Origin of the sequence: Pseudomonas kurunegalensis (assembly GCF_030291635.1) — a bacterium.
Taxonomy (GTDB): Bacteria; Pseudomonadota; Gammaproteobacteria; order Pseudomonadales; family Pseudomonadaceae; genus Aquipseudomonas; species Aquipseudomonas monteilii.
The window spans coordinates 4,402,811-4,628,895 of the sequence record NZ_CP127871.1; the positions used below are offsets into that span (position 1 = coordinate 4,402,811).

The following is a 226,085-nucleotide window of genomic DNA, read 5'->3' on the forward strand; positions in this document are numbered from 1 at the left end:
CGGAACAGCAGGCGCGCTTCGCGGCGCAACAACAAGACGAATACGCTCATGCCGCCCATTGCCCCAGGTTCAGTTCACGGTAACCGGAGGGTTTGCGTTCCAGCGTGTGGTGGGTGGTCAGCACCACCGTGCCGCCCTGTTCGCAATGGGCCGCCAGGTGTGCTTCCAGCTGTGCCACGCCTTGCTTGTCCAGGGCCGTGAACGGCTCGTCAAGAATCCATAACGGCGGGCAGGCCAGGTGCAACCGGGCCAAGGCCACGCGCCGCTGCTGGCCGGCAGACAGGGTATGGCAGGGTACGTCTTCGAAACCACGCAGGCCGACGGCCTCCAGCGCTGCCCAGATCGCCTCACGGCTGGCCGGCTGGTGCAAGGCACAGAGCCAGGTGAGGTTTTCTTCAGCGGTGAGCAGGTCCTTGATGCCAGCGGCGTGGCCGATCCACAACAGGATGCTGGCCAGGGCATGGCGCTGCTCGGCCAGTGGCTTACCGCCCAGCAGGATCTGCCCGGCAGTCGGCTGCATCAGCCCGGCCAGCAGACGCAGCAGGCTGGTCTTGCCGCTGCCGTTGGGGCCGCTGATCTGCAGCATGTCGCCGGCACCCAGCTCGAAATCGAGCTGCTCGAACAGCAGGCGCCAGTCGCGCTCGCAGGCCAGGCCTGCGGCTTGGAGGTGAAGGGTCACGGTTTCGCCTTATCTTTGTAGGGCTTCAGTGCGGCGTCGCCTGAAGCCCTGTGTCTCAAGTCGCCCCCAGCGCTGCCGTTATACTGGCAACCACGGGCGCTCGGCATTATTACATGCGCCGCCGCGCTGCCAAGAGGCCGGGTTCGACAGGTTGTATACAATCATGACTGAAATCAATAGTCTCGCTGCACAAACCGCAGTCAATACCCAAGCCATGAAGGCCGGTATGACCGGCGAACTGCTGCGCCTGACGCAACCGCAGCCCGGCTTGATGGCCCCTGGCGAGACCGCACAGGCCGAAGTGGTTGCGATGCGGCAGGTGGGCAGCGACTTTCAGCTGGTGCTACGGCTGATGCAGGCCAACGGCCTTCAGACCCAACTGCAAGCCAGTGCCAGCCAGCCCCTGCCCCAAGGCAGCCAGGTCACCGTCAGCCAGACCGAAAGCAATCATCTGGCGATCATGCTGCAGCAGGCCAGCGCCAGCCAGGTCGCCACCCTCACCCGCCTGGACACCAGCAAGGTCCCCGTCGGGACCCTGCTGCAAGGCAAGGTCATGACCAACCAGCTACTGCCCCAGGCCGCTGGCCAGCCTGCGGCCTACCGGGCACTGATCAGCCTGCTCAACAGCGCCCAGGCCGGCGCCACCCTGACGGTGGACAGCCCACGCCCACTGGCTATCGGCAGCCTGCTCAGCGCGCTGGTGCAGGGTGACCAGTCACTGCGTTTCGTGCCACTCAGCGGCAGGCAGGACCAGCTCAACATCGCCCAGCAGTTGCTAACCCAGCAGAACCGCCAGGCTTCGTTGCCTGGCCTGCTCAACGCCCTGCAACAGATCACCCGAGACCCTGGCATCGATGGCGACCTGCGCGCCAGCGCCGAACGCCTGTTGGTCAGCCTGCCAGACGCCCGCCAGCTGGGCGATGCGAAAGCGGTTGCCCAGGCCTTGAACAACAGTGGCGCTTTCCTTGAAGCGAAACTGCTGGGTGGCTTTCCTGCCAGCGTCGCCACCGATCTGAAGGCGCATTTGCTGCGGCTGGTCGCCCAGGCTTCGACCACGCCGTCCGGCACGGCCAACCTTGCACCAGCCAGCCTGGCCGTGACCATGCCGGCACTGGCCCGCAGCGCGCTGGGCATGCTCGAACGGGTCAGCCCCAGGCCGCAGCCGGGCGCGTTCCCGCTGCCTTCGCGCCTGCTCAAGGCCCTGGAAGACGAAGGCGACCTGCAACAACTGCTGCGCCTTGCCGCGGCTGCCATTTCGCGCCTGCAAAGCCATGCCATGAGCAGCCTGCAACAGACCGGAACACTGGAAAACGGCAACCTGCAGACCACCTGGCAAACCGAAGTGCCGATCCGCCACGGCCAGGAATTCATCCCGTTGCAGGTCAAACTGCAGCGCGAAGAAACCCCGCAGCAGCAAGCCGACCGCCAGCATGAAGCACAAGACCCACTGCAAGCCCTGTGGCGCATCGAGCTGGCCTTCGACCTGTCGCCACTCGGCCCACTGCAGGTACAGGCGCAACTGAGCCAAGGCCGCCTGAGCGGGCAGCTGTGGGCAGAGCGTGAGCAAACCGCCAGGCTGATCGACACCCAGCTCGGCGCCCTGCGCGAGCGCCTGTTGGCACGTGGCCTGGACGTCGGTGACCTGGAATGCCACCCCGGCACGCCGCCACAAGGCCCGCGCACGCGGGTAGAACAACGTTGGGTGGATGAAAACGCATGAGCCAGAAGCACACACGCCAGGCCATTGCCCTGAGCTACGACGGCCAGCAGGCCCCCACCCTCAGCGCCAAGGGTGACGATGCGCTGGCCGAAGCCATCCTGGCCCTGGCCCGCGAGCACGAGGTACCAATCTACGAGAATGCCGAGCTGGTGCGCCTGCTGGCGCGCCTGGAGCTGGGCGAGCAGATCCCGGAGGCCTTGTACCTGACCATCGCCGAAATCATCGCGTTCGCCTGGCAACTGCGCGGCAAAGTCCCGTATGGCTTCGACGACTCACCGACAGGCGAACGTGACGTGACCGAGGTGCTACCACGCCTGCCTGGCCCGCCCGGCTAAGCCTCAGGGCCAGCACTATTTACCGCTCCCCTGCCGAGTGGTCGGTCGATGCTGTGGCTTTCCCAAGCCACGGAGACCGACATGTCCATCACCCAGATCAATGCTGCCGGCGTGCAGCGCGTTCGCGACCACCTCGCCACCCTTCCCCGCCCCGACCGAACGGCGAAACGACTGATTGGTGACTGGCTGGCCACACAAGGTGTGAACCTCGACCCGGATCTGATCGATGTCGTCACACTGCATGTTCACCCTCATGGCATCGCCAGCTACCAGGCCAAAGTCGTACAGTGTGTCAGCCTCACACAGGCCGTGCTGACGAACTGGCAAGGCGAATCCAGCAACGACTTCTTCGGCGGGTTGTTCAGGCGACCCTGGGCCGGCAGGTTGCCGGGCGACGGCCCGATCACGCTGGTCGACCACTTTCCCCCACAGCCCATTTACGACAATGGCGCCTGGTACGAAGTGTTCAATGGCCTGTTCAGGCGCACCACACCCGCCCGTTACGATCATTCGACACTGCTCGACATCCACGCCGAAGCATTGCAAAGCCACATAGAAGCACTGGACTTTCACACCCTCTACAAGACGACACTCGACACCTACTGGCGCGAGCGCCTTGCAGACTATCGCCTGTGCTGCAAACTCAACTTCATCGCCGCCTGCAACAAACAGGTCGCACAAGGCCAGTTGAGCGATGCCGCACGCAAGCTGGCCTGGCGGGCGGCCGACCTGATCCCCCGCGGCAAAGGTTTACGCCTGAGCACGCTGAGCATCTACGGCTATGCCGCCACCGACCTGCTGTACATCAACGACACCCGGACCGACCTGACGGTGCTCTACGCACCCGGTAACAGTTCGCCATTGCTGGAGTTCGCCAGCGAAAACCTGCTGAAAGACTGGGTTGGCAAAACGTGCAGGGACGCCGCCGGGCGCCAGGCACTCAAGCAACACTTCCGCCTGGCCGACGGCCCACAGGGCATAGACTTCAGCGGCCTGGACACAGCACTGGAAGGCCTGGGCGTTTACCCGCACAGCCATCGCCTGCCACCGGAACACGGCTTTTTCAACGACGACGGCACATGGCCACCCCGCACCTACGTCAATTACCGACCGGGCAAATACAACCCAGGCATTACCGGCGATCTGTTCCAGGCCATGGCCGAGCGCCAGCGCCAACGCTGCTACGACGATGCCGACTTCATCATTACCAGCAATGCACAAGTCACGAAATCCAGATGGGCGAGCTACCTGAACAGCACCCTGAACCTTGTGGCGCCGTTGGCATTCGTGGTGCCGGGCCTGGCCCCGCTGCTCGCCCTGGGCGGTGTCGCACAGCTTGCACTTGGCCTGGACCAGGCAATCAACGGGAAAACATTGCGCGACAAACAGCAAGGGGTAGGCGATATCGCGTATGGGCTTTTGAATGCAACACCTCTGGCCGCAGAGGCTGTAGTCAAGGGCACTGCACTGTTCCGCTATCAGCAGGACAGTTTCGTGCTGCCGCGCCAGGTCAATGACCAATGGGGCTACCCCCTGAGCCCCGTCAGCCCGCCTCATTTGCCGGAAGTGGGGGTCGCCCCTTATTTCCACCGCCCGGTGCGTATAGCGCCGCTGGCAGACGCTGATGCCGCAGTGGCCAACTCACTCAGGCGTTTTCCTCGCTACAACGGCGATGTAGACCACCTGATCGGCTACTACGAAGAAGTGCCCGACTACGCAGAAGTGCTCGACCTGGTCTACGACATGGAAGCCGATCTGTTCATCACCGAGGAAGGCACCAACGAGGTAGCGCCGGTTTACTACGAAGCCGAGCCCGGGACCGGCAACATGCGCATCGTCAACCCCGAAGACCGCCCAGTCACCGACCAGATGCGCATGGCATCCCTGCGTGCGCTGGGCATCGATGTGCAGCTCCCCATACAGTTACCGGCGCCTGTGGCCCAAGGCGCCCACCCCATCCCCAAGCTCATTTCATCACTGTGGGTTGGCGATAAACCCCTGAGCGAGGGGTTGCTGGACACGCTGGCAACCAATGCGCGAACACTGCGCAACAGCGCTTACCGCTATCGGTTGTTCCTGTCGAAGGCAAACCCCGAGGCCTATGCGCAGAACCTGCGAAAACTGCATGCACAAGCACCCGAGTTGCAGGTACTGACGCTGGAAGACCAGCCTTTTTTCACAGACTTCGAGCAAAGCCCGCACTTTGCCCAGTATCAAGCGGCAATCGACGGCAACGGCGGCGTAGCCACCAACTTCGCCTCGGCCTCGGATGTATTGCGCTACCCGATGCTGCATGCTGAAGGCGGTTTGTACATGGACGTAGATGATCAACTGTTGAGTGCGACTGCCGACGCCTCACCGCACAGCGCGGCCATCGATAGCGTGGACCTGGTCACCACCGACGATGGCTTGCTGTTGCACCCGCCCATGCATAACGAGAAGCTGGGCATGAACACGCTGTTCAACACAAGCATGATCGGCAGCCACGCTGGCAACCCGACGCTATTGGCCATTTCCGAAGAGATGCGTGCCCGCTATCGGGTCAATACGGACTTCTACCAGGCACGCCCCACCTTGGCGGATGACCCGGCAGGCTTCTACCGCTACGCCAACCGGCTGAGCCAGTTGAGCGGCCCCGCAATGTTCAATGCTGTGGTAGACCGGGTGCTGCCGGAGCTCTACCGCCTGCGTCAGGTTCATAACCTGTACATGATGCCGCGCGTGAACAGCTTCCTGTACGTTGGCCAGGACGACTTCAAGGCTCTACAGCTCCAGCGCCTGCCTCTTTCGCGCCTGGCCAAAGTCGGCGGCCTGCATTCCTGGGCCACGACCTGACCAGGCAGCAGGCATCACCTTTCGTCAGCCGCTGCGGTGCAGCTTGCTCATCAACTCGGCCTCGGCCTGGGTCAGGCCGCAGCTTTCGGTCAGCTCGGCCACGCTGGCGCCCATGCCTACCAGTTTGGCGGCCTGGGTGAAGGTGACGTTGTTGGGGTCACGCTGCTCCAGCTGCTGAATCTTGTCGGGCAGTGGCGCCACCGCCACGCTCAGCTCATGCAGCGCCTCGCCCATGCGCACGGTACCGTTCTGGTAGTCGTCCAGGCGTTTGGCCAGGTCCTTGATGCGCTGGTCACGCAGCGCATCGCCTTCGGCCTGCTGCGCAGCCAGCTCGCGCTGGCGCTTGCTGTAGTTGAGGAAAAACCACAGGCTCAGCGCCCACACCAGCGCCAGGAAGATGACAGCAACCTGTAGGATCAACTCAGATATTCTCCAGCTCGGACCACTCTTCCTCGGTCATCATCTTGTCCAGCTCGACCAGAATCAGCAATTCGCCATTCTTGTTGCACACGCCCTGGATGAACTTGGCCGACTCTTCGTTACCCACGTTTGGCGCGGTCTCGATTTCGGACTGGCGCAGGTACACCACCTCGGCCACGCTGTCGACCAGAATGCCGACCACTTGCTTGTCGGCCTCGATGATGACGATACGGGTATTGTCAGTGACTTCGGTCGGCATCAGGCCAAAACGCTGGCGGGTGTCGATCACCGTCACCACGTTGCCGCGCAGGTTGATGATGCCCAGCACGTAGCTTGGCGCACCCGGCACCGGGGCGATCTCGGTGTAGCGCAACACTTCCTGTACCTGCATCACATTGATGCCGTAGGACTCGTTGTCCAGACGGAAGGTAACCCACTGCAGGATCGGATCTTCGGAACCTTGTGCAGACGACTTTTTCATTCCCCTAGCCCTCAAAATCCGCCATTGGCGGTGTGTTCGGTGTCATTTTTGTTTAGCGTGCATCTGCTTGACCGCGCCGCTGGCGATCAGCTCGGCCAATGCGGCGACGTCGAGCAGTGCACACATGTGTTCGATTACGGTGCCGGCCAGCCACGGGCGCTGGCCGCGCTGGCTGCGCCATTTGATTTCGGACGGGTCCAGGCGCAGCGAGCGGCTGACCTGGTGCACAGCCAATCCCCATTCGTAGCCCTGCACGGAAATCACGTAATTCAGGCCTTGGCGAAAATCATCGCGGTAACGGTCGGGCATCACCCAACGCGCAGTGTCCAGCACCTTCAGGTTACCCGCCTGGCAGGTCAGGATGCCGAGAAACCAGTCGGGCTGGCCGAACAGCGGCGTCAGCTCCTGGCCGGCCAGGTTGTAGATCGACCCCAGGCACACCAACGGCACCGCCAGGGTCAGGCCAGCCACGTCGAACAGCAGGCATTCGAACGGCTCGGCGGCCCACCCCGGACGGCCGTCGACGCTGGCTGGCGGCACCGGCAGGTCCGGTGCCGGCAAGTGCACATCCACCAGCGGAACCGCCAGCTCCACGGCCTGCTCTTCAACCAGTACCGGAATACTGGCCTCGGCTACCACCGCGTGTTCGACCACCGTCACCACCGGTGCTTCCACCGGCATGACGGCAGGCAGTACCGCCAGCTTTGGCTCGGCAAAAGGCCGCGGCGGGAAGCTAGCGGCGGCTTCAGCCGGCGCCGGCACGGTCGGTTGCCGGGCATCACGCGCCTGTTCCTCACGCACCGCTTCGGCGAAATCGTCCGCTACAGCCGGCTGCTCGAACAGGCCTTCGGCCTCGGTAGCCTCCTGCAGCAGGCCATCGAGGTACGACTGCAGGGCCAACTGCGGCCGAGTGCCGGTTTTCTGTATCTGGGTCATCAGGCCACCTGCGCCGCAGTCTTGTAGGTCAACAGGTGTTTGAGCAGCGCCCGGTAGGCAATCAGCCCACGGCTCTTGCTGTCGAACTGCGAGGGCGTGACACCCTTGCGGCTGGCGTCACGCAGGCGCGTATCCACCGGGATGTAGCCTTGCCACACCTGCTGGCCGTAACTGTCACGCAACTGCTTGAGCGTGCCCAGCGAGGCCTGGGTACGGCGGTCGAACAGGGTTGGCACGATCTGATACGGCAGCGCCTGCTTGCGCGAGCGGTTGACCATGGCCAAGGTGCCGACCATGCGCTCCAGGCCCTTGACCGCGAGGAACTCGGTTTGCACCGGGATCACCAGCTGCTGGCTGGCGGCCAGGGCATTGACCATCAGCACGCCGAGCAAGGGTGGGCTGTCGATCAGGGCAAAGTCGAAATCCTGCCATAGCTGCGCCAGACTCTTGGCGATTACCAGGCCCAGGCCGTTCTGCCCCGGCGACTGGCGCTCCAGCACGGCCAGCGCGGTGCTCGACGGCAACAGCGAGATGCGCTCGTCACTGGTGGGCAGCAGCAATTGCCCAGGCAAGCCCTCAGGTACTGCGCCCTTGTGCAGGAACAGGTCGTAGCAGCTGTGCTCCAGGGCATCGGGGTTGTGCCCGAAATAGCTGGTCATCGAACCGTGCGGGTCGAGATCGACGACGACCACGCGCTTGCCGGCCTCTGCCAGCAGGCCGGCCAGGGCGATGGTCGTGGTGGTCTTGCCGACGCCACCTTTTTGATTGGCTACTGCCCAGACTCTCATCGTGCGTTGCTTCCTCCCGGTATGGCCGCCTGCCCTGCCGGGAACGGTGTGAAATTCAGTGACGGAGAATTGACGAGTTACTGCCCCGCCACCGTTGCTGGCGTTGCAGGTGCACTTTGTGTGCCAGCGCGCCGTAATGCAGCATCCGGCGTGGCATTGGCACTGCCCGAGCCGGTCAGGCTGCGGCGCACTTCGAGGTTGCGCGATATCACCAGTACCACACGGCGGTTGCGCGCGCGGCCGTCGACGGTGTCGTTGCTGGCCACCGGCTGGTACTCGCCGTAGCCCACCGAAGCCATGCGCGCCGGATTCACCCCTTCCATCGCCAGCAGGCGCACGATGCTCGCCGCCCGTGCCGACGACAGCTCCCAGTTGGTCGGGTACTGCGCGGTGCGGATTGGCAGGTTGTCGGTAAAGCCCTCGACGTGTACCGGGTTGGCGAACGGCTTGAGAATGTTGGCCACCTTTTCGATGATGGCGAACGCCTTGTCACTGGGCATGGCATCGCCGCTGCCGAACAGCAGCGACGAGTTCAGCTCGATCTCGATCCACAGCTCGTTGCCGCGCACGGTCATCTGATTGCTGTTGATCAGGTCGCCAAAGGCATCCCGCACATCATCGCTGATGGTTTTCAGCGGGTCGACGTTGGTTGCCGCCAGGCCCGCCTCGGTCTGCTCGCTGTCCTTCACCAGCGGCTCTGCCGGGCGCACGCTCAACGGCTGCTCATCGCCGATGGGGATCGGCTTCATGCTGCGCTCAGGGTCATTGAACACCCCGAGCAAAGCCTGGGAAATGACCTTGTACTTGCCCTCGTTGATCGAGGAAATCGAGTACATCACCACGAAAAAGGCGAACAGCAAGGTGATGAAGTCGGCGTACGACACCAGCCAGCGTTCGTGGTTTTCGTGTTCCTCGGTATGACGGCGTCGACGCATGGGTTACTCCATGAAGCCTTGCAGCTTCAGCTCGATCGAGCGCGGGTTCTCACCCTCGGCAATCGACAGCAGGCCTTCGAGCAGCATTTCGCGGTAACGCGACTGGCGCATGACAATGGCTTTGAGCTTGTTGGCGACCGGCAGCAGGATCAGGTTGGCACTGGCCACGCCGTAGATCGTGGCGACAAAGGCCACGGCAATACCATTGCCCAACTGCGACGGGTCGGCCAGGTTGCCCATGACGTGGATCAGACCCATCACCGCACCGATGATGCCGATGGTCGGCGCATAGCCGCCCATGCTTTCGAACACCTTGGCGGCCTGGATATCACGGCTTTCCTGGGTCAGGAAGTCGACTTCAAGGATGCTGCGGATGGCTTCCGGCTCGGCGCCGTCCACCAGCAGTTGCAGGCCCTTGCGCGCATACGGGTCAGGCTCGCTGTCGGCCACCCCTTCCAGGCCCAGCAGGCCTTCCTTGCGTGCGGTCAGGCTCCAGTTCACCACGCGGTCGATGCCACCGGCCAGGTCGACGCGTGGCGGGAACAGGATCCAGCGCAAAATCTGCAAGGCACGCTTGAACGACGACAGCGGCGACTGCAGCAAGGCCGCCGCCAGGGTACCGCCCAGCACAATCAGCCCCGCCGGGCCATTGATCAGGGCACCAACATGGCCGCCTTCGAGGAAGTTGCCACCGACGATGGCGACAAAGGCGAGGATCAGGCCAATCAGGCTGAGGACGTCCATCAGACGCAGGCCTCCACCAGGTGCTTGCCAATTTCATCCAGGCTGTACACCGCATCGGCCAGGTTGGCCTTGACGATGGCCATGGGCATGCCATAGATCACGCAGCTGGCCTCATCCTGGGCCCACACCGTGCTGCCGCCCTGCTTGAGCAGGCGCGCACCTTCACGGCCATCGGCGCCCATGCCGGTGAGCACCACCGACAGCACTTTGTCGCCATACGACTTGGCCGCCGAACCAAAGGTGATGTCCACGCACGGTTTGTAGTTCAGGCGCTCGTCACCGGGCAGGATCTTCACCGTGCCACGGCCATCGATCATCATCTGCTTGCCACCCGGAGCCAGCAGCGCCAGGCCCGGGCGCAGCATGTCGCCGTCCTCGGCCTCCTTGACACTGATGCGGCACAGTTTGTCGAGGCGTTCGGCAAAGGCCTTGGTGAACGCCGCCGGCATGTGCTGGATCAGCACGATCGGCGCCGGGAAATTGGCCGGCAACTGGGTCAGCACCCGCTGCAGGGCCACCGGGCCACCCGTGGAGGTGCCGATGGCTACCAGTTTGTATGGCTTACGCTTGGGAGCAGGCGAATGCGATGCCGCCGGGCCAGGGGCCGGGGCCGACGCTCGGGCAGGCGCCGCAGCGCGGGCTGGCGTCGGGCTGGCAAAGCTGCTTGTCGGCGCTGGGCTGCTGGCTGGCGCAGGCGCAGCGACCGGTGCGGTGCGGGCATAGCTGCCCAGGCGGCGGTTGCTGCGCGAAATGGTGTGCACCTTCTCGCACAGCATCTGCTTGACCTTTTCGGGGTTGCGCGAGATGTCTTCGAAGTTTTTCGGCAGGTAATCCACCGCCCCGGCATCCAGGGCATCGAGGGTGACGCGGGCGCCTTCGTGGGTCAGCGAGGAGAACATCAACACGGGCGTCGGGCAGCGCTGCATGATGTGCCGCACTGCGGTGATGCCATCCATCATGGGCATTTCGTAGTCCATGGTGATGACATCGGGCTTGAGCGCCAGCGCCTGGTCGATTGCTTCCTTGCCGTTGGTCGCGGTACCCACTACCTGGATCGTCGGATCCGCCGAGAGGATTTCCGAGACGCGGCGGCGGAAGAAACCGGAATCATCCACCACCAGGACCTTGACTGCCATAAACACTCCATTAGGCGGCGCAACCCGCCAGGGTGCGCCACCGAAATCAAATACGCCGCGCGGCGTAACGCTTGAGCATGCTCGGGACGTCGAGAATCAACGCAATGCGCCCGTCACCGGTGATGGTGGCCCCGGACATGCCCGGGGTGCCCTGCAGCATCTTGCCCAGCGGCTTGATCACCACTTCTTCCTGGCCCACCAGTTGATCGACGACGAAGCCGATGCGCTGGGTGCCGACCGACAGGATCACCACATGGCCCTCGTGCTGCTCTTCGTGCACCTGGCCCTGGACCAGCCAGCGCTTGAGGTAGAACAGCGGCAGCGCCTTGTCACGCACGATCACCACTTCCTGGCCGTCGACCACATTGGTGCGCGACAGGTCGAGGTGGAAGATCTCGTTGACGTTGACCAGCGGGAAGGCGAACGCCTGGTTGCCCAGCATCACCATCAGGGTGGGCATGATCGCCAGGGTCAGCGGTACCTTGATGACGATCTTCGAGCCCTGGCCCTTGGCCGAATAGATGTTGATCGAACCGTTGAGCTGGGAGATCTTGGTCTTCACCACGTCCATGCCCACGCCACGCCCGGACACGTCGGAAATCTCGGTCTTGGTCGAGAACCCTGGCGCGAAGATCAGGTTGTAGCAGTCCGACTCGCTCAAGCGCTCGGCGGCGTCCTTGTCCATCAGGCCCTTTTCCACGGCCTTGGCACGCAGGATGTTAGGGTCCATGCCCTTGCCGTCATCAGAAATCGACAGCAGGATGTGGTCGCCTTCCTGTTCGGCCGACAGCACCACACGCCCCGTGCGGGCCTTACCGGAAGCTTCACGCTCATCGGGCATCTCGACACCATGGTCGACAGCGTTGCGCACCAGGTGCACCAGCGGGTCGGCCAGGGCTTCGACCAGGTTCTTGTCCAGGTCGGTCTCTTCGCCGACCAGCTCCAGGTTGATCTCTTTTTTCAGCTGGCGGGCCAGGTCGCGCACCAGCCGAGGGAAGCGGCCGAACACTTTCTTGATCGGCTGCATGCGGGTTTTCATCACCGCCGTCTGCAGGTCGGCAGTGACCACATCGAGGTTGGACACGGCCTTGGACATGGCCTCGTCGCCACTGTTCAGGCCCAGGCGCACCAGGCGGTTGCGCACCAGCACCAGTTCGCCCACCATGTTCATGATTTCGTCCAGGCGCGCAGTGTCCACACGCACGGTGGTTTCCACTTCGCTGACAGCATGCTTGTCGGCGGCCGGGGCCGGCGCACGGGGTGCCGCCGCTGGCTTGCTGGCTGGCGCGACAGCAGGCTTGGCTACCGGCGGGCTGTCGGCCTTGGCTGCGACGGATGCTTGCACCTTGGCTGCAGCAGGCGCCTCGACTGCGGCAACGTCACCGCCGAACTTGCCCTTGCCATGCAGCTGGTCCAGCAACGCCTCGAACTCATGCTCGCTGATTTCGTCGCTGGTCGCTGCGGGGTTGCCCTCCACGGCGGGCGCCGGCGCCTTGGCGGCTGGCAAGGCATCCGCCTGGAAGGTGCCCTTGCCATGCAACTGGTCGAGCAGCGATTCAAACTCGGCGTCGGTGATTTCATCGCTGAGCGGTTCAGCAGACGCGGCTACCGGCGCGGCTGCCACCTCGGCGCTGAACTGGCCTTTGCCGTGCAACTGGTCGAGCAGCGACTCGAACTCGGCATCGGTGATTTCGTCACCCGCGCCGCTGACGGTCTCGCCCTGCATCTGCTCGTCGGCCGCCGCTTGCGCCTTGACCGCATCGAGCGAGTCGAGCAACTGTTCAAACTCGCTGTCGGTGATGTCCTGGTCCTCGACCGGGGCTGCGGCGGGCGCCTCGACAACCGGCTCGGGCACAGCAGCAGTGGGCGCAACCACTTCGGCGCCACCGGGCTCGGCCAGGCGTGACAACGCCGCCAGCAGCTCGGGGGTGGCCGGGGTCACTTCGGCGCGCTCGCGCACCTGGCCAAACATGCTGTTGACCGTATCCAGTGCCTCGAGCACCACGTCCATCAGTTCCGCATCGACCCGGCGCTCACCCTTGCGCAGGACGTCGAACACGTTCTCGGCAATATGGCAGCACTCCACCAGCTCGTTCAGCTGAAGGAAGCCGGCGCCCCCTTTAACAGTGTGGAAACCGCGAAAGATCGCATTGAGCAGGTCGGCATCGTCGGGCCGGCTTTCCAGCTCGACCAGTTGCTCGGACAGTTGCTCAAGAATTTCGCCGGCTTCTACCAGGAAATCCTGGAGGATTTCTTCATCGGCGCCGAAGCTCATCAAACGTGCTCCTTAAAAACCCAGGCTGGACAGCAGATCATCGACATCGTCCTGACCGGACACGACGTCTTCACGCTTATCGGCATGAATCTGCGGACCTTCACCCCGAGTCGGATGTTTTTCTGCATCTTTTTCTGCGCGCAGTTGATCGTGGTCATGTTTTATGCCGGCAAACCGGTCGACCTGGCTGGCCATCAGCACCAGCTTGAGCAAGTTGCTTTCGACTTCGGTCACCAATGTGGTGACGCGTTTGATCACCTGACCGGTCAGGTCCTGATAGTCCTGAGCCAGCAGAATGTCATTGAGGTGGCCGGCGACCTTGCGGTTACCTTCGGCGCTGTGCGTCAGGAAACTGTCGACGCGCTTGACCAGATCACGGAATTCCGGCGCAGCCACTTCGCGGCGCATGAAGCGCTGCCAGTCGGTGCTCAGGGCCTTGGCCTCGCTGGCCAGGTCGTTGAGCACCGGGGTGCTTTCCTCGACCAGGTCCATGGTGCGGTTGGCCGCGCCCTCGGTCAGCTTGACCACGTACGACAGGCGCTCGGTGGCGTCGGTAATCTGCGACACCTCCTCGGCTTGCGGCATGGTCGGGTCGATCTGGAAACTGACGATGGCGCTGTGCAGCTCGCGGGTCAGTTTGCCGACTTCCTGGTACAGGCCACGGTCGCGGGTCTGGTTCAGCTCGTGAATCAGCTGCACCGCCTCGCCGAAGCGGCCCCGCTCCAGGCTTTCGACCAACTCCTGGGCGTGTTTCTTCAGGGTCGATTCGAACTCGCCCAAAGAGGTTTGTGATGAATCCATGGCGCGCCCCCTGACGTGACTCAGCCGTTGACGCGTTCGAAGATCTTCTCGATCTTTTCTTTGAGCACCTGGGCGGTGAACGGCTTGACCACATAACCATTGACGCCGGCCTGAGCCGCTTCGATGATCTGGTCACGCTTGGCCTCGGCGGTCACCATCAGTACAGGCATGGTTTTCAGCTTGTCGCTGGCACGCACTTTACGCAGCAGGTCGATGCCCGACATACCCGGCATGTTCCAGTCGGTCACCAGGAAGTCGTAGTGGCCGTTCTCCAGCATCGGCAGCGCCGTGGTGCCGTCATCGGCTTCGTCGGTGTTGGTGAAGCCCAGATCACGCAACAGGTTCTTGATGATCCGCCGCATCGTCGAGAAGTCGTCAACGATGAGGATTTTCATGTTCTTGTCCAATTAGACCTCCAAGCAGTCTCAAACGCGCCCGGCCTACCGAGCACGCACTCATTCAATTCGGTACAACGTAGAAAACGACTGCAACGACAGCAGGCTCAACGTGCCCGCCACTCCCCAAGACGGCTGCGCAGACGCGCGGCACACTGGCTGTGCAACTGACTGACCCGCGATTCGCTGACACCCAGCACCTCACCGATTTCCTTGAGGTTCAGCTCTTCGTCGTAGTACAGCGCCAGCACCAGACGCTCACGCTCCGGCAGGTTGGCAATGGCTTCGGTCAGGGCAGCCTGGAAGCGCTCGTCCTCCAGGCCACGCGCAGGTTCGACGTGGCCACTGGCACCATCCTCGTGAAGCCCTTCGTGCTCGCCGTCCTGCAACAGGTCGTCAAAGCTGAACAGTCGGCTGCCCAGGGTGTCGTTCAAGATCCCGTAGTAATCATCGAGACTCAATTGGAGTTCGGCAGCAACTTCATGATCTTTAGCGTCCCGGCCCGTTCTGGCCTCTACGGCACGCATCGCGTCGCTGACCATACGGGTATTGCGGTGCACCGAACGCGGTGCCCAGTCGCCCTTGCGAACCTCATCCAGCATGGCCCCGCGAATGCGGATGCCGGCATAGGTTTCAAAGCTGGCGCCCTTGCTGGCGTCATACTTGCTGGCCACTTCCAGCAGGCCGATCATGCCGGCCTGGATCAGATCCTCGACCTGCACATTGGCTGGCAACCGCGCCAGCAAGTGGTAGGCAATGCGTTTGACCAGCGGCGCATATCGCTCGATCAGCTCGTACTGGGCGTCTTTGGCCGCCCGGCTGTACATCTTGAAACCGCTGGCGTTCATAGCACAGGTCCCGCGCTGGTGGGCTGCACCAGGCGCTCGACGAAGAACTCCAGATGGCCGCGCGGGTTGGCCGGCAGCGGCCAGCTGTCGACCTTCTGGGCAATCGCCTTGAAGGCCAGCGCGCACTTGGAGCGGGGGAAGGCTTCATAGACGGCACGCTGCTTTTGCACCGCCTTGCGCACGCACTCGTCGTACGGTACGGCGCCTACGTATTGCAGGGCAACGTCAAGGAAGCGGTCGGTGACCTTGGTCAGCTTGGCGAACAGGTTGCGCCCTTCCTGCGGGCTCTGCGCCATGTTGGCCAGCACGCGGAAACGATTCATGCCGTAGTCGCGGTTCAGCAGTTTGATCAGGGCGTAGGCGTCGGTGATCGAGGTGGGTTCGTCGCACACCACCAGCAGCACTTCCTGGGCAGCGCGAACGAAGCTGACCACCGAGTCACCGATACCCGCAGCCGTGTCGATCACCAGCACGTCGAGGTTGTCGCCGATTTCGCTGAACGCCTGGATCAGGCCCGCATGCTGGGCCGGGGCCAGGTGCACCATGCTCTGGGTGCCCGAGGCCGCCGGCACGATGCGCACACCGCCAGGGCCTTGCAGCATCACGTCACGCAGCTCGCAGCGCCCTTCGATGACATCGGCCAAGGTACGTTTGGGGGTAAGGCCCAGCAACACGTCGACGTTGGCCAGGCCCAGGTCGGCGTCAAGCAGCATGACCCTGCGGCCAAGCTCGGCCAGCGCCAGGGACAAGTTCACTGAAACGTTAGTCTTGCCGACGCCACCTTTGCCACCGGTCACGGCGATCACCTGTACGGGATGCATGCTACCCATGTCTGTTCTTTACCTTGTCTCGCTGGGACTCAGGCCACACGTGGGGCAATTCTGCGTACCCCTTGGCATAGCTACTTTGCACACACTTCATGGTCAACCCGCTCGCCGTGGGTTGTGATAGAGATCAGCGAACATGTCGGCCATGGCCTCTTCGCTGGGCTCGTCCTGCTGCTGCACATTGACTGCGCGGGAGACCAGTTGGTGGCCACGCGGCAGGTGCAGGTCGTCAGGAATGCGCGGGCCATCGGTGAGGTAGGCCACAGGCAGTTCATGACTGATGGCAAGGCTCAACACGTCGCCAAGGCTTGCCGTTTCATCGAGCTTGGTCAGGATGCAGCCGGCCAGGCCACAGCGCTTGTAGCTGTGGTAGGCGGCGGTCAGCACCTGCTTCTGGCTGGTGGTGGCCAGCACCAGGTAGTTCTTCGCAGCAATGCCACGCCCGGCCAGGGTTTCCAGCTGCATGCGCAGCGCCGGGTCGCTGGCCTGCAGGCCGGCGGTATCGATCAGCACCACGCGCTTGCGCAGCAAGGGCTCCAGTGCGGCTGCCAGCGACTGCCCCGGGTCGACGTAGGTCACCGGCACGTTGAGGATGCGGCCCAAGGTCTTGAGCTGCTCCTGGGCGCCGATGCGGAAGCTGTCCATGCTCACCAGCGCCAGGTTCTGCGCGCCGTACTTGAGCACATAGCGGGCGGCCAGCTTGGCCAGGGTGGTGGTCTTGCCCATGCCGGCCGGGCCGACCATGGCGATCACCCCGCCCTCTTCGATCGGCTCGATTTCCGGGATTTCGATCATGCGCGCCAGGTGCGCCAGCAGCATGCGCCAGGCCTGACGTGGCTCTTCGATCTCGGTGGTGAGGTCCAGCAGCTCGCGGGCAATCGGGCCGGACAGGCCGATGCGCTGCAGGCGCCGCCACAGGTTGGCCTGCTGCGGCTTGCTGCCCTGCAACTGGGTCCAGGCCAGCGAACCGAGCTGCACTTCCAGCAACTCGCGCAGGCCCGACAGCTCGGAGCGCATGGCATCGAACAGGCGCGGGTCTACTGGCGCAGCGGCCGGGGCAGCAGTAGCCGCCTCGGGAGCATCGACGTGCGGCTCGATCAATGGCTCGGCGGCGGTCAGCGACTGCCCGGCGAACAATTGGCGGTTGTTGTCACTGCTGTCCTGGCGGTGGTCCAGCTCAGCCTGGGCCGTGGCGATGCGCGTGTGCGTCTTGCGCAGCTCTTCTTCCAGCTCGGCGTTGGGCACGCGTGGGGCCAGGGCGGACAGCTTGTAGTCCAGCGCGGCCGTCAGTTCGACACCACCGGCAATACGGCGGTTGCCAATGATCGCGGCATCGGCGCCCAGCTCATCACGGACCAGTTTCATGGCCTGACGCATATCGGCGGCGAAAAATCGCTTAACTTGCATTATCCACTACCTCAGCCGTTAGGGCCCACGGTGGCAACGATGGTGACTTGCTTGTTGTCCGGTATTTCCTGATACGCCAGAACATGCAAATTCGGTACAGCCAGGCGACCGAAACGCGACAGCATGGCGCGGATCGGGCCGGCGACCAGAAGAATGGCCGGCTGGCCCTGCATTTCCTGGCGCTGGGCCGCTTCGATCAGCGAACGTTGCAGCTTCTCGGCCATGCTAGGCTCCAGAAGAACACCCTCTTCCTGACCCTGCCCGGCCCTTTGCAGACTATTGAGCAAAATCTGTTCCAACCTTGGCTCCAGGGTAATCACTGGCAGCTCCGACTCAACGCCGACAATGCTTTGCACGATGGCGCGACACAATCCGACGCGCACTGCCGCTACCAGCGCGGCGGTATCTTGACTCTTGCCAGCGTTGTTCGCGATGGCTTCGGCAATACTGCGAATATCGCGCACTGGCACCTGTTCCGACAACAGCGCTTGCAGCACCTTGAGCAGGCCCGACAAGGAAATGACGCCCGGCACCAGCTCTTCTGCCAGTTTAGGCGATGCCTTGGCCAGCACCTGCAGCAATTGCTGGACCTCTTCGTGGCCGATCAGCTCGTGGCAGTGCTTCTGCAGAATCTGGTTAAGGTGAGTGGCCACCACGGTGCTGGCGTCGACCACGGTATACCCCAGCGACTGCGCTTGCGAGCGCTGGCCAACGTCGATCCACACCGCTTCAAGGCCAAACGCCGGGTCGCGCGCAGCAATACCGTTGAGGGTGCCGAAGACCTGACCCGGGTTGATCGCCAGCTCGCGGTCCGGGTAGATCTCCGCCTCGGCCAGGATCACCCCCATCAGGGTCAGGCGATAGGCGCTGGGTTGCAGGTCGAGGTTGTCACGAATGTGCACGGTCGGCATGAGGAAACCCAGGTCCTGCGACAGCTTCTTGCGTACACCCTTGATCCGCGCCAGCAACTGGCCGCCCTGGTTGCGGTCGACCAGCGGAATCAGCCGGTAGCCGACTTCCAGGCCGATCATGTCGATCGGCGTGACGTCGTCCCAGCCCAGCTCCTTGGTCTCCAGCGCACGCTGAGGCGAGGGCAGCAGGTCCTGCTGGCGCTGCGCTTCCTGCTGCGCCTGCAGCTTGGTCTTCTGTTGTTTCTTCCACACCAGGTAGGCGCCACCACCGGCCAACAAGCCGAGGCTGAGGAATGCTACGTGCGGCATGCCCGGCACCAGGCCCATGACGATCATCAGCGCGCCAGACACGGCCAGCGCCTTGGGCGAATCGAACATCTGCCGGTTGATCAGCTTGCCCATGTCCTCAGAGCCCGAGGCACGGGTGACCATGATCGCGGCGGCGGTGGACAGCAGCAGTGATGGCAATTGCGCCACCAAACCGTCACCGATGGTCAACAGGGCGTACACCTTGCCGGCGTCACCGAAGCTCATGCCGTGCTGCAGCATGCCGATGAGCATGCCGCCGATCAGGTTGATGAACAGAATCAGCAAGCCGGCGATGGCGTCACCACGGACGAATTTGCTGGCACCGTCCATCGAGCCGTAGAACTCGGCCTCTTGCGCCACCTCGGCACGGCGGTGTTTGGCCTGGGCCTGGTCGATCAGGCCGGCGTTGAGGTCGGCATCGATGGCCATCTGCTTGCCGGGCATGGCGTCGAGGGTGAAACGCGCGCTCACTTCCGAGATACGCCCGGCACCCTTGGTCACCACCACGAAGTTGATGATCATGAGGATGGCGAACACCACGGCACCGACCACGTAGTTGCCGCCGATCACCACCTCACCGAAGGCCTGAATCACTTTACCGGCGGCGCCATGACCCTCCTGGCCGTGCAACATGACCACACGCGTGGAGGCCACGTTCAAGGCCAGGCGCAACAGCGTGGCCACCAGCAGGATGGTCGGGAATGCGGCGAAGTCGAGCGGGCGCAGGGCGTAGACGCACACCAGCAGCACGACGATCGACAACGCGATGTTGAAGGTGAAGAACACGTCGAGCAGGAACGGCGGAATCGGCAACATCATCATTGCCAACATCACCAGCAGCAACAGCGGCACACCCAGATTGCCCCGGCCGAGCCCGGCCAGGTTGTTACGGGCGTTGCTGATTAACTGAGTGCGATCCACCGCGAGTCCTCTTGATGCAAAACTTTGACGCACAGGGGGCGCCTGGGCGTGGCTCTGCAAGAAGCTTTCCAACTTTGCCTGATGGGTGTTCGCCTTGGGATTTTTTGCGCCTGGAGACCGCGCGCCGCCCGCGCGGCGCATCGCGAGCAAGCTCGCTCCTACATTTATTTCGGGCCAATTATTCCTGAGGCTGACGCACGCGACCCCTTGGTGCTCACCTCGGTATCGTGCCGGAAAAACAAGGCGGTCGCGCGCTACGGTGCAGGCGATATTGGCCCGAAACAAATGTAGGAGCGAGCTTGCTCGCGATGCGCCGCGCGGGCGGCGCTCGATCTCATAGGCGCAGAAAGTGTCGAGGCGAACAGATCAACTGTCGCGCCGCAGGTCCGGCGGGATCGGCAAATCGTCTTTCAGCGGCTCAGGCCGCTTGCCCTTGCCCGCACGGTACTGGCGGATCTGGAACACATAGGCCAGCACCTGCGCTACCGCCAGGTAAAGGCCTGCGGGGATTTCCTGCTCGATTTCGGTGGAGTAATAAATCGCCCGTGCCAGCGCCGGCGATTCGAGGATCTGGACCTTGTGCTCCACGCCAATCTCGCGGATTTTCAAGGCAATGAAATCGGTACCCTTGGCCAGCAACAGGGGCGCCACCCCACCCTTTTCCGGGTCGTACTGCAAGGCCACCGCGTAGTGCGTCGGGTTGGTGATGATCACGTCCGCATCCGGCACCGCCGCCATCATGCGCCGCTGCGAAGCCTCGCGCTGCAACTGGCGAATACGCTGCTTGACCTCGGGCTTGCCTTCGGTGTCCTTGTATTCGTCACGCACTTCCTGCTTGGTCATCTTCAGCTTCTTGTGCGTCTGCCACAACTGGAACGGCACATCCGCAGCCGCAATCAGCAACAACCCTGCTGCCATCCACAGCGCACTCCAGCCGACCACCTGAACACTGTGAATGATCGCTTGCTCCAAAGGCTCGTTGGCAATGGAGAGCAACGCCTGGCGGTCGTTGACCAGCACCACCATCGCCACCACCAGAATCACGAAAAACTTGGCGAGCGCCTTCAACAACTCGGTCAGGGCATTCATCGAAAACATGCGCTTGATCCCCGACAACGGGTTCATGCGGCTGAATTTCGGCTGCAACAGGCTGCCGGAAAACAGGAAGCCGCCCAGGGCGATGGGTGCGACAAAGGCGATCACGAACAACAGGATCAGTATCGGCTGTACCGCCCAGATGGCCATCTTGCCCGAAGCCAGAAGAAAGGCACCCATGGCGCGCTCGTCGACGATGATGTCGCGGGTCAGGCTGAAATTCATATGCATCATGGCCAGCAAGGTCTCGGCCAGGTGCCCACCAAACGCCAGCAAGCCACCTGCGCCAGCCAAGGTCACCGCGACGGTGTTCAACTCTTTGGAGCGCGCGATCTCGCCCTTCTCGCGGGCTGTGCGCTTGCGCTTTTCGGTGGGTTCTTCTGTTTTGTCCTGACCGCTCTCGCTTTCCGCCATGCTCAGCGCGCCCTCGCCAATTCACGCAGCCATTGCAGCGCTTCGCTGGCCAATGCCTGGTAGTGAGAGAGGATATCGGCCAGGCCGATCCAGAAAATGGCCATGCCCATGACCAGGGTCAACGGGAAGCCGATCGAGAAAATATTCAACTGCGGCGCCGCGCGGGTCATCACGCCAAAGGCGATGTTCACCACCAGCAGCGCAGCAATCACCGGCAGGATCAACAACAGCCCGGCACCGAACACCCAGCCCATGCGCCCGGCAAGCTCCCAGAAGTGATTGACCACCAACGCACTCCCCACCGGCAACGTGGTAAAGCTCTCGGTCAGCACCTCGAACACCACCAGGTGCCCGTTCATCAACAGGAACAGCACGCTCACCAGCATGGTCATGAACTGGCTGATTACCGTGACGTTGACGCCGTTGGCGGGGTCGACCATCGAGGCAAAGGCCATGCCCATCTGCACCGCGACGATCTGCCCGGCAATCACGAAGGCCTGGAACAACAGCTGCAAGGCCAGGCCGAACAGCGCGCCGACGATGATCTGCTCGGCGCACAACAGCAAACCGCGCAGGCTCAACGGGTCGAACTCAGGCAGCGGCGGCAGCGCCGGCACGATCACCACGGTGATCGCCACCGCCACGTACAGGCGCACCCGCGCCGGCAACATGCGAGTACCGAAGATCGGCATGGTCATCAGCACCGCAGTCACCCTGAACAGCGGCAGCATGAAGGTGGCGACCCAGGTGCCGATCTGCGTGTCGGTCAGTTCCAGCATCGCCGCGTCAACCAATGAGCTGCGGGATGTTGGTGTAGAGGGTGGTGATGTACTCCATGAACTTCTGCACCAGCCACGGCCCGGCGATAATCAGCGTAATCAGCATCACCAGCAGGCGCGGCAGAAAGCTCAGGGTCTGTTCGTTGATCTGCGTGGCAGCCTGGAACATCGCCACCACCAGGCCCACCAACAGGCTCGGCACCACCAGTACAGCGACCATCAGGGTGGTCAGCCAGAGGGCGTCACGGAACAGGTCGACAGCAATTTCAGGTGTCATCGGCGGCTCTCCTTGACGGCGTCAGACGCCGCCGAAACTGCTGGCCAGGGTACCCATGATCAGCGCCCAGCCATCGACCAGCACGAACAGCATGATCTTGAACGGCAGCGAGATGATCAGCGGCGACAGCATCATCATGCCCATGGCCATCAGCACACTGGCCACCACCATGTCGATGATCAGGAACGGGATGAAGATCATGAAACCGATCTGGAAAGCGGTCTTCAACTCGGAAGTGACGAAAGCCGGCACCAGAATGGTCAGCGGCACCTGATCGGGGCCTGCGATGTCGGTACGCTTGGACAGGCGCATGAACAGGTCGAGGTCGCTTTGCCGGGTTTGCGCCAACATGAAGTCCTTGAGCGGTCCCTGGGCTTTGTCGATGGCCTGCTGGGCTGTCATCTGCTCTTTCAGGTAGGGCTGCAGGGCGTCCTGGTTCACCCGGTCGAACACCGGGGCCATGATGAACATGGTCAGGAACAGTGCCATACCGGTCAGCAACTGGTTCGAGGGCGTCTGCTGCAGGCCCAGGGCCTGGCGCAGGATCGAAAACACGATGATGATGCGAGTGAAGCTGGTCATCAGGATGACGAACGCCGGGATGAAGCTCAGCGCAGTCATGATCAGCAGGATTTGCAGGCTGACCGAATACTCCTGCTGCCCGTCCGGGGTATTGGACAGGGTAATGGCCGGGATCGACAGCGGGTCGGCAGCCAGGGCCAGCGGCGCAGCCAGCAGCAGCGCCAGAGTCAACAACGTACGCAGCGCGCCGCTCATCACTTGTTGTCCTTAGGGTTTTTGCCCATCAGCTCCATCAGCCGCTGAGCAAACTCCGGCGTCGCCTGACGAGCGCCATCCGGCACATCCACGGGTTCGGCCAGCACATGCAAGGCCTCGATGCTGCCCGGGGTATGGCCGATCAGGATCTGCTCCTTACCCACCTGCACCAGCAACAGGCGGTCACGCGGGCCAATGGCACGGCTGCCGACAATCTCGATCACCTGCCCGCCCTTCACCGCCGTGCTCTGCAGGCGCCGCAGCATCCAGGCCAGGAAGAAGATCAGGCCCACCACCAGCAGCAGGCCGAAAACCATCTGCGCCAGCTGCCCGCCAAGGCTGCCAGGAGGCGTCGCCGGGGTAGCTGCCGGCGTGGCCGCGGCCAGGCATGCGTTACTGGCCAGCAGCACCGCCAACGCCGCAAGGGCGCGCATCGTGCCCTTCACTCAGCGCAGCTTCTTGATACGTTCGCTGGGGCTGATCACGTCGGTCAGGCGGATGCCGAACTTCTCGTTGACCACCACTACTTCGCCATGGGCGATCAGCGTACCGTTCACCAGCACGTCGAGCGGCTCGCCGGCCAGGCGGTCGAGCTCGATCACCGAACCCTGGTTCAGCTGCAACAGGTTACGGATATTGATCTCGGTGCTGCCCACCTCCATGGAAATGTTCACCGGGATGTCCAGGATCACGTCCAGGTTCGGGCCTTCGAGGCTGACGTTTTCGTTCGGCTTCGGCGAGCTGGCGAACTCTTCCATCGGCAGGCGGCCAGGGCCGCTGGTGCTGCCGGTATCACCACCCAGCAGCGCATCGATATCGGCCTGGCCGGCCGCGCCGGTTTCCTCCAGGGCCGCAGCCCACTCGTCGGCCAGCGCCTGGTCCTCTGGGGAGGTGATCTCGTTTTCGTTAGCCATGGTTTCCTCGACAGGCATTCAATTCGTTATGAGCGACCGGCACGCCGTCAGCGGCGTTCGATCGGGTCGATGATCTGCAGGGCCAGGTTGCCCTTGTGCGAACCCAGCCGCGCCTTGAACGCCGGCACGCCATTGGCGCGCAGCACCAGGTGCTCGGGCAGCTCCACCGGGATCACGTCGCCAGGCTGCATGTGCAGGATGTCGCGCAACTTCAACTGGCGCCGGGCGACCGTGGCGGTCATGGGCACGGCCACGTCCAGCACGTCTTCGCGCAGGGCCTTGACCCAGCGCTCGTCCTGGTCGTCCAGGTCGGACTGGAAACCGGCGTCGAGCATTTCCCGCACGGGTTCGATCATCGAGTACGGCATGGTTACGTGCAGGTCACCGCCGCCGCCGTCCAGCTCGATGTGGAAGGTGGACACCACCACCGCCTCGCTGGGGCCGACAATGTTGGCCATGGCCGGGTTGACCTCGGAGTTCATGTACTCGAAGGTGACCGGCATGATCGCCTGCCAGGCTTCCTTGAGGTCGACGAAGCACTGATCCAGCACCATGCGCACCACGCGCAGTTCGGTAGGCGTGAATTCACGGCCTTCGATCTTGGCGTGGCGGCCATCGCCGCCGAAGAAGTTGTCCACCAGCTTGAACACCAGCTTGGCGTCGAGGATGAACAGCGAGGTGCCGCGCAGCGGCTTGATCTTGACCAGGTTGAGGCTGGTGGGCACGTACAGCGAGTGCACGTATTCGCCGAACTTCATCACCTGCACACCGCCCACGGCCACGTCGGCAGAACGCCGCAGCAGGTTGAACATGCTGATACGGGTGTAACGGGCGAAGCGCTCGTTGATCATTTCAAGGGTCGGCATGCGACCCCGTACGATACGGTCCTGACTGGTCAGGTCGTAGCTTTTGATACTGCCAGGCTCGGATGCGCTCTCGGTCTGCACCAGCCCGTCGTCGACGCCGTGCAACAGGGCATCGATTTCATCCTGGGACAGCAGGTCCTGTACGGCCATTGCGGACTCCTACTGCAATACGAAATTGGTGAACAGCAACTGGTCGATGACCGGCTTGCCGACTTCCTTCTGGGCCACTTCCTGCACCACCGCAGTGGCCTTCTGACGCAGCATCTCCTGCCCGACCGGGCTGCTGGCCAGGGTGTCGAAGCCCTGCCCGGAGAACATCATCACCAGGTTGTTGCGAATCACCGGCATGTGCACCTTCAGCGCATCCAGATCGGCCTGGTTGCGCGCCTGCAGGCTGATGCTCAACTGCATGTAACGCTGGCGGCCGTTCTGGTTGAAATTGACCACGAAGGCCGGGGTCAGCGCCTCATAGATGGCCGCAGGCTTGACGTTGCTGGCCGCAGGCTCGGCGGCCGGGGCCGACTCGCTCTTGTGCATGATGAACCAGGTAGCGCCCACCGAAAGGCCGATCGCCAGCAACAGGCCGACGACAGCCAGCAGGATCAGCTTGAGTTTGCCTTTAGTGGCGGGGTCTTTGACTGCTTCGCTCTTCGCCATGCCAATAATCCGTCGTCCATCGGGGGTTCAAGGGAGGATGGCTTGGCTTGAGCAAGTGTTATGCCAGATTTCGTCTTGAGAGCTGTTGCGCCTGTGAGATTGAGCGCCGCCCGCGCGGCGCATCGCGAGCAAGCTCGCTCCTACATTTGTTTCGGGCCAATGATTCCTGCCGGACCTGCGCGCGAACCCTTTTGGCGCCTCGCTCGATATCGCGTCGTACAAACAAGGCGGTCGCGCGCAAATGGCACAGGAATAACTGGCCCGAAACAAATGTAGGAGCGAGCTTGCTCGCGATGCGCCGCGCGGGCGGCGCTCGATCTCACAGGCGCCAAAAAACCCAAGCCATACACCCCGACTTCACGCGTAGTAATCGACCGCACTGTCACCAATAACGACCTGTTGCTCCACAGGCCGAGCACTGTCTACAACCTCACCCCCACCCTGCTCCGCCCGCCGCGCGGCCACGCCGGACAGGTTACTGCCCTGCGCCTGCCCCTGCTGCTGTTGCTGCCCACGCGACTGGTCGGCCACGTTGACATCCGGCTGGGCCAGCCCCTGCTGGGCAAACAGCTCGCGCAGGCGATGTACCTGGCTGTCGAGGGCGTCACGCACTCCGGCGTGGCCACTGATGAAGGTGACCTGGGTCGACTGGTCCGCCGCAACATTGACGCGAATGTCCAGGCGGCCCAGCTCTGCGGGCTCCAGCTGGATGTCTGCAGATTTCAGGTTCTGGCTGGACAGGTACATGACCCGGTTGACCAAGCCTTCCGCCCACGCACCCTGGTTCATCGGCAACGGCTGGTGCAACGGGCTGGCGTTGGCCGGCACGGCGCTGGCGGTCTTGGCCGTGGCAGCCTGGGTCAGGCTGGCCAGGCGGTTGGCAAAATCATCGACACGGGTGTCGCTGCTGGCGCTCTTGGTGTCCTTCAGACCATCTTCAAGCAAGGCACCGAAGGCCTTGTCGCCAGACTCGCCCGCCTCACCCTCGGCATTCTCGATCAGATTCGCCAAGGTATTGACGGCGGCCTGGCCCTCCTCGCCCTGCGCTTGGGAAGGGTCAAGGGCATGCGCCGATGTAGCCCCCTTGGCTTGCGCACTCTGCTCCAGCGCCAGGCGCAAGGTCGGCAGGTTGGCCAGAGGGTCTGCATCCGGGTCGAAAGCGTCTTCGGCGGAAGGTCCTTCGGGCAGTGCCTCGGCCTGCGCCGTGGCGGCCTGCAGCACCGGCGCAACCGCCTCGGCCTGGGCCTGGATCAGCTGCGCACCGGGCTGGGCGTCGGTGACCTGGCCGGCCACCAGATTGGCATCACGCACCCCGGTATCGGCCTGGGACGCATCGTCTGCTGGCAATTTGTTGCCGTCATCGGCAACTGCCGTTTTGTCAGCCGGGTCTTTCTTGCCGTGCGCTGGCGCCTCAGGTTTGTCCTTGGGCTTGGCCTGGGCGACTTTGTCATCCTGCGAGGCTGCCTTGTCACGCCCCTGCCGTGCCATCACCTGGCCAAAGCCGTCGCCCTTGTCGCCCGGCGCCTGCAGCGGTTTGTCCGCCTGTGCGGTGGCAGAGCGCGAGGCACCGGCAATGGCGTTGGCTTGCAACAAAGGGTTGGGTGCGACAGGCATCGAGCGGTCTCCGCGCCAGAAACAAAAAAATAATCCGCTCAGAGACAGGCAAGACTCGCGCCAAGTTGTGTATCAGCCTGCTGAAATACGTTGCTGCTCACCACGGTAGAAGCGCTGCACCTCGACGAACTCCTGGTCGATACGGCTGATCAAGTCTTCGATACCGTACAGCGGGGGGCGCCGTGCGCGCTCTTCCAGCTGCTGACACAGGCCAGCCAGGGCAACAGCCCCCATGTTGCTGCTGCTACCCTTGAAGCTGTGGGCCGCCGCACCCAGCTCTTCGGCGCTTTTGGCCGCATGCAGCTGGCCCAGCCGCCGCTCGGAATCGTCGAGAAACGTCTGCACCAACTGCAGGTAGCCATCCTCCATGACCTCACGCAGGTCACTGAGTACCTTGTGGTCAATATGCATGTCAGTCACTTGTTCACTCCTTGATCAAGCCAGATTATGCCCGAGCCACCCAGTGGCTCACCATACGAACGCCACATGCGCACAACGCCCGCCCTCGCTCCAGCGCGCGTCGCTGGCCAACCGCCGCACCAGGTTCAGGCCACGCCCACTCAGCCCCTGGTCCAGCGAAGGCCGCGACAGTACCCGCTGCACATCGAAACCCGCACCGCTGTCGCGGACCTCGATACTCAGACGCCCGCCATCGGCAAGCGGTTCAACCTTGAAATCGATGCGCACAAAGCCGTCTGTCAGCACGCCCAGGCGCCGGGCGCGCTCCTGATAATAGTCGGCAAAACCCTGCACATCGCGCTTGAGCTGCGAGTCCAGCCCTAGCACACCATGCTCCAGGGCATTGGAATACAACTCGCTGAGGACGCTGTGCAAGCTGCCGGTGCGCGCACGAAGCCCATGAATCTCCTGCAACAACTGCACCAGGTAAGGGATCGGGTTAAAGCACTTCAGGCTCTCGCCGCGCACTTCGAAGCCCAGCGACCAGTCCTGCGGGCTGAAGCGACCGCTATCAGCGTAGATCATCGGTGCCGGCACCCGCTCTTCAGCGCCGAACATGCGGATGTCACACAAACTGATGTCGTCGCGCGGGTGCCCGCCAAAGCGCGCCAGGGCCTGCATCACTTCGTCGAACAACCGCACCGGGTCGCGGTTGTCGGCCAGCACCGCCAGCAGGCGCTGCACACCGAACAAACGCTCCTGATCGTCAGCCGTGTCAAGCACGCCGTCCGACAACAGCAACAGGCGCTCACCCGGCGCCAAGGGAAGCACCTCGGTGCTGTCATCAAAACGCTCGGCAGCCAGAATACCCAGCGGTAGATGCCGCGAACTCAGCGCAGACAGCACCTGGCCATCCACCGACAGCCGATAGCCATCGGGCATACCGCCATTCCACACCTCCACCGAGCCGCGCTGCACACTGAGGTTGAGCAGCATCGCGCAACAGAACATGTCCACCGGCAGGATGCGTTTGAGCTTGGCGTTCATCTCGCGCAGGATCGGCGCCATGCCGTAACCCTTGGCGGTCATGCCATAGAACACCTCGGCCAGCGGCATGGCGCCAACCGCCGCTGGCAGGCCATGGCCGGTAAAGTCGCCCAGCAGCACGCGCATGTCACCGGCCGGGGTGAACGCAGCCAGCATCAGGTCACCGTTGAACAGCGCATACGGCGACTGCAGGTAGCGGATGTTGGGCGCAGAAAGGCAACCGGAGTGGGCCACCTTGTCGAAAACGGCCTTGGCCACCCGCTGCTCGTTGAGCAGGTGGTGATGGTGCCGGGTGATCTGGTCACGCTGCTCCAGCACAGTGGCTTGCAACCGGCGCAACCGGTCCATGGCGCGGATCTTGGCAGCGAGGATCACCGCGCTGTAGGGCTTGGCCATGAAGTCATCGCCCCCCGCCTCAAGGCAGCGCACCAAGCCTTCCTCTTCGTTCAACGACGTCAGGAAAATGATCGGCACCAGTGCCTCGCCGGCCAGGGCCTTGATCTGCCGCGCTGCCTCGAAGCCGTCCATTACCGGCATCAGCGCGTCCAGCAACACCAGCTGTGGGCTCCGCTCCTGAAACAGCGCCACTGCCTGCTCGCCGTTTTCCGCGGTGAATACCTGGTGGCCCTGGCGACGGACGATCTGCGCCAGCAGCAGGCGGTCGGCGGCACCGTCCTCGGCGACCAGCACGGTCAACGGCTGTTCGGCCGGCATGTCGGCGCTCAACTGATATCGAAGAGTTTTTCGAAATTGGAGATGGCGAGTATCTTGCGCACGTCGGAGCTGGCATGCACCACCCGCACATCCGACTCATCGCCACCCGCATGGTCGCGCAGCAACAGCAGCATGCCGAGCGCGGAACTGTCGAGGTAGGTGGTGTCTTTCAGGTCGACGATCACCGAATCGGGGCGATCGGGCTGGCGTTCGTAGGCGTCACGAAATTCCTGATGCTTGCCGAAATCGAAGCGCCCCTTGATCTTGATCGTCAGCTTTTTCCCGTCCTGCGAAAAGTCAGTCTCGACTGCCATGCTAGCGATTCCTTCGATGATGGCGGATGCAACTCCTTTTAGGTTTAGCAGGCGATGGCATGGGTGGCAAGAACGCTGTTCCTACAAGCAACGCCGATCCCTGTAGGAGCGGCCTTGCGTCGCGAAAGGGCCGCAGCGCGGCCCCGGCACTGTTTGCTGCGAAGCTGAGAACTTGGGGCCGCTGCGCGCCCCTTTCGCGACACAAGGCCGCTCCTACAGAACACCGCGCAAGGAACTGGCTAAAGGTTTTGGCGGGGCAAGCGCTGGGACAGCTCATCCAGCAAGCGCTGCTCGCGCTTGTCTTCCGCCCGGCGGGCTTCATCCCTGTAACGCTGCACCAGCTTGCGCAACCCCTCCACCCGGGCATAGGCCTGCTGCCAGGTACCACGGGCGTTGTTGAGGTTGTTCTGGTGCCACACCAGGCTTTGACGCTGCTGGGTCATGGCGGTTTCCAGCTGCCCGAGGAAGCGCTGGTAATTGACCAGCCAGCTGCCATTCACGCCCTGCCCGCCACGGTTGATCCACTGCAGCTGGTAGTCCTCGCGAAAACGCTCCAGCTCGGCCAACTTGGCCTGGGCCGTGGCCACCTGCTGCTGGAAGTGCCCAACACGCTGAGCGGCCTTGCGCTCGGCCTCCTCGGCCATGTCCACCACCGGCGCCAAGCGCGCGGCGCGCCCGGGCAGCGCCATGGCCTATCAGCCTGCCGGGGGCGCGAAAATCGCCCCCAACTGATCGCGGCTCTGTGCCATGCCCACGTTTTCGCTCAGCCCCTGGCGCAAGAATTCCACCAGCTTTGATTGCAAGGCAATGGCCAGGTCGGTTTCCGGATCGCCGCCGGCCACATAGGCCCCTACGCTGATCAGGTCGCGGCTTTGCGACAGGCGCGACCACAGCTGCTTGAACTTCTGCGCCTGGCGCAAGTGGTCGGCATCGACCACCTGGGGCATGACCCGGCTGATCGACGCTTCGATGTCGATGGCCGGATAATGGCCTTCCTCGGCCAACCGGCGCGACAGCACAAAGTGACCGTCGAGCACGCCCCGCGCCGAGTCGGCGATCGGGTCCTGCTGGTCGTCGCCCTCTGACAGCACGGTATAGAACGCCGTGATCGATCCACCGCCCGGCTCGCCGTTGCCGGCCCGCTCCACCAGCTTGGGCAGCTTGGCGAACACCGATGGCGGGTAACCGCGAGTGGCCGGCGGCTCGCCGATGGCCAGGGCGATTTCCCGCTGGGCCTGGGCAAAACGGGTCAAGGAGTCCATCAGCAACAGCACATTCTTGCCCTTGTCGCGAAAGTACTCGGCGATGCGTGTGCAGTACATGGCCGCACGCAGGCGCATGAGCGGCGCATCGTCGGCAGGCGACGCCACCACCACCGAGCGCTTCAAGCCCTCTTCACCGAGGATGTGCTCGATGAACTCCTTCACTTCGCGGCCCCGCTCACCGATCAGCCCAACCACGATGATTTCGGCTTCGGTGAAGCGAGTCATCATGCCCAGCAGCACCGATTTACCCACGCCGGTACCGGCAAACAGGCCCAACCGCTGGCCACGGCCAACGGTAAGCAGACCATTGATGCTGCGAATACCCACGTCCAGCGGTTTGCTGATGGGGTCGCGGTTGAGCGGGTTGATCACCGGGCCGTCCATCGGCACCCAGTCCTCGGCCTTCATCCCGCCCTTGCCATCCAGCGCGCGGCCGGCACCGTCGAGCACGCGGCCGAGCATGCTCATGCCCATGGGCAGGCGGCCACTGTCATCCAGCGGCACCACCCGGGCACCCGGGGCAATGCCGGCGATGCTACCCACCGGCATGAGGAACACCTTGGGCCCGGCAAAGCCCATGACTTCGGCCTCGACCTGCACCGGGTGGTAACTGTCGTCGTTGATCACCAAACAGCGGCTGCCCACCGCAGCACGCAGGCCTTCGGCCTCCAGGGTGAGCCCGACCATGCGCAGCAGGCGGCCTTCGACGACGGGCTGGGCCGGCAGCTCGATGGCCTCGGCATAACTGCCCAGGCGCTTGCCGAAGCTGGTGCGTTCAAGGCGCATCAGGGGTATCCACCGGGCTGGCCAGATCTACCGCCATATCCGGCGCTGCCGGGTGCAGTGCGTGGTCGTGCAACTGGTCGAACAGTTGCGCCACGGCTTTTTCTATGCGTGTTTCCATGGTTGCATCGATACGGCTGTGAAGCGTCTCGATACGGCAACCACCTGGCAGCAGCGCGTTGTCTTCCAGCAGCCGCCAGCTTTCCTCATGGCGTTCGCGCAGGGCCTTGGCCAGCTCGAAATCCTGCGGGTTGAGGTGGATGCGGATATTGTCCGCCCCCATGGGCAACAGCTTGAGCGCTTCGCGCAGCACTTGGGTGATCTGGCTGGAATCGTTGCGCAGCTCGCGGCCGATCACCTGGCGGGTTATATGGGCGACCAGATGCACCACGGTTTTTTCGATCTGAGTGTCTTGCTCGGCGATTGGCTCCATCAGGTTGGCCATCAGCCGCTCAAGGCTTTCCAGTTTGGCCTTCAGGGCTTCTTCGGCTTCCTGGCGGACCTTGAGCTGGGTGCTGTGAAAACCTTCGCGCTCACCGGTGGCAAAGCCCTCGTTGTAGGCCTCTTGCCGGATCGCTTCGAGTTCTTCCAGGGTCAGCGGCTGGACTTCTTCCAGCGGCACTTCCTCGACTTCCTCGATGACCTCGGGTTCAGGCTCAGGCTCCGGTTCGGGCTCCGGTTCCGGGTCGAAGCTGGGCAGCGCCCACACGTCCACGCCCTCGAGGTCGCGGGCGCGGATCAGGTCGCTGGGGTGGTGTTCTTTGCTGGACATTGGCATGCCTGTTGGTAAGAGCTTCAAGCTTTAAGCTACAAGCCTCAAGCACAAGCAGGCCGCATGAAGGCTGCTGTTTCTCGAAGCTTGTAGCTAGAAGCTTGCCGCTTAGATCATTTCCTCGGCACCTTTGCCGCCGAGCACGATCTCGCCGGCCTCGGCCATACGTCGGGCAATGGTAAGGATTTCCTTCTGTGCCGTTTCCACGTCGCTGACCCGTACCGGCCCCTTGGCCTCCAGGTCGTCGCGCAGCAGCTCGGAAGCACGTTTGGACATGTTCTTGAAGATCTTGTCCTTGACCCGCTCGTCGGCGCCCTTGAGCGACACCACCAGCACGTCGGACGAGACTTCACGCAACAGCGCCTGGATACCGCGATCGTCAACGTCGGCCAGGTTGTTGAAGACGAACATCAGGTCTTCGATCTGCTCCGACAGGTCGCTGTCGATTTCGCGGATCGCGTCCATCAGTGCACCTTCCACAGAGCTATCGAGGAAGTTCATGATGTCGGCAGCGCGCTTGATGCCGCCCAGGGTGGTGCGTGCTGCGTTGGAGTTGCCCGAGAATTGCTTCTCGAGGATCTGGTTCAGTTCCTTCAACGCCGCTGGCTGCACGGTGTTCAGCGACGACACGCGCAGGACGATGTCCAGGCGCACCTTGTGGTCGAAGTTGCTCAGCACTTCACCGGCCTGGTCCGGATCGAGGTAGGCCACCACGATGGCCTGGATCTGCGGGTGCTCGTAGCGGATCACGTCGGCGACAGCACGCGGTTCCATCCACTTCAGGCTGTCCAGACCACTGGTGTTGCCACCGAGCAGGATGCGGTCGACCAGGCCATTGGCCTTGTCTTCGCCCAAGGCCTGGTTCAGCATCTTGCGGATGTAGGCATCGGAACCCACACCCAGACTGGTCTGGTCGCCGACGATGTCGACGAACTCGCTCATCACCTGTTCCACCTGGTCACGGTGCACATTGCCCATCTGCGCCATGGCCACACCCACCCGCTGCACCTCCTTGGGCCCCATGTGCCGCAGCACCTGGGCCGCATCGGTCTCGCCCAGCGAGAGCAGAAGGATCGCCGCCTTGTCGACGCGGCTCAGCTTGGCGGTAACGGCTCGGTTATCACTCATCGGCGTTGATCCAGTCTTTCACGACCTGGGCGACACGGCCCGGGTCTTCGGCCACCAGGCCTTTGATTGCGTTGAGCTGTGCCTCGTAACCCTCGCTCGGGCTAGGCAGCAGAATGCTTGTCGGGCCACCCAGGCTGACGCGGTCGTTGGCCAGTTCGCCATCCAACCCCACCATACCGCCCAGCTCCATGTCGCTATCCGAAGCAGCCTGCTTGCCGCCCCCTGTGATGTTGTTCAGCACTGGCCGCAGCACACCGAATACCAGCACCAGGATGAACACAACGCCCAGCACCTGCTTGACGATGTCCCAGAACCACGGCTGCTGATAGAAGGCGATATCGGCAATTTCTTCGCCACGGTCGGCGGCGAACGGCACGTTGATCACCGTCACGCTGTCGCCACGGCTGGCATCGAAGCCCACGGCGTCCTGCACCAGGCGGGTAAAGCGCGCCAGGTCCTCGGCGCCCCACGGCGCGCGCGTGCTGTCGCCCGTGGCCGGGTCGATCTTGACCTGATCGTCTACCACCACAGCGACCGACAGGCGGGTCATACGCCCTTGTTGCTGGCGGGTGTGGCTGATGGAACGGTCCAGTTCGAAGTTCTTGGTGCTTTGCTGGCGTTTGTCCGACGGGTACGGCGCGAGCATTGGCTGGCCGGTGGCCGGGTCCATGATCTGCTGGCCGTTGGCATCCACCAGCGGCTGGCCAGGCTGAATGGCCGCAGCCGGGGTAGCAGCGCCACCGGTAGTTTGCGGGGCCGAGGCCGCGCCAGGTGGCTGGTTGCTCAGTGCGCCGGGCACGCCTTGCGGGCCTTGACTGCTGGCGCGTTGCTCATCGACCGACTGCTCGCTGCGCAGCGCTGGCTGGTCGGGGTTGAACTGCTCGGAGGTGGACTCCACCGCACTGAAGTCCAGATCCGCCGACACTTCGGCCTTGTAGCGGTCATTGCCCAGCACTGGCTGCAGAATGTTGTGTACACGCTGGGTGAGCATGCTTTCCACCCGGCGGCTGTAGTCGAACTGCTTGCCGGCCTGGGTGAGCGCGGAGTCCTGGATCTGTTCGGACAGCAGGTTGCCCTTCTGGTCGACCACGGTGACCTGCGACTTGTCCAGCTCTGGCACGCTGGTGGCGACCAGGTTGACGATGGCCATCACCTGCCCGGCTTCCAGGGCACGGCCCGGGTACAGCTCGACCAGCACCGACGCGCTGGGCTTGCGTTCATCGCGCACGAATACCGAGCTTTTCGGGATGGCCAGGTGCACGCGTGCACCCTTGACATTGTTCAGGCTGGAAACGGTACGCGCCAGCTCACCTTCCAGGCTGCGGCGGTAGCGGGTGGCTTCCATGAACTGGCTGGTGCCCAAGCCCTGCTCCTTGTCGAGCAGCTCGAAACCCACGTTGCCGTCACTCGGCGCCACCCCGGCGGCGGCCAGCTTCAGGCGCGCACGGGAGAGATCGTCGGCCTTGACCAGCAGAGCACCCGAGTTGGGCTCCACGTTGTAAGGGATGTCAGCAGCGGCCAGGGTGTCCATGACCTGCTTGGTGTCCATGCCCGACAGGCTGCCGTACAACGGACGATAATCGGGTTGTTGCGACCACAGCACCACGGCAAAGCCGATCGCCACGCTGGCCGCCAGGCCGACCATGAGGCCGATCTGCCGCAGCATGGGCATCTGTGCGATGTTTTCCAGGAACGACATACCGGGCAGCGGCCGCTTGGCCGCTGGTGCGCCAGTCTTGGCAGGGGGGTTGTCGACGACTGCTTCAGCCATGGTTTACATCCGTCCTCAAACCGGCATCTGCATGATGTCCTGGTACGCCTGGACTACCTTGTTGCGCACCTGGGTCAGGGCCTGCATCGACACGCTGGCCTTTTGCGAAGCGATCATCACGTCCGTCAGGTCGACGCCGCTCTTGCCGATTTCGAAGGCATTGGCCAGCTGGGTCGAGGCCTGCTGAGTCTCATGCACCTTGCCGATGGCCTGGCCGAGCATGTCGGCAAAGGTACTTTGCCCCGGCGCCAGCTCCGGGGCAGCAGTGACCTTCGGCAACGACATGGCATCGGCCTGCATGGCCCGCATGTCCAACATCAGACGATTGAATTCAACACCTTGGCTCATGACCCTTCTCTCTCCCTGCAGCCGCATTTTTTTGACGCTCATGCGACGGATAGCCTACCTAAAGCAACAAAGGTGCCAGCCTATGTATGTGAGCCAAGCAATTGGGGGCTGCTGCGCAGCCCCAAAGCTCTTCAGCCGAACAGGCTGGCTTCTACATCGAACCCGGCATCACGCATCTGCGCCAGCTTGTAGCGCAGGGTGCGCGGGCTGATCCCAAGGCGCTCGGCCGCCTCCTTGCGGCGACCGCGCTCGGCGCGCAAGGTGTCGATGATCATCTGGTACTCGTGGCGACGCATGTCATCACCCAGCCCGCTGGCCTCAACAACCACCCCAGGCGAGGGCTCGGTGCCGGCCGACAATGGAATGGCGCCTTCCAGACAAAAATCCGCCGCCTCGATCACCCCACCCTGCTGCAGGATCAGCGCCCGCTGCAGGGCGTTGTCCAGTTCGCGCACGTTGCCTGGCCATGCATGCGCCTGCAGGCAGGCCCGGGCCGCGGGCGAGAGGCGCACCGGGGCATGCTTCATCTTGGCCACATGCCGTGCCAACAGGCGTTCGGCCAGCTGCAGGATGTCGCCCGGGCGCTCACGCAGCGGGCGCCAGGCCAGCGGGAACACCGACAAGCGGTAATACAGGTCTTCGCGGAAGCGCCCGGCCGCCACCTCGCCTGCCAGGTCACGGTTGGTGGTGGCCAGCACGCGAATGTCGAGGCTGATGGGCTTGCGCCCGCCTACCCGCTCCACCTCGCGCTCCTGCAGCACACGCAGCAGCTTGGCCTGCAAGGCCATGGGCATTTCCGAGATTTCATCGAGCAACAAGGTGCCGCCTTCGGCCTGCTCGAACTTGCCTGCCTGGGCAGCGATAGCGCCGGTGAAGGCGCCCTTCTCGTGGCCGAACAGAGTAGCCTCGAGCATATTGTCGGGGATTGCCGCGCAGTTGATCGCGACGAAGGGCTGCGCGGCACGGGGCGACTGCTGGTGAATGTAACGCGCCAGCACTTCCTTGCCAGTACCGGACTCGCCGGAAATCAGCACGGTCGAGTCACTGCGCGCCACCCGGGCGGCCAACTCCAGCAACTGGCGGCTGGCCGGCTCGCAGGCCACCGGCCCTTCTTCGCCGGTCACACGCCCGGCGGCATGCCGCTCGACCAGACTGAGCAGCGCCTTGGGCTCGAACGGCTTGACCAGGTAGTCGGCAGCGCCCTGGCGCATCGCCTCGACCGCACGCTCGACGGCGGCATGTGCAGTCATCAGCAACACCGGCAACTGCGGTTGCTGGCGGCGCAGCTGGCTGAGCAACTGGTGCCCGTCCATGCCGGGCATGTTCACGTCACTGACCACCAGGCTGAAGGCGTCTTCCAGCACGGCCTCCAGCGCTTCTTCGGCACTGCCCACCGCCTGGTAGGCGAAACCGCCGATTTCCAGGGTATCGCCCAGCGCCTGGCGCAATACGCGGTCATCCTCGACCAGCAGCACCTTGATTGCCATCACACCCCCTCCGCCAATTGCCCGTCGATCAAGGGCAGCTCTACCCGCACGCAAGTACCACGGCCCACTTTCGAGCGCAGGCTGATCCTGCCCTGGTGCGCGCGCACCACGGCCTTGACCACGGCCAGGCCCAAACCGGTACCGGTGGCTTTGGTGGTCAGGAACGGCTCACCCAGGCGGCCGAGCAAATCGGCATCGATACCGCAGCCAGCATCGCTGACGCACAGGTGCAAGGTGCGTTCACGGCGGTACAGGTGCACCTTCAGCCGCGCCGGGCTGTCGCCGGCCTGCAGGGCATTTTCGACCAGGTTGAGCATGGCCCCCACCAGGGTGTCGCGGTTGCACAGCAGCTCACCCAGGTGGCTGTCACACTGCCAGCGCACGGCATGCCCCTGCACATGCACCTGAGCCGCCTGCTGCAGCGCCTGAAACAAGGCTTTCGGGGTTACCCGATCACCCAGCGGCAGCTCGCCACGGGCGAACACCAGCATGTCGCGCACCTGGTGCTCCAGTTCGTGCAAGCGCTCCTTCAGGGTGCCGGCAAAGCGCTGGCGGGTTTCTGCGCTCAGCTGTTGCTCGCTATCGGCCAGATGACTGGCGTACAACATGGCAGCAGACAGCGGCGTACGGATTTGATGCGCCAGCGAAGCGACCATGCGCCCAAGCGACGACAACCGCTCGTGGCGCGCCAGCTGGTCTTGCAGGCGACGGGTTTCAGTCAGGTCATTGAGCAGCACCAGCTGGCCGGGCTCGGCGTCCAGCGAACGGGTCGCGATCGACAGGCGACGGCCGTCGCGCAACGAGACTTCGTGGCCATCGTCCTTGCGCGGGGAGAAGCTGCGGGCGATCACCTGACGCCACAGCTGGCCGATCAGCGGCTCACCAAGCAACTCGCAGGCAGCCGGGTTGGCTTCACGCACCAGACCCTGGCCGTCGATCACGATCACCCCGCCGGGCAGCAGGTCCAGCAGGTTTTGCAGGCGGTTGGCCAGGCGTTCCTTCTCGCTCAGTTCAGCGATGCGCTGGGCACTGACCACGGCCAGCTCACCCTTGAGCTCGCTGACCCGGGCTTCGAGCAGGCTGTAGGACTGGCTCAACTGGCTGGACACCTGATTGAACAAGGCGAAGGCTTGCTCGACACCCTGGCGGCTTTCCTGTTCCACCGGGGTTTTCCCCTTCTGGTCGGGGGCTAGGGATACGTGGGCGGCCTGGGGCATCGTGCTCTCTCGCGTGGCTGACCGTCATAAAAACGGTATGGTGCCAGCGTTGTAGCAATAGCCGTGCCGGGGATGGGGAATTAGGTTGACTGTGGAGGCCTCTTCGCGGGTTTACCCGCGAAGAGGCCGGACCAGGCGACGTCAGTCCTCTGCCTGATCCTCGCCACCCTGGCGGCTCATACCGTACTTGCGCATTTTCTCGACCAAGGTGGTCCGGCGAATGCGCAAACGTTCAGCCGCGCGCGCAACGATACCGTTGGCATCGTCCAGCGCCTGCTGGATCAGGCCCTGCTCCAGGCTACCGAGGTAGTCCTTCAGGTCGAGCCCTTCGGGCGGCAGCATGGCATGGTTGCTGAAGTTCGGCGTATGGCCATTGATCGCCACGCGCTCTTCCAGGTCGCTGCGCAGGCTGTCGACCATCTGCTCGTCTTCATCGTCGACGTAGCGGAACTTCTTCGGCAACTCGGACACGCCAATCACCCCGTACGGGTGCATGATCGCCATGCGCTCGACCAGGTTGGCCAACTCACGCACGTTACCCGGCCAGCCGTGACGGCACAGCGACATGATCGAGGCAGAGTTGAAGCGGATGGAACCGCGCTTCTCGTGCTCCATGCGCGAGATCAGCTCGTTCATCAGCAGCGGGATATCTTCCACCCGCTCACGCAGCGGCGCCATCTCGATGGGGAACACGTTCAGGCGGTAATACAGGTCTTCACGGAAGGTGCCGTCCTCGATCATGGTCTCGAGGTTTTTGTGCGTCGCGGCGATGATGCGCACATCGATGCTCTGGGTCTTGTTGCTACCCACGCGCTCGAACGTACGCTCCTGCAGCACACGCAGCAGCTTGACCTGCATCGGCAACGGCATGTCGCCAATTTCATCAAGGAACAAGGTGCCGCCGTTGGCCAGCTCGAAACGCCCGGCACGGCTGGTGATCGCACCGGTAAAGGCACCTTTCTCGTGGCCGAACAGCTCGCTTTCCAGCAACTCGGCCGGGATCGCGCCACAGTTGACCGGCACGAACGGCGCTTCGCGGCGCTTGGAGTGGTAGTGCAGGTTACGCGCCACCACTTCCTTGCCGGTGCCCGACTCGCCCAGGATCAACACGCTGGCATCGGTGTCGGCCACTTGCTGCATCATCTGCCGCACATGCTGGATGGCACGGCTGGTGCCGACCAGGCTGCGGAACAGATTGGGCTCGCGCTGGCGGCCACGCTCGCGCGCCTGGTCGTACATTTCGCGGTAGACCTGGGCACGGTGCAGCGAATCCAGCAGCTGGCTGTAGCTTGGCGGCATTTCCAGGTTGGAAAGCACACGGCGGCGAAGCTCTTCCGGCAGCTCGGCCGAAGAAATTTCACCTAAAAGCAGAACCGGAAGGAACTCATCCCAGGCAGCCACTGTCTTAAGCAGCCCAAGGAGATTGCCCGATGCGTTCACGGTGCCGACAAGCACACACAACACTTCGCGACTGGAAGACAACGGCTCGACTACTTGCTGCCAGTCCTGGCTTGAGCAAGCGAGGTTTTCTTCGCCGAGAAAATTGAGCACCACCGCCAGGTCGCGGCGGCGTGCGCTGTCGTCGTCGATCAGCAGAATCTTGGTTTCACGCCACATGCAATAGCAACTTCCCTAGTCATATCGGCGCCCTGTGGGCGTGCTCGACATCATTCCGACTGAATGGTCAGTGTTCGGACGTCTGAAATTCGAAAACAGCCACTAGTAAAGTCAAAAAACACCGGTCAGTCAAATTAATGGCGCACGGCTTTTTGCAACATCGGTGGTCAGGTGAACAAATGGTATACCTTTGCCGCGTTCTTCGCCTGACGGATTTTCGTCATTTCATCGACCAAGGATTGACGCTCGCCACTTGCAGCCTCGATTAGCTGGCGGTATACGGCCAACAATTGCTCAAGGCTGGCACTGACATCCGCCTCATTGCCTTTGGCTTCGGACACCATGTCACCAATGCGCAAGCGGCATTCCAGGTCCAACTCCCCCACCGCTTCCCAGTTGCGTTCGGCCAGCGCCGCCAGCAGCATGTCCCGGGTCTGTTCGATACGGGCGATTACTTCGCTCATGTCATGCTCCTTTATCAGGAAGCCGACGACTGATCGCCGATTGCGTCCCAACCTTCCTTTACAGTGATCAGCAGGCGCGCGACCTCGTCGATGATGGCCGGGTCGCCCTTGAGATTGGCTTCGGTCAGGCGGCGGCTCATGTAGACATACAGGCTATCCAGCTCAGCCAGGTTGTCAGCATGGTTTTCCAGGTCCAGCCCTTCACGCAGCCCACCGATGATGTCGATGGCCTTGCCGAGCAGAATACCGCGCTGCGCGATGTCATTACGCGCGATGGCCCCTTTGGCCTGGGCCATACGATCAAGGCCGCCCTGCATGAGCATCTGTACCAGCCGGTGCGGACTGGCTTCGGACGTCTGCGCCACGCCGTTGACTTTCTGGTATTGACGAAGGGCCAACATCGGGTTCATGGATCTACCTCGTTGCAGCGAAAAGGTTGCTTGTACCTGTGTATCGCCTGAGCGTCAAAAAACTTTAGTGCCAACGCAAAAAGCCCGGAGCGACGTGAGGCGCTGCCGGGCTTTTTGCGTAGCAAAAGGAGAGAACGATCAGGAGTTCTTGGCCTGCGCGTTGATCGCGTCGAAAACCGATTTGATCTGGTCGGCCTGGGCATTCAACTTGGCCACAGCGGTGTCCATTGCCACCCACTTCTTAGTCAGCGACTCGGTCAACGCCTCGGTGCGACGATCCAGCGCGGTCTGCTGGTCTGCCAGGTTCTTCGCCACCTTATCCAGGTTGCTTTTGCGCGTGGCCAGGCTGCCGTCCGTGGAGTTGTACGGATCGATGGCCTTGTTCATGCGCTCGATCAACCCGTTGGAGCCGGTGAACAACTCCTGAACTTCGGAGCCCAGCTTCTTGTCGTTCATCGCCGCGGTGAACTTGGTCGAGTTGAATTCGAGGGTACCATCTTTCGTGGTGTTGATACCCAGCTGGCTCAGGGTCGTCAACTGGTCACCCGCCCCCACCTCGGACAGCACCTTGCGAACATCGTTGACCAGCGAACGGGTGGTCGGGTCGTTGCTCAACGGGCCGAGCGACAGGTTGTCATCTTCGTCACGCGTGGACGTTGTCAGCGCAGTAATGGTTTTTTGCAACGTGTTATAGGCATCGACGAACGACTGAATCGACTTTTGCAGGCCAGTATTGTCCTGCGACACCGAGACGTTGGTTGGCACGCCATCGGTGCCCGACTTGGCGCTGACGCCCGTCAGCTCCAGCGTGATGCCACTGATGGCGTCGGTGATGGTGTTCTTTTTGCTGGTGACCACCAGGCCGTCGATGGTCAGCTCGGCATCCTGCGCCTTGGCGGTAATGAACCCGGCGCCGGTGTCCGACATCTGCTGAGTACCGTCGATCTCAAGCTCAGGAACACCACTGACCATCAGGTCGGTCTTCGCACCAGTGGTGGTGGAGCTGAACACCAGCCGCGCACCGTCCTTGCCGTTCACGATGTTGGCGGAGATACCCTGTACGCCCAGCTCTTTGTTGATCTGGTCGCGCACGGACTGCAACGACGCGCCATCTTCAACTTCGAGCTCATAGGTGTTGCCATTCTGCTCGATGGTCAGCGTACCGCCCGTCACCGTTGCAGCCGCACCGCCAGCGATCGGGGCACTGGCCACTTTCGAGCCGGTCGCCAGCTTGTTGACCACAATGTCGTAACTGCCTGCCACTGCCGTGTTGCCAGCCGTCACCTTGACCACTGACTCATTGGCCGACTTGGCGGCATAGGCATTGAACGCGGGGCTGGTGGAGCTGTTCAGCTTCGCCATGGCGTCCTGAAACGCCGTCAGGGCACTGCGCAGCGAGCCCACACCGGAAATCATCGCGGTATTGTTGCTGGTCTGCCGAGTGATCTGCGCCTTCTTGGCCGCCGTGTCGGCATTGACCAGCGCCGCGACCATTTCGGTGATATTCAGCCCCGTACCTTGACCGATACTGGAAACCAGGGTGCTCGCCATACAGTTATCCCTCTTTGTTGACCGTCAGCACCTGCTCCTGCAAGCCCGACGTGATTCCTGCTTTAGCACATTCTCCGCCGATCAAACCTTGGCGTCGAACAAAATACTGTTTACATCGCTCAGGTTATGCGCAATCCGCAAGGCCTCCTCAGAAGGCAATTGGCGGATCAGCTCGCCGGTTTCACTGGCGATGACCTTGACGACGATCTTTCCGGATTCTTCGTCCGTGGAGAATTCCAGGTTGCGTCGGGTGGAGCTGAGAAACTTTTCGATTTCCGAAACAGCATTTTTTACTTTTTCGGCATCATTGCTGTGCTCGGCAGCACTGATGGCATTGGGTACCAGCGTGTCACTGCCGCTACGCGACGCTTGCTCGGCGCGGGCAACCGGTTTTTCGCCAGCCTGCTCGGCGGGGCGGGATGCCGGGTAGGACAGATTCAGCTTGACGCTCATGTCCATGTCTACCACCTCATAACGAAAAGGCGGGGAAGCGCCTTAGAATGCACTCCCCCGCCGATCACCATCAGCGATTACTGAAGCAGCTTCAGTACGGCGGATGGCAGTTGGTTGGCCTGGGCCAGAATCGAAGTGGAAGCTTGCTGCAGGGTCTGCTGCTTGGTCAGCTGGGCAGTTTCAGCGGCAAAGTCGGTGTCCTGTACACGGCCACGGGCGGCCTCGGCGTTTTCGTTGATGTTCTGCAGGTTGTTGATGGTGCTGGTCAGACGGTTCTGAACGGCACCCAGGTCGGCACGGGTGCTGTTGATCGCGTTCAGGGCGTCATCGATGGCGCTCAGGGCGGCGGTGAAGGTCGCTTCGGCAGCGGCGCTGTCAGAACCAGTGATGCTCTGGCCACTCAGGCCGCTCAGCGCGCCACCGGTGTTCATGGCATCGCTCAGGCTGATGGTGATCTGGTTGTCGCTACCGGTGTTGGAGCCAACCTGGAAAGTCATGTCGCTGGCGGTACCGTCCAGCAGGTTCTTGCCGTTCAGCTGGGTCGAACCAGCGATACGGTCGATCTCTTTGAGCATCGACTGGAATTCTTTATCCAGTGCATCGCGATCGTCTTCGCTGTTGTTGTCGTTTCGCGACTGAACAGCCAGTTCACGCATACGCTGCAGGATGTTGGTTTGCTCTTGCATCGCGCCTTCAGCGGTCTGGGCGATGGAGATGGCGTCGTTGGCGTTCTTGATCGCCATGGTCTGGCCACGGATCTGCGAGGTCATGCGGGTTGCAATCTGCAGGCCGGCAGCGTCGTCTTTGGCACTGTTGATTTTCAGGCCGGAAGACAGACGGGTCATCGAGGTGCCCAGCGCATCGGAAGCCCGGTTCAGGTTTTTCTGAACGCCCAGGGAGGTGGTGTTGGTGTTTACAGTCAAAGCCATGACGAATTCCTCGTTGGATTGGGTACTACGGCTTCCGGCCTTGGCAATTCGCCGGAGGTGGCACAGAGAACCTTCGTAATAGTTATCGTCGTCAGGGCGTCTTGCTTTAGCGGATTTTCAAAAAATTTTACTGGCATCATGCCAGCCCAATGAAAACAAGGACTTGACGCCAATTTACAGGCATCAGATTAATGCAGCATAGAAAGTAAAACGCCGTCAGGCAGTGACGGCGTTTTGCACGGCGACAAACGGTCAGTCGAGCCGTTCGATAATGGCCGAGCCCCAGGACAAGCCAACACCGAAGCCACTGAGTGCGACACGCTTGCACTGAGAACCAAGCACATGTTTTTCCAGCAGCAGCGGAATGCTCGACGACACGGTGTTACCGGTCTCGACCATGTCTTTGACAAACCTCTGCTTGTGCTCACCTTCATCGAAACGCGCCGATACAGCATCGACGATCGCCGCGCTCCCTTGGTGCAGGCAATACAGGTCGATATCCTCAGCCTTTAGCGCGCTGGCATCGAGCAACTGCTGCAAGTGTGCCGGCACCTTGACCAAGGCAAAGTTGTAGACCTGGCGCCCATTCATGAAGAATTTGCCATCAGTGGTACGCAGGTGCTCGGCACCGGCACCATCACTGCCGAACAGCGATTTACCCAATTGCCAGGCGGCCCCCTCGCCCATCCAGGTGGCGGTTGCTGCATCACCAAACAGCATGGTGGTGTTGCGATCTTCGGGATCGACAATCTTCGAATAGGGGTCAGCGGTAATCAGCAGGCCATTTTTCAGCCCAGCGGCCTCCATGAAACCCTTCATGGCATACAGGCCGTAGACATACCCGGAGCAACCCAGAGAAATGTCAAAAGCCGCAACAGCGGTCGACAGGCCCAACTTGTGCTGCACGATAGCGGCAGTATGCGGCAGGCCTTCTGCGTCCCCGTTCTGGGTAACCACGATGACAGCGTCGATGGTTGTGGGGTCCAGGGCTGGATTGGCAGCGAACAGCTTCCTTGCGGCCTCCACACAAAGGTCGGAAGTTTCCTGGTTGTCTTCCTTGCGTGGCAAGAAGGTCGAACCGATCTTGCCAAAGATGAAGTCCTGATCTTTGCCGAATTTCGCGCCTTGGGCGTAGTTGTCCACCCCTTCGGTAGGCACGTAGCTGGCGATGCTTTTAATGCCAATCATATGGCTTCCCAATTCAATAACAGCGAAGTTCCCACTGCCTGCGCAACAGCAAGACGCCAGGCGATACGGTGGCCACCGATCCCTGAGCGTTTTCCAGGTGCGGCGCAGCGGCTCCCGGTTTCGACAATATACAGTGAAGATGCGCGTTCTGACTCCTGAGTCACGCTCTTTTTGTCGAATAGACCTCCGCTGCTTCGAGCGTCAGCTCATACCCCTTACCGCTCGAGCAGTACCTCGCCCAATGTTTGCACCACACGATGACGAGTGGCGTCGGGCATGCCGCACCATAACGGCAGCCGCAGCAGGCGCTCGGCACTGTAGTCGGTGACTTCCATTGCACCGTGCGTGCGGCCGTAACGCTGGCCAGCAGGCGACGAATGCAGCGGAACATAGTGAAACACTGCGTAGATTTCATACCGCTTGAGCTTGCTGAGCACGGCCTGCCGGTCGATGCCCGGGGCTAGCAGCACGTAATACATGTGGGCATTGTGCTGACAGTGCTCAGGCACGATGGGGCGGCGCAGCAACCCTTGTTGCTCCAGCCCGGCCAAGGCCGAATGGTAGGCTCGCCAGGTTGCCAGGCGGTCGTCGGTAATAACCTGCGCCTCTTCCAGTTGAGCACAGAGAAACGCCGCGATAAGCTCGCCCGGCAGGAATGACGAACCCACCTCCTGCCAGGTGTACTTGTCCACTTCGCCACGGAAGAAACGGCTGCGGTCCGTGCCCTTTTCACGGATCACTTCAGCCCGCAGCACCTGCTCCGGCGTATTGACCAGCAAGGCACCGCCTTCGCCGGATATCACATTCTTGGTTTCGTGGAAACTGTATGCACCGAGGTCGCCGATACTGCCAAGTGCCCTCCCCTTGTAAGTTGACATCACCCCTTGGGCCGCGTCCTCGACCACATGCAGGCCATGTTTACGGGCAATGGCCATGATGCTGTCCATTTCACAAGCCACCCCGGCGTAGTGCACAGGTACTATTGCCTTGGTACGTGGCGTGATCGCCGCCTCGATCAGCCGCTCGTCAAGGTTCAACGTGTCGGCCCGGATGTCGACGAACACCGGCACCGCCCCACGCAGCACGAACGCATTCGCTGTAGAGACGAAGGTGTAGGATGGCATGATGACTTCATCACCCGGCTGGATATCCAGCATCAGTGCCGTCATTTCCAATGCAGCGGTGCAAGAGTGGGTCAGCAATGCCTTGCTACACCCCGTGTGCGCTTCCAGCCACTGGTGGCAACGCTTGGTAAATTGCCCATCGCCAGCGAGCATGTTGCCGAACTTGGCCTCAGCAATGTAATACAGTTCCTTGCCGGTCATATGCGGACGGTTGAAGAAAATCTTGTCTGCGCTCATCTGAATTCATTCCATAAATGGCATGCCACCTGAAAGGCTGCCTGCGTGGGTCGCGCAACGATCTCGCAGCCTGTTCCGGCCTCTCATCATTGCTTTACCGCTAACTGCACCCTGCCCCAGAAACGTTCATCGCCAAGCAGGTTTTCAGCAGCCGTCACCCCGCCATTGAACAGGCAAGCCCTGCCCGACACCTCCAGGCCAGCAGCCGAACTCAAGTGGGCACCGCCGCCTGAAAGCTGCGTCAACGCCCGTGCCAGAGCGATACAGCCGCAACGGAAAACGACCGGCATGAGACTGTCGAGTGAGTCGCCTGCAACCAGCGCAATGGCAACCTGTACCAAGGGCCGCCCTGCATCGACCTGTTCATCGACGAGATGGACCGTAACGCCACTGAACAACAGGTGCTGATGCAGTGCCGCCAACACGGGAGCACTGCCGATCAAACCAGCAAACGCAGGCAGCAACGAATAATGCAGGTTCACCAGGCGGTCACGGTATTGGGCAACTACAGCCGGGCACAGAATTTTGTGGAACGTGGTAATTATCAAGTCGGGGCGCAACTGCTCCAACTGTGCGGTCAGTTCGTGCTGCGTAGCCCCCCCCAGGCTAACCACCCGGTTATACAAACCCACCCGCTCGGAAAATTCATTGGCCATGCAGTGCCTGTCTGTCAGCACCCCAACGATTTCCCCACCGTGCCAAGCACCTTCGCGAATCGCATGATGCAGAAATGACAGGTTGCCGCCGCCGCCCGAGCACAAAAAAACTAGCCGCTTGTTTACATGACCCTGCACAGCGCCTCCCTTGCTCATCATTCTGCCAACCAGGCTTGGCGCCATGCATCCAACCTCGCGCCTTCGAGTAGCCACTGCGTTCGTACCGTGGCCTGCAATGTGTCACCCAACGACGCCGATGCCGCCGGATCGCTCAGGTGCAAACGAACCGCACGCAGCCATTCCTCGGGTTCATTGGCCACACGTGTAAGCGGTAGCGTCTCCCCCCCGACAAAGCCCCGTACACGGCTGCAAATCACGGGGTGACCGCAGGCGCCATGCTGAAGAACACGCATATCACCCGAGCAGGCATTGGCCAGGGTTTCCGCCATAGGCACCAACGCCAGATCGAGATTGAGCGCGGCAAGGGTTTCAGGGAAAAGACCTGGCTTTACCGCGGAGTGCCACTCGGCCAGGTAAGGGCGTAGCTCTGCGGGGCAGTCCCCCATTACCACCCACTCCACCTCATCAGCCAGCTCAGCCACTACCGCGCCCAGCATGCTGGCATCTTCCCTCCCCAGCCAGCCCAACCGTGGTTTCACGCCCGTCTGGCGCTTGCTCCGAAGGGTTTTCCAGGATAAGGGCAGAGACGCTTCCAGCACACGAACATCTTCGTGCCTGCCCTCAAGCAGTTCAGCCAGGGCCGGCGTAGCCACCAGCACCCGATCAGCCTGCATCACGCCCTGCTGCATTCGCGTCAGGACTTCTTCAGCGGTGAAGTCTCCCTGCAAGCCCATTTGCGGCAGATAACCGTCCACATCGTAGACTTTGAAAGCCTGCGAAAACGCACGAAGACGACGCATGGCCAGCAGGCTGGCGTTGTCCAGTGGTCGCTGCAAGACCACGCTGGTGGGTTCGAAACGCTCGAGTTCGACCACAGATGGCAGACGGGTGGTCAACGCGCCGTCCAGAACGCCGTGCTCACGCATGGCGAGGAAGGGCTGAATGAGCCGTGACTGGGCCCGAGCGTGGCCCTGATCGAAACAGGCCAGCACGGTAGGCACATAACCTTGCAACGGGCGCCAACTCAGGGCATTACTTTCCAGCGTAAAGCTTCTGCCCGCCTGCAAAGTGAAATTGCGGTTATAACCCGGGTCGCGGGCAAGCAAGGGCAGCCAACGCTCATACCACGCATCCTCCTGCTCGACAGTGGCGCGTCGCCGGCCATTGCTGTCGACCAGCATCCGTGCATGTGGAGTAAACACATTCAGGTAGCCGGCCTGATGCAACCTCAAACATAGATCTACATCGGCCCAGGGCTCGATAAGCGCGTCTGCATCAAAACCGCCCGCAGCCAAGAACAGTTCGCGCCGCAAGACCAGCAAATCTCCACTCAGTGCGCACAGGTTCTGATCCAGCTCCGTACGCCGCCCGCAAGCCGCTTTGTGCGCTGGCAACCCTTCGAATGCAGGGCCCAGGCTAGCGCCCAACCCCAGCACAAGGCCTGCCTGGCGAACACTGCCATCACTTGCCAGCAACTTGCCTGCCACAGCACCGACTTCGCGGCGCTGAGCCTGATCAATCAGCGGCTGCAACCACCCCTCATCGAGCACCGCACTCTGCGCACTCAGCCACACCAGGTACTCCCCGCTTGCCTCCTGCGCAGCGGCGTTGCACATCGCCGCCTTGGGCTGCCCGGGCATGAAGTGAAATACCTGCAAGCGCTCAACGCTCATCTGCCCGACGATTTCCAGCCACTGGCGTAGCAGCGGGTCATCATGACCAGGGTCGATCAAAATGATCTGAAGCGCCGCAGGCAGGTTTTGCGTCAGAAGTCGCTCCAGGCAACGTTGAAACTGAGACAACGTGCCCTCCAGATAGATCAGCACGGTCACTGAGGCGTGATGCACAGGTCCGTACTCAATTCGGTGCCCCTGTCGCCCATACTCGAACGTGAACACCTGGGCGTCGGGGTACCCTCTGGCCTGCAGGTGGCGCTGGATGACGGACTGCTCGTCTGTACATGGAGTCTGCTTGCCGGCCTGGGCAATCAACAGCACTTCGCTCACATGCCCGACACTGCCGAGCCCGTGGGCCGAAAGCAACCTGAGTTGAGCGTCAAGTTCAAAAGCACTACCTGCGCTGCGCTCGAAGCCATGCTGCAGCATTGCCGCACGCCGATACACCCAATGCCGGGACTGACTCGCAGGAGAGGCCAACAGCAGATCCAGGTTCAGATCAGGTCGCAGGGCGAGGTCCACTACACCATCAGGTCCGCGCACTGCTTCGTCGGCATAAATCGCAAGGCAGTCAGCCGGTGCATCAGCGATAGCCTTCGCCAACATCAGCACTCCGCTGGCCACGAACATCGCGCCCGCCTCGACCAGCAGGAACCATTCGGCAGGGCATGCGGCCAAACAGTCATTAAGGGCCAGTACCGGATGGAGCGGATCACAGGCAACCCACCGGACCGTGGCGGACTCCACCTTATCTCCACCCAATACGAAAACCTGAAGACGCTCGTAGAGGGGCCGCTTCAAACTGTCCAGAGTAAGTGCCAAGGCATGTGGATCTCCACGATCAAGTACCAGCACGGCAATCGTTGGCGAAACCACACTATCCAGCCGTTGTTGAATCACATTCAACTGCCGAGGGCTTGGATAGCGCTCGCGCAACCAGTCCAGAACCCCTAACCGGTTACCGACAGCTTCCCGGCAAGCCGCCGCCTGCGTCTTGGCGACAAACACATCCAACTGCTGCCAGAAACCCAGAGTTCGCTCCACGTATCGCGCAAGGGCACCACCAATCGTTTCCCGAGCCCGAGCCAATGGCTGCGGCCCGTCGAGCATGGCAAACCCCACACAGCCAAAGAAGCAATTATCCAGAAACGCCTGATCGACACCAAAACCCGGAATGAAGAGCACAGGGCATCCGCACAGCGCAGCCAGCACGCAAGTCATCGACCACTCATAGGTGTAAAGCACTTCGGCGTGCCGCAACACGTCGGCCAATTCCGACAGAGACAGCGCATTCGCGATACTCAGCAATCGGACATCATTCGGCAGCAGTGAATAATCGATGCGATCGAGCGGGAACCTGTTCTGGTAAAGAAAACAACCGCTGCGCTCGCTGGCAGGCACGCCCGCCTGGAACAGTTCGATATCGATGGCAGGTACACACAACACATCGACTTCGTGTGGGGCGGCATCTTTGGCCAACAAGGCAGCGTAATAGAACAGCAGATCGGCGGGCCTCGCTTCCATGCCCTTGCCGGAAAGGTACCCTTCATAATTGAGCAGATAACGTGACACGACTGCCAGGTTGAGCGGGTTTCCGCTGATAATCTCCGGATAGACCGCTATAGGTACCTTGCCCTCCGAGCGGTGGCGCTCGCGGACAGAATCATCGTACAAGGGGGTCTTGAGGTCCGAATTGCGCTTGTCAGCGCCAACGATATAGGCCTCCCTGCCACTAAGGTTGAGCACATGGCAAAGCAAGTGCATCGCGACGATACCTGAAGACGTCTCCCGGTACCCTGGGGCATAGATGTAGTAGGGGTGCTCCGGCTTGGCGAACATAAGCCGCAAACGTGCCAGCGCATGGTCATGTTGCCGGATGTCTGCCTGCGCGGGGTTAAGCATCTGAGTACTCCAGGTCTGGATCAGCAAGGAACAGTCTTCAATCAAGGGGCATCCGTCGCGCGCCGCCGCAGAAATTTCGAGGCCTCGCCACCGGTGTTGAACAGCAGGTCGATCACGCTCACTGCATGCTGAAATTCACCGTGCAACTGTGGGTACTCCGGGTAACCGGCATAGCTCATGAAGGACACATCAAGACCGGCTGCGGCAAATGCCGACTCATCGAGATAACAGCTGGCAGCCGGGCCAGAGAGGTACTCGGTAGCACCAACGGCCTTGCAAAGGTGGATCAGGCGTTCGTTCCGTCCCTCGGCCCGCCCCAGCTCTTCCGAGCGATACAGCGGCGTGTGAATACCCAGCAAAGGGCACAGCCCTTCAATGAACAATTGGTTGACGCGTGACAGGCTGGGAAGGTTGGCTGCCTGCTCGTACAAACTGCGAATGCGCGTTTCCAGCTCAGCGAAGCATGGAGCCCGACGATAGCTCATGGCGATGGTCTTCCAGTGCTGTGCCGCCCAGTCCGGCTCGCTGATCTCTACTTCGTTGATCAACTGCTCGAAACGCCCTTTGTTCCTCACCGGCACACTCAGCCAGTGCTCACCCTGGGCTGTCTTGATCTTGTTGCGGTTGCGCCAGTCGCGCCGGGTGTACTGCACGTCATCGTAGAACACGAAAGCATCGACACTGCCGATCAGGTCAAAGTAGCCCTTCCAAGGTATGTAGTTCGACTGCAATATCGCTACTTTCTTGTGCATCTCAATCCCCAACAGCGCCGCAAACAATCAGGTTTCAGTTCGTCAATAAATTGCCATGAGGCATAAAAAAGCCGGGTACTGGACCCGGCTTCTGCAATTCTCGCGCCACTTAGTTCAGGGCAGCCAACCACTCCAGGTTGGCCTTTGGAAGATGTCCATTGCCAAACTGTATCGAGTTCGAGAATGCTCCGGGCCACTTCGCGCTCAGCACCTGCGCAGCGCCCGGGTCCTGCGCCTGCTTCACGCCGTCGATCAACAACTGCGAACGCGGCGTCCACACCACCATCAAACCGGCATCCCTGGCACTCAGGCACAGATCGATGTCGGCGAAGGCCTGCGGCTTCAGGCCTTCGCAATGGTCAAACACTTCCTTTCGCACCATCAGGCACTCCCCGGAAACAGCAGCGCAACCACGCACCGAAGAGGCCCATTGCTCCTTGCCCACCTGGGCCAGGGAAAGGCTCTGCCACGGGCTGAACACCTCGGGGCCAGCCACCAGCTCATAACCTGCATGTGCCACGGTTGCATCTGCCGCATACAACAGACTGGCGCCGACAATGCCGACCTCAGGGCGCTGAGCCTCATTGAGCAAGCCTTCGATCCAAGCAGGCGTGATCACACGACTGCGCTCGGACAGCAGCACCAAATACTCACCGCGCGCAGCATTGGCACCCAAGCCCAGCAACTGCTCACGGGAGGCGCCCCGATCGGCCACAACCAGACGCGCACGCCCTGCGAATGCCTCGAGGACGGAATCGTTCGCATCGAACGGAGCATCAGCACAGCTGATCAGCACTTCGTAACGGGGGTAACGAGTACGCTGCAGTACCGCCGTCAGGCATGCCCGCAACTGTGCTACATCCCCCTCGAAAGCCAACAGGATACTCACCAAAGGCGTGGTCCCGTGCCGGAAATCGAGCGCCAGCCCTGCCGCCCCCTGCTCGCTGACATGGCCGCGATAACCGAGCTGTGTCAAGTGCCGGCTCAACACCTTTTGCGCATGGGTAGCCAGAGCCGGAGACGCCTGCCGACCGATGACCAGGTAATCGTCCATGTGTGCCAGAGAGGCGGTACCCTGCGTCTCGACCAGACGCAGCAGCACATCGAACTCGATGGCCTCGCTATACGCCTCGCTGTACCCACCGAGGTCCAGCACCGCCTTTCGCCGCAGAACCCAGTGATGCGACATCAACCCCGGCTGGCTGCGCAGCAGGTCGAGATCAGCGCCAGGGCGCACAACGCTGTGCAAGCGGCCGTCATCATCACGCTGCACCTCATTGGCGGCAATGGCCTGGCAAGCCGGTGCCTGCACCAACTCCACTGCCAGGCGCAGCAGACCTCCGCCGAGTAGCACATCACCCGCCTGCAGCAACATCAACCACTCACTGGTCAGCTGACGTATGGCCTGGTTCAAATGAGTGACCCAATTGCTCTCTGTGACCTGAATGAAGTGCAAGGTATCGCGCGGCGTGGTAATCGCCGGCGCCTTGCCCGCCTTCAGCACCAGCAGCTTGAAATTGCGCAAGCCGCTTGCCAGCAGGCTGTCGAAGGTAGCTTGCAGAGCCTCGTCATTATTCTCCAGATCAAGAACCACAAATGCGATCTGCGCCGACGGGTGCTCGGCCAGGTGCGCAAGCACTCGCTGACGAGCGCCTTCATCCGGCGTAGCGGCAATGATCGCGTCAATCAACAGACCTGAAGGTGTTCCCTCCAGACGCGGCTGCGCATCGATGCCCGGAACCTGCGCAAGCCGTGCCAGCCAATCGCCCAGTTCACGCGCATGCGCGTGCCCCCCTTCGTTAGCAAGCATCGGCAACAGCTGTCGGCAAACATCAACATTGAAAAGGCTCAACGCTAAAGCTTGCCAATAACGGTGCTGACGGCTTTCGGCAGTATCGTTGGGGTGAGACTGCAGCAAGTCACGCTGACGCACCCAGATACCTTCGAGTGCATGACGATGCTGCTGGCTGGTCGGCCACGCATGGCAAAGGAACTCTAACGCAGTCAACTGCGCGAACAACGCAGCATTGTAGTAAGGCAGCTCGACATTCTGCAGTGGCTCGAAATGGCGCTCCGGGTCGTCGATGACGCTGCGCCAGCTGGAGGTGAAGATCAGCGCGGCCATGCCCTGCCCGTACGTATTGCGCACGAACTGGTTCAGGACGGTGAAGCCCGCATCATCAATACACAGCTGATTCTGCTCGGCGTCCCACTGGCGCAACGTACGCACCAGCCGGGTCACCTGCTCCTCCCGCTCCACCTGGCTGGCCACATCAACCAGGTGCTCGGCGACGACGTCGGTCTGCGCCAAGTGCACGATCGGGCCCTGAGCCAGTAACGCGAAAGAGATCGCCATCCGCAAGGCGGCAGCGTCAAGGTTCACCGGCAACGCTGCCAGCGCTGCCTGCAAGGCCGATACATGCATCACTGCACGCCAGGCCTGCTGGCCAGCCAATGCATACTGCGAAAGCCTGGCGCATCCTGCCTCCTTCGCAGCGGGCGCGAACGCCGCGCCCACACTGTAGTACTCGACCTTGCCATTGCCCGGCGCATAACCCAGTACATGGCCCTGAGCAGCCACCACGCCAGGTCGGGCATGCAAACACGCCGCAGCGTTCTCAAGCGCTGTAGCCAGCACGAAATCAGACTCGAGCGCCAACGTTACGAAGGGTGTAGTCAACTGCTCCAGCAGCAACTCAAGCGCATGGACGACATCGCCAGAGTCTGACCCAGGCTGTAATGGGAGCGCCACGCAGGGCACACCCTCCTGTTCATAGTAATACTGCGCGCGGGCACGGCTGGTTGCCGTTCCGTCCTCCAGCAAGACAACGGTCACATCGTGGCGTGCGCCGATAGCGTTTTTGATCATAGAGCACCTGTTGAGTTTCTTACGTGCATGGCCATTGCACGTGCACGTTTAGTCCGCCAGCCAGGCGTTAGCCCAATGCTGCAAGTGGTGTGGCATCAGCATGTAGTCGCGTAGCACCGCTTCACGCAAAGCATCCCCTTGGCGGTAGCTGGCTTGAGGGGCGGCCAGGTGCATGCGGATCGCATCCAACCATTGTTCTGTAGTGTTGTCCTTCACTCGGGTGCACGGCAAGTAACCCGCATAAGCCTTTGTATCGGTGCACACGACCGGAAACCCGCATGCACCGTACTCCAGCAGACGCAGGTTACTCTTGCAGTCGTTGAACAGATTTTGCTCCAGCGGTGCCAATGCCAGGTCCAGGTTCAGGCCGGCAAGTTTGCGTGGATAGCCAGCCATCGGGATCCCTTTGTGGAACTCCTTGACGTACGGGCGCAAGGATTCCGGGCACATACCAAAGAAGACCCAGTCGACATCATCGGCAAGTATCTTCACCACCTCTTGCAACAGCTCCAGATCACCACGATGGCTCGTGCCACCCGCCCACCCGACGCGCGGCCGGATACTGGTCTGACGCTGGCTGGACAGGCCAGCCCAGAGCGCGGCAGACAACATGTTGGGCACTACGCGGATGTCCTTGTGCATGCTGGATAGCGCATCGGCCAGTGGCTCGGTCGAACACACCAGCCGATCACACTGCCCGATGCCTTGTGCCACCAACTCGGCAAGGTTGCTGGGCAGGTTGCGGGCATGGTCGTTCTTTTTCGGCGGATCGATGATGTAGTCGTCCAGCTCGTAGATCATCCGCGCATGCGAAAAGCGTTTGAACTGCGCCATTTCCCGGATGTTGCCCGGCATGTAACGACACTGCAGGATCATCACATCAGGCTTTTCGCGCTCGAGCTCGATAACGCCAGGGGAGACGTGGTTGACCCGCCCCTGGATCCAGCCCGCCCGCTCAAGCTCGGTGAACGGCTGGATGACCCGGTAATGCCCCACTGCCGTGGTATTGATCGGCAACGCCAGCACTGACGGCATGGCACGGGCAATGAAAGGGTCCCAGCCACTGCGCAGGCCTGGCTCCAGGTTGAAATTGGCGAACTTGAGGCTCAGGTTGTCGTTGTAGGCCGGGTCCCGGGCAATGCGGCTCAGCCAACGGTCGTAAGCAATGTCCCGGTCGGCCTTGGCAAGCTCGTCAGCCAGCTCGACAGCTTCCCCACCCGGTAGCCTCATGACCCGAGCAAACGGTGTTCCCACCGACAGGAAGCCTTTTTCACGCGCACGCAGGCAGAGATCAACGTCAAACAAGGCGACCTGGAAGGCCGAGGTGTCCAGCCCCTCAAGCTCCTCGAACAGCGCCCGGCGAATGAGCAGGCAGTCCAGGCTCAGTGCGCTCCAGTTCTGTACCAGTTGCTGGCGCCCCATGTAACCTTCGGCTGACAGGAATTTGCCCGGGAACGGGCTACCCGCTGTACCGCCGCCAAGGCCGAGCACCAGGCCGGAAGACACCAGCTCGCCATTGCTGCCACAGAGCGCCGGCCCCACCAGGCCGACCTCAGGACGCTGCGCCTGGCTCATCAAGGTACTGAGCCAACGCGGTTCGAACAGCGCACACTCCGGTGCGAGCAATAGCAAATACTCTCCCTGCGCATGGCGACTGGCCTGGTTGAGCATCGCCGCCCTGCCCTGCGCCTGAACATCGATGACGCGCAACTGGTCACTGCCCAGGCCACGCATCGCCGCCAACCACTCGGCAACCGCCTGCGGCTCGTCGCCATTGGCGATGACCAGCGCTTCGAAATGGCTGTACTCGGTGTACTGGAACAGCGACTCGACGCAACGCCTGAGCGCGTTCAGGTTGGAGCCTGCGGGGATCAGGATCGATACACTTGCCTGCTGCTCATGCCGATAGGTCACACGCGTGACCAAGCTGCCAGCGGTGCCCTCCACCAAGGCATCGACGCCTATGCGACGCAAGTGAGCCTCGACCACGCGTGCCGCCTCAGCCTGCCCTGCCGGCTCGCTCATCCACTCTGCGTACCCCGACTGGCAATGCACCAGCATCTGCGCGACATGCTCTACCACATGCAAGCCATGAGCCTCGACCATTCGCCATAGCAGATCCTGTGGCGCCAGGCTCTCGAACCGGGTATCGAACCCCTCCAGCGCCAGCAGCGCAGTACGCTTGAATGCCAGGGTGCGGCCCACATAGGGCACGCTGCGCATCAAGTCGAGGTTGAAGTCCGGCTTGAAAATCGGGTTGCCGGGCTCAAGGGCGCCAAAGGTATCTTCATCAGCGTACAGGCACATGCTCTCGTCGCGCAGTGCCATGCGCTCGGCCATGACCACCAGCGCATGTGGCCGCAGGCGATCACCGGCACGCAACAGCAGCACCCAGTCGGCGACGCGTGCGCCTGCCAGCCACTGATTGAGTTGAGCGTAGCCACTGCCGCTCAAGGCAAGGTATTGCACGCCTGGCGCGTCAACCCTGTGGAAGCCATCAGGCACCAGCACCAGTACCTGGCTGGCGGCATAGGACTGTGCAGCCAGGCAATCCAGGGTGGCGCGCAGTGCGCTTTCATCGCCCTCGCGACAGGTTACGATCGGGACGATGGCGGGCTGTACCGGCCACTGCTCGACCCGCTTTGGCAGCAACCGCAACTGCCCGTCAGACAGCGTGCGGCAGGCCAGCCATTCAGCATAGAGCTCGGTAAAGCTGAGGGCGTTGCTGCCTACCTGTTGCGAGAAATTGGCAACCTGGCCGGCATGGAAGCGGCGGATGTCCAACTCCTCCCAGGCTGGGTCGGCCCCTGGGTCGTAAGCCTCCAGCGGCAGGTAACGCACCCAGCCATTGGCCGGCGCCGACTCGCCGGTGCGCGCCGCCAGCATCTGCTGCAGCCACTCGGTTTCATGCTTGTAGGCCTCGGTCATGCTCGAGTGATGACTGAGCCGGCCTGGGTGAATGCGCTCCACACTCAGTATGCGCTCCAGGCTCGCCAGGTGCCCGCGGCGCAGCAGGCATGCGTACAAGGCCAGGTCCAACCGTGCGGCGAACCCTTGGCCACCCTGCACCAGTTGCGGCAAGTATTCCAGCACCTGGGCACGACGGAACAGCACATGGCTGATGCCACCAAACAGGTTCGGGACGTTCTCGGCGATGCTGGCCAGCAAGTCCGTACCGACAATCACGGCACTTTGCGGCGCGATCACACTGTTGAGCGCACGGGAAGGCAAGAGGATGTCATCAGCCGACCAGAGCAGACGCTGACCGATCACCATGCTGAGCTGAGGCCATTGCGTCAAAACATGCGCTTGCCGGCTGATGCAACTGTCGAGCAACAGGTCGTCATCACACAGAAACTTCACCAACTCCCCGTTGGCCTGCTCCAGGCACGCTTGCAGGTTACGTGCAAACCCCAACCGGACAGGGTTGCGCGTATAGCGCACGGGCACCGCAGCACCGTTGCCGAGCGCCTGGCAGATAGCCTCGATTTCGACGCCGGCACTGTCATCGCAAATGACGACTTCCAGGTTGGGGTAGTCCTGGCTAAGCGCACTGACCAAGGTTGCTTGAAAAAAATCGGCATTGAAGGCAGGAATGGCGATACTGACGAGTGGCTGCTCTGACACGATGACGACCTTGCTGGAGAGGCGGTGCGCTTGGAAATAGGCGAGCGTTCAGGCCTGGGCGACACAAGGGCAAGCCGACCGGTTGCTATCAACCCAGGCCGGCGTGCCCGTGCGTCATGACGGGCAAACGCCCGCGAGGATCAGATGTAATTGACCAGCGAGAGACCGGCAATCTTGGCGTAGGCCTGCAACGAGGCCTGCAACATGTTGGATTGCATCTGAAGGCGAATCATCACCTCGGCCGGATCGCTCTCACGAATCGAGCTCTGGGTCTTGGCGTTTTCGCCACTCAGGGCCTCATTGGTTTCCACTTGCACATCGATTGCCTGGCCACGGCCGCCTATCGACGAAATGGAGGAACTGACCTGGTTGGTGGCGCTGGCGATATTGCCAATCGCCGAGTCCAGCGATGCCAGGAAGTTCTGCCTGGCCACGGGATCGTTGTCGACCGGGGTGGCCAGCGCCGCGCGCAACTGGCTGATGGTATCGAGGACGTTCTGGGTCTGGTGCGTGTCGACCTTGATGCCAAAGCTGTCGCCTGCGCTGGGCGTGTCCGAAAGCGTGAACTCGACCCCCATGGCGGTCGCCGTGTTGCCACTGAGCGTGCCCTTGGAAATCGGTTTGCTGTCGGCGCTCACGGGGGAGGCATAAAGCTCGAACTCGGTAGCACTGGTGAACTTGAGTACCGCCCCCTCAGGGAACGCCGACTTGTATTTCTCGGCATCGGTGATGGTAGCGCCGGTCACCTGGGCCGACGAGCTGTTGCCCGCACTGCGGGTGCCAGAGATTTCATCCGCCTTGGAGCTCAGGCTGAAGACATGGCCGGCGATGGCCGCGTCGGGGTCGGCGGCATCGCCGTCCTGGAAGGTGATGTCCAGACGCAGGTCAACACCACGGAAATTGACCGTGGTGTTCTTGCCATTGGGGTCGAAGGTGCCCCCCTGGCTGGCTTCCAGCGTCACGTCCTTGCCGTCGGCGTCGGTGATCTTGAACTGGGTGCTGCTGGTGAACTCGATGGTGTAAGGCTCGCCGCTGCGGAAGCGGTCGTTGTACGTTGCGCTGCCGCTCACCTGGCCATTGGACAAGTTGATCCGGCCATCGTCGGTGGCCGGTGACACCAGGCTGGTTTCGCTGCGGCTGGTATTGAGCGCTTGCTCGAAGGCATCGTAGCCAGTTTCGTTGGCTGCCAGGGTGAGCATGTCACCCACTTGCAGGTTCAGTTTGCCCTGGTCGCCCTGGTAGGTATAAGTGCCATCAGCGTTGCGCACATAAGGCGGTGTATCGCCTTTGGACCCCGAGAACAGGTACGCACCGCTTTCATCCTTGCTGTTCATCAACGAGAACAGCTGGTCCTCCAGCGACGCCAGCTCGGTGGCATTGGCCTTGCGGTCTGCATCGGTGAAACCGGCGTTACCCGAGCTGACGGCCAGCTCGTTGACGCGTTGCAAGATGGTGCCAATCGCATTCAGCGTGCTTTCTGCGGTGCCCAGGGAGTTGCGCACATTGGTGACGTTGCGGGTGTACTGGTCGAGCATGTTCTGTTGCTGCTGCAGTTGCAGCAGACGTGCCGCACCTACCGGATCGTCAGCCCCCCGACGTACCCGAATGCCGTCAGAGGCCTCTTGCCGAGTCTTGTCGAGGTTGGAGAAGCTGCGCTGGTAGTTGGCGCTGTTGCTGCTGTAGAACTGCGAAGTGGAAATGCGCATGGTCTACGCCTCCTTAAAGAGCATTGATCAAGGTGGTGAAGGTTTCCTGTGCCGCCTTGATAATCTGCGACGACGCGGTGTAGTACTGCTGGAACTTGACCAGGTTGCCGACCTCTTCATCGACCGACACACCGGAAAGGCTGTTGCGGCTCTCCAGCGCAGAGCTGTGCAGCGCATTGGTGGCATCACTGTCCATTTCCGCCTGGCCAGCCTTGCCGCCAACGTTTGAAACCAGCTTGGCATAGGCATCGGTAAAGCTGATGCCCTTACCGTTGGCCCCCACTTCAACCGTGGATTTGGTCTGGAGGTCGATCACCGACTGGGCGTTGCGGTTGTCGGCCGAGCCAGCCCCCGTCAACGACACGGTGTAGCTGTCGCCGTTCTGCGGCGCACCGGAAACGCTCATTTCGAAGGTGAAGCTGCTACCGGTCGCATTGCCGCTGCCATCGACCATCGGCACCGACAGCTTCAGCTTGTTCTCCTGGCCCGGCACGATGGTGCCGCTGCCGATTTCCGTACCCTTGGCGTCGTACAGCTTGTAAGCCTGGGGCGAAGTGGTTTCGTCACCGAACACCAGCTTGACCGGGGTGGAATTCTTCAGGCCTGCCTGCAACTGCGAACGCTGCGCGGCATCGTAGATGTCCAGCTGCGAGGTCAGGGTCGGCTGGGTGATCACCCCGGTGCCCTTGTTGCCGGCACCGTTGGTGGCGGTCAGGGGTGACGCCAGCGCCAGGCGCTTGGGGTCGGTGAGGACCGTCTCGATATTGGCGGCCGCGTTGCGAGTAGGTGTGATCTTGAAGCTGTCGCCAGCACTCAAACCGCCGCCGTTGAGCGACAAGGTAAAGCCATCGATGACCGGCGGTGGCGTGTCGTTAAGGTCGTAGCTGCCCATTTCGGTGCCTTCCGGCAGCTTGCGCACGCTGTAGCCTGTGGCGCTGGTGAAGGTCACCTGGTAGTCACTGGTAGTCAGTTTTCCGGTGTCCTTGATGCTGACATCCAGGTTGCCGGACCCGATGCTGTTGCCGAGTTTGGCAACGCTGCGCTCACTCATGGCCTTGGCGCTGTTGATGTCACCGAACAGGGTGGCGCCAAAGTTGCCATCCTTGTCGATACCCTGGGCCAGCTGGCTATTGATCTGGTCTGCCACCACCAGGGCCACGCGCCCCAGCTCGTTAAGCGCAGGGTCGAGGGTTTCGCTGCGGTAGCGGATCAACCCACCCAGCTCGCCTCCGGTGGCACTGCTGGTAATGTCCATCTTGGTCGAGCCGCGGTTGAGCACCAGGCTCAAACGGCCCGGGTCGCTCGCCGTAGGCTCCACACCCACCGTCTGGGTGGTGTTGCCCAGCACCAGCGCCTGGCCGTTCTTGAGGTAGACATCGTAGGTGCCGTCACGCTCGACCACGTCTGTGCCAATCAGCTTGTTCAACTCACGCACCGCGCCGTCACGCTGGTCCAGCAAGTCGTTGGGCTGACCGGAAACAGCGCCCACGCGGGCGATTTGCTCGTTCAACCCGGCGATGGTCTTGGTCAGGTTGTTGATCTGGTCGGTAATCGCCGTCATGTTGCTGTTGATATTGCTCAACTGCTGATTCAACTGCGACGACAAGGTATTGAAACGCTTGGCCAGCGACTGTGCGCTGGTCAGCAACAGCTGACGCGAAGCGTCTTCGGTTGGCTTGGCTGCCGCGTCCTGCATGGAGGTGAAAAAGCTCTGCAGCGCAGCGGTAATACCGGTATCGCTGCTGGACAGCGAGGTATCCAGCGGCGTGATCTGATCCAGGTACGAGGACGCCTCACTGCTCAGCGACGTGGTGGTACGCAGCTGGTTCTCGATGAACGCGTTGTACACCCGGCGCACGTCCGCCAACGTGGTGCCCGTGCCAATGAACACCTGGCCGACTTGCTGCCCGCCCTTGGTCTTTTGCACGTTCTGCTGGCGCGAGTAGCTTTCGACATCGGCGTTGGCGATGTTGTTACCGAGGGTGTACATCCCCGATTGCGCGGCACCCAGCCCCGACATACCAATGTTGATCAGACTCGCCATGGTTCCATACCCTTAAAGTTTTGTTGCGGTACCGAGCATTGCGTAGTGCTCGTACGACTTCATCTGTCTTGCGATCTGCGAGATCTTGCTGGCGTAATTCGGGTCGGTGGCGTACCCGGCCTTTTGCAACTCTTGCACGAACTGTTCTGGTTTATCGGCGGCCTTCACCGCATCTTGATAGCGTGAATTGTTCTGCAGCAGGCTGACCAGGTCGTGGAAGCTGTCCTGGTAGGAATCGTACGAACGGAACGCCGCCGTCTCCTTGACGAACTGGCCATCACGGTACTCGCTGGTAATCGCCCTCGCCTCACCGCCGTCCCAGTTGCCAGTGGCTTTGATGCCGAACAGGTTGTGGCTGCTGCTGCCGTCGGTGTTGCGCATGACCGACTTGCCCCAACCGGTTTCCAGTGCGGCCTGGGCCACCAGGTAGCGTGGGTCGATACCAATGCGCTTGGCCGCCTGTTCGGCCATCGGCAGCATGGTGGCGACGAATTCATCGCTGTCGCCAAAGGCTTTGTTCGGCGCCAGCGGCGGCTGGGCCACGGCGCGGCCGACGATGCGCAGGCCGTTGTCCGGTACGGCGAAGGCCTTGGCCACTTGCTGGCCGTCACGGGCAGGCACAGTGGCGGTGTTGGCAGTGGCCGCCGACGGCACGATGCCGGCCAGCAGGCGGTCGGTGAGTTTGCTCGGCAGCGCCAGGCGACGCGAGTTGAGTGCAGCGACGTCGTTGCGGGTGGCGGTCGACTGGGCGGCATGCACGGGCTCGGCCACCTTGTTGCCCCACAACGCCGGGGCATTGCCCTCGGTACGTGGAAACGGGCTGGTGCTGGCCGGGCTGGCCTTGTTCTTCGACAGCTGGCGCACCAGCACATCCTGCAGCCCGATACCGCCACCTTCGCGCGACATGCTCACAGCCAGTTGCTGGTCATACATGTCACGGTACTGCTTCACCGTTTCGGTGTTCATCGGGTTGTCGTCAGCCAGCACGTCGCTGGCCTTGCGTGAGGCCTTGAGCATTTCGCTGATGAACAGCGACTCGAACTCCTGGGCGACCTTGCGCACGTTGGCATCGCTGTCGCGGTCGCCATGCTTGAGCGAGCTCAAGCGATTGAGGTCGGTGTAGGCACCGCTGTCGGCGCTGCCGGAAACCAGGCTTTTGCTGTTCATCCGCGCCGTCCTCAGATCACGATCAGGTCGGCCTGCAAGGCGCCGGCCTGTTTCAGGGCTTCGAGGATCGCCATCAGGTCGCCAGGCGCTGCGCCTACCTGGTTCACCGCACGGACGATTTCATCCAGCGTGGTGCCCGGCCCGAACTTGAACATGGGCTTGGCTTCCTGCTCGGCATTGACCCGCGAACGTGGCACCACGGCGGTCTGGCCATTGGAGAACGGCCCAGGCTGGCTGACGATCGGGTCTTCGGTAATGGTCACGGTCAGGCTGCCGTGGGTGACCGCCGCGGGCGACACCTTGACGTTCTGACCAATGACGATGGTGCCGGTGCGCGAGTTGATGATCACCTTGGCCACGGCCTGGCCCGGGTCGATTTCGAGGTTTTCCAGGATCGACAGGTAATCCACGCGCTGGCTTGGGTCCATCGGCGCACTGACGCGCACCGAACCACCGTCCACGGCCTGCGCCACACCAGGGCCGAGCAGGTCGTTGACCTTGTCGACGATACGCTTGGCGGTGGTGAAGTCGGGGCGATTGAGGTTCAGGGTCAGGGTATTACCCTGGTTGAAGCCGCTCGGTACTGCACGCTCGACACTGGCACCACCCGGAATACGGCCGGCCGACGGAACGTTGACGGTGATCTTCGAACCGTCACGGCCTTCTGCATCAAAGCCGCCGACGACCAGGTTGCCTTGGGCGATGGCGTAGACGTTGCCATCGATACCCTTGAGCGGGGTCATCAGCAGGCTGCCGCCGCGCAGGCTCTTCGAGTTACCGATCGAGGAAACGGTAATGTCCACCACCTGACCAGGCTTGGCGAATGCCGGCAGGTCGGCATGTACCGACACCGCCGCAACGTTTTTCAGCTGCACGTTGCCGGAACCGGCCGGCACCTTGATGCCGAACTGCGACAGCATGTTGTTGAAGGTTTGCAGGGTGAATGGCGTCTGGGTGGTCTGATCACCCGTGCCGTTCAGCCCCACCACCAAGCCGTAACCGATCAACTGGTTGGAACGCACACCAGAGATGCTGGCGATGTCCTTCAGGCGCTCGGCCTGGGCAGCGAACGCACAGGACAAGAGCAGGGTTGTGGCAATCAGCTGCCTCACGTTGAACATGGTCATCCGTACTCAGAAAGGCCAAAGCGGGCTGATGAAGAAGCGGTCCAGCCACCCGGGCTGGCTGGCATCGGCGAACGAGCCGGTACCGGAGTAGGTAATGCGCGCGTCGGCCACACGGGTGGACGGCACGGTGTTGTCAGTGGCGATATCGTCAGCGCGGATCATGCCGGCAATACGCACCAGCTCTTCGCCTGTGTTCAGGGTCAGCCACTTCTCGCCGCGCACGGCGATGATGCCGTTGGGCAGCACTTCGGCCACGGTGACCGTGATGGAGCCGGTCAGGGTGTTGCCCTGGGTAGCCTTGCTATCGCCCTTGGTGGCGCGCTCGCCGTTGTAGCCGGCCTCCAGCGACAGATCACCGCCGCCAAACGGGTTGTTGGTGTTTGGCGTAGTGCCGAACAGCGAAGTCAGGCCAATATTGGCGTTGCTGTTTTTCTGGATCTGCGAACCGGCGTTCTTGCTGGCCGAGGTTTTCTCGTTCAGGGTGATCGTGATGATGTCACCCACCCGGAACGCCTTGCGGTCGCTGTACAGGTTCTGCTCGAAACCGGCCTGGTAGATCGAACCGTTGTTGGCCGCTGCCGGCAACGGGGTGCGCGGCAGGACCGGCGCATAGTACGGGTCGTTGGGCTTGGGCGTCGGGCCGACGCAACCTGCCAGCAACACCGCCCCCCCCAGGGCGAACACGGACAACAGACGATTCATGATGCATACCTCACGGGTGTAACGAAGCGACAGGGCTTAGAGCTGCTGGGTAACGAACGACAGCATCTGGTCGGCGGTGGAGATGACCTTGGAGTTCATCTCGTAGGCACGCTGGGTGGTGATCATGTTCACCAGCTCTTCCACCGTGCTGACGTTGGAGTTTTCCAGCGTCTGCTGCAGGGTAGTGCCGAAGCCGTTGAGGCCTGGGGTGCCGACCTGCGGCGCACCACTGGCAGCGGTTTCCAGGAACAGGTTGTTACCCATCGCCTGCAGGCCAGCCGGGTTGATGAAGTCGGCGGTCTGAATGTTGCCGATAACCTGCGCAGCCGGGTTGCCGGCGGTGGTGATCGACACGGTGCCGTCCTGGCCGACAGTGAAGGTCTGGGCGTCGTTCGGGACCACGATGGCAGGCTCCAGCGCCAGGCCATCGGCGTTGACGATCTGGCCGTCGGAGTTCAGGTGGAACGTACCGTCGCGGGTATAGGAGACGGTGCCGTCAGGCTGCAGGATCTGGAAGAAACCACGGCCATTGACGGCCATGTCCAACGGGTTTTCCGTGGTCTGCAAGCTGCCGGTCTGGAAGTTTTTCTGCGTGCCGACAATGCGCACACCGGTACCGACCTGCAGGCCCGACGGCAACTCGCTGTCCTGGGTAGACTGCGCACCTGGCTGACGCTTGATCTGGTACAGCAGGTCCTGGAATTCGGCACGATCACGCTTGAAGCCGGTGGTCGAGACGTTGGCCAGGTTGTTGGAGATGACCGTCAGGTTGGTGTCCTGTGCGGACAGGCCGGTTTTAGCGACCCAGAGAGCCGGAAGCATTTAGTGTTCTCCTCGTGCGCCTGATTTACGGCACCCGTTCAAATGTGGTTAGCCGAGTTGCAAAACACGCGCCATGGCTTCATCGCCTTCCTTGGCCGCGTTCATCATCTTGACGTGCAGTTCGAACTGACGGGACAGCGCCAGTACAGAGGTCATTTCCTCGACAGCGTTGACGTTGCTGCCCTGCAAAAAGCCTGATACCACCCGCACGTTGATGTCGGCATCGGCGGGTTGGCCGGAGGTGGTATGGATCAGCCCGTCCTGGCCTTTGGTCAGGCCTTTGGTGTCGGGGTTGACCAGCTTGATGCGGTCGACTTCCGCCATCACGCGCGGGTCTTCACCCATGGAGCGGATGCTGATGGTGCCATCGGAGCCGACTTCGACCTTCTGCTCAGGCGGGATGGCAATGGGGCCGCCGTTGCCGAGCACAGGCATACCGTTGCCGGCACGCAACACCCCGAGGGCATCGATGTTCAGGCTACCGGTACGCACATACGCTTCACTGCCATCTGGCGCTTGCACGGCGATAAAACCGTTACCGCTCACGGTCACATCCAGGTCGCGGCCGGTTTCCACCATCGGGCCTTCACTGAAGTCAGTGCCCGGGCGCTCGGTCATGGCAAAGGCACGCGCCGGAAAGCTGTCACCAAACACCGGCATCGAGCGCGCCTGCTCCAGGTCACGCTGAAAACCATTGGTAGAAATGTTGGCCAGGTTGTTGGCATGCGCCTTCTGCGCCAGCGCGTTCTGGCTGGCCCCGGTCATGGCCACATAAAGCATCTTGTCCACAATCATCCTCCGTTGCACTGGCGGCCGTTTGCCGTTCGCCGTTGCTCTACAGGGGCTAAAGCAAGTTCCGAACCAACTTGCCAAAAGCACGAAAAAGCCCATGAATACGGGCAGTTGGGAAAGCCCGGGCGGCGACAGCCGCCGGTTATCCGGCGCTGCTTTGCCGCTGGCGGCAAAACGGGCTCATCTACAGGCAAGCCTGTGCCTACGGCACGTCACGGCAACGTGCATTGTTGTAAGGCCCGGCAAAGCGCCTCCAACCCTCACCTGGCGACCACTGCGAACACACCAGACGCCCATCCACCAGGCTTTCCCATCGCCAGTAAGGCGCCGGCGCCGCCTGCAGCTGACCAAGACAGCAGGCAACCAGCATTGCGACAAACAGCCTTTTCATCACCCCTCCTGCAAAAACAACGAACCCCTTCACGAGAAAGGGGTTCGCCTGTACGCACTCAAACAATCGCGATCAAGTCATCTGAATGATGGTCTGCATGACGGTGCTTTCGGTCGAAATGGTCTTGGCGTTCGCCTGGTAGTAGCTTTGCGCCTTGATCAGATCAACCAGCTCCTGCGTCAGGTTGACGTTGGAGCCTTCCAGCGAGTTGGACTCGATCGCCCCCAAGGTACCGGTTTTCGGCGAATCGATACCCGGAATGCCCGAGTTGTAGGTCTCGGTCCAACGGGTACTGCCGATTTGCTGCAGCCCCTGCTCGTTGGCGAAGCTCGCCAGCGCGACCTGGCCAATGGCGCGCGACTGGCCATTGCTGAAGGAGGCGAACAATACACCCGTCGCGTCGATGCTCAGGTTGGACAGGATGCCCGTGGCATAACCATCCTGGGACTGGGACATACGCGCCGTTTCAGTGTTGTAGGAGGTGGTGCTGGCCATCGACATTTTCATGCCGGCAGCATCGCCCACCGCACCGTTGGCACTCCAGTTACCCGAAGCATCTTCGGCTGCCGGCACCCAGCCAACCATGCTGAAGGTATTGTTGACGACCGTGAACGAGGTGCCCGCCGGGTGCCCCGTGTTGTCGGCTGTCATCGAATTGACCGAGCCATCGCTGTTGAATGCGATCGTGCCCACCAGCGGCTCTGTGCTGCCCGGATTGAACGGGTTGCGCCCGTCAACGAGGGTGTACATGGTCCACTCGTTGGTACCGGTCTTGCGGTAGAACTGCTCCATGGTGTGTTCGTTGCCCTGGCTGTCATACACCTTGGTCGGGAACGAGCGGGTATAGGTCGTATCGTCGGAAGGGTCGAACGGCTTGTTTGCCACCAAGGCAGGCGAAGTGACACCCAGCGACTGGTTGGTACCTGCCGCGCCACTGGCAACCCAGTCACCATTGGCATCCTGAGTGGCCGGCACCCAGCCGGTCATGGCAAACGCGCCATTGCTGACCGTGAACGACGCACCACTTGGCACGCCCGTGGTGTCAGCCACCATGGAGCTGATGGTGCCATCACTGTTGTAGTTGATGGTGCCGGCCAGCGGGGTGGTGCTGGCCGGGTCGAACGGGTTGCGACCGTCGACCAGCGTGTACATGGTCCATTCGTTGGTGTCGGTCTTGCGGTAGTACTGCTGCACTTCGTGCTGAACACCATCCGCATCCAGCACGGTACTGGTGCTGGAGCGCTGATAAGTGCTTGGGTCCGCCGGGTCGAATGCGGCCATGGACGGCGGCTTGGTGTTGTCATACACCAGGAAAGGAATCGAGGCCGCCGAGGAGTTCAGGTTGATGCCCTGGTCGATCAACGAGGTTGCCTTGGGCTGCAATGCCGACGTGTCGATCTTCAGGTCGGTCAGGCCGCTTTTCTGGATCTTGCCAGTGGCATCCGCCATGTAACCTTGCAGGCGCAGGCCATCGGAGGTCTCGACGAAGTTGTCCTTGCTTGGCTGGAAGGAGCCCGCCCGGGTGTAAACCTTCGAGCCGTTGTCAGACAGCACGAAGAAGCCCTGCCCCTGGATGCCCATGTCCAGCACGTTGCCCGTGGTGTTTACATCACCCTGGGTGAACTGTTGGGAAATGGCTGCCAGCCGCACACCATTGCCCACCTGGTTCTTGCCCACACCCAGGCGGTTGGCGCCGGCATAGACATCCGCGAACTCGGCGCGCGAGGACTTGAAGCCCGTGGTATTGACGTTGGCGATGTTGTTGCCGGTGACATCCAGTTGTTTGTTGGCTGCGTACAGACCGCTAAGGCCGATATTGAAAGACATGAATTCGCTCCTTTTGCCGCTCTAGCGGGCCTTAGATACCGATGGTTTGTACGTCGGAGAGGGAAACCTTGCCTACACCGGCGAGGTTGAGCACCATTTCTCCGGCGGCACTGAAGCTGACGCTGGTGACCTTGGCCGGCAACAGCGTGCTCATTTGCACCGCCTTGCCATCGACTGTGGTGCTTGCGGTGAAGGTGTAAGTGCCCGGGTCCACTTTCTCGCCACTGTTGTTGGTACCGTCCCAGATGAAGTCGGCGTAACCGGCTTTCTGCTCACCCAACTCGATGGTCTTGACCGTGTTGCCATCCTTGTCCTTGATGGTGATCTTCGCTTCACTGATGGCCTGGGGCACAACGAACTGGGCATTGAAGCTTTCAGCGGTGTCAACCACGGCCTTGTCGTTCTGAACCACCACCGACCGCCCTACCAGCGACGATGCCTGAAGCGCCTGGGACGAAGCCATGGCACTGGTGATGGCGCTGACCGAGTCGTTCAGCGAGGTAATACCTTCCAGGCTGCTGAACTGCGCCAGTTGGGCAACGAACTCGCCGTTATCCTGCGGGTCCAGCGGGTTCTGGTGCTGCATCTGGGTGACCAGCAACTGCAGGAAGGCATCTTTGCCGAGCGAATCGGTGCCGGTCTTGGATGCAGTGTCCGTGGTCTTTTTGGTGCTGGTGCCCACGCCCGACGCCGACAGCACGTCATTGAGGTTCACACCGTTAGTATCGATTGCCATGGTCTGAATTCCTTATCACTGCCCCAGGGTCAGCACTTTCTGCATCATGGTCTTGGCCGTGTTCATCAACTCGGCGTTGGTCTGGAACGCGCGACTGGCGGAGATCATGTCAGCCATCTCCTCGACCACGTTGACGTTCGGGTAGTAGACGTAGCCGTCCTTGTTCGCCGCCGGATGGTTTGGCTCGTAGCGGGCCTCCAGGGTGCTCTGGTCTTCGACGATGCCTTTTACCTGCACACCCTGCCCTGCCTCACCCTGGTCTTCGAACAGCGACTGGCTGCTGCCGGCCTGTGCGTCCTGGAACGTGGTGGCGAACACCGGGTGGCGAGCGCGGTAAGTCTGGTCGATGCTCGAAGACACGGTCTCGGCGTTGGCAATGTTCGACGCCACGGTGTTCAGGCGCGTGTTCTGCGCGCTCATGCCGCTACCGGCAATGTTGAAAACACTGGAAAGGGACATGGTCATTCTCCCCGCAGGGCGGAAACCAGCCCTTTGAATTTACTGTTGAGCAAGGTGAAGCTGGCCTGGAAGCCAATGGCGTTTTCGGTGTAGTTCGATTGCTCGATCTGCGCGTCCACGGTGTTCTGGTCGATCGACGGCTGCAGCGGCGTGCGGTACTTGAGGGTATCGTCAGCGGCGATGGCGAGGCCTTCGGCTTCGATGTGCCGGCTGTTGGTACGGTCCATGGCGAAACGGCCGCTTTGCTGCTTGCTGGTTTCGGCGGCGAGCACCGAAGAAAAGTCCATGTCACGCGCCTTGTAGTTGGGCGTGTCGGCGTTGGCGATATTGTTGGCCAGCACTTCAGCGCGCTGGGCGCGGAAGCCCAGTGCCTTTTCGTGAATGCCAAGCGCCTTGTCGAAGCTGATGCTCATGTCGGGGAAACCTTCAGAGGTTGACCGGAATGTCGTTGAGCAAGGTGTAGCAAGGGCTGTGCCAACGCGTGCAAAACCCGGAAACACAGGCTTTCGAGGTGGAGTGGTGTCAGGGTGATGCCAGAAAAGCGGCAAAGGCCTTCCGCCTTGGGCGGCGAAAGCGGCAATTGCCGGGTGGCAAAAGCGGCAAATCAAAAAATTGACGTCAGCATTTTTCCTGTACCCGCGAAGAGGCCGGCGCAGAAAAACAAAAAGGCCGGCAACTTTCGCTGCCGGCCTTTGCGCTTACTTGGCCTGGTAGATGATCCCCGGGCTGCACTGCACCATCTGGTAATGGTCTGGCAACCCGTTCAACGCCTCCGAGGCACCAAGGAACAGGTAGCCACCGGGCTTCAGTGTGCTGTGAATACGCAGCAGGATGTCGCGCTTCACCTGCGCCGAGAAGTAGATCAGCACGTTGCGACAGAACACGATGTCGAACTTGCCCAGGCTGGCATAGCTATCGAGCAGGTTGAACGAGCGGAACTCGACGCGGCTGCGAATGGCCGGCTTTACCGCCCAGCGCCCTGGCCCCTTGGGGTCGAAGTAGCGCTGCAGGCGCTCCTGCGACAAGCCGCGGGCAATCGCCAGGCTGTCGTACTCACCGGTCTTGCAGTTGGTGAGCATGGTGCCGGACAGGTCGGTGGCCACAATCTGAGCGCCCATCTTCAGCTGGCCCAGGTTGCTGCGCTCGAACTCGTCGATGGCCATCGAGATGGAATACGGCTCCTGCCCCGACGAACAGGCCGCCGACCACATGCGCAGGCGCTGGCCGGGGTTGTTGCGGATGAACTCGGGGATCACCTTGTTCTTCAGCACTTCGAACGGGTAGGTATCGCGAAACCACAGGGTCTCGTTGGTGGTCATGGCATCCACCACCTGCTCGCGCAAACCGCCGCGCGGCTGGGCCTGGATACGCTGTACCAGCTCGCCCAGGCTCTTGATGCCCTGTTGTTCCATCAGCTTGTTGAGACGGCTGGAAACCAGGTACTGCTTATTCTCGCCCAGCAGGATGCCACAGGCTTTCTCCAGGAATACCCGGAACTGTTCGAAATCCAAATTACCCGTAGACACTACTGCCGCCTCTTTTCAATCACTGGTGCCGGGGGCCTGCCCCGGCTGCTTCAATGCGCTGCCTTGATCCGGTCGACCACCCGCTGGGCCAGGTCGTCCGGCTTGAACTTGGCCAGGAAGTCATCGGCGCCGACCTTCTTGACCATTGCCTGGTTGAACACCCCGGAGAGCGAAGTATGCAGGCAGATGTGCAATTTTTGCATGCGCGGGTCGCTGCGGATCTCCGCCGTTAGCGTATAGCCGTCCATTTCCGGCATTTCAATGTCCGAGATCATCATCAGGAACTCTTCTTCCGGCTTTTTGCCCTCGTCCACCAGCTGACGCAGGTAGTTCAGGGCCTGACGGCCATCATTGAGCGCCACCACTTCCACCCCCACGGTCTGCAGGCAACGGCTGACCTGCTTGCGCGCCACCGACGAATCGTCGACGGTCAGCACCCGCATCAGCACGGCCTTGTCCTGCACTTCGGCGTCGATTACCCCGGCCGATACCGACTCGGACGATGGCGACACTTCGGCCAGCACCTTCTCCACATCGATGATCTCGACCATCCGGTTGTCCACTCGGGTGACCGCCGTCAGGTAGTGGTCACGGCCAGTGCCCTTGGGTGGCGGATGGATCTCTTCCCAGTTCATGTTGACGATGCGCTCCACCGAGTGCACCAGGAAGCCCTGGGTCTTGGTGTTGTACTCGGTGATGATCACGAAGCTGTTGCGCGTGTCTTCCTGCAGCGGCCGCAACCCGGTGGCCATCGACAGGTCGAGAATCGGGATGGTCGCCCCGCGAATGTTGGCAACGCCACGCACCACCGGGTGCGCCTTGGGCAGCAGGGTCAGCGCAGGGCATTGCAGCACTTCCCTGACCTTGAACACGTTGATGCCGTAAAGCTGCTCGCCATTGAGGCGAAACAGCAGCAATTCCAGGCGATTCTGCCCCACCAGCTGCGTGCGCTGGTTGACCGAATCCATAACACCCGCCATGCCAGACTCCTTAATCTTTCAGCCTTTCGTTGCAACTCAGGTAGCGAGTCGGCACGGGCTTTGCTTTTTTGAGCGTCATGCACACGAAAACGACATTTTTCCGACGATTGACGCGCCTGCTGACTGGCTTGCTGGCCACGCTGTGCCTGCTGGCGCCCGGCGTTCGTACGTTAGCGGACGCGTTCACCTTGCCTGAACAACTTATCGGTGTCACCCAAGGGTTTCTTGAATTCACCGTAGAAGATTACCTGGCCACCACCCAGACCGCAGGCCGTTACGAAATCCAGGTCAACCCGCTGGACCCGCGCCTGCGCATGCCGCTGTGCAGCCAGCCACTGGACGCCTCGCTGGAAAGCCCCGCGCAGCCACTGGGACGGGTGACGGTGCGGGTTCGCTGCGACAGCGCAGCCCCATGGACAGTATTTGTGCCGGCCACCGTGCGGCTGTTCCGCGACGTGGTCGTGGTAACCCGCCCGCTCAAGCGCGACAACACGGTTGGCGAAGGCGACGTGGCGCTGCGCGAGCGCGATGTCGGCACCCTTGGCCAGGGCTTTCTGACCGAGCTGGACCAGGCAGTGGGCATGAAGATGCTGCGCCCTACGGTGATCGACCAGGTGCTCACCCCGCAACACCTGGAACAGGCCGAGGTGGTCCGCAAGGGTGACCAGGTGGTGATCATTGCCCGCAGCGGCAGCCTGAGCGTGCGCATGCCGGGCGAGGCCCTGAGCAAGGGCGGGCTGAGCGAGCAGATCCGGGTACGCAACCTCAATTCCAAGCGGGTGGTCAAGGCCAGGGTGACCGGCCCCGGCCAGGTCGAGGTCAGTATGTAAGCCAGCTACCCGATTGCGCTGGCGGTGAGGAACCGCATTTCCTAAACTGTGTCAGAAAACGGGTTACGCGAGCCTGCCGACAGGCGGCTATGCATTTGTGCCTAAAGTTTCTATCGGGTTGGCCGAAAACAAGGCAAGCGTCCAAATACCCAGAGGTTTCTGATCATGGTCATCGACTTCAGTCGTTTGAATAACTCGCCGTCCGTCACGGGCGGTGTGCGCGGCAACTCCGCGTCTGGCAGCGCCGAAAAGCCGGCAGCCAGCCAGGAAGCAGCCAGCGCCACCAGCGCCAGCGGAGAAGCGGTGCACCTCAGCCAAGAGGCCCAGCAGTTGCAGAAGATCAGCGACAAGCTGCGCGACGAGCCCGTGGTCAACAGCGCCCGCGTGGCCCAGTTGAAACAGGCGATCGCCGACGGCAGCTACCAGGTCGATGCCGGCCGGGTCGCCAGCAAACTGCTCGATTTCGAAGCCCAGCGCTGACCGTACGGCGCGCTGACTTCACGGACGCTAGAAAAGCCAAGAGTTAGCCATGCACGACATCACCTTGCTGCAACTGATCGAAGACGACATTGCCCCGATGCAGGAACTGCTCGACCTCCTGCAAAAGGAGTCTGTAGCCCTGCATGGCCGCGATATGGCACCGCTGGAAAGCATCCTGGCCCGCAAACAGTCTTTGATCGTGCTGCTCGAGCAGCAAGGCCTGCGGCGCAACAACCTGCTTACCAGCCTTGGCCTGAGCGCAGACCGCGCCGGCGTGCAGGCGGTAGCCGCGCAATCACCCAACGGTGAATTGATCCTGCAACAACTCGACGTGATCAGCCAGTTGATGCAAGCCTGCCAACAGCTTAACGAGACCAATGGCCGGATCATCCAGGTGCAGCAACACGTCACCAGCAACCAGATCCGGATCCTGATGGGCGGCGATTCGCCGTCGCTGTACGACAGCCGCGGCAGCACCTCGCCGCTGGCCAAGCCGCGGGCCCTCAGCCAAGTGTGATTTTTCTATCAAGGCACAGAACATACTGGCAAAATGCCGTTACTTGCGTGTGTCGCTTTTGCCTGGAGAACGATAAGCCGTGTTCAATGAATCCGATGCCCCGCAACCGCCAAAGGTGCTGAGCACCCCCTTGGAGATTGCGGCCAACTTGCGGCAGCTGCAGGAAAGCCACGACCCCCTCATCATCACCTTCCACGACCGTAGCCAGCGCTTCCAGAGCTATGTGGTGCACGTGGACCGTGAAAGCAACACCCTGGCCCTGGACGAAATGATCCCCCGCGACGGCGAGAAGTTCATCGAGAACGGCGAGCACTTCCGCATCGAAGGTTTCCACGATGGCGTGCGCATCGCCTGGGAATGCAACCACGAGCTGAAGATTACCGAAGTCGACGGCCACCGCTGCTACAGCGGCCCCATGCCAGAAGAGATGACCTACCACCAGCGCCGCAATGCCTTCCGCGCCGCGCTGAAGCTGTCGCAGCTGGTCGATATCATCCTCGACGGTGCCCACCTGAAGGGCAACGGCGCCCTGCGTGGCAAACTGCTGGATATCTCGGCTACCGGCTGCAAACTGCGCTTCGACGGCAATGTCGAAGACCGCCTGCAACTGGGCCAGGTGTACGAGCGCTTCAAGGCGGGCAACCCGCTGGGCCTGGTGGACACCATGGTCGAACTGCGCCACCTGCACTATGAAGAGCGCATCAACACCACCTTTGCCGGCGTACGCTTCCATAACCTGAGCGGGCAGGCACAGCGCAAGATCGAGAGCTTTGTGTACCAGCTGCAGCGTGAGGCGCGGCGGTTCGACAAGGACGACTATTGATCGTCACTTGTTAAACAAAAACGCCACCCGTAGAGGTGGCGTTTTTGTTTGTGCTTTTCCTGTACCGGCCTCTCGCGGGCAAGCCCGCTCCTACAGAGACCGCGCTAAGCCTGAGGGCAGCGCCGTACCTGTAGGAGCGGGCTTGCCCGCGAGAGGCCGGTGCAGGCTTACACAGACTTGCTGACCTCCCCTTCCGGCTCTGGCGCCTGTTCAGCCCCCTTCCCTTCATCCTCGGTATCCTCAGCCGCCACCGGCGCCTGCATCATGTCCTGCACGGTCTGCTCATCCACCCGTGGGTCCAGCGCTGCCGACAATGGCGAGCCGGCCGCCGGCATCGCCACGTGCCCCAGCGGCGCGTCCTGCACCTGATGCAACCCGGTAACCGCTTTCGGCCGAATGCGCCACACCAGCACCAGGGCGAAGAACACAAAGAACGCGTACAGCATCTGTGCGCCCAGCACCTTCATCAGCACGCCCGCCGCCAGTGGCCCGATACACGCACCCACACCGTAGGTCACCAGCAGCATGGCCGTCAGCGACACCCGCCGCTCGCTTTCCACGTGGTCGTTGGAAAACGCCACCGCCAGCGGGTACAGGCAGAACTGCAGCAACGAAATCAAAAAGCCGATACCGAACAGCAACTCAAGCGGCACACTGGGCAGTATCGCCAAGGGCGCAGCGGCCAACGCCAGGCCAATTGCCACGCTGCGGATCAGCACCGCCCGGTCGTAACGGTCAGACAACCAGCCCAGTGGCCACTGCACCAGCAGGCCAGCAAAAATACAGCTACCCATGAACAGACCGATCTGCTCGGTCGTCATTCCCTGGCTGGAGGCATACAAGGGCGCCAGGCCGTAGAACGAGCCGACGATCAATCCCGAGCCCAATACCGTACTGAGCGATTGCGGCACACGCTTGATGAAGAACTTCGGCTCCATCGGCGCCGGGCGCAAGGGCGCCGGGTGAATGCGCCGGGTCATCGCCACCGGCACCAGGCACAGGGCAAAGCACATGGCCACCAGCATCAGCAGCTCCGGGCCAAGCGCGGGGTGCACCACCAGGATCAGCTGGCCAAGCACCAGCCCCAGGTACGAGGCAATCATGTAGCCGCTGAACACCGCGCCACGGTGCTTCACGTCAGCCTGCTCGTTGAGCCAGCTCTCGATGACCATGTATTGGCACATCATGCCCAGGCCCACGATCATGCGCAGCCCGACCCAGGCCGGCAGCCAGCTGGTCAGCCCATGGCCAAGCACTGCCGCACCGACGATGCCGGCGCAGGTGGCATAGGCGCGTATGTGCCCTACCCGGCCGATCAGCCGGTGGCCGACCTTGCCGCCCACCGCCAGGCCAAAATAGTTGGCCGCCATCAACGCACCCACCCACAGGCTGTCGACGTGGTCGGCCGCCAGGCGCAAGGCCAGGTAGGTACTGAGCAGGCCCGAGCCGATCAACATCATCAGCGCGGCGAAATACAACGACTGAAACGGCTTCCATACATTTCGCATACGTCCCGCAATGCTCCCTGGTCAGGTGGCGGTAGGTGCTAGCAGCATAAGGGCAAACGCCGGTCAGTGCAGGCCCCCGACTGCAAAATGGTGCAGCCGGGGCGTGTCCGGTGCAGGTCGTGTCGCGATCAGGCCTGTGCCGCCAGGACCCGGCGCTCCCACGGGGTGATTTCGTCGAAGAAATCGGTCAGCTCCAGGGTCTTGCTGGCGATGTAGCCTTCGATGAACTCACTGCCGAACAGTTCCCGCGCCAGCGCGCTGCGCTTGAGCCGCTCCAGCGCCGCATGGAGGGTGCATGGCAAGCTCAAGTGCTCCGGCACTTCGAACTCGCCCTGGATGGCCGGCGAAGGTTGCAGGCGCTGCTCGATGCCGTGCAACCCCGCAGCCAGGCTGGCGGCGATGGCCAGGTAGGGGTTGGCGTCGGCGCCGGGCAAGCGGTTTTCCACCCGACGCGCGACCGGTGCACTGGCCGGGATGCGCAGGCCTGCTGCACGGTTGTCCTCGGACCAGCAGGCGTTGTTCGGCGAAGCATAGGGGTGGCACAGCCGCTGGTACGAATTGACGTTGGGCGCAAACAGCGCAGTGAAGTCGGCCATGCAGGCCTGCAGGCCGCCGATGAAATGGTGGAAGGTATCGGTAGGCTGGCCCTGCTCATCGCTGAACACGTTACGCCCGCTGCTGGTATCGACCAGGCTCTGGTGAATATGCATGGAGCTGCCAGGCGTGCGCGCCAGCGGTTTGGCCATGCACACCACGGTCAGCCCGTGCTTGAGTGCCACTTCCTTGAGCAGGTGTTTGAACAGGAAGGTCTGGTCGGCCAGCAGCAGTGGGTCGCCGTGCAGCAGGTTGATCTCGAACTGGCTGACACCCATTTCATGCATGAAGGTGTCGCGCGGCAGGCCGAGCGCGGCCATGCACTGGTACACCTCCTTGAAGAACGGGCGCAGGCCGTTGTTGGAACTGATACTGAATGCCGAGTGGCCAAGCTCACGGCGGCCATCGATGCCTACGGGTGGCTGGAACGGTTGCTGGGGGTCGCTGTTGGGGGCAAAGACGAAGAATTCGAGCTCGGTCGCCACCACTGGCGCCAGGCCCAGCGCCGCATAGCGGGCGATCACGGCCTTGAGCTGGCCACGGGTGGACAGTGCCGAGGGGCGACCATCCAGTTCATTGGCGTCGCAAATGGCCAGGGCGCGGGCGTCGTTGCTCCAGGGCAGGCGATGGACCTGGCTGGGTTCGGCGACCAGTGCCAGGTCGCCGTCGTCGCTGCCGTAGAACTTCGCCGGCGGGTAACCGCCCATGATGCATTGCAGCAACACCCCGCGTGCCATCTGCAGGCGGCGGCCTTCGAGGAAGCCCTCGGCGGTCATTACCTTGCCGCGCGGCACGCCATTGAGGTCGGGGGTGACGCATTCGATTTCATCAATGCCCTGAAGCTGAGCGGTGCTCATGACGCTTGTCCTTGTTGTTGTGCGCTGACAACAACATAGGCTGGGGGTGTTTAAAATATCAAGCACCCTCTTTAGCACCTGTGCTGCCCGCTACTCCCGCAAGGTCATGCCATTGGCCGGCAGGGGCAAAGCGGTTTTGTACCGCACCTGCTTCAAGGCAAAACTCGAGCGGATATTCGCCACCCCCGGCAACCGCGTGAGGTAATCGAGAAACCGCTCCAGCGCCTGGATGCTCGGCAGCAGCACCCGCAACAGGTAGTCCGGGTCGCCCGTCATCAGGTAGCACTCCATCACCTCGGGCCGTTCGGCAATTTCTTCCTCGAAGCGGTGCAACGACTGCTCTACCTGTTTTTCCAGACTGACATGGATGAACACATTCACATCCAGCCCCAACGCTTCGGGCGACAACAAGGTCACCTGCTGGCGGATCACCCCCAGCTCTTCCATGGCCCGCACCCGGTTGAAACAGGGCGTAGGCGACAGGTTGACCGAGCGGGCCAGCTCGGCATTGGTGATGCGGGCGTTTTCCTGCAGGCTGTTGAGAATGCCGATATCGGTACGATCGAGTTTGCGCATGAGACAAAATCACCGGTTTTTTGTGTTTATGCGGAATGTTTATCTGCCCCGCTCGGCAAAGGCAATCAACTTGAGAGAAAAATTCTCCTGCCGGACCACTAAGATGTAGGGGACGCTGACTTACCAGTCACAAGCCGGTACTCAGCGGCGGCCGCTTCAGAGCTCACAAAAACAAATACCCGAGCGAGCGTAAAAAGCATGAACGAGTACGCCCCCCTGCGTTTGCATGTGCCCGAGCCCACCGGCCGGCCAGGCTGCCAGACCGATTTTTCCTACCTGCGCCTGAACGATGCAGGTCAAGCCCGTAAACCCCCTGTCGATGTCGATGCTGCCGACACCGCCGACCTGTCCTACAGCCTGGTCCGCGTGCTCGACGAGCAAGGCGACGCCCAAGGCCCGTGGGCCGAAGACATCGACCCGCAGATCCTGCGCCAAGGCATGCGCGCCATGCTCAAGACGCGGATCTTCGACAGCCGCATGGTGGTTGCCCAGCGCCAGAAGAAGATGTCCTTCTACATGCAGAGCCTGGGCGAAGAAGCCATCGGCAGCGGCCAGGCGCTGGCGCTTAACCGCACCGACATGTGCTTCCCCACCTACCGTCAGCAAAGCATCCTGATGGCCCGCGACGTGTCGCTGGTGGAGATGATCTGCCAGTTGCTGTCCAACGAACGCGACCCCCTCAAGGGCCGCCAGCTGCCGATCATGTACTCGGTGCGCGAGGCCGGCTTCTTCACCATCAGCGGCAACCTGGCGACCCAGTTCGTGCAGGCGGTCGGCTGGGCCATGGCCTCGGCCATCAAGGGCGATACCAAGATTGCCTCGGCCTGGATCGGTGACGGCGCCACCGCCGAGTCGGACTTCCACACTGCCCTCACCTTTGCCCACGTTTACCGCGCCCCGGTGATCCTCAACGTGGTCAACAACCAGTGGGCCATCTCTACCTTCCAGGCCATCGCCGGTGGCGAGTCGACCACCTTCGCCGGCCGTGGCGTGGGCTGCGGCATCGCTTCGCTGCGGGTGGACGGCAACGACTTCGTCGCCGTTTACGCCGCTTCGCGCTGGGCTGCCGAGCGTGCCCGCCGTGGTTTGGGCCCGAGCCTGATCGAGTGGGTCACCTACCGTGCCGGCCCGCACTCGACCTCGGACGACCCGTCCAAGTACCGCCCTGCCGATGACTGGAGCCACTTCCCGCTGGGCGACCCGATCGCCCGCCTGAAGCAGCACCTGATCAAGATCGGCCACTGGTCCGAAGAAGAACACCAAGCCACCACGGCCGAGTTCGAAGCGGCCGTGATTGCTGCGCAAAAAGAAGCCGAGCAGTACGGCACCCTGGCCAACGGTCACATCCCGAGCGCCGCCTCGATGTTCGAGGACGTGTACAAGGAGATGCCCGACCACCTGCGCCGCCAACGCCAGGAACTGGGGGTTTGAGATGAACGACCACAACAACAGCATCAACCCGGAAACCGCCATGGCCACCACTACCATGACCATGATCCAGGCCCTGCGCTCGGCCATGGATGTCATGCTTGAGCGCGACGACAATGTGGTGGTGTACGGCCAGGACGTCGGCTACTTCGGCGGCGTGTTCCGCTGCACCGAAGGCCTGCAGACCAAGTACGGTAAATCCCGCGTGTTCGACGCGCCCATCTCGGAAAGCGGCATCGTCGGCACCGCCGTGGGCATGGGTGCCTACGGCCTGCGCCCGGTGGTGGAAATCCAGTTCGCCGACTACTTCTACCCGGCCTCCGACCAGATCGTTTCTGAAATGGCCCGCCTGCGCTACCGTTCGGCCGGCGAGTTCATCGCCCCGCTGACCCTGCGCATGCCCTGCGGTGGCGGTATCTATGGCGGCCAGACCCACAGCCAGAGCCCGGAAGCGATGTTCACTCAGGTGTGCGGCCTGCGCACCGTGATGCCATCCAACCCGTACGACGCCAAAGGCCTGCTGATTGCCTCGATCGAATGCGACGACCCGGTGATCTTCCTGGAGCCCAAACGCCTGTACAACGGCCCGTTCGACGGCCACCACGACCGCCCGGTTACGCCGTGGTCGAAACACCCGCACAGCGCCGTGCCCGATGGCTACTACACCGTGCCACTGGACAAGGCCGCCATCACCCGCCCCGGCAATGACGTGACCGTGCTCACCTATGGCACCACCGTGTACGTGGCCCAGGTGGCCGCCGAAGAAAGTGGCGTGGATGCCGAAGTGATCGACCTGCGCAGCCTGTGGCCGCTAGACCTGGACACCATCGTCGAGTCGGTGAAAAAGACCGGCCGTTGCGTGGTGGTACACGAGGCCACCCGTACCTGTGGCTTTGGCGCAGAACTGGTGTCGCTGGTGCAGGAGCACTGCTTCCACCACCTGGAGGCGCCGATCGAGCGCGTCACCGGTTGGGACACCCCCTACCCTCACGCGCAGGAATGGGCTTACTTCCCAGGGCCTTCGCGGGTAGGTGCGGCATTGAAAAAGGTCATGGAGGTCTGAATGGGCACGCACGTCATCAAGATGCCGGACATTGGCGAAGGCATCGCGCAGGTCGAGTTGGTGGAATGGTTCGTCAAGGTCGGCGATATCATTGCCGAGGACCAGGTGGTAGCCGACGTCATGACCGACAAGGCCACCGTGGAAATCCCGTCGCCGGTCAGCGGCAAGGTGCTGGCCCTGGGTGGCCAACCCGGTGAAGTGATGGCGGTCGGCAGCGAGCTGATCCGCATCGAAGTGGAAGGCAGCGGCAACCATGTGGATGCGCCGCAGGCCAAGCCGGCCGAAGCGCCTGCGGCCCCGGTAGCCGCTAAACCTGAACCACAGAAAGACGTTAAACCGGCGGCGTACCAGGCGCCAGCCAACCACGAGGCAGCGCCCATCGTGCCGCGCCAGCCGGGCGACAAGCCGCTGGCCTCGCCGGCGGTGCGCAAACGCGCCCTGGATGCCGGCATCGAACTGCGTTACGTGCACGGCAGCGGCCCGGCCGGGCGCATCCTGCACGAAGACCTCGACGCGTTCATGAGCAAACCGCAAAGCGCTGCCGGGCAAACCCCCAATGGCTATGCCAGGCGCACCGACAGCGAGCAGGTGCAGGTCATCGGCCTGCGCCGCAAGATCGCCCAGCGCATGCAGGACGCCAAGCGCCGGGTGGCGCACTTCAGCTATGTGGAAGAAATCGACGTCACCGCCCTGGAAGCCCTGCGCCAGCAGCTCAACAGCAAGCACGGCGACAGTCGTGGCAAGCTGACGTTGCTGCCGTTTCTGGTGCGCGCCCTGGTCGTGGCGCTGCGTGACTTCCCGCAGATCAACGCCACCTACGATGACGAAGCGCAGATCATCACCCGCCATGGCGCGGTGCATGTGGGCATCGCCACCCAGGGTGACAACGGCCTGATGGTACCCGTGCTGCGCCACGCCGAAGCGGGCAGCCTGTGGGCCAATGCCGGTGAGATTTCACGCCTGGCCAACGCTGCGCGCAACAACAAGGCCAGCCGCGAAGAGCTGTCCGGTTCGACCATTACCCTGACCAGCCTCGGCGCCCTGGGTGGCATCGTCAGCACGCCGGTGGTCAACACCCCGGAAGTGGCGATCGTCGGTGTCAACCGCATGGTTGAGCGGCCTGTGGTGATCGACGGCCAGATCGTCGTGCGCAAGATGATGAACCTGTCCAGCTCGTTCGACCACCGCGTGGTCGATGGCATGGACGCCGCCCTGTTCATCCAGGCCGTGCGTGGCCTGCTCGAACAACCCGCCTGCCTGTTCGTGGAGTGAGCATGCAACAGACTATCCAGACAACCCTGTTGATCATCGGCGGCGGCCCTGGCGGCTATGTGGCTGCCATCCGCGCCGGGCAACTGGGCATCCCTACCGTGCTGGTGGAAGGCCAGGCGCTGGGCGGTACCTGCCTGAACATCGGCTGCATTCCATCCAAGGCGCTGATCCATGTGGCCGAGCAGTTCCACCAGACCTCGCGCTTTACCGAGCCCTCGCCGCTGGGCATCAGCGTGGCTTCGCCGCGCCTGGACATCGGCCAGAGCGTGGCCTGGAAAGACGGCATCGTCGACCGCCTGACCACCGGTGTCGCCGCCCTGCTGAAAAAGCACGGGGTGAAGGTGGTGCACGGCTGGGCCAAGGTGCTTGATGGCAAGCAGGTCGAGGTGGATGGCCAGCGCATCCAGTGCGAGCACCTGTTGCTGGCCACGGGCTCCAGCAGTGTCGATCTGCCGATGCTGCCGTTGGGTGGGCCGGTGATCTCCTCGACCGAGGCCCTGGCACCGAAAGCCCTGCCGCAACACCTGGTGGTGGTGGGCGGTGGCTACATCGGCCTGGAGCTGGGCATCGCCTACCGCAAACTGGGCGCGCAGGTCAGCGTGGTGGAAGCGCGCGAGCGCATCCTGCCGACTTACGACAGCGAGCTGACCACCCCGGTGGCCGAGTCGCTGAAAAAGCTGGGCATCGCCCTGCACCTTGGCCACAGCGTCGAAGGTTACGAAAATGGCTGCCTGCTGGCCAACGATGGCAAAGGTGGGCAACTGCGCCTGGAAGCCGACCAGGTGCTGGTGGCCGTGGGCCGCCGACCACGCACCAAGGGCTTCAACCTGGAATGCCTGGACCTGAAGATGAATGGTGCCGCCATTGCCATCGACGAGCGCTGCCAGACCAGCATGCACAACGTCTGGGCCATCGGCGACGTGGCCGGCGAACCGATGCTGGCGCACCGGGCCATGGCCCAGGGCGAGATGGTGGCCGAGATCATCGCCGGCAAGGCACGCCGCTTCGAACCCGCTGCGATAGCCGCCGTGTGCTTCACCGACCCGGAAGTGGTCGTGGTCGGCAAGACGCCGGAACAGGCCAGCCAGCAAGGCCTGGACTGCATCGTCGCGCAGTTCCCGTTCGCTGCCAACGGCCGAGCCATGAGCCTGGAGTCGAAAAGCGGTTTCGTGCGCGTGGTCGCGCGGCGTGACAACCACCTGATCCTGGGTTGGCAAGCGGTTGGCGTGGCGGTTTCCGAACTGTCCACGGCGTTTGCCCAGTCGCTGGAGATGGGTGCCCGCCTGGAGGATGTGGCCGGTACCATCCATGCCCACCCGACACTGGGTGAGGCGGTACAGGAAGCGGCACTGCGTGCCCTGGGCCACGCCCTGCATATCTGACACTGAAGCGGCCGAGGCCGATTTGGCCCGCCGCGCCGAGAGGCGCTGCGGGTCTTTTTTCATTCATGCGGCCAGCACCGGTTACTCGGCAATGGCGTTCTTGCCAGCCCCCTTTGCCCGGTACAGCGCCTTGTCAGCCCGTGCCAGCAGTGCATGCTGGTCCTCCCCTTCCTGCCACTGCACCACGCCATAACTCATCGTCAGCCGGCATTCACCCACAGGCTCCAGTTGCGCCATCACCTGGCGCAAGCGCCCGGCGACATCCAGCGCCTCGCCCAGCGTGCTCTGCGGCAACACGATGACAAACTCGTCCCCGCCCCAGCGCGCCAACAGGTCCAGTTCGCGCAGGCAGGTCCGCAGGCTGTCGACCACCCGCACCAGCGCAGCATCGCCCCGGGCATGCCCGTAGCGGTCGTTGATCGGCTTGAAATCATCCAGGTCCATGGCGATCAGCGACAACGGCTGGCGGAAACGCTGCGCCCGCTCGCACTCCAGCTGCAGGGCCTTTTCCAACCGATAGCGGTTGGCAATACGGGTCAACGCATCACGCTCGGCCAACTCACGGTTCTCGTCCAGTTGCCGCTGCAGCTGCTGGTTCACCCAGGACAACTCACGGGTGCGCTCGGCCACTTGCCCTTCCAGCGACTGGTTTTTCTGCTCCAGCTGCGCTACCAGGCGTTTGCCGGCGTCGATGTTGCGGTGCGCTCCGAGCATGCGCGCCACCGAACCGTCTTCGTTACGGTCGATGATGTAGCCGCTGTCTTCGATCCACAGGTAGCTGCCATCGTGGCAACGGCAGCGGTATTCGATGAGGTAGCGCTCGTTGCGCTGGCTGATATACGCCTCGAAATGCGCCATTACCCGTGGGTAGTCTTCCGGGTGAATCACGCTTTCCCAGGTCAGTACCGAGTTGGCCATGGAGTGGCTGGCGTAGCCGAGCATCGCGTACCAGCCCGGGTTGCGATAGACGTAGCCGGTGTTGGCATTCCAGTCCCAGATACCATCGCTGATCAACTCGAACAATGTGTGCAACTGCTGTTCACTGAAGCCGGCGGGGGCCGGCCTGGTTTCCTGATTCATGGACGCTCTCCCTGATGCCCAGCAACTGCGCTCCGGTCAAGGGGCTGCCGACAATGTGTAATTTGCCGCAGGCGGCAAGATCATGCCTCTGACGGGCAAGCATATGCCCGCCGTGCCACGACCGGAATAGCCCCAGCGCTCTATTTACGCGCCGCCCCGACTGGCATGGCATTTGCCCCTCCTCGCCTGCCACTCACATTTCCAAGGAGGATTTCATGACTATCGCCCTCAACGGCCTCGGCTGGCAGGCCGCAGTCCACCAGCAACAACGCACCAGCGGCGTCGACCCGGCGGCAGGCGATATGCTGCAGTTCCGCCTACCGGTAGTGGCCAGCAACGCCACGGCGCAACAGGGTAGTGAGAATACCTCGCAGCAGGATGCCGAAGACGCCCGCGAAGAAGCGTTTGCCAAGCTCAAGCTGCAACTGCAGAACCCTGGCACCAGCATCGGCCCGTCCGCTGACGCAAGCACGGAAGTAACCAGCAGTGCCAGGCAGGCGTTTCAGGACCTGATGTCCAAATCGCACGGCGAGATGATCAAGGAAAAACTGCTGAGCGAAATTGGCCTGACCGAAGCGCAGTACGAAGCCCTACCGCCAGAGGTGAAGGCCAAGGTCGGCGAGTTGATCGCTCAGCGCTTGCAAGAGGAGATCGAGAACCGGATCCAGGAGAAAGCACAAGAACAGCTCTCCCAGGCAGACGGCACATCAGATGGCAATGAAGACGCGGCAAGCCACGTGTGAGGATTGGCGACGAGGCCTGTCGGGGGCGACATCCGACAGGCAGAGCCAAGGCTCAAGCCAACTGCAACAGCGCCTCCTCCACCGCAGCCACCACCTGGTTGCCCTTGGCACCCGGTAATCGCCACGCGGCAATGGTCATGCCCAAAGGCACCGCGCAGTCGATTGGCGCCACCAGTTCGCCGCTGTCCAGGTAGCGTTGCACCAGGCTTCTGCGCCCCATCAGTACACCCGCAGCGAGCAAGGCCTGCTGCAATGCAATCGAGTACAGGGAAAAGCCCGGCCCACGGGCCACGAACTTGTGCCCGGGCATGGCTGCGCCGGTCCACACCGCCCAGTCATTCCAGCCTACGTCAGCAATGCAACGGGCATTGGCAAGGTCCGCAGGGGTGATGATGCTCTCTGCCAGGGCCGGTACGCATACGGGCAGCACTTCTTCCGTGGCGATCCTGCGCTGCCAGCGCTCGGGTTTTTCGGTATAGAACAGGCACAGGTCGAATGGGCTGCGTTTGAGGTTGGGCGGCTCATCCACCGCCGTAACCGAGATCTCGATGGGCGCCAGCAAGCGGGTCAGTTCCGGCAGGCGTGGTCCTATCCACAACTGCGCCAGGGCCGGCGACGTGACGATGTGCACCCGCTGCGGTGCAGCAAGGCGTCGAAGCGTTCGGGCAGCGGCTTCCACTGCATCGAACGCCTCGGTGAACTGGCTTTTCACGCTTTCACCCAGGGGCGTAAGGCGTACGCCCTTGGCATGGCGCTCGAACAACGCAGCGCCATATTCGTTTTCCAGCGTCTTGACCAAGGCGGCGATGGCCCCTGGGGTCACCTTGAGTTCGAGTGCGGCACGCGCGAAACCGCCCAGGCGCGCAGATGCCTCGAAGGCACGCAAGGCATTGAGCTGGAGCGAGTGCCGGGTGGGGCTGTCGAGATACACGGTATGAGACCTATATTTTTTAGGCCTACTATTCCAGAAATCTGACGTTGTGGCCAACTGTCAGGCGCATTAACGTGAGGGTGTCCATGCGCCTTCCGAACACCTCCAAGGAACTCCCATGCAGTACCCAAGCGCGACCCAAGCATTCAAGCAGGGCGCACAAAGCGTTCTGCCGTTGACCTCCGGCATTGTGCCTTTTGGCCTGATCACCGGGGTTACGGCAATCGGCATGGGCCTGTCACCGGCCGACGCCATTGGCATGACCTTGCTGTTCTACTCCGGCTCTGCGCAAATGGTGGTGATGCAGTTGATGCAAAACGCCGCCCTGCCAGTGACGATGGTGGTTACAGCACTGGTGATCAACCTGCGCTTTCTGATGTACAGCGCCAGCCTCGCCCCACACCTGGGCCACCTCCCGCGCCGCCACAAGTGGCCAATGGCGTTCATGCTCTCGGACCAGTCCTTTGCCCTGTGCACGCTGAAAATGGGCGCAGGCGGGCTAGGCCAGCATGCCTACCCCTATTACGCCGGCACGGCGATCACCATGTGGTTCGGCTGGAACCTCTCGGTACTGGCGGGCATGTACCTGGGTGCAGGCATTCCGGAAGACTGGTCACTGGGTTTTGCCATACCGTTGTCGTTCCTGGCCTTGCTGATACCCGGCATTCGCAATACCGCGATGCTCGGCGCCGCGCTGACCGGTGGCGTGCTTGCGGTGCTGGCCGTTGACCTGCCCTACAACCTTGGCCTGCTGACCGGCGCTGTCGGCGGAATCATCGCCGGGCTGGCCATCGAGAGCCGGCAAAAACAACACGCCGTACCTGAAGCCCATACAGAGCAGAACGCATCATGAGCGAAACGACCCAGTGGATAACCTTCGTGCTGATCGGCCTGGGCACCTTCGCCATCCGGCTGTCGTTCATCGAACTGCACACGGTGTTGCGCATCCCGCCACTGTTTCGTCGCGCACTGGCCTATGTGCCGGCCAGTGTACTGGCTGCGCTGGTGTTGCCGGCCGTGGTCTTCCCAGACCGGCATGCCGAGTTCGACTGGACGAACCCGCAGATACCCGCGGCGGTACTGGCTGCGCTGGTAGCCTGGCGCACACGCAGCACGATGCTGACGCTGGTTGTGGGCATGGGGGTGTTGTGGGCGCTGAAGCACTGGGGGCTTTAGTTGGCAACCAGCAGCAACGCAGACGAAGAACACCATCGCGCGTTGCAATGATGGATGGCGTCCCAGGCAGGAATTGAACCTGCAACCTTCCCCTTAGGAGGGCCATTTTAGGCCCAGCAGAATATGGACAAACCCAGTATCTACGGGCCTCTCAGTCCGATTGCGTCCGTCGAAACAGAGCCGTATAGTTATTTTTGCACCCACAATGCACCCATGGGGACAAAGTGAAAGACAAGCTCACCGCTAAGCTGCTGGCCGGCCTGCACGTTACTGGCAGGGAATACGAAGTGCACGACACCACCGTCACAGGGCTGTTTGTGCGTGTCACGGCCGCGGGAGCGAAGTCCTACGTTGTCACTTGGGCCAGGGGGCGCAAGAAGACGCTGGGACGCGTTGGCATCCTAACCCTCGACCAGGCGCGCCAGGAAGCAACCCAGTACCTTGCTGAGGCTCGTAAGCACGGTGAGCCCACAGCAGTCTCACAGGGTCGCCGTGGAGCCGCCCTGCCCTCCCTTCGCGACTTTATCACCGACACCTATCTGCCTTGGTTCAAGGCGCACCACCGAGGCTACGAGAAGACCGCCCACACGCTGGCCAACAACTTCGAGACAATCATGCCCCAGCGCATCGACGCCATCACCGGCCGAGACCTCGAGCAGATCCGCACGACCTGGCTGCAAGCCGGCAACAAGCCAGCGACGGTGAATCGGAAAATGGGCAGCATCAGCGGCGTTTTCAGCAGAGCGGTCGAATGGGAGATCATCACGACCCACCCCATGGCCAAACTCAAACAGCTGAAGGTCGACAGTAAGGGGGTGGTGCGATACCTGAGCGCCGACGAGAATCAACAGCTGCGCAAGGCCCTGGACGATCGGCAGGATGAAGCCCGGGCAGAGCGAGAAAGCGCCAATACGTGGCGAGCTGCTAGGGGCCGGAAACTGCTTCCATCATTTTCCAACAGATCTTTCACTGATCATCTAAAGCCAATGGTGCTCGTATCGCTCAATACCGGCATCCGGCGCGGTGAGCTATTCAATCTAGAATGGCCAAGAGTTAACTTTTCGACAAAGACACTTACTGTCATCGGCGATACAGCCAAGACCAATGAGACGCGCCACATCCCATTAAACAAAGAGGCTCTCGAAACTCTTCGGGAGTGGCAGAATGAATGCCGAAAGAAGTCAGGATTTGTATTCCCGTCATCTAATGGCGGACGACTGGAAGATGTAAAAAGTGCGTGGCTTGGCCTACTTGAGCGAGCCGAAATAACAGACTTCCGCTGGCACGATATGAGACACGACTTTGCTTCGCGCCTGGTGATGGCTGGAGTGCCACTGAACACGGTGCGCGATCTGCTTGGGCACTCCGACATCAAGATGACGCTTCGATACGCCCACCTTGCCCCAGACAGCAAGGCGGCGGCTGTAGACTTACTCGTCTAGGTCATCAAGGAATACGGTCTTGATGACGGCCGCCGAGGCCGATTTAGCCACTGTATCGATTGCTGACCGCGCCACTGCTTTGCTCTGGAACCCGACGCTCCTGGCAAGTACTACACCTTTGTACTGAACGAAAAACTCATAAACGCCATCTTGATTTTCGTGCAAGTCATATGAACTAAGATCGTGACAGATCTGCTTAATACGCTTGATTTTGTCAACGATAGAAAGGCGATCCCCTTTATCTTCGCCCTCTAAAAGCACCCGACCATCACGACCAGCAAAGGTAAACTCATACATCGAGTTATCTGCACTTTGCAGGCGAAACTCACATTTAGGTAGTTCTTTTCTGGTTGTTCGTTTTTCGCTTAGGTCTTTGTGTAGCTGCAAGTATTGCCCGTATTCAACGTGCAGCCCTGCGCCTGGCCGTTGAGACTCATGAGAAGAATAATCGGCATAGCTTGCCAGTTCGTTTTGCTCGAGCTGAGCTCGGCCCAGATCAATCAATGGGTAGCTCAGCCCTGGCATAGCCGCACCTTCAAACACATCGTCGACACCAGCGAACGTCTCGTCTTTGAAGACAGTGGTTGCCATCAGGAACTCGCGGTCGGTAAGACCTGATGGCAAAAGAAGATACAGCCGAAGGGTTAGCAGGAATGGCTCGTCGGTCCAAATCTCCTCCATCACCTTTGAAAGCTGGACCGTTCCGCCTTGAGCTCCAAATCGTTCCAAGAGTCGCGGGTGGACCTCTTCGGCTTTGACGAAAGTTTTCTCGAGGCCCTCGCTCAGGGTCGTGTCGATCACTGAGGCCATCGACGTTTTGCCGATGTTGGCCGCGACCTGCAGGCCGGCCTTTAGCCTGGGGCTGATTCGGATGGAAAGCGTCTCTGAGCGCTTTTGCTTCTTGGCCAAGGTGCACCTCTCTGTAGGAAGCATAGGCTCGCAGACGATTGTCGCTCATGCAAGCTGCACCACATCAAAATGTGTTGCTTTTTCGATGCAACACGCAATAACCTACAAACGCCTGATAGGCGGACTAATCGAAACTAAACAGAACACCGGAGACACCTCATGGCGCAGACACAAGCCATTCAGCCGCTCTCAGTTGGAATTGAGGAGGCTGCACGCTCGCTGGGGATCGCCCGATCCATGATGTACGAGATGGTCGGGAAGGGAGAGATTCAGAGCTTCAAGATCGGCCGTCGCCGCTTGATCCTGGCATCAGAGCTCAAATCGTTCATTGAGCGCGTTGCTCAGGATGGGGCGCGGTAATGGCTGGGGACAAGCAGACGCCAAAACTGGCGTTAGTCAGGATGGATGCCGAGCCAGTGTTAGAGGCACTGGCCCAGCGTGCCGCACAGCAATCTGGACAGACAGCTCAGCAGCGCCCCGATTCTACCCACACCCCCGCCCAAAGCACCACCCCAGAGCGGCCAACCTATGACGACCTTCACACGGCTGTGGATGAGGCGCACGCCATGGTCAGCCTGTTGGCCACTGGCCTGCGAATGATCGCTGCCGGCTACGGTACGCATCAGGAAGTCATCAAGCTGGCCAAGTCTTCAGTCAAAGCCGCGGAGGCCACCAAAGGCTTTCTCGGGCTTGTGCTCGACGCTGCTGCAAATGCAGATGGTTCAGGGGAGTGACGGAAGGATATGGGAGGAGAGAGAAAAGCAGCCCGGGCAGTGCACCACCACCACCCGGGCCTGACCCCTAGCGAAAGGAGCCTGTATGACGGCAAAAACTATCGCAGATCACGATCTGCCTGACAACCATTCCACCCACGCGCATGCCCAGCGGTTGATCGAAGCCCTGAAGAAGGGGCCAGTCTCCTCGATCGAGGCTGCCCAGGATCTGGACATCGTTCACCCGCCATCCACTATCCGGCATCTGCGCCGGCAAGGCTGGGGGATTCTGACCAGGTGGTGCTACCAAGCGGCAGCTCCTGGGCGGCGCCCGCACCGAGTGGGCCTCTACGTCCTCTCCGACGATAAAGACTAAATCGACAGCCAGGGGGTGCGATTTCAAATCGCGCCCTTGGCGCCTTTGTGCGAGTCGCTGAATGGCAAGAAAGAAGCAGTACAAGGTCGACTTTGGCGGAAGGGTCTTTGCCCTACCCCATCGACTGCTCATGCACCCCGCGTTCGACAACCTAAGCCCCAAGGCGGTTACCGTCCTGATCAAGCTTGGGCGGCACTACAACGGGCGCAACAATGGCGACCTGGCGTGCACTGTCGAGATGATGGCCGAGGGCCGCAAGATGGACGCCAAAACGCTCGCATCTGCGCTGCAGGAGCTGATTGATGCTGGCCTGATCATCCGCACCCGCACTTACAGGAAGGGTGGCCGTGAGCCTGGTATGGCGCAGTGTGCGCTGTATGCGCTCGCCTGGGCGTACATCGACGAGTGCCCCGGGAAAAACCTCGAAGTATCCCCAGGCCCGGCGCCATTCAAGTTCACCTGATTTCGATTTTTTCGGTGGGATTTTTTCCGCAAGCGACTGGGATTTTTTCCTATGCGGCTTTCCGGTTGTGTCCGGTTCTGTTGCTGGCACTGCAAGCGACTGGGATTTTTTCCTAGTCACTCACCGGATTTCCTGGCTTTGCGGGGATCATGTGAACGGAAAAACTCCCAGTCTTTATAATTTACCACCCCCAGGGGTATTAAATACGCGCACCGCAGGGCCAGAGCGGAGACGCGATGGTCCAGATCTGGATCATCTTCCCCACAATGAAAAGGGCACCACCCCGGATCAGGGTAGTGCCCGTTTCAACTTGATCTGCTCGGCTTGAAATCCAGCCGAGTTCAGCGGGGCCTGTCGAGCAGGAGCTTGAACTGGGCCATGTACGTGTCATTGTCGATGACGCTGCAGTTGAACAGGCCGGTCAGGTGACCAATTGCAATGCCGACCTTTTGTTCGGCGTCGATCGACCGACCCTTTGCAGCCCTCACAGCCTCCTTGACCGCCTTCTCGACCATTCGCGTCCCGGTCCAGTACACATCCAGCCGCGATTGGTCGCTGAAGTCGATGGTTCCCGCGCCGAGCGCCCGGTACCGCAGCCCCATCAGGGCCAGCTCCGCCAACTGCTCACCATCGAGGCCGGACAAGGCTGGGTGACTTGAGTATGCAGCGCTCACTGGTCACCCCCTTGCGCGTCCTCAGCTTGCGAGTTGATCGCCACCTGGACCGCCGCGGCCTCCACTATGCCAGCGATCATCTGTCGCGTGATTTCGCCGCCCAGGATGATCTCGTAAGTCGCTTGGTAGATCATCTGGCACAGGATCACCTCGATTGGCAGGCCGGTTTCCCTAGCGCGCCCGCACACCATCTTGTAGAGAGCGCTGAAGAGGTCGCTGTTGTCGTCAAGGTCGGGAGCATTGATCATTGGGCACCCCCGATAGCATCCATGCTGCTCTTGAGGCGCTCGCAGATGCCGTCAAGGATATTGGCGCGGTCCTCGGCCAGGTAATTGCCAATGTCGGCCAACTGCTTGATGCGGTCGGTTGAGCCGGCCTTACCATCCTCGGCCTCACGCTTGATAACCCACATGAGCGTCTTGAGCCATTCGAACTGGCCCATATCCGATTCCAGGTCCCACAAGGCGCCCTCACCGGTGATTTTGAGCGCCTTAACCTGCTCTGCGACTTTGAGTTGTGGCTTACTGCTGGTATCTTGTTTAGGTTGCATGACGTGTACCTTCAAGTGTCGTCGTGTGGCAGGCCCTCCCGGTGCTCGAACACCGGGAGGGCCACCTTCAAATGTGGGGAAATCCCACCCTTTACTGCTTGCCCTTCTCGTTCAGCCACCCGATTGCCCAACTGATGGGGTCTTTGCTCCCCTGGGGCTTAAGTGGCTTGCCGTCTAGCGCCGCCTGGCGCCCTTCCTGCTCTGTTTCCTCATGAATCCATAGTGCGGTTAGCCGAAACCCAGCTTCGCGCTGACGCTCCTTGTAGAGCCTCTGGCGCTCTGCCGCTGAGCGAGGCTGTTTCTGCTCGTCGGTCATCAATATCTCCGTTACTAGTTACGATGAACCAATAATGGATCAGCGTGACTAGTAACGCAAGGGGTTGGATGAAATTATTTTGCACCCCTCTCGAAGGGGGTGACCAAAGTGACTCTTCCTCAAATTGAGGATGTATCCATTTCTGGATGAACCAGGCCGATGCGTCCAAAGCTGGACGGATCTCTCCCGGAGCGGGTCAGCGAGATGTGAGCAAAGCTGCTCAGATCTCCTCAGGTATGAGGGCATCTCCATGGCGGCGGATGTGCTCAGATTTGAGCGCATCTATCGGCCCGGCTGTCGCTCCAGCGAGTGCGCTGAGGGGCAAGTGGTAGCCTGATCGAGACCAGTGCCCCAAAGCACGCCAGGAGCCGGATATGGAGCCCGAGATCATCCACATCCCAGAGCTTGCCCAGATGCTTGGACGATCAGAGGCGGCAATCAGAAGCGCGAGGCAGGCTGGAGCCGCCTGGCTGCCGCCATCATTCAAACAGGGCAGTCGCATTTGCTGGCGGGTCAGTACGGTCAGGGAGTTCTTGCGAGAGTGGGAGAGCGGGCTTCACGCGTCAGTCAAACCTGGGCGGAAACGCCGACCTCCTCCAACCCTTGCCAGCGTGAAATAGCCCCGCCACTCACCGCGGCGAAACTACCAAAATCAGTCGACTCGACATGATCCAGCGTGTGGAAAACAACACACCGTGTAGGAATCGACACACTGGAGATCGGCTGAAATTCCAGCTGATGCCCTTTCGCGACCTTCTCGTAAAAGCCTGGGCGGGAACTCCCACTTTGGCTAAGCCACAATTCCGACCCGGCTAGTCCACTTCTGGATCTTAAGTCCGAAAATCGGACCTCAAGCCTGGCGCCTCATGGAGCTGGCTTGAGCGCGCTCATCCAGGCGGAAATGTCGGATTGAAGCCAGGCCACAGAGTTCGGTCCAATCCTCACCTGCTCGGGGAATGTGCCCTCTCTCATCCGTCTGTAGATCGTATTGCGGCTCAGGCCGGTCACACGCACGACCTCAGCGATTCTCAAGAAGCGGTCATATTCGGCCGAGATCATTTCGCCCTCCACCGTCCGACTGCGGGTAGGTCAATCATATTCCTGACAGCAGGCTGGAACAGGTAATTGTGACGGCGGCTCACATTTGAGCCATCGGCATTTCAAATGGGGTTGGACAAAGTGCGCACCCTGCCTTTTCCTCGATGTGAGGAAATCCCACTTCGCTGCAGCCAGCCCGGGAAGGTGGTGCCTGAAGTCGGATTTTCCGGCATCAAGCCCAACCCCCAATGGGGTACGGGGCGCGATTTCAAATCGAACCCCTCCTGCTCGCCGGGTATTCCCCCGCTGGGGGTGAACGATTCGTTCACCTGGTGGCCGGGGGTGTCCTCAAGAATGATGAGACTGTAACTACCCAGCAATTGGGTTGTTTCTCGCCACTGGTGGATCACCTCGAAACTGCCGGCATTCCGGTAGTTCGCGCACCACGAAACCGAACCTCATCATTTTGTGGCGCGAGGTTTTCACCAGCGGTGTGAACCTGGCCATACCTCGAAAACTTCGTAGTTTGGCGGCTCGTATCATTTAGGGTTGTCGCTACATAGTGCAACGAAAAAAGACCTCTCAGAGGCCTGGAAATCAGGCTTATTCGTCCCGTTCTGTCCCGTTGCGTGTATCACCCTAGGTGTACCCATAAAGCACTGGATAGAAAGCCAGATACGGCCTAATTTGACCTCTGCAAGGCTTTCAACAGCTATCAGAGGAATGCCCCATGACAGCCCCCACCAAGGCCCGCGGCCAGCAGATCAAGCCAACCATTGCCGAAGTGAATGCGGCCTGGGCACGTCTGCGCGATGCCGCCGGGAAAGGCGACGTTCACGCCAACGCTTTGCTTATCGCACTGGCTGAGCAGCGACCAGTAATGAGCCTCCCGGCCTAACCTCACCAAGGAGAACCATATGTTCGAGAAGATCACCACCATTGTGAACGGCAGGGATCGCATTCTGGCCGTTTGGCAGGGAGATCAGACCAGTGAGCTCTACAACATCGCCAAGGCTGCCGGCCGCGAGGTTGAGCACACCGCCCTGCGCCTCGGCCGGATCACCAGCGACGCCCGCCTGAGCGCCGAAGCGAAGCGCGATGACCGAAAATCGGCTGGCGTGGACAGCCTGCGCAGCCTGGCCAAGTTCTCGACGCGCCTGGAGGCGCTGCGGGGCGACTATCAGCAGCGGATGAATCGCCTGTCGGCCGTGACCCCCTATCGCGATGGCGACACCTCCACCCCGCTGATCGATATGGAAATCGCTCGCAAGCTGAGCTCCATGGACGACGCGAGCGCACGGCGCCTGCTGCTGCTCACCGGTGAGCAGCCGCGACTCACCGAGGCCGTTTTGCGCCTTCCCCCCTTCCTGTCTGGGCTGAATGACGCCGAGCACCGCCGTATCGCCAACGTCACTTTGGAACGCGCGAACCCGGAAGCGTTTGCCCTGATCACCCAGGAAGGCGAAGACCTCGATTCGGCAACAAAGGCGGTTAGCAAGGCATTCCGCTTAGTCGTAGAGGTCACTGGTGCAGAGCTGGTTACCCAAATCGAGGCGGCAGGTGATCGGGCCGAGTTCTTGGTCAACGCTGATCCAGAAATTGTACGCGGCCTGTCCGGCGCGGCCTGAGTTCGGCCAGGCGCTACCAACACCCGAAACCGAATCAAGGAGAAAAATAATGGCAGTAAAGACCCTACGCGCCGTATCTGGCGGCAAAGAGCGAATCGTCGGCCTGTGGCGCCATCCAGAAGACGGCAAGTTTGCCGAGGCTTTCCGGTTCGCCCGTGAAGCACGCAGCCACGTCGAGGGCTTGCAGATCGCGCACATGAATATCAACAGCGATGACCGCCTCTCCGACTCAGCCAAAGCAGGCGATCGATACAAGGCCGCAAAGGAACGCCTGCACTTCATCGGTCAGTTGCAGCGGGGCCTCGACGCACTGCGCAGCCAGCACCTTGAGCGCGCCTCCCGGCTCACTGCGGTACCACCCTACCGCGACAGCGATGCGGTGTCTGTGCAGATCGACCTCGCATTGGCCGCCCAACTGCGCGCGATGGAGCCAGCAGCCCGAAACGCAGCTTTGCTTGCTGGTACCCATCAGGTGTTTGTGAACGCCGCTCTGCGGCTTCCGCGCGAGCTAACAGGCATCAGCGCCGACTGGCACGCCAGGGTTTTGAAAGAGGCCATTGCCCGGGCTCACCCCCGCGAGGCTCAGGAAGTCGAGGATATGACCCAGGCTATCGAAGACGCCCAGGAGGCTATCCGGGTAGCGTTCGACATCATCCAAGGCGATTCCGGCATGAGCCTGGACGACAAGGTTGATGCCGCTGGCGAGAGCGCGGCAGCACTGGTAACTGGTGTCAGCCCCGGCACTGTCGAGCGCATCAGCGAGCGCCTCGCAGCCCAGGCCAAGGCCGAGGACGACGCAGCCGACGAGGAAGAGCAGCGCCTGCGCGCCCAGATCGCCGGAGGCCTGGCTTGACCGAGAGCTCAGCAAAAGAGCCCAGGGACAACAAGGGGCGATTCGCCCCTGGTTTCTCCGGCAACCCAGGCGGCCGCTCGGGGCTTACCCAGGCCCTACGCGATCAACTTGCCGAGGGCTCTCAGGCAGTGGCCAGGAAGGTGATGGCGGCAGCCAAGAAAGGCGATATGCAGGCCTGCCGGCTGATCCTGGAGCGCCTGGTGCCACCGATCAAGCCGACCGCCGAGCCAGTCCAGTTCGAGCTGGACGACACCGACCTGCCAAGCGCGGCGAAATCCATCCTCAAGGCTATTGCCGCTGGCGACCTCCCTCCCGACCAGGGCCGGCACCTGATCGAAGGATTGAGCGCAGTGGCCAGGGTGATCGAGGTGGCCGAACTGGAAAAGGCCGTCGAAGAACTCCGCCAGCAGGTAGAGGAGATGCAGCGATGACCATCAAGGGTCTGAAGTCAGAGATTCGGCGCTTGACCTCACGCATCGGCGCGGATGAGGAGCCGATCTCCATGGTCACGATCGCCGTTGTAGATGCCAGCAGCGGGGCGGGCTCGATGGACTTTCCAGAGATCGTTGGCCATTCGCTCAGCTATCGAATCCAGGGCCAGTACGAGACTTTTTTCTTCCCCTTCACCGACATGACCAGTGAGCAGGCCGAGGGGATCGCTCACGCCATCATCCTGCACACCCGCCAGGTCGAGCGCCTTGGGCGGCTGTTCCCGGCAGGAATCTTCGACATGACACTTGAGCAGGCTGGCTCCCGCCGCATCAGCCTGCCACCACCGGGCACCACTACAGCGGAGTATGCCGCCGAGATCTATCGGCAGGTCATCGAAAGCCGCACCGCACCACTCCCGCATTCCGAGGATCGGCCATGAGCGTGAAAAACAGCATCAGGGGCTTGCAGAAGCAAGTCCGGCGCACCGAGCACGACGCGACCGTCGCGGCGATAAGCCGGCTCATGGATGAGTTGTCGGCAGAGGCGGCCGGCGGCTCAAACGCAGCCGCTGGTGATCTGGAAACCATTTTCGAAAGCGCGGAACAATCGCCTGGTCGAGACGATTCCGCCCCTGTGGAGAAAGCCAATGGCTCAGGAATCCCGTCTAGCAGTAACAATTGACTCGCGCGGCGCGCAGCGCGATGCGAAATCGCTCACGGACAGGCTCAATGCGATGGAGGCCGCGGGCTACAAGGTAGATCCTGCAATTCGCAAGATGAGTCAGTCCATGGATCAGATGGCCTCAAAAGCATCTGGGGCCGGCTCCAAGCTCAAAGGTCTTGAGGGGCAGGCTGGAAGCTTTGCGCTAGTAGCCTCTCGCCTGGCTGCACCGCTGGCCGCAGCTTTCAGCGCCGCAAAGTTCGCCATGGCGGCCGAGCAGTTCACCAACCTAACCAACCGCCTGCGCCTGGTCACCGATGGAACTGAGCAGCTGGCCTATGCCCAGCAGTCTGTGTACGACGTTGCGCAGAACTCAAGGCAATCACTTGACACTACGGCCCAGGTCTATCAACGGGTAGCCCAAAACGCCCGGCAACTTGGGCTCAACTTTGCTGATGTCGCGAGTATCACCGAGACGGTCGCCAAAACTGTAGCCTTGAGCGGTGCCAGCACACAGGCGGCCGATGCCGCTATGGTGCAGTTTGGTCAGGCCCTGGCATCCGGCACGCTCCGTGGCGACGAATTGAACTCGATTTTGGAGCAGACCCCGGCGCTGGCCCAGGCCATTGCTCGCGGGCTTGGCGTCACCATCGACCAACTTCGCACGATGGGGGCAGAGGGGAAGCTGACCTCTGAAGCAGTCGTGCAGGCCCTTCAGAACCAAAAGGATAAGGTCGACCAGCTCAGCTCGGCGATGAAAATGACGGTCAGCCAGTCGATGACCGCCTTTAACAATGCTGTCATCGCTATGGCCGGCAGGCTCGATGAGGCCTCCGGTGCCAGTAGCAGGCTGGCCACCGGGATATCTAGCCTCACCCGTGCACTTGAGGGGTTCAGTACCGGCGAGTTCTTCGATTTCTTCCGCGCAGACAAGCAGACCATTGCTGGCCTCAATAACGAACTGGGCGTGACTATCGCGGGTATTCGTGACCTGCAGAACGCCAGGTCTCGCCTGGACAAAAGCGACCCTGGCGATACGGTGCTGTTCAAGTTTCAGCTCTACGACCGAAAGGAAATTGACGCGGAAATCGCCAACCTGGAAAAGAAGGCCGGCTCAATTCGATCGATCGTCGCCGAGATGCGAAGCCCAGGGCAGCAGAAGCCACCCGGGGAAGACGCAGCGGCGCCGGTAAACGCCGAATACGAGAAGCTACTGGCCAACCTCAAGAAAGCAGCCGCTTTGCAGGGGCAGAACAGTGAAGCTGCGCGGGTTCGCTATGCCATCGAAACCGGTGAGCTCGGAAAATTGCTCCCCGAGCAGGAAAAGTTGCTGTTCCAGTACGCCCAAGAAAAGGATGCGAAGGAAGCCGCCGAAGCGGCCGCAAAAAAGCTTGGCGCAGCGAACGCCAAGGCCAATGCAGATGCAAGCAAGGGCCTTCCTGAGGCTATCGGCTTGTTCTCGCGGCTGTACGGTCAGTACGACCCGGCAGCACAGGCTGTGCGATCTCTTACGATGGAGCAGCAGCAGCTTCAGCTCGCCCTCGACAAGGGAGCGATCAGTCAAATCGAGTACAGCAAGGCAATTGCTCAGGCCTCCCTGAACTATGCGTCCATTGTTCACGGTCAGGATCAGCACCTCCTCAGGCTGAAGCAGATCAACGACGAATACGTCAAAGGCCAGAGCCTGGCTGAGCTCTACGCCCAAGCGGCAGCAGCTACCGGGATACAAGGCCCGGCTGGCAAGATCGCACAAGCCGGTATCGACGCATCCATCAACAGCCAGATTTTCAGCGGTAAGCCGAACACCTCGCAGATCGACGCCGTCATTGGCGGAGCTGGGTCTGAGCTGATGCGGATGAGCCAGGAGAATGAGCAGCTCCAGGCCTGGTACGACCAGCGCATCGCCATGTACCAGCAGTATCGCGAGCTCGAGGTAGAAAATGCTGCTCAGTATGACGAGACAATCCGACAACTGGAGAAGCAGCGCGCAGCTGACACGCTCAACAACGAGCGCTCCATGAGCGTTGCCCGGCTGTCGCTGGCCGAGGGTATGTTCGGCGATCTGACGAGCATCGTGGGCGCCTTCGCCGGCCAGCAGTCCGGAGCCTACAAGGCGATGTTCGCGGTGCAGAAGGCCGCGTCGATTGCCCAGTCAATTATCAGCATCCAGACCGGTATCGCGATGGCAGCAGCGAACCCGTTCCCGCTCAACCTGGCGGCGATGGCATCTGTGGCAGCTGCTACCGCGTCGATCGTTGGCAACATCCAATCGGTCGGCCTCAACCTGGCTACCGGTGGCTATGTTCGAGGCCCAGGCACTGGAACCTCTGACAGCATCCCCGCAAACCTCAGCAACGGCGAGTTTGTCGTCAATGCCGCAGCCACCAGGCGCAACCGCCAGTTGCTGGAGTCGATCAACTCAAACGAGCGTGTTTCGGTGTACAGCGGGTCAAGCGCGCCTGCAGGCGCTCAGCGTTCGGGACAGGCCGGTATCGCCCCCCAGGTGAAGCACGAGGTCTTCATCGTGAACAACAGCAACGCGGTGGTGGAAACCAGGACCGGTGAAGGTGGCCGGCTTGAGGTGCTCATCCAGGAGGTTGAGAACCGCTTAGCGGATCAAGTAGCTACGGGCTGGGGGACATTCACCCAGGCTCTTGAGCAGTCATATGTGATGAAGAGGAACATTGATTGAAAGCGATTGATTTGGACAAAGAGCAGTTGGTGAAAGACCTGGTCGACTTCTTTTGCAGGCGTTGCGGGCTTGGGGATGTGAACGAAAATACCCCGATGCACGAGATCCGAGCGCGACTGGAAAAAGCCGGAGAGATGGTTGGACGAACCGTGGCAGTCGTAACCCACGAAGGCCCAATCGGCGCTGATATCGCAATCAAAATCAGGCATGAGGAGCGGTTTTACAAAGAGCGATGCAGCGGTGCTGCAAGAGTCTGTGGGCCCCATGGGGCGCTGAGAAGGATCTGGGACGAACGGGCTGGGCGAGGCTGACCGTTCTCTTGGGTATGCCTAGGCTGATACGGGCAATTTGAGCCTTTATCAGCCTTTTCGCTTGATAAGTACCACCCAAAATGCAACAGTATTAGGACAACACCCTAACTGATACAGGTTGCACTATGTTCATCCGCGCCTACCTCCGAGCATCCACCGACGAGCAAGACGCCGGCCGCGCCCGGGCCTCCCTAGAGAAGTTCGCCAGCGACCATAACAAGGTCATCGCCTGTGAATACCTGGAGAACGCCAGCGGTGCCGCCGCAGATCGACCGGAGCTGCTGCGCCTGCTCAAGGATGCCCGCAAGGGTGACGTGCTGCTGGTCGAATCCATCGACCGCCTCTCCCGCCTCCCCGCTGACGACTGGGCCAAGCTCAAAGGTGCGATTGACGCCAAGGGCCTGCGCATCGTCGCCCTGGATCTGCCCACCAGCCATCAGGGTATGCGCGACACGCAGGGAGACGAGTTCACCGGCCGGATGCTGGCCGCTATCAACTCGATGCTGGTGGAGATGATGGCGGCGATCGCTCGGAAGGACTACGAGCAACGCCGCGAGCGCCAGGCTCAAGGTATCCAGAAGGCAAAGGCGGCCGGCAAGTATCAGGGCCGGCCAGTGGACGAGGAGCTGCACAAGCGGGTCAAGGAGCTGCTGGGTGCCGGCCTGGGCATTAGAGGTACCGCCAGACACGCCAACTGCTCCACCACCACGGTACTGCGCATCAGAGATGCTCAGTGAGCCAAGCTTCCTTTGGTCAGACAGTGATCCTTAAACTCAACCCGCGAAAAAATGGTGACGCCGTATTTATCTTCAAATATCGATCGTCGGCCATGATTTACATAAGCCTTCGCATCCCCGGTCACAAAAACCTTGTTGCCAGTGCGTATGTGGGCTTGGAGGATCAGGGCATCACGCAGCTGATTGACTTGCGGTGGCGTCAGGTTTTCTCTTTTTTCAGGTGGCGGGAAGCTGCCGCTCGAGATGATCCGAAGGACATCCTCGAAGATCTCAGCGTCTTCGACTCCTCCGAAATGAGCTCCCCAAAACGACTCGCCAAACATCGCGGATTCCGGGACCCGGGGAAGGCTCGATGCTTGTTCTAAGAGATCGGTTATTGCAAGTTCGCGATAGGTGACGCTGATGATTTGTAGGGCGTATCCGGACGATTCGGCAATCGCCTGGAGATCATCTATAGGCAGGATGTTGGTGTCGACTGTAACAGCTTCCATAACGAACGCCTCCATTTTCGCACCCATGGCGCACCCACAGACGCGAAGTTGATTAAGCAAAAAACGTTACAAGCCTTGAATTTAATGGCGTCCCAGGCAGGAATTGAACCTGCAACCTTCCCCTTAGGAGGGGGATGCTCTATCCAATTGAGCTACTGAGACGCAAGCGCCGGCAGCGAGCGCTGCACAGCGGGACGGCCAGCATGTTAACCAGCATGCTGGCGTTTGTCATGCACCTACCTGGCTTTTTCGCGTAATCCTTTTCTGGCACGGCTACACCGGCGGCAGCGCACCTTCATCGCGGAGCAGCTTGAACAGGGCCGCGACCGCTGCCTCCAGGCTTGTCGAGTTGTCCAGCACATGCACCGAAGGATCGGACAACGCCTGCAAACGAGCACTGCGCGCCAACCTCTGTTCTACCTCCTCGGCGCTTTCGCGGCCCCGGGCCAGCAAGCGCTGGCGCAGCACCTGCGGCTTGACCTCGACCAGTATTGCCAACATGTCCGGGTAACGCTGACGCGCTTCGGGCAGGTAAGCCCGCGAGCCATTCACCAGCACCGCCTTGCCCGCCGCCAACCACTGGTCCACCTGCCGAGGAATCCCATAACCCAGCCCATTGGCCCGCCAGTGCATGGCAAACGCACCCTGCGCGCACAAGGTTTCAAACTGTTCGGCCGTGACCCCTTGGGCAGCTTCGCCCTTGGCTTCGGCCGAGCGGGTGATGACGCGACGGGCAATTTCTACCCCAGCGGCCGCCAGCCGCTCACGCGAAGCGTCGATCAGGGAATCTTTTCCCGAACCTGACGGTCCTACCAGAAATATCAGCCGGCCTGTCCCTGATCGGCGGTCGCTTGCGTCATGTTGCATAGCCACTATGCTCTATGGAGGGAAACCGGCGCATTCTAGGGGTTTTCCTCTCCTTTTGCTGTGTTTTACCAGTTTTTGACGGCAAAAGACTGACGGTCAGGCAAGCCGGAGCATGTAAAACTTTTCAAACCAGTGCTCATTTCTGATAATTGGTACTGGCATAAAGCCTTTATCCGGCTCACTATTTGTCACAGAATTGACGCCAAGGAAACGGCGACCATGAGGCAAGATGAGCATCCATTTTTCACTGACGGTTGAACATTTTGTCGTCGCCACGGTCGTACTTCCACCCCGTGCGGCCAATTTGAGAACCGCTTCCCCTGAACCAAACTCCGGTCAATTTATATGCGCCCAATGAAACAGGCTATTTATTCGAGCCGCACCGCTGACAAGTTCGTCGTCCGCCTGCCAGACGGGATGCGTGAGCGCATTGCCGAGGTAGCGCGCAACCATCACCGCAGCATGAACTCCGAAATCATCGCGCGCCTGGAGCAGAGTCTTATCCAGGAAGGTGCGTTGGGTGACGAGCTGAGCATGCGCCTGGACAGCCCTGAGCTGTCCCTGCATGAGCGCGAGTTGCTGCAGCGCTTCCGCCAACTGTCTCACCGCCAGCAGAATGCCTTGGTCGCCCTCATTGCTCACGATGTGGAAATGGCCGCCGACGCCTCCTGAGGCCTGCAAGCGAGCACAAAAAAGCCAGCGTAAGCTGGCTTTCTTGTGGGTGGCTGGTTCTGGCGAGCCTACAGCAGGAACAAGGTGGCCAGACCGAGGAAGATGAAGAAGCCCCCACTGTCGGTCACGGCAGTGATCATCACACTCGCCCCCATCGCCGGGTCGCGCCCCAAGCGGGCCAACGTCATCGGGATGAGCACACCCATCAACGCCGCCAGCAACAGGTTCAAGGTCATCGCTGCGGTCATCACCACGCCCAGCGACCAGCTACCGTACAACCAGAAAGCCACGGCACCAATCACTCCGCCCCACACCAGGCCGTTGATCAGCGATACTGCCAACTCCTTGCGCATCAGGCGGCTGGTATTGCCCGGCGATACCTGGTCCAGCGCCATGGCGCGGACAATCATGGTGATGGTCTGGTTACCCGAGTTGCCACCAATACCCGCAACGATCGGCATCAACGCAGCCAACGCCACCAGCTTCTCGATCGACCCCTCGAATACCCCGATCACTCGCGAAGCGAGGAACGCGGTAATCAGATTGATCGCCAGCCACGCCCAGCGGTTGCGGAACGAACGCCAGACCGAGGCGAAGATATCTTCCTCCTCACGCAGACCCGCCATGTTGAGGACTTCGCTCTCGCTCTCCTCACGGATCAGGTCGACCATCTCGTCAATGGTCAAACGGCCGATCAGGCGCTCGCCCTTGTCTACGACAGGTGCCGATACCAGGTCGTAACGCTCGAAAGCCTGCGCCGCATCATAGGCATCTTCCTCGGGCTGGAAGGATACCGGGTCGGTCGCCATGACCTCCGCCACCTTCTTCTCCGGGTCGTTGACCAGCAGGCGCTTGATCGGCAGTACACCCTTGAGGATGCCGTCGTAATCGACCACAAACAGTTTGTCGGTGTGGTTGGGCAGTTCTTTCAGGCGGCGCAGGTAGCGCAGCACCACTTCCAGGCTGACGTCTTCGCGGATGGTGACCATCTCGAAGTCCATCAGCGCACCGACCTGCTCCTCGTCGTAGCTCAGCGCCGAACGTACACGTTCGCGTTGCTGGGCATCGAGGGTTTCCATCAGCTCATGGATAACGTCGCGCGGTAGCTCTGGGGCCAGGTCGGCCAGCTCGTCGGCGTCCATCTCCTTGGCGGCGGCCAGCAGCTCGTGATCGTCCATGTCAGCGATCAGCGATTGACGAACCGAGTCGGATACTTCCAGCAGGATGTCGCCATCGCGATCCGAGCGCACCAGCTGCCAGACCGTCAGGCGGTCTTCCAGGGGCAAGGCTTCGAGGATATAGGCGATGTCGGCGGGGTGTAGGTCATCGAGCTTACGTTGCAGCTCGACGAGGTTCTGGCGGTGGACGAGGTTTTCCACCAGGTCGTTGTGCGCGCCTTCCTGGCGGTGAGTCAGGTCTTCGACCACACGCTGGCGCTGCAGCAGTTCGACCACCTGGGCCAGGCGATCCTGCAGGCTCTCTTGCGCTTTTTTTACTTCTACTTCAGTCATAGGCGAACTCCACTCCCAGCAGCGGAGCACGCCGGGAGAATCAATCGGTCAGATCTTTCTGTATGAATCGTGTTAGCGAGTAACTACTGGGTAAGTCCATGGTGGTTTTCCACAAGCCCCGGCGGGGCTGACGGGCGCAATCATACACTGCTAAAGCTGTCAGATCGCTTAAATTTTTGGCCAGAACAATCGTTTGCGTGATAAAGCTAGGACAACGCTCGAAGCTATCAGTGCGACGGTTGTTGTGGATGGGAAAGCACATTTGTTTGAGGTGCCGCACAGCGGCGCCAAGCTACACCACAATCATTACAGAAGAGCGTAGATCGACATCACCAACAATTCATTGGCGCAGAAAAACAAAAAGCCCGCTCAAATGAGCGGGCTTCTTGATGGTGTATGGCGGACTCAGCAGGATTCGAACCTGCGACCGCTCGGTTCGTAGCCGAGTACTCTATCCAGCTGAGCTATGAGTCCGTGGTGGTAGTTTTAGACCAGGTTACCACTGGTTGACTGAAACAGCTTTGCAAGCAGAGCCACTTCAAAAATTGGCGGACTCAGCAGGATTCGAACCTGCGACCGCTCGGTTCGTAGCCGAGTACTCTATCCAGCTGAGCTATGAGTCCGCGATTGGCAGTTTTAGACCAGGTTACCGCTGGTTGACTGAAGCAGCTTTGCAAGCAGAGCCACTTCAAGAAAGTGGCGGACTCAGCAGGATTCGAACCTGCGACCGCTCGGTTCGTAGCCGAGTACTCTATCCAGCTGAGCTATGAGTCCGCGATTGGAAGTTTTAGACCAGATACCGCTGGTTGATTGAAGCAGCCTTGCAAACAAAGCCACTTCAAAAGTGGCGGACTCAGCAGGATTCGAACCTGCGACCGCTCGGTTCGTAGCCGAGTACTCTATCCAGCTGAGCTATGAGTCCGTGTCTTGCCGCGCATTATAGGTCGCTGAAACATTTTTGCAAGAACGTTTTCGTTTAAAATCAACGACTTAGCGTTCTTACCGTTTACAGCGCCCTACGCAAATAATGGCGGTGAAGGGGGGATTCGAACCCCCGATACCCTTATGAGGTATACTCCCTTAGCAGGGGAGCGCCTTCGGCCACTCGGCCACCTCACCGCAACACGAGGCGAATATTAAAGAACCTCTTTCACCTTTGCAACCCTTTTTTTGAAAAAAACTTCAAAAAAATTAAAGGCTTGGCTCTTCATCCTTCTCCTTCTTGATCCGCAGGTAGATTTCCTCGCGGTGAACAGCCACTTCTTTCGGGGCGCTGACGCCAATACGCACCTGGTTGCCTTTGACGCCAAGCACCGTCACGGTGATCTCGCCGTCTCCAATGATCAGGCTCTCGGCGCACCGACGAGTCAGAATCAACATAGCTTTCTCCTTACGCAAAACATTCAGGGGTAACAGTCTTGGGTATCAGGGCCAGTCGTGGACGACGACGGGACCCCGGTTACGCGCCACACAGGGCAGGACAGGGCCTGCGTGGCGAGCAGAAACGCGAAGGGCGCGGCACCAGCCGCGCCCTTCCAGGCAGCGCCTTACTCGCCCTGTCGGGCAGGAGCGTCGAGCTCGAACGCGGTGTGCAGCGCGCGTACGGCCAGCTCCAGGTACTTCTCTTCGATCACTACCGAGACCTTGATCTCGGAGGTGGAGATCATCTGGATGTTGATGCTCTCCTTGGCCAGGGCTTCGAACATGCGGCTGGCCACACCGGCGTGCGAACGCATGCCGACGCCAACGATCGAGACCTTGGCGATCTTGGTGTCGCCGATCACTTCACGGGCACCGATTTCGCGAGCGGTGTTTTCCAGCACGCTTTGCGCCTTCTCGTACTCGTTGCGGTGTACGGTGAAGGTGAAGTCGGTGGTGTTATCGTGGGCAACGTTCTGCACGATCATGTCCACTTCGATGTTCGAAGCGCTGATCGGGCCGAGGATCTTGAAGGCCACGCCCGGGGTGTCCGGCACGCCGCGAATGGTCAGCTTGGCTTCATCACGGTTGAAGGCGATACCGGAAATGATCGGCTGTTCCATGGATTCCTCTTCATCAATGGTAATGAGGGTACCCGGACCCTCCTTGAAGCTGTGCAGCACGCGCAGCGGGACGTTGTACTTGCCGGCGAACTCCACCGAACGGATCTGCAGCACCTTGGAACCGAGGCTGGCCATTTCCAGCATCTCTTCGAAGGTGATCTTCTCCAGGCGCTGAGCCTGCGGCACGACGCGCGGGTCGGTGGTGTAGACGCCATCGACGTCGGTGTAGATCTGGCACTCGTCCGCCTTCAGCGCTGCCGCCAGGGCCACGCCGGTGGTGTCGGAGCCGCCACGGCCCAGGGTGGTGATGCTGCCGTGCTCGTCCACACCCTGGAAGCCCGCTACCACGACCACGCGGCCTTCCTTGAGGTCGGCGCGAATCTTCTGGTCGTCGATCTGCAGGATGCGCGCCTTGTTGTGCGCGCTGTCGGTAAGGATGCGCACCTGGTTGCCGGTGTAGGACACCGCTGGCACACCACGCTTGATCAAGGCCATGGTCAGCAGGGCGATGGTGACCTGCTCACCGGTCGACACGATCACGTCCAGTTCACGCGGAACCGGCTGATCGGTGATCTGCTTGGCCAGGTCGATCAGGCGATTGGTTTCACCGCTCATGGCCGACAATACAACCACCAGGTCGTCGCCCGCTTCACGGTGTTTCTTGACCTTTTCGGCTACCTGCTCGATCCGCTCGATGGAACCGACAGAGGTGCCGCCAAATTTCTGTACGATCAACGCCATTTCAATGGTGCCTCAGCCCATACAGGGCCCCAAAAAACAATCCAACATGAAGAGGCCGGCGACTAGACCACCGGCCCCTTCATCTCAAAGTCCCTGCTCTGCGAATGGCACGGCCAGCGCCAGGGCCTGGTCCAGTGCAGCGACGTCGACGCCACCACCCTGGGCCATGTCCGGACGGCCACCGCCCTTGCCACCCACCGCCGCAGCGGCTTGTTTCATCAGATCGCCAGCCTTGAGTTGGCTGGAGAGGTCCTTGGTTACGCCGGCCACCAGCACAACCTTGCCCTCATGCTCGCTGCCCAGCAGGATCACTGCGTGGCCGAGCTTGTTCTTCAGCTGATCGACCAGGGCCAGCAGGGCCTTGCCGTCCTGCCCATCCAGGCGGGCAGCAAGCACCTTGGCGCCCTTGACCTCAACGGCCGCGTTGGAGAGATCGTCCCCGGCGGCGCTGGCGGCCTTGGCCTGCAGCTGTTCCAGCTGCTTCTCCAGCTGACGGTTGCGCTCGAGCACAGCCGACAGCTTGTCGATCAGGTTGTCGCGGTTACCTTTCACCAGTTGCGCGGCTTCCTTGACCTGCTCTTCGGCAGCGTTCAGGTAGGCCAGCGCTGCTGCGCCGGTAACGGCTTCGATACGGCGTACGCCAGAGGCCACGCCGCCTTCGCTGATGATCTTGAACAGGCTGATGTCACCGGTGCGCTTGGCGTGGATACCGCCGCACAGCTCCACCGAGAAATCACCGCCCATGCTCAGTACACGCACGGTGTCGCCGTACTTCTCGCCGAACAGCGCCATGGCGCCTTTGGCCTTGGCGGTTTCGATGTCGGTCAGCTCGGTTTCCACCGGGGTGTTCTTGCGCACTTCACGGTTGACGATGTCTTCCAGTTGCTTGATCTGCTCTGGTTTCACCGCCTCGAAGTGGCTGAAGTCGAAACGCAGGCGCTGGCTGTCGACCAGCGAGCCCTTCTGCTGTACGTGCTCGCCCAGCACCTGGCGCAGCGCTTCGTGCAGCAGGTGGGTGGCGGAGTGGTTCAGCGAGGTGGCCTGCTGCACGTCGGCATCGACCTTGGCCTCGACCGGCGAACCGATTACCAGCGCACCGCTGGCGACCACGCCGTGGTGCAGGAAGGCACCGCCAGTCTTGGTGGTGTCGCGCACGTCGAAGCGCGCAGCGCCAGCCTGCAGGAAGCCGGTGTCACCCACCTGGCCACCGGATTCGGCGTAGAACGGCGTACGGTCGAGCACGACCACGCCCTGCTCGCCTTCACCCAGCTGGTCAACGGACTGGCCGTCCTTGTACAAGGCGATGATCTTGCCCTGGCCTTCAGTGGCGTCGTAGCCGAGGAACTCGGTGGCGCTGTCGACCTTGACCAGGCTGTTGTAGTCCATGCCGAAGGCGCTGGCGGAACGGGCGCGCTCACGCTGGGCATCCATTTCGCGCTCGAAGCCGGCTTCGTCGATGGTCAGCTCGCGCTCACGGGCGATGTCGGCGGTCAGGTCCATCGGGAAGCCGTAGGTGTCGTACAGCTTGAACACCACGTCACCCGGTACCACGTCGCCTTTGAGCTGGGCCAGGTCTTGCTCAAGAATGCGCAGGCCCTGCTCCAGGGTCTTGGCAAACTGCTCTTCCTCGGCCTTGAGCACACGTTCGATGTGCGCCTGCTGGCTTTTCAGCTCTGGGAAGGCCTCGCCCATTTCGGCGGCCAGTGCGGCGACGATCTGGTAGAAGAAGCTGCCCTTGGCACCCAGCTTGTTACCGTGACGGCAGGCGCGGCGGATGATGCGGCGCAGCACATAGCCACGGCCTTCGTTGGACGGCAGCACGCCGTCGGCGATCAGGAAGCCGCACGAACGGATATGGTCGGCCACCACTTTCAGCGAGGCCTGGCCGTCGTTGCTGCAACCGATGGCCTTGGCAGCCGCCGCCAGCAGGTTCTGGAACAGGTCGATCTCGTAGTTCGAGTGCACGTGCTGCAGCACGGCGCTGACGCGCTCCAGGCCCATGCCGGTGTCTACCGACGGCGCTGGCAGCGGGTGCAGCACGCCGTCGGCGGTGCGGTTGAACTGCATGAAGACGTTGTTCCAGATCTCGATGTAGCGGTCGCCGTCTTCTTCTGGCGAGCCGGGTGGGCCGCCCCAGATGTCTGCGCCGTGGTCGTAGAAGATCTCGGTGCACGGGCCGCACGGGCCAGTGTCGCCCATGGTCCAGAAGTTGTCGGAGGCGTACGGGGCGCCTTTGTTGTCGCCGATGCGCACCATGCGCTCTTCCGGCACACCGACTTCCTTGGTCCAGATGTCGTAGGCTTCGTCGTCAGTGGCGTAAACGGTGACCCAGAGCTTTTCCTTGGGCAGGTTCAGCCATTTGTCCGAGGTCAGGAAGGTCCAGGCGAAGGTGATGGCATCGCGCTTGAAATAGTCGCCGAAGCTGAAGTTGCCCAGCATTTCGAAGAAGGTATGGTGACGCGCGGTGTAACCGACGTTTTCCAGGTCGTTGTGCTTGCCACCGGCGCGCACGCACTTCTGGCTGCTGACGGCACGGGTGTAGGCACGCTTCTCCGCGCCGAGGAAGCAGTCCTTGAACTGGTTCATGCCGGCATTGGTGAACAGCAAGGTCGGGTCGTTGTTCGGGATCAGCGAACTGGAGGCGACTCGGGTATGGCCCTGCTCTTCGAAGAAGCGAAGGAAGGCTTCACGGATTTCTGCGCTTTTCATAGGTTCTTCCACGGAAACGGCGGCCCTGGTGGGCAAACACGTCGACGAAACGACGGCAAAGGGCCGCATTATATCGGTCCTGCAATCTCGATGCAGTGTGTTTATACGATAGAAACCGTCGTTTGAACGGTTTTTCGGGCTATGCAAACGAAAATGACATGACCGGATGCTAAATCCTGCCTTTCGCCACTGGCAAGCCAATTACCGCCGATGGGGAGGGAAAATGGAACAGGCGGTGAATTAAAAGGTTTTCATCATGGATGGGATCCGAAACCGCGCAACAGGCGACGCGGTCTCAGCCCAGCCGCTGCCCCGAATCCGGCACGATCAGGATGCCGGCCCGCAAGCCATTCTTGACCTTCGGGTTCGGGAAGATGATACGTGCCCCCTCCTCCTCGACCACCCAGCGCGTCTCGGCCAGGTCTTCGGCCAGCAGGTAACCCTTGCTCAACTCGGAGAAGTTCTCGATATCCGCGGGCAGGTGCAGGTGGAAGCTGTCGCTGTGCTTGATGATCTCGCGGGACACGCTGAACAGCTGCAGGCCATCCAGCGAACCCTCGCCCTCTGGCTCGGTCGCCTCGATGATGCGGATCAGCCGCTCTTCCAGCTTGTCGAGGTTGACTTGCTCGTTCTGGCCGAACGGGCGAGCCTTGCCAAGCTCCAGGGTGAAGGCTTCAGCATCCAGCTGTTCATAGGTGAAGGCACTGAAGGTGATGGAGGATTTGCTCTGCAGCAGCACCGCCTCCATGCCCGCTGCCGCCAAGCGCGCCAACTCACGACGGGAATGCTTGCGCCCCTCTTTATAAGGGTACAAGGCGAATTGCTCGATCTTCGAACCGCGAATGGCGGTATGCAGGTCGTAATGCAGGCGGCTGCGCCCCGGCTTGCTGAAGAACACCCGGGCGAACTGTTCCAGTTCAGCGGCACGCAATGCCTCGAAACCACTGGAAAGCTCATGGCGGCCGTTGAACAGCCGGTTGATGTCCTGCTCGATGAAGCGCTCGCCCTTGCGGATGGCCGCCGGGTTACCAAACAGGAACAACAACCGTGCCTTGGGTTTGATCTTGCCATTGGCCACGCCGTGCAGCAGCCGCTCGAGCAATTCGATCGGCGCTGTTTCGTTGCCATGGATGCCGGCGGACAACAGCAAATCCAGCCCGCAGTCCTCGTTCTCGGCAGGGCGCACTTCCAGCGCGCCCTCCCCCAGCCAGCGCAAACGCGCGCCCTTGGGTGTCACTTGGGTCTTCTCGGCCGGTTCGTGATCGGTGAGGGTCAGCTCAAGCAATTTGCCAAGGGCGAGCATAGGGGCTTCCTTAGTGGTGGTGGCCGCAGTCAGGGCCATGGACGTGATCGTCGTCTTCGCCAACCTCGGCCGGCTCCATTTCCAGCTGCAGGCTGACCAGATTGGTGGCCATCGGGCGCAGCAGCAGGTTGGCATACTCGGTGTCATCTTCCTCGACATCCACACCGATCAGCAGCTGGCCACGGCCGTCCTGCTGAATCCACACTTCCTTGCCTTGCCAGACCACGGCAAAACGGGTGCAGGAAGTTTCCAGCTGGGTGCCGTCTTCATCTTCGAGGATCAGGCGCAGGGCGTCGGTCATTGCAAAGTCTCTCTTCAAGGTTGTCGTTGGAACGGGTACACCGAACCCAACTTCAGGATCTGGGTCAATTCGTCCAGTGCCGTACGGCATTCCACCAGCAGTTGTGGGTCGGCCAGGTCCGCGTCGCTCAAGCGGTCGCGATAATGCTTGTCGACCCACCCTACCAAGGTGTCGTACAGCGGGGCGGTCATGATAACGCCTTGGTTGACCGCCGCCAGTTCCGATTCCTTCAACGCCACACGCAAACGCAGGCAAGCCGGGCCACCACCGTTCTGCATGCTCTGCTTGAGGTCGAACACCTTGACCTCCTTCACCGGCCCGCCCTGGCTGGTCAGCTGGCCCAGGTAGGCCCAGACCCGCTCGTTGTTGCGGCACTCTTCCGGCACCACCAGCAGCATGGAGCCGTCGTCACGGCTGAGCAGCTGGCTATTGAACAGGTAGGAACGCACCGCATCCTCAACCGTCACCGCCGCCCGTGGCACACAGATAGCCTGGAAGTTGCCACCCTTGCTGGCCAGTTTAGCTCGCAGCTGGCCAAGCACCGTGTCGGTCTCAAGGAAGGCGTCCTCGTGGTAGAACAGCACCTCGCCGTTGCCCACCGAAATCACATCGTTGTGGAACACGCCCTGGTCGATCACCGCCGGGTTCTGTTGAGCGTAGACCACACCGTCATCACTCAGCCCATGCAGCCGGGCCACGGCCTGCGAGGCCTCCAGGGTTTGCCGGGCCGGGTACTTCTGCGGCGCCGGGTAACGGGCGTCGAAGGCACTGCGGCCGTAAACGAAGAACTCCACGCCCGGCTCGCCATAGACACGGCAGAAGCGCGTGTGGTTGGCCGCGCCCTCGTCACCGAACTGTGCCACGGCAGGCAATGCTGCGTGGTGGGCAAAGTGTTTCTCGTTGTTGAACATGGCGCCCAGCACACGGCTGGTGGTCGGGTGCTCGATGCTGCGGTGGTACTTGCAGTTCAGGTTGGCAGCGGTGAAATGCACGCGGCCATCCGCGGTGTCGGCACTGGGGCTGACCGTGGCCGCGTTGGCCACCCACATGCTCGACGCCGAGCAGCTGGCCACCAGCAGCGGCATCGCTTCTTTAGCCGCACGCTGGATCACTTCGGCATCGCTGCCGCTGAAGCCCAGGCGGCGCAGGGCGGCCACATCCGGGCGCTCCTGCGGCGCCAGCACACCTTGCTTGAAGCCCAGGTCGGCCAGCGCCTTCATTTTCGCCAGGCCCTGGCGCGCGGCTTCACGCGGGTTGGAACCCTGCTGGCTGTTGCTTTGCGAAGCCACGTTGCCGTAGGACAGGCCGCCATAGTTGTGGGTGGGCCCCACCAGGCCATCAAAATTCACTTCATAGGATTTCATCGGCTAGGCTCCGTGACCTGTTGTTATAGGGTGACGCCCGGCGTCAAAGTCGCCGGCAAGGCAAGGCTGGCGGTCTCCAGCGAAGCCACGGGGTAAGCGCAATAGTCAGCCGCGTAATAGGCACTGGCGCGGTGGTTGCCACTGGCCCCCACACCGCCGAACGGCGCGCTGCTGGCGGCACCGGTCAGTTGCTTGTTCCAGTTGACAATGCCGGCACGGCTGCGCAGCCAGAAGTACTGGTAGCGGGCGCGGGAGTCGGACAACAACCCGGCGGCCAGGCCGTACTGGGTGTTATTGGCTTCATCGATGGCCGCATCGAAGTCGGCATAACGGATGACTTGCAGCAGTGGGCCGAAGAACTCTTCGTCCGGTCGCCCGGCCACGCCAGTGACATCGACGATGCCCGGGGTCAGCAGCGCGGCATCGGCCTGCGGCTGGGTCATCTCCAGCAGCTTCACGCCACCGTTGGCAACCAGCTCGGCCTGGGCGGCCATCAGCGCCTGCGCCGCTTGCAGCGAGATCACCGAGCCCATGAACGGCGCCGGTTGCTCATCGAACGCACCTACCGTGATGGTTTTGCACACCTCGACCAGGCGCGCGATCAGCGCATCCCCCCAGGCACCTTGCGGCACCAGCAGGCGCCGGGCACAGGTGCAGCGCTGGCCGGCAGAAATGAACGCCGACTGGATAATGGTGTACACCGCCGCGTCGATGTCCTTGACCTCGTCCACCACCAGCGGGTTGTTACCCCCCATTTCCAGAGCCAGGATCTTGTCCGGGCGGCCGGCGAACTGCTGGTGCAGCAGGTTGCCGGTGCGGCTGGAGCCGGTGAAGAACAGGCCATCGATACCCGGGTTCGCAGCCAGCGCCACACCGGTTTCGCGTGCGCCCTGCACCAGGTTCAGCACGCCCGCCGGCAAGCCAGCGGCGATCCAGCAATTGACGGTCAGCTCGGCCACCTTGGGGGTCAGCTCACTGGGCTTGAACACCACGCAATTGCCTGCCAACAACGCCGGCACAATGTGGCCGTTAGGCAAGTGACCGGGGAAGTTGTAAGGGCCGAAGACTGCCACCACGCCGTGGGGCTTGTGCCGCAACACCGCCGTGGCATCGGCCAGCGGGCCACTCTTTTCGCCGGTGCGCTCGCGGTAGCTTTGCACCGAAATCGCCACCTTGTTGATCATGCTGGTGACTTCGGTTGCCGATTCCCACAGCGGCTTGCCGGTTTCCTCGCCAATGCACTGAGCCATGGCTTCGGCGTGCGCTTTCAACTGCGCCGCGAACTTCTCCAGCACATCGATGCGCGCTTCCAGGCTCAATTGCGCCCAGGCCGGGAAAGCCTGGCGCGCGGCCTGCACGGCGGCGTCCACCTGGCCGGCATCGGCGCCCTGCCCTTGCCAGATCACGGCCTGGCTCACCGGGTTCAGCGACTGCAGGGCTTCACCCTGGCCGGCCTGCCACTTGCCTGCGATGAAATGCGTGGTCATTTACTGGGCCTCCCGGCTAGCCGACAGCGGCACCGCACGCACATTGTCGCCGGCGCCCATGCGCAGGCGCTTGGCGGTCAACGGGTCGACCACCAGAGTACCGGCGGCCAGCCGCGCAGGTGCCGCGGTAATGCGGCAGTCGTCGCGCTTGCGGTTATGGATGATGTAAGGGGTGGCGTCATCGCCCGGCGTACCAACCGCCAGCACCAGGGTCTGGCTCTCGCGCACGGCGCGGATCTTGGCGGTGTCGCATTCGATGGCCGGGCCAGCATCGAAGATGTCGACGTAGCCCTGGTAGTTGAAGCCTTCCTGCTTGAGCATGGCCAGCGCCGGCTCGGTGTCCTTGTGCACACGGCCGATCACATTGCGCGCCGCCTCGGACAGGAAGCAGGTGTACAGCGGGAACTTGGGCATCAGCTCGGCAATGAACGACTTGTTGCCCACGCCAGTGAGGTAGTCAGCCTGGCTGAACTCCATCTTGAAGAAGTGCCGGCCCAGGCTTTCCCAGAACGGCGAACGCCCCTGCTCGTCCGACATGCCGCGCATCTCGGCAATGATCTTCTTGCCGAACAGCTCGGGGAACTCGGCAATGAACAGCATGCGCGCACGTGACAGCAGGCGGCCATTCAGCCCGGAGCGGTAATCGCTGCGCAGGAACAGCGAGCACAGCTCGGAGTTGCCAGTCAGGTCGTTGGCCAGAAACAGGGTGGGGATTTCGCGGTAGATCTTCAGCTCCTGCGAGGCACTGACGGTCAGGCCGACCCGGTAGTTGTACCAAGGCTCGCGCAGGCCGACGGCACCGGCGATGGCACTGATGCCCACCACCAGGCCTTCGTCGTTTTCCAGCACGAACAGGTAGTCGGTGTCGCCACGCTCGGCCTCGCCACGGAAGCTTTTTTCCGCCCAGCCAACGCGATGCCCCAGGCGCTCTTCGTTGGCCGGCAGCGTGGTCAGCCCGGTGGTACCGGTGCTGCGTGCCAATTCGATCAACGCAGGCAAATCGCTGCTGCGTACAGGACGAACGATCATGCTATCTCCTTGTGCGGCGGCATCGGCCGGCGCGAAACTCTGCTAACGCATCAATCCCGAAACGTCTGTCGCCAGACCTCAGACCGCCACCAGGCGCACGCTGGCGCCCTCGCCCACACCCAGCGCATCGGCTGCCGCCACGCTCAGGCTTACCGGTTTGCCGGGTACCCAGTCGAGGTCCAGCAGCACTGCGCGGTAGTCCTGGAGCTGGCCGTTGCAGACCAGGTACGGGCGCCCGCCCTTGGCTGGCGCTTCTTCGATTTTCACCGGCACTACCCGGCTCTGAGCGATCGAGCGAATGCCCGAGGTACGCGCATGCAAGGTCGGGCCGCCGTCGAAGATGTCGATGTAGTGCTCGGTCTCGAAGCCTTCGCGCATGAGGATGTCGAAGGTGATCTGCGCGCGCGGGTGCACCTGGCCCATGGCTTCCTGCGCTTCATCAGGCAGCAGCGGCACATAGATCGGGTAGTGCGGCATCAGTTCGGCGAGGAAGGTGCGGCTTTTAAGGCCACACAGGCGCTCGGCGTCGGCATAGTTGAGGTCGAAGAAATTGCGGCCGATGGCATCCCAGAACGGCGATTCGCCCTGCTCGTCGCTGAAACCGACGATTTCGGTCACGACCGAGTCGGCGAAACGCTCCGGGTGCGCGGCCATGAACAGCAGGCGACCGCGCGAATTGAGCTCGGCCCAGCCACTGTTCACCAGCTCTGGCAATACATAGAAGCTGGTCAGCAGGCTGTTGCCGGTCAGGTCATGACACAGCGACAGCACATGAATCTTGTTGTGAATCTTCAGCTCGCGCGAGGCATGCACGAAGGTTTCGTTGCGGAAGCTGTAGAACGGCTCGGAGTAGCCCGCCGAAGCCACAATGGCCGAGCAGCCGGCCAGCTTGCCGGTTTCGCTGTCTTCGAGCACGAAGAAGTAGCTTTCTTCACCGTTGAAGATGACCTCGGCGGCGAAGGAAGTCTCGGAAGCGGCGATCTTGTCGCCCAGGCGAGCAGCGTCGTCCGGCAGCGAGGTGACACCAATGGGGCTGTCTGCAGCCATGCGCTGCACTTCGTTCAGATCAGCCATTTGCGCGGGGCGCATCACCAGCATGGTGTCACTCCTTTGGAATACGGGCCGCTTACGGCGGCACGGAAAAACGGCAGGCGCACGGGCACCTGCACTGGAATCGGGTATCGCCGGCCCGGCTCAGCCATGGCTGGGGCCGACGAAGTGGCCGCAGGCGGATCAGCCTTTGGTCAGCGTGGCGACGGCGCGCTCGAAGCGGTCCAGGCCTTCATCGATGTCGGCGTCTTCAACCACCAGGCTTGGCGCAAAGCGCACCACGTCCGGGCCGGCTTGCAGCACCATCACGCCTTCTTTTTCGGCAGCGTTGAGCACGTCCTTGGCCTTGCCTTGCCAGGCTTCGGTCAGCACGCAGCCCAGCAGCAGGCCAACGCCACGTACCTGGCTGAACAGGTTGTACTTCTGGCCAATCTGTTCCAGACGGGTCTTGAAGCGCTCATGCTTGGCCTTGATGCCGGCAAGGGTTTCCGGGGTGTTGACCACATCCAGCACGGCACAGGCAACGGCGCAGCCCAGCGGGTTGCCGCCATAGGTGGTGCCGTGGGTGCCGACAGCCAGGTGTTTGGCCAGCTCGGTGGTGGTCAGCATGGCGCCGATCGGGAAGCCACCGCCCAGGCTCTTGGCGCTGGTCAGGATGTCTGGCGTCACGCCGTAGTGCTGGTAGGCATACAGCGAACCGGTACGGCCCACGCCGGTTTGCACTTCGTCGAAGATCAGCAGGGCGTTGTGCTCGTCGCACAGCTTGCGCGCGCCTTCCAGGTAGGCCTTGTCGGCCGGCACCACGCCGCTCTCACCCTGGATCGGCTCGATCACCACGGCGCAGGTCTTGTCGGAAATCTGTGCCTTCAGCGCTTCCAGGTCGTTGTAGGGCACGTGGCTGATGCCGGTGATCTTCGGGCCGAAGCCATCGGAGTACTTCGGCTGGCCACCGACGCTGACGGTGAACAGGGTGCGACCGTGGAAGCTGTTCACGGTGGCGATGATTTCGTGTTTTTCCGGACCGAAGCGGTCATGCGCAACGCGACGGGCCAGCTTGAAAGCGGCCTCGTTGGATTCAGCGCCAGAGTTGCAGAAGAACGCCCGGTCGGCAAAGGTAGCATCCACCAGTTTATGGGCCAGGCGCAGGGCCGGCTCGTTGGTGAACACGTTGGATACGTGCCAGAGGGTGTTGGCCTGCTCGGTCAGGGCCTTGACCAGTGCCGGGTGGCAATGGCCCAGGGCGTTTACCGCGATGCCACCGGCAAAGTCGATCAGTTCGCGACCCGACTGGTCCCAGACACGGGAACCCTCGCCTCGCACAGGAATGAAGGCCGCCGGAGAATAGTTGGGAACCATGACCTGGTCGAAATCGGCACGTTGCACCGGGGCTTGCTCAACGGACATCTGAGTCTCCTGAAGAGGAACGCTGGCCTGGAAGTGGCGAGCGATGGGGGGATTGTAAGGACTGATCCGCGCCTGTCCTTGCGGCCAAGCGACAACTTGTTACAGCGCAAAACCCAGTTTTGACAAGGTTTTCGGCAATGCGACAAACACTGTCGCAATCGCGCAGTGTACGGGAGAGAGGGGGCTGGGTGAACGGGTGTTCACACAGGTTTATGGCGGGGATGTTCGACGATATTGATGTGGTGCCTGTGAAATCGAGCGCCGCCCGCGCGGCGCATCGCGAGCAAGCTCGCTCCTACATTTGTTTCAGGCCAATATCGCCTATGACAACGTGCGCGACCGCCTTGTTGATCCGCCACGATATCGAGGAGTACACCAAAGGGTGTGCACACCAATGGCATAGGAATAACTGGCCCGAAACAAATGTAGGAGCGAGCTTGCTCGCGATGCGCCGCGCGGGCGGCGCTCGATTTCCGCCGCACCATCAAACCCAAGGCATGCGCCCCGAACCCACCCAAATATCAGCCCTTTTCAGCCGGTGCCGAGCTGAGTTCGAACGGGCTGCTGCTGCGCCGCTGGTTACGGTCTTCCCGTGGCGTCGCGCCAAAGAAGTTGCGGTAAGCACTGGAAAAATGCGGCCCCGAGGAGAAACCACAGGACAGCCCGATCTGGATGATCGACTTGCTGGTCTGCATCAGCATCTGCCGCGCCTTGTTCAGCCGCAGCTCCAGATAATACTGGCTCGGCACGCGGTTCAGGTACTGCTTGAAGATGCGCTCCAGCTGCCGGCGCGACACGCACACATGCTGGGCAATCTCGTCGGTGGTCAGCGGCTCTTCGATGTTGGCTTCCATCAACAGCACCGCCTGGGTCAGCTTGGGGTGGCTGGAGCCCAGGCGGTTCTGCAGCGGGATGCGCTGGCGCTCACCCCCCTCGCGGATGCGCTCTACCACCAACTCTTCCGAAACAGCCCCCGCCAGCTCCGCCCCATGATCGCGGGCCAGCACGGCCAGCAGCAGGTCGGTTACAGCCATGCCGCCACAGGCCGTCAGCCGGTCGCGGTCCCAGTCGAACAGGTGACTGGTGGCGATGACCTTGGGGAAGCGCTCGGCAAAATCATCCTGCCAGCGCCAGTGCACGGCAGCGCGATAGCCGTCGAGCAAGCCCAGCATCGCCAGAGGATAAACCCCGGCAGACAGGCCACCGATCATGCAACCGCTGCGCGCCTGCTGCTTGAGAGCAGCCGACAACGCTGCCCCTACTGCCGCAGGCGGCTCGTCAGCAACCAGAAACAGCTTGTGGCACCCCTCCAAGCGGCCAGTCCACGGTTCGCCCGGCAGGCGCCAGCCACCCTCTTGCGCAGGCTCCGCCTGCAGGAAGGCCATTTCGTAGACCACATCCGGGTGTACCCGCTGCGCCACCAGCAACACTTCCTCGGCCAGCGCCAGGGTCAAGGGCCTGGTGCCGGGCCAGATGAGAAAACCGATTCGCTGGGTGGTCATAGGGTACGGTCCGAAACCTGAGGTCGTTCGAGTCTGTGCGCCGGGTCAGGCTGCGCTCGCCGCGCAGCATGCCCTATTCTGGTGCAAAAATGCAGCTTTTACTTCAGGCTGCCGGAGAGGAACTGCTTCAGGCGCTCCGACTGCGGGTTGGCCAGCACTTCACGCGGGCAGCCGGTTTCCTCCACCAGGCCTTTGTGCAGGAACACCAACTGGTTGGACACCTCACGGGCAAAGCCCATTTCGTGAGTCACCACCACCATGGTGCGGCCTTCCTGGGCCAGCGCCTGCATCACCTTGAGCACATCGCCCACCAGCTCAGGGTCCAGTGCCGAGGTCGGTTCGTCGAACAGCATAACCTCCGGCTCCATGGCCAGCGCGCGGGCAATTGCCACACGTTGTTGCTCGCCCCCCGACATATGCCCGGGGAAGGCGTCCTTGCGGTGGGCAACACCGACCTTGGCCAGGTAATGCTCAGCCTTTTCCAGCGCTTCTTTCTTGTTCACACCCAACACATGCACCGGCGCTTCGATGATGTTTTCCAGTGCGGTCATGTGCGACCACAGGTTGAAGTGCTGGAACACCATCGACAGACGCGAGCGCATGCGCTGCAACTGGCGCGGGTCGGCAGCCTTCAGCGCGCCGTCCTTGCCGGCCACCAGCTTGAGCTCTTCGTTGTTGAGCAGGATCTTGCCCGCGTGCGGCTGCTCCAGCAGGTTGATGCAGCGCAGGAAGGTCGACTTGCCCGAACCACTGGAGCCGATGATGCTGATGACGTCGCCGGCCTTGGCCGCCAGCGACACGCCCTTGAGCACTTCGTGGCTGCCGTAGCGCTTGTGCAGGTCTTGGACTTCGAGTTTGTACATGCTGTCGATTCTCACAGAGCGGTCAGTGCTTGCGCGGCGCCAGGTAGCCGAGCCAGCGGCGTTCGGCCATCTTGAACAGGCGCACCAGGATGAAGGTCAGGCACAGGTAGAACACGCCCGCCGTGATGTAGGCCTCGAAAGGCAGGTAGTACTGGGCGTTGACCGTGCGTGCGGCACCGGTGATGTCGATCAGGGTGACGATCGACGCCAGGCTGGTGGTTTGCAGCATCATGATCACTTCGTTGCTGTACTGCGGCAGCGCCCGGCGCAGGGCCGAGGGCAGCAGGATGCGCCGGTACATTTTCATGCGCGACATGCCCATGGCCTTGGCCGCCTCGATCTCGCCATGGGGCGTGGCCTTGAGGCTGCCGGCAATGATTTCGGCGGTGTAGGCGCTGGTGTTGATGCCGAACGCCAGGCACGCGCAGAAGGTGGCGCTGGACAGCAGCGGCCAGAGGAAGCTTTCGCGCACCGCTTCGAACTGCGCCAGGCCGTAGTAGATCAGGAACAGCTGCACCAGCATGGGTGTGCCGCGGATCACGTAGGTGTACAGCCACGCAGTCAGGTTGATCGCCGGCTGTTTCGACACGCGCATCAGGCCCAGCGGAATGGCCGCCAGCAGACCGAAGAACAGCGAAATCGCCAACAGCTTGAGGGTGGTCAGCAGGCCGCCGAAGTACATCGGCAATGCCTCCCAGACGACGTTGTAGTCGAAGATCATAGTTCAGCCACCTTGACGCCCACCGAGTAGCGGCGCTCCAGATACTTCAGGGCCAGCAGCGAGACGCTGGTCAGCACCAGGTACAGTGCCGCCACCGCCAGGAAGAAGGTGAAAGGCTCGCGGGTGGCATCGGCCGCCTGCTTGGCCTTGAACATCATGTCCTGCAGGCCGACGACCGAGATCAGTGCGGTGGCCTTGGTGAGTACCAGCCAGTTGTTGGTGAAGCCCGGGATCGCCAGGCGAATCATTTGCGGCACCTGGATGCGGAAGAACACCTGGCGCGGGCTCATGCCATACGCCACGCCCGCCTCGGCCTGGCCCTTGGGAATGCCCAGGAAAGCACCGCGGAAGGTTTCCGAGAGGTAGGCGCCAAAAATGAAGCCCAGCGTGCCGATACCGGCAATCAACGGATTCAGGTCGATGTAGTCTTCGTAGCCGAGCAGCGGTGCCACCCGGTTGATGATGTCTTGCCCGCCGTAGAAGATCAGCAGGATCAGGACCAGGTCCGGAATACCACGGATCACCGTGGAATACAGGTCGCCCAGCCAGGCCAGCCAGCGCACCGGCGACAAGCGCAGCGCCACACCGATCAGGCCGAGCACGATGGCCAGGGCCATCGACGACAGGGCGAGCTGAAGCGTCAGCCACGCCCCGTCGAGGATGACTGCCCCGTAGCCTTTCAACATGATGAGGTCCTCGACCTAAAGAATGAAAAATGGTGCAAACCTCAGAGCCTCTGCTGTTTGCACCATTGCACAGGTGAAACCCGACGTCTTAGTTCGAGTCTGGACCGTAGATGTCGAAGTTGAAGTACTTCTTCTCGATTTCTTTGTACTTGCCGTTGGCACGGATGGCGTCGATGGCCGCGTTGATGCGGTCGACGTTGGCCTTGTCACCTTTGCGCACAGCAATACCGATACCGTCACCGAAGTACTTGGCGTCGGTGAAGGACGGGCCTACGAAGGCGAAGCCCTTGCCAGCGTCGGTCTTGAGGAAGCCGTCTTCCAGCAGGGTGGCGTCGGCCACGGTGCCGTCCAGGCGGCCGGCGGCCACATCCAGGTAGATTTCGTTCTGAGTGCCGTAAGGCACCACGGTGGCACCTTTGGCGCCCAGCACTTCCTTGGCGAAGCGGTCATGGATCGAGCCACGCTGCACGCCGATCTTCTTGCCTTTCAGCTCATCCAGGCTTTCGCTGACCGTGGTGCCTTCCTTCATCACCAGGCGCGCCGGAGTGAGGTAGTAACGCTTGGTGAAGTCGACCGACTTCTTGCGGTCCTCGGTGATCGACATGGACGACAGGATGGCGTCGATCTTGCGCACTTTCAGCGCCGGGATCAGGCCGTCGAACTCCTGCTCGACCCAGGTGCACTTGGCTTTCATCTCTTCGCACAGGGCGTTGCCGATGTCGTAATCGAAACCGGCGATGCTGCCATCGGGCTGCTTGAAGGCGAAGGGTGGGTAGGCGGCTTCAATGCCGATTTTCAGCGGTTTTTCATCGGCCTGCGACACCAGGGAAAAAACGGATAGCGCCAGAGCGCCAAGCAGTGCGAGCTTCTTCATCAGGTAACTCCATCGGTACGGGGCAATACAAGGCAGGTAACGGCTGCCCGATATGCGAATGGGTACAACGCGAGCCGCGCAGGGTTCGACCAAGGTCGCAGACCACGAGCGAGTGAGTGGCATTTTAGCGACAGCCCGGTAGTCGATATTTCTTCAAAGCGACAACTACTTACAGAAGCGCCTGAAACCGCTGCGGGCGATGTTGACGACCAGCGCAAAATATGCGAAGGCACAAGAAATAGAACCAATAGACCTAGCAATTCCTGGGCCTATTATTGGCAAAGCCTTGTACTACGGCAAGTGTAGCGTGCCGCGTTGTACAAAATGGCTGCAGGAGTGCACCGAAACAGGTCCGCGCTGTTTCCTCGCGCCCCGAACGTGTGCAACGCCGGTGACAGAACAGTTACCGATGAATGTCGGGTAACAGTAAAGCAAAAACCCCGCCCGGTTGCCCGGGCGGGGTTTTCTGTTCACACGGCCCTGCTTCGCTATCAGGCCGAGGCCAGGTTCATTGCCTTGTGGGTATCGATCAGGTGTTGCACCACGCCCGGGTCGGCCAGGGTCGAGATATCGCCCAACGCATCGTACTCACCGGTGGCAATCTTGCGCAGGATACGGCGCATGATCTTGCCCGAACGGGTTTTCGGCAGCCCCGGCGCCCACTGGATCACATCCGGCGAGGCGATCGGGCCGATTTCCTTGCGCACCCAGTTCTTCAGCTCCAGGCGCAGTTGCTCGCTGGCCTCGATACCGGCATTGAGAGTGACATACACATAGATGCCCTGCCCTTTGATGTCGTGCGGCACGCCAACCACTGCAGCCTCGGCCACCTTCGCGTGGGCCACCATGGCACTTTCGATCTCGGCGGTACCCATGCGGTGCCCGGATACGTTGAGCACGTCATCCACACGGCCCGTGATCCAGTAATAGCCATCCTCGTCACGGCGCGCACCGTCACCGGTGAAGTACATGCCACGGAAGGTCTTGAAGTAGGTGTCGACGAAGCGATCGTGGTCACCGAACAGCGAACGCGACTGGCCCGGCCAGGAGTCGAGGATTACCAGGTTGCCCTCGGCAGCACCGTCGATCAGGTTGCCCAGGTTGTCCACCAGCGCTGGCACCACACCGAAGAACGGACGGGTAGCCGAACCCGGCTTCAGGCCGGTAGCGCCCGGCAGCGGGCTGATCAGGATGCCACCGGTCTCGGTCTGCCACCAGGTATCGACGATCGGGCAACGCTCCTTGCCCACGGTCTTGTAGTACCAGTTCCAGGCTTCGGGGTTGATCGGCTCGCCCACCGAGCCGAGCAGGCGCAGGCTGGAGCCGTCGGCACCTTCAACAGCTGCCTGCCCTTCGGCCATCATCGCGCGGATGGCAGTGGGCGCGGTGTAGAGGATATTGACCTTGTGCTTGTCGACGATCTTCGACACGCGGGTGATGTCAGGGTAGTTCGGCACGCCCTCGAACAGCAGGGTAGTGGCGCCGTTGGCCAGCGGGCCGTACACGATGTAGCTGTGGCCGGTGACCCAGCCCACGTCGGCAGTGCACCAGTACACTTCACCCGGGCGGTAGTCGAATACCCGCTCATGGGTCAGGGCGGCATACACCAGGTAACCGCCGGTGGTGTGCAGCACACCTTTCGGCTTGCCGGTAGAACCGGAGGTATAGAGGATGAACAGCGCTTCCTCGGCTCCCATTTCTTTCGGCGCGCAGTGGCTGGAGGCCACTTTCATCAGGTCTTCGTACCAGATGTCGCGGTGCTGGTGCCAGGCAATGTCGCCACCGGTGCGCTTGCACACGATGATCTTCTGCACGCTGTTGGTTTCAGGGTTGGTCAGCGCCAGGTCGACGTTGGCCTTGAGCGGGGTGCGGCGGCCGCCACGCAGGCCCTCGTCGGCAGTGATCACCACCTTGGACTTGCAGTCGATGATGCGGCCCGCCAGCGCCTCGGGCGAGAAACCACCGAACACCACCGAGTGGATCGCACCGATGCGGGCACAGGCCAGCATGGCGACCACGGCTTCGGGGATCATCGGCATGTAGATGGTGACCACATCACCCCGGTGCACGTCCTGGCCACGCAGGGCGTTGGCGAACTTGCACACCTGCTCGTGCAGCTCGCGGTAGGTGATGTTGCGGTGTTCGGAAGGGTCGTCGCCTTCCCAGATGATGGCCAGCTGGTCGCCGCGCTCTTCAAGGTGGCGGTCCAGGCAGTTGGAGGAAACGTTCAGAGTGCCGTCGGCGAACCATTTGATATCGACGTGATGGTCGTCGAAGGAGGTCTGCTTGACCTTGGTGAACGGCTTGATCCAGTCGATTCGCTGGGCCTGCTCGCGCCAGAAGCCGTCCGGGTTGATCACCGATTGCTGGTACATGGCCTTGTAGGTGGCCTCGTCGGTCAGGGTAGTGGCCGCAACCTCGGGACGAACGGGATACAGTGGAGCCGCACTCATCTGTGTTACCTCGGTGTAATAGTTGTTTTTGTATGGAACCGTTTGTAACTGTACCAGAGCGACAAAAGCCATTCGACGTTGGTAGTAATTTGGTACGCCCGTTCCGCCAAAGTGCTCTGGCATGCGGCTTACAGCCCTGACCACGAAAAAACGGGGGGCTTTACCAGAGGATTGTTACAGATTCTGTCAAAACACTTTATCAAAAGACCCACTGTTTCGGCCTTGGCCACAACCCTAAAATTCACCTCGCCAGCAACGGCAAGGCGATTAACAACTGGTAACAGCCCCCACGAAGGCAAACGTTAATCTCCCTCTAATCCCGATAGTTAAAACTAGCAGTACTCGCGGCGCCATAAGCGCCGCGTGCCCCCTCACGACCTTAGACAGGTAAATAGAAAATGAAAGCTTTACTGGTATTGGTACTTGGCAGTCTTTGCGGCGCGGCAATGGCCGGCGAAGCCAAAGATGCCGAGCAGATTCCGGTTGAACAGTACAGTTACTCGCAGCACCTGGACATTGCCCGCGTCATCTCCATGAGCGAAGTGCCCAATGTGTGCGAAGTCGTGCCAGCCCGCATGACCTACGAGGACTCCAAGGGCCAGAAGCACATTCTCGAATACCGCGTGATGGGGAACGGCTGCTCTAACGGCTGATACCTTGTGAATCAGGGGCCCTGCGGGCCCCTTTCACCTTTTGCAAAACCCAACTAATCGGCAGACTTGCCAAGCGAATAGTCTCTTAACTTGTTCGCGATTGTTGTATGCGAAACGCCCAGCCTTTTTCCTAAAGCCCGGCTACTCGAAAACTCCCCCATCAAACTTTCCAGCACCGCTTTTTCAAAGCGCCCGACAATCTGCGAAAGATCGCCCTCCAGCGAAAACTCACCCAACGGTTGCCGCGCGCCATAATCCGGCAAACGTATATGCTCGCTTTTAACCACGCCGCCTTCACATAAAGAAACCGCCTGGAACAATACGTTTTCCAACTGCCTTACATTGCCCGGCCAATGGTATTGCCCAAGTTTGTCCATCGCTGCCGGCGCCAGCCGCGGCATGGCACAGCCGATTTGTCGGCTGGCCTGGTCGAGAAAGTGCTGCACCAGCCCTTCCAGGCCATCCATGCATTCGCGCAACGGCGGAATGTGCAGCGACAACACGTTCAGGCGGTGATAAAGGTCCTGACGAAACTCGCCGCGCGCGCACAGCTCGGACAAATCCACCTGGGTCGCGCAGATCACCCGCACATCCAGGTAGACCTCTTCATCGCTGCCTACCCGGCGGAAACAGCCGTCCTGCAAAAAGCGCAGCAACTTCACTTGCAGGCGCGGGCTCATCTCCCCTACCCCGTCAAGGAACAGCGTGCCGCCTGCGGTCAGCTCCAGCAGCCCCAGCTTGCCCTCTGCCCGCGCACCTTCGAATGCCCCGGGGCCGTAACCGAACAGCTCGGTTTCGGCCATCGACTCGGGCAAGCCGGCGCAATTGAGCGCCATCAGCGGCGACTGCCCACGGGGGCTGGCCAGGTGGCAGGCGCGTGCCAGCAGCTCCTTGCCGGTGCCGGTCTCACCCTCGATCAGCAGCGGCGCATCCAGCGGCGCCATGCGGCGGGCCTCGCGCACCACGGCGGCCATCACCCGCGAGCTTTGGAAGATGCTGTCGAAGCCTCGCAATTCCTGCTTGCGCACGTTGTAGATGCGTTCGCCAATGCGGTCGGCGCGGTGCAAGGTGAGCACGGCGCCAGCCAACGCCTCGCTGTCGTCGTGTTCGGACTGCAGCGGTGCGATATCCGCCAGGAACACATCACCTTTGACCTTGATACGCAGGCCATTGATGCGCGACTTGTTGGCCCGCACCAACTCCGGCAGATCGAAGTCTTCCACATAGCGCGCCAGCGGCATGCCCGGCACCTCATCCACACGCACCCCCAGCAACTGCGCTGCCGTGCGGTTGGCGGCGACGATGCTGCCGCCCATGTCGATCGACAGCACCGGGAAGTCCAGCGCCCCGAGCAAGGCATTCAGCTCCATGTGCCGGCGTTCGCTGGGCATCAGGCCCACGCGCTTGACGCCAAATACCCCGGCAATCGCCTCGAACTTCGGCCGCAAGGCCTGGAACTGCAGGTTGATCAGGTTCGGGCAGTGCAGGTAGATGGCGTTGCCATGGTCACCGCCCACCTCGCCGCGCAGCACGTTGATGCCGTACTCCACCAGCAGGTTGAGGATGTCGCGCAGGATGCCAATGCGGTTCTGGCAATGCACTTTGATACGCATGAGGGCTCTCGAAGCGCCAATGTTTTTCAACATCGCGCGGAAAAGTCGTAAAGATAAGCTGACAAAAACAGCGCAATCATCAGCCGTATGCCCCGAATTTTCCGACACCTAGGCTCTTTTGTAAAATTATCGTTACGAAATCCGCTTCACCCGCTGGCGCGGCAGCGGCTTGCACCCGTGCAAAACGGCCAGTGAAGGGATATTCCTTAGACATGTCCTGCACATAACAAGAAAAGCCCTCACCAGGAGAGCCTCATGAAACAGACGCACTACGTGGCACGCGAGCCCGATGCGCATGGTTTTATCGATTACCCGCAGCAAGAGCATGCGGTATGGAACACCCTGATCACCCGTCAGCTGAAAGTGATCGAAGGCCGCGCGTGCCAGGAATACCTCGACGGCATCGACCAGCTCAAGCTGCCCCATGACCGTATCCCGCAACTGGGCGAGATCAACAAGGTGCTGGGCGCCACTACCGGCTGGCAGGTTGCCCGGGTTCCGGCGCTGATTCCCTTCCAGACCTTCTTCGAATTGCTGGCCAGCAAACGCTTCCCGGTCGCCACGTTCATCCGCACCCCGGAAGAGCTGGACTACCTGCAAGAGCCCGATATCTTCCACGAGATTTTCGGCCACTGCCCGCTGCTGACCAACCCCTGGTTCGCCGAATTCACCCACACCTACGGCAAGCTCGGCCTGGCGGCGACCAAGGAACAACGTGTGTACCTGGCGCGCCTGTACTGGATGACCATCGAGTTTGGCCTGATGGAAACCGCCCAGGGCCGCAAAATCTATGGCGGCGGCATCCTCTCGTCACCGAAAGAGACCGTCTACAGTCTGTCTGGCGAGCCTGAACACCAGGCCTTCGACCCGATCGAAGCCATGCGTACCCCGTACCGTATCGACATCCTGCAACCGCTGTATTTCGTGCTCCCCAACATGAAGTGCCTGTTCGACCTGGCCCACGAAGACATCATGGGCATGGTCCACAAGGCCATGCAGCTGGGCCTGCACGCACCGAAGTTTCCACCCAAGGTCGCCGCCTGAGCGACCTTGCCGATAACAACTCGAACCGGAAAACACCCATGAATGCCTTGAACCAAGCCCATTGCGAAGCCTGCCGCGCTGACGCACCAAAAGTCACCGACGAAGAGCTGGCCGAGCTGATTCGCGAAATCCCGGACTGGAACATCGAAGTACGTGACGGCCACATGGAGCTGGAGCGCGTCTTCCTGTTCAAGAACTTCAAGCACGCCCTGGCGTTCACCAACGCCGTAGGCGAAATCGCCGAGGCCGAAGGCCACCACCCTGGGCTGCTGACCGAGTGGGGCAAGGTGACCGTGACCTGGTGGAGCCACTCGATCAAGGGCCTGCACCGCAATGACTTCATCATGTGCGCCCGCACCGACAAGGTGGCGGAAACGGCCGAAGGCCGGAAGTGATCGCTGAAAAACGGGGCCGCAATCGGCCCCGTTTTTTTTATGAAGCCTGTGCGCTGTTCGCCCGCAAAACCGACAAACGAGCGGTAAAAAAACCAAACTGTCATCCAGACTTGTGTATCCTGCCCCAGCCTTGCGAAGCTTCAACCGCGCCTGGCGCAGACTTTTCACTCACACTTGCGAGGAACGACGAGATGCACGAAATCCCGAATCTTCCCTTCCCAAGCCTGAACCCAGAAGAGCCATCCGTGACCGTTCACGCCGAACCGGCAGCTGCCGTCGAGCAGGATGGTGACGATCAATCCAGCGCTGACCAGGAATAAATCGCGCAACCTCCAACAGTGTGAAAACGGCTGACCTGCGGGCTACCCCCGTCATCACGTTTTCACACTGTCCAAGTGCCCCTCATCCCACGGGGTAACCCGTTACCACCCTGCCCAACACGCACGCGACAGACTGGAAGCTTCCCACACACTGGAGGCCCCATGTCGAGTCAGTCCTACCTCAGCGCTGCCGATAAAGAAAAAATCCTCGCACTCACGCCTGACGAAGCCCTCACCGCCAGTGAGATTTCCGGGGTGCAAGACCTGGCCACTTCGCTGAACGATCATTTCGATCAGGCATTCGGCCTGGATCCGCTGTTTGCAAAAGCACTCTCGGATGAAGCGCTTGAAAACACCCTCGCTACAGCGTTGAGCAGCGACAGCGCACGGCAATACCTCAATCATTTCCTCGGCCGCGACGCCTCCATGCCGGCGACCGCGAGCGATTGTGCACTGCTCTATGAGACCTTGGCGGCACAGCTGATCGTAGAGACGGGCGCTACCATCCACCCTGAATCGAGGCCCGAATCGCACCTCGATGCGCCTTATGCAGTTTGCAGCCTTGCCCAGACACTCTGGCACCAAAAGCCACTCAAGCACGCAAACGCCTATGTCGTAGCGGCATTGTTGCTACGTGGCAAACGGGCCGGTTCGCCGCCGCTACGCCCATGGCAACCGCCGCTCGCCGTTGATGACTACCTCGACCTCCCTGCCCTGGCCGAGCATGTATTCAAGCGGGCGCCCAATCAGAGCCTGTTCGAAAAGCTGCTCAATGAAATACAGGCGCCGTTTTATTACCAAGGCTCGCGATATCGGCCACCCACAGCACGTGAGCGCAAGGCAGGCAAGCTGCCAAACCCGCATGGGCGCATCAGCCTTGCCGGCTCGGCCCTGAACGCCCCGGCAGGACAAGTGCTCGATGCTCTGCTCGGCTCCTTGGCCTTCGACCGCCTGGCAAGGCGCCTGGCAACTGCGGTGCAATGGGATACCTCCCCCGCAAATGCCCCCTTGTACCGCGCCCTGGCGGAGCAAACGCTGATTGATGCGCTCTACCCTGCGCACCAACGCCGCCCAGGCCACATACTGGGCTTCGAACTGTTCAACGAACACAACAAGTACGTATACCTGCGCGAGATTCGCCTCGACCTGATCAATAGCCTGCACGCTCATCTCGGCGGTGCACCCGCCATGGCAGAGCTTGCCGCCGAACTGCTGATACGCCGCTTTGCCCCGGAACTGCTCATCGACGATGATCCCGACGACTATTTGCATGACCACGATCTACGGTGGGCCAACCTGCGCCAGGGTGCCTACCTGCTGCTGGAAAAAAACCACCCCGTAACGTTCTTTGCCGCAGAGCAAGCCACCCAGTGGCCCGAAAAGGACAACCTGGCATTCGAAACAGCCCTGGCCACGACTGTCGTCGAGTGGGCGCAATTACACGGGTTTCTCGAAGAAACTCGCCCCTGGCCTGAATCGCAATGCCAGTTGGCGTATGACCACTACCTCAACGCCTGGGACCAGGAAAGCCTGCGTGACCTGCCTGACCGTTTCGCGCTGGCCAAAGAGGCGCTGCAGCAAGCGGGTTTTGCCCCCGACGGCTACAACGTGGACAACCAACTGCACCTCAACGCTTATCTGGATCATGGTGCCGGCTACAAGCACAGCACGTTACCCGATGCCACGGCACTCTACGACCGCGAGTTCCAGGCTTGGTACCAACGGGCTCAAGCCACTTACGAAGAGATCATGTACCGTTTGCTGCGGCATCTTCCGCAAACGGATCGGGAGCGCCTGCAAGACAGCACCTGGAGCTGTCACTGCGTGACGTGGCCCGTGTACATCGGCCCTGTCAAAGGCGCCGTGCCCAGCTACGGCGACTCACCTGAAGCAGACTGGCATGCAGAAACGGGTACGCAGGGCATCCTCGTCTACCTCCCCGGCGACACCTGCGACTTCCTCTACGAGCTGTTCCCCGAACACCTGAAGTGGCGCCGCCACACCCTTGCCACAACATCACGGGAAGCGTGGGCCGAAAACTTCGGCTTCCGGTACCGCGACTACAACGACATCGATATTCCTTGGCTGGCCAGCCCTTGGCCGAAAACCGCACGGCTGATCGATGCGCCGGCAAATGACCGCTTGCACGCCTTGGTGCGCTGTTACGCCCAGACCGTAGCCCTCGCCAACCGCGATGCGCTGTACAACAGCGGCAAAGGCACAACGCCCCATGAACATTTCCTTGCCGAGCGGCGCAAAGACAGCACGGGACGCTACCTGTTCAAGCTGCTCTCCAACCTCGTGCCCGGGCTGGGCTGCTTCGATGTCCGCAACGCTGGTGAAGCCCTGTCCTGCGGGCTGGACGCACTCGGTACGCTGGGCAGTGCATTTACTTTGGGGGGGCGAGTCATCAAGCCGCTAGCCAGGCTTTATGGCTCAGCAGGCAGGCACGCAATTCTCATGCGCCTCGGGATGCTAAAAGCTGCCAGGCACTGGAAGGGCAAGCCGTTAGCCAACACGCTGAATCAACATGGGGCAGCCCCCAAGCACTGGGCGGGCACCCCGGGTGCGGACGCCGCTACGAAACTTTCCGAAGCGGTTCCACTGCATAAATTGCTGCCCGGCCAGAAACCCGATGTGATCAGCCTTCTGCTGGGCGAAGGTGACGATATCACCCGAGCGTGGGACCGGGCTTCCAACCCGTTCGTCTTCCCCGTATTCATCGGGCGCGACCCGAACGTTGTCGATGTGATCGTCAATGGTGTTGCCTACCGACATAGGATCGGGCAACCCGCCGGCACCGCCCAGCGCATGCGACAGGCACCTCTGCGCTGGTCGCAAGACCCGGCCCTGCAGCCAAGCCCTTACCCCGATGCTCCACCACAGGGCATCGCTCTGCACTTGGCGCCCATCGCCAATCAGGCAGGCACCCCGGCATACGGCCAGCACGTGAGCCGGGCATTCGAGAGCGTGCGCATCGAGCCCCAGCCGATCATCTACCGGGCACCTGGCGCGAACAGCGACAGCGTGGCACAGGTAATGGTGCGGGATAATCAGCTGGTGCAATACACGGCGGAGGTTGTTTCGCAAAAAGGTCATCTTCGCCCTACCGGGCGCATGATCCTCAAACCGCTTAGCGACGAGGAGGCCCATGCGATGGGGCTGCTCAACCCTCCCAGCTTTTATAACGAGGGCGTGCTCGGCTACCCGGTTTCCGAACCCTGGTTCGGGCTGCCTGCCGACATGTCGCACGGTGAGGTCGCCCTCTTCACCGGTTACTGCCCAACCGTGCGGCTGGGCAGGCTGACCCGGGGCCTTGCTGACCGGCGTACGCTGCGCGGCGCACGTGTCGAATACCTTGATGGCGATTGGCTGATGGTCGAAGCTGATACCGGTATCTTCTATGGCACACCCTTTGACTTCGACGCTTGGCTAAGCAGCCAGACAACAGCATTGCAGCAAGGCACGCTGACCCCAACCCGTTACCCAGTCCCGCCAGAACATTCACGCCTGACCTTCACCCGGGTCACCGACCTGACTGCCATCGCCCAATACCTCGATGTCAGCGAAACCTACCGCATCGTGGCCTCCAGGGCGAACCTGCAGCAGGACATCGACAACATCGCCGGCCTCCTGCGGGACTGGATAACCTACCGGCGACGCACAAGCCCAACTCCGACCCCTGAGGCATTCAGCCAGGCATTAGACTCGCTGGAAGAGGCGCACTATCCCGAGTTTGCACGGAACATCCTGACGTCCCCACGTGCGCAGGATCACCTGGCCGGTTTCACGCTGGACGACGTGATCGGGTTGAACAAACACATCATTCCCGACTTCCATTACCTGGGCATGCTCAACGCCGTTGATACGTTGCACATTAACGGTGTGCTCAATCGGCTGTTACCGGCCTCAGGCGTGCGCGCATCCTATACGCCTATGACAGTCGCAGATATGCTCTCTGAAGCCGGCAAGAATCAATTGAGGCAACACCTGTCTGGTGCCAACTTCGCATTCGCAACGGTCACATTCAAGAACGGCAAGCGCCGTGTGTACTTCTCGCTGTCCGGCGGCAAGGCCAGGCAGAAGATCATGATCGAGCCCCCTCCAGGCGCCACGCAGCCTCCTATTGACTACATCGATGCACGCGCACGCATGCATGGCTTACTCCCGGACCCACGCTTTACCCATCTGCCCGTCCTGCGTCGCGCAGACAAGCTGATGATCAAGAACCATCGACGCCACCTGGACTCCGAGCGCCTGATCGCCTCTACGATCAACCAGGACTTGCTCACCCAGAGCAGCGATGTGGCCAGCATCAAGGTTTTCACCCTGATGGACACGTGCCGCTCCTGTGGTGGCTACGTACTGCCTCGCTTGCGCCTCGATTATCCAGATGCCGACTTCAGCGTGAGCTGGTTGCTGCCATACAACAACGGCTGATTGCCTCCGGCTGGGTGACAGCGGCCAAACCTGCCGCAGTCACCCCGCGTGCAAACCTTCATCCACAGAACCCTGTACAAGGCTATGATCAGCCGCTACTCGCTTTACCGCTCCAGGACCCCTCATGCCCAAGCAGCAGCCTTCATCTCTGGCAATCAGTGCCCAAGTGGTCTCGATTGTGCTGTTCACCTTCATCGGCTACCTCAACATCGGCATCCCGCTGGCCGTGTTGCCCGGCTATGTGCACAACGACCTCGGCTTCAGCGCCGTGGTCGCGGGCCTCGTGATCAGCGTGCAGTACCTCGCCACGCTGCTCAGCCGCCCTACTGCCAGCCGCATCATCGACAACCACGGCAGCAAGAAGGCGGTCATGTATGGCCTTGCAGGCTGCGGGCTTAGCGGGATATTCATGCTGGCCTGCGCCTTCCTCACCCATCTGCCCTGGCTGAGCCTGGTCTGCCTGCTGGTCGGCCGACTAGCGCTAGGCAGCGCCGAAAGCCTGGTGGGTTCGGGCGCGATTGGCTGGGGCATCGGCCGGGTGGGCGCCGAAAACACCGCCAAGGTCATCTCCTGGAACGGCATCGCCAGCTATGGCGCACTGGCCGTCGGTGCACCGCTGGGCGTGCTGATGGTCAAGAGCCTGGGGCTGTGGAGCATGGGCGTCAGCATCATCCTGCTGTGCACCTTCGGCCTGCTGCTGGCCTGGCCCAGGCAGGCTGCGCCCATCGTCAGCGGTGTACGCCTGCCGTTTCTGCAAGTGCTGGGCAAGGTGTTCCCGCATGGCTCGGGGCTGGCGCTGGGCTCGATCGGCTTTGGCACCATCGCCACGTTCATCACCTTGTACTACGCCAGCCGCGGCTGGGCCAATGCCGCGCTGACCTTGAGCCTGTTCGGCGCCAGCTTCATCAGTGCGCGGCTGCTGTTTGGCAACCTGATCAACCGCATTGGCGGATTCCGGGTGGCGATTGCCTGCCTGTCGGTGGAAACACTGGGGTTGTTGATGCTGTGGCTGGCGCCCAGCGCCGAGTTGGCCTTGGCAGGGGCAGCGCTTAGCGGGTTTGGCTTCTCGCTGGTGTTCCCGGCGCTGGGTGTGGAGGCAGTGAATCAGGTGTCGGCAGCCAACCGTGGGGCGGCGGTGGGGGCGTATTCGCTGTTCATTGATTTGTCACTGGGGGTGACTGGGCCACTGGTGGGCGCGGTGGCGGCGGGGTTCGGGTTTGCTTCGATGTTTCTGTTTGCGGCGGGCGCGGCGGGTTGTGGGCTGGTGTTGAGCTTGTATTTGTACAAGCAGGCGCGACGACATCGAGATCATTAAAAGCCGGGGGCGCTTTGCGCCCCTTTCGCGACACAAGGCCGCTCCTACAGGGGTACGCGATCCCTTGTAGGAGCGGCCTTGTGTCGCGATGGGCTGCAAAGCAGCCCCCGAGGCCCTGAAGATTAACGCTGGGCGTACTGCAACACCACTTCCAGCGGATGGCGCATCTTGCGCTCGGTCATGCGCTTGACCTGGCTGCGGCACGAGTAACCGGTCGCCAGGGGCTCCCCTTCCTTATCCAGCTTGGTCGCCCAGCTTTGCTCGAAGATGGTTCGCGATGTCTCCTGGTTACGCGCCTCGTGGCCGTAGGTCCCCGACATACCGCAGCACCCCGTCGCCTCGGTCACCAGCTTCAGGCCCAGGCGGGCAAACACCTGCTCCCACTGTTTGGTACTGGCCGGCACGTTGGTCTTCTCGGTGCAGTGCGCCATCAGGCGGAAGTTGCCCGGTGCGGTCGGCGCCTGCTCGGGCAGCACGTCCATCAGCCATTCCTGCGGCAACAGCACCTTCGGGCAACCGTCCAGCCCCGGCACTTTCTGGTACTCCTGGCGGTACACCAGGGTCATCGCCGGGTCCAGCCCCACCAGAGGTACACCACAGTCGGCCAAGGCCTTGAGCTGGGTAGCGTTACGGATCGCCGCCTTGGCGAACGCCCCCAGGAAGCCCTGTACATGCAAAGGCTTGCCGTTGGCACTGTAAGGCGCCAGGAATACCCGGTGGCCCAGGCGGTGGGCCAGGTCGATGAAGGCTGACAGGAGCGGGGTCTCGAAATAGCGGGTGAAGGCATCCTGCACCAGCACGATGCTGCGCTCGCGCTGGGCCGGGGTCAGTTCACGCAGGGCCGGCACGCTGGCCACGCCGACACGGCAACGGGTCAGCGTGGCCTGGAAGTTGAAGCGGCTGATCAGCGGGCTGTCGACCATGCCAATGTTGTCGGCCAGCAGCTTGCTGACCCACTTTGACCCCATGACCGCGTTGTACAGGCCCGGTGCGTGGGCCAGGTACGGGATGGTGAATTCCAGCGAGCCGATCAGGTAGTCACGCAGCGGGCGCTGATAGCGGCCGTGGTACAGCTCGAGGAAGCGCGAACGGAAGTCCGGCACGTTGACTTTGATCGGGCACTGCCCGGCGCACGACTTGCACGCCAGGCAGCCGGCCATGGCGTCGTACACTTCATGGGAGAAATCTTCCTGCCCCTGGCTGCGGGCGCGGTTGTTGCGCAGGCGTGTCGGCAGGCCCTTGAGCCACGACACCTTGTTGCGGGCTGCGGCCAACACGTCGATGTTTGCTTCGCCTTGCAGGCGCAGCCACTCGCGCATCAGCGAGGCGCGGCCCTTGGGCGAATGCTGGCGTTCGCGGGTGGCCTTCCACGACGGGCACATGGCGTCGTTGGGGTCGTAGTTGTAGCAGGCGCCGTTGCCGTTGCAGTGCACGGCACTGGGGAAGTCCTGCCACACGCGCTCGTCGATGGTGCGGTCGAGGTCGCCGCGCAGGGTTACGCCATCGACCGGGGTCAGGCCCTCGGCACTGCCCAGCGGTGTGCAGATCTTGCCGGGGTTGAGCTGGTTGTGCGGGTCGAAGGCGCCTTTCAGGCGCTGCAGCGCCGGGTACAGCGCACCGAAGTACTCCGGCACGTATTCCGAACGCAGGCCTTTGCCGTGCTCGCCCCACAGCAGGCCGCCATAGCTTTTGGTCAGCGCGGCCACGGCGTCGGAAATCGGCTTCACCAGCGCGGCCTGGGCCGGGTCCTTCATGTCCAGCGCCGGGCGCACATGCAGCACACCAGCATCGACGTGGCCGAACATGCCATAGGCCAGGCCGTAACCGTCCAGCAGGGCGCGGAAGTCGGCGATGTAGTCGGCCAGTTGCTCTGGCGGTACCGCCGTGTCTTCCACGAACGGCTGCGGGCGCACCTCACCCTCGACGTTACCCAGCAAGCCCACCGAACGCTTGCGCATCACGTAGACGCGGGTCACCGCCTCGGCGCCTTCAGCCAGCGTATGCCCCAGGCGTTCGACACTGGTATCCGCCTGCAAGTGCTCGACGAAGGCTTGCACCCGGGCGTTGACCTCAGCCGGCTCATCGCCGCAGAACTCCACCAGGTTGATACCCAGGGTCGGGCGGTCGGGGTCGGCCGGGAAGTACTCGGCAACGCTGTGCCAGACGATGTCCTTCATCGCCAGCATCAGCACCTTGGAGTCGACGGTCTCGATCGACAGCGGCTTGTGCGCCATCAGCGCATTGGCATCACGCAGCGCATCCATGAAGCTGGTGTAGCGCACGTTCACCAGCACCGCATATTTGGGGATCGGCAGCACGTTGAGCTTGGCTTCCACCACATAGCCCAGCGAACCTTCGGCACCACACAGCACGCTGTTGAGGTTGAAGCGGCCCTGCTCGTCGCGCAGGTGCGCCAGGTCATAGCCGGTCAGGCAGCGGTTCAGCTTGGGGAAGGTGGTTTCGATCAGTTCGGCCTGGGTTTCCTGGATCTCCCGGGCCATGCGGTACACCTCGCCGACCCGGCCGGGCGCGGCACAGGCCTGTTCCAGCGCGGCATCGTCGATTGGCAGGCTGTGCAGGCGCTCGCCGCCAAGCAGCACGCTGTGCAGCTCCAGCACATGGTCACGGGTTTTGCCGTAGGTGCAGCTGCCTTGGCCACTGGCGTCGGTGTTGATCATGCCGCCGACAGTGGCACGGTTGGAGGTGGACAGCTCAGGGGCGAAGAACAGCCCGTGCGGCTTGAGCGCGGCATTGAGCTGGTCCTTGACCGTACCGGACTGCACCCGCACCCAACGTTCCTCGACATTGATTTCGAGGATCTTGTTCATATGACGCGACAGGTCGACGACGATGCCGTCGGTCAGCGACTGGCCATTGGTGCCGGTGCCACCGCCGCGCGGGGTCAGCTTGACGTCCTGGAAGCGCGCCTCGCCCATCAGTGTGGCGACCCGCGCCACATCGTCGGCATCCAGCGGGAACACTGCGGCCTGGGGCAAGCGCTGGTAAATCGAGTTGTCGGTGGCCAACACCGTGCGGGTGCCATAGTCGGCACTGATCTGGCCACGGAAGCCGCTGTTGCGCAGGGCTTCGAGGAATTCGGGGTAGTTGGCGCTCGGTGCAACGGTCGGCAGCTGGGCGATCATCGAAGGATGGCCTCTTGATATTGGCTAATTCACGGGATTCCTGTCGCTCCGGCATGGGTTGATGCATGCAGGGATGACGTATAGGCCAATGTTCCTGTAGTTTCGCTTCAGGGGCAAACGGATAATCCTGCCGCTATCAATGACTTTTATGAATGAATTACCGCCATCTGACACCGTCCATGTCGCTGCTGCTGGCATTCGAGGCCGCCGCCCGGCATGAAAGCTACACCCGCGCCGCCGCCGAACTGTCGCTGACGCAAAGCGCGGTCAGCCGCCAGGTGCAGGCGCTGGAACAGCAACTGGGCCTCACCTTGTTCCGCCGCGAAGGCCGCCAGGTACAGCTGACGGATGTCGGTCGCCTGTACCAGCGCGAGCTCAGCGAGGCGCTGGGGCGCATCCGCAGTGCCACCTTGCAGGCGCTGGCGTATCAGTCGGGGGTCGGCACCTTGCGCCTGGCCACCCTGCCAACGTTCGGCTCGAAATGGCTGTTGCCACGGCTGCATGCGTTCTACAGCGCCCACCCGGGCATGCTGGTGCACATTCATTCACGCATCGAAGCCATCAACTTCGACACCAGCGAAATCGACGCCGCCATCGGTGTGGCCAGCCACGACCTCCCGGGGCTGATCTGCCATCGCCTGCATGCAGAGGAACTGGTGGTGATCCTGCCACCGGAGGCTGGGGCCGACAGCCAGGGCTGGAGCCCCGCACGGATCAGTGAAGAGGTGCTGTTGAATGTGGCCAACAACCCGCATGCCTGGGGCGAGTGGTTCTCGCACCATGGCCTGCCGCACCGGGCCATGCGCCTGGGGCCGAGCTTCGAGCTGACCTCGCACCTGATCCAGGCGGTGCGGGCCGGGATTGGTATCGGCCTGGTGCCGCGTATTCTGGTGGAAGAGGAATTGGCCAAGGGTGAGCTGTACAGCCCGGGGGTGGCGTTTGCCAGCCAGCGTAGTTATTACCTGATCTACCCGCCGCGCAATGAGGCCTTGCCTTCTTTGCGGGCATTCAGGGGCTGGTTACTGGAGCAGATCTGATTTTTCCTGTGCCGGCCTCTTCGCGGGTTTACCCGCGAAAGGGCCGGGACAGGCAACAAAAAACCCGAAGCCAGTCACCTGACTTCGGGTTTTTGCATACGGTCTTGAGTTGCTTACTTGGCTACGTGACCCGCAGCCCCACCGGCATTCACTCGGCGGCGCGGCTTGACCATGTAGACCACAAACATCCCGAACAGCCAAACCGGCATTACGTACACCGAAACCTGAATACCCGGAATCATCAGCATGATGCCGAGGATCAGCACCACGAAGGCCAGCACGACGTAGTTGCCGTACGGGTACCACAGCGCCTTGAACAGCGGTTTCTGGCCGGTACGGTCCAGGTGCTGGCGGAACTTCAGGTGCGAATAGCTGATCATCGCCCAGTTGATCACCAGGGTCGCCACCACCAGCGACATCAGCAGCTCCAGGGCATTCTGCGGCATCAGGTAGTTAAGCAGTACGGCCACGAAGGTAACGGCAGCCGACACCAGGATCGAACGCACAGGCACGCCACGCTTGTCGACCTTGGCCAGCGACGCCGGGGCATCGCCCTGCTCGGCCATACCCAGCAGCATGCGCGCGTTGCAGTAGGTGCCACTGTTGTACACCGACAGCGCGGCTGTCAGGACCACGAAGTTCAGCAAGTGGGCAGCAACGTCACTGCCCAGCAGCGAGAACACTTGCACGAACGGGCTGCTGCCATAGCTGCCACCCGAGGCATCGATGCTGGCGACCAGGTTGTCCCATGGCGTCAACGACAGCAATACCACCAAGGCGCCTACGTAGAAAATCAGGATGCGCCAGATGACCTGGTTGATCGCCTTGGGGATCACGGTCTTCGGCTTGTCCGCTTCGGCAGCAGTGAAACCGAGCATTTCCAGGCCACCGAAGGAGAACATGATGAACGCCAGGGCCATCACCAGCCCGCTGACACCGTTCGGGAAGAAGCCACCGTGGGACCACAGGTTGGCGATGGTGGCATCCGGCCCGCCGCTGCCGCTGGTGAGCAGGTAGGCACCCAGGCCAATCATGCTGACGATGGCCACGACCTTGATGATGGCGAACCAGAATTCGGCTTCACCGAAGAACTTCACGTTCATCAGGTTGATGGCGTTGATCAACACGAAGAACGCCGCCGCCGTGACCCAGGTCGGGATCTCCGGCCACCAGTAGTGGACATACTTGCCAACCGCCGAAAGCTCCGACATGCCCACCAGGATGTACAGCACCCAGCAGTTCCAGCCCGACAGGAAGCCGGCGAAGCCGCCCCAGTAGGTGTGGGCGAAGTGGCTGAACGAGCCGGCCACCGGCTCTTCGACAATCATCTCGCCAAGCTGGCGCATGATCATGAAGGCGATGAAGCCGCAGATGGCGTAGCCGAGGATCATCGACGGGCCGGCGGATTTCATCACGCCTGCCGAACCAAGGAACAGGCCGGTACCAATTGCACCACCCAGGGCGATCAACTGGATATGGCGGTTCTTCAGGCCCCGCTTGAGCTCGCCTGAATGCATGTTTTGTCCACTCATGAACGAAGTCACCTGCATTGTTTTTATCTGTGACGGAATCGGACCCACCGCGCTCGTGGCGCAGCGGAATGGGCAAGGTGGTTACCTTGGGTTTCTTGACCTCAGGTGCCGCCGAAGCGGGTCAACCAGGCGTGATCAAGAGTGCGCGGTACGCAAAAGGGTCACAGGTAAAACGCGGCGCACTGTATACCCCTGCAAGCGCGCAGGCGTCAACGCGTTGCGCTCTTCCATCCGGAAAAAACGCAGCGATCCTGTGGTATGGGCCTTCAAAGGCGGAGTGATCGGCGTACATGGCGCCTCCATTTGTTGTTTTGTCAGCCAGGCTCTGTGGACGGGCTCTTGCACACGGCAATGGCGGCTATAACACCGTGGGGACGGGGGTTTGGGCAAGGGTGGGCAAGGTGGAGGTGGCGGGTTTGGCACATCGGTGACGGCAAGGTTTGTTTACACGATTGGGGTAAATCTGGAATCAGGGCTGAAACCGGCCATATTTGTATAATTTTCTTTACAATCCGGTTCAAGAACTTGCCAGTCGTCAGAAAAATTCTTTTTGTTCAATATCTTGCCGTGCCCGCAAAATATCGCAGGCATAAAAAAACCAGCCCGAAGGCTGGTTTCTCATCACCACGCGGGCCGATCAGCCACGCGGTTTACCGCGACCACGGCCTGCCGGCTTGTCACCTTCAGGCTTGGCCGGACGCTTGCGCATTTCGCTCGGGCGCTCGGCCACCGTGCTGCCGCGGGTGTTTTTACGCGGAGCCTCTTCACGCGGCTGACGCGCCGGGCGTTCACCGGTAGCGGCACCTTCGTGGGCCGGGCGCAGGTTGCGCACACGCTCGCCACGGCCCAGCGGGCGGGTCGATTTGCGCTGCAGGCGCTCCATCTTGTCCTTGGCCTTGAGCTTCATGGCGGGCAGCGCAACCGGCTGCAGGCCCACTTCAGCGGCCAGGATGTCGATTTCGCCCTGGGTCATTTCACGCCAGCGGCCCATCGGCAGGTCGGAGTTGAGGAACACCGGGCCGAAACGCACGCGCTTCAGGCGGCTGACCACCATGCCCTGGGACTCCCACAGGCGACGCACCTCACGGTTACGGCCTTCCATCACCACACAGTGGTACCAGTGGTTGAAGCCTTCGCCACCCGGTGCCTTCTGGATGTCGGTGAACTTGGCCGGGCCGTCTTCCAGCATCACACCGGCTTTCAGGCGCTCGATCATTTCGTCATCGACTTCACCGCGCACACGTACCGCGTACTCACGGTCCATCTCGTAGGACGGGTGCATCAGGCGGTTGGCCAGTTCACCGTCGGTGGTGAACAGCAGCAGGCCGGTGGTGTTGATGTCGAGGCGGCCGATGTTGATCCAGCGGCCTTCTTTTGGCCGTGGCAGGCGATCGAACACGGTCGGGCGGCCTTCCGGGTCGTCACGGGTGCAGATTTCGCCATCGGGCTTGTTGTACATGATCACCCGGCGAGTGGCCTCGGCGGCCTCCTCACGCTTGATCAGCTTGCCGTCTACGGCAATGGCGTCATGCAGGTCGACGCGCTGGCCAAGGGTGGCCTCGACGCCGTTCACCTTGATGCGGCCCTGGCTGATCCAGGCTTCGACGTCACGGCGCGAACCCACGCCAATGCGTGCCAGCACTTTTTGCAGCTTTTCGCCGGATGGCGGGGTGATTTCGGTATCTTGCAGGTCTTGCTCACTCATCTGGGCACCTCCCGGTGTAAGAATGAAAACAGGTTTTTGGCGACGAGCGCGCCAAAAGGCCGCGCATCATACGCGGTTTGGCGAGGGAACGCACTGGAGGGTAGAGGGTTTTGTGGGCTTTGGCTGGGGTTTCTGCCTAATGGTGGTGTATGGGCAACAGCAGATCAGGGCTGTAACTTGCCCTCCTCTTCCACCGAGGCCTCAGGCTCTTCCTCGCGCAAATCATCAAAGTCGGTTTTCAACCCTTCTTCCATGGCATCCAGTTCCACCAGCAAGCTACGGAAGCTGGTTTCCTCCTTCGGCTCAACACCCTCTTCCTCCTCCCCAAGGCTGGCGTCTGCCAACGCCTGCAGGTGCGCCGGCACTGGCGCATCGTCCGGGTCGAGCAGTGGCTCCGGCTCCATCTCGCGCAGCTCGGCCAAGGCCGGCAGCTCATCCAGGCTCTTGAGGTTGAAGTGGTCAAGAAACGCCTTGGTGGTGGCAAACATCGCCGGCCGCCCGGGTACTTCGCGGTAGCCGACCACGCGAATCCACTCGCGCTCCATCATGGTCTTGATGATGTTGCTGTTCACCGCCACGCCCCGCACGTCCTCGATCTCGCCACGGGTGATGGGCTGGCGGTAGGCAATCAGCGCCAGGGTTTCGAGCAGCGCACGTGAATAGCGTTGCGGGCGCTCTTCCCACAGGCGCCCGACCCAGGGCGCATAGTCCTCGCGGATTTGCAGGCGGTAGCCGCTGGCCACTTCCTTGAGCTCGAACGCTCGGCCATTGCACGACTTGCCCAGCACGTCCAGGGCCTGCTTGAACACTTTGGGTTCTGGGCGCTCGGCCTCTTCGAACAGCTCGTACAGGCGCTCCAGCGACTGCGGTTTGCCCGACGCCAGCAAGAAAGCTTCGATCAGCGACGCCAGGTCGCGGGGGTCATTCAGGTTCATCAGGTTCTTCAACAAGCGCCGGGCGGAGCCGCACATGAATGGCGGCGAAAGGTTCATTCTGCACCAGTTCGATCAGCGATTCCTTCACCAGCTCGAGAATCGCCATGAAGGTGACCACCACGCCCAGCTTGCCCTCTTCGGCGGCAAACAACTCGACGAACGGCACGAAAGCACCGCCCTTGAGGCGCTCCAGCACCTGGCTCATGCGCTCGCGGGTAGACAGCGTTTCACGGGTGATCTGGTGGCTCTCGAACAGGTCGTTGCGGCGCATCACCTCGGCCATGGACACCAGCAACTCTTCCAGGCTGACTTGCGGCAACAGCTTGCGCACCTTGGCCTGCGGCGCCTCCAGGCGTGGCACCACCACGTCGCGGCCTACCCGTGGCAATTCATCGATGCCTTCGGCGGCGGCCTTGAAACGCTCGTACTCCTGCAGGCGGCGGATCAGTTCGGCGCGTGGGTCGCCCTCCTCTTCCTCGACATCGGCCGAACGCGGCAGCAGCATGCGCGACTTGATCTCGGCGAGCATGGCGGCCATCACCAGGTACTCGGCGGCCAGTTCAAGGCGCACGCTCTTCATCAGCTCCACGTAGCCCATGTACTGGCGGGTGATTTCCGCCACCGGGATGTCGAGAATGTCGATGTTCTGCTTGCGAATCAGGTACAGCAGCAGGTCCAGCGGCCCTTCGAAGGCTTCGAGGATGACTTCCAGCGCGTCCGGCGGGATGTACAGGTCCAGCGGCAGCTCGGTCAGGGCTTCGCCGTAGACCAGGGCCAACTGCAACTGCCGAGGCGCTTCGGCCTGTTCGGCCGATGCCTCGGGCATTTCCACCTGGCTCACGCGTTGACCAGGAACGGCGTGGGGTCGCCGCAGCCTTCGCGGATCAGCTCAGGCTCATCGCCGGACAGGTCGATGATGGTAGAGGCCTTGAGGTCGCCGAAGCCGCCATCGATCACCAGGTCGACGTGATGCTCCAGGCGCTCACGGATTTCGTAAGGGTCGGTCATGGGCTCGGTGTCGCCCGGCAGGATCAGGCTCACGCTCATCAACGGCTCGCCCAGTTCGGCCAGCAAGGCCAGGGTGATGGCATGGGCCGGCACCCGTAGCCCGATGGTGCGGCGTTTATCGTGCAACAGCAGGCGCGGCACTTCACGCGTGCCGTTGAGGATGAACGTGTAAGGCCCCGGCACATGCGCCTTGAGCAGGCGGAAGGTGCCGGTGTCGACCTTGGCGTACAACCCCAGCTGCGACATGTCGCAGCACATCAGGGTGAAGTTGTGCGTCTTGTCCAGCCCGCGCAGGCGCCGCACCCGTTCGATGGCCGCCTTGTCACCCATCTGGCAACCCAGTGCGTAAGCCGAATCCGTCGGGTACACCACCACACCGCCCTTGCGGATAATCTCGACGGCCTGCTTGATCAGGCGCTGCTGCGGGTTCTCCGGATGAATCTGGAAAAATTGGCTCACGTAGTCGTCCTGTTCATAGCGCCAAAGGCTGTTCATGGCTGAATCGACGCCACAGAGGTGGCAAGTCCTCGGGCAAAGGCCGATAGGCACCGATCTCGCCCCAGGTGCCGGGGCCGTGGAAGTCACTGCCAGCGCTTGCCAGCAGGCCGAACTCACGGGTAAGGATGGACATGGTGCCCACCTGCTCGGCCGGCATCATTCCGTTGACCACCTCAAGTGCCTGCCCGCCTGCCTGAATATAGTCGGCAATCAGCCGTCTGCGCTTGCTGCGGGTCAGATCGTAATGCATGGGGTGCGCCAGGCTCACCCACGCTTTGGACTGGCGCAGGGTGGCGACAGTTTCGTCGAGGGTCGGCCAGTGCTGCTTGACGTCGCCCAGCTTGCCGGCGCCCAGCCACTTGCGAAACGCTTCGCCACGGTCCTTGACGTGCCCGGCGCGCACCAGGTACTCGGCAAAATGCGGGCGCGCAGGGGCGTTGCCGCTGTCGCCCAGCTCGTGCTGCACGGCACGGGCGCCTTCGAGGGTGCCAGGCATGCCCTTGGCGGCCAGCCGTTTGTCGATTTCTTCGGCGCGCAGCCAGCGGCCACGGTGCAACGCTTCGATTGCCGCCAGCAAAGGCGGCGCGTCGAGCGGGAAGTCATAGCCCAGCACATGGATGGTCGCGCCACCCCAGGTGCACGACAGCTCGACGCCGCTAACCCAGCGCATGCCCCGCTCGATGCAGGCCTGGCGTGCTTCGGGCAGGCCTTCGATGGTGTCATGGTCGGTCAGTGCCAGCGTTTGCACCCCGTGCTCATGGGCCCGGGCAACCAGTACCGAGGGCGACAGGGCGCCGTCGGAGGCCGTGCTGTGACAGTGCAGATCAACATTCATGGAGGAGCGCTTTCGCTGGAATCGATGTTTGTTATTATGCCGTCACATCCCGATTCTGGCTGCCATTGTGAAACAATTCATCGATTTCATCCCGCTGCTGCTGTTCTTCATCGTCTACAAGCTGGACCCGCGCCCCCTGGAAGTCGCCGGCCACAGCTTCGAATTCGGCGGCATCTACAGCGCCACGGCCATGCTGATCATCAGCTCGCTGGTGGTGTACGGCGCGCTGTTCCTGCGCCAGCGCAAGCTTGAAAAGGGCCAGTGGCTGACCCTGGTGGCCTGCCTGGTGTTCGGCGGCCTGACCCTGACGTTCCACAGCGAAACCTTCCTGAAGTGGAAGGCGCCGGTGGTGAACTGGCTGTTCGCCCTGGGCTTTGCCGGCAGCCACTTCATCGGTGACCGGGTGCTGATCAAGCGCATCATGGGCCACGCGCTGACCTTGCCCGATGCCATCTGGGCGCGCCTGAACGTGGCCTGGATTGCCTTTTTCCTGTTCTGCGGCGCGGCCAACCTGTTCGTCGCCTTCACCTTCCAGGACTTCTGGGTGGACTTCAAGGTGTTCGGCAGCCTGGGCATGACCGTGATCTTCCTGGTGGCGCAAGGCGTGTACCTGTCGCGCCACCTGCACGACGACCCTTCTACCTCCAAACCCAAGGATTGACATGCTCTACGCCATCATCGCCAGCGACGTCGCAAACTCCCTGGAAAAACGCCTGGCCGCCCGCCCGGCGCATATCGAACGCTTGCAGCAGCTCAAGGCCGAAGGCCGCGTCGTGCTGGCCGGCCCGCACCCGGCCATCGACAGCAACGACCCGGGCGAAGCGGGTTTCAGCGGTAGCCTGATCGTTGCCGAGTTCGAAACCCTGGCTGCGGCGCAGGCTTGGGCCGATGCCGATCCGTACATTGCTGCGGGTGTGTACGACAAGGTGGTGGTCAAGCCGTTCAAGCAAGTGCTGCCTTGATCTGAGACCGCGTCGCCTGCTTCGCGGGCGACACGGTAGAGGCAGTTACACAGTTGCCATCAGTCTGCGGTATCTTTGCCACTGGCGGGCCGAATAGCCGCCGTCATTGGTTGAATTGAGTGAGTCATGAGCGAGCTGTTACTGATTGATGATGACCAGGAGCTGTGCGAGCTGCTCGGCAGCTGGCTGACCCAGGAAGGGTTCACCGTACGTGCCTGCCACGATGGCCAGAGCGCACGCCAGGCCCTGGCCGAACACGCCCCGGCTGCTGTCGTGCTGGACGTGATGCTGCCCGATGGCAGCGGCCTGGAACTGCTCAAGCAGTTGCGCAGCGAACATACCGAACTGCCGGTATTGATGCTCTCCGCCCGTGGCGAGCCGCTGGACCGCATCCTTGGCCTCGAACTGGGTGCCGACGACTACCTGGCCAAACCCTGCGACCCACGTGAACTCACCGCCCGCCTGCGTGCCGTACTGCGCCGCAGCCACCCCACCGCCACCACCAGCCAGGTGGAGCTGGGCGACCTGGTGTACAGCCCTGCCCGTGGCGTGGCCAGTATCGATGGCCGCGAAATGACCCTGACCCTGTCCGAAAGCCGCATTCTCGAAGCGCTGCTGCGCCAGCCCGGCGAGCCGCTGGACAAGCAGGAGCTGGCGCAGATCGGCCTGGGCCGCAAGCTGACCCTGTACGACCGCAGCCTGGACATGCATGTCAGCAACCTGCGCAAGAAGATTGGCCCCCACGCCGATGGCCGGCCACGCATCGTGGCGTTGCGCAGCCGTGGCTATTACTACTGCCTGTAAATAGCTCCAAGCTACGAGCTGCAAGCTACAAGAAAGAGCAAGATCGCAATCGGCTTCACTTGCAGCTTGAGGCTTGGAACTTGAAGCTGTTCTTTACCGAGCCTTTACCATCCCCTGACTGCGCTTGACGGTGATCTCCCTAGACTGTGCTCATCCGGTAACCACCGGCCTATGAAAGGAGAGACACCATGCGCAAGACCCTTATCGCCCTGATGTTCGCCGCCGCCCTGCCGACCGTGGCCATGGCCATGCCTGACGGCGGCCCGCGTCACGACGGCCCGCATCATCGCGGTGATGCGCCTTTCCATCAGCTGGACCTGAGCCGCGACCAGCGCCAGCAGATCGGCAAGCTGATGGGCGAGCAGATGCAACAGCGCCGCGACATCACCGAGCGCTACCTGTCCAAGCTGCCGGCCGCCGACCAGAAAGCCATGAAGGACGAGCTGAAAGCCAGCCGCGACAAGACCGACAGCGCCGTGCGCAACCTGCTCAAGCCTGAGCAGCAGAAGAAGTTCGACGAACTGCAAAAGGAACGCGCCGCCAAGAAAGCCGAGTGGCAGGAGTTCCAGGCCTGGAAAGCTGAAAAAGGCACCAAGGCTCAGTAAGCTGTCTGCCCAATGCCCGGCCCGCATCACTGCGGGCCGGGCTTTTCCCGTTTAGGAGGTGCACTTGCGTTCACTGTTCTGGCGCATCCTGGCCAGTTTCTGGCTGGCCATTACCCTGGTCGCAGGCCTGTCAATCCTGTTGGGCCACATGCTCAACCAGGACGCCTGGATCCTCAGCCGTCACCCGGGCCTGAATACCTTGGCCAGCAAGTGGGCCAAGCATTACGAGCAGGAAGGCCTGGAGTCGGCACAGCACTTCCTGGAACGGCGCAAAGACCGCTACAAGATCGACGTGCAAGTGCTCGACGACAGTGGCGAAGCCGTGGTGCCCGGCACCTTCCCGCGCCGTGCAGCGGCCTTCGAAGCGCGCCAGCACAATGACCAGCGGCGCCTGCCGTGGCGCAGGCTGACCGAGGAATACACCAGCCCCGACACCGGCGAAACCTACCTGCTGATCTACCGCATTCCCCACCCGGCACTGGATGCCTGGCACCGCGAAAGCCTGATGTGGCCGCTCAGTGCACTGGGCATCGCCCTGGTTGTGCTGACGTTGTTCAGCCTGCTGGTGACCCTGTCCATCACCCGCCCGCTCAGCCGCCTGCGCAGCGCGGTGCATGACCTGGGGCAGACCACCTACCAGCAGAACAGCCTGGCGCGGCTGGCAGCGCGGCGCGACGAGTTCGGTGTGCTGGCCAAGGACTTCAACAAGATGGGCGCGCGCCTGCAAAGCACCATCGGCAGCCAGCGCCAGTTGCTGCGTGATGTGTCCCACGAGTTGCGCTCTCCATTGGCCAGGCTGCGTATCGCCCTGGCGCTGGCCGAGCGCGCCGGGCCCGAGCAGCGGGAAACCCTGTGGCCTCGCCTGACCCGCGAATGCGACCGCCTGGAAGACCTGATCAGCGAAATTCTGGCCCTGGCCCGGGTGGATGCCGAGCAGGCTCATGCCGAACCGGTCGACCTCAACGCCCTGCTGGGCAGCGTGCGCAAGGATGCCTTGCTCAGCGCGCCCGACCAGGATGTGCGCCTGGAGGCGCAACCGGGCTTGACCTTGCAAGGTTGGCCGACGCTCATCGAGCGGGCCGTGGACAACCTGCTGCGCAACGCCTTGCGCTTCAATCCGGTCGGGCAGCCGGTAGAAGTGAGTGCAGTGCGTGAGCAGGACCGCATAGTGATAAGCGTGCGTGACCATGGACCGGGGGCGGCTGCAGAACATCTGGTGCAACTGGGGGAACCGTTCTTCCGTGCACCGGGGCAGGAGGCGCCGGGGCATGGACTGGGGCTTGCGATTGCGCGCAAGGCGGCGGAGCGCCATAGCGGGAGCCTAGTTTTGGATAATCATCCACAGGGTGGATTTGTCGCCAGGCTGGAGTTGCCCTCGGAAGACAGCACACTTTGAGATCGCTGGGGCTGCTGCGCAGCCCCAGCATTCTCGGCTGTTACTCGCCCCAGACGCTGACGAAATCAGCCGTTTCCAGAATCGGCGCCGTACGCGGCTCGGTCAGCGGCGTGCCGACATACAGGTACCCGATCAACTCCTCGTTCTCGGCCAGCCCCAACCCCTTGTGCACATGGGCATCAAACGCCATGTCCCCGGTACGCCACACCGCGCCGATACCCTGCGCATGCGCGGCAATCAGAATGCCATGCGCCGCACAGCCCGCCGCCAGGCGCTGTTCGGACTTCGGCACCTTGAAGTGATCCTGCAGCTTGGCCACCACCACAATCAGCAACGGCGCCCGCAACGGCATGGCGCGGGCCTTGTCCAGCGCGGCCTGGCTGGCGTCGCCCTTGCTCTGCACGGCTTCGGCAAACAGCTCGCCCAGCTTCTCACGGCCCTGGCCTTCAATGGTCAGAAAGCGCCATGGGCGCAGCTGGCCGTGGTCCGGGGCGCGCAAGGCGGCCTGGAACAGCGCCTCGCGCTGGGCAGCGTTAGGCGCCGGGTCGGTCAGGCGTGGCACGGAAACACGGTTGAGCAATGCGTCGAGAGCCTCCATCGGCTACCCTCCTGGCAGTTGAATGTGCGGCCATTCTCAAGCTGCTAGCCATAAGCTGCAAGCTTCAAGCAGAAGCGGGCCGGCGTACGTTGCTCTTTCTTGCAGCTTGAAGCTCGTAGCTTGCAGCTCACCAACCCATAGGTAGAATGGCGCCCTTCCGAATCGAGTCAGAGCAGATCACATGGCGTTGCCGACCTTAAGGATCATTGGTTTCATCATCGGCATCTTCCTGATTACCCTCGCCGTCAGCATGGCCGTGCCCATGGCGACCCTGGTAATTTTCGAACGCACCGGTGACATGCCGTCGTTCCTCTGGTCGAGCCTGATCACCTTCATCGCCGGGCTGGCCCTGGTGGTGCAGGGGCGCCCCGAACATGTCCACCTGCGCCCACGCGACATGTACCTGCTGACGGTCAGCAGCTGGCTGGTGGTGTGCGTGTTCGCCGCCCTGCCGTTCCTGCTGACCCAGCACATCAGCTACACCGACGCCTTCTTCGAAAGCATGTCGGGCATCACCGCCACCGGCGCCACCGTGCTCAGCGGGCTCGACACCATGTCACCCGGCATTCTCATGTGGCGCTCGATGCTGCACTGGCTTGGCGGTATCGGCTTCATCGCCATGGCGGTGGCGATCCTGCCGCTGCTGCGCATCGGTGGCATGCGCCTGTTCCAGACCGAATCGTCCGACCGCTCGGAAAAGGTCATGCCGCGCTCGCACATGGTCGCCAAGTCGATCGTGGGGGTTTACGTCGGTTTCTCGATCCTTGGCTCGCTGGCCTTCTGGTGGGCAGGCATGAGCCCGTTCGATGCGATCAACCACGCCATGTCGGCGATCTCTACCGGCGGTTTCTCCACCTCTGACCAGTCGCTGGCGAAATGGGACATCCCGGCCGTGCATTGGGTGGCGGTGGTAGTGATGATCATGGGCAGCCTGCCGTTCACCCTGTATGTGGCCACCCTGCGCGGCAACCGCAAGGCGCTGATCCGCGACCAGCAGGTGCAGGGCTTGCTGGGCATGTTGCTGGTTACCTGGCTGGTGCTGGGCACCTGGTACTGGTACAGCACCAACCTGCACTGGCTCGACGCCCTGCGCCATGTGGCGCTGAACGTGACCTCGGTGGTCACCACCACCGGCTTCGCCCTGGGCGACTACAGCCTGTGGGGCAACTTCTCGCTGATGCTGTTCTTTTACCTGGGTTTCGTGGGCGGCTGCTCCGGCTCGACGGCGGGCGGTATCAAGATTTTCCGCTTCCAGGTGGCCTACATCCTGCTCAAGGCCAGCCTTAACCAACTGATCCACCCGCGCGCGGTGATCAAGCAGAAATACAACGGCCACCGCCTCGATGAAGACATCGTGCGTTCGATCCTGACGTTCTCGTTCTTCTTCGCCATCACCATCTGCGTCATGGCCCTGCTGCTGTCGTTGCTGGGCGTGGACTGGATGACTGCGTTGACCGGTGCCGCCGGTACGGTTTCGGGCGTGGGCCCGGGGCTGGGCGAAGTGATCGGCCCGTCGGGCAACTACGCCACGCTGCCGGACGCAGCCAAGTGGATTCTGGCGGCCGGCATGCTGCTCGGCCGACTGGAAATCATTACGGTGCTGGTGCTGTGTATGCCGGCGTTCTGGCGTCACTGACCGCGTCGGCCTCCGCGCCCATACGGGCACGGTACTCACTCGGCGTGGCATCGAACCAGCGGCGGAATGCCCGGTAGAAGTTGCTGGGGTCGGCAAAGCCCAGCAGGTACGCGGCCTCCAGCAGGGTCATGCCCGGCTGGGCCAGGTACTGCTCGGCCAGTTCGCGGCGGGTGTCGTCGAGCAAGGTCTGGAAGCTGGTGCCCTCCTCCTGCAGCCGCCGCTGCAAGGTACGCTGCGACAGGTGCAGGGCCTGCGCCAGGGTCTCGCGCTTGGGCTCGCCCTGCGGCAGGATGCGGCACAGCACCTGGCGCACGCGGTGGGTAACCCGGCTTTCGGAAAAACGGGCCAGGTACTCCCCGGCAAAACGGTCATGCAACACCGCCATGGCCTCGTTGGCGGTCGGCAACGGCGCCTCCATGTCGGCCCGCTCGAACACCAGCGCATCGTGCGGCGCACCGAACACCAGCGGCGAATGAAACGCCACCTTATACGGTTCGATATTCTTCGGCTGCGGCCCCTGCACCAGCACCCGTCTCGGCTGCACCGGGCGGCCGCTGAGCCATTTGCACAGTGCCAGCGCGCAAGCCAGCGAGGCCTCGGCGCTGTGCCGCGTGGGCGGCAGGTGGTCGCCGTGTACGGTCAGGATCAGGGAATAACCTTCAGGGCCAAGCACGAAGCTCAGGTCCGAGCTTTCGGCGATGATGCGCTGGTAACGCACCAGGCGCTCGAAGCCTTCGGCCAGCGTGCGGCTGGACATCAACGCATAGCCCACCACATGGAACGACGCCGGGCGTACCACCCGCGCCATGTTCAAGCCGATGGCCTCATTACCCGACAGCTCCACCGCCAGCTGCCAGAGCCGGGTCATGGAGTCTTGCGGGAAGCGGGCGTCAGGGTCGTCGAGGGCCGCGAAGTCCAGCCCCAGCTGCTTGAACATGGCCTGGCAGTCCAGCCCTTCCAGTTCGAGTGCCTTCACAATCCCTGATGCCCAGCTGGCTGACGTGGTTCTTTCGCTCATGACAGGCTTCTTTCTACCGACCGCTCCTGCGGTGAACCCCAAGGATACTCAATTGGCGCCTATTGTCACTGGTAGGCCCCGCCAATCACTCTAGACTCGAATCAGGCTCCACGCCGTGCATCTTGTCCAGAAGTATTAATCCCGGAGCACTGCCATGAACCGCACAGCGCAGTTTCGCAGTTTTGCCGAGTTCTATCCGTACTACCTGGGGGAACACAGCAACCCCACCTGCCGCCGCCTGCACTTTGTCGGCACCAGCCTGGTGATTGCCTTGCTGGCCTATACCATCGGCAGTGGCAAGTGGTTGCTGTTACTGGCCGTGCCACTGTTCGGCTACGGCTTTGCCTGGGTCGGGCATTTCTTTTTCGAAAAGAACCGGCCGGCAACCTTTACCTATCCGCTTTACAGCCTGATCGGCGATTTTGTGATGTTCAGGGATATCCTGCTGGGCAAGATCAGCCTGTAAGCATCAGGGCTGCACAGCAGCCCTCTATGCCGGTTCTCGCATCGCCGCGGCTACCTGCGCTTCCCGTGCCTGGGCATCCGCCAGGCGGTACAGCTCGATGCTGCCATCCCAATGCTCGATCAGCGCCGTGCACGACTCCACCCAATCACCGCAATTGAGGTACTCCACCTCGCCTACCTTGCGGATTTCAGCGTGATGAATGTGCCCACACACCACACCGTGAAAACCACGTCGGGTGCACTCGTGGGCAATGGCATCCTCGAAGTCGCTGATGAAGTTCACCGCGCCTTTCACCTTGTGCTTGAGGTACGCCGACAGCGACCAGTAGCCATAGCCGTACCGCGCACGCCAGTGATTGAGCCAGCGGTTAAGCACCAAGGTGAACTCGTAGGCGCGGTCACCGAGGAACGCCAGCCAGCGGTGGTAACGGGTAATCACGTCGAACTGGTCGCCATGAATCACCAGCAGCCGACGACCATCAGCGGTCAGGTGCTCGGCCTCGTCCACCAGCTGGATATTGCCCAGTATCAGCTTGGAGTAACGGCGCAGAAACTCATCATGATTACCGGTGACATAGATCACCTCGGTACCGCGCTTGCTCATGGTCAGCAGCCGGCGGATCACGTTGGTGTGGGCTTGTGGCCAGTAGATGCCGCCGCGCAGCTTCCAGCCATCGATGATATCGCCGACCAGGTACACCCGGTCGGCCTGGTAGCCCTTGAGGAACTGCGACAGGTGTTCGGCCTGGCAGTCACGAGTGCCCAGGTGCACGTCGGAGATCCACAGGGTGCGCACACGTTGCTTGCGCGAGGGACGGGACAGTTCGGCATGGGTCATGGGCAGGCTCCGGCGCAGTTTGCTGGAGACTGGCAGGCGCGCGTGACAGCGCCGTGGCAAAACGGTGACGAGTGATGGTGTGCAGCGAATGAGGCACAATGGGCTTCTGCCCTGCGAGGACCTCCCATGACCGCCGGCCCGATCCTCTCGCTGCGCCATTACCGCCACAGCCTGATCGCCCACAGCCACGAACACCCGCAACTGGTGTTCGGCCTGCGCGGCCGCCTGGAGTTCGAGGTGCAAGGGCAAGGCGCCGGTATCGATCGGCAGGGACTGGTCGTGGTACCGGCCGGCGCGCACCACACCTGTGCCAGCGACGGCGGCAGCCACTGCCTGGTGCTCGATGTGCCTGGCGGGCAGTGGTTGCACGAGCAGTTGGGCGAGCATGCCGATGCCAGCCGCCGGCTGCTCGACTGCCCTGCCGCGCTGGGCCTGGACGACCGCCAGCAGCAGTTGGTGGACTGGTTGGCGGCCAGCCCCATGGACGACCCGCTGATTGCCCGGCAAGGCGCGGCGCTGCTGCTGGCCAGCCTCAACCCCAGCGCTGCAGCCAGCGTTACCGCCAACCGGCGCCTGCCCTATGCGGCCTTCGATGCGCATATCGAGCAGCATGCCGCCTACCCGCTGCAGGTGGCCGACCTGGCGCGGCTGGCCGGGCTTTCCAGTGCCCGGCTGCATGCGCGATTCATGGCGGAGTGTGGCATGACGCCGATGGACTACATTCGCCAGCGACGTTTGCTCAAGGCGCGGCGGCTGGTGACACAAACCTTATTGCCGATGGGGGATATTGCCGCGCAGGTGGGGTATAGCTCACAGAGTGCGTTTTCGGCGGCGATGTTGCGGGCGTTCGGGTGTACGCCTTTGGCGTTGCGGCGAGAGCCTGGCGATAACTGACAGCAGTCTTGCGACAGAAATCGCTGGCCTGTGGTTTTACACTTTGCCTGTGTCGGCCTCTTCGCGGGTAAACCCGCGAAAGGGCCGGCACAGCCATTAGAGATCTTGAGCAAGGACCACCATGAACCACCGCACCGCCCTCGGCGCCCTGCACATTGGCGCGCTGTTCTTCGGCCTGACCGGCGTTTTCGGCAAGCTGGCCGCCAGCGCCAGCCCGGCAATCATCGTGTTCGGCCGCGCCGCCTTCGCCGTGCTTGCCCTGGCCCTGTTCGCCAGCCTCGCCGGCCCGGGCTGGCAACGCCTGAGCAGTCAGGACATCCGCCGCCTGCTGCTCGGTGGTGTGCTGCTGGCCGGCCATTGGGTCAGCTTCTTCGTCGCCGTCAAAGTCGGCGGCGTGGCCATCGCCACCCTCGGCTTCGCCAGCTTCCCGGCCTTTACCGTCATCCTCGAAGGCCTGCTGTTCCGCGAACGCATCCGCCGCAACGAGGCCGTGCTGGTACTGCTGGTCAGCATTGGCCTGGTTCTGGTCACACCGGCCTTCGATCTGGCCAGCGAAGCCACGGGCGGCCTGCTCTGGGCACTGCTTTCCGGGTTGCTGTTCTCGCTGCTGTCACTCACCAACCGCGCCGGCTCCGGGCGCTTGCCTGCGGTTCAGGCTGCGCTGTGGCAAAACCTGGTGGTGGGCCTGTGCCTGCTGCCCTTCGCAGCCCCGGGCCTGGCAGACGTGGCAACCATGGACTGGCTGTGGATCGCCCTGCTCGGCATCTTCTGCACCGGCGTGGCGCACAGCCTGTTCGTGGCCAGCCTGGCGGTGATCAAGGCGCGTACCGCCGCCGTGGTGTTCGGCATGGAGCCGGTCTACGGCATTGCCGTGGCCTGGGTCGTGTTCGCCGAAACCCCCACGCTGCGCATGCTACTGGGCGGCGCGCTGATCATCTTCGCCATCGTGCTGTCCAGCCGCCTGGCCGCCGAGCAGCCGCCCAAGCAGCCACTGCCCGAAGGTGCGTGATCAGCGGTCGTTATGGCCAAGGTCACGCTGAGGGTCGATCTGGTCGCGCACCCGCTGCTTCAGCACCTTGGCCTCGGGGAAGCCGCCGTCGGCCTTGCGCTCCCAGATCTGCACGCCATTGCAGGTGATGCGGAAGATACCGCCAGTGCCCGGCTCCAGGGCTACCCGGCCAAGGTCGTCGGCGAAGGTGCTGAGCAGTTCCTGGGCCAGCCAGGCGGCACGCAGCAGCCATTGGCACTGGGTGCAATAAGTGATGACGATTTCCGGCTTGCTGTCGGCCATGGTGGCGCATCTCCAGGTAAGGGGCCGCTTATACTAGCGGTCTTTAGCCCACGGTTTGAGACTCACGATGCGCCGTTTGCTGTTCTGCTTTCTGCTCACCCTCACCAGCCTCACGGCAATTGCCGCCGAACCGGCCAGGCCCAAGGTCGGGCTGGTGTTGTCGGGTGGCGCGGCCCGTGGCCTGGCCCATATCGGCGTGCTCAAGGCCCTGGAAGAACAAGGCGTGCGCATTGACGCCATCGCCGGTACCAGCATGGGTGCTGTGGTCGGCGGGTTGTACGCCTCGGGGTACAGCGTCGAAGAGCTGGAAAAGCTCGCCACCACACTAGACTGGCAACAGGCCCTGTCCGATGCCCCACCGCGCAAGGACGTGCCGTTCCGGCGCAAGCAGGATGACCGCGACTTCCTCGTCAAACAGAAGCTCAGCTTTCGCGACGACGGCAGCCTGGGCCTGCCGCTGGGGGTCATCCAGGGCCAGAACCTCGCGCTGCTGCTGGAGAGCAAGCTGGCACATACCGCCGACACACGCGACTTCGACAAGCTGCCCATCCCCTTCCGCGCCGTGGCCACCGACATTGCCAGTGGCGAAAAAGTGGTGTTCCGTCGCGGCCACCTGCCCCAGGTAATCCGTGCCAGCATGTCGATCCCCGCCGTGTTCGCCCCGGTCGAACTGGAGGGTCGCCTGCTGGTGGACGGCGGCATGGTCGACAACATCCCGCTGGACGTTGCCCGGGAAATGGGCGTGGACCTGGCCATCGTGGTCGACATCGGTACCCCGCTGCGTGACCGCAAGCAACTGGCCACGGTGGTCGACGTGCTCAACCAGTCGATCACCCTGATGACCCGACGCAACTCGGAAGAGCAACTGGCCAGCCTGCACCGCGACGATATCCTCATCCAGCCTTCGCTGACCGCGTTTGGTGTAACCGACTTCGGCCGCGCCCGGGACATGATTGACGCAGGCTACCGCGCCACCCGCCTGCTCGACCCGCGCCTTGCCAGCCTGCGCCAGCCCGAAGACAGCAGCCTGGCCGTGGCCCGCTCGCCGCGTCAGCGCACACCGGTAATTACCGCGATCCGGATCGAGAACGACTCCAAGGTCAGCGACGATGTGATCCGCTCGTACATTCGCCAGCCGATCGATGCCCCGCTGGAACTGGACCGCCTGCAGACCGACATGGGCACGCTGTACGGCCTGGACTACTTCGACCGGGTGCAGTACCGCGTGGTGCACAAGGGCGACGACAACACGCTGGTGATCAATGCCCGCGGCCGACGCGGCGGTACCGACTACCTGCGCCTGGGCCTGAACCTGTCGGACGACCTGCGTGGCGACAGCGCCTTCAACCTGGGTGCCAGCTACCGGGTCAACGGCATCAACAGCCTGGGTGCCGAATGGCTGACCCGTGGCCAGATCGGTGACCAGCAAGAGCTGTACAGTGAGTTCTACCAGCCGCTGGACGTGGGCTCCCGCTACTTCATCGCACCGTACCTGGACTTCGGCTCGCAGAACATCGAAGCCACCCTGGACAACGACCCCATCGCCGAGTACCGCCTGGAGCGCTACGGCTTTGGCCTGAACGTTGGCCGGCAGATCGGCACCAACGGCGAAGTGCGCCTGGGCGTAGGCAAGGCGTGGGGCGAGGCCGAGGTGCGCATTGGCGACCAGGACCTGCCCAAAGTCAGCTTCAACGAAGGCTTCTACGAGCTGAAGTACTCGTTCGACACCCTCGACAACGTGTACTTCCCCCACAGCGGCGAGGACATAGGCCTGACCCTGCGCAAGTACGACAAGTCGCTGGACTCGGACCAGGATTATCGGCAGTGGTTGTTCAACCTGGACAAGGCCATCAGCATCGGGCCGAACACCTTCGTGCTGGGCGGGCGCTACGGGCGCACGCTGGATGACGCCGAAGTGGTGACGTCGAGCTTCGTGATCGGTGGCGCGCGGCAGCTGTCAGGGTTCCGCCAGGATTCGGTGTCGGGGCAGAACGTGAGCCTGATGCGCATGGTCTACTACCGCCGGCTGACGCCACGGGCCTACGTGCCGCTGGACTTCCCGCTGTACATTGGCGGGTCGCTGGAACGTGGGCGGGCGTGGAACAACGACAATGAGTTCGACAGCGGGTACATCAATGCGGCGAGTATCTTCCTGGGGCTGGAGACGCCTCTTGGGCCGCTGAACTTCAGTTATGGCACCAACAGTGCGCATGAACAGGCGGTGTACCTGAACCTTGGGCATACCTTCTGAGCTATAAGCTGCAAGCTTCTAGCTGCAAGCTGCAAGTAGAAGCAGATCGAGCCGAAACACAGATCTGCTTCTACTTGAGGCTTGCAGCTTAGGGCTTGCAGCTGTATTCAAGATTTCTCGAGGTTGGCCAGAATCTTCGCATGCACCCGCATGCACACCTGCAAGTCCGCCTCGTCCACCCCGGTAAACAGCTCCACCCGCAGTTGATTGGCGATGGTCTCGATCTGGTCGATCAGTGGCTTGGCCGGCGGGCACAGTACAATCTTCTTCGCCCGCCGGTCCTCCAGCACCGCCTGCCGACGTACCAGCCCTTGCGCCTCCAGGCTGTCGAGCAGGCGCGCCAGGGTCGGGCCTTCAACGCCCACGCTCTGGGCCAGCTCACGCTGGGTCGGGGCTTCTTCGAAACGGGCCAGGTGCAGCAACACCAGCCAACGCGCCTGGGACAGGTTGAGCCCGGCCAGGCGGCGATCCAGTTCGGCACGCCAACCCCGGGACATCTGGGCCAGCTGCATGCCAAAGCGGTGTTGGTTGTCGGTCAGGGGCATAAGCAACTCATTGAATAGATCTAATTATTAGGCAGCTAACCATGGCCGGCGCCACGAGGCAAGGCTCGGGCACGCGGGCGTGTACGATAATCGTCAAAAAGCATGACAAAGGTCAGCAGATGGCGCTTCTGCCTTCGATCCTGCCGCTGTTTACAGCTCGAACTCCGCCGCCAACGCTGCGCGCACGCAATACAGCACGCCCTCCGGCACCCGAGCGCCGAACAACGGCGCAATGGCCGACACCGCTGGCAGCTCGCCTTCGCCATCCAGGAAGGCGTCCTGCACTTCCATCAGCAGGTCTTCCGGCAGGTCGAGGGCCTGGTCCAGGCTCAGTTCCTGGCGGCCCAGTGCCTCGGCCAGCAGGCTATACACGTTCTTCTCGCTGCAGTTGAGCTGCCCGGCGATCTGCGCCGGCGTCATGCCGGCGCGCGCCAGGCTGACCAACTCGTGGCGCAGGTCGAGCACCACTTTCGGCGCCTCGTCGGTGCCACCACTGTTGTTCAGCACTTCGAGGAACGCCTGGCCATAGCGCTCCAGCTTGCGCGCACCCACGCCGCTGACCTGGGCCATGTCGCTGAGGCTGACAGGCTGGCTGCGCAGCATTTCCAGCAACGTCGAGTCGGGGAAGATGACGTAGGGTGGCACGCTGTGCTCCTCCGCCAGCTTGCGCCGCAAGGTACGCAGCGCTTCCCACAGCTCGCGCTCTTCGGCACGCACCAGCTGGCTGGCCGGGCTGCCGCCGCTGGACGACGAAGCCTTGGCCGTGGTCTGCGGCTTGAGGTCGCGGCGCAATTGCAGGGTGACCTCGCCACGCAGCAGCGGCCGGCAGCTGTCGGACAAGCGCAAGCCGCCATAGCCCTCCAGGTCGATATCAACCAGGCCGCGCGCCACCAGCTGGCGGAACAGCGAACGCCACTCGACCTCGGCCAGGCCCTTGCCGACGCCGAAAACCGACAGCTTCTCGTGGCCGAAATTGCGTACCTTCTCGGTGTCCTTGCCCAGCAACACATCGACCAGGTGGCCGACGCCATAGCGCTGGCCCGTGCGGAACACCGCCGACAGGGCCTGGCGGGCCGGCTCTGTGGCGTCCCAGGTCTGGATCTTGTCGACACAGTTGTCGCAATGCCCGCAGGGCTGTTCGAGGGTTTCGTCGAAATAGGCCAACAGAGACTGGCGGCGGCAGCGGGTTTCCTCGCACAGCGCCAGCATGGCATCGAGCTTGTGCTGCTCGATGCGTTTGTGGCGCTCGTCACCTTCGGAGTTCTGCAGCATCTGCTTGAGCATCACCATGTCCTGCAGGCCGTAGGCCATCCAGGCATCGGAGGGCAGGCCGTCACGGCCGGCACGGCCGGTTTCCTGGTAATAGGCCTCAAGCGACTTGGGCAGGTCGAGGTGGGCAACGAAGCGCACGTTGGGCTTGTCGATGCCCATGCCAAACGCAATGGTGGCGACCATGATCAGCCCTTCCTCGTTGAGGAAGCGGTGCTGGTTGGCCGCGCGCGTCTCGGCAGCCAGGCCAGCGTGGTACGGCAATGCCGGGAAGCCTTGGTCACAGAGGAAGGCGGCGGTTTCGTCGACCTTCTTGCGCGACAGGCAGTAGACGATGCCTGCGTTGCCACGGCGCTCGCCGAGGAAGGCCATCAGCTGCTTGCGCGGCGCTTCCTTGGGCACGATGCGGTAGAAAATGTTGGGCCGGTCGAAGCTCGACAGGAAGCGCTCGGCGCCTTGCAGGTGCAGGCGCTGGACGATTTCCTCGCGGGTTCGCATGTCGGCGGTGGCGGTGAGCGCAATACGCGGCACATGCGGGAACAGCTCGGCCAACTGGCCCAGTTGCAGGTATTCGGGGCGGAAGTCGTGGCCCCATTGCGAGACGCAGTGGGCTTCGTCAATGGCGAACAGCGAAATGTCCAGGTCGCGCAGGAAGTCGAGCATGCGCGGCTGCACCAGGCGCTCCGGCGCCAGGTACAGCATCTTCACTTCGCCACGGCGCAGGCGCCCGGCCAGGTCACGCTGCTGCTCAGGCGTCAGCGTGGAGTTCAACGCAGCCGCCGCCACGCCCAGCTCGTCAAGGGTGGCAACCTGGTCATCCATCAACGCGATCAGTGGCGAAACCACCACCGTCAGGCCTGGGCGCAGCAGCCCCGGTACCTGGAAGCACAACGACTTGCCGCCGCCGGTGGGCATCAGCACCAAGGCATCGCCGCCGTTGGCCACGCATTCGATGATTGCTGCCTGGCGCCCTCGGAAACTGTCGTAGCCGAAGATATCCTTGAGAACGCGCTGAGCCTGTTCGAGCATGTGCAACTCCAAATCGCCGTACCATCCTGGAAACAGGCTGGACGAAAAACCCGCCCCGCACACGCCAAAAGCGTAAGCGGTTTTTGCCAGGCGGCCGGTAAACCCAGCCCCTGGATGAAAAGCCGCGGAGTATACCGCAGCACCGCACTGCGCAGGGCACCACGGCGATAGACGTTCCCTTTGCCCCGCTGCCGCTGCAAGGTGCTAGAATTCGTTATCGTTTATTCCCCAAGGTAGCCCTGTAATGTCCTTCGCCGAGCAACTGACCCGCCTGCAAGCCTTCCTCGACGCCGACGAGCTGCACGAAGAAGCGCTGGACTATGTCGCCGCACACGGCTACCTCACCGCCCTGTCGATCAACGCCGAGGATGTACCGGAGCGCGAGTGGATCGACGCCCTGTTCGCCGAAGAGCCGCACTACAGCAGCGATGCCCAGCGCACCGAAATCGAGGCGACGCTGGTTGCCCTCAAGGCGCACATCGCCCGCCAGCTGGCCAGCGACGACGAATTCGAACTGCCATGCGACCTGGACCTGACCGACGAGCCGGACGATTCCGACCTGCGCGGCTGGTGCATCGGCTTCATGGAAGGCGTGTTCCTGCGTGAAGAGGCCTGGTTCGAGAACGCCGAAGAAGAAGTCAGCGAGATGCTGCTGCCGATCATGGTCGGCTCGGGCCTGTTCGACGAACAGCCAGAGTTCGCCGACATCGCCAGCAACGCCAACCTGCAGGACGACATGATCGTACAGATCCCCGAAGCGCTGACCGCGCTGTTCCTGCTGCTGCACGCCCCTGACGAAAAACCGGCGCTGCTCAAACCACGCCACCACTAATCTGCCTGTGCGCTACCTGCTGCTGGCCATCGGCTGGCTCAGCGTTGCGCTGGGGGTGTTGGGGATTTTCCTGCCGGTACTGCCCACCACCCCCTTCCTGCTATTGGCGGCAGCCTGCTTTGCCCGCAGCTCGCCGCGCTTTCACCACTGGCTGGTCAACCACCCCAGGCTCGGGCCGTGGATTCGCGACTACCTCAGTGGTGAAGGCATTCCCCTCAAGGGCAAGGTCTACGCCATCGGCCTGATGTGGGCCAGCATTGGTCTATCGTGCTATCTGGTTCCCCTCTTCTGGGCGCGCACATTCATGCTGACAAGTGCCGTGCTGGTGAGCCTGTACATCCTCAGACAGAAAACCCTGCATAAGCCAAAGTGACATTTTTTTGTCGCCAAATATCACTTTCGCCTAACGGACATTTCCTTTATCCAGAATAATTCTGGAACCTTGCAAAAGCCTTGCAGACACTGGCTTTGAAAGCGTTACGCGCGTTCGCCATCAGCACTTATTGGTATCTTTGTTAGACAACAAAGATCTTATATGGCAATTTGATATGAATAAATCTTCTTACATATCGCGTTGAATGTACTTAGCTGTGTTGTTAAAAACCTGCAACACTATACGCGATAACATTATCGTCATTTTTTTGGCGAGCAGCAGGATCAATTCCAGGATCAGGGAGATGTACCATGCGCGTTTTGAACCCCATCACCAGTGCATTACTGTTGGCCCTGGCGAGTGCCAACGTACAGGCGATGTCGATCACCGAGGCCGTCCAGAGCGCCGTGGACTACCACCCACAAGTCAGCTCCAACCGCAACAGCAAGCTGTCGGCCGATGAGGACGTGAAATTTGCGCGTGGTGGCTACTACCCTTCCGTGGATTTGGTCGCTGGCTATGGCCGCCAGCGTTCGGACAACACCACTACCCGTGCCGAGGGTAACCACAACAAGGAAACCCTCAACTACACCCAGTCCGAGCTGCGCCTGCGGCAGATGATCTTCGACGGCTTCAACACCTCGAATGAAGTGGGCCGTACCGAGGCAGTCTCCACCTCCCGTGCCTACTACACCCAGGCCGTTGCCCAGGATGTTGCCTTGCGTGCCGTGGAGGTGTACCTGGAAGTGCTCAAGCGCCGCGAGCTGGTAACCCTGGCCAAGAACAACCTGCAAGCTCACCTGCGCGTCAACGACCAGATCGGCCTGCGTAACGAGCGCGGCGTTGGCAGCACCGCCGACCTCGACCAGTCCCGCGCACGTCGCGCCCTGGCAGAAAACAACCTGGACACCGCCGAAGTCGACCTGGCCGATGCCGAGGCCAACTTCTTCAGCGTGATCGGCCGTGCCCCGGACGAGCTGGAAAGCCCGCAGACCATCAAGGCCGAGGTGCCTGAAACCCTCGACGGCGCGCGCGACAGCATGCGTCAGAACAACCCCTACATCAAATCTGCCCAGGCTGACGTCAACGCCGCCGAGCAGCAGTACGAAGTCGGCAAGTCGACTTTCTACCCGCGCTTCGACGCCATTCTGGCAACCGGTGCCAACAACAACACCGGCGGCGAGAAAGGCCACAACAACAACGACTGGCAGGCCGGTGTAGAGATGAACTACAACCTGTTCCGCGGTGGCAGCGACAAGGCCCGCCTGCAGTCTGACGCGCACAAGATCAACCAGGCCCTGGACATCCGCAACAACGCCCTGCGTGAGCTGACCGAAAACCTGAGCCTGGCATGGAACGCCATGAACAACGCCAGCAAGCAGCTGCCGACCGCGCGTGAATATGCCGAGACCACCAAGCGCGTGCGTGCCGCCTACCAGGACCAGTTCGGCCTGGGCCAGCGTACCCTGCTGGACGTGCTGGACAGTGAGAACGAGCTGTACAACGCCGACCGCCGCTACACCGAAGTGCGTTATACCGAGGAGTTCTCGCGTTATCGCGTACTGGCGACCATGGGTGAGTTGCTGACCAAGCAACATATCTCGCTGCCGCCAGAGGCGTTGGCTACCACTGAGGTACGCACCGAGGCGCGCCTGCCCGAGATGCGTTGATCAGGCTTGAGACTGCCGGGGCCGCGTTGCGGCCCTTTCGCGACACAAGGCCGCTCCTACACGAGTACGCGATCCCCTGTAGGAGCGGCCTTGTGTCGCGATGGGCTGCAAAGCAGCCCCCAGCCTTCACTCGGTGCCATGGTTACGCTGAAACGTCTCCATCCCCATCGCCTTGATCTGCCCCTCGATCAACGCCTCGAACGGCGCCAGCAGTGCATCGAAGCAGGCTGGCTGCTCCAGCGTATTCAATGCCCCCACCACCGCCTCGATCGTCGACAACGCCCCCGCTTCCGGCGCCTTGCGCAGCCGGTAACGTGAAGGCGTAACGGCCCCCAAGGTCACTCTCGGCAACCCCTCCAGCAACGGATTCATGTACAGCAGCTTGCGCGCCTTGCGCCAGGTGCCGTCGGGCACGATCAGCAGCAAGGGTTTGTCTTCGGCTTCGCTATACGCCGCGAGCACCTGGGCGTCGTCACCCGGGAATAGCAGAGCCGGGCGGCAACCGGGCGTCGCCAACAGTTCACTCAAGTCCTCGAATACCTCTCCAATCCGCAACTCGGCATTGTTCAAGCCAAGGGCCGCGAGACGCGCAGTATTCAAGGCATGGGCCGTTTCACTGGGGTGCTGCAGCAGGATGACGCGGGTGCGGCTGTCGAGTGCGGGGATCAGTGGGCAGAGGCAATGGTCGAGCGGGCGCTGGCAGCGCTCGCAGCGGGGTCTGGGCATGGGGTTCTCCTTGGCGGAGACAGTTTGCCACAGAACCGGGGCCCGCTTGGCGGGCCCGGCAATTTCAGCGGTTGAAGCGCTCCGCCAGGCTATGCAGGTACTCCGCCATGCGTTCCAGATCCTGGCTGATTTCAGCCCCCTGCCTGGCCTGCCCGGCACTCTGGTCACACAGCTGGGCAATCCTCACGATCTGCTGGTTGATGTCCTCGGCCACATGGCTCTGCTGCTCCGACGCCGTCGCCATCTGCTGGCTCATGCCGGTAATCCGGCTGACCGCCTGGGCTATCCCGCTCAACGCAGCCTGCACGGCCTCGACACTGTGCACACTGTCTCGCGAGATCTGCTCGCCCCGGTTGGCAGTGCTCACTGCCCGTTCTGCGCCTGCACGCAGCGAAGCGATGATGTGGTGGATCTCGTCGGTGGAAGCACGGGTGCGCTGGGCCAGCGAACGCACCTCATCGGCGACCACGGCAAACCCACGCCCTTGCTCGCCGGCGCGCGCCGCCTCGATGGCCGCATTGAGCGCCAGCAGGTTGGTCTGTTCGGCAATCGAGGTAATGACATCGACCACACTGCCGATCGACTGGGTCTGCTCGGCCAAGGCATTGACTGCCAGGCCGATGTCATTGACCGCATCGCTCATGCTGCCCATGGCCTTGAGGCTCTGCAGCGCCAGTTCGCTACCCTGCTGCGCCAACTGGTCGGCATCACCTGCTGCATGAGCCGTACTTTGCACGTTGTGGGTGACTTGCTGGATGGTCGCTGCCATCTGCGCGATGGCCGTGGCCGACTGGTCGGTTTCACTGCGCTGGCGGTCGAGCATCTGCGCCTGGGCGTCAGACAAATCGGACGACTGCGCTGCCCTCGACTTCACCCCTACCCCGGCGTCCACCAGGCGAGTCAGGGCCGTTTGCAAGCGCGCTTCCTCGCTGATGATGGCGAGGTCAAGCTGGCCTTGCAGGCCCGGGTTGTCGCTGTAGGTCAGTGCCACCAGCGGGCTGGTGAAGGCCTTGGGGTGCTCGGCCAGCGTGCGGCGGATGGCCTGGTTCTGCCGGTGCTCGACCAGGTACCAGGCCAGCAGGAGGCTGGCCATCAGCACCCCGAGCGCGGCATAGGGGGGCAACCACAGGTAACCGGCTGCCGACAACAGGCCTGCGCCAATCAACGGCCAGCCATGGCCCAGCCCATGCCCCAGCCGCGCCACCCATGGCACGGCAGCCCTGCCGCCCCGCAGGCGGGCATACAGCGCCTCGGCACGGCGGATCTGCTCGCGCGTGGGCACCGAGCGCACCGACTCGTAGCCACTGATGCGGCCCTGCTCGTAGATCGCCGTGACATAGGCGCTGACCCAGTAATAGTCCCCGTTCTTGGCCCGGTTCTTGACCACGCCCATCCACGGCTTGCCCTGCTTGATGGTCTCCCACATATGCCCGAATACCGCCGGCGGCATATCCGGGTGGCGCACCAGGTTGTGGGGTTGGCCGACCAGCTCGTCGTACGTGAAGCCGCTGATCGCCACGAAGGCGTCGTTGCAGTAGGTGATGCGGCTGTTCAGGTCCGTGGTGGAAATCAGGCGTTGATCGCTGGAAAAGGTTCTTTCGTGCTCAGTGACGGGCAAATTCATGCGCATCTTGGGCGATCCTTGCAGGATGAAATGAGGGAAAATCATCAGCGCAAGTTGATATGTAGCAGAGCGCTATCAGGTTAGCGGTCTGCTTTTGCCGGAATTTAGCGCCTCCCGACGGAATGCATGAACACCTTGCTTCTCAGCCCACGTTGAGCTGGCTTTTCAGCAGGTCGCGGAAGGTCTGGATCAAGGGTTCACGGCTACGCCCGCGACGGATGATCAGCGAAAACGGGGCCTGGTAACCAAACGTCGACGGCGACAGCACACGCAAGTCGCCCTTGTCGACCCAGGCCTGGGCGTAATGTTCGGGCAAATAGCCGATATAGGCCCCGGACAGAATCAGGATCAGCTGCGCCTCCATACTCTCCACCGTCGCCGCGCTGTGCTTGAAACCATGCCGGGCCAACTCGGCCTGGCTCCAGTAGCCACGCCCGACCATGCGTTGCTGCGTCACCACCGGTTCAGGGATACGCCGCTCGGTATACAGCGGGTGACGGCTGCTGCAGTACAACCAGTGCTGCTCACGGTACAACGGCTGGTACAGCAGGCCGCTCATGCGCGAGGAGAACGCACCAATGGCCAGGTCCAGGCGGTTGTCCTGCACACCCAGTTGCAGCTCGTAGGGGCTGGACACCGACAGGTGCAGGTGCACCGCCGGGTGCTCCTGGCTGTAGGCGCCAATGGCTTCGGCCAGCGGCAGGGCCCGGTCACCGACCGTGGAGTCGATCACCCCAAGGTTGAGGGTGCCGCGCAGTTCACCCTTGAGGGCGGCGGCATACTGCTCGAAGCCGTCCAGCTCGGCCAACAGGCGCAGGGTTTCCTGGTGGAACAGTTCGCCTTTGCTGGTGAGGCTGAAGCCGCCCCGGCCACGGTGACACAGCACGATACCCAGGGCCCCCTCCAACTGGCTCATGTAAGTACTGATGGCCGAGGTTGAAAGGTTCAGCTCGCGCTGGGCGTTGGCAAAGCCCTGGTGGCGCACCACGCTGATAAAGATGCGCAGCAGTTTCAGGTCGGGCAAGGTCGAGGCCATGGTGCAACGGTTCCGCAGGGGTATTTGCGCGCAGTCTAACCGCTCTGTCCGCCTTTAGTTCAGAAATTCCTGAACTAAGTTTTTGTCGGTAGCGATTCTTCCCCGCCACTACCTTCAGCAGACTTGGCCGAAATGTCCCTGCCCGCCGGCAAAACCACACTTGAAATGGCGCGCGGCGGCACAGGTTCGAACAAACAGAACAATCGACCGACTGATGAGGCCCACCGTGGACAAGACTCTCCACCAACCACTGGGCGGCAACGAAATGCCGCGTTTCGGCGGCATCGCCACCATGCTCCGTCTCCCCCACCTGCAGAGCGCCGAAGGCCTGGATGCCGCCTTCATTGGCGTGCCGCTGGACATCGGCACCTCGCTGCGCTCCGGCACCCGCTTCGGCCCACGGCAGATCCGCGCCGAATCGGTGATGATCCGCCCGTACAACATGGCCACCGGTGCTGCACCGTTCGACTCGCTGTCGGTGGCCGACATCGGCGACGTGGCGATCAACACCTTCAACCTGCTGGACGCCGTGCGCATCATCGAAGAAGCGTATGACGAGATCGTCGAGCACAATGTCATCCCGATGACCCTGGGTGGCGACCACACCATCACCCTGCCGATCCTGCGCGCACTGCACAAGAAGCACGGCAAGATCGGCCTAGTGCACATCGATGCCCACGCCGACGTCAACGACCACATGTTCGGCGAGAAAATCGCCCACGGCACCACCTTCCGCCGCGCCGTGGAAGAAGGCCTGCTCGATTGCGACCGCGTGGTGCAGATTGGCCTGCGCGCCCAGGGCTATACCGCCGACGACTTCAACTGGAGCCGCCGCCAGGGCTTCCGTGTGGTGCAGGCCGAAGAGTGCTGGCACAAGTCGCTGGAGCCACTGATGGCCGAAGTGCGGGAAAAAGTCGGCGGCGGCCCGGTTTACCTGTCGTTCGACATCGACGGCATCGACCCGGCCTGGGCGCCTGGCACCGGCACCCCGGAAATTGGCGGCTTGACCACCATCCAGGCGATGGAGATCATTCGCGGCTGCCACGGCCTGGACCTGATCGGCTGTGACCTTGTCGAAGTCTCCCCGCCTTACGACACCACCGGCAACACCTCGCTGCTCGGTGCCAACCTGCTGTTCGAGATGCTCTGCGTGCTACCGGGCGTAGTGCGTCGCTAATACCGCTACACCCCGGCAGGAGCCATGAGGGAGGGCCACTGAGGCCCGCCAACAACACGACAAGACCGCCGGGCGCCGTGCAACCGCCCGCGTGGTCGATCTCGCCATAATAAAGATAATCGGGAGACCCCCAATGGCCTTGGACATCATTGTTGTAATGATCTATACCGCCGGCATGCTCGGGCTTGGCTGGTATGGCATGCGGCGCGCGAAAACCCACGAAGACTACCTGGTAGCCGGGCGCAACCTCGGCCCGGTCCTGTACATGGGCACCATGGCCACGACCGTGCTCGGCGGTGCTTCTACCGTTGGCACCGTACGCCTGGGCTACGTCCACGGCATTTCCGGTTTCTGGCTGTGTGCAGCCTTGGGCCTGGGCATCATCGCCATCAACCTGTTCCTCGCCAAACCGTTGCTGCGCCTGCGCATCTTCACCGTGACTCAGGTGCTGGAGCAGCGCTACAACCCGACCGCTCGCCAGGCCAGCGCCATAATCATGCTGGCCTATGCGCTGATGATCGGCGTGACCTCCACCCTGGCCATGGCCACCGTACTGCAAGTATTGCTGGACCTGCCATTCTGGGCCTCGCTAATGCTCGGCGGCGGTGTAGTGGTGCTGTACTCCACCATTGGCGGCATGTGGTCGCTGACCCTGACCGACATCGTGCAGTTCGTGATCAAGACCGTCGGCCTGATGTTCATCCTGTTGCCAGTGTGCCTGTACAAGGCCGGTGGCTGGGACACCCTGGTGGCCAAGCTGCCGGCGGCCAGCTTCCAGCTGACCACCATTGGCTGGGACACCATCATCACCTACTTCCTGATCTACTTCTTCGGCATCCTCATCGGCCAGGACATCTGGCAGCGGGTGTTCACCGCCCGTGACGAGAAGGTCTGCCAGCGTGCCGGTACCACCGCCGGTGTGTACTGCGTGCTGTACGGCCTGGCCTGCGCCGCGATCGGCATGGCTGCACATGTGCTGATGCCCGACCTGGCCAACCCGAACAATGCGTTCGCCGAAATGATCAAGACCACCCTGCCCGATGGCATCCGTGGCCTGCTGATGGCGGCAGCACTGGCAGCCATGATGTCCACCGCCAGTGCCGGCCTGCTGGCGGCCTCGACGACCGTGACCGAAGACCTGTTGCCCAAGCTGCGTGGCGGCAAGCAGTCGAGCCTTGCCATGAGCCGCCTGTTCACTTTGCTGACCGGTCTGGTCGTACTGGGCATCGCCTTGGTGGTGAACGACGTGATCAACGCACTGACTCTGGCCTACAACCTGCTGGTCGGCGGCATGCTGATCCCGCTGATCGGGGCAATCTTCTGGAAGCGTGCAACTACCGCCGGGGCCATTGCCAGCATGTCGCTGGGCTTTGCCACCGCGCTGCTGTTCATGTTCAAGGACGGGCTGGAGGCCAATACGCCGATCTACTACAGCCTGGCTGTTGGCCTGGTGAGCTTTGTGGTGGTTAGCCTGATGTCGCGTAAGTCGGTGGCAGCGGTGAAGCTGGCCTGATAGACCCTGACAGATACAACAAGGCCGCTGCATCCAACCGGATGCAGCGGCCTTTGTTTTTATCAGCGACGACGCGGCTGGCGCTTGCGCTGCTCTTCATCAGTCGGGATCGGCACCGGCTGCAAGGGTGGTGGAATCAGCCCCAGGGCAACCGCCAGGTCGTGGAGCCAGTTGGACAGTGGTTTATTCATAATGCCCCCTTGACGGGTCAGCCTCACGGCAAATCAATCCTGCGATGTTTCATACAGATCATAGCCCGATGTCCTGTATTACGCATGCCTCTGCTCTTACAGATAAGGGCCATTTTGACGCGGATCAAGCCGTAACGGCGCATTCCGACGACTGGTTAATCGTTTCGCTTTGTTGCAGGTCGATCCACGCCTGCAAATTGGCGCCGCGCATCCCCTGTCGCCACATCAGCCAGGTGACCGCCTGGTCGAACGGTGCTTGCAGGCGGTGCACCCTTACCCGGTCGCGCCCAGGCAAGCTGTCGAGCATCGACTGGGCCATCATCGCCACCCCTGCGCCGGCAATCACGCAGGCCAGCATGCTCTGGTAAGACTCGATCTCCATGACCCGGCCCATAGGGGTATGCGCATGGGCATACCAGGCCTCCAGGCGCATGCGGTACGAGCAGCCCTGGCGAAACGTGAACACCGCCTTCCCTGCCACATCCTTGGCGGTATGCACTGCCGGGTGCTCCGGGCTGGTGATCAGCACCAGATGCTCGTCACACAACGGCACGCCATCCAGCCCGGCCAGGTTCAGCGGCCCATCCACCAGGGCAGCATCCAGGTGGTGGCTTAGCAAGCCTTCCAGCAGCTCGCCGCTAGGGGCAGCGCGCACCTGCAGGTTCACCGCCGGGTAGGCCTGGTGGTAGCGCGCCAGCAACGCCGGCAAATGGGTTGCCGCCGTGCTGTACATGGTCCCCAGCACAAAATCCCCCGCCGGTTGGCCGCCCCGCACGGCAGCCAGCGCCTCGTCGCGCAAGGCCGACATGCGGTGTGCGTAGTCCAGCAGCACCTTACCCGCCGGCGATAGCTGCAGGCGCTGGCGTTCACGCAGGAACAGCTCGACGCCCAATTGCTCTTCCAGTTGGCGCAGGCGCGTCGACAGGTTTGACGGCACCCGATGCAGGCGCTCTGCAGCACGGGTGACCGAGCCTTCCTCGGCCACGGTCTGGAAGATACGCAGCTGGCTGAATTCCAAGACATTCTCCAAAACAGAACAACTTGATCATCATTATTCAATTTTATTGAAAAAGAAACCGCCCTAACCTGCCGGCTATCGCTTACATCCGTGCAGGAGACTAGTCATGTCGCCACTTATCCAACTGCTGGCCAGCGCCGTGGCGCTGATGATGGCCATGGGCATCGGCCGTTTCGCCCTCACGCCACAATTGCCGCAACTGATCGCCGAAGGCCAGTTCGACCTGGCGGTTGCCGGGCTGGTCGCGGCAGCCAACTACCTGGGCTATTTCATTGGCGCGGTAGATGCCATGTTCGCCCGCTCACCCGGCCAGGTGCGCCTGCGCCTGCAGGGCGGGCTGTGGCTGTGCGTGCTGCTGACCCTGGCCTCGTGGGCCGCTGACGGGTTGTGGAGCCACCTGCTGCTGCGCTTTGGTACCGGCGTGGCCAGTGCCTGGGTGCTGGTGATGATCACCAGCCTCAGCCAGCAAGTGGCCAATGCACACAACCGCCAGCGCCAAGGCGCCCTGGTGTTCGCCGGGCCCGGCCTGGGCATTGCCATGACCGGGCTGCTGGCCTTGGTGGCGCATGTGCTGGGGCTGGGCTCCGCAGCCCTGTGGCTGATCTATGCCGTGGCTGCGCTGATGATGTTGCTGGCCGTGCGGCCATGGCTGCCACGCGCCCTGCAAGTGGCGCCAGCGCCGTCGCCAGTGCGCCAAGGCCCGACCCGCAGCGTGGGCATTGGCCGCCTGGGGCTGGTGTATGCCTTGTACGGCGTGGGTTACATCCTGCCGGCCACCTTCCTGTCGCAAATGGCCAACCAACAGTTCCAGGGGCAGTGGCAGGCCGACCTGTTCTGGCCGGCGTTTGGCCTGGCGGCGGCCTTGGGCGTGCTGCTGGTAAGCCTGCGCCGTGGCGGCCGCACCTCAACCTGGCTGACCGCCACGCTGTGGCTGCAAGGGGTCGGCGTGCTGGCCTGCCTGTTGGGCGGGGGCATCGGGCTGGCGCTGGGCGTGGTGCTGTGTGGCGGGCCGTTCCTGGCCTGCATGCAACTGGTGATGCAACGCTCGCGAGAGCTGGCACCCCATGCCACGCAACGCAATGCCGGGTTATTGACCGCATGCTTTGCCCTGGGGCAGCTGAGTGGCCCGCTGCTGGCAGCACTCAGCATCCAGTACAGCGGTGGGCTGCAGCCGGCGCTGATGGCGGCGGCAGGCGGGCTGGTGGTGGCCGGGGGGCTGGTGCGGTTGGCACACAGCGAGCGGGCCGGCGGCGCCTGCCCGGCAAACCTTTAACCTACATACCGGCGTAACTGCTTCTTCACCCAAGGCTCGGCACTAACCAGAATCACCCCCAGCAGCACCATCAACGCGCCAATCACAAAGTTGACGCTCAGCGGCTCATCCAGCAGCAGTACACCAAAGGTCACCCCGAACAGCGGGGTGATGAACGAAAACACAGCCAGGTTTGATGCCAGGTACTTGCGCAGCAACCAGAACCAGGTCAGGTAGCTGACGAACGACACCACAATCCCCTGGAACAGCACACTGCCCATGGCCAATGGCGTCAGCGACACGGCACCGATCTGCCCACTGAGCAAGGCAATCAGCAACAGCCCGGCAAAACCCACCGCCAATTGATAGAACAGGGTCAACGTCGCCGGCGCCTCCGACAGCCGTGAGCAGCGCACCACCACCGTGGTCGCGCCCCAGGCCAGGCCGGCGATTACACCGAAGGCATCACCCAGCAGCATGCGGCCATCCATCTCCTCGAACGACATGCCACCGGCAAACGCCATGGCAATGCCACCAAATGCCAGCAGAATCCCCAGCCACTGCAACAGCCTCAGGCGCTCGCTGGGTAACCGGAAATGCAGGCCCAGCGCGGTAAACACCGGTGCGGTATAGAGGAACACCGACATGTGCGCGGCCGACGTCAGCTTCAGCCCCTCGGCAATGAACAGGAACTCAAGGCCGAACAACCCACCCGCCACCACCCCGGCGCGCCATGTACTGCCGACCTGTTCCCAGCCACCGCGCCAGCACAACATCAGGCCTACCAGTACGGCAGCGATACCATTGCGCAGGGCCGCTTGCATCACCGGGGCGATATCCACGGCGGCGGTTTTGATCAGCACCTGCTGGCAACCCCAGATCAGGCACAGCCCCAGCATCACCTGGAAAGCGAAGGCGTCAGGGTTCTTGCGGACCGCGCTCATGGGCGGGCCTCTGGGGTGATCGTAGGCATGGGCAAAGGCTCGGCAGTATTCAGAAGTTACCGATTATCGGGTTTCCATGCCCACCGTTGCCAGCCTCAAAACGACCTCAAGCAATCTGCGCCTTCGCTGACACCTGTTCGAAGGTGGCTTCATCCAGCGCATCCGCCTGCTCGTCCAGCACCTGACGCGGGTGCTCGAAGCCGGGGATGCTGCTGTCGATCAGGCTCATCAGGCGCAAACCGCGCTCGGTCAGCACGAAGTTTTCGCCATTGCCGCCCTCTTCTTCGGGCCGGCTTTCGATGAAGCCACGCTTGAACAGCAGCTTCTCGTACTCACAGGCCAGGGTTTTAAGCAGGTCCAGGTCTCCCACCGGCTCACCTTTGGCAGCCAGCGCTGCGGCGTGCTGCTCGGCATAGGGGCGCGGGGTAAAGCTGTGACCAGCGCCGTTCTGCACCTCGTGCAACAAGCGCTCGATCAGGTCCCAGTCGTAGGGGATGCTCATGGTGATGGGCTCCAGCTAAGGACGGAAGGGGTACACAGGTTGGGACCGGAGAGTGGGTGGTGACGTTCCGGAAAAATGGATGAGTGCCTGGTATGGCAATAGGCAGAAACCATTTGCCGCCTTCCCTTGTGTAGTTTATAAACTACATTCACTCAATGAAGAAAATAGAGTCCAGCAGTTTCAGACATTGGGTGGCCGGCCTGCGCGACGACAGCGCCAGAGCCCGAATCATTTCCCGGATCAACCGATTGCTCGAAGGCCTCCCAGGCGATGTATCACCGGTTGGCTATGGCATCAGTGAACTCAGAATTCACTGTGGGCCTGGTTACCGGGTGTATTTCCATCAGGCGGGCACAACGATTGTCATTCTGCTATGTGGCGGCGATAAAGGCAGCCAACAACGAGACATCAAGGCAGCCCGCCAGATTCTGCGTTCGTGGAGGATGCAAAATGACTGAAACCTTCTCTGAGTTCGATCCTGCCGAATACCTCACTACCCCTGAAGCCATCGCGTTGTTCATGACCGACGCGCTTGAAACCGGAGACGCCAGCTATGTCGCCAAAGCTGTAGGCGTGGTGGCACGTGCAAAAGGTATGAGCGAGCTGGCCAGAGAGACCGGACTGTCCCGAGAGCAGCTTTACAGGTCTTTCAGCGAACATGGCAACCCTACGCTCAAGTCTTTTCTAACGGTGATGAAAGCATTGGGCATAGATATGACGGCGCGCCCCCACCTCGCCGGCTGACTGACCGTCATCGCCATCGGTCGCAATCGCTGAACTTGCCCGCGCCTTTTGCCCTCCACCGCGCATAACCACCGCTGGAGGTAAAAAGGATGAAACCGCTGCTGCCCCTTACTTGCGCCATCGCCCTGTCCTGCGCCCTGCCCGCCTGGGCCTGCACACCGGAAGAAGCAACGCAGAAACGTGAAGAGCTGGCCGGGCTGGTTACCCAGTTGACCGAGCAGAACCCGCAGAAGGCCAAGGAAATCAATGAAGAGCTTCAGGGGATGGACCTGGAGACGGCGAGCAAGGACTTGCCCGACAAGTGTCAGCTGATAGATCAGCGGATCAAGGAGTTGAAAACGGCGGAGAAGAAGGCTGAGTAAGGCACCTAGCTGGAACGCACTCGATGTAGGAGCGGCCTTGTGTCGCGAAAGGGCCGCAAAGCGGCCCCCGGGTCCTGCATCAATGCGAAAAACGAGGGGCTGCTTCGCAGCCCTTTCGCGACACAAGGCCGCTCCTACAAAGTAGGCATCGGCCTTGCAGCGCGCTGATTACTCAGTAGCCGGCTTGCGCTTTTTCAGCGGCGCCAGGCCGTCAGCGCTGGCCAGCGGTGCATTTGGCCGCGGTTTGGCGGTCGGCTTGCGCTTGGCGGCAGCTTTCTTGTCGCCGCCCTTCTTGTCGACCTTCTTCTTCTTGGCCCCAACAGCCTTGCCCGACGCCTTGACCTTCTTCGGCCCGCTGTAAGTACCCTTCACTTCCTTGATCACCCGGCGCTCGAACTGCTGCTTGAGGTAGCGTTCGATGCTCGACATCAGGTTCCAGTCATTGTGGGTGATCAGCGAGATCGCCAGGCCTTCGCCACCAGCGCGGCCGGTACGGCCCACGCGGTGCACGTATTCATCACCGCTGCGTGGCATGTCGAAGTTGATCACCAGGTCCAGGCCGTCGATGTCCAGGCCACGGGCTGCGACGTCGGTGGCCACCAGCACCTTGGAGCTGCCTTGCTTGAAGCGCTCGATGGCCAGCTTGCGGTCCTTCTGGTCCTTTTCGCCGTGCAGCACGAACGCCTTCACGTCCTTGGCTACCAGGTGGCCGTAGATACGGTCGGCCAGGGCGCGGGTGTTGGTGAAGATGATCGCCTTGTCGAAGGTTTCGTTGGCCAGCAGCCACTGCACGATCGCCTCTTTGTGCTGGTCGTGGTCGGCGGTGATGATTTGCTGGCGGGTGCCTTCGGCCAGCTGCGACACGCTGTTGAGCATCAGGTGCTCAGGGTCTTTCAGCACCTTGCCGATGATGTCGCGCAGGGCCGCGCCACCGGTGGTGGCCGAGAACAGCAGGGTTTGCTCGCGGTTCTCGCACTCCTTGCACAGGCGCTCCATGTCTTCGGCGAAGCCCATGTCGAGCATGCGGTCGGCTTCGTCGAGGATCATCACTTGCACGTGGGACAGGTCGAGGTTGCCGGCATTGAGATGCTCGAGCAGGCGGCCCGGGGTACCGATCAGCACGTCCGGCACCTTGCGCAGCATGGCGGCCTGTTCCTTGAAGTCTTCACCGCCGGTGACCAGGCCCGCCTTGATGTAGGTGAACTGCGAGAACAGCTGCACTTGCTTGAGGGTCTGCTGGGCCAGCTCACGGGTCGGCAGCAGGATCAGCGAGCGGATCTCTACCCGTCCACCTTTCAGGTCGACCAGGCGGTTGAGCAGCGGCAGCACGAAGGCAGCCGTTTTACCGCTACCGGTCTGCGCAGTCACGCGCAGGTCACGCCCTTGCAGGGCCAGGGGGATGGCCGCGGCCTGCACCGGAGTTGGCTCGACAAATTTAAGCTCGGCCACGGCTTTAAGCAGGCGTTCATGCAGGGCGAATTGGGAGAACACGGAGGTAACCTCGGGCAAGTGCGGGAAATTCAGTTGCATAGGGTAACGTTTTCTGCCGGCTTAGCCGAATTTCTTTTGGCAACTTTGCCGCCATCCGCGCTCTAATGGCACTTCGTTTCGCAACAAGACTGTACGCAAGCCCATGGATATCCAACGAATCTGGCGTGACTCCCTCGACCTGTGGGGCACCCTCGACCAACACCCCATGCTGCACGCGGCCATTGGCCTGGCGGTGCTGCTGCTGATTTCCCTGGTCATCGGCCGGCTGGCACGCTTCCTGGTACTGCACAGCGCCCGCCTGCTGGCACGCCAACCGGCGCTGAAGTGGCTGGACGACCTGCGCCACAACAAGGTATTCCACCGCCTGGCACAAACCACACCGTCGCTGGTGCTGCAGTTTGGCCTGAAGCTGGTGCCTGAGCTGTCCGACACCGCCCAGCACTTCCTCGGCAATGTCGCCCTGGCCTTCACCCTGCTGTTCATGACCCTGGCGCTGTCGTGCCTGCTGGATGCCCTGCTCGACATCTACGCCCGCACCGAACACGCCCGCACCCGCTCGATCAAGGGCTACGTGCAACTGGCCAAGATGATGCTGTGGATTTTCGCCGCCATCGTCATCATCGCCACCCTGATCGACCGCTCGCCGCTGTTGCTGCTGTCTGGCCTGGGTGCCATGTCGGCGGTACTGCTGTTGGTATACAAGGACACCCTGCTGTCGTTCGTCGCCAGCGTGCAGCTGACCAGCAACGACATGCTGCATGTGGGCGACTGGATCGAAATGCCGCAGGTGGGTGCCGATGGCGATGTGGTGGACATCACCCTTCACACCGTCAAGGTACAGAACTTCGACAAGACCATCGTCTCCATCCCCACCTGGCGCCTGATGAGCGAGTCGTTCCGCAACTACCGCGGCATGCAGCAGTCCGGTGGCCGGCGGATCAAGCGCAGCCTGTTCATCGATGCGGCTGGCGTGCGCTTCCTTACCCGCGAAGAGGAACAGCGCCTGAGCCAGGTGCAGCTGCTGGGCGACTACCTGGCCGGCAAGCGCCAGGAGCTGCAAAACTGGAACGAGGCCCTGGGGCCGGTGGCGGAGCTGGCGGCCAACCGCCGCAAACTGACCAACATCGGCACCTTCCGCGCCTTTGCCCTGGCCTACCTGAAGAACCACCCCAACGTGCACCCGAACATGACCTGCATGGTGCGGCAGATGCAGACCACCGCCGAGGGTGTGCCGCTGGAGATCTACTGCTTCACCACCACCACGGTGTGGGCAGACTACGAGCGCATCCAGGGGGATATTTTCGACTATCTGCTGGCCGTGTTGCCGGAGTTCGGCTTGAGCCTGTATCAGCAGCCGAGCGGCAATGACATGCGGGCCGGGTTGGCGGGGCGTGCAACGCCGGAATCGGCGCCGCGCCGCCTGGAAGCGATGAGCGAGGCTTGAAAGCACAGGGGCTGCATTGCAGCCCTTTCGCCTTTCAAAGCAGCCTTAGGGCGCGTATTCCACGGTTGTCGAAAGTGGCTTGCTTGCGCGCCCATGGACCATGCAATACAGCGCGCCGGCCAGGATCAAGCCCATGGCCCAACTGATGTCCACACCCAGCCATTCGGCCACGAACCCCGTGTAGAACGACAGTTTCATGAACGGGATGGTGCCGATGATCGACACGGCGTACACCGCCAGGCTTCGACGATTGAAACGTCCGTAGCGCCCCTTGGCGTCATACAACGCTCCCACATCATAGTGGCCCCGGCACACCCAGTAGTAGTCCACCAGGTTGATCGCGCTCCATGGAATCAGCAGGTACAACTGGCCGATCAGGATATCGGCAAAGAACGTGTCGAAGTTGTACTGGGTGGCGATGGCGATCACCGTTGCCGCTGCGGTCAGGCAGGCCATTACCATGGCTTTGGCAGTTGAGGTCACGTGAGCGATCGTCTTGAACGCACCAAAGATCGTGACTGACGACATGTACGCGCTGTACAGGCACAGGACGTTGTACTGAATCACTCCCAGTGCGATCACTGCCAGCGCCAACGGCGCCCACGGGCCAAACAACGCGGCAATGGCCGTTGCAGGGTCATGCCCCAGTGCGGCGGGCAGTTCCACGGCCACCAGTGCACCCAATGCCATCATGGCGAAGGAGCCCAGCGCACAACCGCAATAGGTGGCCCAGAACGTGGCGCGAGGGTTGACGTTGGCCGGGAGGTAGCGCGAGTAGTCGGCCACATAGGGGCCATAGCCCAGCGTCCAGGAGGCAGACTGGGCAACGATCAGGTTGAAGGCGGCGAACGAAAAGCCTGTGCTCACCGCGGTTGTGCTTTCGAGGCCGCCAGGGTGCAGCAGGATCAGCACCAGGGCGCCAGCAAAAACCAGGGTGGACAGCAGGCTCATCCATGCCCCCAGGCGGTGGATGAGTTCGTAGCCGATAAAGCCAATGATAAAGGTCAGTAAGCCCACCACCACAATGGCCAGGTTATCGCTCATGGGTACCAGCGCCTGCAACGCTTCACGCATCAGCACGCCGCTGGCAGCAAGGAACAGTACGGCGGCCGTGACCATTACCAACAACGGGATCGCCGCGCCATGCACACCGAATTGGGCTCGGCTCTGGATCATCTGTGGCACGCCGAGGTGAGGCCCTTGAGCAGAGTGCGCCGCCATGAACACGGTGCCGATCAGGTTGCCGACCAGGAGCGCCAACAATGTCCAGCCAAAACTGAGCCCCGACGCAGCGCCCAGGGTGCCGACCATCAGGGCAGTTATCTGGAAATTGGAGCTGAACCAGATGGTGAACAGACGTTTAGGCGTGCCATAACGCTCAGCGTGTGGGACAAATTCGATACTTCGCGTTTCTAGCTTCACGCCGGTCTCCCGATTCATTTTCATGATTATCGGGTAGGCACCAGCGTGATTTGGGCTCAGTAACGAACGCGTCATAGCTGGTTGCGCCATGGCATGCTCGATAACGTCAGGGCCGATGAGCTGCCCCGCTTCGGCAGGAAAACGCATTGTTTGTAGGCGCGCGTTTACTCGCGAAGCGGCCTTCAGCTACCCCGCATAGCCCAACAGATACAACAGCCCGGTCAAGGTCACCAGCGAAGCCACGGTCGATAGCAGGATCGTCCGCGATATCAGCCCCGCCTCGCGGTTGTAGTACTCCGCCAGCATGAACGGCCCGGTTCCGGTCGGCAGTGCCGCCAGCAGCACCGCCGAAGCCGCCCACATGCTCGGCAGGCTGAACACCTTGTACGCCAGCACCCAGGTCAGCGCCGGCTGCCCTACCAGCTTCAACCCCACCAACGGCCACGGGCTGGCCTGTGCTCCGGTACGCTTTTCCGCCAGGAACGCGCCTAGCGATATCAAGGCGCACGGCGTGGTAGCCAACGCCAGCATGTCGAGAAAGTGCATTACCGGCTCAGCCAGCCCCAACCCGGTCATGGCCCAGCCAGCGCCCGCCAGCGGCGAAATCACCAGCGGGTTCTTCGCCAGCGCCTTGCCCACCACCACGATGGCGCGGCCAATATGCCGCTCTTCCTGCAAACCGATCTCGATCAGTGTCAGCGAAATGGCGAACACCAGGCACACGACGATCAACGACGAGATCAGGGCCGGCTGCAAGCCCGCCTGGCCGAACAGCAACAGACACAACGGGATGCCGATATAGCCGGTATTGGCATAGCCCGCACTGAGCCCGTCTATGCTCGATGCCACCAGGCCATGGCCGCTGTACAGCCGCCACGCCAGCGTGACCACGAACATGGCCAAGGCACCCGCACCAAAGGCCACGATGAACCCAGGGTGCCAGATCTCGCTCCAGGTGGCGGTGGCGGTAACCTTGAACAGCAACGCTGGCAGGCACAGCCAGACCACCATCTTGTTGATCTCGGCGGCGGCCTTGTCGCCCAGTTTGTTGGTCTTGCGGCACAAGTAGCCAACCAGGATCAAGGCGAAGATCGGCGCAACAATGACAAAAATGGTGTGCATGTCAGGCTTTGCCGGCCAGCGGCGACTGCGCACGCCCACCCAGACGGCTCAACCACACCGACGCCAGGATGATTCCGCCGCCAATGAACAGCCGCCCCAGCGGCTCGTGCTGGTTCCAGATCAACAGGTTCAGCAACAGCCCTACCGGTACATGCAGGTTGTTCATCACCGCCAACGTACCGCCAGACACCAGGCACGCGCCCTTGTTCCACCAGTACAGGCCCAGCGCCGTCGGGCACAGGCCCAGGAACAGCAGCACCAGCCATTGCACATCGGTGCTCGGCAGGTGCTGGGCGTTGCCGAACAGCAGGAAGGCCGGCAACACCACCAGCAAGGCGCCCAGGTAGAAGTAGCCGAAGCGCGCGTAATGCGGCAGGTCGCTGGGGTGGCGCGCGACCAGGTGGCGGTACAGCACCTGGCCAGCGGCATAGGTGAAGTTGGCCAGTTGCAGCAGCAGGAAGCCGATGAAGAACTCGCCGCTGATGCTGTCGAAGCGGATTACCGCCGCACCGGCCACGGCAACCAGCGCGGCCAGCAGCGCCCACGGGTTGAAACGCCGGTTCATGGCGTCTTCGATCAGCGTCACATGCAGCGGCGTGAGGATGGTGAACAGCAACACCTCAGGCACGGTGAGTACGCGAAAGCTCAGGTACAGGCAGACGTAGGTGATGCCGTATTGCAGCGCGCCGATCAGCAGCATCGAGCGCATGAAGCGCGGCTCGACCTGGCGCCAGCGGGTCAATGGCAGGAACACCAGGCCTGCCAGCACCACCCGTGCGAGCACAGCAAAATAGCTGTCGACGTGCCCGGCCAGGTACTCGCCGATCAGGCTGAAGGAAAACGCCTGGATCAGCGCGACGATTATCAGGTAGCCCATGGTTGCCTCTCGTGAATCAAGGCCGCGACCTTAGCGGGTTGCGGTAAATGAGTTCAACCATCCAGGCGCCTGTCGTGGTTTTTTTATTTGGGGCGTCAATCGAGCGCTACAAAGCTCAAGACAATAAAAAAGCCCGGCCATACGGGCCGGGCAGGTACACCCAAAGGAGCAAAAACAGGTGTCAGGGTTGGGAATTCGTTGAGCCTCAGGCCACGGCCGCCAGTTTGGCCTTGGCCTGGTTGACGCCCTTCTCATGGAACTCGCCGCTCATGTTCAGGCCTTCGGCATGGATGAAATCGACATCGTGAATACCGATGAAGGCCATCACCTGACGCAGGTACGGTTCCTGGTGGTCGCTGCTGGCACCGGCGTGAATGCCGCCACGGGCGGTCAGCACGATGGCGCGCTTGCCGGTCAGCAGGCCCTGTGGGCCGGTCGGGGTGTATTTGAAGGTGATGCCGGCGCGCAGTACGTGGTCCAGCCAGGCCTTGAGGGTGCTGGGGATGGTGAAGTTGTACATCGGCGCGGCCATTACCAGCACATCAGCCGCCAGCACTTCATCGGTCAATTCGTTGGAACGGGCCAGGGCCTCCAGTTCGGCGGCACTGCGCTGCTCTTCGGGCTTCATCCAGCCCCCCAGCAGGTTGGCATCCAGGTGCGGCACCGGGTTCACCGCCAGGTCGCGCACCGTGATCTGATCGGCCGGGTGGGCGGCCTGCCATTGCTGGATGAAATCACGGGTCAGCTGACGGGAAACGGAATCCTGCTGGCGGGCGCTGCTTTCGATGATCAGTACGCGGGACATGGGGTGCCTCCATCGGCAAAAAGGGTTGCGATTCGATGGAGGTGAGATTAAGGCTTGACCTATCGATAAAAAAGCGTAAAAAGTGGGTTCAATCAATCGATTAATCAGTTTATTCCGCGCTACAGCTCAAGGCGATACGCAGTTTGATGATCTGCCGGTTGAATTTGGCGGTGACATCGACGCTTTTACCGGCCGGTACGTTCACCCGGCGAACCCTGGGTGCTTCAGGGCCATTGCGGAAGGTCACCTTGCAGGCCGCCGGTACCTGCCCATAGTTGTTGAGGGTAATGGCGCCAATGTCGTAGGCCGTGTCATAGGCGGTGTAGTCAAGCTTTACCCCGGTCAGTTCCTTCTCCACATCGATGGGGTAGGCCATGGCCCCGAGGGGCAGGCACATCAGTATTGCCGCACAACATTTCTTCATGGGCCGCTCTCCTTGAAAGAGGGCAGCTTAGGACAACAGGAGCGAAAGATGAAAGCGCCGCGCGTAACCCTTGACCAGTGGCGAACCCTGCAAGCAGTGGTCGATCACGGCGGGTTTGCCCAGGCCGCCGAGGCACTGCATCGCTCGCAGTCCTCGGTCAGCTACACCGTGGCCCGCATGCAGGAACAACTGGGCGTGCCACTGCTGCGCATCGACGGCCGCAAGGCGGTGCTTACCGACGCCGGCAACGTGCTACTGCGCCGCTCGCGCCATCTGGTGAAGCAGGCCAGCCAGCTCGAGGACCTCGCCCACCACATGGAACAAGGCTGGGAAGCCGAGGTACGCCTGGTGGTCGATGCCGCCTACCCCAGCGCCCGCCTGGTACGTGCCCTGGCCGCGTTCATGCCGCAAAGCCGTGGCTGCCGGGTGCGCCTGCGGGAAGAAGTGCTGTCTGGCGTGGAAGAGGTCATGCATGAAGGCATCGCCGACCTGGCCATCAGCAGCTACAGCATCGGTGGCTACCTGGGCGCCGAACTGAGTGCAGTGGAGTTCGTCGCCGTCGCCCACCCTGAGCACAGCCTGCACCGCCTGGGCCGAGAACTCACCTTCCAGGACCTGGAGAGCCAGTTGCAGGTGGTGATCCGCGACTCCGGCCGCGCGCAGCCACGCGACGTCGGCTGGCTGGGTGCCGAGCAGCGCTGGACCGTCGGCAGCCTGGGCACCGCCGCCACCTTCGTCAGCAGCGGCCTGGGCTTTGCCTGGCTGCCCCGGCACATGATCGAGCGTGAGCTGCGCGAAGGCGTGCTCAAGCCATTGCCACTGGACCAGGGTGGCAGCCGCCACCCACTGTTCTACCTTTATTCGAGCAAAGAGAAGACCCTGGGCCCGGCCACGCAGATTCTCATCGACCTGCTGCGCAACTTCGACACCGCGCCATTGGACGTGCCCTTCGCAGCCCCCCCACAAGCTTGAGAGGACCGCGCCCATGGCCTATTTCGAACACGAAGGATGCGCACTGCATTACGAGGAATATGGCCAGGGCGAACCACTGGTACTGCTGCACGGCCTGGGCTCCAGCTGCCAGGACTGGGAGCTTCAGGTGCCGGCGCTCAGCCGCCACTACCGGGTGATCCTCATGGACATTCGCGGCCACGGCCGTTCCGACAAGCCCCGCGATGGCTACCAGATCGCCACCTTCAGTGCCGACCTGCTCGCCCTGCTCGAACACCTGCACACAGGCCCCGTGCACTTCGTCGGCCTGTCCATGGGCGGCATGGTCGGCTTCCAGTTTGCCGTCGATCACCCGCAATGGCTGCGCAGCCTGTGCATTGTCAACAGCGCCCCCGAGGTCAAGCGCCGAACCCGCAGTGACTGGATATGGTGGCTAAAGCGTTGGGGCCTGGCGCGGCTGCTCAGTGTTGAAACCGTCGGCAAGGGCCTGGCTGAACGCCTGTTCCCCAAACCTCATCAAGCCGAACTGCGACAGAAGATGGCCCAACGCTGGGCGCGTAACGACAAGCGCGCCTACCTCAAGAGCTTCGACGCCATCGTCGACTGGGGCGTGCAGGAACGCATCGGGCAGGTCCACTGTCCTACCCTGATCATTGCCGCCGACCACGATTACACCCCGATACAACTGAAAGAACGCTACGTCGCGCTGATGCCCAACGCCAGGCTGGTCGTCGTCGACGATTCCCGGCACGCTACGCCCCTCGATCAACCCGAGGTCTTCAACCAGACCCTGCTGCAGTTCCTCGCAGCCGCTTCCACCTCTCAAGGATCTTTGAGCCCATGCTGAAAAAACTCCTGCTCACCGCCTGCTCGGTCGCCTTCGCCACCAGCGTCATGGCCTCCGACAAGACCCCGCACGTTCTGCTGGACACCAGCTTCGGCCAGGTCGAAATCGAGCTGAACGCCGAGAAGGCGCCGGTCAGTACCAAGAATTTCCTGCAGTACGTTGACAGCGGCTTCTACAACAACACCATTTTCCACCGTGTAATCCCGGGTTTCATGGTCCAGGGCGGTGGTTTCACTGACCAGATGGTGCAAAAAAACACCAACGACCCAATCAAGAACGAAGCCAGCAACGGTCTGCTGAACACCCGCGGCACCCTGTCGATGGCGCGCACCTCGGACCCGAACTCGGCCACCAGCCAGTTCTTCATCAACGTGGCCGACAACGACTTCCTCAACCCCGGGCGTGACCGTGGCTATGCCGTGTTCGGCAAAGTGACCAAGGGCATGGAGGTGGTCGACCAGATCGTCAACTCGCCGACCACCATCAAGAAAGGCATGCGTGATGTACCGGCCGACCCGGTCTACATCAAGTCGGCCAAACGCATCGACTGACCGCAGGCTTCACAGGGACGTGAAACCGCCTGAGGGCAGGATGGAACAGGAGTGTCGTTACCCATGCTGTACCGCCGTTTCGAACAACTGATCGATATTTTCCGCGAAGCACCCAGTGAATCGCCGCCGACCACCGTGTGGCCGTTCTACCTGTATTACCTGCGCCAGGTATGGCCCAGTTTTCTTGCCCTGCTGGTGGTCGGCCTGTTCGCCTCGCTGATCGAGGTGGCCATGTTCAGCTACCTCAGCCGCATCATCGACCTGGCCCAGGGCACGCCCAATGCCAACTTCTTCAGTGAGCACCGTGGCGAGCTGATCTGGATGCTGGTGGTGATCCTGCTGCTGCGGCCGGTGTTCTTCGGCCTGCACGACCTGCTGGTGCACCAGACCATCAACCCCGGCATGACCAGCCTGATCCGCTGGCAAAACCACACCTACGTGCTCAAGCAGAGCCTGAACTTCTTCCAGAGCGACTTCGCCGGGCGCATCGCCCAGCGCATCATGCAGACCGGCAACTCGCTGCGCGACTCCGCCGTGCAAGCGGTGGACGCGCTGTGGCATGTACTGATCTACGCCATTACCTCGCTGGTGCTGTTCGCCGAGGCCGACTGGCGCCTGATGCTGCCGCTGCTGCTGTGGATCGTCGGCTACATCGCCGCGCTTTTCTACTTCGTGCCAAGGGTGAAGGAGCGTTCGGTGATCTCCTCCGACGCCCGTTCCAAGCTGATGGGGCGGATCGTCGATGGCTACACCAACATCGCCACCCTGAAGCTGTTCGCCCACACCGACTACGAACAGCAATACGCGCGCGAAGCGATCAGCGAACAGACCGAAAAAACCCAACTGGCGGCACGCGTGGTCACCAGCATGGACGTCGTCATCACCAGCCTCAACGGCCTACTGGTGGTCACCACCACGGGCCTTGCGCTGTGGCTGTGGAGCCAGTCGCTGATTACCGTCGGCGCCATTGCCCTGGCCACCGGCCTGGTGATCCGCATCGTCAACATGTCGGGCTGGATCATGTGGGTGGTGAACGGCATCTTCGAGAACATCGGTATGGTCCAGGACGGCCTGCAGACCATTGCCCAGCCGGTCACTGTCACCGACCAGCCCAATGCGCCAGCGCTGAAGGTGAGCCGTGGCGCGGTGCGGTTCGATGACGTGGACTTTCACTATGGCAAGGCTGCCAACGTGATCGAAGGGCTCGACCTGAACATCCGCCCGGGCGAAAAAATCGGTTTGATCGGCCCGTCCGGCGCGGGCAAGTCGACCCTGGTCAACCTGCTGCTGCGCCTGTACGACGTGCAGGGCGGGCGTATCCTTATCGATGGCCAGGACATTGCCGAGGTGAGCCAGGCCAGCCTGCGCGCACAAATCGGCATGATCACCCAGGACACTTCGCTGCTGCACCGCTCGATCCGCGACAACCTGCTGTATGGCCGCCCTGGCGCCAGCGAGGCGGAGTTGCTCGACGCCGTGCGCCGCGCACGCGCCGACGAGTTTATCCCGCAGCTGTCGGACGCCCAAGGGCGCACAGGCTTCGATGCCCATGTGGGTGAGCGCGGGGTGAAGCTGTCGGGTGGCCAGCGCCAGCGCATCGCCATTGCCCGGGTACTGCTGAAGAATGCACCGATCCTGATCATGGACGAAGCCACTTCGGCGCTGGACTCGGAGGTGGAAGCAGCCATTCAAGAAAGCCTGGAAACGCTGATGCAGGGCAAGACGGTGATCGCCATTGCCCACCGGCTATCGACCATCGCGCGGATGGACCGGCTGGTGGTGCTGGACAAGGGGCGGATTGTCGAGAGTGGCAGCCACAGTGAGCTGCTGGAACAGCAGGGGTTGTATGCCCGGTTGTGGCATCACCAGACCGGGGGGTTTGTCGGGGTTGATTGATCCTAGCTGCAGCGCGATCCCTGTAGGAGCGGCCTTGTGTCGCGAAAGGGCCGCAAAGCGGCCCCAGCAATTATTGCTGCGAAGCTGAAAACCAAGGGCTGCTGCGCAGCCCTTTCGCGACACAAGGCCGCTCCTACAGGGATCGCGTTGCAGCTAGGAACACATCAATCGCGCCGATAAGGCAACATCCCCCTCGCCTCCTCGGCATACCCCCTCACCCCTTCCCGCTCCTGCACCAGAAAATCCTCCACCGCCCGCCGCAACCCGGGGTGCAGCAGGTAATGCCACGACCGCGTCAACACCGGCTCGAACCCGCGTATCAGCTTGTGCTCCCCCTGCGCCCCGGCATCGAAACGCTGGTAGCCCTCGGCAATGGCAAAGTCCATGCCCTGATAGAAACACGTTTCGAAATGCAGCCGGTCGAATTCATCCAGGCAGCCCCAGTAACGGCCAAACAGGCTGTCGCCGCCCACCAGGCTCAGCGCCATCGCCACATCGCGCCCACCCTGACGCGCCATCACCACCCGCACAGCCTCGGGCATGCGCTCGGCCAGCAGGCTGAAGAACTCGCGTGTCAGATAAGGTGCCCGGCGTCGTACGGCATAGGTGTTGGCGTAACAAAGGAAGACGAAATCCCACTGGGCTTCCTCCAGTTCATCGCCTCGGTACCACCGAAAATCAATGCCCTGCCCCGCCACCTGCTCACGCTCTTTGCGCATCTGCTTGCGCTTGCGCGAACTCAGGCTGTCGAGAAAGTCCTGGAAATCTCGGTACCCCCGATTTTGCCAATGGAACTGGCAACCCAAGCGCTCCATCCAGCCCGGCTGGGCTGCCAGTTGCTGGTCCAGCGCCGAGTCGGTGAAATTGATGTGCGCTCCGGATAGCCCACCCTTGGCCAAGTACTCAGGCAGGGCCTGCAACATCATCAAACCGTCAGCCGGATCGGCCGCAAAAAGGCGTGGGCCGCTCACAGGGCTGAACGGCACGGCCCCCAACAGCTTGGGATAGTAGGCAATGCCGGCCCGCTCACAGGCATCGGCCCAGCCATGGTCGAATACATACTCGCCATAGGAGTGCCACTTGCGGTACGCCGGCATCAGCGCCCGCACCTGCCCCTCACGCTCCAGGACCAGGTGCTCGGCAGCCCAGCCAGTGTTTCGCTGGACGCTGCCACTGTCTTCCATTGCACTGAGAAAGGCATGGCGCAGGAACGGCTGACCTGCTGGCACCAGGGCATCCCAGGTGGCCGCCGGAAGATCACGCAAATTGGCAAGGCTGTACAGGCTGGTCACGGTTTCGGCTCGCTGTGTGAAGGCCTTCAGTATCCCCAAGGAAGGCCCGGCACTCAAATGACGAACGCCGGGCTGATCCTTTTATTCTCAATTACTTAACCGCAGTGCCACTAATCAGACATTAATCTGTCATTGGCCCCCGCAATACTTGCGCCTGTTTTCCGGAACCTCAGAACCTGTCTAGTCAGGCCCTTTCCGAAGACATGCCAACGCAGGGGCAGGCGCTTGAGCCTCCCCCATTTTTTTCAGTAGGGAGAACCTTATGCGTCTTGTTTCTACACTTACCGGAGTGAGCCTCACCGGCATGATGCTGGCTCTGAGCGCCCCGGCCAGTGCTGCTGTCGACGCCAAGCTGCTCGAAATGCTCCGCGCCAACGGCTCGATCAACCAGGCGCAGTACAACGAACTGCAGGGCGACCTGGCAAAAGAAACCAAGGAAAGGGCCGACCAGAAAGCTCAGTCTGAACGGATGAGCAACTTCGAACAGAAAGTGGCATGGGCCGCCAAGACCCAGATCAAGGGTGATGTGCGCCTGCGTTACGAAGACGTCAACGTCGACAACCCGATCTCCCGCAGCGGCAACCAGGACCGTGAGCGCGTACGTGCCCGTGTCGGCTTCTACAGCGAGATCAACCCGCAGGTTGACGCTGGCGTGCGTGTGGCCACCGGCAGCAGCGCCGATGCCCGTTCGACCAACCAGAGCCTGGACAACTACTTCGAGAAGAAATCGCTGTGGGTCGACCTGGCCTACCTCGACTGGCACCCGACTGCCGTACCTAACCTGCACCTGATTGGCGGCAAGATGATGCAGCCATGGGTGAGCATGGGCGACATCATCTGGGACAGCGACATCAACCCGGAAGGCGTGGCAGCTACCTACAAGACCAACCTCGGCCCGGCCGAAGTGTTCGGCAGCATCGGCCACTACAACCTGAAGGACAACGTCGACGGCGACGGCGTGCAGTTCAAGCACGACGCGCAGCTGTATGCGGCCCAGCTGGGTACCAAGTTCAACGCGGCTGACACCGTCAAGGTTACCGTTGGCGGCAGCGTATACGGCTACGACAACGACAAGGCCTCGGCTGCCCTGCGCTCGCTGGGCAACACCACCGACGAGTTCAACCTGGTTGAAGGGTTCGGTCAGGTCGATTTCACCGGTTTCGCCATTCCACTGTCGGCTTACGGCCAGTTCGTCAAGAACACCGAAAGCACCGATGGCAAGGACAAGGCCTGGCTGGCTGGCTTGAAGAGCAAGATCGGCGCCTGGAGCCTGGACTACAACTACCGCGACGTTCAGCGTAACGGTGTAGTGAGCCTGTTCACCGACTCCGACTTCGGTAACGGCTTTACCGGTTCCCGTGGCCACAAGTTCAAGGTGGGTTACGAAATCGACAAGAACTTCGCCCTGGGCGCGGCCTACATGATGGCCAAGACCGACTACTCCAACCTGCCGAACAGCGATGCTGATGTAGACACGCTGCAGGTGGACCTGGAAGCCAAGTTCTAAGCGACACCCTCTTCTGCTTCACCTGAAGCGGGAAATGCCGACCCCATCCGGCGTTTCCCGCTTTTTTTGCCTTTTAGATTGCAGGGGGCTGCTTTGCAGCCCATCGCGACACAAGGCCGCTCCTACAGGGGAATGCGTCCTTTGCCGGTACGCGATCTCCTGTAGGAGCGGCCTTGTGTCGCGATGGGCCGCAAAGCGGCCCCTGCAATCTCGGATCAGACCAGGCAATCAGCGCTTGCGCAGAATCACGCTACCAATCGAATACCCCGCACCAAACGAGCTCAACACCCCCAGCGATCCCTTGCCCAAGTCATCCTGGTACAGGTGGAAGGCAATCACCGACCCCGCCGAACTGGTGTTGGCGTAACGGTCCAGAATCACCGGCGCATCTTCCTCGGCCACTTCACGCCCCAGCAGTTTCTTGACGATCAAATGGTTCATGCTGAGGTTGGCCTGGTGTAGCCAGAAGCGCTTCACATCGCTCGGTTGCAGACCGTTTTCCTGCAGGTGCTCGCCGATCAGCTCTGCCACCTTCGGGCATACCTCGCGGAACACCTTGCGGCCTTCCTGGATGAACAATTTGTCTGCCGCACCCTCGCCCTCTTCCGCCGCGCGGTTGAGGAAGCCGAAGTTGTTGCGGATGTTGTTGGAGAACTCGGTCCACAGCTTGGTGCTGACGATGTCGAACTGGTGCTCCGAGGTAGCCTTGTCGGCACGCTCGAGCAACACCGCAGTGGCGGCATCACCGAAAATGAAGTGGCTGTCGCGGTCACGGAAGTTCAGGTGCCCGGTGCACACCTCGGGGTTGACCATCAGCACCGCGCGCGCCTGGCCCAGGGCCACGCTGTTGGCAGCGGTCTGGATGCCGAAGGTGGCCGACGAGCAGGCCACGTTCATGTCGAAGGCAAAGCCCTGGATGCCCAACGCCTGTTGCACTTCGATGGCGATGGCCGGGTACGGGCGCTGCAGGTTGGAGCAGGCGACGATCACGCCATCGACATCGGCAGCTGTGCGGCCGGCGCGCTCCAGGGCCTGGCGGGCAGCGGCCACGGCCATTTCGCAGAGCACCGAGGGTTCGTCATTGGAACGCTCTGGCAGGCGTGGCTTCATGCGCTGCGGGTCGAGGATACCGTCCTTGTCCATCACGAAGCGGCTCTTGATGCCCGAGGCCTTTTCGATAAAGGCCGCATCGGACAGCGGCGCTGCTTCAACCTCACCGCGCTCGATGGCAGCGGCGTTGTCCTGGTTGAACTGCTGCGACCAGGCGTTGAAGGAAGCCACCAGTTCTTCGTTGGAAATGCTCTGGGCCGGGGTGTACAGGCCGGTGCCGCTGATCACGACGTTATGCACGGTCGTTCCTCTGGTCAAAGGCCATCGCCACAGGGCGCTGGCTGGGAATATGACAATTTAGTGGCACTTTAGTACCAATTCAGGGGCGGACGTGACCCCTGTGGGAGCGGGCTCGCCCGCGAAGGGCCGCAACGCGGCCCCAAACTCCCTGAAGTTTGCCACAAATCGGGCAGGTTAGCCTTCCACCTGGCTCCACTGTTTGCTCAATCTTTTGTCGGAAATCGGTACCTTGGTCCCCAGCTGCTGGGCAAACAGCGACACCCGGTATTCCTCCAGCCACCAGCGGTACAACGTCAGTTGCTCATCGCGCTTGCCTTCCTGGGCATGCTTGTCGGCACGGGCCTTGTACTGTGCCCACAAATTGGCCAGTTCACCGCTCCATACCCGGTCCTTCTGCACCTGCGAACCCAGCTTCTCCAGGCGCAATTCCACCGCCTTGAGGTAACGCGGCAGCTCCTTGAACCAAACCCCGGGCGTTTCACGCACAAAGCCCGGGTACACGAGGTTGCCCAGCTGTTGCTTGATGTCGTTCAGCGCCACCGCCTGGCTCAGGTCGATCTTGCCCTTGAAGCGCTTCTGCAGCCCATGCCACAGCTTCAGCACCTCCAGCGTCAGGCGCGCCAGCCGCTCGGCATGTTCGGCCCAGCTGCCGCGCTTGCGCTCAGCCAGCCCGGCCAAGGCCGCACCATCACGCGGCAACGGCTGTTCGCCTTCAAGGATGCAGCTGTCCAGGCTGGCCAGCAGGATGTCCTCGACCAGTGCCTCGACCCGGCCCATTTCACGGTACAGCAGGCCAAGCTCGGTCAGGCCCGGCAGCTTGCCGCGCAGGTACTTGGCCGGCTCGGCCAGTTGCTGCAACAACAGGCGCTGCAGGGCGCGGCGGTGCTGGAACTCGGCTTCGGCCTGGGTCGAGAAGCGCCCTTCGCGCACGCTACCGCCCTCTTCCACCAACGCCGGGTACACGGTCATCGACAGGCCGGCAATCTTCTGTTGGGCGGTCTGCTTCACTTCGCTGAAGGCCTTGGCCTGCACCGGTTGCTCGCTCTTTTCAGTGCGCGGCACCGCCAGGGCAGCCTGGCTGGCGGCAGCAAAGCGCGCGGTCAGCTCGGCCAGGTCGCGGCCTTCGCCAAGGAACTTGCCCTGGCCGTCGACCACTTCGATGTTCATGCGCAGGTGGCCTTCGACCAGCTGGACCGACTCGTCCCAGGCTTCGTCGGACACCCGCGCACCGGTCATGCGCAGCAGCTCCTGGCCCAAGGCCTGCGGCAGTGCGCCCTGACCGAAGGTCATACGCGCCAGCGAAGCCTTGACGAAGTCCGGCACCGGCACGAAGTTCTTGCGCAGGGCCTTGGGCAGGTTGCGTATCAGCGCCACGCACTTGGCCTCCAACAAGCCTGGCACCAGCCATTCCAGGCGCTCGCCGGGCAGGCTTGGCAGCAACGGTGCCGGCACCCGCACGGTCACGCCGTCACGCGGGTGGCCGGGTTCGAAGTGGTAGCTCAGCGGCAGGCGCAGCTCGCCCACCTGCAGGCTGTCGGGGTACTGCGCGGCAGTGACTTCGCTCGCCTCGCGGGCCAGCACGTCTTCCTCACGCATGATCAGCAGGTTGGCATCCTTCTGGCTGCCCATGCGGTACCAGCTGTCGAAGGTCGCGGTCTGGTGGATCTCCGCCGGCAGGCGCGCTTCGTAGAAGGCATACAGCGTTTCTTCGTCAGCCAGGATGTCGCGCCGGCGGGCCTTGGCCTCCAGCTCGTCGAGTTCTTCGAGCAGGCGTTTGTTGGCCGCCAGGCACTTGGCCCGCGACTGTATTTCGCCACCCACCAGGCCCTCGCGGATGAACAGCTCGCGTGAGGTGACCGGGTCAATGGGGCCGAAGTGCACCGGGCGGCGGCCGACCAGAATCAGGCCATACAGGGTGATCTGCTCATAGGCCACCACCTGCCCGCGCTTCTTCTCCCAGTGCGGTTCGAAGTGGTTTTTCTTGACCAGGTGGCCGGCCAGCGGTTCGATCCAGTCCGGCTCGATCTTGGCGACCATGCGCGCATACAGCTTGGTGGTCTCGACCAGCTCGGCGGCCATGACCCACTGCGGCCGCTTGCGCCCCAGGCCCGAAGACGGGTGTACCCAGAAGCGTCGTTGACGCGCCCCCTGGTAGTCGCCCTCTTCGGTCTTCTGGCCGATCTGGCTGAGCAGGCCGCTGAGGATGGCCTTGTGCATCTTCTGGTAGTCGGACGGTTCCTTGTTCACCGTCAACTGCAGGTCACGGCAGATCAGCGCCAACTGGCGGTGGGCATCGCGCCACTCACGCAGGCGCAAGTAGTTCAGGAAATTCTTGCGGCACCAGTTGCGCAGCGGGTTGACCGTCAGCGCCTGGCGTTGCTCTTCAAAACCCCGCCACAGGTTGACCAGCGCGGCGAAGTCGGAGTCCACGTCTTTCCATTGCGCATGGGCCTGATCAGCCGCCTGCTGACGCTCTGGCGGGCGCTCGCGTGGGTCCTGCACCGACAGTGCGCTGGTAACGATCAGCACTTCCTGCAGGCTGCCCAGTCGGGCGCCTTCGAGCAGCATGCGGCCCAGCCGTGGGTCGATGGGCAGGCGGGCCAGTTGGCGGCCAATCGGCGTCAACTGGTTTTCGCGGTTGACCGCCGACAGTTCCTGCAGCAGGTTGAAGCCATCGCTGATGGCCTTGCCATCCGGCGGCTCGATGAACGGGAACGCATCGATCGCGCCCAGGCGCAGGTGCAACATCTGCAGGATCACCGCCGCCAGGTTGGTGCGCAGAATCTCCGGGTCGGTAAACGCCGGCCGGCTGTTGAAGTCCTCCTCGCTGTACAGACGTACGCAAATGCCCGGCTCGACCCGGCCGCAACGGCCTTTACGCTGGTTGGCGCTGGCCTGGGACACAGCTTCGATGGGCAGGCGCTGCACTTTGGCGCGGTAGCTGTAGCGGCTGATGCGTGCGGTGCCGGTGTCGATCACGTAGCGGATGCCCGGCACGGTCAGCGAGGTTTCGGCCACGTTGGTGGCCAGCACCACGCGGCGCCCGGTGTGCGGCTGGAAGATGCGCTGTTGCTCGGCCGGCGACAGGCGTGCATACAGCGGCAAAATCTCGGTGTGGCGCAACTGCGCCTTGCGCAGGATTTCAGCGGCATCGCGGATTTCCCGCTCGCCGGGCAGGAAGATCAGCACATCGCCCGGGCCTTTGCCTTCACTGCGTTCGTGGTGCGCCAGCTCGTCCAGGGTGGCGAGGATGGCCTGGTCGACGGTGAGGTCGTCCTCGATCTGGTTGCCTTCTTCATCCTGCTCGCTGGTGAGCGGGCGGTACCAGGTTTCCACCGGGAAAGTGCGCCCGGACACCTCGATGATCGGCGCGCCATCGAAGTGTTTGGAAAAGCGTTCCAGGTCGATGGTGGCCGACGTGATGATCAGTTTCAGGTCTGGCCGGCGATGCAGCAGTGTCTTCAGGTAGCCAAGCAGGAAGTCGATGTTCAGGCTACGTTCGTGGGCTTCGTCGACGATGATCGTGTCGTAGCGCTCAAGAAAGCGGTCGTGCTGGGTTTCGGCCAGCAGGATGCCGTCGGTCATCAGTTTGACCAGGGTATTGGCATCGCTCTGGTCTTCGAAACGTACCTGGTAGCCGACCAGCCCGCCCAGCGGCGTGCCCAGTTCTTCGGCAACCCGCGCCGCCACGCTGCGCGCGGCGATCCGGCGTGGCTGGGTGTGGGCGATCAGGCCATGGCTGCCGCGGCCCAGTTCCAGGCAAATCTTCGGCAGCTGGGTGGTCTTGCCCGAACCGGTTTCGCCGGCGATCACCAGCACCTGGTTTTCGGCCAGGGCCTTCTTGATTTCATCACGCTTGGCGGCGATCGGCAGGTTGTCGTCGTAGCGCACGGTCGGCACGCTCTGCTGACGTGCAGTGACCTGGGCGCAGGAGGCCTGGACCTTTTCCACCCACTGCGAAAGCTTCGCCTCGTCGGGGCGCTTGCGCAGTTCGTGCAGTTGCCGGCGCAGACGATGGCGGTCGGCAATCATGGCGTGGTCGAGGTTTTGCAGCAGTTTGTCGATGGCGTGGTCAGTCATGGGGCTTTTTAGTGATGCAGGTGGCCCTGCTTTTTCATGATCGGCATTCGGAAAGTTGGGCGATTGTCGCAGATTTGGGCCTACTTTGCTGTCCAGGCTGGCACGGCCCCTGTAGGAGCGGCCTTGTGTCGCGATGGGCTGCGGCAGCAGCCCCGGCAATTTGTGCTTGGGCGGAAATCCTGGGGCTGCGGCGCAGCCCATCGCGACACAAGGCCGCTCCTACAGGGATGGCACAACGGCTTAAAGTTTAGCAAGGGCATATGTAAAGGTTGCCATTCACTGCTTTAATCAACCTTACGCCGCATGTGAGTATCAAAAGCATGACTCCCGCCCAGCCCATCGCCCCACCGTCTTCCCGCCCTTCGCTACCGAAGGCCCGGAGCCGTGCCGGGGAAAATCCGCTGGTGCACATCATCCTCGCCTTCTGGGCACTGTGGCACTGCCGCCACGCACGCCCACCAGACACTTCGCTCACGCCTTTGTGACCAAACCCGGCCATCGCCTGGCCGTTTGACTCAACTGGACCGCGCGTTTTGCGCGAATGTCCTGTGCGCTTGTGAGCGAATTCATCATGCACTTTGCACCTGTAGAGCAGGCTACCCGTTTCCTGGCCGACAACCCCGATATCGAGTTGTTCGAGCTGTTCATCCTCGACGCCAACGGCGTACCGCGCGGCAAGCTGCTGCACCGTGATGAACTGCTGGCCGTGTACCAGACCGGCCGGCCGCTGCCCAGCACCATCCTTGGCCTGACCCTGAACGGTGACGACGTGGAAAATTCGGGCCTGGTGTGGGACGTGGGCGACATCGACTGCCGCGCCTACCCACTCGAAGGCAGCCTGGTGCGCCTGCCCTGGCGCCGGGTGCCGACCGCCGCCGTGCAGGTCAGCATGCACCCTACCGAGGGCCTGCCAGCCAGCATCGCCGACCCGCGCCATGTGCTGCTGCGCACCATCGACGCCCTGAAAGCCGACGGCTACCACCCCGTAATGGCCTGTGAGCTGGAGTTCTACCTGCTCGACCAGCAACGCGATGCCCTGGGCCGCCCGCAACCGGCGCTGGACAACGATGGTGGCCGCCCACGTACCACCCAGGTTTATGGCCTGCGCGAGCTGGAACAGATCGAACCCTTCCTCGCCGACCTGTACGCCGCCTGCAAGGCGCAGGGCATCCCGGCGCGCACTGCGATTTCGGAGTACGCCCCGGGCCAGGTGGAAATCACCCTCGAACACGGCGATGCCCTGCAGGCAATGGACCAGGCCGTGCGCTACAAGCGCCTGGTCAAGGGCGTGGCCCATGCCCACGGCATGCAGGCCTGCTTCATGGCCAAGCCGTTTGCCAACCTGGCCGGCACCGGCATGCACATGCACCTGAGCCTGGCCGACAGCGCGGGCAACAACCTGTTCGCCAGCGAAGACAAGGCCGGCACCCCGCTGCTGCGCCAGGCCGTGGCGGGCATGCTGCGCCACCTGCGCGACTCGCTGCTGCTGTTTTGCCCCAATGCCAACTCGTTCCGCCGCTTCCAGGCCAACAGCTATGCGCCGCTGGCCCCGACCTGGGGCGTGGACAACCGCACCGTGAGCCTGCGCGTGCCCGGCGGCCCGGCCAACAGCCGACATGTAGAGCACCGCATTTGCGGCGCCGACGCCAACCCTTACCTGGCTGCCGCAGCGATCCTCGCCGCCAGCCATCGCGGCATCCGCGAACAGCTGGACCCAGGCGCACCAGTGGAAGGCAACGGCTATGCCCAGGCCACCGAGCACCTGCCCACCGACTGGCTGACTGCCCTCGATGCCCTGCAGCATTCCCATTGGGCTCGCGAAGCCTTGGGCGACGACTTCCTTGGCGTGTACCTGAAGGTAAAGCGTGCCGAGTACCGCCAGTTCATGGCCGAAGTCAGCGAGCAGGACTGGCGCTGGTACCTGCACCAGGCCTGAGCCCCTACCTAACAAGGAACACCCATGAACGCAGCATTGAACAAAGGCCCGGCGCAGCGTGCGCCGTCCTATTACACCGCCTCCCTCAACGACCACACCGAGTACCCGCAGCTCAAGGGCACGGTGCAGGTGGATGTGGCCATCATCGGCGGCGGCTTTACCGGCGTGGCCACGGCGGTGGAGCTGGCCGAGCGTGGCCTGAAAGTGGCCATCGTCGAAACCAACCGCATCGGCTGGGGCGCCAGCGGGCGCAATGGCGGCCAGGTCACCGGCAGCCTGTCGGGTGATGAGGCCATGCGCTCGCAGATGCGCAACCACCTGGGTGCCGAAGTCGACGACTTCATCTGGCACCTGCGCTGGCGCGGTCACCAGGTGATCGAGCAGCGCGTGGCGCGCTATGGCATCGACTGCGACCTCAAGCGCGGCCACCTGCATGCGGCAATGAAACCTTCGCACATGGACGAACTGCGCGCCTTCGAGGCCGAGGCCCGCCGCCGTGGCATGGGCGAGCAGGTGCAATTGCTGGACCGTGCGGCAGTGGCCGAGCACCTGCAAAGCCCGCTGTACCTGGGCGCACTGAAAAACCTGCGCAACCTGCACCTGCACCCGCTCAACCTGTGCCTGGGTGAAGCCCGTGCGGCCCACAGCCTGGGTGCACTGATCTTCGAGAACTCCGAAGTGCTGGACATCGTCCACGGCCCGCGCCCGGCAGTGGTCACTGCCCATGGCCGGGTCGAAGCGCGCCAGGTAATGCTGGCCGGCGATGTGTATCACACGCTGGAAAAGCGCCAGCTCAAGGGCAAGATCTTCCCGGCCATGGGCGGCATCGTCACCACCGCGCCGCTGGGTGAGCTGGCCGAGCAGATCAACCCGCAGGACCTGGCGGTGTACGACTGCCGCTTCGTGCTCGACTACTACCGCCTGACCGCCGACAAGCGCCTGCTGTTTGGTGGCGGCGCCAATTACTCGGGCAAGGACTCACGCGACATCGAAGGCGAACTGCGCCCGTGCATCGAACGCACCTTCCCGGCGCTCAAGGGCGTGCCGATCGAGTTCCAGTGGAGCTGTGCCATGGGCATCGTGGTCAACCGCATTCCGCAGTTGGGCAAGCTGTCGGACAACGTGTGGTATTGCCAGGGTTACTCGGGGCATGGCATTGCCACCAGCCACATCATGGGCGAGATCATGGCCGAGGCATTGACCGGGACGCTGGAGAAGTTCGACACCTTCGCGCAATGCAAGCATGTGCGGGTGCCGATGGGAGACTTGCTGGGGAACCCGCTGCTGGCGGCGGGGATGTGGTACTACCAGATGCTGGAAAAACTGCGCTGACTTCACCGGCCTCTTCGCGGGTAAACCCGCGAAGAGGCCGGTGAAGTCAGTATAGATTCAGAAGATCAGGCGATCTTTTTCAGGCCCTGCTTCTTCAACTCTTCATCACGCAGTTCGCGGCGCAGGATCTTGCCCACGTTGGTGGTCGGCAACGAATCACGGAATTCGATCTGGCGCGGTACCTTGTAGCCGGTAACGTTGGCACGCATGTGCTCCATCACCTGCTCCTTGGTCAGGGTCATGCCCGGCTTGACCACGATGAACACCTTGATCACCTCACCCGACTTCTCGTCCGGCACACCAATGGCCGCACACTGCAACACACCCGGCAACGCCGCCAGCACATCTTCCAGCTCGTTGGGGTACACGTTGAAGCCCGAGACCAGGATCATGTCCTTCTTGCGGTCGACGATGCGCATGTAGCCGTCCGCCTGGATCAGGGCGATGTCACCGGTCTTCAGCCAGCCTTCGCTGTCCAGGATTTCGGCGGTGGCGTCTTCGCGCTGCCAGTAGCCCTTCATCACCTGCGGACCCTTGACGCACAACTCGCCCACTTCGCCCAACGGCAGCTCGTTGCCGGCGTCGTCGATGATCTTGCACAGGGTCGAAGGCACCGGAATACCGATGGTGCCCACCTGGTTGGCCTCTGCCGGGTTCACTGCCGCCACCGGGCTGGTTTCGGTCATGCCGTAACCTTCGCAGATGGCGCAGCCGGTAACGGCCTTCCAGCGTTCGGCCACGCTCAGTTGCAAGGCCATGCCGCCCGACAGGGTGATTTTCAGCGCCGAAAAGTCCAGGGCGCGGAACGCCTCGTTGTTGCACAGGGCAACGAACAAGGTGTTGAGGCCGACAAAGCCGCTGAACTTCCACTTGCCCAGTTCCTTGACCATGGCCGGCAGGTCACGCGGGTTGCTGATCAGCACGTTGTGGTTGCCGATCAACATCATCGCCATGCAATGGAAGGTAAAGGCGTAGATGTGGTACAGCGGCAGCGGGGTGATGAGAATTTCGCAACCTTCGTGCAGGTTCGAGCCCATCAGTGCCCGGCACTGCAGCATGTTGGCCACCAGGTTGCGGTGGGTCAGCATCGCGCCCTTCGCCACGCCCGTGGTACCGCCGGTGTACTGCAGCACCGCCACTTCGTTGGCCTGCGGGTTGGCCTCGGTTACCGGCTGGCCCTTGCCCAATGCCAACGCGTCGTTGAAGCGTATGGCACGCGGCAGGTTGTAGGCCGGTACCATCTTCTTCACGTACTTGATCACGCTGTTGATCAGCAGGCGCTTGAGCGGCGGCAGCAGGTCGGCCACTTCGGTGACGATAACGTGCTTGACCTGGGTCTTGGGCACCACCTTTTCAGCCAGGTGGGCCATGTTGGCCAGACACACCAGGGCCTTGGCGCCGGAGTCGTTGAACTGGTGTTCCATCTCCCGCACGGTGTACAGCGGGTTGGTGTTGACCACGATCAGCCCGGCACGCATGGCACCGAATACCGCGACCGGGTATTGCAGGACATTGGGCAGTTGCACGGCAATGCGGTCACCCGGCTTGAGGTCGGTGTGCTGCTGCAGCCAGGCCGCAAACGCCCCCGACAGCGCATACAACTCGCCATAAGTGATAGTCTTGCCCAGGTTGCTAAAGGCCGGTTTGTCGGCAAAGCGTTGGCAGGATTGCTTGAGTACTGCCTGGATATTGGGGAATTCGTCAGGATTGATTTCCGCCGTAATCCCGGCTGGGTACTTATCCTTCCAAAAATGTTCGATCATGGAAGCCCACTCCTTCAGCAACAGCGAAGTTCGATTGGCGCGTCGATGCGCTTATTATTGATATGAGACGGCGGTTCGTTGCAAACCGGATCATCTGAAAGCGGGCCGAGAGTAACAGCTTTGCCTGGGGTCGCCTAGAGGCCAAAACAGGCCTTGCAGTCACAAAAATGACTCAATGAACAATACAAGTCATTTTTAGAGTATTTAACTTAAAGCGACAAGCTTTAAGCTTCAAGCGGCAAGATAGAGCGTGCCCAAGGCTCTGGCTTGCAGCTTGCAGCTTGCAGCTTGCAGCTTGCAGCTTGCAGCTTGTAGCTTGTAGCTTGCAGCTAATTCAAGCTATGTCGCGCAGCTCCCGCCGCAAGATCTTGCCCACCGGCGTCATCGGCAACGACTCGCGCAGCACAATGTGCTTGGGCACCTTGTAGCCGGTAAAGTTGGCCTTGCAGTAGGCCTTGAGCTCATCCACGCTCAGCCCCTCCTCACGCGGCACCACGAACAGCTTCACCGCCTCGCCGGAACGCTCGTCCGGCACACCGATGGCTGCGCAATTGGCGACCTTGGGGTGGCCCATCACCACATCCTCGATCTCGTTGGGGTAAACGTTGAAGCCCGAGACGATGATCATGTCCTTCTTGCGGTCGACGATGCGGGTGAAACCGTCCGGGTCGATCACCGCAATATCGCCGGTCTTGAACCAGCCGTCCGCATCCAGGGCCTGGGCCGTCGCCTCGGGCTGCTGCCAGTAACCCTTCATCACCTGCGGGCCCTTGATGCACAACTCGCCCCGCTCGCCCAGCGGCATCTCGTTGCCGTCATCGTCGATCACCTTGAACGCGGTACCCGCCACCGGGATGCCCACCGTACCCAGTCGGGCAAGCTTGCCATAGGGGTTGGTGCTGGCCACCGGCGAGGTTTCGGTCAGGCCGTAGCCCTCGACGATGCGACACCCCGTAAGCGCTTCCCAGCGTTCGGCGGTGGCCTTGACCAGCGCAGTGCCGCCAGAGTTGGTGACCTTCAACGCCGAGAAGTCCAGCTGACGGAAGCCCGGGTGATCCATCAGCGCAACGAACAGGGTATTCAGCCCCAGCAGTGCGGAGAAACGCCACTTGCCCAGCTCCTTGATGAAGCCCGGGATATCCCGTGGGTTGGTGATCAGCACGTTGTGGTTACCGGTGACCATCATGCACATGCAGTTCGCGGTAAAGGCATAGATGTGGTACAGCGGCAGCGGTGCGATCATCACCTCCTGCCCGTCCTTGAGCAGCTTCTGCCCGTCGGGGCCATGCTGCGAGAAGCAGGCCAGCACCTGCAGCATGTTGGCCACCAGGTTGCCGTGGGTGAGCATCGCGCCTTTGGCAAGGCCCGTGGTACCACCGGTGTATTGCAGTACGGCGATGTCGTCCAGGCTCAGCGGCACCGGTTTGTGCGACAGCTCGCGCCCTTGGCGCAGCACCTGTTTGAACGATACCGCCTGGGGCAAGTGATAGGCCGGCACCATCTTCTTCACTTTGTCGACCACGGTGTTGATCAGCCAGCCTTTGGCGGTGGGCAGCAGGTCGCCCATCTTCGCCTCGATCAGGTATTCGATGCCGGTATCGGGCAACACCTCCTGCACACGCTTGCCGAACATGTTCAGGTACACCAGTGCGCGGGCGCCGCTGTCCTTGAACTGGTGGCGCATTTCGCGCTCGGTGTACAGCGGGTTGGTGTTGACCACGATCAGGCCGGCGCGCATGGCACCGAAGACGGCGATGGGGTATTGCAGCACGTTGGGCATCTGCACCGCGATGCGGTCACCCGGTTTGAGGTCGGTGTGCTGCTGCAACCAGCCGGCGAAGGCGGCTGAATGGCGCTCCAGCTCGGCGTAGGTGAGGGTCACGCCCAGGTTGCTGAACGCCGGGCGGTCGGCAAAGCGCTTGCAGGAGCGCTCGAACACCTCGACGACCGAGGTGTAGGCATTGATGTCGATGGTGGAAGGCACGCCCGCCGGGCGCTTGTCATTCCAGAAGTCGGCTTGCATTTATTATTGTTCCTCTGCCTGGACCTGCACTGCGTCCTTTAGTCCATTACCTGATCGCGATCGGGCGAAAAGGCGTTGATCCGACGTTAGCAGGTAAGTCCAAGGTGGCATATACGCCAAGTGCCGCCATTAACATTGTGAATCTTATTTGTGCCCTTCCTGCAATCCGGCCGGTTGTGCATACACTGTTCGGGTACCTGTGCGCACAAGGACCCGCCATGCCTCACGACGCCTTCTGGCTACCCGCCAGCGAGCACTGCAGCCTGTACGTGCACCAATGGCTGCCGGCCAAACCGGTGAAAGCCGTGGTGCTGCTGGCCCATGGCATGGCCGAGCATGCCGGGCGCTACCAGCGCCTGGGGCAGGCCTTGAGCGAGGCGGGCTTTGCCCTGTTCGCGGCCGACCAGCGCGGTCACGGACGCACTGCCGAACAGGGCAGCCTCGGCCTGTTCGCCCGCCATCATGGCTGGAATGCCGTGGTCAACGACCTCGGCCGGGTGGCCCAGCACATCGGTCAGCAATACCCATGCACGCCGCTGTTCCTGTTCGGCCACAGCATGGGCAGCTACATTGCCCAGGCCTACCTGCTGCACCACAGTGCCAGCCTGCACGGGGCCATCCTGAGTGGCTCCAACTACCAGCCGGCGACGCTTTACCGCGTGGCCCGGCAGATTGCCCGGCTGGAGGCCTGGCGTCAGGGGCCGTTGGGCAAAAGTGCACTGATCGAGTGGTTGTCGTTCGGCTCGTTCAACACGGCTTTCAAGCCCAACCGCACGGCGTTCGACTGGCTTAGCCGCGACCCGGCCGAAGTCGACCTGTACGTCAACGACCCGCTGTGCGGCTTTCGTTGCAGCAACCAGCTGTGGCTCGACCTGTTACAAGGCTTGGCGCAGATCAGCCAGCCGAGTAACCTCGCGCAGATCGATCCGAACCTGCCGATGCTGGTGATCGGTGGTGAATGTGATCCGGTCAGTGCCGGCAAACGTCTCACCCATCTGGCCGACGCCCTGCGCGCGACCGGCAATCGACATGTACAGCTGCGCGTCTATCCTGAGGCGCGGCACGAAGTGCTCAACGAAACCAACCGTGACGAGGTCACCGCCGATATTCTCGGCTGGCTTGAACAGGCGCTGGCCCTTGGCCGCCCTGTGCGCAGTGAATGATAGCCGCCCTCGCCCACCGCTTAAGGAAGCCCCGATGTCCCAGGTCACCAACACGCCTTACGAAGCCCTCGAAGTCGGCCAAAAGGCCGAATACAAGAAGTCTGTTGAAGAGCGCGACATCCAGCTGTTCGCCGCCATGTCCGGCGACCACAACCCGGTGCACCTGGACGCCGAGTTCGCCGCCAAGAGCATGTTCCGCGAGCGCATTGCCCATGGCATGTTCAGCGGCGCATTGATCAGTGCTGCAGTGGCCTGCACCCTGCCCGGCCCTGGCACCATCTACCTGGGCCAGAAAATGAGCTTCCAGAAGCCGGTGAAAATTGGCGACACCCTGACCGTGCGCCTGGAAATTCTTGAGAAACTGCCGAAGTTCAAGGTGCGTATCGCCACCAATGTTTACAACCAGAACGATGAGCTGGTGGTCGAGGGTGAGGCCGAGATTCTGGCACCGCGCAAGCAGCAGACTGTCGAGCTGGTGTCGCCGCCGAACTTTGTGGCTAGCTGAAGATTGATGTAGCCAGTACCGGCCTCTTCGCGGGCGTGCCCGCGAAGAGGCCGGCAATGCCAACATCACTCAATGGATTGCAATCGCTGCTCGATATGCCTCCGCTCCGGCGCCTGTCGGGTCAAGGCCAGCGCCTGCCGCCACGCCGCTCGCGCCGCCTCCACCTGCCCTAACTGGTAGTGCAACTCCGCCCGTGCCACATGCGCCAGGTGATAGTCCAGCAACTCCCCCCGCGCCAAAATCCCCTCGACCGCCCGCAAGCCAACCTCCGGCCCATCCCTCTTGGCCACTGCCACCGCCCGGTTCAGTTCCACCACGGCTGACGGCCAATGCCGCTGCAACACGTCATACAGCCCGACAATCTCCGCCCAGTCAGTGTCCTGCGCCGTTGCCGCCTCAGCATGCACCGCAGCAATCGCCGCCTGCACGGTATAAGCACCAAACGCGCGACTTTGCAGAGCCTGGCGTACCAGCTCACAGCCCTCGCCAATGCGTTGCCGGTCCCACAAACGGCGGTCCTGCTGCTCCAGCACCACGAGGTTGCCCTGGGCATCGACGCGTGCACGTTGCCGGGAAGCCTGCAGCAACATCAAGGCCAACAGGCCGACCGCCTCCGGGTCGGGCAGTAACTGCACCAATAACCGCGCCAGGCGAATGGCTTCATCGCTCAGGTCCTGCTGCAGCAGCGCCTCGCCCGATGACGCCGAATAGCCTTCGTTGAACACCAGATAGATAACCCGCAAAACGCTCTCCAGGCGCTCGGGCAGTTCGTTCAGCTCCGGCACTTGGTACGGAATGCCCGCATCACGGATCTTGGCTTTGGCGCGGACAATGCGCTGGGCAATCGTGGCCGGGCTTTGCAGGAAGGCGCGGGCAATCTGTTCAGTGGTCAGGTCGCAGACTTCGCGTAGGGTCAGCGGTACCTGGGCATCGGCGGACAGTGCCGGGTGGCAGCAGGTGAAGATCAGCCGCAAGCGGTCATCGGCCAGCAACTCTTCTTCGCTGGGGTCCTGTGCCTGCCCGTCGAGCAGCATGCTCAGGTCTGCCTGGGAGCGGTCGAAACGGGCGCGCCGGCGCAGCGCATCGATGGCCTTGAAGCGCCCGGTGGAAACCAGCCACGCCCTTGGGTTTTCGGGGATGCCGTCGCGCTGCCAACGCTCGACGGCGATGAAGAAGGCATCATGCATGGCCTCCTCGGCCAGGTCGAAATCACCCAGCAAGCGGATCAACGTTGCCAATATGCGCCGCGACTCCCGCCGGTACACCGCCTCGACTTCGGTGCGCACTTGCGCCAGTGCCGCCATCAGTCGGGCATCCGCTGGGTCACCACCTCCACCAGGCGGTCCAGGCTTTCTCCCCAGCCCTGGTGAAAGCCCATCTCCTCATGGGCCCGGCAGTCGGCGGCATTCCAGTGCCAGGCGCGGGCGGTGTAGCGGGTTTTGCCTTGCTCCTCGTCAAAGCTGATCACGGCAGTCATGAAGGCCTTGTTCGAGGGTACCCAGCCGGGGCCGAAGGCATCGGTGAACACCAGCCGCCGTGGTGCGGCAATTTCCAGAAACACACCCTGGTTCGGGTACTCGCTGCCATCCGGCGCGCGCATCAGAGTGCGGAACAGGCCGCCGGCCCACAACTGCATCTCGCACTCCGGGGTGGTCATGCCGTGCGGCCCCCACCACTGCATCAGCCACTGGGGCTCGGTCCAGGCGCGGAACACCTTGGCCGGGGGCGCGTCGATCAAGCGGCTGATGGACAACTCGTGTTGGGCAGGTGCAGGTTGGGCAAGGCTCATTATTGTTGTGCTCCTTTGCTGTCAGGGTTGCAGTTGGCGCACGGGCCTTACCTCGACGCTACCGACCCGTGCGGCAGGAATACCCTTGGCGATGTTCAGCGCCTCGTTCAAGTCGCGGGCTTCCACCAGGTAAAAACCCGCCAGTTGCTCTTTGGTTTCGGCGAACGGGCCGTCGGTCAGGCTCATGTGCCCGTTGCGCACGCGTACCGTGGTGGCGGTCTGCACAGGCTTCAGCGCCTCGGCCGCCAGCATTCGCCCAGAGCCCTGGATGGCTTCGGCATACGCCATGCATTCGGCGTCTTCCGGGCTGTCGGGCAGGCTGTGCAGCAGCCCCTCGTCACAATAGACCAGGCACAGGTATTTCATGGTCGCCTCCAGGGCATTGGCAAAGTGCGTTTGGCGATAACGGCTCAGGGCTTGAGATCGAACAGGGCTTTCTGGGTTTCCATGTCGAACGGCGCCGACCAGTGCTCATGGATCACCTGCCACTGGCCTCCCTGACGACGATAGCCCACGGTGGCACGCATGAAGCCGCACTGGCTTTCGTCATCGCCCGGGCCGCAGCGGTTCAGCCAGTGGGCCAGGGCAAGGTCGCCAGCGGCGTGTACGGTGAGTTCGGCCAGTTCGAAGACCATGGGGCCGGTGCACATGCCCATGCACATTTCCCAGTGCGCGGTATAGGCAGCCTTGCCCTTGAATTGCAGGGCCTGGATGGCATCGAAGGCGACGATGTCATCGGCATAGGGGGCGGTGATGTTGGGGATGTCGCGATCGCGCACGGCCTGCATCCAGCGCTCGATCAGTTGGCGGATCTCGGTTTCGGCTGCGGTACTCATCGGGGGTTCCTCCGACAGGTCATGGGGGCACGGTGGTGCCTTCACCTATGGTCGAACGGAGAACGGAGGAATCGACAGGCCTTGGAAAAATTCTGGTTTAGCGATTGCAGAAAAACGATGTGCTGGCTTAAGCCCGCCTGGCTCAGACCATGGCAGCTTGTTCGAAGACCTCATCAGCCCACTGGTTCAGGCTTTTGCCAGCAGCACGGGCAGCGACACTCGCGGCAGCATGAACCTCCGGCCGGATTCGCAGCATGACTTTACCCGAGGCAGGCTTCTCAGGCGTGATGCCCTGCTCTGCACAATCAGCCAGGTAATCTTCCAACGCATCGCGGAACGCTTCATGCAATTCGGGCACCGAGCTTGCGTGAAAACTGATGATGTCTCGCATACCAAGCACACGGCCAACGAAGATGTCATCACGCTCGTCGTACTCGATACGCGCGGCATAGCCTTTGTAGCGCATGCAACTCATGTCCTGACTCCTGCCCGCAACAGGAATTCGCGGGCTTCTTCAATCTGATACCGCTTGGCTTCTTTACCTGGATGAGGCCGATGACACCTCCAAAAGTGGTCACCCAGCATCATCTTGACCCTGGAGCCTTGCCGTTCCTGCACCTGGCCACCCAGGTGAAGTACCAATGCCTCAATCTCGGAGAACGCCAACGACGCCGTGGTCGGCGTTCGGAAAATGGCTTCAAGAATTTTGCGGTATCGAGTGTTCATCGAAAAATGCTATCAAATTAAGATAGCACTTTTTCCTCGATATTCATTCAGGATTTTTCATCGGTTGAGCTGCAACAAAGCTGATGGCCCCCTGGCGACAGGATGGTGCGAGGGCCATCAGCACCCTACCAAGGCCTGATCAGCCCTGCTGACACCCCTCACCCATGGCCCGGTACTGGATGGTATGCACCTGGCCTTGGTGGTCTTCATAGGTCATGGTGGCAGGTACCACTTCGCAGACATTGGGGATGGTCGACAGGTTGATCACCCGTTTGATGTCCAGGTTCATGGAGTAGTCATACTGCTGGGCCACAGGCTGGCTGGAGACGGGGGTAGCCTCATCGGCGAGGGCGAACGAGGACATACCGACCAATGCAAGAATCAGTAATGGTTTCATGTGGGTTTGCCTTTTGAGCATTCAAGCTGATCGATTGACTTCTATTGCCGTGAACGGCGCGGAGAAGTTGCCATCTACGGTGAAGATGGCACGAAGTACCGATCCCGCTTCGTACTGCCAGGGGGGATGTGTAAAAGTCTACTCCCGCTTGGCAATAGTTGAACCCCGTAGTCGGATATTCACCCTTGCCGGATTTGCAACAATCTGCGTCAAATTGGCCGCAAAACATCAAGCCAGAGCCTCTGGCCAGCTTTCAGGGCAGGACTCGCCATTTCATTAAATTATCTTCACTGCTCGACGCTTTCGGACACAGAACGCCGACTACTGGACCATTTTTACCGTCAGCACGGCTCGCGCATGCGTGCTGCGAGTGATGCGCAACTGTGGGTGGCGAGGGCGCCGGACATCATTGCAGGCTTGAGCCTGAGCCCCGTGGGCGATGGCTATTGGCTGACCGGGTTGTTCGTCGACCCGCAACAGCGCAACAAGGGGATGGCCGGACGCTTGATCGAAGCGGCGCTGGAGCAGGCCAATGGCCCAACCTGGCTGTTCTGCCACCCGGACCTGGTGCCCTTCTATCAGCGCCTGGGTTTCCACATGGCCGGGCAACTGCCCGAAAGCCTGGCAAGCCGCCTGCTGCGCTACCAGCGCAGCAAACGCCTGGTAGCGCTGGAGCGCGCTCAGTCGTCGCTGACGTCGAGCCCCGGGAACAGCACCTCGGTGTAACCGAACTTGGCGAAGTCCTGAATGCGTGACGGGTATAGCCGCCCGATCAGGTGATCGCACTCGTGCTGCACCACCCGTGCATGGAAGCCGTCGGCAAAGCGGTTGATCGGGTTGCCCTGGGGGTCGACCCCTTCGTAGCAGATGTGCTTGAAGCGCGGCACCACGCCACGCAGGCCAGGCACCGACAGGCAGCCTTCCCAGCCGTCCTCGACCTCGGTGGAGGTCGGTGTGATGACCGGGTTGAGCAAAATGGTCTGCGGCACCGCTTCGGCATCCGGGTAACGTTCGCTGCGCTCGAAGCCGAAGATCACCAACTGCAGGTCGACGCCAATCTGCGGCGCGGCCAGGCCGACACCGCCCACATGGCGCATGGTTTCGAACATGTCGTCGATCAGTTGCTGCAGTTCGGCCGTGCCGAACAGGTGCTCGGGCACGGGCGGGGCGATGCGCAGCAGGCGTTCGTCGCCCATCTTGAGAATTTCACGGATCATCTGGAGTTCGGCTCGGAGGGTTGGGGCTCGCTCGGTTGCGGGTGTTCGTGGCCCAGCACGGTAATGGTTTGCGGGGCCTTGTGCCCTTCAAAATCCTTCTCGCCAGGGTTCTTGCCCTCGCTCGACATGTGCTCGATCACCGCGTTCATTTCCGCGCCCAGCAGCAACACGGCGGCGGAAATATAGAAATACAGCAACAGCACGATGATTGCACCAATGCTGCCGTACATGGCGTTGTAGTCGGCAAAGGTTTTCACGTAGTAGGCAAAGCCCAGCGAGGCCACAATCCACACCACCACCGCCAGCACCGAGCCGGGTGTGATGAAGCGAAACTTCTGCTTCACGTCGGGCATCACGTAGTAGATCACGGCCACCGCCACCATCAGCAGCATGATGATTGCCGGCCAGCGCAAGATGGTCCACAGCGTGACGATGAACTCCTGCATGCCCACCTGTGAGGCAATCCACTCCATCACTTGCGGCCCCAGCACCATCAGCGCCGCCGCTACCAGTAGCATGCCGGCCAGGCCCACGGTGTAGATGATGGAAAGGGGTATGCGCTTCCATACCGGCCGGCCTTCAGGTACGTCGTAGGCGGCGTTCATTGCGCTCATCATCAGGCGCACGCCCGCCGACGCGGTCCACAGGGCAATCACGATACCCACCGACAGCAGCCCGCCCTTGGACTGCTGGAGTTGGTCGATTACCGGGTTTACCTGCTCCAGTGCCTGGGGCGGCAGCACCAGCTCGGTTTGCAGGCGCAGCCAGGAGAAGAAGTCTGGCAGGTGCAGGAAACCGATCAGGGCAATCAGGAACAGCAAGAAGGGGAATAGCGAAAACAGCGCTTGGTAAGCCAGCGCGGAGGCATAGGTGGACATCTCGTCGTCAAGGAATTCCTTGACGGTGCGTACCAGCACGCGGTGTAGGGGCAGCCCGCGCAGGTCGGGGAAAATCATAGCGTCTCCTTTCGCCGCTTGATCGTTACAACAGACAAGTCTAATAGACCATGCGGTTGCTGTGCTGCTCCCGGCCGTGCTGGAAGAATTTGCTTACGTAAATACCAGCCTGTTCGCGCAGGTCAGACGCGAACAGGCCGGGTCAGCCAGCCTCGAATCAAGGCTTCTTCACCGCATCCTTCACATTGCCCTTGATCTGCTGCGCCTCGCCTTTCAGCTCCTGCGCCTTGCCCTCGGCCCGCAGCTTGTCGTTGTCGGTCACCTTGCCGACGCCCTGCTTGATGTTGCCGATCGCTTCGTTGGCCAGGCCTTTCGCTTTGTCTGTAGTACCGCTCATGGCAAAACTCCTGCAATGGGAGACACGTGAACCGTGTCGACAGTCGGTGGACCCAACGCCCTCGCCAGGAGTTTCAATGGATTTGTAACGCGTGCGCCAAGCGGTAAAACTACGGGCGAATACCGCACCGAATCGCCCCTGCGCCCGCGCGATGCCATCAGCCCTGCCCTAGAATCCCCCGCAAACGTCCGCCCAAAGCAGGCTGGCACTTCATAAAAACAATGTTTTCCGGATACCCGCACCCATGCGTCTGATGCCTGCGTTGGTGGCCTTGCTGCCACTGCTCCCCTTGCCCACCCTGGCCGCCGCACCGGCCAACCCTGAAACCCTGAGTGTCGAGCATTACGCCGACGATGGCCAACCCGGCTCGCTACGCTGGGCCATCGAAACCAGCAACCAGAACCCCGGCCATTACCGCATCGACATTGCGGCAGTGGGCAAGCCGCCCTACGTCATCCGCCCCAATAGCCCACTGCCAGAAATCAAAGGCCCGGTGCGCATCACTGGCCTGCCCTGGGCACGCGATGGCCAATACATCGCCATCGACGGTTCGGCTTACATCAAGGACCAAGGCGTGCGCACCTGCCCCGGCGCCCTGCCCGGCCAGTTCGGCACCAACGTGCGCACCACCACCCACCCTGGGCTGGTGCTGCGCGATACTCAAGGCGTGCATTTGAGCGGCCTGGAGGTGCGCAACTTCTGCATCGGCATCCTGGTCAACCGCGCCAGCGGCAACGTGATCGAAGACAACCGCATCGTCGCCAACAAAGGCGGCGCGGGCATCATGCTGACCGGTGACGACGGCGCCGGTAACCCCACCGCCACCACCACGAACAACAACAAGGTGCTGCGCAACCAGCTGATCGACAATGGCGACGGCCTGGAGCTGACCCGTGGCGCGGCGTTCAACCTGGTGGCCGACAACCTGTTCCGCTCCACCGCTGCCAACCCGGAGCCCTCGCAAGGCATCGAGATTCTGCTGGGCAACGACAACAGCGTGGTGCGCAACCGCTTCGAGAACTACTCCGACGGCCTGCAGATCAACTGGGGCAAGCGCAATTACCTGGCAGCCAATACCTTCAGCGGCAACTCGATCGGGGTCAGCGTGACCGGCGAGGGCAACATCCTCGACGGCAACCTGATCCACGGTAACCGCATCGGCGTGGCCCTGCGCCCGGAGCCGGACACGACCGCCACGCGCCTGAGCGCCAACCGCATCTGGGGTAACAGCCAGGATATCCGCCGCTGTGAGGCTGGCGGTTCGTGCGTGCCCGACCAGCGCACCGGCGCCATCGTGTTTGGCGTCCCGGCGCAGGCGCATGCGCTGTATGTGGGTTCGCGCGGGGTGGGGGCCGATTTGCCCAAGCAGGACCAGGCGATCATCTGTGATGCCAAGGGCGAGCCCAAGCCTTGCCAGCCGCTGCCTAACCACAACCAGCAGGCGCCACGGCTGATGGCGCTGGAAGGCAATGTATTGCGCGGCGAGGTGCAGGGGCCGGTGTCGAGCCTGTTGCGCGTGGAGTTCTTTGGTAATGCCCAGGCCGATGGCACCGAGGCGGAGCAGTACCTTGGGGACGTGCTGGTGAACAGTGACGAGCAGGGGCAGGCGCGGTTTGCCCAGGTGCTGGAGAATATCGGCGGGTTGCGCAGCTTTACTGCGACGGTGACGACTGCTGATGGGGCTACTTCCGAGTTGAGCCTGCCGGTTCGGCGGTAAGGCTACTGGCCTCTTCGCGGGTTTACCCGCGAAGAGGCCGGTCCAGGCATCGCAAATCACAAACCTTGCCCCGCCCAGTGCCACCCCTCACAATGCAGGCCTTCATAGCGTCAACCCGCAGGAACCTGCATGAAACTCGACAAACCCGCCGCCATCGCCCGGCGCAACGAAGCACTGGCCAAACCGGTGCTGAACAGCAACAACACGCTGTTCGCCATCCTGGACAACAAACGCAACCTGTGGTGGTTCGAAGTGCCCGTGAAGCTGCTGGGCAAAGGCCAGGCCGACTGGGTCAACCTGCTGCTGCACACCCCAGAAAGCGATGAACTGCAGCACCTGAAGGTGCCCACCAACTTCCTCAAGGCTCACCTGGAGCAGATGGAAGTGCGCAATCCCGGCAAGCGCCGCTCCACCATCAGCCTGGCCCTCAGCGCCGACCGCGACTCGCTGCTGCGCGACACCCGTCCGGGTGGCGAGCAGCTGGACTTCCGCAACTTCGTGCAGGCGTAAGGGCAGTCAGACCTTTTCGATACGATCGTCATGGATGACGATCAGACCCTGCTTGAACAACCCGCCAATGGCCTTCTTGAAGTTGCCCTTGCTGACGTTGAACAGCTTGCTGATCAGCGCCGGGTCGCTCTTGTCGCACACGCCCAGCACCCCACCTTCAGCGTCCAGGCGTGCCATGATCTGCTCCTGCAGGCTGTCGGCCAGGGCCGCACCCACTGGCTGCAGGCTCAGGGCAATCTTGCCGTCGTGGCGCACTTCCTTGATGAAGCCCTTCTCGTGCATGCCCGAACGCAGGAACTTGAACACCTCATTCTTGTGAATCAGGCCCCAGTGGCGGTTGTTGATGATGGCCTTGAAGCCCATTGGCGTTTCGCCGGCCACCAGCAACTCGACCGGTTGCCCGACTTTGTAGTCGGCCGGGGTAACATCGAGGTAGCGGTCCAGGCGTGAGGTGGCGGTGATGCGGCGGGTGCGCTTGTCGAGGTAGACGTGCACCACGCAGTAATCGCCAATCTTCAGCTGCCGTGCTTCTTCCGAGTACGGCATCATCAGGTCCTTGGACAGGCCCCAGTCCAGGAAGATACCGGCACCGTTGATGTCCTTGACCTTGAGGCTGGCAAACTCGCCCACCTGCACCTTGGGCTTTTCGGTGGTGGCGATCAGCTGGTCTTCGCTGTCCAGGTAGATGAACACGTTCAGCCAGTCATCCACCTCGGTTTCGGCGTTTTTCGGGATGTAGCGCCCGGGCAGCAGGATCTCGCCGTCGGCACCGCCGTCCAGATACAGGCCGAAATCCACGTGTTTCACGATTTGCAAACTGTTGTAACGCCCAAGCAGAGCCATTTCTGATGATCCTCAAGACAAGGGGGCTATTTTCCGGATAGACATGGGGTGGTGTCAAAGCTTCCGGACGGTTGCCCCTTTGAACTTGAGCTTGTGGGGCGATGGATCAGAAATCGTAGCGCAGGTTCAGCATGGTGTTACGTGGGGCTCCGTAGTGGGCATAGCTACCGGCCATACCTGCGTAGTACTTCTCATCGAACAGGTTGTTCACGTTGACCGTGGCCGACAAATTGTCATTGATCTGATATCGGGCCATCAGACTGGCAACGGTGTAGTCATCTTGCGTCACGCGTGTGTTCAAGCGTACATAAGACAGAGACGAACTCGAGTTCCAGTTTGCACCACCGCCAATGGTCAGCTTGCTCCAGTCACCCTGAAAGCGGTAAGTCGTCCACAGCCGGAAGGTGTCCATAGGGAGCTGAGTATTCTGACGGTTGCCGTCGGAATCTTCAGTGCGTGAATGGCTGTAGCCTGTCTGGATGTTCCAACCCGGTAGCACCTCACCCGACAGTTCAAGATCAATACCCTTGGTTTCTGCACCATCAATAGCCCGATAGGCCTGGGTAAGCGTAGGTGTCTTGTTGGTGCCATCTTCGACTGCGAGGTTATCGCGCTGAATGAAGTAGACGGCCGCATTGGCATTCAGGCGGCCCTCATAAAATTCACCTTTCCAACCCAGTTCGTAGTTTTTGCCAACTACAGGTTCGAGGGTATGCCCGGAGACATCTTCCGAGGACTGCGGCTTGAAGATGTCGGTATAACTGGCATAGACAGACTGCTCAGCTGTCAGGTCGTAGACAATTCCGGCATAAGGGGTGACAACACCATTCTCGCGGATCTTGGTTGGCGGCGTTCGGGTGATGCTGGTCAGCACATTCAGCGAGTAATCGTAGTTGTACTTGGAAACACGGGCACCGAGAATGAAGTGCAAGTCGTCAGTGACGTTGAATCTGCCTGCGAGGTAGTACCCGCTCTGCCGGCTAGCGACGTTGTAGTCCAGAAAAGGCACGTAGCTGTCGTCAGCTGGCCTCGCCACCTGGTTATTCCAGTTGTAATAATCAATCGTCGTAGAAGGCGCGTCGGCTTCGTCGTGCTGGTTTTCATAATCCTGGAAGTTGTAGCCCATGATCACTTCATGGCGCTGCCCCAGCAACTCAAATGGGCCTTGAAGCGTGACGTCGACACCCTTCTGGGTCTGGGTAGCCTTGGCCCTGGCCGGGATGATCGGTACTGCACCGGTTGCCTGGTTGATATAGGCAACGTTTGTTGTCGTACGCAGATAGGCGGAATCGGTATCGCGGTCCACATCCATGTAGTTGGCGGCGATCTTGAACTGCCAGTCGTTGGCCAATTCTTGCTCAAGGCCAAACGTATAATTGGTGGTCTCTATTTCGTCGTACATCCAGCGTGCGCCGGAACTGTTGGAACGGGAGAAATCAGTCGGCTGACCATTGCTGAACAGCATGGGAACACCCGGCCCCCCATCGGCACGATACTTCTGGTGGTCAATGCTGAAACGGCCAACGGTGGTTTCACTCAGGTCTGCTTCAAGCACGCCGTAGACCAGATCGCGCTTCTGACTGTACCAGTCCATAAACGTGTCGTTGTCCTGTTTGACTGCAACGAATCGTCCACGAATATTACCGTCTTCTGTCAGTGGCCCTGAGACATCCGCCTCGGCACGGTAATAATCCCATGAGCCAACCCCTGCCTGAATGTGAGACTTGAACTCACGGGTCGGACGCTTGCGGATCAGGTTGACAACACCACTCGGGTCGCCAGCGCCTGTCATCAAGCCGGTTGCGCCGCGAATGATTTCGACTCGATCGTACAGGGCCATATCAAGCAACGTACTGGGCATGTTGCGTGTCTGGTTTTCCTGCGTGGTGGTGACACCGTCAATCTGGTAGGTGTTTATTGCGCTGCCACGGGAGTAAATGTTGAAACGCTCACCACCGTCCTGGGACATGGTAATGCCCGGGGTCTGGTTGAGCACATCGGTCATGCTCGCCAGGTGCTGGTCATCCATGCGTTGGCGGGTAATGACGGTGATGGTCTGCGGCGTCTCACGAATCGACAAATTCATCTTCGTCGCCGTACTGGTCGACCCGGTCGTATATGACCCAGTCCCCTCCGTCGTAGCCCCCAAACCCGAAGCATTGATGCTGGTCGCACCCAGTTCAAGCGCCCCATCCTTCGAGCGAGGCAACAGCACGTAGTTGCCATTGCTCGCGGCCATCACCTGCAGGTCACTTCCTGCCAGCAGCCGGGCGAAACCTTGCTCGACGCTGTATGCCCCCTGCAACCCCGGGCTGTGCTTGCCTTGGGTCAATTCAGCCTCGAACGACAACACCACCCCGGCATCGCTGGCAAAGCGGCTGAGCACCGCGCCCAGCGGTCCGGCGGCGATGGCGTAACTGCGTGCGGCTTCGGCAGCACTGGCCTGCCCAGCGGTACTCAGCGGATGGACCACGCCGGCCTGCAGCAGCAACGCGGCACTGAACATGGCAACGACGAGGGGTTTTCTAGGGTAGCTGTGGGGCGTAACGCGGCGATGCATGGGGGGCTCCTTCAAAGGCCTGTAGTGGCGGTTTGCAGGAGGGGTCGTGTGAAACCGGAAAACCGACAATGCAAACGAGAAATATTTTTAAAAAACCGATACAGCATCAGCCCAAAGGCCGCACCCGTACCCAGAACCGTGTGCGGGTCTCGATACGCACCGGCAGCGCCTGGGCAATCGCCTCCAGCGCACGCGCCGTATCGTCCAGCGGGAAGGCGCCGGAAAGGCGCAGGTGCGCAACTTGCTTGGCGCATTCGATAAAGCCCGGACGATAGCGCTGCAATTCATCCAGCACCCGCCCCAGCGGCCAGTTGTCGATCACCAGCCGGCCATTCACCCACTCGTCCCGATTGGGGTCGAGTACCTGCGGCGCAGGCAATGGCCCTGGACCAAAACGCAGGCTCATGCCCGCTTCCACCCGTAGCGGCTCGGCGTCTGCCCGGTTGCGCACGGCAACGGCATGTTCGAGCACGTCCAGTTCGGTCTGCCCGTCTAGCTGGCGCACAACAAAGCGCGTGCCCAGCGCTCGCATCTCGCCCTGCTGGCTGCGCACGCTGAGTGGCCGTATGTCCTTGCCCGTGGTCACCATGATTTCCCCTGCACGCAGGATGATCAGCCGCTGCTGGTGGTCATAACGAATGTCCACGGCGCTGGCCGTGTTCAGCGTCAGCTCTGTGCCATCCTCCAGCCGCAGCTGACGCCGCTCACCCGTGGCAGTGCGCACATCGGCCAGCCACAGCGGCGTCTGCCGATAGCCGGTCCAGGCCAGGCCTGACACACCAAGGCCCAGCACCATGCCCTTGAGCACGGTACGCCTGCCTGCCAGTGGCGGTTCCACCACCAGCGTCCGTTGCGCCACGGTCGCCGGCACACTGCGCAACTCGGCGTGAAATGCCTCCAAACGCTGCCAGGCCCATTGATGAACCGGGTCGCCCTGGTGCCAGGCCTGCCAACGCTGATAGAGCGCCGGGTAGTCCACCCCGGCACTCAAGCGGGCATGCCACTGCGCCGCATCACGCAGCGCCTGCCTTTGCTGCGCCGGGCTCACAGCTCGGCATCCAGCGCGAACAACAGGCATTGCTCAGTGGCCTTGGCGATGTATTTGGTCACCGAACTGACAGACACACCCAGGCGTTCGGCAATTTCGGCATAGCTCAAGCCTTCGAGGTGTGAAAGAAACAGCGCCTGGCGCACCTTGTGGTTCAGGCCGTCCAGCATGGCATCGAGTTGCAGCAACGTTTCCAGCAGCACGACCCGATGTTCCGGTGACGCCTCCACCAGTTCCGGCTCCAGGGCCATGGCTTCCAGATAGGCCTGCTCCAATGACCGCCTGCGCAAGTGGTCAACCATCACCCGCTTGGCCACCGTCGCCAGAAAATGGCGCGGCTCGCGCAACGGGTGGGCGACCGTGCTGGCGATCAGGCGCACGAAGGTGTCCTGGGTCAGGTCCGCCGCTCGCTCCCGGTCGCCCAGACGTCGGCGCAGCCAGCCTTGCAGCCAGCCGCTGTGGTCGCGGTACAGGCAGTGCATGTCATCGTGCGGTGCAGGCGGGACCTTGTACACGCAATCATCCTTGTAACGATGCGGATAAGAATTAGTCGCAATAATAGTGACATTGCCGATGGAAGGAAACTGCCATTGCCGCGATGCAATGGAACCCTGAGGCTACCCTTACCTCTACCGATTGGCCGCCACCGCAAGGAACAGCTCATGCCTGTACGCCTGCCCAAAGCCCTGCTTGTCGCTATCGGCTTCGCCCTGGCCCTGGCCGCCTGCAGCCGTATCGACCTGGCCTACCGCAACCTCGATCGCCTGGTGCCGTGGTCGCTGGGCGATTACCTGGACATGAACCGCGAGCAGAAGGCCATGCTCGACGACCGCTTGCGCGAGCACCTGGCCTGGCATTGCAAGACCCAGCTGCCCGGTTACCTCGACTGGCTGGACCGGGTACGCGGCATGGTCGCTGACGACCAGGTGACCGACCAGGCCCTGCAGCAACGTACCCATGAGGCCCGCGAGGCGATTGGCCGGGTAGCAGAAGAAATCACCCCGTCGGCCACTGAACTGCTGCGTGGCATGAGCGACACCCAAGTGGCGGAAATGCGCGATGCCTTCCGCGACGACATCAGCGAACGGCAGAAGCAGTATGTGGATACACCGCTGGCCAAACAGATCGCCCGCCGTACCGAGCGCATGGAAAAACGCCTGACGCCATGGCTGGGGGAACTGACGCCAGTGCAAAAGCAGCGGGTGCAGGCCTGGTCGCAGGCGCTGGGTGACCAGAACCGCGAATGGATCGCCAACCGTGCCCACTGGCAGCAGCAATTGCTGCTGGCGATGAACCAGCGCAATGACGCCAGTTTCGAGCCGCGGCTGGCGACGTTGCTGCAGCGCAAGGAGAGTTTGTGGACGCCGGCGTATCGTGCGGCGTTTCAGAATACCGAGCGGCAGGCCCGCAGTTTACTGGTGGACCTGGTGCAGCAAAGCACGCCGCAGCAGCGGCGGTTTTTGCAGGATCGGTTGGGCAAGGTGCGGACGGATTTCAGTGAGTTGAAGTGTTTGAAGGGGTGACTGCCAATCACCGCCCCTTGCGCCGGTACGGAAACACATCAATCACCTTCCCCTCTCGAATCGCCGCCTGCAGCCCCTTCCAGTAATCCGCGTCATACAACTCCCCATGCAAGCGGCTGAACAACCGCCGCTGGCCGATATCGGCAAACAGAAACGGCGGAAACTCTTCGGGAAATACATCATGCGGGCCGATCGAGTACCACGGTTCGCCCGACATTTCGTCTTCCGGGTAACGCGGCGGCGGGATATGGCGGAAATTCACTTCGGTCAAAAAGCTGATTTCGTCATAGTCGTAGAACACCACCCGGCCATGACGCGTCACTCCAAAGTTCTTCAGCAACATGTCACCCGGGAAGATGTTCGCCGCCGCCAACTGCTTGATGGCCAGGCCATAGTCTTCCAGCGCCTCATGCACCTGGCCCTCGCTGGCATGCTCCAGGTACAGGTTCAGCGGCGTCATGCGCCGCTCGGTCCAGCAGTGGCGGATCAGCACCGTGTCACCCTCCAGCGCCACGGTCGATGGCGCCACCTCCAGCAACTCGGCCAGGCACTCTGGCTCGAACTTGTCACGCGGGAAGCGAAAGTCTGCAAATTCCTGGGTATCGGCCAAACGCCCGACACGGTCGACACTTTTCACCAGCCGGTACTTGTCGATCACCGTGGCGCGGTCAACGGTTTTCGAGGGCGAAAAACGGTCCTTGATGATCTTGAACACCGTATTGAAGCCCGGCAGGGTGAACACGCTCATGACCATGCCACGCACACCGGGTGCCATGACGAAGCGGTCGTCGCTGCCCGCCAGGTGGTTGATCAGCGCCCGGTAGAACTCCGACTTGCCGTGTTTGTAGAAACCGATTGAAGTGTACAGCTCGGCAATGTGCTTGCCGGGCAAGATGCGCTTGAGGAAGTTGACGAACTCGGCCGGCACCGGCACATCGACCATGAAGTACGAGCGGGTGAAGGAAAAGATGATCGACACCTCGGCCTCGTCGGTAATCAGCGCATCGGCCTCTACGCCATGCCCTTCGCGGTGCAACAGCGGGATCACCAGTGGCCACTGCTCGTCGCTGTTGTAAAGCCGACCGACCAGATAGGCCCCCTTGTTGCGATACAACACCGGTGAAAACAGCTCCACCGCCAGCGTCGGGTCCTTGCAGACCCAGTCCGGCAGGCATTCGCGCAGCTGTTCCTCAAGGCGTGACAGGTCGCTTTCAAGGTCGCCATAGACGAATGCGTAGTCGGCGAAGATCGCCCGCAACAGGCCCCTGAGGCTGCCATCGGGGCAATAGGTTCGGGTTTGCGCAGCGCGCTGGTGGCTGCGGATCGACGGCCGGGTGGTGTGGATGAACATGCAGCCGTCGCTGATCTGGTCATGGCTGAACAGGCTGCAGAACAGCGAGTTGTACCAGGTTTCCGACAGTTCATCGTCCAGGCGCGGGTCGATCAGGCCTATGTAGGCACTTTTCACCAAGGGCCACTGGCCGACCTCCAGCAGCACCTCGTCATCGAACGCATCCCGCAACCAGCCGTTGACCTCGCCGACCTTCTTTTCATAGAGGTTGATCCGCGCGGCGGCTGCGCGCTGGCAATCTTGCCAACGCGCCTGCTCGAATCGCTCACGGGCACCGAGGGTGATGCGGCGAAAATGCTCGCGGTAGTCGTCAAAGCCATCGAGGATCATCCGGGCGATCTCGCCGGCAGGCCAGTGCTGGGTCATGCGGAACACCTCGGTGCGGGGTGAGATAGACAGCTTAGCCGCACAGGATTACACCGCAAGAAAGCACAAGAATCTCCCCGCCCCCTCGCGTAAACTCGCGCCCCTGCCCTGCTTCCGGAGACCATTGTGAGCCCCATCGCCCTAGTCCGCCTGCTAACCCTTGCCGCCGTCTGGGGGGCGAGTTTCCTGTTCATGCGCATCATCGCCCCGGAGCTGGGCACGGTGCCGACCGCGTTCTTCCGTGTGTCCATCGCTTGCCTGGGCCTGGTCGCCATCGTCGCCGCCGCCCGCGTACGTTGGGACTTCCAGGGCAAGCTCGGCGCCTGCCTGGTGCTGGGCATGATCAACTCCGGCATCCCCGCCACCTTCTATTCCGTAGCGGCCCAGGTGTTGCCGGCCGGCTATTCGGCCATTTTCAACGCTACCACGCCACTGATGGGCGTACTCATCGGCGTGCTGTTCTTCCGCGAACCCATGACCCTGCCCAAGCTTTGCGGCATTTTCCTGGGCCTGTTCGGCGTCGGCATCCTCAGTGGCGCCGGCCCGGTGGCACTGGACATGGCCTTGGTGCAAGGCGCCCTCGCCTGCCTGGCGGCCACCACCTGCTACGGCTTTGCCGGGTTCATCGCCCGCCGCTGGGTCAGTGGCCTGGACAGCCGCCTTTCAGCACTGGGCAGCATGCTCGGTGCCACCCTCATGTTGAGCCCGCTGTTCGGCTGGAGCGCACTCACCCAACCGCCCGCCAGCTGGGGCGGCTGGCAGGTTTGGCTGTCGCTGCTGGGCCTGGGCCTGCTGTGCACCGCATTCGCCTATATCCTGTACTTCCGCCTGCTGGAAGAAATCGGCCCGGTAAAAGCCAGCACCGTAACCTTCCTGATCCCGGCATTCGGCGTATTGTGGGGGGCGTGGTTGCTGGACGAGCCACTGTCGATGGCACACCTGTACGGTGGCTTGCTGATTGGCGTGGCACTGTGGCTGGTGCTGCGCCCGGCGCGCAGCTGAAGCGGGGTACACGATGAACAGCGCGTACAAGAAAGTCCTGTTCCGCCTGGAACAGGACGAGACCGGCTACCCACCGGCCTCGGTCGAGGGCCTGTGGGCAAAAGCCGTGGAAGGCGGCTATGCCGTCGACAATATTCCCTTCCACGTTTACGGCATCGCCCCGGGCGACGTGATCGGCACCCGTGAAGAAGCCGGCGAGACCTGGTTCGCCGAACTGCGCCAGCGCAGCGGCAGCTCGGTGTTTCGGGTGGTGGTCAAACCGCCGGAAACCCTGGACCAGGTTCGCGCAGCCTTGCAGGACTTCGGCTGCAACTGCGAAACCGAGCAGGCCGTGAAGATGCTGGCTGTCGAGGTGCCGTCGCAGCGATCGCTCGATACCCTGCTCTACTACCTGCTCACCCAGCGCGAAGCCGGCTTGCTGGACTTCGAGGAAGGCGTGCTGCGCCACACCATCCCCGAAGAGTTCCGCTAAGGCTTACGCCTCGGCCAACCGGCCAGAGGGTTTGCGAAACACGAACAGCAGGCCCACCACGATCAGCCCCATGCCCAGCAGGCTGAGCGGTGCCAGGCGGTTACCGAAGATCAGGAAGTCCATCACTGCGGTCACTGCCGGCACCAGGTAGAACAGGCTGGTGACATTGACCAGGTTGCCCTTGGCTATCAGCCGGTACAGCAGCAAGGTTGCCAGCAGCGAGACGACCAGGCCCATCCACAGCAGCGCGCCGACGAAGCCGCCTGTCCACTCGACATGCAGCGGTTGCATCGGTGCGAACAGCGCGCACATGGCAAAGCCGGCCAGGTACTGCAACGGCAGCGTGCCCATGGGGTTATCGGTGATGCGTTTCTGCAGGATAGAGCCCAAGGTCATGCTGGCCAGCGCCAGCAAGGCGAACAGCATCCCCGCCAGCGAAACGCCGCCCAGGTTGATGCCCTGATAGACCACCATGATCAAGCCACCCAGCCCCAACCCAAGGCCGAACAGTCGGCTCCAGGAACGCTGGCGCTCCATCAGCACCACGGTCAGGATAGGTTGAACCCCCATCACCGTGGCCATCACGCCGGGGGTGACATGGGTGTTGAGCGCCAGCAAGTAGAAGATCTGGTACGCGCCCAGCAGCACACACCCGGTACCCAGTGCCCGCAGGATAGCCCCACGGCTGCGCGGCCAGCGCAGCCCCAGCAGCGGGCCGATCAGCAGCAGACCGACCAGGGCCAGCGCCGAGCGCAACAGCAGGAAGGCAAACGGGCTGGCATGCGCCAGGCCCAGCTTGGAGACAATCGCGCCGCTGCTCCACAGTAGGACGAACAGGCTGGTAGTGGCCGCCGAGGCCACGGAAGTTTTGGAAAAGACAGACATGTATGCACCTGTATTCGGGCAAATAAGCCGAACGGTGGGCGTAGACTTCAGCAGGGGAAGTAGCCGACCGTGTTCAGTAGGTTGCGTGTGCGAAAGGGTTCGGCCAGAAGCCGATCAGCCCAGCACGACCACGCAAGGAGGCGGAGCTACGCCGCCTACAACGCCACTGACAGGTGGTGGGTAGTGACTGATCATGGCCGGCTGCTGGCTGCCACGCACGACCATGCCCGCGACTGGCGCGATGGCAAAGCTTGCGGTGGAAGGGATGGCTGGCATGTTCAAGTCTTCAGGGAAGATGTGTGTTTCGGAATATAGCGGTGAATGCTGGATTGGGCAACAACCTGAACCGGCCTCTTCGCGGCTAAACCCTGGAAGAGGCCGACCCTGCCATCAGAACAGCCAGCGATAAAGCAAGTAAGCCACCACCACCGCCAGCACCGGCCGCAGCACGCGGTAGGCCTTGGGGTTGGCGCGCTTGAACTGCTTCACATGGCCACTGATCTTGTTGCTGAAGCGCTTGCTCCACGCATACGCCTGGTTGATCCCGCCCACGCGCTCGTCATCGGTATTCTGCGGCGCGGTGGCGCGACCGAGGAAGGCACTGACCTGGCGGTTGATGCGGGTCATCAGCGGGCTGCTCAGCGGGCGTTCGATGTCGCAGAACAGAATGACGCGGGTAACGTCGGTCTCGTTCTTGACCCAGTGCACGTAGGTTTCGTCGAACATCACGTCCTCGCCATCACGCCAGGCATACGCCTGGCCATCGACGTAAATACGGCAGGCATCGGAGTTGGGCGTGGACAGGCCCAGGTGGTAGCGCAGGGACCCTGCGAACGGGTCACGGTGCGGGTTCAGGTGGCTGCCGCCAGGCAGCAGGGCAAACATCGCACCCTTGACGTTGGGGATGCTGCTGACCAGCTCGACGGTGCGCGGGCACAGCGTTTCGGCCGAAGGCAGAGGTTTGTCGTACCACTTCAGGTAAAAACGCTTCCAGCCTTTCTTGAAGAACGAGCCGAAACCGGCGTCATTGTCCTTCTCGGCGGCGCGGATGTAGCCCTCGTCGAACAGGCGCATGGCCTCTTCGCGGATTTCCTGCCAGTTGTCTTTCAACACGTCCAGTTCAGGGAAGCGCTGACGGTCCAGGTAGGGCTTGGACGGCACGCCGGAGAACAGGTACATCAAAGCGTTGTACGGGGCGAACAGCGCCGAATGGTTGACGAACTGGCGCAACACCGGCAGGCGGGCCTTGCCGCGCAGGTGCACGAACAGCACGCTGCCGAAAAACACCAGCAAGACACCCGCCTTGGCTGCAAAGGAAAAGGTCATGCTTTCACTCCTTGGGGAAGAGCCAGGGCTGCGCGTCCTGCTCTCCTGAAAATCATCCTGCCATCATAAACCGATCCCGCCGAGGTAAAAACAACCCGGGCGGGATCGCATTCATGAAGATTTTGCAATAAACCAGGCCGCCGATTGTTGCGCCGGGTCAGCGGCAAGGCCGATTACTGCTGGTTTTCCTGCTCGCTGAACATGTCGCTGAACAACATGCTCGACAGGTAACGCTCGCCCGAATCCGGCAGGACTACGACGATGGTCTTACCTTGCATTTCCGGCTTTTCGGCCAGGCGCACGGCAGCGGCCATGGCTGCGCCACAGGAAATGCCGCAGAGGATGCCCTCTTCCTGCATCAGGCGGATGGCCATGGCCTTGGACTCTTCATCGGTTACCGTTTCCACCTGGTCGACGATGGACAGGTCGAGGTTTTTTGGCACGAAACCGGCGCCGATGCCCTGGATCTTGTGCGGGCTGGGCTTGAGTTCTTCGCCTGCCAAGGTCTGGGTGATCAGCGGTGACGAAGCGGGCTCAACGGCCACCGACAGAATGGCCTTGCCCTGGGTGTGCTTGATGTAGCGCGATACACCGGTGATGGTGCCGCCGGTGCCCACACCCGCCACCAGTACGTCGACTGCGCCGTCGGTATCGTTCCAGATTTCCGGGCCGGTGGTTTTTTCATGGATGGCCGGGTTGGCCGGGTTTTCGAACTGGCCCGGCAGGAAGTACTGGGCCGGGTCGGACGCGACGATTTCGTTGGCCTTCTCGATGGCACCCTTCATGCCCTTGGCCGGGTCGGTCAGTACCAGTTCGGCGCCCAGTGCCTTCAGTACCTTGCGGCGCTCCAGGCTCATGGAAGCGGGCATGGTCAGCATCAGTTTGTAGCCACGGGCAGCGGCGACGAAGGCCAGGCCGATACCGGTGTTGCCCGAGGTGGGCTCGACGATGGTCATGCCCGGTTTGAGCTTGCCGCTGCTCTCGGCGTCCCAAACCATGTTCGCACCAATGCGGCACTTGACCGAGTAGCCCGGGTTGCGCCCTTCGATCTTGGCCAGGATGGTCACGCCGCGCGGGGCGATGCGGTTGATCTGCACCAGCGGCGTGTTACCGATGGAGTGGGCGTTGTCTGCAAAGATACGGCTCATGGCAGGGGTCCTTGGCATGAAAAAGAGCAGGGAAAGACCTCAAGGGTAAGCCTGCCCCCGAAGCCCGTAAAGCCTGCAGATGTGACGGGGCATTCAGAGACTGAATACCCGGTCTGCGTTTGCAGCTGCCTGACCCCGCGTTATAGTCGGTAACAACTTACAAACAGGTGTTGCCTGTACCGGCCAAGAGGCCAATACAGGCTTACAACAGAGGACAACCCCATGAAGTTCGAAGGCACCCGCGACTACGTCGCCACAGACGACTTGAAACTGGCGGTGAACGCGGCCATCACCCTCGAACGCCCGCTGCTGGTCAAGGGCGAGCCCGGCACCGGCAAGACCATGCTCGCCGAGCAGCTGGCTGCCTCGTTCGGCGCGCGCCTGATCACCTGGCACATCAAGTCCACCACCAAGGCCCATCAGGGGTTGTACGAGTACGACGCGGTGAGCCGCCTGCGTGACTCGCAACTGGGTGTGGACAAGGTGCACGATGTGCGCAACTACCTGAAAAAGGGCAAGCTGTGGGAGGCCTTCGAGGCCGAAGAGCGGGTCATCCTGCTGATCGACGAAATCGACAAGGCCGACATCGAGTTCCCCAACGACCTGCTGCAAGAGTTGGACAAGATGGAGTTCTACGTCTACGAAATCGACGAGACCATCAAGGCCAAACAGCGTCCGATCATCATCATTACATCCAACAATGAAAAGGAGCTGCCGGACGCCTTCCTGCGCCGCTGCTTCTTCCACTACATCGCCTTCCCCGACCGCACTACCCTGCAGCAGATCGTCGACGTGCACTATCCGAACATCAGCCAGTCGCTGGTCAGCGAGGCGCTGGATGTGTTCTTCGACGTGCGCAAGGTACCGGGCCTGAAGAAAAAGCCGTCCACCTCCGAGCTGGTCGACTGGCTGAAGCTGCTGATGGCCGACAACATCGG

Annotated in this window: 218 protein-coding genes, 6 tRNA genes and 1 pseudogene (2 of these 225 running past the window's edge); 74 read left to right on the forward strand and 151 right to left on the reverse strand. The window is 61.9% G+C overall.

From position 1 onward, the window contains the following. A protein-coding gene (gene ccmB / locus QQ992_RS19965; protein ID WP_016711760.1) for a heme exporter protein CcmB crosses the window boundary here: on the reverse strand, nt 1–59 show its 5' end (the start). It extends 619 nt beyond the left edge of the window; only the first 59 of its 678 coding nucleotides appear in the window; it begins with the start codon at nt 57–59; its stop codon lies off the left edge, out of view. Next, a complete protein-coding gene (ccmA, locus tag QQ992_RS19970; protein ID WP_012273478.1) occupies nt 47–679 on the reverse strand; it encodes a cytochrome c biogenesis heme-transporting ATPase CcmA in 633 nt (210 codons plus the stop codon). The genes ccmB and ccmA overlap by 13 nt, the downstream gene beginning before the upstream one ends. A 163-nt stretch (nt 680–842) precedes the next feature. Here ccmA and fliK point away from each other — a divergent pair, with 163 nt between their 5' ends. The 3 genes from fliK to QQ992_RS19985 all read left to right on the forward strand — a co-directional run bounded on the left by fliK (nt 843) and on the right by QQ992_RS19985 (nt 5,569). Next, the gene (gene fliK, locus QQ992_RS19975) at nt 843–2,399 is read left to right on the forward strand and encodes a flagellar hook-length control protein FliK (RefSeq protein ID WP_286110802.1); all 1,557 of its coding nucleotides are present in this window, start codon (nt 843–845) and stop codon (nt 2,397–2,399) included. Further along, entirely contained in the window at nt 2,396–2,734 is a 339-nt protein-coding gene (locus tag QQ992_RS19980) for an EscU/YscU/HrcU family type III secretion system export apparatus switch protein (protein ID WP_286110803.1), read from the forward strand. Before fliK ends, QQ992_RS19980 begins: the two co-directional genes overlap by 4 nt. An 81-nt stretch (nt 2,735–2,815) precedes the next feature. Further along, on the forward strand, nt 2,816–5,569 hold the full coding sequence (locus QQ992_RS19985) for a dermonecrotic toxin domain-containing protein (protein WP_286110804.1): 2,754 nt from the start codon (nt 2,816–2,818) through the stop codon (nt 5,567–5,569). A gap of 24 nt (nt 5,570–5,593) precedes the next feature. On the opposite strand, the gene QQ992_RS19990 is transcribed toward QQ992_RS19985, so the two are convergent. From QQ992_RS19990 to QQ992_RS20290, 61 genes are all read right to left on the reverse strand, one after another. Next, entirely contained in the window at nt 5,594–5,989 is a 396-nt protein-coding gene (locus QQ992_RS19990) for a DUF2802 domain-containing protein (RefSeq protein WP_060499607.1), read from the reverse strand. A gap of 1 nt (nt 5,990) precedes the next feature. Continuing rightward, complete coding sequence (locus QQ992_RS19995) at nt 5,991–6,470, reverse strand: chemotaxis protein CheW (protein ID WP_003254393.1); 480 nt, start codon at nt 6,468–6,470, stop codon at nt 5,991–5,993. Nucleotides 6,471–6,512: 42 nt separating this feature from the next. After that, a complete protein-coding gene (locus tag QQ992_RS20000; protein WP_286110805.1) occupies nt 6,513–7,406 on the reverse strand; it encodes a CheW domain-containing protein in 894 nt (297 codons plus the stop codon). Continuing rightward, complete coding sequence (locus tag QQ992_RS20005; protein WP_110741657.1) at nt 7,406–8,194, reverse strand: ParA family protein; 789 nt, start codon at nt 8,192–8,194, stop codon at nt 7,406–7,408. The genes QQ992_RS20000 and QQ992_RS20005 overlap by 1 nt, the downstream gene beginning before the upstream one ends. 77 nt (nt 8,195–8,271) lie before the next feature. Further along, nucleotides 8,272–9,129, reverse strand: a complete 858-nt coding sequence (gene motD, locus QQ992_RS20010) for a flagellar motor protein MotD (RefSeq protein WP_286110806.1) — start codon at nt 9,127–9,129, stop codon at nt 8,272–8,274. A 3-nt stretch (nt 9,130–9,132) separates the two neighbouring features. Further along, entirely contained in the window at nt 9,133–9,873 is a 741-nt protein-coding gene (locus QQ992_RS20015; protein WP_016711770.1) for a flagellar motor protein, read from the reverse strand. After that, nucleotides 9,873–11,009: a protein-glutamate methylesterase/protein-glutamine glutaminase gene (locus tag QQ992_RS20020; RefSeq protein WP_286110807.1), complete on the reverse strand. Its 1,137-nt coding sequence runs from the start codon at nt 11,007–11,009 to the stop codon at nt 9,873–9,875. Before QQ992_RS20020 ends, QQ992_RS20015 begins: the two co-directional genes overlap by 1 nt. Nucleotides 11,010–11,055: 46 nt before the next feature. Beyond that, nucleotides 11,056–13,284, reverse strand: coding sequence for a chemotaxis protein CheA (locus QQ992_RS20025; protein ID WP_286110808.1), 2,229 nt, complete (start codon nt 13,282–13,284; stop codon nt 11,056–11,058). A 12-nt stretch (nt 13,285–13,296) separates the two neighbouring features. Further along, nucleotides 13,297–14,085, reverse strand: coding sequence for a protein phosphatase CheZ (locus tag QQ992_RS20030; RefSeq protein WP_016711773.1), 789 nt, complete (start codon nt 14,083–14,085; stop codon nt 13,297–13,299). Between the two features lie 20 nt (nt 14,086–14,105). After that, on the reverse strand, nt 14,106–14,480 hold the full coding sequence (locus QQ992_RS20035; RefSeq protein WP_162241140.1) for a chemotaxis response regulator CheY: 375 nt from the start codon (nt 14,478–14,480) through the stop codon (nt 14,106–14,108). 107 nt (nt 14,481–14,587) lie between these two features. After that, nucleotides 14,588–15,328, reverse strand: a complete 741-nt coding sequence (fliA, locus tag QQ992_RS20040) for an RNA polymerase sigma factor FliA (RefSeq protein ID WP_105946104.1) — start codon at nt 15,326–15,328, stop codon at nt 14,588–14,590. Next, entirely contained in the window at nt 15,325–16,158 is an 834-nt protein-coding gene (fleN, locus tag QQ992_RS20045) for a flagellar synthesis regulator FleN (protein ID WP_003254408.1), read from the reverse strand. Before fleN ends, fliA begins: the two co-directional genes overlap by 4 nt. Before the next feature lie 93 nt (nt 16,159–16,251). Continuing rightward, entirely contained in the window at nt 16,252–17,562 is a 1,311-nt protein-coding gene (flhF, locus tag QQ992_RS20050) for a flagellar biosynthesis GTPase FlhF (protein WP_016711775.1), read from the reverse strand. Between the two features lie 11 nt (nt 17,563–17,573). After that, on the reverse strand, nt 17,574–19,703 hold the full coding sequence (gene flhA, locus QQ992_RS20055; RefSeq protein WP_119369235.1) for a flagellar biosynthesis protein FlhA: 2,130 nt from the start codon (nt 19,701–19,703) through the stop codon (nt 17,574–17,576). A gap of 366 nt (nt 19,704–20,069) precedes the next feature. Then, nucleotides 20,070–21,212: a flagellar biosynthesis protein FlhB gene (gene flhB / locus QQ992_RS20060; RefSeq protein ID WP_286110809.1), complete on the reverse strand. Its 1,143-nt coding sequence runs from the start codon at nt 21,210–21,212 to the stop codon at nt 20,070–20,072. 2 nt (nt 21,213–21,214) lie between these two features. Further along, nucleotides 21,215–21,991, reverse strand: a complete 777-nt coding sequence (fliR, locus tag QQ992_RS20065) for a flagellar biosynthetic protein FliR (protein WP_286110810.1) — start codon at nt 21,989–21,991, stop codon at nt 21,215–21,217. 7 nt (nt 21,992–21,998) lie between these two features. After that, nucleotides 21,999–22,268 (reverse strand): flagellar biosynthesis protein FliQ, encoded by a 270-nt coding sequence (gene fliQ / locus QQ992_RS20070; protein ID WP_185279610.1) that lies wholly within the window; start codon nt 22,266–22,268, stop codon nt 21,999–22,001. Between the two features lie 21 nt (nt 22,269–22,289). Then, entirely contained in the window at nt 22,290–23,045 is a 756-nt protein-coding gene (gene fliP, locus QQ992_RS20075; protein ID WP_003254415.1) for a flagellar type III secretion system pore protein FliP, read from the reverse strand. Continuing rightward, nucleotides 23,045–23,479 (reverse strand): flagellar biosynthetic protein FliO, encoded by a 435-nt coding sequence (gene fliO / locus QQ992_RS20080; RefSeq protein WP_286110811.1) that lies wholly within the window; start codon nt 23,477–23,479, stop codon nt 23,045–23,047. Before fliO ends, fliP begins: the two co-directional genes overlap by 1 nt. A gap of 12 nt (nt 23,480–23,491) precedes the next feature. Continuing rightward, entirely contained in the window at nt 23,492–23,959 is a 468-nt protein-coding gene (gene fliN / locus QQ992_RS20085; RefSeq protein ID WP_025753835.1) for a flagellar motor switch protein FliN, read from the reverse strand. Between the two features lie 47 nt (nt 23,960–24,006). Further along, complete coding sequence (gene fliM, locus QQ992_RS20090; RefSeq protein ID WP_012273501.1) at nt 24,007–24,975, reverse strand: flagellar motor switch protein FliM; 969 nt, start codon at nt 24,973–24,975, stop codon at nt 24,007–24,009. 9 nt (nt 24,976–24,984) lie between these two features. Next, complete coding sequence (gene fliL / locus QQ992_RS20095) at nt 24,985–25,482, reverse strand: flagellar basal body-associated protein FliL (RefSeq protein WP_286110812.1); 498 nt, start codon at nt 25,480–25,482, stop codon at nt 24,985–24,987. 357 nt (nt 25,483–25,839) lie between these two features. After that, entirely contained in the window at nt 25,840–27,096 is a 1,257-nt protein-coding gene (locus tag QQ992_RS20100) for a flagellar hook-length control protein FliK (RefSeq protein WP_286110813.1), read from the reverse strand. Between the two features lie 72 nt (nt 27,097–27,168). Then, on the reverse strand, nt 27,169–27,516 hold the full coding sequence (locus tag QQ992_RS20105; protein ID WP_016711785.1) for an Hpt domain-containing protein: 348 nt from the start codon (nt 27,514–27,516) through the stop codon (nt 27,169–27,171). Nucleotides 27,517–27,564: 48 nt separating this feature from the next. Continuing rightward, the gene (locus QQ992_RS20110) at nt 27,565–29,256 is read right to left on the reverse strand and encodes a fused response regulator/phosphatase (protein ID WP_286110814.1); all 1,692 of its coding nucleotides are present in this window, start codon (nt 29,254–29,256) and stop codon (nt 27,565–27,567) included. Nucleotides 29,257–29,264: 8 nt separating this feature from the next. Continuing rightward, on the reverse strand, nt 29,265–29,570 hold the full coding sequence (locus tag QQ992_RS20115; protein WP_016711787.1) for an STAS domain-containing protein: 306 nt from the start codon (nt 29,568–29,570) through the stop codon (nt 29,265–29,267). Between the two features lie 239 nt (nt 29,571–29,809). Then, nucleotides 29,810–30,259 carry a flagellar export protein FliJ gene (fliJ, locus tag QQ992_RS20120; RefSeq protein WP_019099661.1) on the reverse strand — a complete coding sequence of 150 codons (450 nt, stop codon included), beginning with the start codon at nt 30,257–30,259 and terminating at the stop codon, nt 29,810–29,812. A 6-nt stretch (nt 30,260–30,265) separates the two neighbouring features. Beyond that, a complete protein-coding gene (fliI, locus tag QQ992_RS20125) occupies nt 30,266–31,621 on the reverse strand; it encodes a flagellar protein export ATPase FliI (protein WP_286110815.1) in 1,356 nt (451 codons plus the stop codon). Next, nucleotides 31,611–32,390 carry a flagellar assembly protein FliH gene (gene fliH, locus QQ992_RS20130; protein ID WP_286110816.1) on the reverse strand — a complete coding sequence of 260 codons (780 nt, stop codon included), beginning with the start codon at nt 32,388–32,390 and terminating at the stop codon, nt 31,611–31,613. Before fliH ends, fliI begins: the two co-directional genes overlap by 11 nt. A 108-nt stretch (nt 32,391–32,498) precedes the next feature. Continuing rightward, entirely contained in the window at nt 32,499–33,518 is a 1,020-nt protein-coding gene (fliG, locus tag QQ992_RS20135; protein WP_003254434.1) for a flagellar motor switch protein FliG, read from the reverse strand. Further along, nucleotides 33,511–35,289 (reverse strand): flagellar basal-body MS-ring/collar protein FliF, encoded by a 1,779-nt coding sequence (gene fliF / locus QQ992_RS20140; protein ID WP_105946092.1) that lies wholly within the window; start codon nt 35,287–35,289, stop codon nt 33,511–33,513. The genes fliG and fliF overlap by 8 nt, the downstream gene beginning before the upstream one ends. 15 nt (nt 35,290–35,304) lie before the next feature. Beyond that, nucleotides 35,305–35,637, reverse strand: coding sequence for a flagellar hook-basal body complex protein FliE (gene fliE, locus QQ992_RS20145; protein WP_016711792.1), 333 nt, complete (start codon nt 35,635–35,637; stop codon nt 35,305–35,307). A 131-nt stretch (nt 35,638–35,768) separates the two neighbouring features. Then, nucleotides 35,769–37,124 (reverse strand): sigma-54-dependent transcriptional regulator, encoded by a 1,356-nt coding sequence (locus tag QQ992_RS20150; RefSeq protein ID WP_286110817.1) that lies wholly within the window; start codon nt 37,122–37,124, stop codon nt 35,769–35,771. Next, a complete protein-coding gene (locus QQ992_RS20155) occupies nt 37,124–38,341 on the reverse strand; it encodes a sensor histidine kinase (protein WP_286110818.1) in 1,218 nt (405 codons plus the stop codon). The genes QQ992_RS20150 and QQ992_RS20155 overlap by 1 nt, the downstream gene beginning before the upstream one ends. Nucleotides 38,342–38,482: 141 nt before the next feature. Next, nucleotides 38,483–39,958, reverse strand: a complete 1,476-nt coding sequence (gene fleQ, locus QQ992_RS20160) for a transcriptional regulator FleQ (RefSeq protein ID WP_286110819.1) — start codon at nt 39,956–39,958, stop codon at nt 38,483–38,485. Nucleotides 39,959–40,125: 167 nt separating this feature from the next. Beyond that, nucleotides 40,126–40,422 (reverse strand): flagellar protein FliT, encoded by a 297-nt coding sequence (fliT, locus tag QQ992_RS20165; protein WP_286110820.1) that lies wholly within the window; start codon nt 40,420–40,422, stop codon nt 40,126–40,128. A 14-nt stretch (nt 40,423–40,436) separates the two neighbouring features. After that, nucleotides 40,437–40,832, reverse strand: a complete 396-nt coding sequence (fliS, locus tag QQ992_RS20170; protein ID WP_016711797.1) for a flagellar export chaperone FliS — start codon at nt 40,830–40,832, stop codon at nt 40,437–40,439. Nucleotides 40,833–40,970: 138 nt separating this feature from the next. After that, on the reverse strand, nt 40,971–42,383 hold the full coding sequence (fliD, locus tag QQ992_RS20175) for a flagellar filament capping protein FliD (protein WP_286110821.1): 1,413 nt from the start codon (nt 42,381–42,383) through the stop codon (nt 40,971–40,973). A gap of 81 nt (nt 42,384–42,464) precedes the next feature. Next, the gene (locus QQ992_RS20180) at nt 42,465–42,842 is read right to left on the reverse strand and encodes a flagellar protein FlaG (RefSeq protein WP_286110822.1); all 378 of its coding nucleotides are present in this window, start codon (nt 42,840–42,842) and stop codon (nt 42,465–42,467) included. A gap of 71 nt (nt 42,843–42,913) precedes the next feature. Then, a complete protein-coding gene (locus QQ992_RS20185) occupies nt 42,914–43,765 on the reverse strand; it encodes a flagellin domain-containing protein (RefSeq protein ID WP_286110823.1) in 852 nt (283 codons plus the stop codon). Between the two features lie 252 nt (nt 43,766–44,017). After that, nucleotides 44,018–44,953: a ketoacyl-ACP synthase III gene (locus QQ992_RS20190; RefSeq protein WP_286110824.1), complete on the reverse strand. Its 936-nt coding sequence runs from the start codon at nt 44,951–44,953 to the stop codon at nt 44,018–44,020. A gap of 215 nt (nt 44,954–45,168) precedes the next feature. Continuing rightward, nucleotides 45,169–46,314, reverse strand: a complete 1,146-nt coding sequence (gene rffA / locus QQ992_RS20195; protein WP_286110825.1) for a dTDP-4-amino-4,6-dideoxygalactose transaminase — start codon at nt 46,312–46,314, stop codon at nt 45,169–45,171. Between the two features lie 86 nt (nt 46,315–46,400). Further along, complete coding sequence (locus QQ992_RS20200) at nt 46,401–47,153, reverse strand: formyltransferase family protein (protein ID WP_286110826.1); 753 nt, start codon at nt 47,151–47,153, stop codon at nt 46,401–46,403. After that, the gene (locus QQ992_RS20205) at nt 47,126–50,695 is read right to left on the reverse strand and encodes a glycosyltransferase family 2 protein (RefSeq protein WP_286110827.1); all 3,570 of its coding nucleotides are present in this window, start codon (nt 50,693–50,695) and stop codon (nt 47,126–47,128) included. The genes QQ992_RS20200 and QQ992_RS20205 overlap by 28 nt, the downstream gene beginning before the upstream one ends. A gap of 14 nt (nt 50,696–50,709) precedes the next feature. Beyond that, nucleotides 50,710–51,420, reverse strand: coding sequence for a WbqC family protein (locus QQ992_RS20210; protein ID WP_286110828.1), 711 nt, complete (start codon nt 51,418–51,420; stop codon nt 50,710–50,712). Between the two features lie 109 nt (nt 51,421–51,529). After that, entirely contained in the window at nt 51,530–54,289 is a 2,760-nt protein-coding gene (locus QQ992_RS20215; protein ID WP_286110829.1) for a glycosyltransferase, read from the reverse strand. 48 nt (nt 54,290–54,337) lie between these two features. Beyond that, a complete protein-coding gene (locus QQ992_RS20220) occupies nt 54,338–57,916 on the reverse strand; it encodes a glycosyltransferase (protein WP_286110830.1) in 3,579 nt (1,192 codons plus the stop codon). Between the two features lie 140 nt (nt 57,917–58,056). Continuing rightward, nucleotides 58,057–59,622, reverse strand: a complete 1,566-nt coding sequence (locus tag QQ992_RS20225; protein ID WP_286110831.1) for a flagellar hook-associated protein 3 — start codon at nt 59,620–59,622, stop codon at nt 58,057–58,059. A gap of 13 nt (nt 59,623–59,635) precedes the next feature. Beyond that, nucleotides 59,636–61,666, reverse strand: a complete 2,031-nt coding sequence (gene flgK, locus QQ992_RS20230) for a flagellar hook-associated protein FlgK (protein ID WP_286110832.1) — start codon at nt 61,664–61,666, stop codon at nt 59,636–59,638. 12 nt (nt 61,667–61,678) lie between these two features. Further along, nucleotides 61,679–62,833, reverse strand: coding sequence for a flagellar assembly peptidoglycan hydrolase FlgJ (flgJ, locus tag QQ992_RS20235; protein ID WP_027615310.1), 1,155 nt, complete (start codon nt 62,831–62,833; stop codon nt 61,679–61,681). An 11-nt stretch (nt 62,834–62,844) separates the two neighbouring features. Then, nucleotides 62,845–63,954 (reverse strand): flagellar basal body P-ring protein FlgI, encoded by a 1,110-nt coding sequence (locus QQ992_RS20240; protein WP_027609424.1) that lies wholly within the window; start codon nt 63,952–63,954, stop codon nt 62,845–62,847. Between the two features lie 12 nt (nt 63,955–63,966). Continuing rightward, nucleotides 63,967–64,662, reverse strand: a complete 696-nt coding sequence (gene flgH, locus QQ992_RS20245; protein WP_286110833.1) for a flagellar basal body L-ring protein FlgH — start codon at nt 64,660–64,662, stop codon at nt 63,967–63,969. A 36-nt stretch (nt 64,663–64,698) separates the two neighbouring features. Next, on the reverse strand, nt 64,699–65,484 hold the full coding sequence (gene flgG, locus QQ992_RS20250; RefSeq protein ID WP_012051601.1) for a flagellar basal-body rod protein FlgG: 786 nt from the start codon (nt 65,482–65,484) through the stop codon (nt 64,699–64,701). Nucleotides 65,485–65,532: 48 nt separating this feature from the next. Continuing rightward, nucleotides 65,533–66,273 (reverse strand): flagellar basal body rod protein FlgF, encoded by a 741-nt coding sequence (locus QQ992_RS20255; RefSeq protein WP_027609423.1) that lies wholly within the window; start codon nt 66,271–66,273, stop codon nt 65,533–65,535. Between the two features lie 205 nt (nt 66,274–66,478). Beyond that, nucleotides 66,479–66,667: a hypothetical protein gene (locus QQ992_RS20260; protein WP_082426447.1), complete on the reverse strand. Its 189-nt coding sequence runs from the start codon at nt 66,665–66,667 to the stop codon at nt 66,479–66,481. Between the two features lie 72 nt (nt 66,668–66,739). After that, nucleotides 66,740–68,494 (reverse strand): flagellar hook-basal body complex protein, encoded by a 1,755-nt coding sequence (locus QQ992_RS20265; RefSeq protein ID WP_286110834.1) that lies wholly within the window; start codon nt 68,492–68,494, stop codon nt 66,740–66,742. A 31-nt stretch (nt 68,495–68,525) separates the two neighbouring features. Next, a complete protein-coding gene (gene flgD, locus QQ992_RS20270; RefSeq protein ID WP_286110835.1) occupies nt 68,526–69,230 on the reverse strand; it encodes a flagellar hook assembly protein FlgD in 705 nt (234 codons plus the stop codon). A gap of 15 nt (nt 69,231–69,245) precedes the next feature. After that, complete coding sequence (flgC, locus tag QQ992_RS20275) at nt 69,246–69,689, reverse strand: flagellar basal body rod protein FlgC (protein ID WP_027609421.1); 444 nt, start codon at nt 69,687–69,689, stop codon at nt 69,246–69,248. A 2-nt stretch (nt 69,690–69,691) separates the two neighbouring features. Beyond that, nucleotides 69,692–70,102: a flagellar basal body rod protein FlgB gene (gene flgB, locus QQ992_RS20280; protein ID WP_016711821.1), complete on the reverse strand. Its 411-nt coding sequence runs from the start codon at nt 70,100–70,102 to the stop codon at nt 69,692–69,694. A gap of 285 nt (nt 70,103–70,387) precedes the next feature. Next, entirely contained in the window at nt 70,388–71,215 is an 828-nt protein-coding gene (gene cheR, locus QQ992_RS20285) for a protein-glutamate O-methyltransferase CheR (RefSeq protein WP_110743631.1), read from the reverse strand. Nucleotides 71,216–71,265: 50 nt separating this feature from the next. After that, a complete protein-coding gene (locus QQ992_RS20290) occupies nt 71,266–72,195 on the reverse strand; it encodes a chemotaxis protein CheV (protein ID WP_010955104.1) in 930 nt (309 codons plus the stop codon). 77 nt (nt 72,196–72,272) lie between these two features. Here QQ992_RS20290 and flgA point away from each other — a divergent pair, with 77 nt between their 5' ends. The 4 genes from flgA (at nt 72,273) to QQ992_RS20310 (ending at nt 74,845) form a co-directional block, all read left to right on the forward strand. After that, nucleotides 72,273–73,025: a flagellar basal body P-ring formation chaperone FlgA gene (gene flgA / locus QQ992_RS20295; RefSeq protein ID WP_016711822.1), complete on the forward strand. Its 753-nt coding sequence runs from the start codon at nt 72,273–72,275 to the stop codon at nt 73,023–73,025. A 165-nt stretch (nt 73,026–73,190) separates the two neighbouring features. Further along, nucleotides 73,191–73,505, forward strand: coding sequence for a flagellar biosynthesis anti-sigma factor FlgM (gene flgM, locus QQ992_RS20300; protein WP_016711823.1), 315 nt, complete (start codon nt 73,191–73,193; stop codon nt 73,503–73,505). Between the two features lie 49 nt (nt 73,506–73,554). Beyond that, nucleotides 73,555–74,022, forward strand: a complete 468-nt coding sequence (locus tag QQ992_RS20305) for a flagella synthesis protein FlgN (protein WP_286110836.1) — start codon at nt 73,555–73,557, stop codon at nt 74,020–74,022. 79 nt (nt 74,023–74,101) lie between these two features. Next, entirely contained in the window at nt 74,102–74,845 is a 744-nt protein-coding gene (locus QQ992_RS20310) for a flagellar brake protein (RefSeq protein WP_286110837.1), read from the forward strand. A 167-nt stretch (nt 74,846–75,012) separates the two neighbouring features. Here QQ992_RS20310 and QQ992_RS20315 read toward each other — a convergent pair whose 3' ends face one another. The 3 genes from QQ992_RS20315 to bkdR form a co-directional block, all read right to left on the reverse strand. Then, complete coding sequence (locus QQ992_RS20315) at nt 75,013–76,353, reverse strand: MFS transporter (protein WP_286110838.1); 1,341 nt, start codon at nt 76,351–76,353, stop codon at nt 75,013–75,015. 128 nt (nt 76,354–76,481) lie between these two features. Then, nucleotides 76,482–77,723 carry a glutamine synthetase family protein gene (locus QQ992_RS20320; RefSeq protein ID WP_198750533.1) on the reverse strand — a complete coding sequence of 414 codons (1,242 nt, stop codon included), beginning with the start codon at nt 77,721–77,723 and terminating at the stop codon, nt 76,482–76,484. A 171-nt stretch (nt 77,724–77,894) separates the two neighbouring features. Then, nucleotides 77,895–78,380 carry a Bkd operon transcriptional regulator BkdR gene (gene bkdR, locus QQ992_RS20325; protein WP_012273540.1) on the reverse strand — a complete coding sequence of 162 codons (486 nt, stop codon included), beginning with the start codon at nt 78,378–78,380 and terminating at the stop codon, nt 77,895–77,897. Between the two features lie 198 nt (nt 78,381–78,578). On the opposite strand from bkdR, the gene QQ992_RS20330 reads away from it, so the two are divergent. Genes QQ992_RS20330 through lpdA form a run of 4 tightly spaced genes read left to right on the forward strand, consistent with a single transcriptional unit; the run spans nt 78,579 to nt 83,525 of the window. Beyond that, nucleotides 78,579–79,811, forward strand: coding sequence for a 3-methyl-2-oxobutanoate dehydrogenase (2-methylpropanoyl-transferring) subunit alpha (locus tag QQ992_RS20330; RefSeq protein ID WP_019099583.1), 1,233 nt, complete (start codon nt 78,579–78,581; stop codon nt 79,809–79,811). Nucleotide 79,812: 1 nt separating this feature from the next. After that, a complete protein-coding gene (locus QQ992_RS20335; protein ID WP_012273542.1) occupies nt 79,813–80,871 on the forward strand; it encodes an alpha-ketoacid dehydrogenase subunit beta in 1,059 nt (352 codons plus the stop codon). Next, entirely contained in the window at nt 80,872–82,143 is a 1,272-nt protein-coding gene (locus QQ992_RS20340) for a dihydrolipoamide acetyltransferase family protein (protein ID WP_286110839.1), read from the forward strand. Nucleotides 82,144–82,145: 2 nt separating this feature from the next. Beyond that, nucleotides 82,146–83,525, forward strand: a complete 1,380-nt coding sequence (gene lpdA / locus QQ992_RS20345; RefSeq protein WP_286110840.1) for a dihydrolipoyl dehydrogenase — start codon at nt 82,146–82,148, stop codon at nt 83,523–83,525. An 81-nt stretch (nt 83,526–83,606) separates the two neighbouring features. Here the strand turns inward: lpdA and QQ992_RS20350 are convergent, their stop codons facing one another. Next, a complete protein-coding gene (locus QQ992_RS20350) occupies nt 83,607–84,605 on the reverse strand; it encodes a sensor domain-containing diguanylate cyclase (RefSeq protein ID WP_274080923.1) in 999 nt (332 codons plus the stop codon). 215 nt (nt 84,606–84,820) lie between these two features. Between QQ992_RS20350 and QQ992_RS20355 the strand changes: the two genes are divergently transcribed. Beyond that, on the forward strand, nt 84,821–85,348 hold the full coding sequence (locus QQ992_RS20355) for a hypothetical protein (protein WP_286110841.1): 528 nt from the start codon (nt 84,821–84,823) through the stop codon (nt 85,346–85,348). Between the two features lie 52 nt (nt 85,349–85,400). Here QQ992_RS20355 and QQ992_RS20360 read toward each other — a convergent pair whose 3' ends face one another. Further along, complete coding sequence (locus QQ992_RS20360; protein ID WP_105946062.1) at nt 85,401–86,279, reverse strand: LysR family transcriptional regulator; 879 nt, start codon at nt 86,277–86,279, stop codon at nt 85,401–85,403. Nucleotides 86,280–86,397: 118 nt separating this feature from the next. Here QQ992_RS20360 and QQ992_RS20365 point away from each other — a divergent pair, with 118 nt between their 5' ends. The 3 genes from QQ992_RS20365 to QQ992_RS20375 all read left to right on the forward strand — a co-directional run bounded on the left by QQ992_RS20365 (nt 86,398) and on the right by QQ992_RS20375 (nt 88,897). Continuing rightward, a complete protein-coding gene (locus tag QQ992_RS20365) occupies nt 86,398–87,132 on the forward strand; it encodes an AzlC family ABC transporter permease (protein WP_110741641.1) in 735 nt (244 codons plus the stop codon). Further along, nucleotides 87,129–87,455, forward strand: coding sequence for an AzlD domain-containing protein (locus QQ992_RS20370; RefSeq protein ID WP_286110842.1), 327 nt, complete (start codon nt 87,129–87,131; stop codon nt 87,453–87,455). The genes QQ992_RS20365 and QQ992_RS20370 overlap by 4 nt, the downstream gene beginning before the upstream one ends. A gap of 224 nt (nt 87,456–87,679) precedes the next feature. Beyond that, a complete protein-coding gene (locus tag QQ992_RS20375) occupies nt 87,680–88,897 on the forward strand; it encodes a site-specific integrase (protein ID WP_286110843.1) in 1,218 nt (405 codons plus the stop codon). On the opposite strand, the gene QQ992_RS20380 is transcribed toward QQ992_RS20375, so the two are convergent. Then, nucleotides 88,886–89,806, reverse strand: a complete 921-nt coding sequence (locus QQ992_RS20380) for a YegP family protein (protein ID WP_286110844.1) — start codon at nt 89,804–89,806, stop codon at nt 88,886–88,888. The genes QQ992_RS20375 and QQ992_RS20380 overlap by 12 nt on opposite strands. 159 nt (nt 89,807–89,965) lie before the next feature. Here QQ992_RS20380 and QQ992_RS20385 point away from each other — a divergent pair, with 159 nt between their 5' ends. The 4 genes from QQ992_RS20385 to QQ992_RS20400 all read left to right on the forward strand — a co-directional run bounded on the left by QQ992_RS20385 (nt 89,966) and on the right by QQ992_RS20400 (nt 91,358). Then, nucleotides 89,966–90,166 (forward strand): helix-turn-helix domain-containing protein, encoded by a 201-nt coding sequence (locus QQ992_RS20385; protein WP_019750396.1) that lies wholly within the window; start codon nt 89,966–89,968, stop codon nt 90,164–90,166. Further along, nucleotides 90,166–90,540: a hypothetical protein gene (locus tag QQ992_RS20390; protein WP_286110845.1), complete on the forward strand. Its 375-nt coding sequence runs from the start codon at nt 90,166–90,168 to the stop codon at nt 90,538–90,540. Before QQ992_RS20385 ends, QQ992_RS20390 begins: the two co-directional genes overlap by 1 nt. An 85-nt stretch (nt 90,541–90,625) precedes the next feature. Next, the gene (locus QQ992_RS20395) at nt 90,626–90,895 is read left to right on the forward strand and encodes a helix-turn-helix domain-containing protein (RefSeq protein WP_286110846.1); all 270 of its coding nucleotides are present in this window, start codon (nt 90,626–90,628) and stop codon (nt 90,893–90,895) included. 130 nt (nt 90,896–91,025) lie between these two features. Then, nucleotides 91,026–91,358, forward strand: coding sequence for a helix-turn-helix domain-containing protein (locus QQ992_RS20400; protein ID WP_019750393.1), 333 nt, complete (start codon nt 91,026–91,028; stop codon nt 91,356–91,358). 341 nt (nt 91,359–91,699) lie between these two features. Here QQ992_RS20400 and QQ992_RS20405 read toward each other — a convergent pair whose 3' ends face one another. The 4 genes from QQ992_RS20405 to QQ992_RS20420 all read right to left on the reverse strand — a co-directional run bounded on the left by QQ992_RS20405 (nt 91,700) and on the right by QQ992_RS20420 (nt 92,898). After that, nucleotides 91,700–92,002 (reverse strand): hypothetical protein, encoded by a 303-nt coding sequence (locus tag QQ992_RS20405; protein WP_286110847.1) that lies wholly within the window; start codon nt 92,000–92,002, stop codon nt 91,700–91,702. A gap of 26 nt (nt 92,003–92,028) precedes the next feature. Further along, complete coding sequence (locus QQ992_RS20410; RefSeq protein ID WP_286110848.1) at nt 92,029–92,280, reverse strand: hypothetical protein; 252 nt, start codon at nt 92,278–92,280, stop codon at nt 92,029–92,031. Further along, nucleotides 92,277–92,582: a hypothetical protein gene (locus QQ992_RS20415; protein ID WP_286110849.1), complete on the reverse strand. Its 306-nt coding sequence runs from the start codon at nt 92,580–92,582 to the stop codon at nt 92,277–92,279. Before QQ992_RS20415 ends, QQ992_RS20410 begins: the two co-directional genes overlap by 4 nt. Nucleotides 92,583–92,673: 91 nt before the next feature. After that, nucleotides 92,674–92,898 carry a hypothetical protein gene (locus QQ992_RS20420; protein ID WP_060538772.1) on the reverse strand — a complete coding sequence of 75 codons (225 nt, stop codon included), beginning with the start codon at nt 92,896–92,898 and terminating at the stop codon, nt 92,674–92,676. Between the two features lie 374 nt (nt 92,899–93,272). Here QQ992_RS20420 and QQ992_RS20425 point away from each other — a divergent pair, with 374 nt between their 5' ends. Continuing rightward, nucleotides 93,273–93,518: a helix-turn-helix transcriptional regulator gene (locus QQ992_RS20425; RefSeq protein WP_286110850.1), complete on the forward strand. Its 246-nt coding sequence runs from the start codon at nt 93,273–93,275 to the stop codon at nt 93,516–93,518. Nucleotides 93,519–93,762: 244 nt separating this feature from the next. Here the strand turns inward: QQ992_RS20425 and QQ992_RS20430 are convergent, their stop codons facing one another. After that, entirely contained in the window at nt 93,763–93,957 is a 195-nt protein-coding gene (locus QQ992_RS20430; protein WP_286110851.1) for a helix-turn-helix transcriptional regulator, read from the reverse strand. Nucleotides 93,958–94,666: 709 nt separating this feature from the next. On the opposite strand from QQ992_RS20430, the gene QQ992_RS20435 reads away from it, so the two are divergent. From QQ992_RS20435 to QQ992_RS20475, 10 genes and pseudogenes are all read left to right on the forward strand, one after another. Further along, nucleotides 94,667–94,834: a hypothetical protein gene (locus QQ992_RS20435; RefSeq protein ID WP_286110852.1), complete on the forward strand. Its 168-nt coding sequence runs from the start codon at nt 94,667–94,669 to the stop codon at nt 94,832–94,834. Between the two features lie 19 nt (nt 94,835–94,853). Then, a complete protein-coding gene (locus tag QQ992_RS20440) occupies nt 94,854–95,564 on the forward strand; it encodes a hypothetical protein (RefSeq protein ID WP_252460584.1) in 711 nt (236 codons plus the stop codon). A 49-nt stretch (nt 95,565–95,613) separates the two neighbouring features. Next, nucleotides 95,614–96,417, forward strand: a complete 804-nt coding sequence (locus QQ992_RS20445) for a hypothetical protein (RefSeq protein ID WP_286110853.1) — start codon at nt 95,614–95,616, stop codon at nt 96,415–96,417. After that, nucleotides 96,414–96,560, forward strand: a pseudogene (locus tag QQ992_RS28155) (hypothetical protein); the annotation flags it as partial. The gene QQ992_RS20445 and the pseudogene QQ992_RS28155, both read left to right, overlap by 4 nt. Beyond that, nucleotides 96,561–96,848 carry a hypothetical protein gene (locus tag QQ992_RS20450; protein ID WP_286110854.1) on the forward strand — a complete coding sequence of 96 codons (288 nt, stop codon included), beginning with the start codon at nt 96,561–96,563 and terminating at the stop codon, nt 96,846–96,848. After that, the gene (locus tag QQ992_RS20455) at nt 96,845–97,288 is read left to right on the forward strand and encodes a hypothetical protein (protein WP_286110855.1); all 444 of its coding nucleotides are present in this window, start codon (nt 96,845–96,847) and stop codon (nt 97,286–97,288) included. The genes QQ992_RS20450 and QQ992_RS20455 overlap by 4 nt, the downstream gene beginning before the upstream one ends. Continuing rightward, complete coding sequence (locus QQ992_RS20460) at nt 97,285–97,530, forward strand: hypothetical protein (RefSeq protein ID WP_286110856.1); 246 nt, start codon at nt 97,285–97,287, stop codon at nt 97,528–97,530. The genes QQ992_RS20455 and QQ992_RS20460 overlap by 4 nt, the downstream gene beginning before the upstream one ends. Next, nucleotides 97,496–100,201, forward strand: a complete 2,706-nt coding sequence (locus QQ992_RS20465; protein ID WP_286110857.1) for a tape measure protein — start codon at nt 97,496–97,498, stop codon at nt 100,199–100,201. Before QQ992_RS20460 ends, QQ992_RS20465 begins: the two co-directional genes overlap by 35 nt. Further along, nucleotides 100,198–100,512, forward strand: coding sequence for a hypothetical protein (locus QQ992_RS20470; protein WP_286110858.1), 315 nt, complete (start codon nt 100,198–100,200; stop codon nt 100,510–100,512). Before QQ992_RS20465 ends, QQ992_RS20470 begins: the two co-directional genes overlap by 4 nt. A 125-nt stretch (nt 100,513–100,637) precedes the next feature. Then, the gene (locus QQ992_RS20475) at nt 100,638–101,249 is read left to right on the forward strand and encodes a recombinase family protein (protein ID WP_286110859.1); all 612 of its coding nucleotides are present in this window, start codon (nt 100,638–100,640) and stop codon (nt 101,247–101,249) included. Here QQ992_RS20475 and QQ992_RS20480 read toward each other — a convergent pair. The 4 genes from QQ992_RS20480 to QQ992_RS20495 all read right to left on the reverse strand — a co-directional run bounded on the left by QQ992_RS20480 (nt 101,243) and on the right by QQ992_RS20495 (nt 102,883). Continuing rightward, a complete protein-coding gene (locus tag QQ992_RS20480) occupies nt 101,243–101,740 on the reverse strand; it encodes a hypothetical protein (protein ID WP_286110860.1) in 498 nt (165 codons plus the stop codon). The genes QQ992_RS20475 and QQ992_RS20480 overlap by 7 nt on opposite strands. Nucleotides 101,741–101,825: 85 nt before the next feature. Next, nucleotides 101,826–101,902: transfer RNA gene (locus tag QQ992_RS20485), tRNA-Arg, on the reverse strand. 111 nt (nt 101,903–102,013) lie between these two features. After that, nucleotides 102,014–102,607, reverse strand: a complete 594-nt coding sequence (gene phnN / locus QQ992_RS20490) for a phosphonate metabolism protein/1,5-bisphosphokinase (PRPP-forming) PhnN (RefSeq protein ID WP_286110861.1) — start codon at nt 102,605–102,607, stop codon at nt 102,014–102,016. A gap of 96 nt (nt 102,608–102,703) precedes the next feature. Next, on the reverse strand, nt 102,704–102,883 hold the full coding sequence (locus QQ992_RS20495; RefSeq protein WP_146232438.1) for a hypothetical protein: 180 nt from the start codon (nt 102,881–102,883) through the stop codon (nt 102,704–102,706). Nucleotides 102,884–102,952: 69 nt separating this feature from the next. Between QQ992_RS20495 and QQ992_RS20500 the strand changes: the two genes are divergently transcribed. Continuing rightward, the gene (locus QQ992_RS20500) at nt 102,953–103,279 is read left to right on the forward strand and encodes an Arc family DNA-binding protein (RefSeq protein ID WP_003254499.1); all 327 of its coding nucleotides are present in this window, start codon (nt 102,953–102,955) and stop codon (nt 103,277–103,279) included. 68 nt (nt 103,280–103,347) lie between these two features. Here the strand turns inward: QQ992_RS20500 and mgtE are convergent, their stop codons facing one another. The 22 genes from mgtE to acs form a co-directional block, all read right to left on the reverse strand. Next, entirely contained in the window at nt 103,348–104,790 is a 1,443-nt protein-coding gene (gene mgtE / locus QQ992_RS20505; RefSeq protein ID WP_016711838.1) for a magnesium transporter, read from the reverse strand. A 397-nt stretch (nt 104,791–105,187) separates the two neighbouring features. After that, nucleotides 105,188–105,264 (reverse strand) — tRNA-Arg (locus tag QQ992_RS20510). Nucleotides 105,265–105,336: 72 nt separating this feature from the next. After that, nucleotides 105,337–105,413, reverse strand: a tRNA-Arg gene (locus QQ992_RS20515). 74 nt (nt 105,414–105,487) lie between these two features. Then, a tRNA-Arg gene (locus QQ992_RS20520) sits at nt 105,488–105,564 on the reverse strand. Nucleotides 105,565–105,635: 71 nt separating this feature from the next. Then, nucleotides 105,636–105,712, reverse strand: a tRNA-Arg gene (locus tag QQ992_RS20525). Nucleotides 105,713–105,818: 106 nt separating this feature from the next. Continuing rightward, nucleotides 105,819–105,909 (reverse strand) — tRNA-Ser (locus QQ992_RS20530). A 72-nt stretch (nt 105,910–105,981) separates the two neighbouring features. Further along, the gene (gene csrA / locus QQ992_RS20535) at nt 105,982–106,170 is read right to left on the reverse strand and encodes a carbon storage regulator CsrA (RefSeq protein ID WP_003254503.1); all 189 of its coding nucleotides are present in this window, start codon (nt 106,168–106,170) and stop codon (nt 105,982–105,984) included. A gap of 167 nt (nt 106,171–106,337) precedes the next feature. Beyond that, nucleotides 106,338–107,573 carry an aspartate kinase gene (locus QQ992_RS20540; RefSeq protein ID WP_019099135.1) on the reverse strand — a complete coding sequence of 412 codons (1,236 nt, stop codon included), beginning with the start codon at nt 107,571–107,573 and terminating at the stop codon, nt 106,338–106,340. An 84-nt stretch (nt 107,574–107,657) separates the two neighbouring features. Further along, entirely contained in the window at nt 107,658–110,282 is a 2,625-nt protein-coding gene (gene alaS / locus QQ992_RS20545) for an alanine--tRNA ligase (protein WP_286110862.1), read from the reverse strand. Between the two features lie 295 nt (nt 110,283–110,577). Continuing rightward, on the reverse strand, nt 110,578–111,585 hold the full coding sequence (astE, locus tag QQ992_RS20550) for a succinylglutamate desuccinylase (RefSeq protein WP_119369188.1): 1,008 nt from the start codon (nt 111,583–111,585) through the stop codon (nt 110,578–110,580). 10 nt (nt 111,586–111,595) lie between these two features. Further along, nucleotides 111,596–111,886, reverse strand: coding sequence for a topoisomerase II (locus tag QQ992_RS20555; protein WP_003256592.1), 291 nt, complete (start codon nt 111,884–111,886; stop codon nt 111,596–111,598). Nucleotides 111,887–111,900: 14 nt separating this feature from the next. Beyond that, the gene (gene astB / locus QQ992_RS20560) at nt 111,901–113,250 is read right to left on the reverse strand and encodes an N-succinylarginine dihydrolase (protein WP_286110863.1); all 1,350 of its coding nucleotides are present in this window, start codon (nt 113,248–113,250) and stop codon (nt 111,901–111,903) included. 23 nt (nt 113,251–113,273) lie between these two features. After that, the gene (gene astD / locus QQ992_RS20565) at nt 113,274–114,737 is read right to left on the reverse strand and encodes a succinylglutamate-semialdehyde dehydrogenase (RefSeq protein ID WP_286110864.1); all 1,464 of its coding nucleotides are present in this window, start codon (nt 114,735–114,737) and stop codon (nt 113,274–113,276) included. Further along, nucleotides 114,738–115,766 (reverse strand): arginine N-succinyltransferase, encoded by a 1,029-nt coding sequence (astA, locus tag QQ992_RS20570; RefSeq protein WP_105946055.1) that lies wholly within the window; start codon nt 115,764–115,766, stop codon nt 114,738–114,740. 78 nt (nt 115,767–115,844) lie between these two features. Continuing rightward, a complete protein-coding gene (aruF, locus tag QQ992_RS20575; protein WP_105946054.1) occupies nt 115,845–116,864 on the reverse strand; it encodes an arginine/ornithine succinyltransferase subunit alpha in 1,020 nt (339 codons plus the stop codon). A 135-nt stretch (nt 116,865–116,999) separates the two neighbouring features. After that, nucleotides 117,000–118,220, reverse strand: a complete 1,221-nt coding sequence (locus QQ992_RS20580) for an aspartate aminotransferase family protein (RefSeq protein WP_019099128.1) — start codon at nt 118,218–118,220, stop codon at nt 117,000–117,002. A 521-nt stretch (nt 118,221–118,741) separates the two neighbouring features. Then, a complete protein-coding gene (gene argR / locus QQ992_RS20585; protein WP_286110865.1) occupies nt 118,742–119,722 on the reverse strand; it encodes a transcriptional regulator ArgR in 981 nt (326 codons plus the stop codon). Nucleotides 119,723–119,820: 98 nt separating this feature from the next. Continuing rightward, nucleotides 119,821–120,585: an ABC transporter ATP-binding protein gene (locus tag QQ992_RS20590; RefSeq protein WP_016711851.1), complete on the reverse strand. Its 765-nt coding sequence runs from the start codon at nt 120,583–120,585 to the stop codon at nt 119,821–119,823. A 22-nt stretch (nt 120,586–120,607) separates the two neighbouring features. Beyond that, the gene (locus tag QQ992_RS20595; protein ID WP_016711852.1) at nt 120,608–121,306 is read right to left on the reverse strand and encodes an ABC transporter permease; all 699 of its coding nucleotides are present in this window, start codon (nt 121,304–121,306) and stop codon (nt 120,608–120,610) included. After that, nucleotides 121,303–121,992: an ABC transporter permease gene (locus QQ992_RS20600; RefSeq protein ID WP_003254523.1), complete on the reverse strand. Its 690-nt coding sequence runs from the start codon at nt 121,990–121,992 to the stop codon at nt 121,303–121,305. The genes QQ992_RS20595 and QQ992_RS20600 overlap by 4 nt, the downstream gene beginning before the upstream one ends. A gap of 88 nt (nt 121,993–122,080) precedes the next feature. Beyond that, nucleotides 122,081–122,866: an ABC transporter substrate-binding protein gene (locus tag QQ992_RS20605; protein ID WP_060500683.1), complete on the reverse strand. Its 786-nt coding sequence runs from the start codon at nt 122,864–122,866 to the stop codon at nt 122,081–122,083. Nucleotides 122,867–123,357: 491 nt separating this feature from the next. Further along, nucleotides 123,358–125,319 (reverse strand): acetate--CoA ligase, encoded by a 1,962-nt coding sequence (acs, locus tag QQ992_RS20610; RefSeq protein ID WP_016711854.1) that lies wholly within the window; start codon nt 125,317–125,319, stop codon nt 123,358–123,360. 398 nt (nt 125,320–125,717) lie between these two features. Here acs and QQ992_RS20615 point away from each other — a divergent pair, with 398 nt between their 5' ends. Then, nucleotides 125,718–125,972, forward strand: coding sequence for a DUF2790 domain-containing protein (locus tag QQ992_RS20615; RefSeq protein WP_003260110.1), 255 nt, complete (start codon nt 125,718–125,720; stop codon nt 125,970–125,972). Between the two features lie 53 nt (nt 125,973–126,025). Here QQ992_RS20615 and QQ992_RS20620 read toward each other — a convergent pair whose 3' ends face one another. Beyond that, the gene (locus QQ992_RS20620) at nt 126,026–127,585 is read right to left on the reverse strand and encodes a sigma-54-dependent transcriptional regulator (RefSeq protein ID WP_060500677.1); all 1,560 of its coding nucleotides are present in this window, start codon (nt 127,583–127,585) and stop codon (nt 126,026–126,028) included. Between the two features lie 255 nt (nt 127,586–127,840). Here QQ992_RS20620 and phhA point away from each other — a divergent pair, with 255 nt between their 5' ends. The 5 genes from phhA (at nt 127,841) to QQ992_RS20645 (ending at nt 135,099) form a co-directional block, all read left to right on the forward strand. Beyond that, a complete protein-coding gene (gene phhA, locus QQ992_RS20625; protein WP_025753872.1) occupies nt 127,841–128,629 on the forward strand; it encodes a phenylalanine 4-monooxygenase in 789 nt (262 codons plus the stop codon). A gap of 38 nt (nt 128,630–128,667) precedes the next feature. Then, nucleotides 128,668–129,024, forward strand: a complete 357-nt coding sequence (locus QQ992_RS20630; protein WP_003254532.1) for a 4a-hydroxytetrahydrobiopterin dehydratase — start codon at nt 128,668–128,670, stop codon at nt 129,022–129,024. Continuing rightward, nucleotides 129,021–129,344, forward strand: a complete 324-nt coding sequence (locus QQ992_RS20635) for a hypothetical protein (protein ID WP_286110866.1) — start codon at nt 129,021–129,023, stop codon at nt 129,342–129,344. Before QQ992_RS20630 ends, QQ992_RS20635 begins: the two co-directional genes overlap by 4 nt. A gap of 162 nt (nt 129,345–129,506) precedes the next feature. Next, nucleotides 129,507–133,784 carry a deaminase domain-containing protein gene (locus QQ992_RS20640; protein ID WP_286110867.1) on the forward strand — a complete coding sequence of 1,426 codons (4,278 nt, stop codon included), beginning with the start codon at nt 129,507–129,509 and terminating at the stop codon, nt 133,782–133,784. A 124-nt stretch (nt 133,785–133,908) separates the two neighbouring features. Then, complete coding sequence (locus QQ992_RS20645) at nt 133,909–135,099, forward strand: MFS transporter (protein ID WP_286110868.1); 1,191 nt, start codon at nt 133,909–133,911, stop codon at nt 135,097–135,099. A 122-nt stretch (nt 135,100–135,221) separates the two neighbouring features. Here the strand turns inward: QQ992_RS20645 and ydiJ are convergent, their stop codons facing one another. Then, on the reverse strand, nt 135,222–138,242 hold the full coding sequence (gene ydiJ, locus QQ992_RS20650; protein ID WP_286110869.1) for a D-2-hydroxyglutarate dehydrogenase YdiJ: 3,021 nt from the start codon (nt 138,240–138,242) through the stop codon (nt 135,222–135,224). Nucleotides 138,243–138,394: 152 nt separating this feature from the next. Here ydiJ and QQ992_RS20655 point away from each other — a divergent pair, with 152 nt between their 5' ends. Next, a complete protein-coding gene (locus QQ992_RS20655; protein WP_105946048.1) occupies nt 138,395–139,279 on the forward strand; it encodes a LysR substrate-binding domain-containing protein in 885 nt (294 codons plus the stop codon). Between the two features lie 113 nt (nt 139,280–139,392). On the opposite strand, the gene QQ992_RS20660 is transcribed toward QQ992_RS20655, so the two are convergent. From QQ992_RS20660 to QQ992_RS20685, 6 genes are all read right to left on the reverse strand, one after another. Then, the gene (locus tag QQ992_RS20660) at nt 139,393–140,811 is read right to left on the reverse strand and encodes an amino acid permease (RefSeq protein WP_286110870.1); all 1,419 of its coding nucleotides are present in this window, start codon (nt 140,809–140,811) and stop codon (nt 139,393–139,395) included. 637 nt (nt 140,812–141,448) lie between these two features. After that, on the reverse strand, nt 141,449–142,516 hold the full coding sequence (gene rluB, locus QQ992_RS20665) for a 23S rRNA pseudouridine(2605) synthase RluB (protein ID WP_012273579.1): 1,068 nt from the start codon (nt 142,514–142,516) through the stop codon (nt 141,449–141,451). 164 nt (nt 142,517–142,680) lie between these two features. After that, entirely contained in the window at nt 142,681–143,451 is a 771-nt protein-coding gene (gene scpB / locus QQ992_RS20670; protein ID WP_286110871.1) for an SMC-Scp complex subunit ScpB, read from the reverse strand. Further along, nucleotides 143,438–144,292: a segregation and condensation protein A gene (locus QQ992_RS20675; RefSeq protein WP_491016144.1), complete on the reverse strand. Its 855-nt coding sequence runs from the start codon at nt 144,290–144,292 to the stop codon at nt 143,438–143,440. The genes scpB and QQ992_RS20675 overlap by 14 nt, the downstream gene beginning before the upstream one ends. Next, nucleotides 144,289–144,918: an L-threonylcarbamoyladenylate synthase gene (locus tag QQ992_RS20680; RefSeq protein ID WP_033693405.1), complete on the reverse strand. Its 630-nt coding sequence runs from the start codon at nt 144,916–144,918 to the stop codon at nt 144,289–144,291. The genes QQ992_RS20675 and QQ992_RS20680 overlap by 4 nt, the downstream gene beginning before the upstream one ends. Before the next feature lie 13 nt (nt 144,919–144,931). Further along, nucleotides 144,932–145,792 (reverse strand): PHP domain-containing protein, encoded by an 861-nt coding sequence (locus QQ992_RS20685; RefSeq protein WP_105946044.1) that lies wholly within the window; start codon nt 145,790–145,792, stop codon nt 144,932–144,934. A 67-nt stretch (nt 145,793–145,859) separates the two neighbouring features. On the opposite strand from QQ992_RS20685, the gene QQ992_RS20690 reads away from it, so the two are divergent. The 5 genes from QQ992_RS20690 to QQ992_RS20710 all read left to right on the forward strand — a co-directional run bounded on the left by QQ992_RS20690 (nt 145,860) and on the right by QQ992_RS20710 (nt 149,559). After that, nucleotides 145,860–146,453, forward strand: a complete 594-nt coding sequence (locus tag QQ992_RS20690) for a septation protein A (protein WP_016711865.1) — start codon at nt 145,860–145,862, stop codon at nt 146,451–146,453. A 1-nt stretch (nt 146,454) separates the two neighbouring features. After that, nucleotides 146,455–146,754 carry a YciI family protein gene (locus tag QQ992_RS20695; protein WP_110741629.1) on the forward strand — a complete coding sequence of 100 codons (300 nt, stop codon included), beginning with the start codon at nt 146,455–146,457 and terminating at the stop codon, nt 146,752–146,754. 126 nt (nt 146,755–146,880) lie between these two features. Continuing rightward, nucleotides 146,881–147,558: a response regulator transcription factor gene (locus tag QQ992_RS20700; protein WP_060497458.1), complete on the forward strand. Its 678-nt coding sequence runs from the start codon at nt 146,881–146,883 to the stop codon at nt 147,556–147,558. 188 nt (nt 147,559–147,746) lie between these two features. Then, nucleotides 147,747–148,163 carry a Spy/CpxP family protein refolding chaperone gene (locus tag QQ992_RS20705; protein WP_019099114.1) on the forward strand — a complete coding sequence of 139 codons (417 nt, stop codon included), beginning with the start codon at nt 147,747–147,749 and terminating at the stop codon, nt 148,161–148,163. Between the two features lie 58 nt (nt 148,164–148,221). After that, on the forward strand, nt 148,222–149,559 hold the full coding sequence (locus QQ992_RS20710) for a sensor histidine kinase (protein ID WP_286110872.1): 1,338 nt from the start codon (nt 148,222–148,224) through the stop codon (nt 149,557–149,559). Nucleotides 149,560–149,599: 40 nt separating this feature from the next. On the opposite strand, the gene QQ992_RS20715 is transcribed toward QQ992_RS20710, so the two are convergent. Continuing rightward, nucleotides 149,600–150,157 carry an NAD(P)H nitroreductase gene (locus QQ992_RS20715; protein WP_016711869.1) on the reverse strand — a complete coding sequence of 186 codons (558 nt, stop codon included), beginning with the start codon at nt 150,155–150,157 and terminating at the stop codon, nt 149,600–149,602. 181 nt (nt 150,158–150,338) lie between these two features. On the opposite strand from QQ992_RS20715, the gene QQ992_RS20720 reads away from it, so the two are divergent. Continuing rightward, nucleotides 150,339–151,793 (forward strand): TrkH family potassium uptake protein, encoded by a 1,455-nt coding sequence (locus QQ992_RS20720; RefSeq protein WP_060497461.1) that lies wholly within the window; start codon nt 150,339–150,341, stop codon nt 151,791–151,793. On the opposite strand, the gene QQ992_RS20725 is transcribed toward QQ992_RS20720, so the two are convergent. Further along, the gene (locus QQ992_RS20725; protein WP_119369174.1) at nt 151,750–152,811 is read right to left on the reverse strand and encodes an AraC family transcriptional regulator; all 1,062 of its coding nucleotides are present in this window, start codon (nt 152,809–152,811) and stop codon (nt 151,750–151,752) included. The two genes, QQ992_RS20720 and QQ992_RS20725, sit on opposite strands and share 44 nt — an antisense overlap. Before the next feature lie 154 nt (nt 152,812–152,965). Between QQ992_RS20725 and QQ992_RS20730 the strand changes: the two genes are divergently transcribed. Then, nucleotides 152,966–153,277 carry an Mpo1-like protein gene (locus tag QQ992_RS20730; RefSeq protein ID WP_016711872.1) on the forward strand — a complete coding sequence of 104 codons (312 nt, stop codon included), beginning with the start codon at nt 152,966–152,968 and terminating at the stop codon, nt 153,275–153,277. Between the two features lie 24 nt (nt 153,278–153,301). Here QQ992_RS20730 and QQ992_RS20735 read toward each other — a convergent pair whose 3' ends face one another. After that, entirely contained in the window at nt 153,302–154,114 is an 813-nt protein-coding gene (locus tag QQ992_RS20735; protein WP_016711873.1) for a UDP-2,3-diacylglucosamine diphosphatase, read from the reverse strand. A 126-nt stretch (nt 154,115–154,240) separates the two neighbouring features. Here QQ992_RS20735 and QQ992_RS20740 point away from each other — a divergent pair, with 126 nt between their 5' ends. Together QQ992_RS20740 and QQ992_RS20745 are read left to right on the forward strand one after the other, a co-directional pair. Further along, nucleotides 154,241–155,008, forward strand: coding sequence for a helix-turn-helix domain-containing protein (locus QQ992_RS20740; RefSeq protein ID WP_286110873.1), 768 nt, complete (start codon nt 154,241–154,243; stop codon nt 155,006–155,008). A 121-nt stretch (nt 155,009–155,129) separates the two neighbouring features. Beyond that, nucleotides 155,130–156,017: a DMT family transporter gene (locus QQ992_RS20745; RefSeq protein ID WP_286110874.1), complete on the forward strand. Its 888-nt coding sequence runs from the start codon at nt 155,130–155,132 to the stop codon at nt 156,015–156,017. Here the strand turns inward: QQ992_RS20745 and QQ992_RS20750 are convergent, their stop codons facing one another. After that, the gene (locus tag QQ992_RS20750) at nt 156,018–156,299 is read right to left on the reverse strand and encodes an Rdx family protein (protein WP_003259082.1); all 282 of its coding nucleotides are present in this window, start codon (nt 156,297–156,299) and stop codon (nt 156,018–156,020) included. Between the two features lie 67 nt (nt 156,300–156,366). Here QQ992_RS20750 and QQ992_RS20755 point away from each other — a divergent pair, with 67 nt between their 5' ends. Then, on the forward strand, nt 156,367–158,550 hold the full coding sequence (locus QQ992_RS20755; protein ID WP_286110875.1) for a patatin-like phospholipase family protein: 2,184 nt from the start codon (nt 156,367–156,369) through the stop codon (nt 158,548–158,550). Between the two features lie 107 nt (nt 158,551–158,657). Here the strand turns inward: QQ992_RS20755 and QQ992_RS20760 are convergent, their stop codons facing one another. Both QQ992_RS20760 and recQ read right to left on the reverse strand, forming a co-directional pair. Further along, a complete protein-coding gene (locus tag QQ992_RS20760; protein WP_016711876.1) occupies nt 158,658–159,095 on the reverse strand; it encodes a MarR family transcriptional regulator in 438 nt (145 codons plus the stop codon). A 150-nt stretch (nt 159,096–159,245) separates the two neighbouring features. Beyond that, nucleotides 159,246–161,393, reverse strand: coding sequence for a DNA helicase RecQ (gene recQ, locus QQ992_RS20765; protein ID WP_105946035.1), 2,148 nt, complete (start codon nt 161,391–161,393; stop codon nt 159,246–159,248). A gap of 244 nt (nt 161,394–161,637) precedes the next feature. Between recQ and QQ992_RS20770 the strand changes: the two genes are divergently transcribed. From QQ992_RS20770 to QQ992_RS20780, 3 genes are all read left to right on the forward strand, one after another. After that, on the forward strand, nt 161,638–162,225 hold the full coding sequence (locus QQ992_RS20770) for a YecA/YgfB family protein (RefSeq protein WP_105946034.1): 588 nt from the start codon (nt 161,638–161,640) through the stop codon (nt 162,223–162,225). Nucleotides 162,226–162,232: 7 nt separating this feature from the next. After that, entirely contained in the window at nt 162,233–162,598 is a 366-nt protein-coding gene (locus QQ992_RS20775; protein ID WP_110741621.1) for a YbaN family protein, read from the forward strand. Between the two features lie 311 nt (nt 162,599–162,909). Next, nucleotides 162,910–164,268, forward strand: a complete 1,359-nt coding sequence (locus tag QQ992_RS20780) for a TolC family outer membrane protein (protein ID WP_105946032.1) — start codon at nt 162,910–162,912, stop codon at nt 164,266–164,268. A 126-nt stretch (nt 164,269–164,394) separates the two neighbouring features. Here QQ992_RS20780 and QQ992_RS20785 read toward each other — a convergent pair whose 3' ends face one another. The 3 genes from QQ992_RS20785 to QQ992_RS20795 form a co-directional block, all read right to left on the reverse strand. Then, nucleotides 164,395–164,994: a tRNA-uridine aminocarboxypropyltransferase gene (locus tag QQ992_RS20785; protein ID WP_286110876.1), complete on the reverse strand. Its 600-nt coding sequence runs from the start codon at nt 164,992–164,994 to the stop codon at nt 164,395–164,397. Nucleotides 164,995–165,058: 64 nt separating this feature from the next. Beyond that, the gene (locus tag QQ992_RS20790) at nt 165,059–166,624 is read right to left on the reverse strand and encodes a methyl-accepting chemotaxis protein (protein WP_286110877.1); all 1,566 of its coding nucleotides are present in this window, start codon (nt 166,622–166,624) and stop codon (nt 165,059–165,061) included. A 136-nt stretch (nt 166,625–166,760) separates the two neighbouring features. Further along, a complete protein-coding gene (locus tag QQ992_RS20795; protein ID WP_016711883.1) occupies nt 166,761–167,654 on the reverse strand; it encodes a LysR family transcriptional regulator in 894 nt (297 codons plus the stop codon). 226 nt (nt 167,655–167,880) lie between these two features. On the opposite strand from QQ992_RS20795, the gene speB reads away from it, so the two are divergent. Both speB and QQ992_RS20805 read left to right on the forward strand, forming a co-directional pair. Next, nucleotides 167,881–168,831 (forward strand): agmatinase, encoded by a 951-nt coding sequence (gene speB, locus QQ992_RS20800; RefSeq protein ID WP_003254586.1) that lies wholly within the window; start codon nt 167,881–167,883, stop codon nt 168,829–168,831. A gap of 133 nt (nt 168,832–168,964) precedes the next feature. Next, nucleotides 168,965–170,344 (forward strand): sodium:solute symporter family protein, encoded by a 1,380-nt coding sequence (locus QQ992_RS20805; RefSeq protein ID WP_286110878.1) that lies wholly within the window; start codon nt 168,965–168,967, stop codon nt 170,342–170,344. Nucleotides 170,345–170,406: 62 nt separating this feature from the next. Here the strand turns inward: QQ992_RS20805 and QQ992_RS20810 are convergent, their stop codons facing one another. Both QQ992_RS20810 and ptrR read right to left on the reverse strand, forming a co-directional pair. After that, nucleotides 170,407–170,535, reverse strand: a complete 129-nt coding sequence (locus QQ992_RS20810) for a PA1414 family protein (RefSeq protein ID WP_009683677.1) — start codon at nt 170,533–170,535, stop codon at nt 170,407–170,409. 124 nt (nt 170,536–170,659) lie between these two features. Then, nucleotides 170,660–171,553, reverse strand: a complete 894-nt coding sequence (ptrR, locus tag QQ992_RS20815) for a putrescine utilization regulator PtrR (protein WP_286110879.1) — start codon at nt 171,551–171,553, stop codon at nt 170,660–170,662. A 106-nt stretch (nt 171,554–171,659) separates the two neighbouring features. Between ptrR and QQ992_RS20820 the strand changes: the two genes are divergently transcribed. Further along, nucleotides 171,660–172,826 carry an MFS transporter gene (locus tag QQ992_RS20820; protein WP_286110880.1) on the forward strand — a complete coding sequence of 389 codons (1,167 nt, stop codon included), beginning with the start codon at nt 171,660–171,662 and terminating at the stop codon, nt 172,824–172,826. Here the strand turns inward: QQ992_RS20820 and QQ992_RS20825 are convergent. Beyond that, nucleotides 172,823–173,749, reverse strand: coding sequence for a DMT family transporter (locus QQ992_RS20825; protein WP_025753882.1), 927 nt, complete (start codon nt 173,747–173,749; stop codon nt 172,823–172,825). The two genes, QQ992_RS20820 and QQ992_RS20825, sit on opposite strands and share 4 nt — an antisense overlap. A 106-nt stretch (nt 173,750–173,855) precedes the next feature. After that, nucleotides 173,856–174,251: a transcriptional regulator gene (locus QQ992_RS20830; RefSeq protein ID WP_104834183.1), complete on the reverse strand. Its 396-nt coding sequence runs from the start codon at nt 174,249–174,251 to the stop codon at nt 173,856–173,858. Nucleotides 174,252–174,406: 155 nt separating this feature from the next. Here QQ992_RS20830 and QQ992_RS20835 point away from each other — a divergent pair, with 155 nt between their 5' ends. From QQ992_RS20835 to QQ992_RS20845, 3 genes are all read left to right on the forward strand, one after another. After that, a complete protein-coding gene (locus tag QQ992_RS20835; protein ID WP_286110881.1) occupies nt 174,407–174,709 on the forward strand; it encodes a type II toxin-antitoxin system RelE/ParE family toxin in 303 nt (100 codons plus the stop codon). Beyond that, nucleotides 174,702–174,995, forward strand: a complete 294-nt coding sequence (locus QQ992_RS20840; RefSeq protein WP_286110882.1) for an addiction module antidote protein — start codon at nt 174,702–174,704, stop codon at nt 174,993–174,995. Before QQ992_RS20835 ends, QQ992_RS20840 begins: the two co-directional genes overlap by 8 nt. A gap of 89 nt (nt 174,996–175,084) precedes the next feature. Beyond that, the gene (locus tag QQ992_RS20845) at nt 175,085–175,357 is read left to right on the forward strand and encodes a hypothetical protein (protein WP_286110883.1); all 273 of its coding nucleotides are present in this window, start codon (nt 175,085–175,087) and stop codon (nt 175,355–175,357) included. Nucleotides 175,358–175,525: 168 nt separating this feature from the next. Here the strand turns inward: QQ992_RS20845 and QQ992_RS20850 are convergent, their stop codons facing one another. Further along, the gene (locus QQ992_RS20850; protein WP_286110884.1) at nt 175,526–176,887 is read right to left on the reverse strand and encodes a DEAD/DEAH box helicase; all 1,362 of its coding nucleotides are present in this window, start codon (nt 176,885–176,887) and stop codon (nt 175,526–175,528) included. Nucleotides 176,888–176,990: 103 nt separating this feature from the next. On the opposite strand from QQ992_RS20850, the gene QQ992_RS20855 reads away from it, so the two are divergent. Further along, a complete protein-coding gene (locus QQ992_RS20855; protein WP_119369164.1) occupies nt 176,991–178,292 on the forward strand; it encodes a mechanosensitive ion channel family protein in 1,302 nt (433 codons plus the stop codon). A 45-nt stretch (nt 178,293–178,337) separates the two neighbouring features. Here the strand turns inward: QQ992_RS20855 and QQ992_RS20860 are convergent, their stop codons facing one another. From QQ992_RS20860 to QQ992_RS20880, 5 genes are all read right to left on the reverse strand, one after another. After that, nucleotides 178,338–179,714, reverse strand: a complete 1,377-nt coding sequence (locus QQ992_RS20860) for a purine-cytosine permease family protein (RefSeq protein WP_119369163.1) — start codon at nt 179,712–179,714, stop codon at nt 178,338–178,340. Between the two features lie 186 nt (nt 179,715–179,900). Continuing rightward, nucleotides 179,901–180,836: an AEC family transporter gene (locus tag QQ992_RS20865; RefSeq protein ID WP_028699601.1), complete on the reverse strand. Its 936-nt coding sequence runs from the start codon at nt 180,834–180,836 to the stop codon at nt 179,901–179,903. A 1-nt stretch (nt 180,837) separates the two neighbouring features. Further along, on the reverse strand, nt 180,838–181,713 hold the full coding sequence (locus QQ992_RS20870) for a carboxylate/amino acid/amine transporter (protein ID WP_119369162.1): 876 nt from the start codon (nt 181,711–181,713) through the stop codon (nt 180,838–180,840). A gap of 205 nt (nt 181,714–181,918) precedes the next feature. After that, nucleotides 181,919–182,518, reverse strand: a complete 600-nt coding sequence (locus QQ992_RS20875) for an FMN-dependent NADH-azoreductase (RefSeq protein ID WP_019099146.1) — start codon at nt 182,516–182,518, stop codon at nt 181,919–181,921. Between the two features lie 109 nt (nt 182,519–182,627). Then, a complete protein-coding gene (locus QQ992_RS20880) occupies nt 182,628–182,942 on the reverse strand; it encodes a hypothetical protein (RefSeq protein WP_025753884.1) in 315 nt (104 codons plus the stop codon). Nucleotides 182,943–182,990: 48 nt separating this feature from the next. Between QQ992_RS20880 and QQ992_RS20885 the strand changes: the two genes are divergently transcribed. The 4 genes from QQ992_RS20885 (at nt 182,991) to QQ992_RS20900 (ending at nt 187,187) form a co-directional block, all read left to right on the forward strand. Next, the gene (locus tag QQ992_RS20885; protein ID WP_016711896.1) at nt 182,991–183,914 is read left to right on the forward strand and encodes a LysR family transcriptional regulator; all 924 of its coding nucleotides are present in this window, start codon (nt 182,991–182,993) and stop codon (nt 183,912–183,914) included. A 13-nt stretch (nt 183,915–183,927) separates the two neighbouring features. Further along, nucleotides 183,928–184,740 (forward strand): alpha/beta fold hydrolase, encoded by an 813-nt coding sequence (locus tag QQ992_RS20890; RefSeq protein ID WP_119369161.1) that lies wholly within the window; start codon nt 183,928–183,930, stop codon nt 184,738–184,740. Then, the gene (locus QQ992_RS20895) at nt 184,734–185,291 is read left to right on the forward strand and encodes a peptidylprolyl isomerase A (protein ID WP_012273622.1); all 558 of its coding nucleotides are present in this window, start codon (nt 184,734–184,736) and stop codon (nt 185,289–185,291) included. Before QQ992_RS20890 ends, QQ992_RS20895 begins: the two co-directional genes overlap by 7 nt. A 63-nt stretch (nt 185,292–185,354) precedes the next feature. Next, on the forward strand, nt 185,355–187,187 hold the full coding sequence (locus QQ992_RS20900; protein ID WP_286110885.1) for an ABC transporter ATP-binding protein: 1,833 nt from the start codon (nt 185,355–185,357) through the stop codon (nt 187,185–187,187). A gap of 164 nt (nt 187,188–187,351) precedes the next feature. Here the strand turns inward: QQ992_RS20900 and QQ992_RS20905 are convergent, their stop codons facing one another. Beyond that, nucleotides 187,352–188,479, reverse strand: coding sequence for a GNAT family N-acetyltransferase (locus tag QQ992_RS20905; RefSeq protein ID WP_286110886.1), 1,128 nt, complete (start codon nt 188,477–188,479; stop codon nt 187,352–187,354). Nucleotides 188,480–188,741: 262 nt separating this feature from the next. On the opposite strand from QQ992_RS20905, the gene QQ992_RS20910 reads away from it, so the two are divergent. Next, on the forward strand, nt 188,742–189,986 hold the full coding sequence (locus tag QQ992_RS20910; protein ID WP_016711900.1) for a putative porin: 1,245 nt from the start codon (nt 188,742–188,744) through the stop codon (nt 189,984–189,986). Nucleotides 189,987–190,214: 228 nt separating this feature from the next. Here QQ992_RS20910 and QQ992_RS20915 read toward each other — a convergent pair whose 3' ends face one another. Together QQ992_RS20915 and hrpA are read right to left on the reverse strand one after the other, a co-directional pair. Next, nucleotides 190,215–191,336, reverse strand: a complete 1,122-nt coding sequence (locus QQ992_RS20915; protein ID WP_286110887.1) for a beta-ketoacyl-ACP synthase III — start codon at nt 191,334–191,336, stop codon at nt 190,215–190,217. 174 nt (nt 191,337–191,510) lie between these two features. Further along, entirely contained in the window at nt 191,511–195,416 is a 3,906-nt protein-coding gene (gene hrpA / locus QQ992_RS20920) for an ATP-dependent RNA helicase HrpA (protein ID WP_286110888.1), read from the reverse strand. A 571-nt stretch (nt 195,417–195,987) separates the two neighbouring features. Between hrpA and QQ992_RS20925 the strand changes: the two genes are divergently transcribed. Both QQ992_RS20925 and QQ992_RS20930 read left to right on the forward strand, forming a co-directional pair. Further along, nucleotides 195,988–197,352: a glutamine synthetase family protein gene (locus QQ992_RS20925; RefSeq protein WP_286110889.1), complete on the forward strand. Its 1,365-nt coding sequence runs from the start codon at nt 195,988–195,990 to the stop codon at nt 197,350–197,352. A gap of 24 nt (nt 197,353–197,376) precedes the next feature. Further along, a complete protein-coding gene (locus QQ992_RS20930) occupies nt 197,377–198,684 on the forward strand; it encodes an NAD(P)/FAD-dependent oxidoreductase (protein ID WP_286110890.1) in 1,308 nt (435 codons plus the stop codon). A 65-nt stretch (nt 198,685–198,749) separates the two neighbouring features. Here the strand turns inward: QQ992_RS20930 and fadD1 are convergent, their stop codons facing one another. After that, nucleotides 198,750–200,447, reverse strand: a complete 1,698-nt coding sequence (fadD1, locus tag QQ992_RS20935; RefSeq protein WP_286110891.1) for a long-chain-fatty-acid--CoA ligase FadD1 — start codon at nt 200,445–200,447, stop codon at nt 198,750–198,752. Between the two features lie 334 nt (nt 200,448–200,781). Beyond that, nucleotides 200,782–202,470, reverse strand: coding sequence for a long-chain-fatty-acid--CoA ligase FadD2 (fadD2, locus tag QQ992_RS20940; protein WP_286110892.1), 1,689 nt, complete (start codon nt 202,468–202,470; stop codon nt 200,782–200,784). Between the two features lie 218 nt (nt 202,471–202,688). Between fadD2 and QQ992_RS20945 the strand changes: the two genes are divergently transcribed. Further along, complete coding sequence (locus QQ992_RS20945; protein ID WP_286110893.1) at nt 202,689–203,633, forward strand: alpha/beta hydrolase; 945 nt, start codon at nt 202,689–202,691, stop codon at nt 203,631–203,633. A gap of 34 nt (nt 203,634–203,667) precedes the next feature. Beyond that, on the forward strand, nt 203,668–204,138 hold the full coding sequence (locus tag QQ992_RS20950; protein ID WP_051099445.1) for a MaoC family dehydratase: 471 nt from the start codon (nt 203,668–203,670) through the stop codon (nt 204,136–204,138). Nucleotides 204,139–204,203: 65 nt separating this feature from the next. Here the strand turns inward: QQ992_RS20950 and QQ992_RS20955 are convergent, their stop codons facing one another. The 7 genes from QQ992_RS20955 to QQ992_RS20985 all read right to left on the reverse strand — a co-directional run bounded on the left by QQ992_RS20955 (nt 204,204) and on the right by QQ992_RS20985 (nt 207,886). Beyond that, a complete protein-coding gene (locus QQ992_RS20955) occupies nt 204,204–205,442 on the reverse strand; it encodes an RNA polymerase sigma factor (RefSeq protein ID WP_119369151.1) in 1,239 nt (412 codons plus the stop codon). Then, complete coding sequence (locus tag QQ992_RS20960; RefSeq protein ID WP_016711911.1) at nt 205,442–205,927, reverse strand: SRPBCC family protein; 486 nt, start codon at nt 205,925–205,927, stop codon at nt 205,442–205,444. Before QQ992_RS20960 ends, QQ992_RS20955 begins: the two co-directional genes overlap by 1 nt. 21 nt (nt 205,928–205,948) lie before the next feature. Then, a complete protein-coding gene (locus tag QQ992_RS20965; RefSeq protein ID WP_016711912.1) occupies nt 205,949–206,293 on the reverse strand; it encodes a YciI family protein in 345 nt (114 codons plus the stop codon). Nucleotides 206,294–206,337: 44 nt separating this feature from the next. Beyond that, nucleotides 206,338–206,763: a YybH family protein gene (locus tag QQ992_RS20970; protein WP_104835366.1), complete on the reverse strand. Its 426-nt coding sequence runs from the start codon at nt 206,761–206,763 to the stop codon at nt 206,338–206,340. Nucleotides 206,764–206,905: 142 nt separating this feature from the next. Next, nucleotides 206,906–207,238, reverse strand: coding sequence for a type II toxin-antitoxin system HicB family antitoxin (locus QQ992_RS20975; RefSeq protein ID WP_119369149.1), 333 nt, complete (start codon nt 207,236–207,238; stop codon nt 206,906–206,908). Further along, a complete protein-coding gene (locus QQ992_RS20980; protein ID WP_105945413.1) occupies nt 207,235–207,489 on the reverse strand; it encodes a type II toxin-antitoxin system HicA family toxin in 255 nt (84 codons plus the stop codon). The genes QQ992_RS20975 and QQ992_RS20980 overlap by 4 nt, the downstream gene beginning before the upstream one ends. Before the next feature lie 139 nt (nt 207,490–207,628). After that, nucleotides 207,629–207,886, reverse strand: coding sequence for a DUF2790 domain-containing protein (locus tag QQ992_RS20985; protein ID WP_016711914.1), 258 nt, complete (start codon nt 207,884–207,886; stop codon nt 207,629–207,631). Between the two features lie 357 nt (nt 207,887–208,243). Here QQ992_RS20985 and QQ992_RS20990 point away from each other — a divergent pair, with 357 nt between their 5' ends. After that, entirely contained in the window at nt 208,244–208,612 is a 369-nt protein-coding gene (locus tag QQ992_RS20990; protein WP_350156366.1) for a GNAT family N-acetyltransferase, read from the forward strand. On the opposite strand, the gene def is transcribed toward QQ992_RS20990, so the two are convergent. The 3 genes from def to QQ992_RS21005 all read right to left on the reverse strand — a co-directional run bounded on the left by def (nt 208,567) and on the right by QQ992_RS21005 (nt 210,396). Beyond that, the gene (def, locus tag QQ992_RS20995; protein ID WP_286110894.1) at nt 208,567–209,103 is read right to left on the reverse strand and encodes a peptide deformylase; all 537 of its coding nucleotides are present in this window, start codon (nt 209,101–209,103) and stop codon (nt 208,567–208,569) included. The genes QQ992_RS20990 and def overlap by 46 nt on opposite strands. Further along, nucleotides 209,100–210,059 (reverse strand): YihY/virulence factor BrkB family protein, encoded by a 960-nt coding sequence (locus QQ992_RS21000; RefSeq protein ID WP_286110895.1) that lies wholly within the window; start codon nt 210,057–210,059, stop codon nt 209,100–209,102. Before QQ992_RS21000 ends, def begins: the two co-directional genes overlap by 4 nt. Nucleotides 210,060–210,216: 157 nt before the next feature. Beyond that, a complete protein-coding gene (locus QQ992_RS21005; RefSeq protein ID WP_060498688.1) occupies nt 210,217–210,396 on the reverse strand; it encodes a CsbD family protein in 180 nt (59 codons plus the stop codon). A 244-nt stretch (nt 210,397–210,640) separates the two neighbouring features. Here QQ992_RS21005 and QQ992_RS21010 point away from each other — a divergent pair, with 244 nt between their 5' ends. Continuing rightward, the gene (locus QQ992_RS21010; RefSeq protein WP_286110896.1) at nt 210,641–212,113 is read left to right on the forward strand and encodes a right-handed parallel beta-helix repeat-containing protein; all 1,473 of its coding nucleotides are present in this window, start codon (nt 210,641–210,643) and stop codon (nt 212,111–212,113) included. Between the two features lie 129 nt (nt 212,114–212,242). Next, nucleotides 212,243–212,623, forward strand: coding sequence for a hypothetical protein (locus tag QQ992_RS21015; protein WP_286110897.1), 381 nt, complete (start codon nt 212,243–212,245; stop codon nt 212,621–212,623). Between the two features lie 6 nt (nt 212,624–212,629). On the opposite strand, the gene QQ992_RS21020 is transcribed toward QQ992_RS21015, so the two are convergent. The 4 genes from QQ992_RS21020 to QQ992_RS21035 all read right to left on the reverse strand — a co-directional run bounded on the left by QQ992_RS21020 (nt 212,630) and on the right by QQ992_RS21035 (nt 217,589). Further along, a complete protein-coding gene (locus tag QQ992_RS21020) occupies nt 212,630–213,466 on the reverse strand; it encodes a CvfB family protein (RefSeq protein WP_286110898.1) in 837 nt (278 codons plus the stop codon). 106 nt (nt 213,467–213,572) lie between these two features. Next, nucleotides 213,573–216,026: a TonB-dependent siderophore receptor gene (locus QQ992_RS21025; RefSeq protein WP_286110899.1), complete on the reverse strand. Its 2,454-nt coding sequence runs from the start codon at nt 216,024–216,026 to the stop codon at nt 213,573–213,575. A gap of 106 nt (nt 216,027–216,132) precedes the next feature. Continuing rightward, the gene (locus QQ992_RS21030) at nt 216,133–217,074 is read right to left on the reverse strand and encodes a FecR domain-containing protein (RefSeq protein ID WP_286110900.1); all 942 of its coding nucleotides are present in this window, start codon (nt 217,072–217,074) and stop codon (nt 216,133–216,135) included. Then, the gene (locus tag QQ992_RS21035) at nt 217,071–217,589 is read right to left on the reverse strand and encodes a sigma-70 family RNA polymerase sigma factor (protein ID WP_286110901.1); all 519 of its coding nucleotides are present in this window, start codon (nt 217,587–217,589) and stop codon (nt 217,071–217,073) included. Before QQ992_RS21035 ends, QQ992_RS21030 begins: the two co-directional genes overlap by 4 nt. A gap of 147 nt (nt 217,590–217,736) precedes the next feature. On the opposite strand from QQ992_RS21035, the gene QQ992_RS21040 reads away from it, so the two are divergent. Then, complete coding sequence (locus QQ992_RS21040; RefSeq protein WP_286110902.1) at nt 217,737–218,597, forward strand: DUF6279 family lipoprotein; 861 nt, start codon at nt 217,737–217,739, stop codon at nt 218,595–218,597. Nucleotides 218,598–218,604: 7 nt separating this feature from the next. Here the strand turns inward: QQ992_RS21040 and aceK are convergent, their stop codons facing one another. Beyond that, nucleotides 218,605–220,314: a bifunctional isocitrate dehydrogenase kinase/phosphatase gene (aceK, locus tag QQ992_RS21045; RefSeq protein ID WP_286110903.1), complete on the reverse strand. Its 1,710-nt coding sequence runs from the start codon at nt 220,312–220,314 to the stop codon at nt 218,605–218,607. A 126-nt stretch (nt 220,315–220,440) separates the two neighbouring features. On the opposite strand from aceK, the gene QQ992_RS21050 reads away from it, so the two are divergent. Together QQ992_RS21050 and QQ992_RS21055 are read left to right on the forward strand one after the other, a co-directional pair. Continuing rightward, nucleotides 220,441–221,316, forward strand: coding sequence for a DMT family transporter (locus tag QQ992_RS21050; protein ID WP_286110904.1), 876 nt, complete (start codon nt 220,441–220,443; stop codon nt 221,314–221,316). A 13-nt stretch (nt 221,317–221,329) separates the two neighbouring features. Next, on the forward strand, nt 221,330–221,788 hold the full coding sequence (locus tag QQ992_RS21055; protein ID WP_119369143.1) for a DUF4265 domain-containing protein: 459 nt from the start codon (nt 221,330–221,332) through the stop codon (nt 221,786–221,788). A gap of 3 nt (nt 221,789–221,791) precedes the next feature. On the opposite strand, the gene QQ992_RS21060 is transcribed toward QQ992_RS21055, so the two are convergent. The 4 genes from QQ992_RS21060 to cysK all read right to left on the reverse strand — a co-directional run bounded on the left by QQ992_RS21060 (nt 221,792) and on the right by cysK (nt 225,147). Beyond that, nucleotides 221,792–222,673: a DMT family transporter gene (locus tag QQ992_RS21060; protein ID WP_286110905.1), complete on the reverse strand. Its 882-nt coding sequence runs from the start codon at nt 222,671–222,673 to the stop codon at nt 221,792–221,794. Between the two features lie 114 nt (nt 222,674–222,787). Continuing rightward, the gene (locus QQ992_RS21065; protein WP_286110906.1) at nt 222,788–222,949 is read right to left on the reverse strand and encodes a hypothetical protein; all 162 of its coding nucleotides are present in this window, start codon (nt 222,947–222,949) and stop codon (nt 222,788–222,790) included. Between the two features lie 114 nt (nt 222,950–223,063). Then, nucleotides 223,064–223,999 carry an aspartyl/asparaginyl beta-hydroxylase domain-containing protein gene (locus QQ992_RS21070; protein ID WP_105945424.1) on the reverse strand — a complete coding sequence of 312 codons (936 nt, stop codon included), beginning with the start codon at nt 223,997–223,999 and terminating at the stop codon, nt 223,064–223,066. 173 nt (nt 224,000–224,172) lie between these two features. Then, nucleotides 224,173–225,147 carry a cysteine synthase A gene (gene cysK, locus QQ992_RS21075; RefSeq protein WP_105945425.1) on the reverse strand — a complete coding sequence of 325 codons (975 nt, stop codon included), beginning with the start codon at nt 225,145–225,147 and terminating at the stop codon, nt 224,173–224,175. Nucleotides 225,148–225,369: 222 nt separating this feature from the next. On the opposite strand from cysK, the gene QQ992_RS21080 reads away from it, so the two are divergent. Beyond that, nucleotides 225,370–226,085, forward strand: partial view of an AAA family ATPase gene (locus QQ992_RS21080; RefSeq protein ID WP_012273667.1) — the 5' portion only. It continues 130 nt past the right edge of the window; 716 of the gene's 846 nt are visible here — the first part of the coding sequence; it begins with the start codon at nt 225,370–225,372; its stop codon lies beyond the right edge, outside the window.

What these genes read in the sequence shown, in the direction of transcription:
- QQ992_RS20005 (WP_110741657.1), bottom strand. Translation starts at nt 8,194, where the DNA reads ATGAGAGTCTGGGCAGTAGCCAATCAAAAAGGTGGCGTCGGCAAGACC.
- QQ992_RS20980 (WP_105945413.1), bottom strand. Translation starts at nt 207,489, where the DNA reads ATGAACACTCGATACCGCAAAATTCTTGAAGCCATTTTCCGAACGCCG.
- QQ992_RS20845 (WP_286110883.1), top strand. Translation starts at nt 175,085, where the DNA reads ATGAAACCGCTGCTGCCCCTTACTTGCGCCATCGCCCTGTCCTGCGCC.
- QQ992_RS20100 (WP_286110813.1), bottom strand. Translation starts at nt 27,096, where the DNA reads ATGCCTGTCGCACCCAACCCTTTGTTGCAAGCCAACGCCATTGCCGGT.
- fliP (WP_003254415.1), bottom strand. Translation starts at nt 23,045, where the DNA reads ATGAGCGGCGCGCTGCGTACGTTGTTGACTCTGGCGCTGCTGCTGGCT.
- QQ992_RS20685 (WP_105946044.1), bottom strand. Translation starts at nt 145,792, where the DNA reads ATGAATGTTGATCTGCACTGTCACAGCACGGCCTCCGACGGCGCCCTG.
- QQ992_RS20660 (WP_286110870.1), bottom strand. Translation starts at nt 140,811, where the DNA reads ATGAGTGGACAAAACATGCATTCAGGCGAGCTCAAGCGGGGCCTGAAG.
- QQ992_RS19985 (WP_286110804.1), top strand. Translation starts at nt 2,816, where the DNA reads ATGTCCATCACCCAGATCAATGCTGCCGGCGTGCAGCGCGTTCGCGAC.
- QQ992_RS20755 (WP_286110875.1), top strand. Translation starts at nt 156,367, where the DNA reads ATGCGCCGTTTGCTGTTCTGCTTTCTGCTCACCCTCACCAGCCTCACG.
- bkdR (WP_012273540.1), bottom strand. Translation starts at nt 78,380, where the DNA reads ATGCGCAAACTCGATCGTACCGATATCGGCATTCTCAACAGCCTGCAG.
- QQ992_RS20580 (WP_019099128.1), bottom strand. Translation starts at nt 118,220, where the DNA reads ATGTCCGTTGAGCAAGCCCCGGTGCAACGTGCCGATTTCGACCAGGTC.
- QQ992_RS21005 (WP_060498688.1), bottom strand. Translation starts at nt 210,396, where the DNA reads ATGAGCGGTACTACAGACAAAGCGAAAGGCCTGGCCAACGAAGCGATC.
- QQ992_RS20440 (WP_252460584.1), top strand. Translation starts at nt 94,854, where the DNA reads ATGTTCGAGAAGATCACCACCATTGTGAACGGCAGGGATCGCATTCTG.
- fliK (WP_286110802.1), top strand. Translation starts at nt 843, where the DNA reads ATGACTGAAATCAATAGTCTCGCTGCACAAACCGCAGTCAATACCCAA.
- QQ992_RS20910 (WP_016711900.1), top strand. Translation starts at nt 188,742, where the DNA reads ATGCGTCTTGTTTCTACACTTACCGGAGTGAGCCTCACCGGCATGATG.
- QQ992_RS20265 (WP_286110834.1), bottom strand. Translation starts at nt 68,494, where the DNA reads ATGTCTTTCAATATCGGCCTTAGCGGTCTGTACGCAGCCAACAAACAA.
- QQ992_RS20855 (WP_119369164.1), top strand. Translation starts at nt 176,991, where the DNA reads ATGGATATCCAACGAATCTGGCGTGACTCCCTCGACCTGTGGGGCACC.
- flgK (WP_286110832.1), bottom strand. Translation starts at nt 61,666, where the DNA reads ATGGCGAGTCTGATCAACATTGGTATGTCGGGGCTGGGTGCCGCGCAA.
- QQ992_RS21040 (WP_286110902.1), top strand. Translation starts at nt 217,737, where the DNA reads ATGCCTGTACGCCTGCCCAAAGCCCTGCTTGTCGCTATCGGCTTCGCC.
- QQ992_RS20415 (WP_286110849.1), bottom strand. Translation starts at nt 92,582, where the DNA reads ATGCAACCTAAACAAGATACCAGCAGTAAGCCACAACTCAAAGTCGCA.
- fliG (WP_003254434.1), bottom strand. Translation starts at nt 33,518, where the DNA reads ATGAGTGATAACCGAGCCGTTACCGCCAAGCTGAGCCGCGTCGACAAG.
- aruF (WP_105946054.1), bottom strand. Translation starts at nt 116,864, where the DNA reads ATGCTGGTGATGCGCCCCGCGCAAATGGCTGATCTGAACGAAGTGCAG.
- fliR (WP_286110810.1), bottom strand. Translation starts at nt 21,991, where the DNA reads ATGCTGGAACTGACCGACACGCAGATCGGCACCTGGGTCGCCACCTTC.
- fliE (WP_016711792.1), bottom strand. Translation starts at nt 35,637, where the DNA reads ATGAGCCAAGGTGTTGAATTCAATCGTCTGATGTTGGACATGCGGGCC.
- mgtE (WP_016711838.1), bottom strand. Translation starts at nt 104,790, where the DNA reads ATGACTGAAGTAGAAGTAAAAAAAGCGCAAGAGAGCCTGCAGGATCGC.
- QQ992_RS20925 (WP_286110889.1), top strand. Translation starts at nt 195,988, where the DNA reads ATGCACTTTGCACCTGTAGAGCAGGCTACCCGTTTCCTGGCCGACAAC.
- fliJ (WP_019099661.1), bottom strand. Translation starts at nt 30,259, where the DNA reads ATGGCGCTGCCCGGGCGCGCCGCGCGCTTGGCGCCGGTGGTGGACATG.
- QQ992_RS20595 (WP_016711852.1), bottom strand. Translation starts at nt 121,306, where the DNA reads ATGATCTTCGACTACAACGTCGTCTGGGAGGCATTGCCGATGTACTTC.
- QQ992_RS20025 (WP_286110808.1), bottom strand. Translation starts at nt 13,284, where the DNA reads ATGAGCTTCGGCGCCGATGAAGAAATCCTCCAGGATTTCCTGGTAGAA.
- QQ992_RS20110 (WP_286110814.1), bottom strand. Translation starts at nt 29,256, where the DNA reads ATGCCGGCCGAACAGCCGTTGACCGTGCTGGTCGCCGAGGACGGTGCC.
- QQ992_RS20750 (WP_003259082.1), bottom strand. Translation starts at nt 156,299, where the DNA reads ATGGCCGACAGCAAGCCGGAAATCGTCATCACTTATTGCACCCAGTGC.
- QQ992_RS20355 (WP_286110841.1), top strand. Translation starts at nt 84,821, where the DNA reads ATGACTATCGCCCTCAACGGCCTCGGCTGGCAGGCCGCAGTCCACCAG.
- fliF (WP_105946092.1), bottom strand. Translation starts at nt 35,289, where the DNA reads ATGGCTGAAGCAGTCGTCGACAACCCCCCTGCCAAGACTGGCGCACCA.
- QQ992_RS20385 (WP_019750396.1), top strand. Translation starts at nt 89,966, where the DNA reads ATGGCGCAGACACAAGCCATTCAGCCGCTCTCAGTTGGAATTGAGGAG.
- QQ992_RS20455 (WP_286110855.1), top strand. Translation starts at nt 96,845, where the DNA reads ATGACCATCAAGGGTCTGAAGTCAGAGATTCGGCGCTTGACCTCACGC.
- fliD (WP_286110821.1), bottom strand. Translation starts at nt 42,383, where the DNA reads ATGGCGAGCACCCTGGTTTCCAGTATCGGTCAAGGTACGGGGCTGAAT.
- lpdA (WP_286110840.1), top strand. Translation starts at nt 82,146, where the DNA reads ATGCAACAGACTATCCAGACAACCCTGTTGATCATCGGCGGCGGCCCT.
- QQ992_RS20630 (WP_003254532.1), top strand. Translation starts at nt 128,668, where the DNA reads ATGAATGCCTTGAACCAAGCCCATTGCGAAGCCTGCCGCGCTGACGCA.
- flgH (WP_286110833.1), bottom strand. Translation starts at nt 64,662, where the DNA reads ATGAATCGTCTGTTGTCCGTGTTCGCCCTGGGGGGGGCGGTGTTGCTG.
- QQ992_RS20620 (WP_060500677.1), bottom strand. Translation starts at nt 127,585, where the DNA reads ATGCGTATCAAAGTGCATTGCCAGAACCGCATTGGCATCCTGCGCGAC.
- QQ992_RS20730 (WP_016711872.1), top strand. Translation starts at nt 152,966, where the DNA reads ATGAACCGCACAGCGCAGTTTCGCAGTTTTGCCGAGTTCTATCCGTAC.
- QQ992_RS20240 (WP_027609424.1), bottom strand. Translation starts at nt 63,954, where the DNA reads ATGTTCAACGTGAGGCAGCTGATTGCCACAACCCTGCTCTTGTCCTGT.
- QQ992_RS20390 (WP_286110845.1), top strand. Translation starts at nt 90,166, where the DNA reads ATGGCTGGGGACAAGCAGACGCCAAAACTGGCGTTAGTCAGGATGGAT.
- QQ992_RS20200 (WP_286110826.1), bottom strand. Translation starts at nt 47,153, where the DNA reads ATGGCGCCAAGCCTGGTTGGCAGAATGATGAGCAAGGGAGGCGCTGTG.
- phhA (WP_025753872.1), top strand. Translation starts at nt 127,841, where the DNA reads ATGAAACAGACGCACTACGTGGCACGCGAGCCCGATGCGCATGGTTTT.
- QQ992_RS19980 (WP_286110803.1), top strand. Translation starts at nt 2,396, where the DNA reads ATGAGCCAGAAGCACACACGCCAGGCCATTGCCCTGAGCTACGACGGC.
- QQ992_RS21010 (WP_286110896.1), top strand. Translation starts at nt 210,641, where the DNA reads ATGCGTCTGATGCCTGCGTTGGTGGCCTTGCTGCCACTGCTCCCCTTG.
- QQ992_RS20840 (WP_286110882.1), top strand. Translation starts at nt 174,702, where the DNA reads ATGACTGAAACCTTCTCTGAGTTCGATCCTGCCGAATACCTCACTACC.
- QQ992_RS21020 (WP_286110898.1), bottom strand. Translation starts at nt 213,466, where the DNA reads ATGGCTCTGCTTGGGCGTTACAACAGTTTGCAAATCGTGAAACACGTG.
- fleN (WP_003254408.1), bottom strand. Translation starts at nt 16,158, where the DNA reads ATGGGTAGCATGCATCCCGTACAGGTGATCGCCGTGACCGGTGGCAAA.
- scpB (WP_286110871.1), bottom strand. Translation starts at nt 143,451, where the DNA reads ATGAACCTGAATGACCCCCGCGACCTGGCGTCGCTGATCGAAGCTTTC.
- QQ992_RS20395 (WP_286110846.1), top strand. Translation starts at nt 90,626, where the DNA reads ATGACGGCAAAAACTATCGCAGATCACGATCTGCCTGACAACCATTCC.
- fleQ (WP_286110819.1), bottom strand. Translation starts at nt 39,958, where the DNA reads ATGTGGCGTGAAACCAAGATTCTGCTGATCGACGACGACAGCGCACGC.
- QQ992_RS20150 (WP_286110817.1), bottom strand. Translation starts at nt 37,124, where the DNA reads ATGGCAATCAAGGTGCTGCTGGTCGAGGATGACCGCGTATTGCGCCAG.
- QQ992_RS20880 (WP_025753884.1), bottom strand. Translation starts at nt 182,942, where the DNA reads ATGAAGAAATGTTGTGCGGCAATACTGATGTGCCTGCCCCTCGGGGCC.
- QQ992_RS20600 (WP_003254523.1), bottom strand. Translation starts at nt 121,992, where the DNA reads ATGTTGAAAGGCTACGGGGCAGTCATCCTCGACGGGGCGTGGCTGACG.
- phnN (WP_286110861.1), bottom strand. Translation starts at nt 102,607, where the DNA reads ATGCAACATGACGCAAGCGACCGCCGATCAGGGACAGGCCGGCTGATA.
- QQ992_RS20305 (WP_286110836.1), top strand. Translation starts at nt 73,555, where the DNA reads ATGCACGACATCACCTTGCTGCAACTGATCGAAGACGACATTGCCCCG.
- QQ992_RS20725 (WP_119369174.1), bottom strand. Translation starts at nt 152,811, where the DNA reads ATGAGCGAAAGAACCACGTCAGCCAGCTGGGCATCAGGGATTGTGAAG.
- QQ992_RS20895 (WP_012273622.1), top strand. Translation starts at nt 184,734, where the DNA reads ATGCTGAAAAAACTCCTGCTCACCGCCTGCTCGGTCGCCTTCGCCACC.
- QQ992_RS20035 (WP_162241140.1), bottom strand. Translation starts at nt 14,480, where the DNA reads ATGAAAATCCTCATCGTTGACGACTTCTCGACGATGCGGCGGATCATC.
- fadD2 (WP_286110892.1), bottom strand. Translation starts at nt 202,470, where the DNA reads ATGCAAGCCGACTTCTGGAATGACAAGCGCCCGGCGGGCGTGCCTTCC.
- QQ992_RS20795 (WP_016711883.1), bottom strand. Translation starts at nt 167,654, where the DNA reads ATGGCCTCGACCTTGCCCGACCTGAAACTGCTGCGCATCTTTATCAGC.
- fliQ (WP_185279610.1), bottom strand. Translation starts at nt 22,268, where the DNA reads ATGACACCTGAAATTGCTGTCGACCTGTTCCGTGACGCCCTCTGGCTG.
- QQ992_RS20290 (WP_010955104.1), bottom strand. Translation starts at nt 72,195, where the DNA reads ATGGCGGGTGTTATGGATTCGGTCAACCAGCGCACGCAGCTGGTGGGG.
- QQ992_RS20370 (WP_286110842.1), top strand. Translation starts at nt 87,129, where the DNA reads ATGAGCGAAACGACCCAGTGGATAACCTTCGTGCTGATCGGCCTGGGC.
- flhF (WP_016711775.1), bottom strand. Translation starts at nt 17,562, where the DNA reads ATGCAAGTTAAGCGATTTTTCGCCGCCGATATGCGTCAGGCCATGAAA.
- QQ992_RS20605 (WP_060500683.1), bottom strand. Translation starts at nt 122,866, where the DNA reads ATGAAGAAGCTCGCACTGCTTGGCGCTCTGGCGCTATCCGTTTTTTCC.
- QQ992_RS20790 (WP_286110877.1), bottom strand. Translation starts at nt 166,624, where the DNA reads ATGCGCATGAATTTGCCCGTCACTGAGCACGAAAGAACCTTTTCCAGC.
- QQ992_RS20955 (WP_119369151.1), bottom strand. Translation starts at nt 205,442, where the DNA reads ATGGCGGCACTGGCGCAAGTGCGCACCGAAGTCGAGGCGGTGTACCGG.
- rffA (WP_286110825.1), bottom strand. Translation starts at nt 46,314, where the DNA reads ATGAGCGCAGACAAGATTTTCTTCAACCGTCCGCATATGACCGGCAAG.
- QQ992_RS20155 (WP_286110818.1), bottom strand. Translation starts at nt 38,341, where the DNA reads ATGCCCCAGGCCGCCCACGTATCCCTAGCCCCCGACCAGAAGGGGAAA.
- QQ992_RS20410 (WP_286110848.1), bottom strand. Translation starts at nt 92,280, where the DNA reads ATGATCAATGCTCCCGACCTTGACGACAACAGCGACCTCTTCAGCGCT.
- flhB (WP_286110809.1), bottom strand. Translation starts at nt 21,212, where the DNA reads ATGGCGGAAAGCGAGAGCGGTCAGGACAAAACAGAAGAACCCACCGAA.
- QQ992_RS20540 (WP_019099135.1), bottom strand. Translation starts at nt 107,573, where the DNA reads ATGGCGTTGATCGTACAGAAATTTGGCGGCACCTCTGTCGGTTCCATC.
- recQ (WP_105946035.1), bottom strand. Translation starts at nt 161,393, where the DNA reads ATGCTCGAACAGGCTCAGCGCGTTCTCAAGGATATCTTCGGCTACGAC.
- QQ992_RS20225 (WP_286110831.1), bottom strand. Translation starts at nt 59,622, where the DNA reads ATGCGCATTTCCACTTCGCAGTTCTACAGCAGCAACAGCGCCAACTAC.
- QQ992_RS20000 (WP_286110805.1), bottom strand. Translation starts at nt 7,406, where the DNA reads ATGACCCAGATACAGAAAACCGGCACTCGGCCGCAGTTGGCCCTGCAG.
- astE (WP_119369188.1), bottom strand. Translation starts at nt 111,585, where the DNA reads ATGCTCGCCCTTGGCAAATTGCTTGAGCTGACCCTCACCGATCACGAA.
- QQ992_RS21065 (WP_286110906.1), bottom strand. Translation starts at nt 222,949, where the DNA reads ATGCCAGCCATCCCTTCCACCGCAAGCTTTGCCATCGCGCCAGTCGCG.
- QQ992_RS20700 (WP_060497458.1), top strand. Translation starts at nt 146,881, where the DNA reads ATGAGCGAGCTGTTACTGATTGATGATGACCAGGAGCTGTGCGAGCTG.
- flgJ (WP_027615310.1), bottom strand. Translation starts at nt 62,833, where the DNA reads ATGAACAGCAAAAGCCTGGTTTCCGGCAGCGCCGACAGCGGTGCCTAC.
- QQ992_RS20865 (WP_028699601.1), bottom strand. Translation starts at nt 180,836, where the DNA reads ATGCACACCATTTTTGTCATTGTTGCGCCGATCTTCGCCTTGATCCTG.
- astB (WP_286110863.1), bottom strand. Translation starts at nt 113,250, where the DNA reads ATGAAATCCTATGAAGTGAATTTTGATGGCCTGGTGGGGCCCACCCAC.
- QQ992_RS20180 (WP_286110822.1), bottom strand. Translation starts at nt 42,842, where the DNA reads ATGGACATGAGCGTCAAGCTGAATCTGTCCTACCCGGCATCCCGCCCC.
- QQ992_RS20705 (WP_019099114.1), top strand. Translation starts at nt 147,747, where the DNA reads ATGCGCAAGACCCTTATCGCCCTGATGTTCGCCGCCGCCCTGCCGACC.
- csrA (WP_003254503.1), bottom strand. Translation starts at nt 106,170, where the DNA reads ATGTTGATTCTGACTCGTCGGTGCGCCGAGAGCCTGATCATTGGAGAC.
- QQ992_RS20435 (WP_286110852.1), top strand. Translation starts at nt 94,667, where the DNA reads ATGACAGCCCCCACCAAGGCCCGCGGCCAGCAGATCAAGCCAACCATT.
- ydiJ (WP_286110869.1), bottom strand. Translation starts at nt 138,242, where the DNA reads ATGATCGCCCAGCTGCCGACCGTTGCACCGAGCGCCAACTACCCCGAA.
- fliN (WP_025753835.1), bottom strand. Translation starts at nt 23,959, where the DNA reads ATGGCTAACGAAAACGAGATCACCTCCCCAGAGGACCAGGCGCTGGCC.
- QQ992_RS20185 (WP_286110823.1), bottom strand. Translation starts at nt 43,765, where the DNA reads ATGGCTTTGACTGTAAACACCAACACCACCTCCCTGGGCGTTCAGAAA.
- alaS (WP_286110862.1), bottom strand. Translation starts at nt 110,282, where the DNA reads ATGAAAAGCGCAGAAATCCGTGAAGCCTTCCTTCGCTTCTTCGAAGAG.
- QQ992_RS20850 (WP_286110884.1), bottom strand. Translation starts at nt 176,887, where the DNA reads ATGCAACTGAATTTCCCGCACTTGCCCGAGGTTACCTCCGTGTTCTCC.
- QQ992_RS20340 (WP_286110839.1), top strand. Translation starts at nt 80,872, where the DNA reads ATGGGCACGCACGTCATCAAGATGCCGGACATTGGCGAAGGCATCGCG.
- QQ992_RS20645 (WP_286110868.1), top strand. Translation starts at nt 133,909, where the DNA reads ATGCCCAAGCAGCAGCCTTCATCTCTGGCAATCAGTGCCCAAGTGGTC.
- QQ992_RS21060 (WP_286110905.1), bottom strand. Translation starts at nt 222,673, where the DNA reads ATGTCTGTCTTTTCCAAAACTTCCGTGGCCTCGGCGGCCACTACCAGC.
- QQ992_RS20475 (WP_286110859.1), top strand. Translation starts at nt 100,638, where the DNA reads ATGTTCATCCGCGCCTACCTCCGAGCATCCACCGACGAGCAAGACGCC.
- QQ992_RS20315 (WP_286110838.1), bottom strand. Translation starts at nt 76,353, where the DNA reads ATGCGAAATGTATGGAAGCCGTTTCAGTCGTTGTATTTCGCCGCGCTG.
- QQ992_RS21015 (WP_286110897.1), top strand. Translation starts at nt 212,243, where the DNA reads ATGAAACTCGACAAACCCGCCGCCATCGCCCGGCGCAACGAAGCACTG.
- QQ992_RS20875 (WP_019099146.1), bottom strand. Translation starts at nt 182,518, where the DNA reads ATGTCCCGCGTACTGATCATCGAAAGCAGCGCCCGCCAGCAGGATTCC.
- motD (WP_286110806.1), bottom strand. Translation starts at nt 9,129, where the DNA reads ATGCGTCGACGCCGTCATACCGAGGAACACGAAAACCACGAACGCTGG.
- astD (WP_286110864.1), bottom strand. Translation starts at nt 114,737, where the DNA reads ATGACCACGCATTTCATCGCAGGCAAGTGGCAGGCCGGCCAGGGTGAA.
- QQ992_RS20330 (WP_019099583.1), top strand. Translation starts at nt 78,579, where the DNA reads ATGAACGAGTACGCCCCCCTGCGTTTGCATGTGCCCGAGCCCACCGGC.
- fliL (WP_286110812.1), bottom strand. Translation starts at nt 25,482, where the DNA reads ATGGCGAAGAGCGAAGCAGTCAAAGACCCCGCCACTAAAGGCAAACTC.
- QQ992_RS20460 (WP_286110856.1), top strand. Translation starts at nt 97,285, where the DNA reads ATGAGCGTGAAAAACAGCATCAGGGGCTTGCAGAAGCAAGTCCGGCGC.
- QQ992_RS20500 (WP_003254499.1), top strand. Translation starts at nt 102,953, where the DNA reads ATGCGCCCAATGAAACAGGCTATTTATTCGAGCCGCACCGCTGACAAG.
- QQ992_RS20900 (WP_286110885.1), top strand. Translation starts at nt 185,355, where the DNA reads ATGCTGTACCGCCGTTTCGAACAACTGATCGATATTTTCCGCGAAGCA.
- QQ992_RS19995 (WP_003254393.1), bottom strand. Translation starts at nt 6,470, where the DNA reads ATGAAAAAGTCGTCTGCACAAGGTTCCGAAGATCCGATCCTGCAGTGG.
- hrpA (WP_286110888.1), bottom strand. Translation starts at nt 195,416, where the DNA reads ATGACTGACCACGCCATCGACAAACTGCTGCAAAACCTCGACCACGCC.
- QQ992_RS20970 (WP_104835366.1), bottom strand. Translation starts at nt 206,763, where the DNA reads ATGAGTACCGCAGCCGAAACCGAGATCCGCCAACTGATCGAGCGCTGG.
- QQ992_RS20930 (WP_286110890.1), top strand. Translation starts at nt 197,377, where the DNA reads ATGAACGCAGCATTGAACAAAGGCCCGGCGCAGCGTGCGCCGTCCTAT.
- QQ992_RS20780 (WP_105946032.1), top strand. Translation starts at nt 162,910, where the DNA reads ATGCGCGTTTTGAACCCCATCACCAGTGCATTACTGTTGGCCCTGGCG.
- QQ992_RS20740 (WP_286110873.1), top strand. Translation starts at nt 154,241, where the DNA reads ATGACCGCCGGCCCGATCCTCTCGCTGCGCCATTACCGCCACAGCCTG.
- QQ992_RS21025 (WP_286110899.1), bottom strand. Translation starts at nt 216,026, where the DNA reads ATGCATCGCCGCGTTACGCCCCACAGCTACCCTAGAAAACCCCTCGTC.
- fliA (WP_105946104.1), bottom strand. Translation starts at nt 15,328, where the DNA reads ATGAACGCCAGCGGTTTCAAGATGTACAGCCGGGCGGCCAAAGACGCC.
- QQ992_RS20810 (WP_009683677.1), bottom strand. Translation starts at nt 170,535, where the DNA reads ATGAATAAACCACTGTCCAACTGGCTCCACGACCTGGCGGTTGCCCTG.
- QQ992_RS20695 (WP_110741629.1), top strand. Translation starts at nt 146,455, where the DNA reads ATGCTCTACGCCATCATCGCCAGCGACGTCGCAAACTCCCTGGAAAAA.
- QQ992_RS20215 (WP_286110829.1), bottom strand. Translation starts at nt 54,289, where the DNA reads ATGATCAAAAACGCTATCGGCGCACGCCACGATGTGACCGTTGTCTTG.
- flgB (WP_016711821.1), bottom strand. Translation starts at nt 70,102, where the DNA reads ATGAGCATCAGCTTCGACAAGGCGCTTGGCATTCACGAAAAGGCACTG.
- QQ992_RS20825 (WP_025753882.1), bottom strand. Translation starts at nt 173,749, where the DNA reads ATGAGCGCGGTCCGCAAGAACCCTGACGCCTTCGCTTTCCAGGTGATG.
- QQ992_RS20820 (WP_286110880.1), top strand. Translation starts at nt 171,660, where the DNA reads ATGTCGCCACTTATCCAACTGCTGGCCAGCGCCGTGGCGCTGATGATG.
- rluB (WP_012273579.1), bottom strand. Translation starts at nt 142,516, where the DNA reads ATGAGTGAGCAAGACCTGCAAGATACCGAAATCACCCCGCCATCCGGC.
- QQ992_RS20805 (WP_286110878.1), top strand. Translation starts at nt 168,965, where the DNA reads ATGGCCTTGGACATCATTGTTGTAATGATCTATACCGCCGGCATGCTC.
- QQ992_RS20640 (WP_286110867.1), top strand. Translation starts at nt 129,507, where the DNA reads ATGTCGAGTCAGTCCTACCTCAGCGCTGCCGATAAAGAAAAAATCCTC.
- QQ992_RS21070 (WP_105945424.1), bottom strand. Translation starts at nt 223,999, where the DNA reads ATGACCTTTTCCTTTGCAGCCAAGGCGGGTGTCTTGCTGGTGTTTTTC.
- QQ992_RS20020 (WP_286110807.1), bottom strand. Translation starts at nt 11,009, where the DNA reads ATGGCAGTCAAGGTCCTGGTGGTGGATGATTCCGGTTTCTTCCGCCGC.
- flgG (WP_012051601.1), bottom strand. Translation starts at nt 65,484, where the DNA reads ATGCTTCCGGCTCTCTGGGTCGCTAAAACCGGCCTGTCCGCACAGGAC.
- QQ992_RS20745 (WP_286110874.1), top strand. Translation starts at nt 155,130, where the DNA reads ATGAACCACCGCACCGCCCTCGGCGCCCTGCACATTGGCGCGCTGTTC.
- QQ992_RS20465 (WP_286110857.1), top strand. Translation starts at nt 97,496, where the DNA reads ATGGCTCAGGAATCCCGTCTAGCAGTAACAATTGACTCGCGCGGCGCG.
- flgD (WP_286110835.1), bottom strand. Translation starts at nt 69,230, where the DNA reads ATGGCAATCGATACTAACGGTGTGAACCTCAATGACGTGCTGTCGGCG.
- fliO (WP_286110811.1), bottom strand. Translation starts at nt 23,479, where the DNA reads ATGCGCGCCCTTGCGGCGTTGGCGGTGCTGCTGGCCAGTAACGCATGC.
- QQ992_RS20715 (WP_016711869.1), bottom strand. Translation starts at nt 150,157, where the DNA reads ATGGAGGCTCTCGACGCATTGCTCAACCGTGTTTCCGTGCCACGCCTG.
- QQ992_RS20425 (WP_286110850.1), top strand. Translation starts at nt 93,273, where the DNA reads ATGGAGCCCGAGATCATCCACATCCCAGAGCTTGCCCAGATGCTTGGA.
- QQ992_RS20835 (WP_286110881.1), top strand. Translation starts at nt 174,407, where the DNA reads ATGAAGAAAATAGAGTCCAGCAGTTTCAGACATTGGGTGGCCGGCCTG.
- flgC (WP_027609421.1), bottom strand. Translation starts at nt 69,689, where the DNA reads ATGTCCCTTTCCAGTGTTTTCAACATTGCCGGTAGCGGCATGAGCGCG.
- QQ992_RS20770 (WP_105946034.1), top strand. Translation starts at nt 161,638, where the DNA reads ATGTCCTTCGCCGAGCAACTGACCCGCCTGCAAGCCTTCCTCGACGCC.
- QQ992_RS21055 (WP_119369143.1), top strand. Translation starts at nt 221,330, where the DNA reads ATGAACAGCGCGTACAAGAAAGTCCTGTTCCGCCTGGAACAGGACGAG.
- acs (WP_016711854.1), bottom strand. Translation starts at nt 125,319, where the DNA reads ATGAGTGCGGCTCCACTGTATCCCGTTCGTCCCGAGGTTGCGGCCACT.
- QQ992_RS20420 (WP_060538772.1), bottom strand. Translation starts at nt 92,898, where the DNA reads ATGACCGACGAGCAGAAACAGCCTCGCTCAGCGGCAGAGCGCCAGAGG.
- QQ992_RS20400 (WP_019750393.1), top strand. Translation starts at nt 91,026, where the DNA reads ATGCACCCCGCGTTCGACAACCTAAGCCCCAAGGCGGTTACCGTCCTG.
- fliT (WP_286110820.1), bottom strand. Translation starts at nt 40,422, where the DNA reads ATGAGCGAAGTAATCGCCCGTATCGAACAGACCCGGGACATGCTGCTG.
- QQ992_RS20945 (WP_286110893.1), top strand. Translation starts at nt 202,689, where the DNA reads ATGCCTCACGACGCCTTCTGGCTACCCGCCAGCGAGCACTGCAGCCTG.
- QQ992_RS20975 (WP_119369149.1), bottom strand. Translation starts at nt 207,238, where the DNA reads ATGAGTTGCATGCGCTACAAAGGCTATGCCGCGCGTATCGAGTACGAC.
- QQ992_RS20965 (WP_016711912.1), bottom strand. Translation starts at nt 206,293, where the DNA reads ATGAAATACCTGTGCCTGGTCTATTGTGACGAGGGGCTGCTGCACAGC.
- QQ992_RS20890 (WP_119369161.1), top strand. Translation starts at nt 183,928, where the DNA reads ATGGCCTATTTCGAACACGAAGGATGCGCACTGCATTACGAGGAATAT.
- QQ992_RS20760 (WP_016711876.1), bottom strand. Translation starts at nt 159,095, where the DNA reads ATGCCCCTGACCGACAACCAACACCGCTTTGGCATGCAGCTGGCCCAG.
- argR (WP_286110865.1), bottom strand. Translation starts at nt 119,722, where the DNA reads ATGACCACCCAGCGAATCGGTTTTCTCATCTGGCCCGGCACCAGGCCC.
- QQ992_RS20990 (WP_350156366.1), top strand. Translation starts at nt 208,244, where the DNA reads ATGCGTGCTGCGAGTGATGCGCAACTGTGGGTGGCGAGGGCGCCGGAC.
- flgA (WP_016711822.1), top strand. Translation starts at nt 72,273, where the DNA reads ATGCACACGAAAACGACATTTTTCCGACGATTGACGCGCCTGCTGACT.
- QQ992_RS20445 (WP_286110853.1), top strand. Translation starts at nt 95,614, where the DNA reads ATGGCAGTAAAGACCCTACGCGCCGTATCTGGCGGCAAAGAGCGAATC.
- QQ992_RS20030 (WP_016711773.1), bottom strand. Translation starts at nt 14,085, where the DNA reads ATGGATTCATCACAAACCTCTTTGGGCGAGTTCGAATCGACCCTGAAG.
- QQ992_RS20335 (WP_012273542.1), top strand. Translation starts at nt 79,813, where the DNA reads ATGAACGACCACAACAACAGCATCAACCCGGAAACCGCCATGGCCACC.
- QQ992_RS21000 (WP_286110895.1), bottom strand. Translation starts at nt 210,059, where the DNA reads ATGATTTTCCCCGACCTGCGCGGGCTGCCCCTACACCGCGTGCTGGTA.
- fadD1 (WP_286110891.1), bottom strand. Translation starts at nt 200,447, where the DNA reads ATGATCGAACATTTTTGGAAGGATAAGTACCCAGCCGGGATTACGGCG.
- aceK (WP_286110903.1), bottom strand. Translation starts at nt 220,314, where the DNA reads ATGACCCAGCACTGGCCTGCCGGCGAGATCGCCCGGATGATCCTCGAT.
- fliI (WP_286110815.1), bottom strand. Translation starts at nt 31,621, where the DNA reads ATGCGCCTTGAACGCACCAGCTTCGGCAAGCGCCTGGGCAGTTATGCC.
- fliS (WP_016711797.1), bottom strand. Translation starts at nt 40,832, where the DNA reads ATGAACCCGATGTTGGCCCTTCGTCAATACCAGAAAGTCAACGGCGTG.
- QQ992_RS20365 (WP_110741641.1), top strand. Translation starts at nt 86,398, where the DNA reads ATGCAGTACCCAAGCGCGACCCAAGCATTCAAGCAGGGCGCACAAAGC.
- QQ992_RS20885 (WP_016711896.1), top strand. Translation starts at nt 182,991, where the DNA reads ATGAAAGCGCCGCGCGTAACCCTTGACCAGTGGCGAACCCTGCAAGCA.
- QQ992_RS20320 (WP_198750533.1), bottom strand. Translation starts at nt 77,723, where the DNA reads ATGACCGCCGAGGGCTTCCTCGAAGGCCGCCGCCTGCAGATGGCACGC.
- flgM (WP_016711823.1), top strand. Translation starts at nt 73,191, where the DNA reads ATGGTCATCGACTTCAGTCGTTTGAATAACTCGCCGTCCGTCACGGGC.
- QQ992_RS20350 (WP_274080923.1), bottom strand. Translation starts at nt 84,605, where the DNA reads ATGAATCAGGAAACCAGGCCGGCCCCCGCCGGCTTCAGTGAACAGCAG.
- QQ992_RS20480 (WP_286110860.1), bottom strand. Translation starts at nt 101,740, where the DNA reads ATGGAAGCTGTTACAGTCGACACCAACATCCTGCCTATAGATGATCTC.
- QQ992_RS20870 (WP_119369162.1), bottom strand. Translation starts at nt 181,713, where the DNA reads ATGGGCTACCTGATAATCGTCGCGCTGATCCAGGCGTTTTCCTTCAGC.
- QQ992_RS20015 (WP_016711770.1), bottom strand. Translation starts at nt 9,873, where the DNA reads ATGGACGTCCTCAGCCTGATTGGCCTGATCCTCGCCTTTGTCGCCATC.
- QQ992_RS20785 (WP_286110876.1), bottom strand. Translation starts at nt 164,994, where the DNA reads ATGCCCAGACCCCGCTGCGAGCGCTGCCAGCGCCCGCTCGACCATTGC.
- QQ992_RS20260 (WP_082426447.1), bottom strand. Translation starts at nt 66,667, where the DNA reads ATGAAAAGGCTGTTTGTCGCAATGCTGGTTGCCTGCTGTCTTGGTCAG.
- QQ992_RS20430 (WP_286110851.1), bottom strand. Translation starts at nt 93,957, where the DNA reads ATGATCTCGGCCGAATATGACCGCTTCTTGAGAATCGCTGAGGTCGTG.
- astA (WP_105946055.1), bottom strand. Translation starts at nt 115,766, where the DNA reads ATGATCGTTCGTCCTGTACGCAGCAGCGATTTGCCTGCGTTGATCGAA.
- QQ992_RS20190 (WP_286110824.1), bottom strand. Translation starts at nt 44,953, where the DNA reads ATGATTGGCATTAAAAGCATCGCCAGCTACGTGCCTACCGAAGGGGTG.
- cysK (WP_105945425.1), bottom strand. Translation starts at nt 225,147, where the DNA reads ATGAGCCGTATCTTTGCAGACAACGCCCACTCCATCGGTAACACGCCG.
- QQ992_RS20555 (WP_003256592.1), bottom strand. Translation starts at nt 111,886, where the DNA reads ATGACCGACGCCCTGCGCCTGATCCTCGAAGATGAAGACGGCACCCAG.
- def (WP_286110894.1), bottom strand. Translation starts at nt 209,103, where the DNA reads ATGATCCGTGAAATTCTCAAGATGGGCGACGAACGCCTGCTGCGCATC.
- fliM (WP_012273501.1), bottom strand. Translation starts at nt 24,975, where the DNA reads ATGGCCGTACAGGACCTGCTGTCCCAGGATGAAATCGATGCCCTGTTG.
- QQ992_RS20830 (WP_104834183.1), bottom strand. Translation starts at nt 174,251, where the DNA reads ATGAGCATCCCCTACGACTGGGACCTGATCGAGCGCTTGTTGCACGAG.
- QQ992_RS20210 (WP_286110828.1), bottom strand. Translation starts at nt 51,420, where the DNA reads ATGCACAAGAAAGTAGCGATATTGCAGTCGAACTACATACCTTGGAAG.
- QQ992_RS20735 (WP_016711873.1), bottom strand. Translation starts at nt 154,114, where the DNA reads ATGACCCATGCCGAACTGTCCCGTCCCTCGCGCAAGCAACGTGTGCGC.
- QQ992_RS20115 (WP_016711787.1), bottom strand. Translation starts at nt 29,570, where the DNA reads ATGGCAGTCGAGACTGACTTTTCGCAGGACGGGAAAAAGCTGACGATC.
- QQ992_RS20720 (WP_060497461.1), top strand. Translation starts at nt 150,339, where the DNA reads ATGGCGTTGCCGACCTTAAGGATCATTGGTTTCATCATCGGCATCTTC.
- QQ992_RS20615 (WP_003260110.1), top strand. Translation starts at nt 125,718, where the DNA reads ATGAAAGCTTTACTGGTATTGGTACTTGGCAGTCTTTGCGGCGCGGCA.
- fliH (WP_286110816.1), bottom strand. Translation starts at nt 32,390, where the DNA reads ATGTCCAGCAAAGAACACCACCCCAGCGACCTGATCCGCGCCCGCGAC.
- QQ992_RS20950 (WP_051099445.1), top strand. Translation starts at nt 203,668, where the DNA reads ATGTCCCAGGTCACCAACACGCCTTACGAAGCCCTCGAAGTCGGCCAA.
- QQ992_RS20655 (WP_105946048.1), top strand. Translation starts at nt 138,395, where the DNA reads ATGAATTACCGCCATCTGACACCGTCCATGTCGCTGCTGCTGGCATTC.
- QQ992_RS20590 (WP_016711851.1), bottom strand. Translation starts at nt 120,585, where the DNA reads ATGTACAAACTCGAAGTCCAAGACCTGCACAAGCGCTACGGCAGCCAC.
- QQ992_RS20450 (WP_286110854.1), top strand. Translation starts at nt 96,561, where the DNA reads ATGGCGGCAGCCAAGAAAGGCGATATGCAGGCCTGCCGGCTGATCCTG.
- QQ992_RS20985 (WP_016711914.1), bottom strand. Translation starts at nt 207,886, where the DNA reads ATGAAACCATTACTGATTCTTGCATTGGTCGGTATGTCCTCGTTCGCC.
- QQ992_RS20960 (WP_016711911.1), bottom strand. Translation starts at nt 205,927, where the DNA reads ATGAGCCTTGCCCAACCTGCACCTGCCCAACACGAGTTGTCCATCAGC.